Consider the following 230686-nt stretch of genomic DNA (forward strand, 5'->3'; position numbering starts at 1 on the left):
GCTGCCCGTCTCGCACGCCACCGGTCTCGCTGCGGGTTTCGTCATGGCCGCGCACGGCGATCCCGCGCCCGAGCGACGCACGTCGGCTGGTACGAACATCGCCGTGTGGGCCTACGAATGTGCGGCGTCGATCCTGTTGCTCGACCTCTACCAGCCATGGTTCAGCGCCGCGCCGCTCCCGCCCCCCAGCGGTCCAGCCCGGCCGGTGGCCGTATTGCTGCTGCACGGTTACGGCTGCAATCGCGCCTTCTGGCTACGTTTTTCCCATCATCTGGCAGACGCCGGCTATCACTGCGAAGCGATCAATCTCGCCCCCCTGTTCGGCGACATCGACGATTACGCCCAGACCATCGCCGATGCGACGCAAGCGCTCGCCGAGCGCACGCGCCTGCCCGTCGTCGTCGTGGGCCACAGCATGGGCGGGATCGCCGCGCGCGCCTGTCTGCGCCGTTATCCGACCTTGCCCGTCGTGCACACCGTCACGCTGGGCTCTCCGCACTTCGGCACCTTGCACGCCCGCCACGGCATTGGCCGGAACGTACGTCAAATGAGCATCGGCAGCGACTGGCTCGTGGCGCTTGCGAGCAGCGAAACGGACGCGGCACGCGCACGCATCACGTCGATCTTCACGGCACACGACAACGTCGTCTATCCGGTACGTACGTCAATGCTGCCCGGCGCACACAACATCGCCCTGGACCGGCTCGGTCACGTGTCGCTCGGCACACATCCTCGCTCGCGGGCGCTGGTACTCGAAACGCTGGAGCGGGTCGGCCAGGGCCTACGCAACGGCAACTGACACCGCCTGCGCCTCGCAGCCCGGCGCTCGCGTCGTCCTGTCGCTTCTGCGCGACGCCGGAAGGCACTTTCGCGACACGCGCATGACTGTCATCGTCCCTTCACGAAGCCGTGGCGCAATGCACGCATGTTCAACGCGACGTGCGAGCCGCTATGACGACGACACCCACCTTCGAGTTGCCGATCTCCACGCCCGCGGCTCGCGCCGGTCGCTTCGCAGATACCCCGCCGGGCCGCCCCCTCACCCCGCCCGCCAGCCCTCCCGCCGCCCCGCCCACCACCATCGACCTGCCGCCGGACACGCCCGATCCGCTCGACCCGCCGCCCGAAGGCATCACCCGTTATCGCACGATCTGGCTTTCCGACATTCACCTCGGCACGCAAGGCTGTCAGGCGGAATATCTGCTCGACTTCCTGCGCCATCACGACTCGGACTACCTCTATCTGGTTGGCGACATCATCGACGGCTGGCACCTGCGAAAGGGCTGGCACTGGCCGCAGGCGCACAACGACGTGGTACAGAAGATGTTGCGGCGCGCGCGCAAGGGCACGCAGGTCGTCTACGTGCCCGGGAACCACGACGAAGCGGCGCGCCAGTTCTGCGGGCTGGCCTTCGGCGACATCGCCGTGCGCGACGAGGCATTTCACACCACGCTCACCGGCAAGCGGCTATGGATCACGCACGGCGATCTGTTCGACGGCGTGATTCAGCACGCCAAGTGGCTCGCCTATCTGGGCGACTCGCTCTACACGCTCACCCTGCTGCTCAATCGCTGGTTCAACCGCGTGCGCACACGCTTCGGCTTCCCGTACTGGTCGCTCTCGCAGTATCTGAAGCATCAGGTGAAGAATGCCGTGAACTTCATTTCCGCCTTCGAGCATGTGATGGCCGACGAGGCCCGTCGCCGGGGCTGCGACGGTGTGGTCTGCGGTCACATCCACAAACCGGAGATTCGCGAGATCGACGGGCTTCTCTATTGCAACGACGGCGACTGGGTCGAAAGCCTGTCGGCGCTGGTCGAGACGATGGAGGGGGAATTGAAGATCGTCTACTGGACGCAAAAACGTCAGACGCGCGCGAACGTGAAAGCCACACCGGTGAGTGCCTGACCCCATGCCCGCAGGCAGCGCGGAGCACCGGGACAGCGTGGGCGCAGGCAAGCGCCGGCTGGCGCGAGCGTCCATCGCCCGCCACCGTACGCCATCACACACTCGCGCGCAGCCATGCGTCCCTACGCGGTTCACACGATTCCAACCGGCGCACGAACGGCGGCCTCTCGCCGGATGTGCGCCTTCTCACGCGCAGTTGCGCGTGTCATTCCACCCGCGCCACGTGCGCGAAGGAGCGCCCGATGAAAATCATGATCATCACCGACGCCTGGGATCCGCAGATCAACGGCGTGGTCCGCACGTTGAAGAACACGCGCGCTCAGCTGGAAGCGTCCGGCCATCGTGTCGAGTTGCTCACGCCGCAGGAGTTTCGCACCATCCCGTGCCCGACCTATCCGGAAATTCGTCTCGCGTTCTTCGCCGGCAGCCGGGTCGCGCGCCGCATCGAAGACTTCGCCCCCGACGCGCTGCACATCGCCACCGAAGGTCCGCTCGGCATGGCGGCGCGCAAGTGGGCCATTCGCCACGACTTCCCGTTCACAACGGCGTACCACACCCGTTTTCCGGAGTACGTGCAGGCGCGCTTCGGCTTTCCGCTGAGCACCACCTACCGCTTCCTGCGGTGGTTCCACAAGCCGTCGCGCGCGGTGATGGCCCCCACGCCCGTAGTCAAGCGCGATCTCGAAGCGGCGGGCTTCAATAACGTGGTGCTGTGGACACGCGGCGTCGACCTCGACATCTTCCGTGTGCAGGAAGCACATGTGCTAAATTCGGCACATCCGATTTTCCTCTACGTGGGGCGCGTTGCCGTGGAGAAGAACATCGAAGCCTTTCTGAAGCTGGATCTGCCCGGCTCTAAGTGGGTCGCGGGTGAAGGGCCGCAACTGGCCGAACTTCGCTCGCGCTACCCCGACGTGAACTATCTCGGCATGCTCTCGCAGCCGGAGCTGGCGAAGGTGTATGCGTCGGCCGACGTGTTCGTGTTCCCGAGCCGCACCGATACGTTCGGTCTGGTGCTGCTCGAAGCGATGGCCTGCGGGCTGCCGGTGGCCGCTTTCCCCGTGACCGGTCCGGTCGACGTACTCGACGGGTGCCCCGAAGGCGATGGCGGCGCCTTGCGTGAAGATCTGCGTGAAGCATGTTTGGATGCGCTCAAGGTCTCGCGAGCGAGTGCCCGGGCCTGGGCCGAGCGCTTCTCGTGGCAGGCCGCCTCCGAAGAGTTCGCCTCGCACCTGCATCCGCGCAAGCCCGAGCCGTCGCTCGCGCCCGCGGTCTGAACCACCTCCAGAGCCCGTTGCGGCGAGGAACCTGACGCTTGTTCATCGATCACCCGCCGCCACGCGACAAACAACCGAATCCGTACAAGGGCAACCGGGGCGTCATGCGCGCGTGGCGCGCCCTGAAGTACTCCCTGTCCGGCTTCAAGTTCGCCGTATTCGAAGAGAGCGCCTTCCGCCAGGAACTCGCGCTCGCCGCCATCCTCCTGCCCGCGGCGATTTTTCTGCCGGTCACCGCCGTTGAGCGCGTACTGTTGATCGGCTCCATCCTGCTCGTGCTCATCATCGAGCTGATCAATTCGAGCATCGAAGCGGCCATCGACCGCATTTCGCTGGAACGTCACGAACTCTCGAAGCGCGCGAAGGATTTCGGCAGCGCAGCCGTCCTCGTGGCGCTCGGCCTGTGCCTGCTCACCTGGGCCTCGCTCGCGGGGCCCGTCATCGTCGAACTCGTACGTACGGCGTTTTTCTGATATCGCTCGTCGCGCCCGGGCCCCATGCTTGGCAGTGGTCGGCTGCCGGGTATAATCGGTCGCCGTATACCTGATACTCAACTCATAAACGCAAGCGGAGAATCTCCTTCGCCGAGCTTGCCGCTAACCGGGGCCGACAGACATGGAAGCAAAGCCGCCACGCCGAACCCGCGAACGAATTCTTGAAGTGTCGCTGCGACTCTTCAACGAAATCGGCGAACCCAACGTCACCACCACCACGATTGCCGAGGAGATGAAGATCAGCCCCGGCAATCTGTACTATCACTTCCGCAACAAAGACGACATCATCAACAGCATCTTTGCGCAGTTCGAGCAGGAAATCGAACGGCGCTTGCGGCTGCCCGACGATCACAAGCCCACGCTCGACGAAGTCTGGACCTATCTGCAATACATGTCCGAATTTCTGTGGCGCTTCCGTTTTCTTTATCGCGACCTCAACGACCTGCTGGCGCGCAACCGCACGCTCGAAACGCATTTCAAGCAGATCGTCGGCCACAAGAAGCGCTTCGCACGCGAGATGTGCGACCTGCTCGTGGCCGATGGCGAAATGGAAATCACGCCGGAGCAGATCGATGTCGTGACCACCAACATGGTGGTGTTGTCCACGTACTGGTTGTCGTATCAATTCGTGATGAACCCGCGCAAGTACAACGACCCCGAAGAAATCGGCGCGGGGTTGCACCAGTCGAGCTATCACATCCTCTCGCAAATGGCCCCTTATCTGAAGGGTAAGTCGCGCGAGCTGTATGACAAGATGGCTCGGGAGTCCTCATCCAAGGGAGCGCAGTAAGGCATGTCGTCGGAAGTCAAATCCATTTGTATCTATTGCGGCGCCGCCACCGGTGTGCGGCCCGCGTACGCGGAAGCCGCCCGTGAGCTGGGCCGTCGCATGGCAGAAGCCGGCGTTCGTCTCGTCTACGGCGGCGGAAAGGTCGGCCTGATGGGCATCATCGCCGACGCGGTGCTCGCGCATGGCGGTCAGGCCGTGGGCATCATTCCGAAGGCGCTGATGGAAAAGGAAGTCGGCCACACGGGATTGACGGAACTGCATGTGGTTGAAAACATGCACCAGCGCAAGCAGATGATGGCCGACCTCTCGGACGCCTTCATTGCCATGCCCGGTGGCATCGGTACGTGCGAAGAGCTTTTCGAAGTGTTCACGTGGCTGCAAATCGGCTACCACGCGAAACCGATCGGCCTGCTCAACGTCGAGGGGTACTACGATCCGCTGATCGTGTTCCTCAAGTCGATGGTGACGGAGCAATTCCTCAAGGCGCCGCAACTCGATCAGCTGCAGATCGCCGCCTCGCCGGAAACCTTGCTCGACACCATGCGCCGCTTCAAGCCGGCGCAGATCGATCGCTGGGCCAACCAGCGCTCACAGATCTAGGCAGATTCAAGCCAACGCGAGCGGATTCCACCGGAACCAGGCGGGCCGCCGCGCCACTGCGCGGCTTCGCCGCCGCACAGGGGCTGTCTTTCCGACCGCCCTCCCCGCCGCGCATCGTCGTTCACGTTGCCCAATCCATCCCGCGATACTTTCGAAGACGTCCCGGTGCGACTGCACGGAACCGAATGCGTCCGGATACGCCCGTCAGGCCTTCGTGAACCCGCTCGGGCGTCATGGACGTCTTGGGCGCGCATCCGCTCGGCGGTACGGCGTCATTGAACTCTTGTTGGCGGCGACACTCAGACATCCGTTGCGTACGCACGTATGCGTTCGTACTCCATGCCCGCCCGGGTTCCCTTCCTCCGACGAGCAACCTGCCCATGATGTTAAAGATGCTTCACCCCATGCGGCTGCTGCGATCGCGCTGGTTGCGCCCGCATGCCGGTTTGCTGTTGCGCCGCAGCTTGTGGCAGGCGACCCCGCGCGGCGTCGCCGTCGGGTTGGCGTGCGGGGTGTTCTTTGGGATTCTGATTCCGTTCGCCCAAATGCCTGTGGCGATTCTCGTGGCGGCGTTGCTGCGGGGAAACCTGTTTCTGGCGACGATGGGCACGCTCATCACGAATCCGCTGACGGTACCCTTCGTCTATCTGGGCGCGCATCGTGTGGGGCGGTGGTTGCTCGACTGGTCGCCCAAGGCCGACATCGAAGCGACGGTTGCGGCGGCGGCACAAGCCAGCGAAAGCTTCTGGACGCAACTCACCCATTTCGACTTCGGCGCCGCGACGTTGCACCTCTGTGCCGGCCTCGCCGCCTTTGCCGTCGTGGGTGGCGTGATGGCGTACGTGATCGGATTCTTCGCGATCCGCTGGCAACAGCAACGACGCCTGGTGGCGGTGCGCAATAGCCCGCCCCGCTGACACTGTCCTCAACGACGGGGGAAGCGGACGGACGCAGCACACCGGTCTCGGAGCGAAAACGTCAAAACTCAGAACGATGAGCCCGGCTGCTTCAGGAACGCGATTTCCTCCGGCGTCGATTCCCGCCCCAACGCCGCGTTGCGATGCGGATAACGGCCGAAGCGCTCGATGATGACCGCATGCTTGCGCGCGTAATCGAGGTTGTCCACCAGACCGTGCGCCTGCGCCAGTTGTTCGTACAACGCCAGCGAAACGTGCTGGCTTTCCAGCGACTCGTCATGTTCGAACGGCAGGTAGACGAACCCGCGATGCTGCGCCGTGGGCAAACGCCGATCGTCTCCGGCCTCCACCATACGGCGCGCCACGGCCAACGCCCGGGCATCGCCCGCGAACGCCTGTGCCTGATTCCGGAAGAGATTGCGCGAAAACTGATCGAGCACCACGATCAGGGCACAAGCGCCAAGCGGCGTCTGCGCCCATTCGCTCAACGCCCCGGCCACCGCCTGCGCATGCAACGCGCCGAAGCGCGAACGGATTGCCTCGTCGAACGTGTCCGACTTGCGAAACCATTCGGCACGTGCCATGCCGTAGACCGCCGAGCCCGGCGTACCGAACCAGAAGTCCAGTACGGCCTGCCAAGGTTGCACCGGTTGTGTTTGTGCGGAAGTTTGGGCTGCCGGAGTCGCCATCGATGATCCTGAAAGAATGGGAGGATGGCTCGATGATGCCAGACTCAGGCAAATGCCAACACCACGCGGCGCGTGCGCGACGTCTTCTTTTCGATCTTCGCCACGCGCAACCCGCCGATTTCCGACGTATTGGCCACATGCGTGCCGCCACACGGCTGCAAATCGATGCCTTCGATACGCACCAGCCGCACGCGTCCGAGCCCAACGGGCGGTTTCACGCTCATTGTGCGCACCAGTTCCGGGCGCGCCGCCATTTCCTCGTCGCTGATACTGTCGATCGCCACCGGCCGCGCCGCTGCGACCAGCGCCGCCAATCCCGCCTCGACCGTCTCGCGCTCGATCGGCTCGTTCGTCACGAAGTCGAGCCGCGCATATTCGGTGGTGATGCTGCACCCGTCGACCGGATGCGGCAGCACGGCGCACATCAGGTGCGACGCCGTATGAAAGCGCATATGACGAAAGCGCCGTTCCCAGTCGATTTCGGCATGAACGACATCGCCGGGCGCCAGCGTCGCTAACACGTCGGCCTGGCCTTCGGCGGGGATATGCACCGCGTCGTCGGGCGTCGCACCTTCGTGTCTGGACTTGCGCGTATCGGCAATGGCCAGGCGCGTGCCGTCTGCAAGGACGAAGGTCCCCGCGTCACCCGCCTGTCCACCCCCCAGCGGATAGAAAACGGTGCGATCGAGCATGATGCCCGTCTCGTCGATGCGCGTGATGCGTGCCTCGCATTGGCGCAGATAGGCGTCTTGCCGGAACAGCGCTTCGGTTGCCATGTCGTCTCCTTTGGGAACGGGACATGTTCACCTGGGTCCGGCCCACGTGACAAGACACAATCCGGCACGCCTACGCCAGTACGGTCGTCGCCACCGGCCGCCTTGCACCGCGCGCGCAAACCGTTCCCGCCCCTTGTCCCAACGTCGGCCGTTTTGGTCCGAGAAGCCTCGGATCCCTTGGGTTGCGCCCCAACCAAACGCAGCTTACGCAGGTTCTCGACACCGTTTGTCGCGGGGCAATAGCCGGCACGCCGGGTGAGCCGCACATTACGTGGCGGCCGCACCGACGCGGTCGCTTTCGTAGTTCGTAATCCGCAGTTTTTAACCCCGAAATTCGTACCCCTGCAATTCGTAAGGAAAGATGCCATGACGAGCCCCCCCGCAATGCGGCAGGACGATATCCATCCCGGCGCCTTTGCGCGCCCTGGGTCGCGCCAAGCGCCCTCGAATTCGCATTTCCCGGCCATCGATGGACCGATCGATCCGCACGCGCTAGCGCATGCTCATGCGCTACATGCTGCGAACGACCTCGAAGGGGCCGCGCAGGCATTCGCCGCGATATGCCGCGCGTTGCCTGCCGATGCCACCGCGTACAAGGCGTTCGGCTACGTGCTCTGCCAGCTAGGCGACTACAGGAATGCCATCGCGCCCTTGATGGTCGCGGTGACCCGCGAGTATGGCAACCCGGAACCGCTGTACTTCGCCGCGCTGTGCATGCAGCAGATCGGCGATGTCCGGACGGCCCGCGAAATGGCGGTCGACGCGCTCGAAATGGTGCGCTGCTCGGACCGTCGCTCCAGTCTCGATCTCGATCTCAGTCTCACGCGTCTGCTCGACGCCCTCTGATGCCCCCATTGTCCTCATGTCTCCCATGCCGCACACCCACTTCTCCCCCGCCGCTATCCCCGTTTCACACGCCATCGGTTCCAATGCACCTGCGCCCGGGGCCGATCAGGCCCACATCAGAACAGGTGCCGCCAAGGCGCTCAGTGCGTTGGCCGAAAATGCCGGATCGCTCAAAGACCTCGCGCCGTCCCCTCCCAGCGTGGGCCGGTTCGCCGCACTGCTCCACCACGTGAACAATTTTGCGCTCAGCGCCAGCGCGTTAGGCGCCGCCAGTCTGGGCGCCATCAAGGAAACGTACGATCACGGCGCACTTTCGACCGCGCACAAGATCACGTTGAGCACTGCCACCGCGGCGTCGCTCTCGAGCCTGATGGATCTGGCCGTGGCCGTCGGCAAATACTGCAATCCGTCGTCCACGAGCGCGCAAATTCAGGGCACGTCGTGGCTCGCCTCGTCGGGAAAACTGCTGGGGTCGAATCATCTCGAGACCTACGGCGGCAAATATCAGTCGATCTTGCTCGGGGCCTCGATGATGCTGTTTCTGAATGGCGCCGGTCAGATTGCGGGCCGCCATGTCACTCAGCATGAGTTGGACCATGTGGCGACCCCCGCTCCGCTGGGACTGCCGTCACCCTCCGAGACCCCGGCGGCCGAAACGCAGGATCTGGATGCACTGGAGAATTGCATCGGCTTCGTCGCGCTGGCCTACCGCGCATTCGGCGACGCTACCACGACGGCCGTCATCGACTGGATGAACGCCAGGGAAGCGAAGCGAAACATGGACGTGGTCGAACGCCGTCTCTCGTTCGAAGACGCCTACGGTACTGAAGGGAAATACAGGCTCCGCGATCCCGAACTGGGAATCGCGGCCGCGGGGGATAGCGATAGAGACGACGTTTCGCTCAATGCGCCCTAATGCACCTTAATGTGCCCTAACGCGCCCTAACGCGCCCTAACGCATCTAACGCATCTAACGCATCCAACGCGCCCAAACACGTCGTGCGTCACCTCAGCCCGCCTTGTTGCGCATCCAGTCCGCCGTGCCGTAGAACGCCTGCATCAAGCGCTCCTGCAAGGTCGTCTCGACCTCGATGTCCTGCATGGCCAGCGCCATGCAGCGCAGCCACTGATCGCGTTCGCTGGAGGCAATCGGGAACGGCAGATGGCGGGCGCGCAGCATCGGGTGCCCGAACCGTTCGATGTAATGGTTCAGGCCGCCAAGCCAGCCGCACAGGAACCAGAAGAGTTTGTCGCGCGAACCGTCGAGCGACGCCGGATGCATGGCACGAATGCCCGCGAACTCCGGCTCCAGATCCATCAAATCGTAAAAGCGGTCGACAAGTTCGCGCACGCGACGCTCGCCGCCGAGCAGGGAAAAGGCAGTCGGCTGGGCGGGCGCGTTCTTCGGGTCGTCTGCCGGGGAAGTTTGGGAGGTGTTTTCGGTCGTCATGACCGATATTGTGCCCGAGCGCCGTTTCGCCCGCTGCCGTCTGTCGTGCCTGCCGGCAACTTCCCGGGCCGATGCCGTTGTCCAAGGGCCGCAGCGAGCCGGCCGGCACGTGTATGCTCGCGGACCCGCGCGACGTAGACGGTACACGGCATGCGGCAAGCGCAGCCAACGGCCGCGCTCGCGAAAACACCGCCGATGTGGGGCTCAGACATCACGCAGCGTGCGCAGCGCCGACTGACGCACCACCGCGCGCAAACCGCTCCAGCCGCCGATCAGCGCGCAAAGCACCCCGGCGCCGACGCCCGCGACCGGCAGCCACGGGTTGAAGCTCAACGCGAATTCGAACACGTATCTCGCCAGCGCCCAGCCCAGCGCACCCGCGCCGAGCGACGCCAGTAGCCCGGCCAGCGCGCCGACCGTCACCAATTCCGCCAGGTGAACGTCGCGAAGCTGACGCGACGATGCGCCCAACGCGCGCAAGATGCCGCTTTCGCGCATGCGCTCGTCACGCGTGCCCGCGAGTGCCGCGTAAAGCACCAACACGCCGGCGGCGAGCGTGAACAGGAAAAGCGCCTGAACGGCGTCGATCACCTGGGAGAGGATTTGCTGGATCTGGGCGAGCAAGGCGCCGGTATCGATCACCGTCACGTTGGGGAACTGGCGCACCAGCGCGTCCGCCACCCCTTGCTGCCGGGGTTCCAGATGGAACGACGTGATCCACGTCATCGGAAAATCGCGCAACGCGGCGGGTGGCATCACCACGAAGAAGTTCACGCGCATCGACCCCCAGTCCAGTTTGCGCAGGCTCGTGATCGGCGCGTCGATGGTCTGTCCCGTGACTTCGAAGCGGAGCACGTCGCCGAGCTTCAGCCCGAGCGTCTTCGCGATGCCCTCTTCCATCGAGATTTGCGGTGTCGCCGCATCGCCGTACCACTGCCCGGCCGTCACCCGGTTGCCCTCGGGCAGCGCCGAAGTATAGGACAGGTTGAATTCGCGCTCGGCAAGACGCCGTGCGCGTTCTTCGGTGTAGCTCCCACCCGTTACCGGCTTGCCGTTGATGGCGGTGAGACGCGCACGAATCATCGGCCAGAGCTGCACATCGGGCAGCCCCGCGGCGCGAAGCTGAGTGAGAACCGGTGTGTCCTGCCCCGGCTGGATGTCGATGACGAAACGGTTCGGCGCATCCGGCGGACTCGATTGACGCCAGCCCGCGACCAGATCGTTGCGCGTGAGCGCGAGCAGCAGCAACGCCATCAAGCCGAGGGCCAGCGCGACCACCTGCACGGCACTGCCCAGCCCCCGGCGACGCAGCCCCGCAACGGCATAGCGCCAGCCGATCCCGCCCATCGCTCCCCCCGAGGCGCCATGCCGGCGTGCCCACGCGGCCAGTCCGCCGATCGACAGCCACGCCAGCACGCCGAACACGATGGCGCCGGCCACGAAGCCGCCAGCCACCATCGCGCCAAGGCGCAGATCGCGCGCCGCGAACAACAGCAGCGCGCCGAACGCCAGCGCGCTCGCGCCATAGGCGAACCAGCCCTGCCGACGCGCCCCGCCGACCACATCGCGCCGCAGGACATGCAGCGGAGCGACCTCGGAGAGCGGCAGCAACGGAGGCAACGCGAAGCCCAGCAGCATGACGAGCGAACTGGCCAGTCCGAACGCCGCCGGGCGCCATGTCGGCGCAGGCAGTCCCGCGGGAATGACATCGCCCAATTGCGCGAGCAGCACCCAATGCGCTGCATAGCCCAGCACCACGCCAAGCACGCCGCCGATCACGCCAAGACCGATGAATGCGAGCGTCACCATGCCGCGCAACGCCCGGCGCGGCAGACCCAGACAGCGCATGACGGCGCAGGCGTCGAGGTGGCGCTCGCTGTAGCGCCGCGAAGCGATCCCGACGGCAACCGCCGCCAGCACCGCCGCCAGTAACGCCACCAGCGACAGGAAACGCCCGGCGCGCTCAAGCGTCTGACGCACCTGCGGCTGCCCGTCTTCCAGCGATTCGATATGCACACCGCGCGTCTGCTCGGCCATCGGGCGCGCCCAGGCGGCAAACTTGCCGACCTGCGCATCGGTACCGGCGACCAGCAGACGATAAGTGATGCGACTGCCGAACTGCACGAGACCGGTCGATGCCAGTTCGTCGAATCGCATCATCACGCGAGGCGCGAGCGAGCCGAAGCCGTAACCGCGGTCCATCTCGCGCGTGATCACGGCGGCGATGCGCAGCGTGCGATTGCCCACGCGAATCGTCTCGCCGGGTTTGACATGAAGGGCGTCGAGCAGCGCGGCGTCGACCCATACGGTGCCCGGCGCGGGGATATCCGCGGCGGGCGCGTCGGGCGTGTTGACGCCCGCATCGGGGGCAATGCGCACGCGACCACGCAACGGATAACCGTCGCTGACCGCTTTGAGCGACGACAGACGGCTGGCGCTCACCGGCCCACGCGCCAGTTCCGTCGTCGATTCGGTGCCCGGGTCAGCCCCCTGTGCGCGCCGCTGTCCGCCGCCGTCCGTGGCGCTGGCCATGCTCGGGAAATTGGCGACTACCGCCGTTGCCAGCCCGTCGGCCTGCGCCCGACGGGCAAATTCGGGCGTCAGCGGCGCGTCGCTACGAACGACGAGATCGGCGGCGAGCATCTGTCGCGCATCGCGCTCAAGCCCACCCTGCATGCGATCCGAGAGAAACCCCACGCTGGACAGCGCGCCCACCGCCAGCAACAACGCTACGAGAAGCAGGTGCAACTCGCCCGCACGCCAATCGCGCAGGAACATCCGCCATGCCTGGCGCGCAACTTCAGTGAACCCCATCGTTCCTCAATCCTTTGACCCGCGCCAGTAACGAGCGCCATCCGCGCCAAACGCGCGGCAGCCACCACCACGCCAGCACGACGAATACCAGCAACATCACGAGAAAAACAGCGGGAAGGAAGAACGCAAGCGCCAAGCCGCCCACTGTGGAGACATCTTCGCCGGCTGAGGCCGCGACATTCGAGAATGGTTCCGGCGACGTGTTGATCAACGCCCGGCTGCCCGCCTTGGCCAGATGCGCCGTGCCGGCGAGGGCACCGCCCGCGAGACCGGCCAGTACCGTGACCGTCGGATCCATCTGGCCCAGCGCCGCCGCGCCCAGAACGATTCCGGCCGGAATACGGATGAAGGTGTGCACGGCGTCCCACGCACTATCGACGAAGGGAATCTTGTCGGCGAAGAACTCGATGGCAGCCAGAACGCCGGCCGTGGCAATGACCCACGTCGATGCCAGCGCGGCCAGCGTTGGCGGCAAATGCAGCCACCCCAGCCGCGCGGCCAGCCCGGCGCAGAATACCGTCAGGTACAACCGCAGGCCGCTGCCCCAGGACAGCCCCGCGCCGAGCGCAATCGATTCAAGCATGGTGACCTCGCTGCCGCCGACATGACGGCGTCGCACGATCACGCGTCCCCTACCGCCGACGCGGCAGCCGCCCTCCGAAGCACGCTGCCGGGTCCCGGTCTTGTCCGGCATCCGGCAAAACAGCGCCCGGCAGGTAACGCGACGGCTACCACGTCATTATGCCGCGCGTTGCGGCAACGCACCACCGGTGACCGGCGAGACCCTCAAGCCGCCGTAAGCTTGAGGCCGACCAGTCCGGCCAGAATCAGCGTGACACTGGCGATGCGCGCGGCCGATGCCGATTCGCCGAACAGAATGATCCCGAGCACGAATGCGCCAACGGCGCCGATGCCCGTCCAGATCGCATACGCGGTGCCCAATGGCAGGGAGCGCACGGCGAGGGCCAGCAGCCACACGCTGCCGATCATCGACGCGATCGTGAAAATCGACGGAACGAGACGCGAAAAACCTTGGGTGTACTTGAGCCCGACGGCCCAGGCCACTTCGAGAAAACCGGCGAACACCAGGAGAATCCAGGCCATGACTGACTTCGATGAGAAAGACGGGGTCGTCCCCGGGTAGCGATGCGATGTACGCGCGAACCGAGCGCCGGGTCGTCCCGGTCACGGGTTCCATTGGAGGTCGAATGAATGGCGGAATGGCGGAGCGCCGAACGCAGCCAACGGAACAGCGCGATTCTAGCAAAGCGGCGCAATGACCGTCGCTCATCCCGACGTCGGCATGGGCTTTCGGACGGCCAACGCCCATGCCCCGCTGCTCACTTATCCGTCGATATCCGTTTCGAGCCGGTAGCCCACACCCGTTTCGGTCAGGATATGCCGCGGCTGCGCCGGATCCGCTTCGAGCTTCTGACGCAAATGTCCCATGTAGATGCGCAGGTAATGATTGCTCTCGACATGCGAAGGTCCCCACACTTCCTTGAGCAACTGACGATGGGTGAGCACCCGCCCGGCGTGTCGCACGAGCGTGACGAGCAGACGGTACTCGATCGGCGTGAGGTGCACCGGGTCTCCCGCACGCGTGACCTTGCGACGCGCCAGATCGATGTCGATGTCGCCGAACGAAAACGTCTCGTCGAGCGTCTCCGAGTTCCCTCCACGGTGATGACGCCGCAACTGCGCCCGAATGCGCGCCAGCAACTCCGACACGCCGAAAGGCTTGGTCAGATAGTCGTCGGCGCCCACGTCGAGCGCGACGACCTTCTCCGCTTCCTCGTGGCGCGCGGACAGCACGATGATTGGCATGTCGGTCCAGCTTCGCACTTCGCGAATGACTTCGACGCCATCGATGTCCGGCAGCCCCAGATCGACGATCAGCAAATCGGGTTTGCGCGTGGCCGCCTCGACCATGCCCTGCCGTCCCGCTTCCGCTTCGTGCACCACCATGCCTTCGGCTTCGAGCGAGGTGCGCAGGAATCGCCGGATCTGGCGTTCGTCTTCAATCACCACGATATTGATGGTCGGTTCACTCATGTTGTTGGGTAACGTTGACGTCCGTGGCGCGAGACAGCGGCTCGGACGTATCGTCCGGGGCGACAGGTGGGACTTGCACCGGCAACGTAAAGATAAAGCGCGCCCCGCGACCGTCCGGCCCATTGGTGGCGCGGATTTTACCGCCGTGCGCCTGCACGATGGCGCGGCAGATGGCCAGCCCGAGTCCGATGCCAGGCTTGGCCGACTCCTTTTCGCCGCGCATGAATTTCTCGAAGATCCGCCCCTCCATTCCCGTCGGCAGCCCGGGGCCATCGTCGCTCACACTCACTTCAACGTCGTCGCCGGCAACCCGCGCCGCGATCTCGATATGCGAGCCTGACGGCGAGTACTTCGCCGCGTTCTCCAGCAGGTTCGTGAAAAGGCGTTCGAGCAGCACGGCGTCAAAGCGAAGCAACGGCAGATCGGCGGGCAAACGCGTGGTTACCTCATGGCCGGCGAGCACGCGCCGGCAGGCGCGCAGCGACGTGCCAACCACCTCCTCCAGCATCTGCCATTGACGATTGAGCTGCACACCGCCGGCCTGTAACTTCGCCATGTCGAGCAGATTCGTCACGAGGCCTGTCATGCGCTGCGCCTCCTCGTGGATCGCCTCGACGAGATCCGTGCGCAGCGCCCCCGGCGCTTGCGCATTGCGGCTGAGCATGCTGGCAAAGCCGACGATGGACGTAAGCGGGGTGCGCAAGTCATGCGAGATCGCCGAGAGCAGCGAATTGCGCAAACGCTCCGACTCCATCGTCACCAGGGCGTCCTGTGCAATCTCGACGTAATGCACTCGCTCGAGCGCCAATGCGATTTGCGCGGCGAAGGTGTCGAGCAGGCGTTGCTGCTCCGGCGTTGCGATCGCGCCAACGTCCGCCTCCGGCGCGACCACCAGCACGCCGCGCGTGCGCATCGGAGCGCGCAGCGGCAAATAGTGGGCGTCGGAGCCTGGCAACGTAGGGGTGCCGCGCCCAGCCGCTTGCTGACGGTCGTACACCCATTGTGCGACATCGGTGTCGATATGTGCAGGCATCGTTTCGGCGCGTGCGTTCTCCACCGGTTGACGCACGTTGCTCTGGCTATCCGGCAGCAGCAACGCCACGCGCGCCTGAAACACTTCACGCACATGACGCGAACCGATTTCCACGATCTGCGGGGTCGTCAGCGCCGCCGCCAGTTCGCGGGCCATCGCGTACACAGCCCCGGTGCGACGCTCGCGCCACGTTGCGAGACGCGCCTGAAAACGCAGGCTCGTCGTGAGGTGACTGATCACCAGCGCGACCGTCAGCATGACGGCAAACGTCAGCAAGTACTGGGTATCGGAGACCGACAGCGACATCTTCGGCGGCACGAAGAAGAAATCGAATGCCACCACCGAGAGGAAAGACGCCAGCACGCCCGGCCCTCGCCCCAGCCGCATCGCCGCGACGATCACGCCGAGCAGATACAGCATCGCGATGTTGGCGAGATCGAGGAACGACGTCAGTTCGGCCGCCGCCAGCGACACCGCGCCACAAATGCCGACGGCCCATGCGTACCCCCGCCACGGACCACCGACAAGCCCCAATTCGGGTGCCGTCTGGAACCAGTCTCGCCAGTCACCGCGCACGACCCGCCTGTGCGCCAGGGTATCGCCCGCCGCCGGTCCGATCAGCACCACGTCGACACCGCGCGCCAGGCGCACGAGCTGCTCATGCAAGGCCGTACGGGCCGTCCACCAGCGGCGTGCGCCGCTTGCGCCGACCACCAGCCTGGAGACGTTGCGCAGTTGTGCATAAGCCAGCAGCGTGGTGGCGGCCTGTGCGCCGTCGAGCGTCAATGTTTCCGCACCGAGCTCGTGCGCGAGTTTGAGCGCGGCATACACACGCTCGCGACGCGCCGTCGCCTGTCGCAGCATGGCGGGGGTCTCCACATGCACAGCCAGCCAATCGGCACGCAGGCTCGCGGCCAGCCTCGCCGCGGCGCGCACCAGCGCCACGCCCTCGGGCCCGGGGCCGATCGCCACGAGCAACCGCTCGCGCGCCTGCCAGACCTGGCTGATCGACTGGTCGGCACGATACTCGCGCATCTGTGCATCCACACGGTCGGCGGTACGGCGCAACGCCAGCTCACGCAACGCAATCAGATTGCCCTTGCGGAAAAAATTTTGCACGGCGCGCTCGGCCTGCGCCGCCATGTACACCTTGCCCTCGCGCATGCGCTCGAGCAATTCGTCCGGCGGCAGATCGACAAGCTTCACCTCGTCGGCGAGATCGAACACGCGGTCCGGAATCGTCTCCCACACCCGAATGCCCGTGATCTGACCGACGACATCGTTGAGCCGTTCGAGGTGCTGCACGTTGAGCGTCGTGTAGACGTCGATGCCCGCATCGAGGAGTTCGTGCACGTCCTGCCAGCGCTTGAGGTGCCGTTGCCCGGCAACGTTCGCATGCGCCAGTTCGTCGATCAGCGCGACGGCCGGCTTGCGCGCTAGCATGCCGTCGAGGTCTAATTCGCGCAGCACGCGCCCGCGATACTCCACCGGCTTCTGCGGCAACACTTCCAGACCTTCGAGCAGGCGTGCCGTTTCCTCGCGGCCATGCGTCTCGAGCACGCCGACGACCACGTCGATGCCTTCCTCGCTCAGCTTGCGTGCGGCCTGCAACATGGCGAAAGTCTTGCCGACACCCGCGCACGCACCGAAGAAAATCTTCAGGCGGCCGCGCTGCTCGCGCGCTTCGTCGCGTTGCAGTTTGCCAAGCAGTTCGTCGGGATCGGGGCGTTCCATGCCAGCCATCAAGTCAGTCCACATTGAAGACGCGAGCCACGTCGATACGAAAAAACGCGGCACGCGCAGGGCGTGCCGCCAATCTACCGCAGGCCGGCGGGCAAGACCAGCGAATCTCCGGTTTGGCCCGCCCGCGGCAACGCCTTTCAGACGGCGCCACGCGGCAGCTCATCCAACCCCAGGTTGAGCGTCAGAACATTCACCCGGGGTTCTCCGAAAATTCCCCATTGGCGGCCTTGCGTGCTGCGCGCGACAAGCGCACGCACCGCATCGGGCGACACCCCCCGCGCCCTGGCCACACGCGCGATCTGATACTCGGCCGCTGCCGGACTGATTTCGGGATCGAGGCCACTGCCGGAGGCTGTTACCAGATCGGCGGGCACCGGCAGCTGCGCATCGGGGTCCGCGTCGCGCAGCGCGGCGATGCGCGCCTTGACGGCGTCCGTCAACGCCGGGTTGAGCGGACCGAAGTTCGAACCGCCCGACGCCGAAGCGTCGTTCGGGTTCGGCGACGTGGCCGACAGCCGGCCCCAGAAGTACTTGGGTTCGTCGAAGTTCTGACCGATCAGCGACGATCCGACGGCCTTGCCATCCTTGTAGACGAGGCTGCCTGCCGCTTCGCGCGGGAATGCCGCGCGGCCGATGCCCGTCACGACCATCGGATACACCAGCCCGGTGATGACCGAGAGCACGACGAACAGGCTCAGCATCGGGCGCAAAAGGGTTTTCATGGATCAATTCCTTGGAGTTTCAGTAATGTGTCCCGCGGGCCCTGGCTTCCGGATACCTTGCGTGTCAGGCCCAGCCCAGCGCGGCGATCAGCATGTCGATGATCTTGATGCCCACGAACGGCACCAGAATCCCGCCCAGACCGTAGACGAAGAGATTGCGGCGCAACAGCGTCGCGGCGCCGAGCGGGCGATACTTCACGCCCTTGAGCGCCAGCGGAATCAGCACGACGATGATCAGCGCGTTGAAGATCACCGCCGACAGAATCGCCGACGACGGACTGGCAAGACGCATCACGTTGAGCGCATCGAGTTGCGGGTACGTCGTCGCGAAGGCGGCCGGAATGATCGCGAAGTACTTCGCCACGTCGTTCGCAATCGAGAACGTCGTGAGGCTGCCGCGGGTCATGAGCATCTGCTTGCCGATCTCCACGATCTCGATCAACTTGGTCGGATTCGAATCCAGATCGACCATGTTGCCCGCTTCCTTCGCGGCCTGCGTGCCCGAATTCATCGCCACGGCCACGTCCGCCTGCGCGAGCGCCGGCGCGTCGTTCGTGCCGTCGCCGGTCATTGCCACCAGCTTGCCTTCGGCCTGGAACTTGCGGATCGTGGCGAGCTTTTCTTCCGGTGTGGCTTCGGCGAGGAAATCGTCCACGCCCGCTTCCGCCGCGATGGCCGCTGCCGTCAGACGGTTATCACCCGTGACCATCAGCGTGGTGATCCCCATCTGACGCAGTTCCGCGAAGCGCTCCTTGATACCGCCCTTGACCACGTCCTTGAGTTCGATCACGCCCAGCGCGCGGGCGCCGTCGGCATCCTGCTCGGCCACGACCAGCGGCGTGCTGCCGCGGCGCGCGATGTCGTCCACCGCCGTGGCGAGCGCCGCCGGCCACAGGCCGCCTGTGGCTTGCACGTACCGCTTCACGGCTTCGGCCGCGCCCTTGCGGATTTGCTTGCCGGCGAGGTCCACGCCGCTCATGCGCGTTTGCGCCGTGAACGGAATGAACAGCGCGTTCAGTCCGCTCATTTCGCGCTCGCGCAAATTGAAGCGCTGCTTGGCGAGCACGGCGATGCTGCGGCCCTCCGGTGTTTCGTCGGCGAGCGAGGCGAGCTGCGCGGCATCGGCCAGCGTGCGCTCGTCCACACCCGGCGCTGGCACGAATTGCGACGCCTGACGATTGCCCAGCGTGATCGTGCCGGTCTTGTCGAGCAGCAGCACATCCACGTCTCCGGCCGCTTCGACCGCACGGCCCGACGTGGCAATCACGTTCGATTGCATCATGCGGCTCATGCCCGCCACACCGATGGCCGAGAGCAGTCCGCCGATGGTCGTCGGAATCAGACAGATCAGCAGCGCAACGAGCACCGTGATCGTGACCGGATTGCCGGCATGCGTGACGAATACGCTGTAGATCGAGTACGGCAGCAGCGTCGCGGTCGCGAGAAGCAGCACGAGCGTGAGGGCGACGAGCAGAATCGTGAGGGCGATTTCGTTCGGCGTCTTCTGACGCTTCGCGCCTTCGACCATCGCGATCATGCGATCGAGAAATGCCTCGCCCGGATTGACGCTCACCTTCATGACAATCCAGTCGGAGAGCACGCGCGTGCCGCCGGTCACGGCCGAAAAGTCACCGCCCGACTCGCGGATCACCGGCGCGGATTCGCCCGTGATCGCCGACTCGTCGACGGACGCCACCCCTTCGACGACTTCGCCGTCGGCCGGAATGACGTCGCCTGCCTCGACCAGCACGAAGTCGCCGCGACGCAGACTGGCACTGTCGATCACCAGACACTGTGCGTCACGACTCGCCGAGCGCAACTGCTTGGCCGGCACGTTCTTTTTCGCCCGACGCAGCGACGCGGCCTGCGCCTTGCTGCGTCCCTCGGCCAGCGCTTCGGCGAAATTCGCAAACAGCACCGTGAACCACAGCCATAGCGTGATCGCGAGAATGAAGGGCGCGCTCGCCTCGGCGTGGCCTGCCACGGCCATGCCGAGCAGCACGGTCGTGAGCAGACTGCCGACGTACACCACGAACATCACCGGGTTTCTGGCCTGGGTGAGCGGGTGCAGCTTACGGAACGCGTCCGTGATGGCCGGTTTCACGATGGCCGGGTCGAACATCGACTTCGTCGCCGATGCATGCCCCTCGCCCAACTGCCGGGCGACGATATTTCCTGAGGTTTGATTCATGAGTGCCTCGAATGCCTCATTTCATGGTTCAATGCGCGCCGATCATCGCCAGATGTTCGGCGACCGGTCCGAGTGCAAGCGCCGGCACGTAGGTGAGCGCACCTACCAGCAGTACCGTGCCGAGCAGCAGCACAACAAACAGCGGACCGTGCGTGGGCAATGTGCCCGACGTGGCGGCAATGCGCTTCTTGCGCGCCAGTGCGCCGGCAATCGCCAGCACCGGCACGATCACCCAGAAGCGGCCGAACCACATCGCGATACCCAGCGTGGTGTTGTAGAACGGCGTGTTGGCCGACAGTCCGGCGAAGGCGCTGCCGTTGTTGTTCGCCGCGGAACTGTACGCGTAGAGAATTTCCGAGAAGCCATGTGTCGCCGGGTTCGCCACACCGGCTTGTCCGGCGGGCACCAGCACCGCGAGCGCAGTGCCGAGCAGCACGAGTAATGGCGTCATCAAGACGGCCACGGCGACCATCTTCATCTCGTAAGCTTCAATCTTCTTGCCCAGATACTCCGGCGTGCGGCCGATCATCAGGCCAGCGACGAACACGGCAAGCATGGCGAACACAAGCATTCCGTAGAGACCGGAGCCCACGCCGCCGAAGACCACTTCGCCCAGTTGCATCAGCAGCATCGGCACCAGACCGCCCAACGGCGTGAGCGAGTCGTGCATCGCATTCACCGCGCCGCACGACGCGGCCGTGGTCACCGTCGCAAAGATGCCCGACGCGACAATGCCGAAGCGTGTTTCCTTGCCTTCCATGTTGCCGCCCGGCTGCGCGGCGCTCGCCTGCTGATCGACGCCGAGCGTCGTCAATGCCGGATTGCCCGCCTGTTCGGCGGATACCGTGGCGACGCTCGCCAGCGAGAACGCAATCGTCATGGCAGCCAGAATCGCCAACCCTTGACGACGGTCGCCGACCATGCGCCCGAACGTATGGCACAGCGCCGCCGGAATCAGGAAGATGGCGAGGATTTCGAGGAAGTTCGACAGCGGTGTCGGATTTTCGAACGGATGCGCCGAGTTCGCGTTGAAGAAGCCGCCACCATTGGTACCGAGCATCTTGATCGCTTCTTGCGACGCCACCGGGCCCATCGGCAGTGTTTGCGTGCGCGTCTGCGCGGGCACCGTCACCGGCTTGCCCGCCGCATCCAGCTTCGGCTGACCGTCTGCGCCAGGCACCGGGTTGTCGTAATGCGTGACCTGAAGCGTTGTCACATCCTGGTAGGCGTCGAAGTTCTGAATCACCCCCTGACTCATGAGGCCCGCGGCGAAAACGACCGAGAGCGGCACCAGAACGTAGAGCGTGATGCGGGTCATGTCGACCCAGAAATTGCCGATGGTCTGCGCCGTGTGGCGTGCAAAGCCGCGAATCAAGGCGATCACGACGGCGATCCCCGTCGCTGCCGACAGGAAGTTCTGCACCGCCAGACCGAGCATCTGGGTCAGATAGCTCATGGTCGATTCACCGGCGTAGCCCTGCCAGTTCGTGTTGGCCACGAAGCTCACCGCCGTGTTCATCGAGGAGTCGGGCGTGACGTTGCCAAACGCCTGTGGGTTCAACGGCAGCCAGACCTGCCAGCGTTGCAGCGCATAGACGAAGAATGCGCCCACGGCGTTGAAACCGATCAGCGCGATGGCATAGCCGCGCCAGTGCATTTCCTGTTCGGCACGGATGCCGCACAGGCGATACAGACCGCGTTCGAGCGGCGCCAACCAGCGGTTCACGCGCGATTCACCGGCAAGCACATCGGCCATGAAACGACCGAGCGGGCGTGCCAGCACCAGCAGCACGGCGAGAAACACGCCGAGCTGGATCCAGGCATTGAGGGTCATGCGAGGTCCTCCGGCTTGAACAGCGCGTAGACGAGATAAGCGAGCAGCGCAAGCGTGAGTCCGCCGCTCAGCCAATACATGGCTGTCATTGCTGCCCCCCTACGGACGCGCAAAACGCGACAAAGCCGACGGTCGTGGCAACGAACGCCGCGATCACGCCGAGATATAACCAGTCCATGACAACTCCCTATCGTGTGGCGGCCGGGCACGCCACGGGCGCGACGCGCCCTCGCATGCGCATGCCAGCCGTGTTACGAACGATACGGAGCGGCGCGTAAAGACAGGGACAAAAGGGGGAAAGGAGGTGTAAACAACGCGTAAACGCGGGGCCGAAACGGGTAAACGACAAGGCCCGCCGATATGGCGATCGGCGGGCCTTGCGTCGTGCCTGGCAAACGTTCAGCGGCGGTACGGGGGATTCGGAGGATCCGGGGGATTCGCACCCGTGCCCCGCGAGGGGACCTCAGACGACCGTCATTCGTTCACCGTGGACCCTTTGTGCCACACTTCGAGCACTTCCTTGCTGGGTTCGAGGTTCAGGTTGACGTTGCGCGGCGGAATCGGTTGCTGGAACCACTTGCGCTGGATACGGCGGATCTCGCCGGAGGTGTAGACGTGAGCGAGCGTCGTGTCCACGAAGCGCTTGAACTGCGGGTCGTCGCGGCGCAGCATCAGCGCGTTGAGTTCCGTCTCCAAAGGCGCGCCGACGATGGCGAACGACTCCGGATCGCGAGCGTTGGCACGGAAGCCGGCAAGCAGCACGTCGTCCAGCGCAAACGCCTTCGCGCGGCCCGTCTCCAGCGTAATCATCGATTCGCCGTGGTCGCGTGCCGGAATCACGCGAAAACCGACCTTCTCGGCTTGCAGGCGCGCCAGCCGCTCACCGGTCGATCCAGCCGACGCGACCACGTTCTGCCCCTTCAAATCCTCCAACCCCCGGATGTTGTCCTTCTTGTTGACCAGAAGGCGCACTTCCGAGACGTAGTACGGATTGCTGAAGCCGACCTGCTCGGCGCGTTCCGGTGTGATCGTGTTCGGGGCGCAGTCGAGATCGACCGTGCCGTTCTTCACCAGCGGAATGCGGTTTTGCGGCGTGATCGACATTTCGCGCACCCGCAGGTTCGGCATGTTCAGCGCGCTCTTCACGGCGTCGACCACGGCGTAGCAAAGGTCCATCGTGTAGCCGACCGGCTTGCCCTTGTCGTTCACATACGCGAACGGGATGGCCGCTTCGCGATAGCCGAGCGTGATGAGCCCCGTGTCGCGAATCTTCTTGAGGGTGCCGGTCAGTTCGCCGTTCGCGCTCGGCAGCGCGACGACGGCGTCCCCCTTGGCTGGGGCGGCCAGGGCCGTCGAGACGCCCGCCTGCGCGGCGAACCATAGGGACACGCCGAGCGCGACGCGCCCGGCAGCGATTTTCCAGTTGACTTTCTTGAAACCGTTCACAGCAAATTCCTATCGGATTGACAGCACGATAGGAATCTACAGATATGCGCAGCTTCAGGCAAAGAAACCTTTGTCATTAGCTTATGCAAAGCCCCCCGCTCAGAAACCGGCGGGCGACGTGGCCTGTGGCACGCTTTTGGCCGACGCTTCCTGCTCCGCGCCGTAAGCCGCCCCCTTTTCCCATAACGCCAGCACGTCGGCGGACGGGGCGAGCGCGAGAGAATGCCCGTGGGGCGGTACGCCCGCATGAAACGATTCGCGCTGGAGTTGTGCCATTTCGCCGCTGCGAAACATCTCGGCGAGCGCCGCGTCGACCAGGGCCTTGAAGGCCGGATCGTCTTTCGGCAGCACCAGCGCGTAGGTCTCGGGGACATCGGCGAGCGGTTTGCCGACGATCCGGTAGGCGTGCGGCGTCCGGCTCGTGGCGCGCAAGCCTTCGAGCAAGACGTCGTCGAGGGCGAGTGCCTGTGCCCGTCGCTCGCGCAGCATGCGAAACGCGTCGTCGTAGTCCCGGGCCATTAGCAACTGGAAGCCCGTGCCGGCATGCTGCGCTCGCACGAGCCGCTCGGCGGTCGTTCCCTGAACGACGGCGAGCCGCAGCCCGCGCATATCGTCGATCCCTTCGATGCCCGCGCCGCGACGGACCATCAGACGAACGTTGGCTGCGTAATACGGCAGGCTGAACGCCACCTGCTGCTCGCGCTCGGCAGTGACCGTCGATGGGGCGCAGTCGATATCGATCGCATCTCCCCTGACGAGCGGCCCCCGCATCTGTTCGATCACTCGCACCGGCGTGCTGCGCAGTTCGGACATCCCCATGGCCTTTTGCAATGCCGGGACGATGCGCTGACACAACGCCCACGCCAATCCCATCGGCTGGTCGTGTGCATCGACATAGGAAAACGGGACGGCCGTCTGACGATAGCCGAGAAGAATGCGGCCGCGCTCGCGAATGCGTGCCGTTGTGGGGGTGTCCTCAAACGGCAGGGGCGAGTGCGCGGCGCCATCGCGCGGCATCGACACAGCCGCTGGCACGGGCGGAAACACCGGTCCCAGACGCGGCATGCCCGCCATCGGCGGCCCGCCAGCGATGGCCGTACACGATGCCACGGCGATCAGCGAGACACCGACAACGCGAAGCCACCGCGCGACAGGTCCCCGCAACGGGGCGTGCAGCGAGGTAGATGACGGCGTGAGCGATGACGTGGATGACGAAGCGGGCAGGGACACCGGCGGTAGGGACATGGTCGACGCGCAGCCAAGGAAGGAAATGCCCGTACCTTAGTCATGGCATTCACCGGCCCCGCGCCCTATTCCATGTTTTCGGACAATTCCCTTTGGACTAATTTGCCGGCGCGACGTCTCAGCGCGTATGTGCCAGCAACGTCTGCAACAGTTGTTCGTCGTCCTCGGGAGCCGGGGCCGTGTTGTCGAATCGCACCAGCCCGGGGAAGGCGGCCGCGGGAGGCAGAAAGCGCCGCAAGCGATACTCGTCCCAATGCTCCAGTTTGTAAGCGTCGTTCGGATTGCCGCGGCTCACGATGCGCGCCTTTGCCTGCGCCTCGTCCAGATCCACCCACACCACATGCACCCCCACGTCGTCGTCGATGCCGAGCCACGCCCGGTCGAACAGAAGACCTTCGCGCAACTCGCGTGACAGCGGGCCGACCACGAGGACATTCACCCCCAAACGCAGGTTTTCACGCGCCGTTTCGAGTAACCCGGCGTACTCGGGCTCGCGCAACGTCTCCAGATACAGCGGGCTGTCGCGGTCGTTCGGGTTGCCTGTGAGTGCGCCCATCACCGCCGCGCTGTAAGCGCCATACAGCGTGTCCTTGTCGAGCAGGCAGAACGCCTCGCCGCTGCGTGCGATCAACGGACGGATGAGACGCTTCGCGAGCGTCGTCTTCCCCGCTCCCGCGTGACCGCAGAAAAAGATCAGACGTGTCATGTGACCCCTCTTGTGACGGATGACCTCGCTTGCAAGCGGCTTGCCCTCACTTGTGCCCCGCGTCACTCAATGACGCTCGAACATCACAAAGTGCTTGCGCACCGGCTCCACGACTTCGAACACCCCTTCGAAGCCGGCCGGAATGACGCACGCATCGCCCGGGCCGAACTCCGACGCATTGCCATTGAGATCGCTGATCCGGATGCGCCCTTCGATCACTGAGAAAAACTCCTGACGATGCGCACCAAAGGCAATGCGCCAGGCGCCCGGCTCGCACGTCCATTCGCCGCAGTCGAATTCGCCGAGGGCATCGGTGTAGAACGAACGCGTCACACGCTGCGGATTGCCGCTTACCCGGCGGGCCTGCGCCGGGTGGTCGAAGACAGCTTCACCGGCCTGATCCGGTGCGAACGTGATGAGCGACGGGCAAGAAGAAAGGTGAGAAGAATTCGTCATGGGTCTGTCGGGAAGTCCGGATGAAAGAGATCGCTCAATTGACTCAGTTGAGCGCCGCGCTCAGTTTGCGTCGCCACGCCGCCACGGTCGCCGGGTCGCTCTCGGCCAATGCATCGAAGATCGCCAGCATCGACTTGCGGCCCGCGTCGTCGCCGAACGACCGGTCGCGCTGCACGATGTCGAGCAACGTCTGCAAGGCCGGTTCGAAAGCCCGATCGGCCAGATAGCGATTGGCGAGGTCCAGACGCGCCTGCAAGTTGCCCGGATCGGCATTCACACGATCGAGCAATTCGGCCGCGGGCGGCAGGTGGCTCGCCTGCTCCGCGGCTTCGATACGCGTGGTGAGTGCTGCTATGCGGGCGTCGCCGCTCGCGGCCGTGCGCGGCGACAGCAGCGTGAGTTCCGTGCGGGCCGCCTCGGTCTCGCCCATCCCGAGCAGCACGTCGACCAGATCGAGGCGCACGTCGTCGTGTGCGGGATCGAGGGCGAGCGCCGCTTGCAGCGCGTCGCGAGCCACTGCCGGCTGCCCGTCGGCCAACGCGGTGCGCGCGACCTTGCGCGCCATCTCGGCCGGGTTCGGCACGATACGCTCGATGAATGCGCGCAACTGGCCTTCGGGCAGCGCGCCGACGAATTGGTCGACGGGCTCGCCGTCGACGAACGCCACCACCGTAGGCAAGCTGCGCACGCCATATTCGGCGCATAGCTGCGCGTTTTCGTCGGCATTGATCTTGACGAGCCGGATGCGTCCCTGAGCTTCGGCTTCCAGCTTTTCGAGCATCGGCCCGAGGGCATTGCACGGGCCGCACCACGGGGCCCAGAAGTCGGCCAGCACGGGCACCTGATGCGAGACGGCCAGCACGTCGGTGTCGAAGCTGGCGAGATTGGTATCGATCATAGGTCCTATCGAGCGTGGTAAATTGCGTGAACGGCGGCCTCTGCCCCATGGCAAAGCATGGAAAGTCATCGCAAACGGCCGCCCGCTTGAAGCATGGTAATCGCAAAACCGGGCAAAACGGTACGGACGCGCAAGCGTGCCGAGGGTTCCCGCCCCGGCCACGCGTCGCGTCACATACCCGACCGGACCTACATCAGGCAGGGAGGCTCATGCACGCAAGCCACGGCACGGCGATTTTCTTCACGCAACTGCTCTTGCTGGTCCTCGTCGGCCGACTGCTCGGCGAGTTGATGCAGCGCCTGCGTCAACCGGCTGTCATGGGACAGTTGCTGGCCGGCGTGCTGCTCGGCCCCTCCATCTTCGGGGCGCTCCTGCCCGCCTGGCAACACGCCGTCTTTCCCGATAACGAAGCCCAGAAGAAGATGCTCGACGCCGTCTCGGAGCTGGGCGTGCTGCTGCTTCTCCTGTCGACCGGCCTCGAGACGGATCTCGGCCTCGTGCGTCGCATGAAGCGCATGGCGATCTTCGCCTCCGCAGGCGGCATGCTGATCCCGTTCGCGTGCGGCTTCGCGCTGGGCTGGCACTTGCCCGACGGCCTGTTGCCGCACCCGGAAGCGCGGCTCGTCACGTCGCTATTCCTCGGCACGGCGCTGTCGATTTCGTCGGTCAAGGTCGTGGCCATGGTCATTCGCGAAGTCGACTATCTGCGTCGCAATATCGGCCAGATCATTCTCGCCGCGGCCATTCTCGACGACACCACGGGCTGGATCATCATCGCTGCCATCGCCGGTCTGGGGGCGAGCGGCTCCATCGACCTCGGACATTTGTCGATCAGTCTGGGCGGCACGCTACTGTTCATCGTGCTGTGCTTTACCGTCGGCAAACGAGCGGTCGCCGTGGCGATTCGCTGGACGAACGACCGCTTCACCATCGAGATGCCCGTTCTCAGCGCCATTCTCGTCATTACGTTCGTGCTGGCGCTCGCCACGGACAAGCTCGGCGTGCATACCGCGCTGGGCGCCTTCATGGCGGGCGTGATGATCGGCCAGTCGCCGATTCTCACCGAACAGATCGAAGCGCGGCTGCGCGGGCTGATCGTCGCGCTTTTCGCTCCGGTGTTCTTCGGGGTGGCCGGGTTGTCCGTCGATCTGAGCATTTTGCTCGACTGGCGCATGCTGGGGCTGGTCGCCGGACTGATTCTGATTGCAAGCATCGGCAAGTTCGCGGGATGTTTCGCCGGCGCTCGCGTGGGCGGCATGTCGTCCGCCGAAGCCCTCGCGCTGGCCACCGGCATGAACGCACGCGGCTCGACGGAGATCATCGTGGCGAGCATCGGTCTGTCGCTCGGGGTACTGAGCAAGGATCTTTACACGATGATCGTCATCATGGCGCTCATCACCACGCTTATCATGCCGCCGGTATTGCGGCGCGCGCTCGTTCGCATCCCGCTGTCGGAGGAGGAAAAGGCGCGGCTGGAGAAGGAAGCGGCCGAGGAGAAGGACTTCCTGCCGAACGTCGAGCGCATTCTGGCTGCCGTCGACGGCAGCGCGAACGGGCGCTTTGCCGCATGGATCGCCGGGCTGACGTCGGGGGTACGCGGCACGCTCGCCACCGTGCTCGCCCCGGCGCCGGCGCCAACGGATGGCGGCAAGGCCGCGCGTGAGGTCAAGGCGTCGGCGGGCGACGGCAACTTCGCCGATCCGCGCAACGCCACAACGCCGGCGCCCGCGTCTGCCTCGCAAACCGATGAGGAAGGCGCCGGCCGCGACGCCTACGACATCGCCCTCGCCGCTGCCACATTGGCCATCGGGCGCGCGCCGGGCACGCCTGGCGTCAAGGAGGACAAGCCTGTCGACAACGACGACAAGGCGCGCGAGGCAGCTCGTCTTATCTTGCGCGAACGCACTGGCAAGGCGCCGCAAAAGACGCCCGAGTTGCCGCATGGCCCGGTGAAGGAAGACGCCGATGTGAGCGGTAAGCGGGACAACGCGTCGGAGAGTTGCGAATCGGGCGACGCCGGCAAGTCCGCTGAATTCGCTGAATCCACCGCCTCCGGCAAGTCAGCCAGGCCCGCCAGGTCCGCCAGGTCCGCCCAATCGGATCGATCGCATGAACGCGCGCCGAGGCACGAACCTGTCGGCGAAGCGCACGACGACAAGCGCGTGAGCGAAGCCACGGAGGAAGGCGAATTCGTGGCGAACGATCCTTCGGACACCGCTCATGAGCAGGAAGCGGCGCACCCCGACAGCAGCCATGAAGCCACCCGTATCTCCGACGAAATCGCCAAGGGTTACGGGTTCGTGGTCGCCGGGTTCGACGCTCCCGGTGAAGAGTCGGACTCCGATGTCCCGCCGTTACCCTTGCCAACCGGTGTGCTGCCGCTCACCAAGGCGTTCGACGGGGCCATCGCCATCGTACTGGCACATGGCGATCACGTGCGCAAGCCGGACGCGCCGCTCAATATCCTCGTGCCGGTCTCGGGGACCGACTATTCGCGGCATGCGGCTGAGTTGGCGATTACGCTCGCACGGGCCGCCGACGCGCCGGTGACGGCATTGCATGTCTCCGCGCGCGTGGCGCCCGGCATGCTGCACCGCCGTTGGCGTGCTCGGGCGCTGCGCCCGGACGCCGCCGAAGCCGCCATGATGGAGAACCTGCACTCACTGGCCGAGCGCAACGGCGTGAAGTTGCGCACGCGGCTGCTCGCCGGCGGCAGGATCGACGAGGCTGTGCTCCACCAGATCCGTCACGGCAAACACAATCTGCTGGTGCTGGGCGTGCAGCCGCGCTTTGGTGACCGGCTCAACTTCGGTGCGGTGTCGCATCGTCTGCTGGAAGAGCGACACTGCTCGGTCATCGTGCTCAGTGCCTGACGTGCGGCGTGCGGCGCCGGTATCCAGCGGCCGGCATCAGGTCGCCGACTGCTTGCGTTCGGGCAGCGGAATCCACTCCGTCTCCCCGGGCACCTTGCCCATCGTCTGCGCCGTCCAGTCGGCCTTCGCCTGCTCGATGCGCTCCCGGCTCGACGACACGAAGTTCCAGAAAATGAAGCGCTCGCCATCGAGCGGCGCGCCGCCGAGCAGCATCAGCCGCGCCGGCTTCTCGCCTGCCACGATGCGCGCGTCGCCGCCCGGTGCCAGCACACCCATGCGGTGTTCGGGCAACGCCTCGTCATTGACCGTCACCTCGCCCTGCACGGTGTAGACCGCCCGCTGCTCATACTCGGGCGGCAACACGAATGCGGCGCAGGGTTCCATTTCGACGGCCAGATAAAAGATGGGGGAAAACACCTTCACGGGCGCCTTCTCGCCAAAGGCCTCACCCAGAATAAGGCGCATGTGAACGCCCGGCAGGAAGATGTCCGGCAGCGACGCCGCATCGTGATGTGCGAACGACGGCTCCGTCTCTTCGTCGGCCCGCGGCAGCGCGACCCACGTCTGGATGCCGTGCACGTCACCGCCGCGCTCGCGCACGTCCGGCGGCGTGCGCTCCGAATGCACGATGCCGCGCCCGGCCGTCATCCAGTTGACCGCACCCGGCGTGATGCGCTGGTCGCTGCCGAGACTGTCGCGGTGCCAGATCTCGCCGTCGAACAGATAGGTGACGGTCGCCAGCCCGATATGCGGGTGCGGACGCACGTCCATGCCTTGCCCGGGCGGGAGCGTCGCCGGGCCCATGTGATCGAAGAAGATGAACGGCCCGACCGTCTTGAACGCAAGACTGGGCAGACTGCGTTGCACGGTGAAGGCGCCGATATCGCTCAGATGCGGCTTGAGCACGGCAAGGAATGGACTCGTGGATTCGGTCATGGCGCGACTCTCCTGCGGGCTGCGTGTACGTTTCACGTTCGTGGGCTTGCCGCCCGATTGTAGAGGACATTGCGGGCGGGCTCCATGACACTTGCGCGTGATTGCCCTCGCGCAAATACGTGTCTTCGCGCATGCGGAGGCGGCATCGCTCCTATAATGCAAGGATTGTGCAACGCTTCTGGCACGCGCGCGTCGCGTGCATCGACTTATGAACAAGGCCTTCGTCAAGGAAGATAACGGCGACGACGATGACGATCTCGACGCCGGCGCCCCGGAGATTCCGCCGGGCACCAAGAACTACATTACACCGGCGGGCTATCGTCGCCTGAAGGACGAACTGCTGGACCTCATCGACAATCAACGCCCCGAGGTGGTGAAAATCGTGTCGTGGGCGGCGTCCAACGGCGACCGGTCGGAGAACGGCGATTACATCTACGGCAAGCGGCGGCTGCGCGAGATCGACCGTCGCATCCGCTTTCTGACGCGGCGCCTGGATAATGCCGAGGTGGTCGACACGCGCCGTCAGGAAAACGTCGATCAGGTGTTTTTCGGCGCGCAGGTGACATATGCCGACGGCAAGGGCGACGAGCATACGATCATGATCGTCGGCATCGACGAGGTCGATCTCGACCGGGGGCATGTCAGCTGGATTTCGCCCATCGCGCGCGCCATCACCAAATCGAAGATCGGCGATACGGTGCCGTTGCGCACGCCCGCCGGCCTCGATCAGATCGAAATTCTGGACGTGCGCTATCCGCCGTCGGAGTAGCGGCGCGGCACCCGCCCGCGCTCAATAGTTGCCGCGTTCGCGCGCGATGCGCATGGCGTGATTGGCGTGAATTTCTTCCTGGTGCCGCTCGCTCGGGCGTTCGCGCGCCACTCGCATCACGTCGGGGTTCACACGAATTCGGCGCATCACGTTAGCCAGATGCACGCGGTCGCTCACCTGAATGAGGAAACGCAGCGTGGCCGATTCGTCCGGCACCACTTCGTCCATACCGATATGAACGATGTTCGCGTCCGAGGCGGTGATGTCCGCCGCCACGCGCGAAAACACGCCCCGGTTGTGATGCACCAGCACCTTGATGCCGACGTCAAACAACCGGCCCGGCTGTGGCGCCCACGCCACGTCGATCCAGCGGGTCGGGTCCTTGCGGTGGATGCGGCGCGCGACCGGACAATCTGTGGTGTGAATCGCCATGCCGAGTCCAATACCGATGTAACCCATGATAGCGTCGCCCGGAATCGGCCTGCAGCACGCCGAGAATTGCACCGACATGCCTTCCGTGCCGGTGATGAGCACGGGCGGTCCCACATTTTCGTCACCGGTACGCGGGGAATCCGGATCGTCCGGGCTATCGTCGTTCTCGCCTTCCTTGCCCGAAGAGAGCACAGCGAGACGCTTGGCCATGACCGCCGCCACACGGCGCCCCAGTCCGATATCCGCGAAGATGTCCTGGCGATCCTTGTTGCCCGTCCACTGGGCGAGCTTGTCCCACGTCTCCGGCGAAATCTCGCTCATCGTCAGGCCGTAGCCCTTGAGTGCCTGCTCGACCAGACGCTCACCAAGCTGCACCGACTCGGCGAAACGCATCGTCTTGAGGTAATGGCGAATGGCGGAGCGCGCCTTGCCCGTGCGCACGAAGCCGAGCCACACGGGGTTCGGCTTCGAATACGGCGCGGTAATCACTTCGACGATGTCGCCATTCTTCAGCTCGGTGCGAAGCGGCAGCAACTCGTTGTTGATCTTGACGGCCACGCACTGATTGCCCAGATCGCTGTGGACCGAATACGCGAAGTCGAGCGCCGTCGCACCGCGCGGCAGCGCCATGATGCGCGCCTTCGGCGTGAAAACGTACACGGCGTCGGGAAACAGGTCGATCTTGACGTGTTCGAGGAATTCGGTGGAATCGCCCGTCTCGCTCTGAATGTCGAGCAGCGATTGCAGCCACTGGTGCGCGTGCTTTTGCACGTCGTTCATGTCCGCGCCGCCGTTCTTGTACAGCCAGTGCGCGGCCACGCCCGCCTCCGCGATCTCGTGCATGCGGCGCGTGCGGATCTGGAATTCGATCGGCGTGCCGAACGGGCCGACGAGCGTCGTGTGCAACGACTGGTACCCGTTGACCTTCGGAATCGCGATGTAGTCCTTGAACTTGCCGGGCACCGGCTTGTAGAGCGCGTGCAGCACGCCGAGCGCCAGATAGCACTGTGCATTCGATTCGACGACGACACGGAACCCGTACACGTCCAGCACTTGCGAGAACGACAACTGCTTTTCCTGCATCTTCGTATAGATGCTGAAGAGTGTCTTCTCGCGGCCAAAGACGTCGGCGCTCACCTCGCCGTCCTTGAGCGCCTTCTCGACGGCGTCGAGAATCTTGCCCACCACTTCGCGCCGGTTGCCCCGCGCGGCCTTCACGGCCTTGTCGAGCACGGCATAACGGCGCGGGTGGTAATTCGCAAAGCTCAGATCCTGGAGTTCGCGATAGGTGTTGTTCAAACCGAGACGGTGCGCGATGGGTGCGTAGATGTCGAGCGTTTCGCGCGCCACGCGGCGCTGCTTTTCCGTCGACGTCACGCCAAGCGTGCGCATGTTGTGCAGCCGGTCTGCGAGCTTCACGAGAATGACGCGCACGTCGCGCGCCATCGCCAGCAGCATTTTGCGGAAGCTCTCGGCTTGCGCTTCTTCACGGCTGCGAAACTCCATCTTGTCGAGTTTCGACAAACCGTCGACCAGTTCCGCAACCTTCGGCCCGAATCGCTCGGCGAGTTCGGCCTTGGTCACGCCCTGATCTTCCATCACGTCGTGCAACAGGGCGGCCATGATCGACTGCGCGTCGAGTTTCCACTCGGCACAGATCTCGGCAACGGCGACGGGATGGGTAATGTAAGGCTGTCCGCTCTGACGATATTGGCCCAGATGGGCTTCGTCGCTGAACTGGAAGGCTTCCTTGATTTGCGCGAGGTCGCTTTCCTTGAGGTATTCCCCAAGCATGCCCTTCAGACGGGCGATCGAGACGACCTCGTGCTTGCGCGGCTGTTCGGGCGTTGCCGTCGGACCGAAGAGGTGCCGATAGGATTGCTCCAACAGCGCGTCGATGTACTGTCGCGTGGCGCTCTCACCCTTTTTCTTTTTGCGCTCGGGCTTGGGCTCCCCCGCTTTGGGTTCATCCGCAGCGATGGACGCGGCCGGTGATTTCGCATGACTCATACGTGTACCTGCATCGTCGAGCGGCCCGGAGCGTCACATCGCATCAGTGCAGTCTCCCGATCAGAGCGGCACTTTCTTGAGCATCTCGATGCCAACCTGGCCCGCCGCGATTTCGCGCAGCGCGACGACAGTCGGCTTGTCCTTGTTGTTTTCGAGCTTCGGCGTATGACCTTGCGCCAGCTGGCGGGCGCGGTAGGTCGCGGCGAGTGCGAGCTCGAAGCGATTCGGAATTTGTTTCAGGCAATCTTCAACGGTAATTCGGGCCATAAGGAGGTTCCTTCTCAATATAAGGCGTATTCTATCGCAGCCGGCGCGCGCTCGCGTAAAACGCAAGCGCCGTGGGCGATTGCGACGGTGTTACTCGTGTTCGTTCGGTGCGTGAATGTCCAGGTCGGTGAACAACGTCTTGTGACGCGCGTACTGCGAAGCAAAGCGCAGGCGCACCGCCGTGAATACCGATTGCAGTTGATCGAGCGCGCGCTGGAATTCGTCGTTGATGATGATGAAGTCCGCTTCCGGCGCGTGGGCGATCTCGCCACCGGCGGCCAGCAGGCGCCGCGCAATGACCTTCGGCTCGTCCGTGCCGCGCTTTTTCAGCCGCTCTTCGAGCGCCTCGATGGACGGCGGCAGAATGAAGATGCCCACCGCATTCGAGAAGCGCTTACGCACTTGCTGCGCGCCCTGCCAATCAATCTCCAGCAGCACGTCGCGGCCGTCCCGCATCTGTTCCTCGATCCACACACGCGACGTGCCGTAATAGTTGCCGTGGACTTCGGCGCTCTCCAGAAACTCACCGCGCTTGCGGCGCTCCAGAAACTGCTCGACGGAGATGAAGTTGTAATGCACCCCTTCCTCTTCGTTCGGACGCGGCGCACGCGTGGTGCACGAAATCGACAGGCGGACTTCGCTGTCCTGCGCGAGCAGCGCGTTGACGAGCGTGGACTTGCCAGCACCCGAGGGGGCGACCACCATGAACAGATTGCCTGGATACTCGGCATGCAGGGCGGGTTGCGGGGCGTGGGATTGCGAGGACATACGACTTACTCCAGGTTCTGCACTTGCTCGCGCATCTGCTCGATGTAGAGCTTTAGCTCCATCGAGGCATCGGCGAGTTCCTTCGAGGCCGCTTTCGAGCCGAGCGTATTCGCTTCGCGATTGAGCTCCTGCATCATGAAATCGAGCCGTTTGCCGACCAGCCCCCCCTTGTCGAGGATATGGCGGGTTTCCTTCAGGTGGGCATCGAGACGTGTGAGTTCTTCCGCCACGTCGATACGCACGCCGTACATCGTCACTTCCTGACGAATCCGTTCCGCGATCTCTTCCTTGCCCGGCGCCGCGGCGCCTTCCGGCACGACCACGCCCAACGCTTCCTGGAGACGGTCGACGATCTTCTGCTGATGACGCGCGATCAACTCCGGCACGAGCGGCTGCAGGCCCGCGAGAATGGTTTCCATCTTTTCGATGCGCTCGATGAGGCTTGCCTTGAGTTGCGCACCTTCGCGCTTGCGCACGTCGACGAGATCGCCGATGGCGGCGCGACCCGCGTCGATGACGGCATCGCGCAGCGCTTCGGCGCTCACCGACTCTTCGCCCAGCACGCCTGGCCAGCGCAGGATTTCACCCGTGCGCATGCGTTCGGCGCCGGGGAAAAGCGCGAGGACCTGCTGTTCGAGATCGGCGAGTTGCCTGACGGCGTCGAGATTGAGCGCACCGCCGGTGCCGCTCTCGGGACGCTGCACGTTGATGCGAATGTCGACTTTGCCGCGCGAGAGCTTGGCGGTGAGCGCTTCGCGCAGCACCGGCTCGCACGCACGCGCTTCTTCGGGCATGCGGAATGCCAGATCGAGAAAGCGCGAATTGACGGTGCGCAATTCGACCGACACGCTCGCGCCTGCGGCTCCATCGGCATGCGCAATGTCGCGCGTGACGCTGGCGTAGCCGGTCATACTGTAGATGTTGTTGTCTTTCATCGGGGTGACCGGTACCACAGCGCCGTGACAGTTTTTCAGCGGAGCAGTGCAGCAACCGGTTTCGCATGCAATGGATGAAACGCGATTATCGCATTTTCCGGCCCCGCGCTCCCGAATCCGCACGCGGCGGCGGCGCCCTGCGGGCATGCCGATGGCGTTTAGCGATACCATTCGGGTATTGCCGCATTAATTCACCTCGCAGGACATTCACTCATGACTCAAATCACCCGCCCGGACGGCCGTGCGCATGACGCATTGCGCCCCGTGCGCATCACCCGCCAATACACCCGCTACGCCGAAGGTTCGGTGCTGATCGAATGCGGCGAGACCAAGGTCATCTGCACGGCCAGCGTCGAAGAGAAAGTGCCGGGTTTCCTGCGCGATTCGGGCCAGGGCTGGCTGACGGCCGAATACGGCATGCTGCCGCGCGCCACGCACACGCGCGGCGATCGCGAAGCCGCACGCGGCAAACAAAGCGGACGCACGCAAGAAATCCAGCGCCTCATCGGCCGGTCGCTGCGCGCTGTGTTCGACCTCGAGAAGTTCGGTCCGCGCACGATCCAGATCGACTGCGACGTCATTCAGGCCGACGGCGGCACGCGTTGCGCGTCGATCACCGGCGCGTTCGTCGCAGCGCACGACGCGGTCTCGAAACTCATTGCCGAAGGCAAGCTCGACGCATCGCCCATCCGCGCGCACGTCGCAGCCGTGTCCGTCGGCCTGTATCAAGGCCAGCCCGTGCTCGATCTGAACTACGCGGAAGACTCGGCGTGCGACACCGACATGAACGTCATCATGACGAGCGAAGGCGGATTTGTCGAAATTCAGGGTACGGCCGAAGGCGAGCCGTTCACGCGTGCACAGAGCCATGTGCTGCTCGATCTGGCCGATGCCGGCATCCGCCAGTTGATCGACGCTCAGAAGCGCGCGCTAGGAGTCTGACGATGTCCATGCAGAAGATCGTGCTGGCGTCGAACAACCCGGGCAAGCTGCGCGAGTTCGCGTCGCTGTTCGAGCCGCTGGGCATTCAGCTCGTGCCGCAGGGCATGCTCGGCGTGCCGGAGGCCGAGGAGCCTCACGTCACCTTCATCGAAAATGCGCTGGCCAAAGCCCGCCACGCCGCGGCCGCCACCGGCCTGCCTGCGCTGGCAGACGACTCGGGGCTGTGCGTGCCGATCCTCGGCGGCGCCCCCGGTGTCTATTCCGCGCGCTATGCCGCGCGCGCCGGACGCGAGAAATCGGATGCCGCGAACAACCGTCATCTGATCGAGCAACTCGCGCCGCACGCCGGCACCCCGGGTTATCGCGACGCCTACTATTTCGCAGCGCTGGTGCTGGTGCGCCACGCACAAGACCCGCAGCCGATCATCGCCGAAGGCCGCTGGGATGGCGAGATTGTCGACGACGCCCGCGGTGCCCACGGCTTCGGCTACGACCCGCACTTCCTCATCCGTTCGTTGAACCAGACGGCCGCGGAACTCGATCCTGCCGTCAAGAACGCTCACAGCCACCGTGCCCGCGCGCTGCGCGTGCTGCTGGAGAAGCTGGGGCGGGAGGCGTAAGCGGCATGAGTCAGTCCGTGCTGCCCGTGCAGAACTTCCTGCGCCCCGGCAAGATCAGCTTGCCGGCGCTGCCGCCGATGTCGCTGTACGTGCACTTTCCGTGGTGCGTTCGCAAGTGCCCGTACTGCGATTTCAACTCGCACGAATGGCGTGGCGGCGGGGGCGCACAAGCGTTCCCCGAGCAAGCGTATCTCGACGCACTGCGACACGATCTCGAACAGGCGTTGCCGCTGGTTTGGGGACGTCCGGTGCACACCGTGTTCATCGGCGGCGGCACACCAAGCCTGCTCTCGGCGGCGGGCCTCGATCGCCTGCTGTCGGATCTGCGCGCCCTGTTGCCGCTCGACGCCGATGCCGAGATCACGATGGAAGCGAACCCCGGTACGTTCGAAGCGGACAAGTTCCGCAGCTTCCGCGCGAGCGGCATCAACCGGTTGTCGATCGGCATCCAGAGTTTCAACAGCGAACATCTGAAGGCGCTCGGCCGCATTCACGGCGGCGACGAAGCGCGTCACGCCATCGAGATTGCGCAGGCGAACTTCGATAATTTCAACCTCGATCTGATGTTCGCGCTGCCGAACCAGACCTTGGCGCAATGCCGGCAGGACGTGGAGACGGCCATCTCGTTCGCGCCACCCCATCTGTCGCTGTACCACCTCACACTGGAACCGAATACGCAGTTTCACAAATATCCGCCGAACGTCCCGGACGACGATACGGCGGCGGACATGCAGGACTGGATCGCGGAGCGTACCGCGGGGGCCGGGTATGGACGTTACGAGGTGTCGGCCTATGCGCAGCCACACCGGCGCGCCAGGCACAACCTGAACTACTGGGAATTTGGCGACTATCTCGGCATCGGCGCGGGCGCGCACAGCAAGATTTCTTTCCCGCATCGCGTGCTGCGTCAGGTGCGCCACAAGCATCCCCAGCGGTATATGGAGACGGCCGCGACAGGCAACGCGATTCAGGAAGAGCGCGAGGTCGACGCCCGCGATTTGCCGTTCGAGTTCATGCTCAACGCATTGCGTCTGACGGATGGCGTCAAGAGCGAATTGTTCGCCGACCGGACCGGTTTGCCGATGGCGAAGATCGCCAAGGCGCTCGCGGCCGGCGTCGAGAAGGGATTGCTCGTCGACGACCCGCAACGCATTGCGCCAAGCGCGCTGGGACAACGCTTCCTGAACGATCTGCAAGAGATGTTTCTAAGCCGGGACGAGAAGTAAGCGCGCGCCACGCCGCTCACACCGTTTTGCCCCGCGCTCAACCGGGCGCGGCCCCCATCTCCCGGAGCGCTTTCCGGATGATCTTGCCCGTGACGGTCATGGGCAACTCCGGCAGGAAAACGACCTTGCGGGGATACTCGTGCGCCGCGAGACGGCGCTTTACGAACGCCTGAATTTCCCTCGCGAGCGTATCGGACGGCTCGTATCCTTCGCGCAGCACAACGAACGCCTTCACGATCTCGGTACGCAATTCGTCCGGCTCACCGATCACGGCCGCGAACTGCACCGAGGGGTGACGGATCAGGCAGTCTTCGATCGGCCCCGGCCCGATACGATAGCCCGCGCTGGTGATGACGTCGTCCGAGCGTCCCGTGAAGGTGATGTATCCCTGTTCGTCCACGAACCCCGAATCGCCGGTGAGCAGGAAGTCGCCGCGATATTTCTCCATCGTGGCGTCCGGGTTGTGCCAGTAACCGAGGAACATGACCGGGTTCGGTCGTGCGATCGCGATGTTCCCGACCGAGCCGACGGGCAGTGGCGTGCCGTCGTCGTCGACAATGGCGACGTCATGCCCGCGTACGGCGCGGCCGATGGCACCCGGCCGTGCGGGAAATTCCGCGGCACAGGAGGACACGACCATATTGCATTCCGTCTGCCCGTAGAACTCGTTGATATCGACGCCGAGGTGCTCGCGCCCCCACGCCAGCAGCTCGGGGCCCAGCGATTCGCCGCCGCTGGCGACCGAGCGCAGTTGCAGCGGCCAATGTTCACGCGGCGACTCGACGGTGCGCAGCATCTTGAGCGCGGTCGGCGGCAGGAACGTGTTACGCACGCCGTGACGCGCCATGAGATCGAAGGCGGCGACGGGATCGAACTTTTCGAAGCGGCGCGACAGGACGGGCACGCCGTGGTGCAGCGCCGGCAGCAAGACATCGAGCAATCCCCCAATCCACGCCCAGTCGGCGGGCGTCCAGATCAGATCGCCTTCTTGCGGAAAGCCGTTGTGCGACGTCTCCACGCCCGGCAGATGACCGAGCAGCACCCGGTGCGCGTGCAAGGCACCCTTGGGTTTGCCGGTGGTCCCAGACGTGTAGATGATGAGCGCGGGGGCATCGGCGCGGGTCTGGACGGGTTCGAAATGGGGGTCGCGCGACGCGATGGCGGGCCACAAGGCGAGCAGGCCGTCTTCGGCGACGCCCCAGTCCTGATCGTCGGCCACGTGGTGATGCGCTTCGGGCAGATCGTCGTGAACCACGTACACGAGGCGCAGATCGGGCAATTCGGCGCGGATGTCATCGATCTTGCCGATGCTGGCGAGGTCGGTGACGAGCACGGCGGCGCCGGAATTTTGCAGGCGATAGGCCAGCGCTTCCGGGCCGAAGAGCGTGAAGAGCGGGACGGCGATGGCACCGAGCTTGTAGGCGGCGACGTGAGCAACGAGCGTGGCGGGCGACTGGGGCAGAAAGATGCCGATGCGATCTCCCGCCTTGACGCCGTGGGCGCGCCATTCGTTGGCAAGCTGATTGGAGAGTTGTTTCAGGACGTCGAACGTAAGACGTACATGCGAGCCGTCGGCGCTTTCATGGACGAGAGCGAGCCGGTTGGTGCCATCGGCCCACTTGTCGCAGACGTCGACGCCGATGTTGTAGAGCGTGGGAATCTGCCAGGCGAACGCGTTGGCAGGCGTTGCGCCGTCCGTGGGGGCGATCGCCTTGCGCTCGCCACTGGCGTCGTTTGACGTCTCCTGGGCGGGGGCGCGGGAGGTGTCGGCATCCATGCGGTGTCTCCGGGTCATGTCTGGCCTCGCACGGTAACGCCGGGGGCGTACACCGCACGTCATTCGGGAATGATGCATGTCGTCGGGAGACAAGACAAGGGGTGACGGGGAAACACTAGGAAATAAGCGGGGTGCGAGGGGATTTAGGTGCAAAGGTGGCTTCACATGGCGGCATGAGCAGGTATAATGCGCGCTGCCGTGCGGTACTGGCCTGCGCCGGGAGACCAACGTTCCCGACGCCGACGCACCCGGACCGCACGCATCTCGAGCCGTCGCCCCGACGGCATCACAACGCCACGACCAAGTGTCGTGCGCAACGCCCCGGAGGCGTGCCAGAGTGGTTTAATGGACCGGTCTTGAAAACCGGCGAAGGGGTAACCCTTCCGTGAGTTCGAATCTCACCGCCTCCGCCAGACAACATTTTCAGACGTTCTCACGGATTGTCAGCGAGACCCGCGAACCCCGTTACGGTGACGTAGCGGTAAACGCAGTCGATTGGGGCAGTAAGGCCGCATTTGCGGTGATCCCGCACGACGCGACAACGCTCCCCGCATCCTCCATCGTGAGCGTCGGCTTCACGTATTCGGAGGGCATATTCCGGGCGCCGCCCCGCCCCCATCGCTGACGGTTTAAGCAGTCACCTCCGGTGTTGTGAGGCACTCCCTTTGAATGTAGAGTACGGCCGTGCCGCGCGCCGGAAAGCCGCCGGCAAAATAATACGAATGGCCACGACTCCCCCCAATGAAAACTCTCTTGTTTTGCACGAGTTATTTTTCCGACGCCAATGCTTGGGAAAGCAGATACCAGCGTTGGCTCGACTACTATAAGAACGGACCCATCGAGGCCACGTGCACCCTCCTCATTGATGATGGCTCGCCCTACCTTCCCCCGGAAGAGGTGATATCGTCCGCAAGCTTCGATGACGGCGCGGCAGCGCTCAAAAGGAAGGAAGGTATCCTTAGATACCGGGAGAATCTCGGCCGGCAGAATATGCACACCTATCCCGGCTGGTGGAGAAGCTTCCTTGGCGCCTCAAAAGTCGCCGAAGACATCGGCGCCGAAAAAATCGTACACATCGAGTCCGATGCATACGTCCTCAGTCAGAGACTTGCCAACTTCATCAACGAAGTGGACAGTGGGTGGCATGTACTATGGGCGTCGCGCTATGGTATGCCCGAGACTGCCATCCAGGTCATATGCAAAGACCAGTTCGAAGCGCTCAAGCGATTCTCTGAATCTCATAGAGATTTTCTATTTCCGGATATTGCGGAACGCATACTTCCGTTTACGTCCGTGCATCGAGAATTCAAGGGCGACAGATATAGCGAATTCAAGCGAAACAGAGGAATTTTCCGGTCAAGGAAATTCAACTTTTTGCCGATTTTCAAACTCGGATTCTTCTGGGAACCTATCCCGGTAGATGCCGACTTCGCCACACAGGTCGTGCCGCGGCAGAAAGTGGCGTTTGGGGCTCGGAACGTCGATGCATCGGGATTCCACCGGACGAGACGAAATGCCGCATGACCCGCCCTGTGGGCGGGGTTCTCGGGTGACCCACACTTCCTGCCACCCAACGCACGACCGACGACGTTGGCCGTTACCGGCGTGCGCAGGATCCGATCCCTATCCGGACCGATGACGTGGGTTTACCGACCCGCCATATTGCGTGAGGCAACCGCCACAGTGCCCGGCGAATCGGCCAGCGGCACGAACTTGCGCGTCGCACCGTCGAGCGCATCGATGCCGCCGGTTCCGATGTCGTAGACCCAACCGTGCAGATTCATCCGCCCCTGTTCCAGCGCCAGCGCCACCGAAGGATGAGTGCGCAGGTTCGCCAACTGGGCAATGACGTTCTCGCGCACGAGCCCATCGAGCTTCGCATCGGGCGTATCGAACGAATGGGCCGCATTGATCGCCTTCGCCGCATCGGCATGGCGCAACCAGTTCGCCACTGCCGGCATATGGTCGAGGCACGTACAACGCGCGATGGCGCCCATCGCGCCGCAATCCGAATGGCCGCAAATCACGATGTCCTGCACGCCCAACACCGCAACGGCGTATTCGACCGTCGCGGAGACGCCACCGGGCTCGGGGCCGTAGGACGGAACAATGTTGCCGGCATTGCGAATGACGAACAGTTCGCCGGGCTCCCGCTGCGTGAGCAGTTCCGGCACGACGCGACTGTCCGAACACGTCACGAACAGCGCCTTGGGGTTTTGGCTGGTAGCGAGCCGCTTGAAAAGCTCGACACGCTGAGGAAAGGCTTCGCGCTGAAATCGCAGGAAGCCGTCGATGATGTCACGCATAGCGAATCTCTGAGTTAAGACGCCGGCACAGGCGCGCACCCACCTACCGACGCGATGCGCCCGGCTGCCGGTCGCCCATTATCGCCGACCTTCGCGGTGCCCGCCCATATGTTTTACCGACCGGCGAATCGCGTGCCCGAATCGTGTGCCCGAATCGCCGGTCTGCAAGGCGAAGTCGACGGCCGCGAGCGCGTGCAGCGCCGTGGTGTCCAATAGCGGCAGGGGGCTGTCCTGCGAGCCGGCCAGCAACGAGATTTCCGTGCAGCCGGGCACGATGGCCTGCGCGCCCGCATCAGCCAGCCTGGCCATCACCTTCCGGTAAGCCTCGCGAGACGGCGCTCGGCGTCATCGCCATCAAGTGCGGCCTCTCCCACCAGTCCCATATGGGCCGGACATTGCGCAGCGCATCGGGCCTCGCGCCGCAGCAATATCGCCGTGCGCATCGCCACGTCATCATGCCCGAGTCTTATATAAGACATAAGACATTTGACCTTGCCTGTCATAGGGACTAGAATCTCGGCAAAAGCAGTACTGGAACAAGCCTCGGAGGCCTCAAAACCTCCCCCGAAACGCAACATCAGCAGGTCTCCTCATGCTTGAAAACTATCGTGCTCACGTGGCCGCCCGCGCCGCGCTTGGTATTCCGCCTCTGCCGCTCACCGCTCAGCAGACCGCCGAACTGGTCGAATTGCTGACGAACCCGCCCGCAGGCGAGGCGCAGACGCTGGTCGATCTCATTACCCACCGCGTGCCCGCCGGCGTGGACGAAGCCGCCCGTGTGAAGGCCGGCTTCCTGGCCGCCGTCGCCAAGGGCGAGACGGCCTGCGCCCTGATCTCGCGCGAGCGCGCCACCGAACTGCTCGGCACGATGCTGGGCGGTTACAACATCGCCCCGCTCATCGAATTGCTGTCCGACGCCGACCTCGGCGCGGTGGCCGCCGATGCGCTCAAGAAAACCCTGTTGATGTTCGACCAGTTCCACGACGTCAAGGAACTCGCCGACAAGGGCAACGCCAACGCCCGCGCCGTGCTGCAAAGCTGGGCCGACGCCGAGTGGTTCACGAGCCGCCCGGAAGTGCCGCAAAGCCTGACCATCACCGTGTTCAAGGTGCCCGGCGAGACCAACACCGACGACCTGTCGCCAGCCCCCGACGCCACGACCCGCCCGGACATTCCGCTGCACGCGCTGGCGATGCTCAAGAATGCACGTCCGGGCATCACCCCGGAAGAAGACGGCAAGCGCGGCCCGGTGGCATTCATCGAATCGCTCAAGGAAAAGGGCCATCTGGTCGCCTACGTCGGTGACGTCGTCGGCACCGGCTCCTCGCGCAAGTCGGCCACCAACTCGGTGCTGTGGTTCACGGGCGAAGACATTCCCTTCATTCCGAACAAGCGTTTTGGCGGTGTGTGTCTTGGCAGCAAGATCGCGCCGATTTTCTACAACACGATGGAAGACGCCGGCGCCCTGCCGATCGAACTCGACGTGTCGCAGATGGAAATGGGTGATGTGGTCGAGCTGCGCCCGTACGAAGGCAAGGCCCTGAAGAACGGCGCCGTGATCGCCGAATTCCAGGTCAAGTCCGACGTGCTGTTCGACGAAGTGCGCGCAGGCGGCCGTATTCCGCTGATCATCGGCCGTGGCCTGACGGCCAAGGCCCGCGAAGCCCTGGGCCTTCCCCCGTCGACGCTGTTCCGTCTGGCCCAGCAACCGGCCGACAACGGTCGCGGCTTCTCGCTGGCACAGAAGATGGTCGGGCGCGCCTGCGGCCTGCCGGAAGGTCAGGGTATCCGCCCGGGCACGTACTGCGAACCGAAGATGACCTCGGTCGGCTCGCAGGACACGACCGGCCCGATGACTCGCGACGAACTCAAGGATCTGGCCTGCCTCGGCTTCTCCGCCGACCTCGTCATGCAGTCGTTCTGCCATACCGCCGCGTATCCGAAGCCGGTGGACGTGAAGACGCACCAGACGCTGCCGAACTTCATCAGCAACCGCGGCGGTATCGCTCTGCGTCCGGGCGACGGCGTGATTCACTCGTGGCTGAACCGCATGCTGCTGCCCGATACCGTGGGCACTGGCGGCGACTCGCATACGCGCTTCCCGATCGGCATCAGCTTCCCCGCGGGTTCGGGTCTGGTCGCCTTCGCGGCAGCCACCGGCACGATGCCGCTGGACATGCCGGAATCGGTGCTGGTCCGCTTCAAGGGCAAGATGCAGCCGGGTGTCACGCTGCGCGACCTCGTCAACGCCATCCCGCTGTACGCCATCAAGCAGGGCATGCTGACGGTGGCCAAGCAAGGCAAGAAGAATATCTTCTCGGGCCGCATTCTCGAAATCGAAGGTCTGCCGGACCTGAAGGTCGAGCAGGCGTTCGAACTCTCGGATGCATCCGCCGAACGTTCGGCCGCCGGTTGCACGGTGCACCTGAACAAGGAGCCGATCATCGAATACCTGAACAGCAACATCACGCTGCTCAAGTGGATGATCGCCCAGGGCTATCAGGATCCGCGCAGCCTGCAACGCCGCATCACGGCGATGGAGCAATGGCTGGCCGATCCGCAACTGCTGTCCCCGGACGCCGATGCCGAATACGCCGCCGTCATCGAAATCGATCTGGCCGACATTCACGAGCCGATCGTGGCCTGCCCGAACGATCCGGACGACGTCAAGACGCTCTCGGACGTCGCTGGCGCAACCATCGACGAAGTGTTCATCGGTTCGTGCATGACCAATATCGGTCACTTCCGCGCTGCGTCGAAGCTGCTTGAAGGCAAGCGCGACATTCCGGTCAAGCTTTGGGTCGCGCCGCCGACCAAGATGGACCAGAAGCAACTGACGGAAGAAGGTCACTACGGCGTGTTCGGCACGGCCGGCGCGCGTACCGAAATGCCGGGCTGCTCGCTGTGCATGGGTAACCAGGCGCAGGTGCGCGAAGGCGCAACCGTGATGTCGACGTCGACCCGCAACTTCCCGAACCGTCTGGGCAAGAACACGAACGTGTATCTCGGCTCGGCGGAACTGGCCGCAATCTGCTCGCGCCTGGGCAGGATTCCGACCAAGGAAGAGTACATGGCCGACATGGGCGTGCTCGCCAGCAACGGCGACAAGATCTACAAGTACATGAACTTCGATCAGATCGAAGACTTCAAGGAAGTCGCCGATACGGTTCAGGTTTAAGGCAATTATCCGGTGCCGGTGTGCCAGTCACACCGGCGAGCAGTGCGAAAGCGCTGCGAGCCATTGGCTCGCAGCGCTTTTTTTCAGTCGTAGGCCCGGGCATCCTCCACCAGTCTCCCGTCGAGGGGCAGCGATCCTGCCGCCACGAAATCGACCTCGGCGCGCAATCGCGTCACGTCGCGCAACGTCTCCTGCACCCGCGCCGCCAACCCTTCCGGCGGCGCGTCCTTCGTCTCGCACAGCAGACGCATCCGGTCATCCCCCACACGGCCCTCCACGCGCAAACGCACGCGAACCAGCTCGGGATAGCGCTTGCCGATCTCGCCGATCTGCCCCGGGTGCACGAACATGCCCCGCACCTTGACCGTCTGATCCGCGCGGCCGAGCCAGCCTTTGAGGCGCATGTTCGTGCGGCCACAAGGACTGATGCCGGCCTCCACAGCCGACAGGTCTCCCGTCGCAAAGCGAATCAGCGGATAGTCCGGATTGAAGTTCGTCACCACGACTTCGCCGATCTCGCCTTCTGCCACAGGCCGCGTGCCGCCCGGCTCCACCAGTTCGACCAGCACGTTCTCGTCGACGATCAACCCGGCCTGTGCGTCGCTCTCGAACGCAATCAGCCCGAGGTCCGCCGTGCCGTACAACTGCCGCGCAGCGATGCCCCGCGCGTTGAACCACTCGCGCAACGACGGCGGCAGTGCTTCGCCCGAGAGCGTGGCGCGCCGGATGCTGCTAATGTCCGCGCCCGCCGCCTCGCCCTTCTCGACCAGAATTTTCAGGAACGACGGCGTCCCCGCGTAGGCCACCGGGCGCAAATGACGAATCGCTTCCAGCTGCAATTCCGTTTGCCCCACACCGGCGGGGAACACGCAGCAGCCCAGGCGCGCCGCCCCCGTCTCGATCATCATGCCCGCGGGCGTGAAGTGATACGAGTAGGTGTTGTAGACAAGATCGCCCGCCCGCAACCCGGCCGCGAACATCGCCCGCGCAAAGCGCCACCAGTCGCTGCCGCGACCGTCAGGCTCGTAGATCGGCCCGGGAGACTGATAGATGTGCGCCAGACCGCGCATCGGTGTTGCATTCAAGCCGCCCAGGGGCGGATGCCGCTGCTGAAACGCCGACAGATCCGATTTGCGCGTGACGGGCAGCCCGGCCAGCGCGTCGCGCGAGCCGATCTCATGCGCATCGATATCGTCGAGCACCTCCGCGAAGTATGCGGCGTGCGTACGCGCATGCGCGACGTGGGCGGGCAAGGCAGCAAGCAACGCCTGCTCGCGAAGCGCCGGTGCACGGGTTTCCAGCGTATCGAAGTATTCGTTCATAGGGACGGTGACACGATCGGGATTGAGGTTCCGGGGAACAGCGATGTCATGGCCGGGACATTGCCCTCAGGCGATCCAGCGCTTGCGACGCCGATAGCTCTTGACGTTGCGAAAACTCCCCGCACTGCTCACACCATCCTTGGCAATGCCGAGGTAGAACTCCTTGACGTCCTCGTTATCGCGCAGGGCGTTGGCGTCGCCGTCCATCACCACGCGTCCGTTCTCGAGGATGTAACCGTAGTCGGCATAACGCAGCGCCGCCATCGTGTTCTGTTCGGCCAGCAGAAAACTCACGTTCTCGCGTTGATTGAGGTCGCGCACGATCGTGAAGATCTCCTCGACGATCTGCGGCGCGAGGCCCATCGACGGCTCGTCGAGCAGAATCATCGACGGCTGCGCCATCATGGCCCGGCCGATGGCGCACATCTGCTGCTCGCCCCCGGAGGTATAGCCCGCCTGCGACTTGCGGCGCGTCTTCAGACGTGGGAAATAGGCATAGATGCGCTCCAGCGCATGCTGCTGGGCACTGCGCGACGCATGCCGCACATAGCCGCCCGTGAGCAGATTCTCCTCGATGGTCAAATGGCCGAAGCAGTGACGCCCCTCCATGACCTGAATCACTCCGCGCTTGACCAGACCGTTCGGCGTGAGCTTCTCCACACGCTCCCCGCGATAGTCGATGGTGCCCTTCGTCACCTCGCCGCGCTCGGCGTGCAAGAGGTTCGAGATCGCCTTGAGCGTCGTGCTCTTGCCTGCACCGTTGGCCCCGAGCAGCGCCACGATCTTGCCCTGCGGCACGATCAGCGACACGCCCTTGAGCACCAGAATGACGTGGTCGTAGATAACTTCGATGTTATTGACGCGCAAACTCGCTTCCATGCGTGACTCCGGAATCGATGCGACCGGAATCCCTCCGGCGCTGAATCGTCTGATGGCCCAACGTCCGTGCGTGCACGCGAGGCGCACCCGGGCGCCTCGCGAGAGAGCGAAGACGCTCAGCCCTTGAAGCAGGCGGGTGTGATCCCCTTTTCCTTGGCGTATTGCTTGGCGGACGCTTCGAACAACGGGTGAATCAGACGGCGGTTGCCCTCGATCCAGTCAGACGCCATGACCCACTTGGTGCCGTCCCACTGCTGGATGCGCACCTTGCCCGAGCCTTCGTGGTCCTCGCAACTCGTCTTGATGTCCGGCAGCAATCCCGTCGCCCCGAGCGCCTTGAGGCGGGCCGCGTCGATATTCAGGTTTTCGAGCGCCCAGCGCACCTGCACCGGCGTGGATACCTTGCCCTTGCCGAACTTGTTCTGCGCCGTATTGAGCGCCTCGACGGTAGCGACCGCAGCGGAAACGCCACGGTTGTATAGCACCGAGCCGACCTTCGACGGATCCTGCATGTTCCCCTTGCCCGCGCCGTAGACGACCTTTTCGATGTCGGCGATCAGCGGCACCTGCTTACCGGCAACGTTCCACGTCGCGCTCATGTAGCCCTTGGCCGCCGGACCTGCCGGGATCGTGTCCTCTTCCGATCCGGCCCACCAGCTGCCGACGATCTTCTCGCGCGGATAGCCAACCTTCTGTGCCGCCTTGAGCGCCGTCTGATTCATCACGCCCCAGCCCCAGAACACCACGTAATCCGGGTTCTCCTGACGAATCCGCAGCCACTGCGCGCCCTGTTCGTTGCCGGGATGCGCCACCGGAATCTCGATGAGGTTGAACTTGTGAATCTTCGACTCCGCCTGCATGGCGACAATCGGCTCTTTGCCGTACGCCGAATCGTGGTACAGGAATACGATCTTCTTGCCGTTGAGTTGCCCGCCGTTCTTGTCCGCGAGGAACTTGATGATGGCCGAGGCCTGCATCTGGTACGTCGTCACCAGCGGGAATGCCCACGGGAACACGGTGCCGTCCACGGCGTCGGTACGGCCGTAGCCCATCATCACGAGCGGCACCTGATCGGTTGCCGTCTTGTCGATCAGCGCATACGAAATGCCGGTCGCCATCACGTGGTACGCCGTGCCCTTGGTCGTCGGATTCTTGCCCTTCAGACGCTCATAGCATTCCACGCCCTTGGCGTTGTTGTACTCCGTCTCGCACTCTTCCCACGTCAACTTGACGCCGTTCACCCCGCCGTTCTTCAGATTCACGTATTGCAGATAATCGATGAATCCACCGTAAAACGACTGGCCGTTCGCGCCGTACGGACCGACGCGGTAGTCGGCCAGCGCGATGAATTGCTCGTTCGATTGCGCGAATGCCGGACTCGTCGCCCCCGTGCCGAGCGCAAGGGCCAGACCCAACGATGCCGTCAACTGTTTCGTGTTCATGCTGTGTCTCCATCTGTGGTTTTGTGTGTCACCGAACTAGCACCGGCAACGCTCGCCGGCTGGGCAAACTTCAATGCGGGAAGGGCCAGATGCGCAGCTTCTCCTTGGCGATCTGCCAGAGCCGCGCGAGCCCATGTGGTTCGGCAATCAGGAAAAAGACGATGAGACCGCCGAACACCATCAACTGGATATGCGAGACGGTGGCGTTGGTGAACGGCAGATGCAGGAAGGTCGCAATCGCCGGTAACGTGCTGTCGAGCAGAATCGGCAGCAGCAAGATGAACGCCGCACCGAGAAAACTGCCGAGAATGCTGCCCACGCCGCCGATGATGATCATGAACAGGATGCGGAACGACAGATCGAGCGAGAAGCCGTCCGGCTCGACGGAACCCAGGTAGCAGTAGGCATAGAGCGCGCCGGCCACACCGCAGTAGAACGAACTCACGGCGAAGGCCAGCAACTTCACCCGCATGAGCGGAATGCCGATGACCTCGGCGGCCACGTCCATGTCGCGCACGGCCATCCAGGCGCGGCCGATATGCGAGCGCACGAGATTCTTCGCCACGAGCGCCATGAGCGTGACCACGCCGAGCACGAACAGGTATTTGCGCACCGGCGTGTCGACGTCCACGCCGAACACCGAGATCTTCTGCGCCGTGATCACGCCCGACGAACTATTGTTCGAGAGCCACGGAAATTTGGTAAGTGCCCACAGCACGAAGAACTGTGCCGCAAGTGTGGCGACCGCCAGATAGAACCCCTTGATGCGTAACGACGGCAGCCCGAACGCAATGCCGACGAGCGCCGCGCTCGCGCCGCCCAGCGCGAACGACGCCAGAATCGGCATACCGTCGATGCGCAACTGGAAGTTGTAGGAGGCGTACGCTCCGACGGCCATAAATGCTGCCGTGCCGAGCGACAGTTGCCCGGCGTAGCCCGTGAGCAGATTCAGCCCCAGCGCTGCCAGCGAAAACACCAGAAACGGCACGAGAATAGCCGTGAGCCAGTACTCGGAGGCGATCCACGGCAACACGCCGAACGCCACGACGAGCACGGAGCACACGGCGATCCGGTCCTGCCGGATCGGAAAAATCTGGCTGTCGGCAACGTAGGACGTCTTGAACTGCCCTGCTTCGCGATAGAACATGTGTAGCCTCTGCGATGGAATGCTTAACGCATGCGTTGGGGAGGGACGGCGGCTCCGCCCGCGAGCCGTTCAGCCGTTCAGCGCCATTCAGACCCGATCGATGTGCCGCTCGCCGAACAGCCCCTCCGGGCGCACCAGCAGGAACAGCAGCGCGAAGACATACGGGAACCAGCCTTCGATACCGCCGAAATTGCCGCCGAACTGGGCTTGCAGCAGTTGCGGCACGTAAATCTCCGCGAGCTTTTCCGCCGCCCCGATGATTAACCCGCCGACGATCGCCCCCGGAATCGACGTGAAGCCGCCGAGAATCAGCACCGGCAGTGCCTTGAGCGCTGTCATCGTGAGCGCGAATTGCACGCCGTTGCGCGAGCCCCAGAGCATGCCCGCCACGAGGGCAACGAACCCCGAGACGCTCCACACGACCACCCAGATGCGCTGCAACGGAATGCCCAGCGAGAGCGCCGCCTGATGGTCGTCGGCCACCGCGCGCAGCGCGCGACCGATGCTCGTCGCCTTGAAGAACAACGCCAGCAGAGCCACGAGCACGGCCGCAATGCCGGCCGCCGCCAGATCGAAGCTGCTGATCAGCACGCCCGTCGAGTCCAGAATCGAGGCGATGGGCTCATCGACGATACCCAGCGATAACGGACGCACCTCGTTGCCCCACAGCAGCGGTGCGAGGCCCTCCAGGAAGAACGACAGGCCGATGGTGGCCATGAACAAGGTGATCGGCGACTGATTCACGAGCTTGCGCAGCACGAAGCGCTCCGTCGCCATGCTCAGGAGCACCATCACGACGAAGGCGCCGATGGCCGCGGCCCACAGCGGCAGGCCATGCTCCATGAGGCCGACGACCGACAATGCCGCGAAGTACACCATCGCGCCCTGCGCGAAGTTGAAGACCCCGGACGCCTTGAAGATCAGCACGAAGCCCAGCGCCACGAGCGAATACATCACCCCCGAGAGCAGGCCGCCGATCAGGATTTCAAAGAAGAACTGCATCGATGTCTCCAGGTTGCCAATGCGTCGTCAACAGTGCTGCACTGTCTTTGCGCGCTCACGCCGCCGCCGGCATGCCGTGCGCGGCGCCGAGGTAGGCGCGAATGACTTCGGGATCGGCACGCACCTCGGCGGGCGTGCCGTCGCCGATCTTCTTGCCGTAGTCGAGGACCACGACGCGATCGGAGATGTCCATCACCACGCCCATGTCGTGCTCGATCAGCACGATGGTCGTGCCGAACTCTTCGTTCACCTCCAGAATGAAGCGGCACATGTCGCGCTTTTCTTCGAGGTTCATGCCCGCCATCGGCTCATCGAGCAGCAGCAGCTCCGGCTCGGCGGCCAGCGCACGCGCGAGTTCCACGCGCTTTTGAAGGCCGTACGGCAAGCGCCCAACAGGTGTCTTGCGGATGTGCTGGATTTCGAGGAAGTCGATGATCTCTTCGACCTTGGCGCGATTGGCCATCTCTTCCTGCCGGGCGCGGCCCCACCAGATCGCGCTGGCGAGCAGCCCCGAGCGCATGCGGGTGTTGCGCCCCGTCATGATGTTCTCCAGCACGGACATGCCCTTGAACAGCGCGATGTTCTGAAACGTGCGTGCCACGCCCTGACGCGCGGCGGCTGTCGGATGCATGCGCTGACGCACTTCCCCGCGAAATACGATGGTGCCCTGCTGCGGGTGATACACGCCGTTGATGACGTTGAGCATCGAACTCTTGCCCGCGCCGTTGGGCCCGATGATGGCGCGAATCTCGTGCGCCATCACGTTGAACGAGATGTCCGTCAACGCTTTCACGCCCCCGAACGAAAGGCTGATGCGCTGCAAATCGAGTAGTACGTCGCCGGTCTTGCGGTGCTCGCTCATACCTTCTCCTGCGGCATTGCCGCGCTGGGATCGGTTCGTTGCTGCGCCAGGTCGCAGCCTTCTTGCAGCGTTGTCTTGCGGCATTGATGCGTCGGCCGGCCCATCACGCGGCACAGCGCAGCTTCGCAGGCGCAGGGTCGTCGACGCTCGCCTGCACGCCGAACACGCGCGCCGGATGGATCGTGAGCGTGGCGCTCACGCTGCCCTCCCGGCCGTCTTCGAACTTCACGCGCGTCTCGATGAACTGCGTCGACCTGCCGGAGTAGAACGCGTCGATCAGTACGTCGTACTTCTGCGCGATGTAGGCGCGACGCACCTTGCGCGTGCGCGTGAGTTCGTCGTCGTCCGGATCGAGTTCCTTGTGCAGGATCACGAAGCGCTGGATCTGCGCGTCCGCGAAGGCCGGCTCCCGGGCGAGATCGGCATTGACCTGCTCGATGCAACCGAGAATCAGGTCGGCCACGCGCGGGTTGCCGGCGAGGTCGATATAGCCCGCGTACGCGAGGTTATGCCGTTCGGCCCAGTTGCCCACGGCGTCCATGTCGATGTTGATGAAGGCGCACACGCCGTCGCGCCCGTCGCCGAACGCCACCGCCTCCTTGATATACGAGAAGAACTTGAGCTTGTTCTCGATATATTTCGGGGCAAACAGCGACCCGCAGGCGAGTTTGCCGACGTCCTTGGCGCGGTCGATGATGCGCAGGTGCCCGTCGGCGTCGATGATGCCCGCGTCGCCCGTGCGGAAGTACCCCGCCTCGTCGAGCGCCTCGCGCGTGGCGTCCGGGCGCTTGTAATACGCCTTGAGCAGCCCCACGCCGCGCACCAGCACCTCGCCGTTGTCCGCGATCTTGATCTCCATGCCCGGCGCCACGGGCCCCACGCTGTCGAACCTCACCTGACGATCCGGTTGCAGGCAGACGTAGGCGCACGTCTCCGTTTGTCCGTAGAACTGCTTGAGGTTGACGCCGATGGCGCGATAGAAACGGAACAGGTCCGGGCCGATGGCCTCGCCGGCGGTGTATGCCGTACGGATGCGGCTCATGCCGAGCGTATTGCGCAACGGGCCGTACACGCAGACATTGCCGAGCGCGTACTGCACCCGGTCGAGCAGCGACACCGGCCGCCCGTCGAGCACCGCCGCACCGCAGCGGTTCGCCACGTTCATGAAGTGCGCGAACATCCTGCGCTTGAGACGGCTCGCGTCTTCCATACGGATCATGACCTGCGTGAGGACATTCTCGTACACACGCGGCGGCGCGAAGTAGTAGGTCGGCCCGATCTCGCGCATGTCCGTCGAGATGGTGTCGGGCGACTCGGGGCAATTCACGGTGAAACCGGCGACAAGCGCCTGCGCGTAGGAGAACAGGTGATCGCCCACCCATGCCATGGGCAGATACGACAGCACTTCGTCTCCCGGGCCGAGCCGGTCGAACGCACTGCCGTGGTACGCCGCACCGATCAGCCCGGCGTGCGAATGACACACGCCCTTGGGTTTGCCCGTGGTACCGGAGGTATAGAGGATGGTGCACGTGTCGTCGGGATCGACGGCGGCCACGGCGTCGTCGAAATAGCGCGGATGCTGTGCATCGAAGGTGCGTCCGCGCTCCAGTGCCGCCTCGTACGATTGCAGGCCGGGCGCGTCGTAGTTGCGCAGCCCGCGCGGATCTTCATAGATGATGTGCGACAGGTGCGGCACGCGCTCGCGCAATTCGAGAAGCTTGTCGACCTGCTCCTGATCTTCGACGATGGCGAAGTCGATTTCCGCATCTTCGAGGACATGCGCCATTTCCGCGGCCACAGCGTCCTGATACAGCGGCACGGCCACACCGCCGAGTGCCTGTGCCGCCGTCATCGCCCAATACAGGCGCACGCGGTTATTGCCCACGATGGCCAGATTGTCGCCGCGCCGGAATCCGGCCGCCGCGAGCGCGCAGGCCAGCATGCGCACTTCATGCGCGGCTTCCTGCCAGCTCCAGCGCTGCCAGATTCCCAGATCTTTTTCCCGATACGCCGTACGGGCGCCCCGTGTTGCGGCATGTGCCAGCAACAATCGCGGGAAGGTAGTCCGCTCCTGCATGCCAGTCTCCTGTGTCTCGCCACTTGTCGACGCTCGTCGAGGGGGAATGGCGTGGCTCGGTCGGCTTGCGTGCTTGCGGCACGCTCCTTGTGGCTCGCAGCGTCTTCGCACGACGCTATTTTTGTTTGGAATGCGATCTTACGAATGCAACCGTCGACGACGGCAACCGTCTACGGCCAGCGACTACGGTGACTACCGATATGCCGGGCAAGGCTCAGCTTCTATACTTGTGTTTCGGCGTCGTGTGAGGCCGCCGTGAATGCTTGTCTCGCTTACCAGGCAAGGCGAAGATACCTCATGGCTCACGACGGGTTTGTCACCAGGATGACAATCAAGGGAAAGTCCCTATATGTCGCTCGAAACCTTGTTGCAGCGCAGCGTATGGGCGCAAGGACTCACGCCGGAACAGCGCGCGCGCGTGGTGGCCGAAATTCAGGTGCGTCCGGTGGAAAACGGTGGCTATGTGTGCCGCAAGGGCGACCCGACTCACGCCTGGTTCGGCGTCATCGAGGGGCTGGTCAAGATCACGACGGCCTCGGCCAACGGCAAGTCCGTCACCTTCACCGGGGTGCCTGCCGGCGCGTGGTTCGGCGAGGGTTCCGTCCTCAAGCACGAGATCAGGAAATACGACGTGATGGCGTTGCGCGATTCCGTTCTGGCGCATATGCCGATTGCCACGTTCGACTGGCTGCTCGACACGAGCATTCCGTTCAATCGATTTCTCACACTGCAACTCAACGAGCGGCTGGGGCAATTCATTGCGGCGGTGGAGCACGAACGCCTGCTCGATACGGACGCCCGCGTTGCGCGCTCGCTGTCGTCGATGTTCAATCCGAATCTCTATCCGTCGGACGACAACACGGTGCAGATTTCGCAGGAGGAACTGAGCTATCTCGCCGGCGTATCGCGCCAACGCGTCAATCTGGCATTGAAAGTGCTGGAGCAGGCGGGGCTGGTGAAAGTCGACTACGGAGTGCTGACGATCCTCGATCTGGAAGGGCTGCGGGAATTCGGCATGTAGCGGATGTCCCCCGGTCGTCACGCGTCAGGCGACGGCACTGACCGAGCCCAGCGGGCCGGCGCAATACAGGACGAGACACGGGCAGACCATCCGTCTCGCAATCTCGAGGGCTTCGGTTTTCGTCTCCAGAAAGGCGGCCTCCCACGGATTCTTCACGTGGGCGCTCACGTAGCCTTTGTGCTTCTCGTCGTAATGCGCGCCGAAGAACTCATTGCGGAAATAGAACCAGACCACGTACCCGCGTCGCGGAAGCTTTTCGGGAAGCGGATATACGGGGTATTCGTTGGCGGGCACCTGTCGTCGCAGCGATAGCCAGCGCTGGTAATCCACACGTGTCGCGGTCATCTCCATGCTCCTTTGACGAATGGCCCCGGGGCGGGGCGATTCGTCATGATGGAGAAGAACACGCGACAAAAGTTACGGAAACTTCCGATTCGGAGCGACTCGCGATACGTCAATCAAAAGGGTCGCGACCGGATTCGAAAATTCGTTGGGCCCTGGCACACCGGGAAAAGGACGCGTCAGGCGATTACCACGGCGCGACTGCCCGAAAATCGCCTGGCGCGCGAATGCGATCCCAAGGCATGACGCCAATCACTTCGCCGCAGCGATCACGGCGATTTCCACGAGCAGCTCGGGCGCGGCGAGCCGCGACTCCACGGTGGCGCGCGTCGGGGTGTTGCCCGGGCTGGTCCACGCGTCCCACACGGCGTTCATGCCTGCAAAATCCGACTCGATGTCCTTGAGCCACACCTGGGCCGAGAGCAGACGCGACTTGTCGATGCCCGCGTCCTTCAGATAGCCGTCGATCTTCGCCAACACCTGCTGCGTCTGGCCGGTGATGTCCTGGCTGCGGTCGTCGGCCGTCTGGCCTCCGATGTAGACCGTTCCGTTATGCACCACAACACGGCTCATCCGTGCATTCGTGTGATGACGTTGAATATCGCTCATTACCACGTCTCCAAAGAGAATAAAAAGCGCAGATGAGAGGCACGAGGCGCCTCACCTACTTGGGGAAACCCGCACGTTCGCTCAGGAATTCCGGGGCTTCGATGGCCGTGGCCAGCTCGCCCAGCGTGACCGGTTTGATCGGCGGACGGATCCGGTAGTAGCCCACTTCCGGCACCGGACAGCCTTGTGCCTGCGCCAGCAATTCCGCGACCGTCATGCCACAGAAGCGGCCCTGACACGGCCCCATGCCGCAACGCGAGAAGCTCTTCGTCTGATTCGGTCCCACACAACCCAGATCGGCCATGCGACGCACGTCCCCTGCCGTCACCTCTTCGCAACGGCATACGATCGTGTTGTCATCGGCCGGGGCACGAAAACCGTCTGCCGGACGGTAAAGCGCGTCGAGGAATGGGCGAATCGATGTGTGTGACGCCAGTTCGCGACGCAGCGTCAGCGCACGCGAGTCGCGCCTGGCCGCATCGATCCTGCCGAGCGACACCGCGGCCTGCACGGCGGCGAGACGCCCGGACGGCTCCGCCGCCAGCGCACCGCCAATGCCCGCGCCGTCGCCCGCGACGAAGATGCCCGGCACGCTGGTCTCGCCCCAGCTATCGGTCCTGGGACGCCAGCACAACTGCGCGTCGTCCCATTCGTGATCGCATCCGATCGAGCGGGTGACCTGCGTATTGGGAATGACCCCCTGATGCAACAGCACCAGTGCGGTATCGATGCGCTGCGTCTGACCGTGCACCGCATACTCGACGGCTTCGGCCTGCGTCTTGCCGAGCACGCGCAGCGACGACACGTGCTTTACGTGCTGCACGCCTGCCGCGCGAATCGCACGCAGCAGCCTGAAGCCCTTGAGCAGATACGACGGGGCGCGCAGCGCGCCACCGGCATGGCGCAAGGCCTCGCGGCGCGCGCTCGCTTCGGCCGTATCGAGGATCGCGCGCACCGGCACACCGGCGTTAATCAGTTGCCACGCGAACAGATAAAGCAGCGGCCCGCAGCCCGCGAGCACGGCCGGCGTATCGGGCACGAGCGCGGACGCCTTGAGCAGCGTCTGTGCTGCTCCCACGCCCATCACGCCGGGCAACGTCCAGCCCGGAATCGGGAACGGTCGCTCCTGCGCGCCGCTCGCCAGCACGATGGCGCCGGCTTCGATCTGCAACGTACCGCCGCCCGCCCCTTGTCGCGTGACGCAAACCCGCTTGTCCGTGCCGATCTGCCACGCCAGCGTCTGCGGCCAATAGCCGATATCGGCCCCGGTAAACGCATCGACCAGCGCACGCCCGCGCAGGTAGTCCGGCCCGAGCACGCCCGGGTCCGCCAGCGGCGAGCGGCTCACGCTGCGGTAAATCTGCCCGCCGGGCAGCACGTTTTCGTCGACGACCAGCGGTTCGAGCCCATGCCGTTTCGCTTCGAGCGCCGCCGCCAGACCGGCGGGACCCGCGCCCACGACCAACAAGTCCACATGCTTTGCGCTCATGCCACGCTCCTTGCACCGTCCATGCGGCGCACCTGCATTCCCTCACGCACGGGTGTCATGCACCCCTGCCGGTTCGGCGCGCCGTCGATCTCCACGAGGCAGTCGAAGCACACGCCCATCATGCAAAACGGCGCACGCTCGCTGCCGCTCACGGGGGTCGTGCGGCACGCCGTCACGCCCGCGAACAGCAGCGCCGCGGCAACATTCATGTGCGCCGGCACGTCGAGCGGCGATCCCTCGATAAATATGCGCACCGTCGCGCCGTCCTTGCGCGCCAGCGACTTAAGCAGAGAAACGTTTGGCATAGAAATGGTCCAGAAGCGCGGGGCGCCCGGCGCCGAGAATCCACGGCGCGATGGTTTCACAATGCGCGGCGGCAAGCGTCACGCCGCTGTGGCAAGTCGCGAGGAACGCGCCGGGGCATGCCTGCGATTCCTCGTAGATCGGCAAGCCGTCGGCGGTCATCACGCGCAGCGCGCCCCAGGCGCGCACCACGCGCACATCCTTGAGAATGGGGAACGGCGCAATGCCGCGGCGCGCGATGTCGGCAAGCACGTCGGGCGTGACGCCATCGTTGAATCCGACGTCCTCGGCAGAGTCGCCTAGCATGACCGAACCCTCGACGGTCTGACGCACATAGATCGTTGGGTAGGCCAGGAACGGCTTGACGCGCTCCGTCACGACGATCTGGCCGCGCAACGGCTTGACCGGCGCGCTCAGTCCGACCATCGGCGCGAGGTCGCGATTCCCGAGACCGGCGGCGAGCACCACGCGCCCGGCTTCGAACGCCATGTCCCCCATGCTCACGCGAAAGGCGTTGCCCAGATGACGAATGTCCGTCACGCGAAGGTTCGGCGCATACTCGCCGCCCGCCTGCTCGAATGCGGCGAACAGGGCGCGAAGCGTGTAGAGCGGGCTGACGTGACCGTCGTTCGGCGAATAGATGCCGCCGAATACGTCGGGACCGATGGCGGGCAAGCGCTCGGCGAGCGCATCGTGATCGAGGACTTCGTAGACGAGCGCAGGCTCGGCTTGCTTGAGCTTGCGCATGCTCTCGACCTTGACGGCGAGTTCGTCGGCCGTCTGCGCGATGTTGAAGCCGCCCGGCCGCTGAAAGCCCACGTCGACACCGGTGCGCTGGAACAGTTCGTCGGCCATGCCCTGCCAGGTGTTCGCGGAGTGCAGCGACCAGCGGGCATAGTCGGTGCAGGTGCCGCCCTTGCCCTGTACCCAGACCAGCCCGAAGTTGCCGCGCGCGGCACGCAACGAGTTGTCTTCGCCATCGCAAACGACGACGCGTTGCCCGCGCTTGGCGAGTCCGTAGGCAATCGCCATGCCGACCAGGCCACCGCCGACCACGGCGATATCGTATGTCTTTTGCATGTTTTAGTGATTTCCAACCAGAACCTTGTTCAATCCGTAAATGCGGTCGAGCACCAGCATCACGGCAAGCGTCAACCCGATGAGCAGCGTCGAGATCGCCGCCACGCTGGGGTCGACCGTCTCGCTCATGTTCATGTAGATGCGCACCGGCAGCGTGATCGTCTCGGGCGAGGTGACGAAGATCGTCGCCGTCAGCTCGTCGAAGCTGTTGATGAATGCCAGCACCCAGCCGCCCGCGACGCCCGGCAGAATCGCCGGGAGCGTAATGCGGCGGAACGTCGTCCAACGCCCGGCGCCGAGCGAGCGTGCCGCGCGCTCACCTTCGTCCGCCTGTCCGACGAGCGCCGCCATGATGAGGCGAAGCGCATACGGAAAGATCAGCAACGCGTGGCACGCAACCAGACTCTCGAACGAGCCGCCCATGTCCAGCAACGTGAACAGCCGCAGGAATGCAATGCCCAGCACTACAGGCGGGATCATCAGGGGCGAGAGCACGAACGAGTTGATCGCATCGCGCCCCGGAAAGCGGTAGCGCGCCAGTCCCATTGCGGTGGGCACGGCCAGCGCCGTCGACACCGTTGCGGACGTCACACCGAGCCACAGGCTGGTGCGTAATGCCGACTGGAAGTCCTCGTCGCCCATGAGCGACCTGAACCAGCGCAGCGAGAAGTGTTGCGTCGGAATCGAGAGGAAGTTGTCCGGTGTGAACGCTACCAGACACACGACAGCCAGCGGCGCGAGGATGAAGACGAGAAACACCACGTGGAAGGCAAGCGCGCCAAAGCCGTTGCGATCGTACCGGGAATCTTGCGAAGTCATGCGATGGTCTCCCGTCAGCCGAGACGGCGCGTGAAGCGCTTCTCGAGTGCGCGGTTGTATCCGCTGATGATGAGCACATTGACGACCAGCAGCACGATGGCGATGGCCGCGCCGAGCGGCCAGTTCAGCGTGCCGAGGAATTCGTCGTACGCCGTGGTCGCCACCACCTTCAGGCGCCGCCCGCCGATCAGGGCCGGCGTGGCGAAGGCGCTCGCCGTCAGGGCGAAGACGATCAGGCTGCCCGAGAGAATGCCCGGCGTGATCTGCGGCAGCACCACGCGCCACATCACGGTCGGGCGGCCCGCGCCGAGCGAGCGAGCCGCGTGCGCCACCGCCGGATCGAGCCGGGTGAGCGATGTCCACACCGAGAGCACCATCAGCGGCACGAGCACATGCACGAGCGCCACCGTGACCGCGCCCATCGTGAACAGCATCTGCAACGGATGATCGACCAGGCCGAGCTTCGTGAGGGCGGTATTGACGAGCCCCTCGCGGCCCAGCAGGATCGACCAGCCCAGCGTGCGCACGACGACCGAAATCAGCAGCGGGCCGAGCACGAGCACCAGACACAGCGAGCGCCACGGATCGCGCATGCGGAACAGAAAATACGCTTCCGGCACGCCGACAAGCACGCATAGCAGCGTGACGCCTGCCGAGAGCAGCAGCGTGCGCAAGAAGATCTCGTAGAAGTAGCTGTCCGTGACGATATCGACGTAATGCTGCAACGACACCGTCGGCAGAATGCCGCCCGAATTCGGATCGAAGCCATGCAGGCTCAGCACGAACGTGAGAACGAGCGGCACGGCCAGCAGCACGAGGAAGTACAGCGTCGCCGGCATGACCAGCGCCCACGCGGCACGCCGCTGGCTGGCGACTTCCGGCGATGCCGCGGGCTTCGCCTTGTTCGCCGGCACTGCCGACACTGCCGACGCTCCGGCAGGCCTGGACGTCGTGGCGTTCATGCGCTCTCCTCCACCCGTCGCAGGGCGTCGTCGGCCCAGTCGAGCCCGACGGCGTCGCCGTCGTTCGCGGCGAGCGCACCGTCGTTCGACACCAGCACGCGCAGATCGCCAAGCGCCGTCGAGACGGTCAGCACCCAGTGATTGCCGTGAAAGCTGCGCTGCACGACACGCCCCGCCACGCGCCCGGCGGCAGCCGGCGTGAGCCGGATGCGCTCGGGGCGCAGACAGAACGTGAGCACCGCATTCGCCGCCTCGGTCGATGCGAGCCCGGCCTGCGCGGGCGACACGACAAGTCGCAGCCCCTGGACTTCGAGCAACGCCACGCCGCCGCGCACGTCGAGCTGGCCCGTAATGAGATTGGTTTGTCCGATGAAGTTTGCGGCAAACGTGGCGCGCGGGTCCTCGTACACTTCATGCGGCGTGTCGATGCGCACGACCCGTCCCGCGTTGAGCAGCACTACCCGGTCGCTGATCGCCAGCGCTTCGGCCTGATCGTGCGTGACCATGATGGTCGTCGTGCCGACCTTGCGCTGGATCGCGCGCAACTCGTCCTGCATCTGCTCGCGCAGTTTCGCATCGAGATTGGAGAGCGGTTCGTCGAGCAGCAGCACGGGCGGCGCAATGACCATCGCACGCGCGAGCGCCACACGCTGACGCTGTCCGCCCGAGAGCTCGCGCGGATAGCGTTGGGCGTGCTGCCCGAGATGCACCAGTTCCAGCGCGTCTTTCACGCGGCGTTGCTTCTCGCCGGGATCGACGCGCCGCATATCCAGACCGAACGCCACGTTCTGCGCCACGGTCATGTGCGGAAACAACGCATAGCTCTGGAAGACAATCCCGAGCCCGCGCTTTTCCGGGGGCACCGGCGTCAGATCGCGGCCTTCGAGGAGAATCCGGCCGGACGTCGGCGCGACGAAGCCTGCGATCATCTGCAACGTGGTGGTCTTGCCGCAACCGGACGGACCGAGCAGGGAAATGAATTCGCCCTGCGCAATCGAGAGATCGACGCCCTCGACGGCGACGGTGTCACCGAAGCGCTTGCCGAGTTGTTCGACACGTAGATAGGGGGTGCTGGTGCTCATGACGCTTGTGCTCTCCTTGCGGCTCGAGTTCAGGCTCGACTAACGGCGTACCCGGGACTCAGCGCTCGATCTGGCGATTCCAGCGCTGCGTCCACTCGGCGCGCCTGGCGTTGACGACATCCCAGTCGACGCGCACGAGCTTGTCGATCTGCGCGGGCGACGGCACACGCGCAGCCACGGACATCGACAGTTGCGTCTTCTTGTTGGCCGGCGCGACGCCCTGACTCTCGGCGAGCACTGCCTGTGTCTGCGGCGAGAGAATCATCTGGATGAACTTCTGCGCGAGTGCGTCGTTGGCCGACTTGTCGACCGCGCACATGCCCATGCCCAGCGCGACCGCGCCTTCCTTCGGATAGACGAATTCGACCGGAATGCCCTGCTGGCGCAGCGCCTGCACGCGGCCATTGCCCCACACGGCGAGCGCGACTTCATCGGCCTGGAACAGCTCGGCGATCTTGCCCGGCGACGGATCGAACGACAGCACGTTCGGTGCGATCTTCTCCATCTCCCTGAAACCCGGATCGATGTTCGCGTCGCTGCCGCCGTTGAGCTTCGACTCGACGAGCAATGCGTGCAGACCATAGGTGTTCTTGATGCTCGGCATCACGAGCTTGCCCTTGTACTTCGGATCGGACAGTTCCTTCCACGACGTCGGCGCGGGCCAGCCCCTGGCCTGGAACAGACGCGTGTTGTATGCGATACCCGTGGCAATCAGGCCGGCGGCCACCGCGTTTCCATGCTTGAATTTCGCGATGTCGTAGAGGTCCTGATAGACCGGCGCGTCGGCGAGCTTGCCGCAGAAGCCCATCTGAATGGCCTGATACATCGGACCGTCGTCGAGGAAGACCACGTCCATGCCGGCCTTGCCCTTTTGCGCTTGAAGCTTCGCGAGCGTCGTCGTCGAGTCACCCGGCACGATCACGACCTTGGTCCCCGGATTTGCGCGCTCGAAGCCGGGAATGACGTCTTTCTTGAGCATCTGCTCGAACGAACCGCCATAGGCGCCCACGTAAAGCGTGGTGTCGGCGTGAGCGGCGGCAGCGCCGAAAGTCAGACCGGCAGCAACGGAAACGGCGGCGGCACGGCCAAGATTGCGAAGCGTTTGGGGGACGGCAGTCTTCATCGGAAAGCTCCTTGCGTGATGCAGTGTTATGTGATGTTATGGCCCGGCATTACGAAAAAAATCAGACTATTACGTTGTTTTCGTAGGGTCATTTTCGACACACTTACGGTCAAATCACATTTTTTTGCTCGCCCATACGCAAATGTTATGGGCAGCACAGACGAGGCTTCGATGAAGATCCGGCAGTTGGAGGCATTTCGGGCGCTGATCCTGCGCCAGACGGTCACTCGCGCGGCGGACATGCTGCATGTTTCGCAACCGGCCGTGACACGACTCATCAACGATCTGGAAGCCGATGTAGGGTTTTCCTTATTCGACCGGAGCAACGGTCGCCTCAATCCGACGCCCGAGGCGATGGTCTTGTTCGAGGAAGTGGAGCGCTCGTTCGCGGGCATCGACCGCATTGCGCAGACCGCCGAACAGATCAAATCGCTTCGACGCGGCTCTCTGCACATCGCGGGCGCGCCGGCGCTCGCGCTGGAATTCCTGCCCACCACGCTCACCGGCTTCATGCGGGCGCATCCGGGCGTCAGCACGACGCTGCTCATCCACGCGTCGAGCATCGTGGTCGACATGGTGGTCGGCAGGCGGTGCGACGTCGGCTTCATCGCGCACCCGCTCACCCACGCCGGCGCCAACGTCGAGACACTGCATCGCGCGCCCATGCGCTGCATTCTGCCCATTGGCCACCGGCTTGCGGATCGCGACGTGATTCGTCCGGAAGACCTGCGCGACGAGTCGTTCGTGTCGTATCCGAAGGAGTTCGATAACCGGATGTACATCGACCGGCTGTTCGCGGAACGCCAGATCGATCGGGTGATGAGTGCGGAGTCTCAACTCTCGGCAGCGATTTGCGTGCTCGTGCAGCATGGCGCAGGCGTGGCGATCATCGATCAGGTCACGGCGCGTTATGCAGCCGGCCGCGTCATCGTCAAACCCTTCGAGCCAGTCGTCATGTCGGGCTTTTCGCTGGTCACGTCGACACAGCATCCGCCCTCTCGACTGGCGCAGGCGTTCGTCGACTATACGAAGGAGCGCATGGTCGAACTGCTGGAAGACTGACGCGCGCCACGTGCCCAAGTCGAGCGGCACATACCGCTGCCGCCGTGCCGATGGCGGGAAAATACGGGTAAACACGACATCCGTGAACGCGCGCACGGGGTAAACGTTAGTTCCTCCCAGCAATAGAGAAGGTGTCAAACGCTCCTAATGGTGAGTTTTTGTCGAGCACTACCATGACTTCACCGTGAACAGTGTTTGCGGGCAGTCAGACAAAAATTCTCAGGAGACATGGCATGCTTCACGACCTTCCCGCACGTCCCGACACGGTGCATTGGGGCTATTTCGACGCCACGCAGAAACCGGCGCTGACCATCAAGAGCGGCGACTTCATTCGCGCCGAGGCGGTCACGCATCACGCAGGCGACGCGCCCGAGCTGATGATGGACGCCGCCGTTCGCGCCATCTACGACACAATTCCCCACGAGGATCGCAACCCCGGCGTGCACATCATGACGGGGCCCATCTACGTGGAAGGCGCGAAGCCGGGCGACATGCTCGAAGTGCGCTATCTCCAGATGATTCCGCGCTTTCGCTTCGGCGCGAACGTGGCCGCCCACTGGGGGCAACTCTACGACGATTTCCAGAAAGAACGCGTCACGATCTACGAACTGGACAACAGCTCGAACACCGCGCACGCGCTGTATGCCTTCGACTACCCGGGCAAGCTCACCACACCGGGTAAGGTCGTCGATCATCGCGAGTGCTGCAAGCAGCCCGCGCTGGCCGGTGTGCGCGTACCGGTACGCCCTCACCTCGGCACGGCAGGCGTTGCGCCCGACGCGCATGGCCGTGTGACCACGGTCGAGCCCGGCCTGCACGGCGGCAACATCGACAACTGGCGCATCGGCGCGGGCGCCACGATGTATTACAAAGTGCAGGTCGATGGCGGTCTGTTCTCCATCGGCGATCCTCACATCTCGCAAGGTGACGGCGAGATCAGCGGCACGGCCATCGAAGCATCGCTCAATGTGCTCTTCCAGGTGGTGCTGCGCAAGGATTTCGAGTTCCCGTCGCCGCTGCTGGAAACACCCGACTGCTGGATCGTGCACGGCTTTCACGAGGATCTGGACGAAGCCGGCAAGAACGCCGCACGCGACATGATCAAGCTGCTCACCGACCAGCAGGGCCTGTCGCGCGACGACGCCTACTCGCTCATGAGCGTGGCGGCCGACTTCGGTGTGACGCAGGTCGTCGATGGCACGCAAGGGGTGCACTGCACCATGCCTCGCGGCATGTTCCCGCCGAAGTCGTCGGAGTCGTCGAAGTCGTGAGCCGGTTCGGCGGCGCCCCGTAACGCGTTGGCGCCTCCATCGCCAGCCAACGCATTTTCCGTGGTTTCCGTGGTTTCCGCAGCAGGTTCGGTGCCGGGCGAGTGACCGGCACCGCTCTCATGTCGTCTCACATGTCGTCTTGCCAGCAGGAGAGACTTCCATGCAATACGTCTACGTCGGGCGCAACGAGCTTGTCGCCCTGATCGTCGGATTGGTGACGGGCACGCTGTACTCATGGCTCAATCTGCCCATTCCGGCACCGAATGTCCTCGGCGGCATCTTCGCCATCATCTTCACGTATCTCGGCTATCTGATCGTCAACGCATGGCGTCGCTCGGTCACTTTCGGGCGTCCGCCGTCCGGTGGCGCGAGCGGTGCCGGTTCGTCGTACCCGGCCCGTTCGGCCGGTCGGTCCTGAGGAGCCCGTCATGGTCGAAATCACCCTTGGCGCGACCGAGTTGCAGGCCGCGGCGGTCGGACTTGTGACTGGCGTGCTTTACACGAGCGTTCGCGCGCCGATTCCCGCACCCAACGTCCTCGGCGGCATCTTCGCTATCGTGGGCACGTTCGTGGGCTTCGCATTCGTTGCGGCGATGCGCGGACAGTTACACTTTGGCTAGTGCATTTGCCACGTTCGCATCATTGACATTCACCGTTGCGCGGCCGTCACTCACAACGGCCGCGCACGGCTGTCATTGTCACGACTGAAGGAGGCCGGGTTTTGGATCGCGCGCATTTTTCCACCGAATCCTACGCTCAGGACCAGCGCGGGCCTGCATGGCAAGCCCGCCTGCTCGACGCGCGACTGCATTTTCGCGCCCCCTCGCCCAACGGCCTGAACCCGCCGCTGCACGGCACCCTGCTCACGCATCGCACACCGGGCGGTATCGAACTTTCCGTGATTTCGTCCACACCGCAGACCGTGTCGGCACGCGCGGGCGGCGAGCGTGGCTTTTTGCTCATCCTGCTGCTCGACGGACAGGCCGAACTCGCCAGCACGGGCGCACGCAACGGTGAGACGCTATGCACCGGCGACATCGCATGCATTCCGGGCACCCAGAGCGCCGATCTCATCGCGAGAACGCCGTTCCGGCTGATTTCGGTGCACGTGCGGCATGCCTTGATCGCGCCGCGGCTGGGTAGCGCGCCGCCATCGCAGGCGTGCAAATTGCCCGAGCGCGTGTCGCGCCTGTTCGGCGGCCTGCTGGGCGGCCTCGCCCTCCAGCTCGAAACGATGCACGAGGCCGACGCGCACGCGCTCGAACCCGTGGAGAGCGTCATTCTCGAATGCCTGGCATCGGCGCTCTCGGCAGTCAAACCGCAGGCGGCGACGAATCTTTCGACGTCGCGCTCCATTGTGTTCACGCGTATCTGCCACCGGATTCAGGCGCGTCTGGCCGAGCCTGATCTCTCGCTTTCGGCCATCGCCCGCGACGAACACGTGTCGGATCGCTATTTGCGAAAGCTCTTCGAAGACGCCGGCCAGAGTTTCTCGTCGTATCTGCGCAACAGTCGCTTGCAGCGCTGCCATGCGGATTTGCAAAACGCTGCGTACGAGCAGTTGTCCGTCTCGGACATCTGTTACCGCTGGGGCTTCAACGATCCGTCGTACTTCAGCCAGGCCTTTCGCGAACGCTTCGGCGTGTCACCCAAGGCGAGCCGCGATCAGGCGTTACGCGAGCGTGCGTTGCCCGAGCGCTCGCGCATCTCCCGGGGGCATCCCGACGTGCCCGCCGGTCTCGCCCATCTGCCGCATCTGCGGCTCGCGCCGGAGATTGCCTCACATGCCACTCGTGCCGCTCATGCCGGCTTCCCCGCGCGCGACGCCGCGCCCGGCGAGGCCACATTGCACCATGCGCTGCCGCATGCGACGGGACGGCATCACTATCTGCGTGCCACGCGCGACTCGGTGCATTGGGGCTATCTCAGTCACGACATTGCGCCGGTGCTCACGGTTGCATCCGGCGATACGGTGACGATCGAGACCCTGACCCAGCATGCGACGGACGACTGGGAGCGCATGGTTCAGGGCGATCCGGGCGCGGAAAGTGTGTTCCACTGGACCGCGACACAGAAAAACGTCGACCGGCGCGGGGCGGGGCCCATGGATGCCTCGGTCTACGGGCGCGGCGCGGGCGAAGGCTTCGGCGTGCACATTTGCACCGGCCCCATTGCCGTTGAGGACGCCATGCCGGGCGACGTGCTGGAAGTGAGAATTCTGGATCTGCGCCCCCGGCCGAGCGCCAACCCGGCGTACGCGGGCAAGGCGTTCGGCAGCCACGCGTCGACATGGTGGGGCTTTCACTATCAGGACATGCTCACGCTGCCGCGCGAGCGAGAAGTCGTGACAGTGTTCGAAATCGATTGCCGCAAGGCGGACGGCGAAGCCGACGACGAAGGGAGCGACGTCGCACGCGCGATCTACAGTTTCCGATGGACGCCGCAGCGGGACCCGTTCGGCGTCGTGCATCCGACCATCGACTACCCGGGTGTGCCGGTCGATCACACGCGCATCACCAAAAACTTCCGCACACTCAAACACGTGGAAATTCCGCTGCGCCCTCACTTCGGCGTGCTGGCGGTGGCCCCGGCGCAGGACGGCCTGATCGATTCGATTCCGCCGTCGAGCTACGCGGGCAATCTCGATAACTGGCGCGTCACGCGCGGCGCGAGCGTCTTTCTCAAGGTGGCCGTGCCCGGCGCCCTGCTCTCCATCGGCGATCCGCACGCCTCGCAGGGCGACGCCGAACTCGGCGGCACCGCCATCGAATGTTCGCTCACCGGCAACATTCAGCTGGTACTTCACAAGAAAGCGGCCATCGAGGCGAACGCGCCTTATGCCGACCTGACATATCCGCTCGTCGAGACGCCGACCGAGTGGATCATCCACGGCTTCAGTTCGCCGAATCACCTCGCGGAACTGGGGCAAAAAGCGCAGAGCCAGATTTATATGAAATCGACACTCGACAGCGCGCTGCGCGACGCCTTCCTCAAGGCGCGGCGCTTTCTCATGCAGGTCAAACGCCTGACCGAAGACGAAGCGACCGCCATCCTGTCGGTCTCCGTCGATTTCGGCATCACGCAGGTCGTCAACGGCAACTGGGGCGTTCACGCCATCATTCGCAAGGGCATGTTCACCGATTGAGCGCGGACCGGGTGCGGCGCCTGCGGGGACTCATGGCAAATTAATCGCCACATCGGCAAATCGGCTGCCGGTACCTTGGTGTCCAAGGAGCGTAAATGAAGCCGGAGGCTCGTCTTCGCTATGCCCGGCGCATGGCGCCTGTGCTGCGGTGGCTCGCCACTCATCCGGATAGCGAAGATCTGTCTGCCGGTGAAGTGAGTGCGAGCAAGGCCTGCGCCTGAGCGCGCGCATCTTGCGTGACCGGATGAAAGGCGAACGGCATCGCTGTCGTCAGCCCCTGCAAGAGCTTGCGTGAACTGCGCGTGTACGCCGGGTCGTAATGCCGCGTGACAAGCGCCTCCGAAAGCGCACGCAGCTCGCCGCTCTCGAGCAACGTCAACCACTGCTCGACGACTGCCCTGCCATGCAACGGCACGAGACGCAGCAACTGCGCGCGAAAGTGCTCTGGCTGCGCCAGCAAATGGCCGTACTCCTGCATCAGGAGTTCGACCCGCTCGTCGATGGGGACGTGAAGTTCGACGCAGCGCGGCGTGCCGCGTATCGATGCCATCAACGATTCGGGCAAGGTAATGAGGCCGATGCGCCGGCTCTCCGCTTCCACGAAAACCGGACGTTGCGGGTCTAACCCGCGCATTGCGCCGATCAGCGACGTATCGAACCACTTCTGCGAGGGCTGCGGTGCGTCCGGCATGGCCCCGAGCAACGAGCCGCGGTGCACGGCGAGGCCTTCGAGATCGAGCGTCTGGGCGCCCACCTCCGCCAGCGCATGCAGCAAGCGCGTCTTGCCGCTGCCGGTGTGACCGGCGAGCACGATGTAATCGAACGTCGGCGGCAGCGTCTGAAGCGACGTCACCACGTCGGTGCGATAGGTCTTGTAACCGCCTTCGAGCTGACGGGCGCGCCAGCCGATCATGTTCATCATCAGCGTCATCGACGCCGAGCGCATGCCGCCGCGCCAGCAATATACGAGCGGACGCCAGTTGCGCGGGCGCTCGGCAAATACCGTCTCGAGATGCCGGGCGATGTTGCGTGCGACCATCGCCGCGCCCTCGCGCGAGGCATCGAACGGCGAGACCTGCTTGTACATCGTGCCAATGATCGCGCGCTCTTCGTTGCTCAGCACCGGGGCGTTCGTCGCCCCGGGAATGTGGTCGTCGGCAAATTCGGCAGGCGTGCGAACGTCGATGATTTCGTCGAATTCGCCAACGCTGGCGAGCGGGACACGGAGGTGATTCATTTCGCCCCCGCCGCCAGTGAGTCGCAATGCGCGCCGTATGGCGTGCGCGAGGTGGCGGGGACCGCCGGGCTGCGCGCATCGTCGCCGAGATCGGCCCGCACCCGTGCGGCGCGGTCGATCATGCGGGTTGCGGCTTCGGCGTCGCCCGCGCCGCCGAGCGCCAGCGCATAGTCGTCGAGCAATTCGGCGTAGGCGTACGGGGCTTTGCGCGCCGCCTCCAGACCATCGAGGGTGGACAGTGCCTGCCCGAAATACCGGACCGATGCGTCGAAGCGACGTTGCACCAGCGCAAGGCGCGCCAGTTCGACCAGCGCCGGATAGCGATAGCGGGCCGTCAGAATATCGAGATCGTAAGCCTGACTCAGCTCACGCTCGGCTTCGGCGTAGTAGCAGGTCACGCCGAGCGCGCGTCCGTAGTCGTAATGGATGGCGGCGCGTTGCGCTGCGGGCCAGCCGGACTGGTCCGCCACGAGTACCGCCTGCCCGAAAGCGCGGCGCGCGGTGTCCCAGTCGCCACGCACTTCGGCAGCGCCGCCCTGCGCGGCATAGTCGGGACCCGGGGGCCGGGGGGCCGGGGTGCTGCACCCAGTAGCACTCAATACGCCAGCCAACGCGCATACCATGGCCAGCCTCGTCAAAGATCGAATCATCGGGAACCGTAAGACTGCGGGGAAAACTGCCGGAAAATCTCTGTCGCGGGGCACTTGCGCCCGCGCTCGCCCGACAGGATACCGCGTCGCCCCCGAACACCCCAACGACGACACCCGGTGAGCGAGTTGTTCACGGGCGCAGGGCAAAAACCGTGCGCCGGTCGCAATTGCCTCGCCACGCTTGTCCGGCAGTATGGGAACTGCCTTGCAGGCCCGCCCCAAAACCGCGATGATCGGGCATCCCTTGCGCAGCATGCGACGAACTGCGCGCCCCTCAGGAGACACACCATGCCACGCAGTACCGCCGAAAAACGCGCCGCGTTTCGCGAACTCCATCTTGCCGGCTGCTTTGTGATCCCCAACCCGTGGGACGCAGGCAGCGCCAAATATCTCGAACATGCCGGCTTTCAGGCCATTGCCTCCACCAGTTCCGGTTTCGCCTGGTCGACGGGACGCCCCGACAACGGTGTGACGCGTGACACGGTCCTCGCCCACTTGCGCACCCTGGTCGAGGCGACCGACCTGCCCGTGAACGCCGACTTCGAGAGCGGCTTCGGCAGCACGCCCGGCGAGGTGGCCCAAAGCGTGAAAATGGCGGTGGCGACCGGTGTGGCCGGCCTGTCCATCGAAGACGCCACGGGCGACGACAACGAGCCGCTCTTCCCCATCGACGAAGCGGTCGCTCGCCTGAAGGCCGCGCGCCGCGCCATCGACGAGACCGGCGGCGACACGTTGCTCGTGGGTCGGGCCGAGAATTTCTTCGCCGGCGTGCCCGATCTCGACGACACGATCAAGCGCCTGCAAGCGTACGCCGAAGCCGGGGCGGACTGCCTTTACGCGCCGGGTATCCAGTCGACCGACCAGATATGCGCGGTGGTCTCGGCCGTCTCGCCGAAGCCGGTCAACGTGCTGATCGGCGCCACCTCGCCCTTTACCTTGCAGACACTCGCCGACCTCGGTGTGCGCCGCGTGAGCGTGGGCGGCGCACTGGCCCGTTCGGCATGGGGGGGCTTCATGCATGCGGTCCAGGCGCTGGCGCAGGGCCGCTTCGACGGCTTTGACGGAGCAGCCAGCGGGGCTACGCTCAACGCGCTGTTCCGGCAAGGTGAATGACCGTTGACTTTTCGTCGATAGACGTTGCCGCCACCGCGCGACGACAATGCGCTCACACTCGATCACGCCGGCGTACCGCGTCGCACAGCCTGCCTGGCGGGCTTCGCGAACGATGAGTCCGGCGTCTGTCCACGATGGAGCGCTCCATGAATTCCCTGCACGACACCTTTGCCATTCCCACGCCGCTCGGCGCGCCACTGCCCAAGCCCCGGGTGTTCGATAACGTCGAAGACGAACGCGCCGACCGGAAGCTGCGCCTTGCCGTGGCGTTTCGCATCTTCGCCCGCTTCGGCCTCGCCGAAGGCATTGCCGGTCATATCACGGTACGCGATCCCGAGTTTCACGATCGCTTCTGGGTGAATCGCTACGCGCAGCACTTCTCGTCGATTCATCCCGATGACCTGATTCTGGTCGACGAAGCGGGCGGACTGCATCATGGCGACGGGCCGGTCAACGCCGCCGCCATGGCGATCCACGCCGGTATTCACGCCACCCTGCCCCATGTGACGGCGGCCGCACACACGCACACCACACATGGGCGCGCCTTCTCCGCGCGCGCCCGGGCACTCGCGCCCATCAATCAGGAAGCCTGTCTGTTCTTCGAAGATCACGTGCTGTTTCGCGGCGACGTGCTTGTGCTGGGGGCTGAAGAAGGGCGTCGCATCGCCCGGACGATGGGTCACAAGCGTGCGGCCATACTGCTCAACCACGGCCTGCTGTGCGTCGGCTCCTCGGTCGACGCTGCCGCCTATCGCTTCCTCGCGATGGAGCGATGCGCCCAGGTTCAGCTGCTCGCCGAAGCGGCCGGCCCGCTGGAGGTGCTCTGCGACGCCGAAGCGCGCGAAGTGTTCCGTCTGCTGGGATCGGACTACGTGGTGTGGTTCGGCTATCAGGGGCTCTACGAACAGGTACTGCGCGAGTGCCCCTCGCTCACGTGCGTGCGCTGAGATAGGTATCGACGGCGCCGCGCAACCAGGCGCCGAACTGGCGCAACGGCTCCCAGTCCCGACGCTGCGCCGGATACGAGAAGTAGATGGTTTGTGGATTGGCGAGCGTATGCGGATGGGCTTGCACCAACGCGCCGCTGGCCAGTTCGCGCTCGATCAGCACACGCGGGAGCAGCGCCACGCCCAGCCCGGCGAGCGTGGCATTGATGGCCATGATGAACATGTCGTAACGCTGTGCGCTGCGCAGCGGCCTGATCTCCAGGGGGGATGTCAGGCCTTGCGAAGCGAACCAGTCGTCCCACACTCGCGGCAGGTCGCGCGGACAGATCCACGATTGCGCGGCGATCTGTTCGAGTGTCATCCAGGCATGCGACGTCTGGCTCGCAACCAGCTGCGGCGACGCGACGAGCAAGAGCGAATCGTCGGTAACGAGCGCGGTGCCGGGCATGCCGGGCCACAACCGTGTGCTGAAGTAGATCGCGGCGTCGAATGCGCAGTCGTCGAAAAAAACAGGCTGATCGCGCCCGAGAATGTGCAGGCGGACGTCTCGTATGCTGGCGTAGAAATCGTCCAGCCGCGGGATGAGCCATTGCGCCGCGAACGTAACGCCGACGGCGATTTCCAGTTCGGTCTCGTGCCCGTGCCGCACGACGTCCAGCGTGTCGCGCCGGATCTGGTCGAGATGCACGCGAATGCGCTTGGCGTATTCGGCCCCTGCGGGGGTAAGCACCAGACGCTGCCTGACGCGCTCGAACAGCGCCACGCCCAGATGCTTCTCCAACTCCCCGACCCGCTTGCAGACCGCGCCATGCGTGAGCGCGAGCTCCTGCGCGGCAGTGGCGAAGTTCTGATGGCGCGCGCTGGCCTCGAAGGCCTGCAACGCCGAGAGGCTGGGCACGCCCAGACGCATGATGGCTCCCGCGGGAAAACGATGTTGCCCGACAGTCTATGCGATGCATCACGCCGACACAAAGCGGCGCGCCCGGCGCGCGAAGCGAAGCGCTTACTCGACGTGCGCCACGCCACCGGCGAGCACCACGCCGCCCGGCACTTCCTTGGGCAGTGCCCACGACATCCAGCGCGTGCGCAGTGCCACGACCAGCAGGAACGCGAGCGCGGCCAGCGCGCCGAAAGTGGCGAAGCCCATCTGATAGCTGCCCGTCGATTCCTTGGCCATCCCCATGATGACCGGCAGATAGAAGCCGCCGATGCCGCCCGCTGCGCCGACGATGCCCGACATCAGCCCCGTCTTGCCTTGCCAGCGTTGCGGCACCAGCTGGAACGTGGCCCCGTTGCCCAGACCGAAGCACAGATAGACCAGCACGAGCAGCACGATGCCGGCCCCTTGCGGCGGCATCCATGCCGCGAAGACGAAGTCGATGATGGAGATGGCGGCCAGCAGCAGCACGAGTGCGCGCACCCCGGAGATGCGATCGGCAATCAGTCCGCCGACCGGGCGCACCAGCGCGCCGAGAAACGCGAGCAGCGACATGAACAGTCCCGCTTCGAGACGCGGCATGCCGTAGAGCGAAATCAGGAGCGTGGTCACATACGACGACATCCCCACGAAGCCGCCGAACGTAATGCTGTAGACCAGCATGATGACCCACGTGTCGCGCTCGCCGAGGACACCGCGATAGTGGCGCGGCAGCACGGCGATGGCGAGCAGTGCGCCCAGCACCGGCAGCAGCAACACACCCGCCTTGCCCTCGCCGAAGGCGCCCGCATGCACGCACAGCACGAGCGCAACGAGACCGAACACCGTGACGAAGAAGCTCGAGAACGCACGCGGTGCGTTGCCCGACTTCACGCCCTGATCCTTGGCCCAGAACACCAGTGCGAGTGCGCTCAGGGCAAGCAATGGCAACGCCGCACCGGCCGCACGCGCCCAGCCGTAGTGCTCGGCCAGCCCCGGGAACATGAAACCGTCGAGCACGGCGCCGACATTGCCCGCAGCGGCGAGCCCGAGCACCAGTCCCTGCACCTTGGGGGGATAGTTGCTGCCGGCCATCGGCAGCGCAACCGCGAAGCTGGCGCCGCCCACACCGAGAAACACGCCCAGCACGAGCAGCAGCGTGTACGACGGCGTGCCCGGCATGAGCAACAACACGACCGACGGAACGGCCGACAGTGCGAGCCCCATGAGGGCGATCTTGCGGCCATCGAAGGCCTGATAGAGATTGCCCAGCGTGACGCGCAGGATCGCCGCGCCAAGCACTGGCACCGCCACGAGGAACCCGGTCTGCGCGGGCGTCATCGCAATGTCCTTGCCGATGAACGGGGCCAGAGGGCCGAGCATCACCCAGACGGTAAAGCCGGTGTCGAAGTAGAGAAAACACGCAACCAGCGCGCGCCAGTTGCCACTTTTCAACGATTGCGTGAGCGAGCTCATGGATACCCTCGTGTTCGTATGCCGAAAAAAAAGCGTCCCGAAGCCGCGGTCTGACGACAGACCTTTGGCTTCGGGACGCCGTTGCCCCGAAATCCCCGCTTTCGCGGGGCCCTGCATGCGGTGCATAAAATTCGCTTGTCTTCACTCGGCCGCCGTTGGCCTTATGCAAGCGTAAGCAATTGACGTGCCAGGCGGGCGGCATGCCCGGGGAGAAATGCGACGAATGTCCGCACCGCGGGGCTTCGCGGGAAGTGCGGCGAACGGGGGGGTGGTCCCGAAAGGCCGCACCGGCAACGGCGGCGTCGGCAGCGATGGCGTGCTGCATGGCATGGCAACGGGCACAATGCCGCATCGCGATGCGGCGGCGCACCATTAGCGTGCGCCGCAGTGGCGACGCGCCTGGCCCCCGCGCGGGTGCAGTCCCGCACGGCGACTATCGAGGACTTGCTCCAGAAGGGGCGACGTTTCCCGATAGTCCGGCGGACTACAGTTCGTGCAAGATCCGGCCGTTAAGCCAGACAGGCCGGCTGCCGGCACGAACGACGGCGCTCGGCGACAACAACATTCCGGGAAATCTCGCGTGTATCGCATTCGTCTTTGTCTGATGGCAGCCGTGCTCGGCTTGCTGCCCATCGCCTCCAGCTTCGCCTCCCCGACCGCAACGCCCGCCAATCCGCGACTCAGTCAGGAAGCCCTGACGGCGCAGGTCGACGCCGCATCACTTGCCAAGTATCGCGAAATCGTGGCGACCTTCGACACCGCGATACGCGTGCATCCGGGCGACGCGACGCTGGCGCTCGCGCGCTGCCAGTTCATGCAGAATTACTCGTGGTCGGAGGATCTGCATTGGACCGAGCAGGCGCAAGCGGATCTGGGCGCGTGTCAGCACGCGCTGAAAGACAAATTCGGCGACCTCCCCGAGGTGGCGCTCTACGTGCTGCAAAGCACCTACGGCAAGGCGGCCATCGAGCAAGGCTCGGCGCTCGAACCCAAGGCGGCGCACTGGGCACGGCCGGATCGCGCCCGTCTTCACGCCGCACTCGCCAACGCCTACGAGGCCACGCAGGACAAACGCAATGCGGGCAAGCATGCCGTGCAGGCCGCGGAACTGTCGCCCGACACGCCCGTGCTGCTGCTCGCCGTTCGCCATCTCGCCGCGACGGGCGAGAAAGCGCGGGCGAGGCAACTGTTGATGGACGCCCCGGTGCCGAAACTGCCCTGGCTGGCCAACGCTCGCATCAACACAGCGCACGACGTCCTGCCCGGCACCACGGCGCGCGATCTGCTGCTGCGCATGCAAAAGGCAGGACTGAAGATCGATCCGTATACGAGCGCGCGCGCCTTGCTCCAGGCGGGCGACGCCGCGGGTGCGCTACGCGCCCTCCCGGAGATCAAACCGGACGCGCCGGAGAGCGCGCAAAGCCGCGCGCTGCGCCTCACGGTGGCGCTCGCCGCCGGCGACGGCAATGCGGCGGCGAGCGCGATCCGGTCCTCGCTGGAACACGAGACGAACAACCGCTGGCCGCTCGCGCAATCGTACGCCGTGCTTCTGACCATCGATCCGCGTGCGGCCATGCATCCCGCCTTCGCGGTGCTGATGCTCACGTTGCTCCTTGCCGGTTTGTCCATCGCACTGCTGCCCGGCCTGCTGATGTTTCCCGTGCACTATGTGGGCACGGTGCGCGCTCGCAAGGCCCGCCCGACGCTCGCCGTTTTCGAGGGCATCGGCCTGCGCCACGCCTGGTACGGGCTGGCCGTGTTCTGTCTCGCCACCTGGGCGATTCCGGTGTTCATGATCGGACAGATCGTTCCGGCACGCCCCGGCGCGACGCCGGATTTGCAGGAGTTGCCGTCGAGGCTCGCCATCGCGCACGTCGTCACGCTCGGCATCGTCTCGCTGTTGCTCTCGGGCACCGTCCGGAAGTTCGGATGGAGACAGTGGCCCGGCTACGGCGAATGGAAAGTCCGCTGGTTCCTCTGGCCCGGCTTGTTGCTGACGATTGCGGCGCTCAGTGCCTGGGTAGTGGCGCGGCACGCCACGCCGGGCGCGGCCGACAGCCCGCTGTGGAACGAAATCCTAGTGCACGGGGCAAAGCAGCTGGGTGGCCCGTGGTTCGCCTTGCTGATGGTCGCGGTGGCGGTCCCCATCGTCGAGGAGTTCGTTTTCCGGGGCTGCCTGCTGGGCGGGCTAACCCGGCATATGAGCTTCGCCGCCGCGAACCTCTGGCAGGCCGTGATCTTTGCGTCGGTGCATTTCGACGCCCGGCATTTCCTCTTTTTCGTGGTGTTCGGCGCGACGACCGGCTGGCTCGCAAGGAAGACTCACGGGCTGGCGGTGCCTATCGTCATCCATGCGATCAACAACGCCATTTTCGTGACCATGGTGCTGTCTCGTTAGCCGCACGGCGAAATGCCGGAGGTCACGGCGGGACGGCGGGACGGCCGGACGGGGCAGCGTGAGCGATAATCGGCTCACCTGTTGCCCTGCCCCGTCCGGAATTTGCCCATGAACGCCAAGCTTTTCCCGCATCTGATCCGCTTCCACCCACGACTGCTCATCGCCGTTGTGATCGGCGTGCTCGCGGGGTGGTTCGTGCAGGTCTTCGTGAACGGCGAGTTCACCCTCGTCACCCGCGTATTGATCGGCTGGAACGCAGGCGCGTGGTCGTATCTCGCGATGATCTGGCTCATGATGGTCACGGCGCCCAAGCGAAGCATCGAGCGCTTCGCCGAGCAGGAGGACCAGAGCGCCGTCATCGTGCTGTCGGTCGTCAGTCTGTCGGCCATTTCGAGCGTGGCCGCCATCGTTCATATTCTGGCGAGCGCAAAGGCCGGTGGATCGACACACGCGCCGGAACATGTGCTGTTCGCCGCTGCGACGCTCATCGCCGGCTGGCTTCTCGTGCCGACGATCTACACGCTCCACTACGCCCGGCTCTACTTCACCGATACCGAATCGCCCTACGCGCTGGCATGGCCGGACCGCGACTGCGATCCGGATTACTGGGACTTCCTGTACTTCTCCTTTACCATCGCCGTCGCTTCGCAAACCGCGGACATCGCACTGAAGTCGCGCCGCATGCGGCGCACGGCGCTCGCACAGGCCATTCTCTCGTTCTTCTTCAACCTGGCCGTGCTCGGCCTGTCGATCAATATCGGCGCCGGATTGCTCAGTTGAGGCCGGCGGTCTCCCTGCGCGTGGACACCGCGACACGACGTCGCACGGCCTGCGGACATAAATCCATTTAGAAACATACAATTACCGCATGACCACCCGGTGCCTGAGGCCGCGTCAATGCGCCACATGTGACGACTTGTCACGCGTGCTGCGTCGCAACAATGTCTAATATGCATGCAAAAGAATGGTGAAATCCCTTGATTATCACCATACAAGACAGGGTTAAATTGCATACATAGAGTGCATCATGACTGCCGTTCCGGAAGCTCTCGACCTCGCGCGCCTGCAATTCGCGTTCACGGTCTCGTTTCATATCGTTTTCCCCGCCGTCTCCATCGGTCTGGCGAGTTTCATCGCCGTGCTCGAAGCGCTCTGGCTCAAGACACGCCAGCAACACTATCTCGACCTGTGCCGCTTCTGGTCGAAGGCCTTCGCGGTGTGCTTCGGCATGGGTGTGGTCTCCGGCGTGGTGATGGCCTATCAGTTCGGCACGAACTGGTCGGGCTTCTCCAGCTTCGCCGGCGCGGTCACAGGGCCACTGCTAACTTACGAGGTCATGACGGCCTTCTTTCTGGAGGCGGGTTTCCTCGGCATCATGCTGTTCGGCTGGAACCGCGTGAGTCCCCGGGCGCACTTCGCCGCAACGCTGTGCGTGGCCATCGGCACACTGATTTCGACGTTCTGGATTCTCGCGTCCAATAGCTGGATGCAAACGCCGCAGGGCTACGAGATCGTCGACGGGCGCGTGGTCGTGCAGTCCTGGCGGGATGTGATCTTCAATCCCTCCTTCCCGTATCGGCTCGCCCACATGAGTATCGCGGCCTTCGTGGTTGCCGCCCTCGTCGTCGCGGGCACCGGGGCCTGGCATCTGCTGCGTGGCCGTCGCGACCCGGCAGTCAGAACGATGTTCTCGATGGCGATGTGGCTGCTGCTGATCTTCGCGCCGCTTCAGGCATTCGTGGGCGACCTGCACGGACTGAATACCCGCGAACATCAACCGGCGAAGCTCGCCGCCATGGAAGGACTGTGGGAGACGAAGACCGGCGGCACGCCGCTCAATCTGTTCGGCTGGCCCGACATGGACGCCGAGACCACGCGCTACGCAATCGAGGTGCCGCATCTGGGCAGCCTGATCCTCACGCACAGCTGGGACGGTGAAGTGCGCGGCCTGAAGGAATTCCCCAAGGACGAGCGCCCCAACGTGCCGCTGGTGTTCTGGAGTTTTCGCATCATGGTCGGCCTCGGTCTGGCGATGATCGGTGTGGCGCTCGCGGCTCTGTGGCTGCGCCGCCGGGGCACGCTGTTCACCTCGCGCAAGTTCGCGCGCATCGTACTGGCCCTCTCGCCGACCGGTTTCATCGCGCTGCTTGCCGGCTGGGTGACCACCGAAGCAGGGCGGCAGCCGTGGGTGGTGTACGGCGTAATGCGCACCGCCAACGCGATGTCGCCTGTCAGCGCGCAGCAGGTGCAGGTCTCGCTGCTGGTGCTCGTGCTCGCGTACTTTCTCGTGTTCGGAACCGGCGTCTATTACCTGCTGAAGATGCTTCGCGGCGGACCGGGGCTGCCGGAGGTGCCTAACCCATCAAAGAGAGAGTTCTCATGGATCTGACCTTAGCCTGGGCCGCCATCATCGCGCTCGGCCTGTTTCTCTACGTGGTGCTCGACGGCTTCGACCTCGGCATCGGCATTCTCTTTCCGTTCTTCCCGCACGCGCATGAACGCGACACGATGATGAACTCCGTCGCGCCGGTCTGGGACGGCAACGAGACGTGGCTCGTGCTCGGTGGCGCGGGCCTGCTCGCCGCCTTCCCGATGGTCTATTCGGTGCTGCTGTCCGCGCTGTACCTGCCGCTCGTGCTCATGCTCGTGTGTCTGATCTTCCGCGGCGTGGCGTTCGAGATTCGCGGCAAGTCGCGCCGCACGCGCCAATGGTGGGATCTCGCCTTCATCGGCGGATCGGCCGGTGCAACGTTCTTTCAGGGCGTGGCGCTCGGCGCTTATCTCTCCGGCATTCCGGTCGAGAACGGACAGTTCGCCGGCGACGCGTTCGCCTGGATCACGGCGTTCAATCTCTTCACGGGGCTGGGCCTGCTGGTGACGTACGCACTGCTCGGTGCCTGCTGGCTGATCGGCAAGACCGAAGGCGATCTGCAACGCCGTTTGCGCGTGCTCGCGTGGCCGCTCACGATGGCGCTCGTCGCCACAATGGGTGTCGTGTCGCTGTGGACGCCGCTGCGATTGCCGCTCGTGGCCGAGCGCTGGTTCGACGACGCCTGGTTCTGGCGCTGTCTGCCGGTGCCGTTCGCCGTGGCCGGCGCGACGTTCGCAATGCGCCGCGTATTGCAGCGCGCGCACGACGCCACGCCCTTCTGGCTCGCCATCGGCCTCGTGTTTCTGGGCTACAGCGGCCTGCTCGTCAGCGCATATCCGTATGCGATTCTGCCGGGCATCACGCTGTGGGACGCGGCGGCTCCGCACTCCAGTCTGTCGTTCACGATGTGGGGCGCGGCCTTCATCATTCCCGTGATTCTCGCCTACACGATGCTGGCTTACTGGGTCTTTCGCGGCAAGGTGACGCACGATGCGCACTATCACTGATCCCGTACGCCCGGGCGTGCGCCGGCAACGCCCGTGCGCTTCGCGCGCGCCGTGGCGGCAAACGTTGATACGCTGGGGATGGTTCGTCACGCTCTGGTGTGCCGGTGTGGCAGGTACGGCCCTGCTTGCACTACCATTCAAACTCATCATTGCCACTGCCAGATAGGAGGCAGCTTATGAATCGGCTTTCATATCCGGACGTGAAACGCATGGGAGGCGCAGCGGCCGTTGCCATGACGCTCTTCACCGGGTTGGCCGCTGTGGCGCATGCGCAAGGCATGAGCGTTTCGTCCAGCGCATTCGCCGACAACGCTCTGCTGCCGGCGATTCACGCCGGTGCGGGCGACTGCGGCGGGACCAACACCAGCCCGCCCCTCGAATGGAAGAACCTGCCGCAGGCCACGCGCAGCGTCGTCATCAAGATGACCGATCCGGACGGCGCGAAGGGCGGCGGTGTCGTGCACTGGATTGCCTACAACATCCCGGCATCGGTGCTTTCGCTGCCCGCAGGCGCGGGCGACAAGTCCGGCGATCAAATCACGGTCGGCAAGAACGTCAGCGGAGCGGCCGCCTACCGTGGCGCCTGCCCGCCGGTCGGCGACACGCCGCATCATTACGTCATCACGGTGACAGCCACCGACCTCGACCCGGGGCGCTTGCCACCGGGACTCGACGCCGCAGGCCTCGCCGTCGCCCTCGCGGGACACACGCTGAACGGTTCGACGATCGTGGCGCGCTACGGCCGCTAGAGACGCCAGGGCCACAGCCGCCACTACGGTCGTATGCCCTGCGATCACTTGTCCCGTGCCAGCGCAAGGAACTCCGTGCGCAATGCGAGATTGGGCTGCAATTCGCCGAGCATCGCAGACGTCACCGTCTCTTCGCCCGCCGTGCGAATGCCACGGCTTTCCATGCACATGTGACGGCACGACACCACCACACCGACCGCCTTCGGTTGCAGGTGCGTCATCAGGGCTTCGGCGACCTGCGTCGTGAGGCGCTCCTGCACCTGCAAGCGTCGCGCGAAGCAATCGACCAGACGTGTGAGCTTCGACAGGCCGACGATCTTGCCGTTGGGCAGATAGCCGATGGTTGCCTTGCCGAAGAATGGTGCGAGATGATGCTCGCAATGGCTGTAGACGGGAATGCCGCGCACCACAATCAGTTCGTTGTATTGTTCCGCGCCGTCCTCGAACACCTTGAGGACTTCGGCCGGATCCTGTTCGTAACCTGCCGTCCATTGACGCCACGCTTTTTGTACCCGCGCCGGCGTCTCGTGCAGGCCGGGGCGGTTCGGATCTTCGCCGATGTGTTTCAGGAATCGCTTCCAGTCGTTTTCGTCGAACGTGTCGTGAGACATATCAATCAAGCTCCCTTGCATGGGTCCGCAGCGCTGCGCCGCTGGTACTCGCGCATCCCCGCACCGCCGGACATGTGCGCACAATAGCAGAGACTCTCACTGACCGCATGACGCCGCCCGGCGTGAGCAACGGCAACGCTCGTGTTCGGACACCACACGCCGTCGCATGCGCACTCTTGCCGTTACCGGCGGCGCACACGCACGCGATGCTCATGCCGACGCACGCGCGCCGGGCGCCTCACGTCGCGCGTCACGCGTCACGCGCGCGAGCCGGCTTCGTTCGCCAGGCACTTCATCAACGTGTTCACCGCCGCGCGCTTGAGCGCCGATTGACGCACCAGCACGCCAAGCTCACGTGTGAGCGGCGCGCCTGCCAGCGGCAGCAGCTGGACATCGATGGCGCTGCGCGCTCTTGAGACTTTGGGTGCTTTGGGTGCTTTGGGTGCTTGGGACGATGACGCCTTCGCGTCCACCGGCAAGCCAATGAGCGTGGCCGGCACGATGGACCACCCGAGCCCCGCGCGCACCATGCGCAGGATGACTTCCGGTTCGTCCAGTTCCACGCCCTCGCGTACCCAAATCCGGTGCCGACGCAGATACCGTTCGACGAGATCGCCGCCGTACGAACGCCGGTTGTAACGCACGAACGGCAGCGCCGCCGCCCAGTCGGGCACCTCGCCGCGCGTGCCCTTCGGGGCGATTGCGACGTAAGGTTCGTGCATGAGGGGGAGCCATTTCATGTCGGCAGGCACCCCGATACGCGGACGAATCATGACGGCCAGATCGAGTTCCCTGGCGTCGAGTTGCGCGAGCAACTGCACCGACATGCCCGGCACGATGTTCAGATGCGGCATCGCCCCGAGCGCGGTCCATCGCCGTATGGCCCCCGGCAGCAAGCCCAGCTGAACGGTCAGGATCGCGCCGACGTGAATGGGGGCGAGCGCCGCCTGCTGACCGGACGCGCCGGCTTCGCCACGCATCGCGTGATAGTCCGCGATGACACCCTGCGCCTGGGCGAGCAGACGGCGTCCGTCGTCGGACAAGGACACGGCGCGTCCCGTACGTTCGAACAACTGAACGCCCAGGTCGTCTTCCAGGCGCTGGATCTGCGCACTCACGGCTGACTGTGTGAGGCCCAGACGCGCACCCGCCGCGGAGAACGAGGCGGTTTCGGCAGCCGTGACGAAGGTTTTCAGGTAGCGGATCATTTATCGAAAATTTCGTTGCTGAGGTCTCGAATTATTCGTTTCTTATTACTTTTATCGATGGATAGAATTTACACCGAATCCACGCCTTCACCGGCACACGGAACATCGATCGACCTCACCGGACACCGCAGACTGCCATGACCACACCGCTTTTCCATCTCGCCTTTCCCGTTCACGATCTCGCCGCGGCGCGCCAGTTCTACGGCGGCGTGATGGGCTGCGCCGAAGGCCGCAGTTCGGACCACTGGATCGACTTCGATTTCTTCGGTCACCAACTGGTTGCCCATCTGTCGCCGGACGAGGCGGGCAAGCGCATTACGAACCCAGTCGACGGCGACGACGTTCCGGTCCCGCATTTCGGCGTTATCCTTGACATGCCCGCGTGGCATGCACTGGCCGACCGGCTGCGCGCTGCGGGCACCCGTTTCGTGATCGAGCCGCATATCCGTTTCGCCGGTCAGGTGGGCGAGCAGGCGACACTGTTCTTCTACGATCCGTCGGGCAACGCACTGGAGTTCAAGGCGTTTGCCGACATGTCGCAGGTCTTCGCGAAATCATTTGTCTCACATCAGCCAAGAGTTTCCTCATGAGTCAATTCGTTATCCCGGCCCCGCCTCAGGCGTCGGTTGCCGTCGCCGGCAGCGACGCCCGTTTTCCCGTGCGCCGCGTGTTCTGCGTTGGCCGTAACTACGCCGCGCATGCCCGCGAGATGGGCAGCAATCCGGACCGCGAACCGCCGTTCTTCTTCATGAAGCCGGCCGACGCCGTCGTCCCCGCCGAAGGCACCCTCCCTTACCCGCCGCTCACGAGCGAGTTGCATCACGAGATCGAACTGGTCGTCGCTATCGGCGCCGCCGGCGAGAACGTGGACGCGGGCGACGCGCTGTCGCTCGTATGGGGGTATGGCGTGGGCGTGGACCTGACGCGCCGCGACTTGCAACAGCAGGCCAAGGACACGCGCCGTCCGTGGGATTGGGGCAAGGCATTCGACGCATCGGCGCCGTGCGGTGCGCTGCACGCCGTGGCACAAATCGGTCATCCGGGCGAGGGCCGCGTGTGGCTCGATGTGAACGGTGAGAACCGCCAGACGGGCGATCTCAACGAACTGATCTGGCCGGTGCCCGATCTGATCGCCGAGATCTCGCGCAGCGTAAGGCTCGCGCCCGGCGATCTGATCTTCACCGGCACGCCGGCCGGCGTCGGCCCGCTCGAACCGGGCGATAAAGTGAGCGCGGGCGTGGCCGGTGTCGGCGAGATCGCCTTTACCGTCGGCACGAAACCGGCGGCCTGACGGCAGCGCCCGACGGCCGATGCCTGATCGAGGGCGACGTCTTCGGAACGTCGCCTTGGTCGCCTTGGTTGTCTTCGTCGCCTTCGTTGTTTTCGTTATCTTCGTTGTCTTCGTCGCCTTCGCTGTGCGACGACCCTTTCAGCCGACAGCAAGGATATCCACAGCAACTGTTGATAACCCTTTGCATAAGTCCCCATCCCTGCGGGGCAATCGCCCGCCGGTATTGACTGTCGAGTGCGTTGCCTAAATTGCCGTCATTCCGGCCGCCATGCACGCGGCAGGTGCCCGGCCCAACGACCAATCGTCGTCTCGCCCCATCTCGTCACCTCGTCCCTCCAATCGCCGCATCGCCCCATCGCTGCATCGCCCCGGCGCGGCTTGGTAACGGTTGCGGCACGCCCGCACCCGCCGCTTTCATTCCTGAAACGTTTTTCGCTGCGAGGCGCAGGCGCCCCCGTTTCAACGGGTGAACTTCGTTTTCGATTCAATGGGTTGCAAGCGTTGGCACGCTTCTCGCATCAGGAAAGAGGCAAGCCGTCCGCCCCCGGAGAAGTCTCTTCGCCAGGCCGACTGCCTCGGGAATCAAGCCATGCACGCCACATGGCCCCGGCACGCCCGATGCCTATCCCCTTGCCGGGAGCGCTTCGGAGAGCGGACGGATTTGCACCAGCGAGCGCGCATGAAGTGGGCAAGCGATGCGCTTCGAAAGACAGGAATCGTTCGGGGAGAGGATCATGCAAATGCGCCGCACCGGGCCTTGCGCCCTAAGTCCCTGCGTCAGGTCGCTCGCACCGGCGAGTCCGGCCAAGTCGGCCCGTCGACATCCGCGCGAGCGGTGCGCCAGTTGGCGGCACCGTCGGCACGATGCCATCGGCGAGCGCCGCCATGTCGCGCCCGGGCGGGCATTGCGCTGAAGTCCGCGCCCGTCTGGCGAGCTCAACGCTGGATAACCGAGCGCCCGGACACACCGCTCAACTGTCCTGTGCCCACGCTTTCGCGGCACGTACCGCGCGCTGCCAGCCGTTCACCGCACGACCGACGTCGCTCTCCGGGAGCTTGCGCGAAAAGCGCCGCTGCAACTGCCACTGGCGTTGCAACGTATCGATATCCGGCCAATACCCAACTGCCAGTCCCGCGAGATACGCCGCACCCGCAGCGGTCGTCTCGATCACATTGGGACGCACGACGTCGGCGCCCAGCAAGTCGGCCTGCCATTGCATCAGCAGATCGTTGGCCGCGGCGCCACCGTCCACGCGCAACTCCGAGACACGCAGACCGGCGTCGGCCTCCATGGCGCGTAACACGTCGAGCGTCTGGAAGGCGATGCTGTCGAGGGCCGCGCGCGCCACGTGCGCGGCGGTTGTGCCCCGCGTCGCTCCGAACAGCGTGCCGCGGGCGTGCGGCTGCCAATGCGGCGCCCCCAGTCCGGCGAACGCGGGCACGAGCACAACGCCATCGGCGTCCGGCACGCTCGTGGCGAGGGCTTCGACGTCGCGCGAATGGCGAATGATGCCCAACCCGTCGCGCAGCCATTGCACCACCGCACCACCGATGAAAATACTGCCTTCGAGTGCGTAATCGACTCGATTGCCGATTTTCCATGCGACCGTCGTCAGCAGGTTGTGGCTCGACGCCTGCGGCTTGTGGCCGGTGTTCATCACCATGAAGCAGCCGGTCCCGTACGTGTTCTTGACCATGCCCGGCGCGAGGCACATCTGCCCGAAGAGCGCCGCCTGCTGATCGCCCGCGATGCCTGCGATCGGCACTGGCGCCGAGAACAGCGGTGTCGCCGTGTATCCGTAAACCTCGCTCGATGAGCGCACCTGCGGCAACATGCTGCGCGGCACGTCGAGCAGCGCGAGCAGTTCGTCGTCCCATTCGAGCGAATGGATGTTGAAGAGCATGGTGCGCGATGCGTTCGACACGTCCGTTACGTGCAACTTGCCGCCCGTGAGATGCCACACGAGCCAGCTGTCGACGGTGCCGAACGCGAGATGCCCCGCTTCGGCCGCTTCGCGTGCACCGTCGACATGATCGAGAATCCAGCGGATCTTGCTGCCCGAAAAATACGAGTCGATGCGAAGCCCCGTGCGCGTGGCGACCAGCGCCTCGTTACCTTGCGCGCGAAGCTGCTCGCAAAATTCCGCCGTGCGGCGATCCTGCCAGACGATGGCGTTGTAGACCGGCTCGCCAGTGCGGCGATCCCAGACGATGGTCGTCTCTCGCTGATTCGTGATGCCGATGGCCGCGATGTCGATACCGCCAGCGCCGGCGTGCGTCAGCGCTTCGGCGGCCACGCCGGCCTGCGTTGCCCATATTTCGCGGGGATCGTGCTCGACCCAGCCGGGATGCGGGTAGATCTGACGGAACTCCTTCTGCGCAGTCGATACCACATGGCCGCCCCGGTCGAACAGCAGGGCTCGCGAGCTGGTCGTGCCCTGATCGAATGCGAGGATGTACGCGCCTCCTGACATTGCCTTCGTCTCCTTGGGGCGTTATGCCCTTTATCCCCTTTATGCCCTTATGTCCTCATGGCCTTATGGCCTTACGGCCTTACGGCCTTACGGCCTTACGGCCTTACGGCCTTACGGCCCTTTGAACCGATGGCCTGACGTGTCGATGCCGCCTCGACGAGCCACGCGCCTCAGGCGGCCATTTCCAGATGTTGCGCGAACCACTGCGCCACCGCGGTCTCACCTTCCTCGCCAACGTGCAGCCCCAGTTTCGTCCGGCGCCACAGCACGTCCTGCGCGCAGCGCGCCCATTCGTACTGCACCAGATACCGCAGCTCGGCCTCGTACAGGTCGCCGCAGATCCGCTGACCAAGACCGTCGAGCGAGTTCGCATCTCCCACCAGCACGTGCGTGCGCGTGCCGTAAGTACGCGCGTAGCGTTGCGCCAGCGCGGGCGGCAGCCACGGCATCTGTGCGCGCAGCGCGGTCTCGAAAACGCCAGCGTCCGGCTCGGCCATGTCGCCGCCCGGCAATGGCGCACCGGCGGTCCAGTCGCCGTGCGTGAAGCCCAGCGCGCTATGGAGCTGCGACATCGCTTCTTCCGCGAGACGGCGGTACGTCGTGATCTTGCCGCCGAACACCGACAGCAGCGGCGCGCGAGTCCCCGGGGCGTCGAGTTCGAGCTTGTAATCGCGCGTGACGGCCGAGGGATTCGAGACGTCCTCTTCCATCAGCGGCCGCACGCCCGCGTACGTCCACACGACGTCGCTCGCTGCAATCGGCCTGGTGAAGTATTCGCTGGCCGACTTGCAGAGATACGCGATTTCGTCGTCGTTGATCGCCACCTTCGCCGGGTCGCCAAGGTATTCGATGTCGGTCGTGCCGATGAGCGTGAACTCGCGTTCGTAAGGGATCGCGAAGATGATGCGTTTGTCGGGGTTCTGGAAGATGTAAGCGTGATCGTGATCGAACAGCTTGCGCGTGACGATGTGGCTGCCCTTCACGTTGCGGATGCGATGCGTGGCGTTCTGGCGCAGCACGTCGCCCAGCAGGTGGCCGACCCACGGCCCCGCCGCATTGACGATGGCGCGTGCGCGCACCGTCTGACGCTCGCCCGCCGTCGTTTCGAGTTGCGCCGTCCAGGAGTGCTCGCCACGCTCGGCACCGGCCAGACGCGTGCGCGTGAGGATCGTTGCGCCACGCTCGGCGGCATCCTGCGCGTTGAGCACGACCAGACGCGCATCCTGCACCCAGCCGTCGGAATAGACGAAACCCCTGACCAGATCACGCCGCAGCGGCGCCCCCGCCGGATGCTGACGCAGATCGATGCCGAGCGACCCGGGCAGGATTTCGCGTCGCGCGAGGTGATCGTAGAGAAACAGACCGGCGCGGATCAGCCACGCGGGACGCAGATTCGGCACGTGCGGCATGACGAAACGCAGCGGCCACATGATGTGCGGCGCGGCACGCAGCAGGACTTCGCGCTCCTGCAACGCTTTGCGCACCAGCCCGAACTCGTAGTATTCGAGATAGCGCAGACCGCCGTGAATCAACTTGGTACTGGCCGACGACGTGTGCGAAGCCAGATCGTCCTGCTCGACGAGCAGCACCCGCAGTCCGCGACCGGCCGCGTCGCGCGCGATCCCCGTCCCGTTGATGCCACCGCCCACGACGAGCAGGTCATAAGGGGCCGAAGGCGCGCTCGGCCCCGAAGCGGCCGGTGCGTTGGCCGAAAGCGATTGAGCGGATGTCTGCACGTCGTTACTCCCAGCGATGGGACGTCAAATCAGGAAAAGTCGCCAATGTTCGAAAATATTCGGCAATGTTCGATTTCGGCCTAATATGTTCGCTTGCATGTTCGTTTTCGAACATCGATATTCGAATTCTAACAGATCACGCGACATGAGTTTCGAATTCGCACATCCCCCGCATGTCAGTCCGCCACGTGCACCAGCGTGCCGGCTTCGGCGATCACGGCCTGCATGGCGGCGGGCACGGGACGGTCGGTGAAGAGCGCGTCGACCTGTGACAAATGCCCCAACCGCACCAGCGCCGGACGCCCGAACTTGCTGTGATCGGCGGCCAGAAACACGGTGCGGGACTGCGCGATGATGGCTTCGGCCACCCGCACCTCGCGGTAGTCGAAGTCGCGCAACGTGCCGTCGGCGTCGATGGCGGAAATGCCGACGATGCCGAAGTCGACCTTGAACTGGCGGATGAAGTCGAGGGTCGCCTCGCCGGTGACGCCCTGATCGCGGGCGCGCACCACACCGCCGGTAATGATGACTTCGGCGTCGGCGTAACTGCTCATCATCGCGGCAACGTGCAGATTGTTCGTGATGACGCGAAGGCCACGGTGACGCGACAGCGCCCGTGCCACCGCTTCGGTTGTGGTCCCCAGGTTGATGAACAGGGAGGCGTGATCGGGAATCTGCTCGGCCAGACGCAGCGCGATGCGGCGCTTTTCATCGGCCAGTTGGGTCTGGCGGGCATCGTAGGCGTCGTTCTCGGCACCGCCGGGCAGGCCGACACCGCCGTGGTAGCGCCGCACCCACTTGCGCTCGGCTAGGAAATTGATGTCGCGCCGGATCGTTTGCGGCGTGACGTCGAAGCGCGCGGCCAACTCGTCGACGGTCAGAAAGCCGTCCCGGCGAACGGCGTCGAAGAGCGACTGCTGGCGCACGTTGAGCGAAGCCTGACCGGTATCCCCGGACGTATTGCGGCTTTCCTCGGGGCTTTCCGGGCCTTCGGTGACATCGACAGATTCGGCGGATTCGGTTTGGGGCATCGGCACGCACGCGGGTAAAAGCCATCGCGCGGCCCGGGCGGCCGCACTTTCGCCGTCATGATACCCCGCCGTTGTGCGACACTGCCGTGACACGAGATTGACGGCCGTCACCCTCGAGAAATGGCGGCGAACGCGCTATCCGGGCACGCGCGGGCGCATGCTCAGAGACACTGTCGCACAGCGTCGGCCAGCGATTGCGGGCCGGTCGAGCCGAGGTAAAGCGAGCCTTCGCTGCCCGGTTTGCCGGGGGCAAGGTCGAGGATGGCGAGAATGCCGTCGTCTTTCGAGGAGAGTTCGAGCGTCTGGCCGGTGCCCGCCTGCACCCGCTGAAGACGTGCATACGGAAGTTGCTTCTTCCACAGGCGTGCCGTGCAGGCGCTCACCCGCACGAGCGTCTTCTTCGACGATCCCTGCCAGACGGCGCCGTTGTTGCGCGCGTCGTCGATGGTGTCGCGATAGGCGGGCAACGTCTCGACTTTTACGTTTTCCGGTGCAACGTCCGCAACGCTGCCCACAGGGGGATCGTCAGGCGATGACGCTACGGGTGCGGTCTGCGCGCATCCGGCGAGCCATACCGCCAACGTCAGGCATGTAACGGCTGTCACCCGCGCAACACCGCGCTGCGCCGCGCGCACCGTGTCGGAATTCGTGTTGATGCCCCGGTCCATGGCCCCCGCTCCACACTGGCAAATCGTTGTCGCATGCATCCGCCCGGCATCGTCCTGTGCCAACTGTGCCAACGCCGACAGGCGTGCCGCGGATGTCATGCGGGTATCTGGTTGAGGCGCAACGTATCAGACGGCCCCGGGAATGTCTTGATGCATCCATGCCGGACCGCCACGCGCGCCGAATCGTTCGTTGATGTTCGCCGGCCTGCGCTCGCGCCCGCCCGCGCACGTCCTGCGCACGATGTGCCGCACGCCGTGCCGCCTGTCGGGCGGCGCACTGCCAGTTGGCGCTCATCTTACTCGTGTTATTCATAGCATGGCAATTCGTGCAATGCGCGCCGGCCCGAATCGCGTATATTGCTGGTTTCTGTCACACTGCGCCGCACGCGCCTCGCGTCCCACCCAACTGCGAGCCAGCGTGCGCCCCGCTCGCCGGGATGCGGACTCACCATCCCTCCGGTACGCCATAAGCGATAACAACACGCGGAACGAATTTCGACACGTGGCGCACGTGAATCCTGCCAACCCGTATCACTTTTTTGCGACTGTCCCGATTTCCATGTCCAGCAATGCGCAAGCCCCGATCATCGTCATCGCCCCCGATTCGTTCAAAGGTTCGCTGAGTGCGCCGGAAGTGGCGCAGGCCATCGCGTCAGGTATTGCGCGCGTGTTGCCGCAGGCCGACCTGCGCCTGCGCCCGATGGCCGATGGCGGCGAAGGCACGCTCGACGCCCTGCTCTCCGCAGGCGGACGCCGGGTGCCACTCTCGGTGCGCGGCGCCGGCAAGGCATCGGTCATGGCCGAATACGGGGTCATGCCCGACGGCACGGGCGTGCTCGAAAGTGCCAATGTCGTGAGCATCACGGACCCGGTCGGCATGCAGACGCCGGTGGCCGAGCGCTCGACGGTGGGTCTCGGCGAGCTGCTGCGCGCGCTGCTCGATACGGGGGCGCGCCGGGTGCTGATCGGCCTGGGCGGCAGCAGCACGAACGATGGCGGCGCCGGGTTGCTCGTCGGTCTCGGCGCACGGCTGCTGGACGACACCGGAGCAGAAGTGCAACCGGTGCCGGCCGCGCTGCATCGCGTGGCGTCGATCGATCTGAACGGACTCGACGCACGCCTGAAGGATTGCGAACTGGTGGCGATGTCCGACGTGAACAATCCACTGAATGGCACGCAAGGCGCCACCGCGATCTTCGGGCCGCAGAAGGGCGTGAGCGAAGCCCAGGTCGAACCGCTCGACCGCGCCATCGCCCATTTCGCCGGTCATGCGCACCGCGCGTTCAACGCCAGCGAAGCCGCGAGCCGTGCGGGCGCGGGAGCTGCGGGCGGTCTGGGCTTCGCCCTGCATCTGCTGGGGGCGCAGTTCCGCTCGGGTGCGGAAGTCGTGGCCGAGCGCGTGGGCCTGCCGCAAGCGGTCGATGGCGCCGACTGGCTCATCACCGGCGAAGGCCGAAGCGATGGTCAGACGTTATCGGGCAAAACTCCGATGATCGCCGCGCAGGTCGCCATCAAGGGGGGCGCTACGGCCTCCCTGCTCTCGGGTGCGATCGACCGCGGCGCACTGGAAAGCCTCTCGCGTGTCTTCTCGGGATGCTTTTCGCTCACGTTCGGCCCGACCACGCTCGAAAAAGCCATCGCCGACGCCGCCGGACTTCTCGCGGACAGCGCCGAACAGATGGCTCGCCTGCGTTATACGCACAAGGGCTGAACGATTCGCCGGCGCGCGCGCTGACGCCTCACACCATCAAATCGACGAACTGATGGACGGGCATCGCTTCCAGCCGTTGCCGGTCCAGTGCCGCGTCGAGAATCCTGGCCTGGGCGCGTGGCGCGAAGCGACGCGCGAGGTTCGCCCTGAACTTCTCCACCAGCAGCGGGATACCCTCGTCGCGGCGCCGCCTGTGACCGATCGGATATTCGACGAGCACCTCGTCGAGCGCCGTGCCGTCGTGTAACGTGACGCTCAGGCCGTTGGCAATCGAGCGCTTGCCGGGGTCGTGATAGTCGCGAGTGAACTGCGGATCTTCGTCGCAGACGATATTCTTGCGCAGGGCATCGATGCGTGGGTCGGCCGCCACGTCGTCCTCGTAGTCGGCCGCCGTCAGGCGGCCGAAAAGCAGCGGCACCGCCACCATGTACTGAATGCAGTGATCGCGATCCGCCGGATTGGCGAGCGGCCCATGCTTGTCGATGATGCGAATCGCCGCCGCGTGCGTGCGAATCCTCACCGACCGGATGTCCTGCGCACTGCGCCCCATCGCCTGCAACCGGCGATGCAACGTCATGGCGGCTTCGGCTGCCGTCTGTGCGTGAAACTCCGCCGGGAAAGCAATCTTGAACAGCACGTTCTCCATCACGTACGCCCCGTAAGGCCGCTGGAAGGCGAACGGCTTGCCCTTGAACAGCACGTCGTAAAAGCCCCACGCCTTCGCCGTGAGGACCGACGGATACCCCATCTCTCCAGTACGCGCCATGAGTGCGAGCCGCACGGCGCGGCTCGTTGCATCGCCCGCGGCCCACGACTTCCGGCTGCCCGTGTTCGGCGCATGCCGATAGGTGCGCAGACTCTGCCCGTCGACGAACGCCAGCGAGAGCGCATTGACGAGTTCGTCGCGCGACAGACCGAGCATCTCGCCGACCACCGCCGTCGATGCCACTTTGACCAGGATCACGTGGTCGAGTCCGACCTGATTGAACGAATTCTCCAGCGCCAGACATCCCTGAATCTCGTGCGCCTTGATCATGGCGGCGAGCACGTGACGCATCGTCAGCGGCGGCTGCCCCTGCGCCACCGCCGTGCGCGAGAGCCAGTCGGCCGTCATCAGAATGCCGCCGAGGTTATCGGACGGATGGCCCCATTCGGCGGCCAGCCAGGTGTCGTTGAAGTCGAGCCAGCGAATCATCGCGCCCAGGCTGAACGCGGCCTGCACGGGGTCGAGCTGATACGGCGTGCCAGGCACCTTCGCCCCGTTCGGAACGACGGTGCCCGGCACAATGGGGCCGAGCAGCTTGGTACAGGCGGGATACGCCAGCGCTTCGAAACCGCACCCGAGCGTGTCGATCAGGCAGTAGCGTGCAGTATCGAAGGCGATATCGCTGCGGATCTCATAGGTCAGAACGTAGTCGGCAATATCGGTGAGGACCTTGTCGGGCGAGGGACGCACGTTCGAGCGATTCGAGTGGCCTGCGGACATCGGCGACCTCCTGCAAGGTGGATCGGTTGACGTTTCAGAAGGCGTCTCCCGGAATGCGGACCCAGCCTTCCATCAGCACGCGGGCGCTGCGGCTCATGATGGCTTTGGTGACCGTCCACTCGCCGCCGGCTTCCTGCGCCTGCGCGCCAACGCGAAGCGTGCCCGACGGGTGACCGAAGCGCACGGTGTTGCGCGCACCGCCCCCGGCCGCCAGATTCACGAGCGTGCCCGGAATCGATGCTGCCGCACCAATACACACGGCCGCCGTGCCCATCATCGCATGATGCAGCTTGCCCATCGACAAGGCACGGACCAGCAGATCGACGTCGCCGGCTTCGACGGCCTTGCCGCTCGATGCCGTGTACGCCGCCGGTTTCGCGACGAAGGCGACCTTCGGGGTGTGCTGACGCGTCGCCGCCTCGGACACCTCCTTGATGAGTCCCATGCGAATCGCGCCGTGCGCACGGATCGTCTCGAACATCGCCAGCGCCTTGGGGTCGCCGTTGATGGCGTCCTGCAACTCCGTGCCCTTGTAGCCGATATCCTCGGCGTTGAGGAAAATCGTCGGAATGCCGGCGTTGATGAGCGTCGCCTTGAACGTGCCGACCCCCGGGACTTCGAGGTCGTCGATCAGATGACCGGTCGGGAACATGGCGCCGCCGTCACCGTCTTCCTCGGCGGCCGGATCGAGGAATTCGAGTTGCACTTCGGCGGCCGGAAACGTCACGCCGTCGAGTTCGAAGTCCCCCGTCTCCTGCACGGCGCCGTCCGTCATCGGCACGTGCGCGATGATGGTCTTGCCGATATTGGCTTGCCAGATCCGCACGACGGCCACGCCATCGCGCGGCACGCGCGCCGGATCCACCAGCCCGGCGCCGATGGCGAACGGACCGACGGCGGCGGACAGATTGCCGCAGTTGCCGCTCCAGTCCACGAACTTCTGGTCGATGGACACTTGCCCGAACAGATAGTCCACATCGTGTTCCGGGCGCTCGCTCTTCGCGACGATGACCGTCTTGCTCGTGCTCGACGTGGCGCCGCCCATGCCGTCGATCTGCTTGCCGTATGGGTCCGGGCTGCCGATCACACGCATGAGCAGCGCGTCGCGCGCGGCGCCCGGCATGCGGGCGGCCTCGGGCAGGTCCTGCAAGCGGAAGAACACGCCCTTGCTCGTGCCGCCACGCATATAGGTGGCGGGAATGCGAATTTGTGGCCGATGCGCCATCACGTCTCTCCTCAGGCAGCTGCCTGCGACGATTCCAGAAAGTCCTGCGCGAAGCGCTGAAGCACCCCGCCCGCCTCGTAAATGGACACCTCTTCGGCCGTGTCGAGACGGCAGGTCACGGGCACGTCGACTCGTTCGCCGTTCCTGCGATGGATCACCAGCGTGAGATCGGCGCACGGCGTGCGCTCACCGATGACGTCGAACGTCTCGCTGCCGTCGATGCCGAGCGTCTTGCGATTCGTGCCCGGCTTGAATTCGAGCGGCAACACGCCCATGCCGACCAGATTGGTGCGGTGAATGCGCTCGAAGCCTTCCGCGACGATTGCCTCGGTACCCGCCAGACGCACGCCCTTGGCCGCCCAGTCACGCGAGGAGCCCTGACCGTAGTCGGCCCCGGCGATCACGATCAGCGGCTGCTTGCGCGCCATATACGTCTCGATAGCCTCCCACATGCGCGTGATCTTCCCTTCGGGTTCGATGCGCGCGAGCGAGCCGGCCTTGACCTGGCCGTCGACCACGACCATCTCGTTCTTGAGCGTCGGGTTGGCGAACGTGGCGCGCTGTGCCGTGAGGTGGTCGCCACGATGGGTGGCGTACGAGTTGAAGTCCTCTTCCGGCAGGCCCATCTTCGCGAGATATTCGCCCGCCGCGCTGTCCGCCATGATGGCGTTCGACGGCGACAGGTGATCGGTCGTGATGTTGTCGCCGAGCACCGCCAGCGCGCGCATGCCGCGCAGTGTTCGCTCGCCGGCCAGCGCGCCCTCCCAGTACGGAGGACGGCGGATGTACGTGCTCATCTCGCGCCAGGCGTAGAGCGGTTCGGCGCGCTCGCCCTGCTCGACCGACGCGGCAAACATCGGCTCGTACACACGGCGGAACTGCTCCGGCTTGACGCTGCTCGCGATGATCGCGTCGATCTCCTCGTCGCTCGGCCACAGATCGGCAAGCTTCACGGGCCTGCCCTGGGCATCGACACCCAGCACGTCCTTTTCGATATCGAAGCGAATGGTCCCGGCAATCGCATAGGCCACCACCAGCGGCGGCGAGGCGAGGAACGCCTGTTTGGCGTAGGGATGGATGCGGCCGTCGAAGTTGCGGTTGCCCGAGAGGACCGCCGTGGCATACAGGTCGCGTTCGACGACTTCCTTCTGAATCGCCGGATCGAGCGCCCCGGACATGCCATTGCATGACGTGCAGGCGTAAGCGACCACGCCGAAACCGAGCTTCTCGAGTTCCGGCAACAGACCGGCAGCCTCCAGATACAGCGTAACCGCTTTCGAGCCGGGGGCGAGCGAACTCTTGACCCACGGCTTGCGCACGAGGCCCGCGCGATTGGCGTTGCGCGCGAACAGACCCGCGGCGATCATGTTGCGCGGGTTGTTGGTGTTGGTGCAGCTCGTGATCGCAGCGATGATGACCGCGCCGTCCGGCATCCGTCCCGGCTCACTCTCGACCTTGCCGCTGATACCGCGCGCGGCCAGCTCGCTCGTCGGCACGCGCTTGTGCGGATTCGACGGACCGGCGATGTTGCGCACCACGCTCGACAGATCGAACGTGAGCACGCGCTCGTACTGCACCTTCGTCAGGCTGTCGGCCCACAGACCGGTCTGCTTCGCGTACGTCTCGACCAGCGCGACGAGCGCGTCGTCACGGCCGGTGAGCTTGAGATATTTGATCGTCTGAGCGTCGATATAGAACATCGCCGCCGTTGCGCCGAACTCCGGCGCCATGTTCGAGATCGTCGCGCGGTCGCCCAGCGTGAGGTTGGCGGCGCCCTCGCCGTAGAACTCCAGATAGGCCGACACGACCTTTTCCTTACGCAGGAATTCGGTAAGCGCGAGCACGATATCGGTCGCGGTAATGCCCGACTGCGGTCTGCCCGTCAGTTCCACACCGACGATGTCGGGCAGACGCATCCACGACGCGCGGCCCAGCATCACGCTCTCCGCTTCCAGCCCGCCCACGCCGATGGCGATCACGCCCAGCGCATCGACCATCGGCGTATGCGAATCGGTGCCTACCAGCGTATCGGGATAGGCCACGCCTTGCGTCACCTGAATCACCGGGCTCATGCGCTCCAGATTGATCTGGTGCAGGATGCCGTTGCCCGGCGGAATCACGTCGACGTTGCGAAACGCCTTCTTCGTCCAGTTGATGAAGTCGAAACGGTCTTCGTTACGACGATCTTCAATGGCGCGGTTCTTGGCAAATGCATCCGGATCGAAACCGCCGCACTCGACCGCGAGCGAGTGATCGACCACGAGTTGGGTCGGCACCACGGGGTTGACCAGCGCCGGATCGCCGCCTTGCGCCGCAATGGCGTCGCGCAGACCCGCGAGGTCGACCAGCGCCGTCTGGCCGAGAATGTCGTGGCACACCACACGAGCGGGAAACCACGGGAAATCGAGGTCGCGGCGTCGCTCGATCAGCTGCCTGAGCGAGTCGGCGAGCGCCGCCGGTTCGCAGCGGCGCACGAGATTCTCGGCCAGCACGCGCGACGTGTAGGGCAGCGTATCGTACGCGCCCGGGGCAATCGCCTCGACGGCGGCTCGGGCGTCGAAGTAGTCGAGCGACGTCCCGGGCAGGGATTTGCGGTATTCGGTGTTCATCATGTGAGGAAGGTGCCGGCCCGGCCGGTTGCGATGTGAAGACGGCGCGCCGGCATCGGGCGCGAGACGGCAGCAGGTATCGCGCTACTGCCGTCCCGAAGGCTTCCGCCCGGCGCGCAATGCGGACTTAGCGCTTGTCGATCGGCACGAACTGCTGATCTTCCGGACCGGTGTAGTTGGCGCTCGGCCGAATGATCTTGTTGTCGATGCGTTGCTCGATGATGTGCGCGCTCCAGCCCGAGGTGCGCGCGATCACGAACAACGGCGTGAACATGGCCGTGGGCACGCCCATCATGTGATAGCTCACGGCGCTGAACCAGTCGAGGTTCGGGAACATCTTCTTGACGTCCCACATCACCGATTCGAGACGCTCGGCAATGTCGTACATCGCCGTATTCTGCTGCGCCTTCGACAACTCGCGCGCGACTTCCTTGATGACCTTGTTGCGCGGATCGCTCACGGTGTAGACCGGGTGGCCGAAGCCGATGATGACTTCCTTGTTCTCGACACGCTTGCGAATATCCGCTTCGGCTTCGTCCGGCGAGTTGTAGCGCTTCTGCACTTCGAACGCCACTTCGTTCGCGCCGCCGTGCTTCGGGCCGCGCAGCGCACCGATGGCGCCCGTGATGGCCGAATGGATGTCCGACCCGGTACCGGCGATCACGCGCGCGGTGAAGGTCGAGGCGTTGAATTCGTGCTCGGCGTAGAGAATCAGCGAAGTGTGCATCGCGCGCACCCACTGGTCCGACGGCTTCTCGCCGTGCAGCAGGTGCAGGAAGTGGCCCCCGATGCTGTCGTCGTCCGTCTCCACGTCGATGCGAACGCCGTTCTGGCTGTAGTGATACCAGTACAGCAGCATGGAACCGAGGCTCGCCATCAGCCGGTCGGCGATGTCGCGCGCTCCCGGGATGTTGTGGTCGTCCTTCTCCGGAAGCACGGTGCCGAGCACCGACACGCCCGTGCGCATGACGTCCATCGGATGCGCGGCGGCGGGCACGGCTTCGAGGGCGTCCTTCACGGCAGCCGGCAGGCCACGCAGCGACTTGAGTTTGGCCTTGTAGCCGCGCAGTTCGGCAGCCGTCGGCAACTTGCCGTAGACCAGCAGATACGCGATCTCTTCGAATTCGGAAGCCTGCGCCAGATCCAGAATGTCGTAGCCGCGATAGTGCAGATCGTTACCCGAACGGCCCACGGTACACAGCGCGGTATTGCCCGCGGTGACACCCGACAGGGCGACGGATTTTTTCGGCTTGAAGCCGGTGGCGGTCGTCTCGCTCATGCTCTTTCCTCCAGGATCAGGGTTCGTTATTTCTGTTGCGCGAACAGGGCGTCGAGCTTCTGTTCGTACGCGTGGTAACCGATGCTCTCATAGAGTTCGGCGCGTGTTTGCATCGTGTCGAGCACGGCCTTTTGCGTGCCGTCGCGACGAATCGTGTGATAGACGTTTTCCGCCGCCTTGTTCATGGCACGGAAGGCGGACAGCGGATACAGCACCAGCCCGACCTGCGCGCTTCTGAGTTCTTCCACGGTGAAGAGCGGCGTCGAGCCGAACTCTGTAATGTTGGCGAGCACGGGGACCTTCACGGCATCGGAAAACTGGCGGTACATCGGCAGTTCCGTCATCGCTTCCGGGAAGATCATGTCCGCACCGGCTTCGACGCAGGCGCAGGCGCGGTCGATGGCGGCCTGAAGCCCTTCGACGGCCAGCGCATCGGTGCGCGCCATGATGACGAAGTTCTCGTCGGTGCGTGCATCCACCGCGGCCTTGATCCGGTCGACCATCTCCTGCTGCGTCACGATGGCCTTGCCCGGACGATGGCCGCAACGCTTCGCACCGACCTGATCTTCGATATGCATCGCGCCCGCGCCGAACTTGATGAGCGACTGCACGGTGCGCGCAATGTTGAAGGCCGACGGGCCGAAGCCGGTGTCGACGTCCACCAGCAGCGGCAGGTCGCATACGTCGGTGATGCGGCGCACATCGGTGAGCACGTCGTCGAGGGTCGAGATGCCCAGATCGGGCAAGCCGAGCGAGCCCGCCGCGACGCCGCCCCCGGACAGATAGATCGCCTTGAAACCGGCCGCCTTGGCGAGCAAGGCGTGGTTGGCGTTGATCGCACCGACAACCTGCAACGGTTGCTCGGTCTTGACGGCCTCGCGGAAGGCGGCGCCGGCCGAACGAATGGTTTGCGTCACTTGAGTCCCTCGGTCGTGTTTGGCGAGACGTGCGGTCCGATGCCGCCGCGTCGCGCGTGGGTTGCGTAGGTGGAGTGCGGGTATGCATTAGCAATGGCCGTGCCAATGATATCGATGCAGACGTGGGCGTTGCGTCGCCACGCCGGTAATGCCTTCATTTGTCGAAGGAAATTCTTCGCTGGCGCGACGTGTACGTCAAGGTCAAGGCCCGGCAATGGCATGGGGTCCGTACTCAATCTGTTTCATTTTGAAACGAAAAATGAAACAAATCATCGCAACATGCTACGATGCAACCTAATTTGCCCGCCCCACCCGCCCGATATGCCGAATTCGTCCCCCGCCGATTTACCGCCCCGATCCGCCGGCGCACCGGCCGGTGGGCCGCGCCCGGGAGCCACGCCCGCCATGCGAAAGCCGGTGATCTGGGCCGTCGGCATCAGCAAGCTCGGGGAACTGTATCGCGACATCGTGCCCGATTACGCCACGCAGGCCGAGGTGCATATCGTCGACAAGGGCTATGAGGCGGTGATCGAGGCGCTCGAACGACTGCCCGCGGGAAGCGTCGACGGCATCGTCGCGGGCGGATCCAACGGCGACTTCCTGCGTGAGCGTCTCGCGCTGCCCGTTGTGCTGGTCAAGGTGACGGGCTCGGACGTCATGCATGCGTTGGCGCGGGCGCGCCGCGCGTTGCCTGCGTCGTCTCCCGACTCGCGGATCGCGCTGGTGTCCTACGCACGCCCGGCGCCGGAGTTCGAGCGCTTCAAGAGCGCTTTTCATATCGACATCGCGCAACACACTTACGTCGATGCACAGAACGCCGAAGATCTGGTACTGCGGCTGCGCGACGAAGGCATGGAAGTGATTGTGGGTCCTGGTCTCGTTACGCAACTGACCGAGCGCGCCGGCCTGACGGGCATCTTCCTGTACTCGCAGGGCTCCGTGCGCGCCGCGTTCGATACGGCGCTGGAAGTCGCGCGTCTCGGGCGTATCGAAGCCCAGCGGCGCGAACGTCTGGACACCGTGCTGCGCCACTTGCACGAGGGCGTGGCGGCCGTCGATCTGAACGGACGCATCGAAGCGATCAACGCGTCGATGGCCGGGATTCTGGGCGTCACGGCAGTCGACGCGCTCGGGCGCCCTCTCGATGCCATCGCCCCGCCCCTCGATATGGCGCGCACGCTGGAGAGCGCGAGCGCGGAACTCGAAGCCATTGTGTCGATGGCTGGAAAAACCTGGGTCATCAACCGTATTCCGCTACTGGATCAGGGAACGCTGACCGGTGCGCTGGTCACGTGTCAGGACTCGCAGGCATTTGCCCGCGTGGATCGTTCGCTGCGCTCGCGGCACCGTCCGCGGCATCTCGTGGCGCGCTACCGCCTCGACGACCTGATCGGCGACTCGGCAGCCATGACGCAAGTGCGCGCGCTGGCACGCCGTTATGCGCAGACGGATTCGACGGTGCTCGTGCACGGCGAAAGCGGGACGGGCAAGGAATTGCTTGCCCAGGGCATTCACAACGCCAGCCGCCGACGCGACTATCCGTTCGTCGCGATCAATTGCGCGGCATTTCCGGAAACGCTGCTGGAAAGCGAATTGTTCGGGTACGAGGACGGCGCATTCTCCGGCGCCCGGCGCGGCGGCAAGGCCGGTCTTTTCGAGACGGCGCACAACGGCACCATCTTTCTGGATGAAATCGGTGAGATGCCGATGCCACTGCAAACACGTCTGCTGCGCGTATTGCAGGAGCGTGAAGTCCTGCGCCTCGGCGCCAACGAACCCGTGCCGTGCGACGTGCGTGTCATCGCCGCCACGCACCGCGATCTTCGTGCGCAAGTCGGCGCAGGGCTGTTCCGCGAAGACCTCTACTACCGGCTCAACATCCTGCGCATGGTGCTCCCGCCGTTGCGCGAGCGCATGGACGACCTGCCTCGACTCACGCCGCTGTTTCTCGAACGTGCTCTCGCCCGCGCGGGCGCGCGCATGAGCGTCGACGCGTTGCAGGCGTCGCTATTGCCGCTGCTGGCCACCTATCGCTGGCCGGGAAACGTCCGGGAACTGGAGAATCTGCTCGAGCGCATCGCCGTCGTGTGCGCCGACGTGGTCGACGCCCGGGAAATCAGCCGGGCGCGCCTGATCGAAATCGCCCCGGAACTGGGTACGGCGACGGACGCCGCCCAGGATGTTTCAAAAACGAACGCAGGACGGAAAATCGGCACGCCGACAATGGTCGCCCCGAGCGAGGAAGTACACGCCACCCGCGGCGCGCCGCTCACAGGACGCGAGCGGCGCGCCGCCGAGGAACTCGCACGCATTCACGCGACGCTGGCGGCCTGCGGCGGTGACCGCAACGCCGCGTGTGAAGCGCTCGGCATCAGCCGCTCGACCCTGTGGCGCAAGCTTCGCACCGGCATTTGACCCGCCACGCCGGTAACTGCCCGCGCCTGCCTGCCGAGCCGGCCGGTGCGGTTCAGTGCTGGTGACGGATGCGATCCCACATCTCGTGCCAGTCGAGCCGCCGGTGCCCGGACGGTTCGTCGTGGTGCGTCACCCAGAAATGATCGACGAGCATGCCGATGGCGAAACCGAGGAGCAGCGCCACCGGCATCATCGAAACGTTCATCATGGACATGGCGGCCTCCCGTCGATGGAATGACACTTCCATTCTAGTCAAACGCTTTCATGCCAGCGCAGCAATCGCCCAGGCACGCCGGCATGAAAAAACCGGGGTCGAAACCCCGGTTTTTTCATGCGCGGCACACCGCAAACCCCATGCTTACCATGTGGCGATCAGCGCCCCCTTGAACTGGGTGTCGATGAATTGCTTCACTTCGTCGGAGTGGTAGGCGTCGACCAGTTGCTTGACCCACGGCTTGTTCAGGTCTTGCGTGCGCACGGCGATCAGGTTGGCGTACGGCCCCTTCAGATCTTCGATGGCGATGGCGTCGCGCTTGGGCACCAGACCCGCCTGTGCAGCGAAGTTGGTGTTAATCGACGCGGCATCCAGATCGGGCAAGGCGCGCGGCAATTGCGCGGCTTCCAGTTCGCGGATCTTCAGTTTCTTCGGGTTCTCGGCGATGTCGAGCGGCGTGGCGTTCTTGCCTTCCAGACCGGACTTGAGCTTGATCAGGCCTTCCTTCTGAAGCAGCAGCAGCGCACGGTTGCCGTTCGACGGATCGTTCTGGATACCGACCTGCGCGCCGTTGGGCAGGTCCTTGAGCGACTTGTACTTCTTTGAGTAGAAGCCCAGCGGCGATACGTAAGTCAGGCCCGCCGTCGTGATCTTGTAGCCGCGGTCCTTGACCTGGCTGTCGAGGAACGGCTTGTGCTGGAAGCCGTTGGCATCCAGATCGCCGGCGTCGAGCGCGGCGTTCGGCTGTGCGTAGTCACTGAACTCGACGATCTTGATGAACAGGCCGCGCTTCTCGGCAACCTTCTTCACGACTTCGAAGATCTGCGCGTCCGAGCCGGCCATCGTGCCGACCTTCAGGGGCTTGTCGGCGGTCTGAGCCGAAGCGCCGAGGGAGGCGAGCGCAAACGTGGCGCCGAGGAACGCGTTGATCAGTTGACGGGACAGCATGTGCGAATTCTCCTTGTGCTTATGGATTGCGGCGCCTGTTGGGCGCCTGTGCGAGTGAGCGCGAACCTGATGGGTCCGCCCGGGTCGCCCGCACAGCCCAATGCGCGCGACCGGAATCCGGATGCTGCCACAAACGCGGGTTTACGCGAAATACATAATCGGCATTTTCATATCCCCCATTCGTTTCGATAGGCTGGGCAAATCATAAAAAAACGCCCCTTCGGATCACCAAAGGGGCGCCCTTCGCCGGGAGAACAGCCTGATCACGGGCCGGGGGGGTGGCACGGCCGACGGCGATGCCGTCAGCCGGTCGCGTCAGGAACCGACGAATAACCTGAGATGCGTTACGTTATCGAGGTGCCGAGGGCCAGTCCCTGCACGCGCTGTGCCGAACGCGTGCAGGCGCCCGCCCTCTCCAGGCTCAGGGACAAGGCTCCTCGCCCGCCTGGCCGTTCATGTTGCATCCGCTGCCCCCGCCCGCGCCGAGGGCGCCGGGACCACCGAATGCCGCCAATCCATTGCCGCCGGCCGCGCCGCCGATGCCGCGCCCGCCCGGGCCGCCCACGCCGACACCACCACCACCACCACCACCGCTACTCGCGCCAACGCCGCCTCCGCCGCCGGTACCACCACCGCCGCCACCGCCGCCACCACCACCGCCACCACCACCGCCGCCGCCACCGCCGCCACCACCACCGCCGCCGCCACCAGGGCCACCGCCATGGCCGCCGCAGCCGCAGCCGCCTGCGCCACCGATACCACCGATACCACCGATACCACCGATACCACCGATACCACCGATGCCGCCAACGCCGACACCGCCTCCCGGTCCACTGGGGCCGCCGAAGGCACCCAGGCCACCGAGGCCGCCGCCACCGCCGAAGCCGATGCCGCCGCCACCGCCGCGCCCGCCACCGCCACCACCGGCGGCATATGACGCATTGATCGAAATGCCGCACAGCATTGCCGTTGCGGCCACCGCTACCAACGTCGCCTTGAACCCGTTCATGGTCCCCTCCCCGCGCACGCGCACACACTCACTTCGGAACACGCCGAACCCCGCCAGAAGGTCGGGCGTTACGGCGAAAGCGCATTCGCAGTAAACGCGGGCAATAACTGCCCCGCCCGTGCGTCGATGCACAGGAGTCCCTGGCCAACAGCCTGCGGAGAATCCGGGTTGGCGCTTCGCCATACACGATTCACGTACGCGAATTCCGTGCCAGACGACTCAACCCTTTGATTTAAAAAGAATTAATAACTCAACTTGCGAGACATCGGGGGATGGCCTGCCAAAAATGTATCGTTCATGAAACGCTTACATCGCCCGCCCGCCGGAAACGACGTTCGTCCGTGCGGACGACGTCGTCATGAGCGCCGGCGGAGTCCCGCATGAGCATCGCCTCATCGCCCTCATTGCCGGCCGACTAGGCGCGCATCCGCTCACGTGCTTCGCGCAACAAGGCCTGCGGCGGCTTGCCGAGGGTGCGCACAAAAGCCCGCCGCATGCGCTCTTCGTCGCCGAAACCGGTCACGTCCGCCACCCGCGCAATCGACGCCTCGCCGGCTTCGAGCAACGCCTGCGCCGCTTCCAGCCGCAATTTCTCGATGGCCTTGGCGGGCGTGAGGCCAGTCTGCAACGTGAACTCGCGGCTGAAGTGCCGGGCGCTCCAATGCACTTGCGCAGCCAGTTGTTCGACCGACAACGGCTCGCGCAAATGCTCGCGCGCATACGCCAGTGCGGCGCGCACGCGGTCCGAGCTTGGTTCGAGCGTGGAGAGTGTGGAGAACTGCGATTGACCGCCGGTGCGGCGGTAGTGCACCACGAGCAGTCGTGACGTCTCGCGGGCGATCTCGCTGCCGTAGTCGGCTTCGACCAGCGCGAGTGCCAGATCGATTCCGGCCGTCATGCCGGCGGAAGTCCAGATGCTGCCGTCGTTGACGTAAATCCGGTCCTCTTCCACGACGACGTCCGGATGCTGCTGCCGGAGCGCGCTCGCCTGCCCCCAGTGCGTGGTCGCGCGCCGTCCCTCCAGCAAACCGGCGTCGGCCAGCACGAAGGCCCCCGAGCAAATACTGCCGATGCGGCGCACGTTCGGCGCAAAGCGTTTGAGCGCGTCGACGAGATCGGGCTCGGTCGGCACGACGTACGTAGCGCCCGCTACCAGCATCGTGTCGTAATGACGCCGGCCAATGGTTTCCGTCGCCACGGAAATCCCCGCCGAATCCTTCACAAGCCCGCCTTCCACCGAAACGGTCAGCACTTCGTAAAGTGGCGTATCCCGCCCGAAATTCGCGATCTCGAACACCGACATCGCAGCGAGCGAAATCATCTGAAAGCCCGGATAGACCACCAATGCAACACGTTTCGTCATGACTGAAAGAAGGCACCAGGGCCATAGCGGAAGGAGCGGCCGATGTGTCGATTGTAATGAACGACACGCGCCGACGTCGGACACGCTTGTCCTAAAAAGTGGTTTTATTGTCATTTGAGACATCGACAATCCGTACCAAACTCCGTGGCATTGGACGGCGCGAACGACACCCTTCACGACCGGCCAACGACTCCCGCCTCCGCGTCGAACCGCGTGACGGGCAACGCACGAGGCGCCCGAACCGCGCGCAAGCGCAACATTGCACAGGAACTGAAACTGCCATGACCCAACATCCCTCAACGCCCCTGGGCACCGCCCTCATCACCGGCGCCTCTTCCGGCATCGGTGCCGTTTATGCCGAGCGTCTCGCCCGCCGCGGTCACGATCTCATTCTCGTGGCGCGCAATTCCGCACGCCTGCACGACGCCGCGCAGCGCATCCACGCCGAGACCGGCCGCAAGGTGGACGTCATCGTCGCGGATCTCTCGACCCGCGACGCACAGGCCGTGGTCGAAGCGCGTCTGCGCGAGGACGCCACGATCGATACGCTGGTGAACAACGCGGGCTTCGGCGCCGTCGCGCCGCTGCTGCAAGCCGATATCGAGCACATGACCGACATGATCGAAGTCAACGTCACCGCACTCACCAGGCTGACTTACGCCGCCGTTCCCGGATTCGTGGCGCGCAAGCGCGGCACGGTCATCAACATCGCGTCCATCGCCGCGATTGCGCCGGAATTGCTCAACGATGTCTATGGTGGCTCGAAGGCGTTCGTCGTTGCTTTTTCGCAGTCGCTGCAACATCAACTGACCGACACCGGCGTGCGCGTGCAGGCGGTGCTGCCCGGTGCGACGGCTACCGAATTCTGGGAGGTGGCGGGCAAATCGCATGGCGAGTTGCCGCAGGAGTGGCTGATGACGTCGGCCGATCTGGTCGATGCGGCCCTGTCCGGGCTCGACCAGGGCGAAGCCGTCACGATCCCGCCGTTGCAGGATGGCGCCCAGTGGGCCGCGTACGAAGCGCTGCGCCGCCAGATGTCGCAAGGCCTGAGCAACAGTGCGCCGGGCAAGCGTTATGGCGTGAAGACGGCCGCGCGGGCGGCCTGATGGGAAGCGCGCGTGCGCGTCACGGGTCTTCCTGTGGCGCGCACGAACAACGACAATTGACGGCGCTCAGTGGCGGTAATCGAGTTCACGGGCGAGCGTTGCACAGCGCTGTTCGCGCGGCAATGCGCTCGTCGACGGCAGGTTGCGACGGCGCTCGAAGGCGTCAAGCCATTCGTCGCTGCCCGGGTCGGGACCATGCCCCTGCGCGTCGCCAACCGCCGCGTAGTGAGTCTCCAGATAGGAGAACCACTCCGGCGTGCAAGGCCGGCGCGATGGATTGTTCAATGCCGAGGGCACGGCGTCTCGCGCGATCGGCCCCGGCACGGCGGCAGGTCGGGTCGACGGCTGTGGTGCAGGCGACGGCACAGGCAGTATCGACGGCTGCGGTGCAGGCGACGGCACGGGCAGTAACGATGGCTGTGGTGCAGGCGACGTCGCAGGCAGCGTGACCGGTTTGGGCGCCGGAACCGTCGTGCATCCGGTCGCCATGACGAAGGTCGCGGCGAGCGCGCAGGCACGCCATGTCAACGAGACGCGAGAAGCAGAAGCAGAAGCAGAAGCAGGATGGGATTTCACAGGCGGCCTCCAATGGGAGCGAGTTCATGGACGTGCCAGTCTATGCATGCCTTACTGGGAGATTTCCCGCTTTCCCAAATCGCTCGAACGCGTCGCCCTTCCCGTTTTTGCAGCGTCTTCCCAGCCCCTCAATTGGCGTCGATCAGTTCGGCCGACGACTCCCGCAGACAGTCGGCGAACAACTGTGCCGCCGGCGTTGTCGTGTCTTCGCGCCAATACAGGATGGCTTCGCCCAGCGGCCCCAGTGGCGGCAACGGCAGCACGCGCATGCTGCCGCGCTGGGCATAACGGCGCGCCAACGAGAGCGGCAGGATCGACACGAAGTCCCCGCCGCGCAGCAACGCCAGGTTCAGCGACAGCGAACTCGATTCGATGGCCGGGCGCTGTAGTGTCACCCCCTGCTCCGCGAGAATTTCGGCCATCGTGGTGAACGCCGGCGAGCCGCGCATCGGCGTGATCCAGCGCACGTCCTGCAAGTCGGCCCAGGCCACGGCCGCCTCGGCAGCCCCGAGCGGATGATGCGTGCCGACGACAAACACGAACGGCTCGTGATGCAATGCCTCGTTGCGCATTACCGGCAGGGTTCCGGTCACGCGATTACGCCCTAGCGCCAGATCGAGGTTGCCCTCGTCCATCATCTTCAGCAGCCGGTCCAGTGTGGCTTCCACGAACGAGAAGGACGCGTTCGGCGCGCGTCGCGTGAACAACTCCACCGCGTGCGCGACCAACGGCTGCGGAATGGTGACCACCGCGCCGAAGCGCACATGCCCGGCAGTTCCGGCGGTGAGCGCGCTCACGTCCCGTCGCGCAAGCTCGATCTGCCGCAGGATTTCACGGCCGCGCTCGACCAGCACGCGCCCGATGCCGGTCAGTTCCACGGCATTTCCGACGCGGCGCACCACCGCCGCCCCCAGCGCGTCTTCGATTTCCGCGATCTGCTTGGAGATGGCGGGCTGCGTGACGTGAAACGCCGCCGCCACACGCGTGACCTGACGCAACTCGCCCAGCGTCACGAGAATGCGCAGGTGGCCGAGTTTCAGGCCGCTGCGGAAGAAGCGCTCCATCGAGCTATCGGTTGTCGTCATGGCGGTCTGCGAGAAAGCGGCATCGAGCCGGGTACGGACGGCAAGACGTCCGGCGAATGACCGACATCATAACCAAACGGTAATGTCGCGAGTGCAAAGTGTGATTTGCCGCGACGGCCGTGCAGCCCTTACCCTTCGATCGAGCAGCGTTGCCGCGTATGGGAGTCGGCGCTCCATCCAGTGAGCGCGGGTATACCCGTTTGCATGGACCGAAGCGAAGCACGCATAACCAGGTGTCGCACGACGTCGCGGCACTTACCCCAATGCGCCGCGCCTGCCCGATAACTCGACGTGCCCAATGGCACGCACCTCGGAGACAACACCCATGAGCACGTCCCTTTCCGGCGGCGCGCAGCCGCATGCCACTGCGGCCGCCCCCGCCAGCCTCGACCCCACACAGCGCAATGCGCTGTATCGAAAGCTGACCTGGCACATCATTCCGTTCCTGTTTCTCTCGTTCATCGTCGCGTACATCGACCGTGTGAACGTGAGTTTCGCCAAGCTGGAAATGCTCGCCGACCTGTCGCTGTCCGAGACGGTCTACGGCGCCGGCGCGGGCGTGTTCTTCCTTGGCTACTTTCTGTTCGAAGTGCCGAGCAACCTGATCCTGCACCGCGTGGGCGCGCGCATGTGGATCGCCCGCATCATGGTCACGTGGTCGATCATTTCCTGTCTGACGATGTTCACGCAGGGCCCGATGTCGTTCTACATGCTGCGCTTCCTGCTCGGCGTGGCCGAAGCGGGCTTTTTCCCCGGCATCGTGCTGTATCTGTCGTCGTGGTTTCCGTCAAACAAGCGCTCACAGATCATTGCCCTGTTCATGGTGGCGATTCCGGTGTCGGGCGCCATCGGTGGTCCGCTCTCGGGCTGGATCATGCAGCATTTCGGCGGTATGCACGGCTATTCGGGATGGCAGTGGCTGTTCCTGATCGAAGGCATCGCATCGCTGCTGGTCGGCGTCGCGGCGTTCTTCGTGCTGCAGGACAGGATCGAGACGGTGAAGTGGCTGAGTGCCGACGAGAAACGCCTGCTCGCGCAGGACCTCGCGGCCGACGGCAGCACGCGCGCACATCACAGCGTGCGCGAAGTGTTCGGCAGCGCCAAGGTGTGGATGCTCGGCCTGCTGTATTTTTGCATTGCCATGGGCAACTACGGTCTCGTGTTCTGGCTGCCGACAATGATTCGCGCGGCCGGCGTGGCCAACCTCGGCAACATCGGCATGCTCTCGGCGGTGCCCTCGCTGGTGAGCGCCATCGCCATGATTCTGGTTGCGCGCCATGCCGACCGTCGCAACGAACGCCGCATGCACGTCGCCGCGTGTTGTGTGCTCGGCGCCGCGGGCATGCTCGCCTCCGTGCTGCTGGCCGACCATCTGTGGTGGTCGATGGCAGCCCTGATCGTCGCGGCCATCGGCATCAATTCGATTGCGCCGGTCTTCTGGGGCATTCCCACGGCGATGATGGGCGGCGCCGGTGCGGCTGCGGCCATCGCGCTGATCAACTCGACCGGCAACCTCGCGGGCTTCGTGAGTCCCTATGTCATCGGCTTTCTCAAGGACAGCACCGGACAATTGTTGCCGGGCATGATCGTGCTGGCGTGTGCACTCGTCGGCGGCGCATGCATCGTGATGTCGCTCAAGCCCCAACGGAGCGACGCATGAGCTTTCCCGTCTGTCTCGTCACCGGTGCCGCAACGGGCATCGGCGCGGCCACCGCGCTGCGCTTCGCTCAGGACGGCTGGGCCGTCGCCATCAATAACTTCGACGACAGCACGCGTAGCGCCGCCGAGGCGGTCGCCGCACAGTGCCGCGAGACCGGTGCGCAAACGCTCGTGGTGGATGCCGACGTCGGCGACGACGCCGCATGCCGCCGCATGGCCGATGCCGTCGGGGCGCGGTGGGGAAGGCTCGACGCCCTCGTGAACAGCGCGGGCACGACGCGCGTGATCGCCCACACCGATCTGGAAGCCATCGACGCCGCTGAATTCGAGCGCATCTACCGCGTGAACCTCATCGGCATGTTTCAGATGACGCGCGCCGCCACACCGTGGTTGCGCGAGCGTGCGGCAGGCGCGGGCTCGGCGTCGGTCATCAACGTATCGTCGCTCGCGTCGCTCAACGGCACGGGGTCGTCGATCGCTTATGCGGCGTCCAAGGGGGCGGTCAATTCGCTCACGCTCTCGCTCGCCCGCAGTCTCGCGCCGCATGTGCGCGTGAACGCCATCGCCCCCGGCATGGTCGACGACGGCCTGTTGCGCCGCGTGCTGGGCGACGACGCCTACGGACGCGTTGTCGACGGCATGCGCGAGAACGCGCCGCTCAAGCGGGTCTCGCAACCTGCGGAGATCGCCGAACTCGCCTGGTTCCTTGCCGCACGCGCGCCCGCCATGACCGGCCAGGTGCTCGCCATCGAGAACGGGCTGCTGCTCAACACGTGAGCGCCGCACCCAGCCATACCCGCCTAAGGAAGTCCCCATGACAGATCTGCACAAACACCGCTCCCGCACGGTCACCGAAGGCGTCACGCGCACGCCGCACCGCGCTTTTCTGCGCGCTACCGGCCTCGACGATGCCGCCATCGACAAGCCGTTCGTCGCCATCGTCGATACGTTCGGAGAGAACACGCCCTGCTCCATGTCGCTGAACCAGATTTCCGACAATGTGCGGCTGGGCGTGGCCGCCGGCGGCGGCGTGCCGATTCGCGGCTCCGCCATCTCGGTCTCCGACGGCACCTCGATGAACCACTCGGGCATGCGATTCTCGCTCGTCTCGCGCGAAACCATCGCGGACAGCGTCGAGCTGTTCGTGCGCGCCCATTGCTACGACGCGCTCGTGGGCGTGGCCGGCTGCGACAAGACGCTGCCCGGCATTCTGATGGGCATGGTGCGGGTAAACGTGCCGGGCGTGTTCCTCTTCGGCGGCGCCATGCTGCCGGGCGTGGCCCCGGACGGCTCGCAGGCCACCATTCTCACGGCCATCGAAGCGGTCGGCACGGCGCAACGCGGCGACATGTCCGCCGAGACGCTTCGCGGCATCGAAAAGCGCTGCACGCCCACGGCGGGGTCGTGCCCCGGCCAGTTCACCGCAAACACCATGGCGATGGTCGCGGAAGTGCTCGGTCTGGCGCCGCTGGGCTCGGCGATGGTGCCGGCCGTCTATAGCGAACGGATCGCGATTGCACGCCGTGCCGGCGAAAATGTGATGCGCGCGTTGCGCAACGGCGGACCGTTGCCGCGCGATCTCGTCACGCGCAAGAGTCTCGAAAACGCCTGCGCCGCGGTGGCGGCCACGGGCGGATCGACCAACGCCATGCTGCATATCCCGGCGATTGCGCATGAAGCGGGCATCGAATTCACGCTCGACGACGTGTCCGAAGTTCTCGCCCGCACGCCGCTCATCGGCGACATGCAGCCGGGCGGACGCTATCTGGCCGTCGACCTGCATCACGTGGGCGGCGTGCCCGCGGTGCTCAATGCACTGCTCGCCGGAGGGCACATTCACGGCGACACCCTCACGCAAACCGGTAAAACCCTCGAAGACGCACTGCGCGCCTTCCCTGGCCCGGACGGCCGTGTCGTCAAGCCGCACACCGAGCCGCTCTCGCCCAACGCGGGCCTGGTCGTGCTGCGCGGCAACCTCGCCCCGGACGGCGCCGCCCTCAAGACGGCCGGTCTGAAGCAACTCACATTCACGGGCACCGCGCGCGTGTTCGAGACGGAAGAAGACTGCATGGCGGTGGTATCGGCGCAGACGTACCGCGAGGGCGACGTGCTGGTGATTCGTAACGAAGGCCCCAAGGGCGGCCCCGGCATGCGCGAGATGCTTAGCGTGACGGCCGCCATTTACGGACAGGGAATGGGCGAGAAGGTGGCGCTGCTCACCGACGGCCGGTTCTCGGGGGCGACGCGCGGCATGTGCATCGGCTACGTCGGCCCGGAGGCGGCCGCCGGCGGACCGATTCGTCTAATTCGTGACGGCGATACCATCCATATCGACGCAATCAAGGGTAAGCTCGACGTCGAACTCTCCGATGAGGAACTCGCCGCCCGGGCCGCGCAGGTCAAACCGTTCGTGCGGGGCCGTCTGGGCGGCGTGCTGGAAAAGTACGAAGCGCTGGTGCGGCCGGCCAAGCTGGGTGCGGTGACCCACTCCGGCGCCGTGCAATGGCCCTATGAAGCCTCGATCGGGGAGACGCCAATCCACGAGGACCCGAATTGATGACTACCCCACGCGTAGGTTTATGCGGCATCGGCCGCATGGGCGAACCGATGACGCAGCGGCTGCTGGCCGCCGGTCACGGCGTCGCCGTCTGGAATCGCTCTGCCGCGAAGCTCGGCGCCCTGACCGAGGCCGGTGCCATCGCTTGCGTCACGCCGCAGGCGCTGGGCGAATGCGTCGATATCGCCTTGCTTTGCCTGGGTGACGGCAAGGCGGTCGAAGCCGTGGTGTTCGGCGAGCATGGCCTCGTGCACGCCGCCACACCGCCACGTTATCTCGTCGACCATTCCACGCTTTCACCCGCGCTCACGCGCCATCTGGCCAAGCGCTGGCACGAAGCCACCGGCAGCATCTGGATCGACGCCCCCGTGTCGGGCGGCACGGGCGGCGCCGAAGCCGGTACGCTGGCCATCATGGCCGGTGGCCCGGCGCAAGCCATCGAGGCTGTCACGCCGGTACTGCGCGCGTTCTCCTCGCGCGTGACGCGCATGGGCGACACCGGCGCCGGGCAAACGACCAAACTCGCCAATCAGGCCATTGTCGCCACGACGCTCGCCGGTCTGGCCGAAGCCTTCGTGCTTGCCAAGCGCAGCGGCATCGACACCGCCGCCGTGCCCGCCGCGCTGCAAGGCGGCTGGGCCGATTCCGTGCTGATGCAAACGCTGTGGCCGCGCATGGTGACCCCGCCCGACTTCGCGACCGGCACCGTGCGCGTGATTCTCAAGGACCTCGATGCGATTGCCGAACTCGCGCACACCAGCGCGACAGTGCAACGGGTGCTGCCCGAGGTGCGCCGCCTGCTCAAGGATGCCGTCGAACGCGGCATGGCGGACTGGGATCTGTCGCAGGTGTTTCGGATCGGCGAGGCCGAGAGCGCGCCGGACGCCTGACGTCCCGCCTCCCGCCCCCGTCACTCGCCGACAAAAAAGCCATGCCCCGTGACGGGCATGGCTTTTTTCATCCGGCGCCGGCTTGCTGCAACGAACGGCTGCCTGCGCTTACTTCACCTTGACGGCCGAGAAGTCCTGACGGCCGAACGGGCTGACCCGATAGCCGCTCACATCGGCGCGCGTAATCACCGAAGCGACCGGGTGCGCGAGCGGAATCCACAGCGCGTCGTCCTTGATCGCCTTCTGCGCCGCCTGATACTTCGCGGTGCGTGTGGCAACGTCGTGCGTGCGCTTGCCGTCGCCGATCAACTTGTCGAGATTCGCATCGCAAAAACGGGCGAAGTTGGTACCCGAAGTCACGGCCGCGCAGCCGAACTGCGGCGTGAGGAAATTGTCCGGATCGCCGTTATCGCCCGACCAGCCCATGAACAGCAGATCGTGCTCACCCGCTTTGCCGCGCCGAATCAGCTCCCCCCACTCCACGGTCTTGATCTGCGCCTTCACGCCGATTTTGGCGAGATCGCTTTGCAGCATTTCGGCGCCCACACGGGGGTTCGGATTGAGCAGGCTGCCCGCGGGACGCGTCCAGATCGTCGTCTCGAAGCCTTGCGGAAAGCCGGCGTCGGCCAGCAACTTCTTCGCCTTTTCGACGTTGTGCGGATAGTCGGCCACGTTCTTTGCGTAGCTCCACGTGTTCGGCGGATATACATTCACCGCCGGGGTCGCCGCGCCTTCGAACACTTGCTTGACGTAGCTCGGCTTGTCGAATGCCAGGTTCAGGGCCTGACGCACCCGCACGTCGTTCAGCGGCTTGTGCTGGGTGTTGATGGCGACGAACGCGGTCATGAATGCTGGCGTCTCCACCACCTTGAGTGCCTGGTCGCTGCGTGCGGCCTGCACGTCTAGCGGCTTGGGCGACAGAGCGATCTGACACTCGCCGACCTTGACCTTCTGCGCGCGCACGGCGGCGTCGGGCACGATCGTGTAGATCAGCCGCTCGGATGCGGGCGCGCCGCCGAAGTACGATTTGTTCGCATCGAAACGCACGACATTGTCTTTCTGGTAGCTGCGAAAGACGAACGGGCCGGTGCCGATCGGACGCGCGTTGAGTTCATCGGTCTTGTTGGCGGCGACGAGCTTGTCCGCGTATTCGGCCGAATAGATCGATGCAAAGCCCATCGACAGCATCGACAGGAACACGGCGTCCGGCGCGGAGAGCGTGAAGCGCACGGTGTTGTCGTCCACCTTTTGCACCGACTTGATCAGCTTGCCCAGCGAGAGCGACTGCGCATGCGGGAAGCCCGACGGCGTGAGCTTGTGCCACGGCGCGTTGTCGTTGAGCATGCGCTCGAAGGTGAACACGACGTCGTCGGCATTGAAGGCGCGCGTGGGCTTGAAGAGGTCGTTGCTGTGAAAGCTCACGTTCGGTCGCAGCGTGAACGTGTAGGTCAAACCATCCGGACTCACCTCCCACCTCGTGGCGAGGCTCGGCACGACCTTGGCCTGCGCGGCGTCGAATTCGACCAGACGGTTGAACACCGGATCGGCAGACGCGTTGGTCGTGGTCAGCGAGTTGTAACGCACGACGTCGAACCCTTCCGGGCTGGCTTCGGTGCAAACGGTAAGCGGTTTGGCCTGTGCCGCGAGCGGGATCAACGGCAAGGCGAGCGCGGTGAGTACTGCGGCGAGAGTGTGACGCGAGGCGAGCGGGCGACGGCGCATGAGCTTCTTCTCCAGGAAGTCGATGACGGGTGGGATGGGTTGCGATGAATATGACGAATGTCATGGATGGCAAAACAGCGGGCCAGAATAGCGCAAATTCAGGACCCCTGCCTTTGCGCCGGCGCATATGCATATATGCATGGGCACAAATGCCAAAAGTGAACGTCGGCGAACCGCAGTGAATATCAGTTTTGCCAGCCGAAGGCGCGCATCCGGTGAACGATGCTGTCGCGCGCTGCCACAACCGTCAATCGCGAGCTTACGGACATGTCGTAAAGATAGCGTGTGCGCCCGGCATACGGCACGCTCACGTACGGGTGAGCGAGGAGCGGGATATCGGCTCCCGACGCCAGCGCCTCGCCCTCGCCGGCGAGCCGCGCCAGACACAGACGATGCGCTGTGTCGCGGGCTACCGCAAACGGATCGAGAGCCCCGGTGGCGCTCTCGTCGGCCCCCACGGGCGTCGGTGCATGTGCGGCCAGCGCAACCGGGCCTTGTCCCATCGCGACGAAGAGCCAGAGTCCCGCGTGCGCCATGTCGATCCACACTTTGCCGTGCGGACCGTCGCACGCCAACGATGACACGCCGGGGGTCGCCACCGGCACGGGCGCTTGCGCGGGCGTACAGCGGAACCACCGTCCGAATATCCAGCGAAGCGCGATGCGCTCCGAGAGGAAGCGGTGACGCATTTGCGTACGGGGCAAGCGCCGCGCCAGCGCATGTTCGGCCGCCGAGAGCCAGGTGGCCCCGTCGTCCGGCCCGCCTGCCGCAGCCCCCGTCGCCCCGAAAGGACGACCCGCCAACAGAAAGCGCCACAACCAGAGTTCGTCGCTGCCGCATTGCGCCGACGGCGTGAGTGCGGTTCGCGCCCCATCCCCGACCTGCTCGACCGCTTCGATGTCGCTGCTCGCCAGCGCACGATTTTGTGCGCTGCCGGTGAGCCTGCGCCCGCCCTGCCCAAATTGCCCGAGCGGCACGTAAGTCATGGAAGGTGTGGGAATCGATGCTACGTGCGGCGTGGGATCGACCGTTCGTTTCAACATCAACAATTGACGTCCTCCACAGACGTGACTGCCGACGGCGCACCTCGCCTCAGGCAAGGGCCGCCGGGAATCACCCATTTGTTAATGAGAATCATTATCAAATGATAGCACAAGCGTCTACGCTAAAGGAGTGACATGTGGATGGGAATTGGCTTGAATTCCCGGCACCGCGCCGACATCCCAAGCCGGAGCGGCGTCAGCCGCCTATGCGGCCAACGCGTCGAAACGGCACATTGGGAAATGTCGGCGAGCCGGCGCGAGAAACGCGCGAAGAAGCCGAAGAAGCGCGGATGACTGGGCGATTCAGGCGCTCGCAGGCAGCGGCGGACGGTAGCCCAGCGCGTGGCTCGCCGCCATCGCTTCTCGACGCACCGCCTCGCCGATCGGGCTGTCCATACGGGCGTCGAAGCCGCCCGTCGCGCCGAGCGCGGTGATGACGCCCACGAGCCGTCCGTCGTAATTGAACACCGGCGCGGCGATGGCGCTGATGCCGGTCAGGTTGGTGTCCCGCACGCACGCGCCCTGTGCGGCGCGCACAGACGCGCGCAGCGTACCTATCGGATCGGCGGGATCGAGCTGGGCGCGATGCTCCGCACTTGCGTGCGCCCACTCGCTCTCGGCCATGGCCTGCACTTGCGGGTCATCGAGAAGTCCAAGGAAAACGCGACCGGCGGCGGACCAGAGAACGGACATGACGGAGCCGATACGCACGTTGATGGTGACCGGCAGCCCCGGCTCCTCGAAGCGCACTATGGTCGGCCCCTTGTTGCCCATTACGGCAATGAAGCAGGTGACGTCGAACGCCTCGCGCAAACGTACCAGCGCCGGTTCGGCCGCGCGTACCGGGTCGGCCTGTCGCATTGCGGCCACACCGATGAGCATGGCTTCGAGTCCAAGGTAGTAATGCTGCGAGTCGGCGTCCTGCGCCACCAAGCCCTCTTCGACGAGACTCATTAGATAACGGTGAACCTTGGCCGGACTTTGCTGGACGTGCAAGGCAAGCAAAGTCAGACTCGCGCGCCCGCCCAGACGGGCCAGTCCCTTGAGCACGACCATGCCGGTCTCCGCCGACTGCACGCGCTGGCGGCGGCCCCGTTCGCGCGGCGCATCATTGCCGTCGACGGCATCGGCGGCCTCCTGTCCGGCGACCTCGTTAAAGCCGCCCGATTGGCGGGAAAGCGCGGCCCCGCTTCGCGGGCGGCCTGCTGTGGATCGTTTGCTTGTCGTCATCGGCGAGATTTTAAGATGCAAATCATCGTAGCCCTGCGTCGACAAGTCTAGAGGTTAACCCCAGTCCACGAATTTACGCAATGCGTATTATATTTACGCTTAACAAATCAAGAGAATGTGGATCCGCCATGGACATGAGATCCGCGGCGCGACGGACCCCATCGAACCGAGGAGACGTCCCGTTCGACTTTGGGCGCGAACGCCGGATTCGCCCGGTGCACGCTACCCGCGCCGCAGCACTCCTCTACACTTGATTTATTGTGTGCGCCGCCAGGATTCCCGCGAAGCTCGCGCGAGTCGGCGGCATACAACCGGATAAGCCTCAGAGAGCGAGCGGATGAGCCAGTCGATTTCCCCCACCCCGAACAGCGCGGCAGCCGGCGGCTGCCCGTTCCATCAACCGTCTGCCGCACAGGCACCGAATGGCTGCCCGGTCAGCGCACGCGCCGCCGACTTCGATCCATTCGAAGACGGCTATCAGCAAGACCCGCCCGAGTATGTGCGCTGGGCGCGCGAACAGGAACCGGTGTTCTTCAGCCCGAAGCTCGGTTACTGGGTCGTGACACGCTACGACGACATCAAGGCGATCTTCCGCGACAACATCACCTTCAGTCCGTCGATTGCGCTGGAGAAGATCACCCCGACCGGGCCGGAGGCCAACGCCGTGCTCGCCTCCTACGGTTTCGCGCTCAACCGCACGCTCGTCAATGAAGACGAGCCCGCGCACATGCCGCGCCGCCGCGTGCTGATGGAGCCGTTCACGCCGGAGCATCTCAAGCATCATGAACCGCTGGTGCGCCAGCTCGCACGCGAATACGTCGACCGTTTCGTGAACGACGGCCGAGCCGATCTCGTCGATCAGATGCTCTGGGAAGTACCGCTGACCGTGGCGCTGCACTTTCTCGGCGTGCCGGAAGAAGACATGGACAAGCTGCGCGAGTACTCCATTGCGCACACCGTCAACACCTGGGGACGTCCCAAGCCCGAGGAACAGGTCGCCGTCGCCCATGCCGTGGGCAACTTCTGGCAACTCGCGGGCAAGATTCTCGACAAGATGCGTCAGAACCCCGACGGCCCCGGCTGGATGCAATACGGCATTCGCAAGCAGAAGGAGTTTCCGGAAGTCGTCACCGATTCGTATCTGCACTCGATGATGATGGCCGGCATCGTGGCCGCTCATGAAACGACGGCGAACGCCACGGCCAACGCAATGAAGCTGCTGCTCTCGCATCCGGACGTTTGGCGCGAAATCTGCGAAGACCCGTCGCTGATTCCGAATGCCGTGGAAGAGTGCCTGCGTCACAACGGATCGGTCGCTGCATGGCGCCGTCTGGCCACGAAGGACGTCACCATCGGCGGCATCGAGATTCCCGCCGGCTCGAAACTGTTGATCGTCACGTCGTCTGCCAATCACGACGAGGGACATTTCGCCGATGCCGATCTGTTCGACATTCGCCGCGAGAACGCCAGCGATCAGTTGACGTTCGGTTACGGATCGCACCAGTGCATGGGCAAGAACCTCGCCCGCATGGAGATGCAGATCTTCCTCGAAGAATTCACGCGCCGTCTGCCGCATATGAAGCTCGCGGAGCAAAAGTTCACGTATGTGCCGAACACCTCGTTCCGCGGCCCGGAGCATCTCTTCGTGGAATGGGACCCGGCGCAGAACCCGGAGCGTCTCGATCCGTCGGTGCTCACGCGTCACACGCCGGTGCGTATCGGTGAGCCGTCGGGTCACAGCGTGACGCGTCCCGTGGTGGTCGAATCGGTGACGCCGGTTGCCGAGGGCATCGTCAAGTTGCGCCTCGTGGCGCCGGACGGCCGCGCCATGCCGCGCTGGGCGCCCGGCTCGCACATCGATATCGAATGCGGCGAAACGGGGTTGTCGCGTCAGTACTCGCTGTGCGGCGATCCGGCCGACGCGGGTGCGCTGGAGATCGCCGTGCTGCACGAGCCGCAGGGTCGTGGCGGCTCGAACTGGGTGCACACACAAGTGCGCGTCGGCGACCGCCTGCGCATTCGCGGCCCGCGCAATCACTTCCGTCTGGACGAAACCACGCCGCGCGCGATTTTCGTGGCCGGGGGAATCGGCATCACGCCGATTGCCGCGATGGCACGTCGTGCCAAAGCGCTCGGCATCGATTACGAGATCCACTACAGCGGGCGCAGCCGTCGCACGATGGCGCTGATCGACGACCTTCAGGCGTTGCATGGCGATCGTCTGCATCTTTGGGTGAAGGACGAAGGCCGGCGCGCGGATTACGCGAACCTGTTGGCCACGCCGCAGCACGGCACGCAGGTATACGCCTGCGGTCCGGTGCGAATGCTCGATGCGCTGGCACAATGCAGCGCGCATTGGCCGGAAGATACGTTGCGCGTCGAACACTTCCAGTCGCAACTCGGCACGCTCGATCCCGAGAAGGAACATGCGTTCGAAGTCACGTTGAAAGATTCGGGCATCACCGTAACGGTCCCGGCCGACCAGACGCTGCTTAGCGCCCTGCGCGCGGCGAACATCGACGTCCAGAGCGACTGCGAGGAAGGGCTGTGCGGGTCATGCGAAGTCCAGGTCCTCGAAGGTGAGGTGGATCACCGCGACGTGGTGCTCACGCGCGCCGAGCGCGATTCCAATACGAAGATGATGTCCTGCTGCTCGCGTGCCTGCGGCAAGAAGCTGGTGCTCGCGCTGTAAGGCGGTACCTGGGGTGACGGAAGAACAAAGGGGTGCAGTTCACTGCGGCGCCCCTTTGTTCGATCAATGCGCGCGCGGCGCACGCAACATCGTCGTCAATGCCAGCAGCGCCAGCACGGCAAAGCCGCACATGACACTCACGAGAGGGCGTGGCGAGCCGTCGTTGAGCACGCCGAGCAACCCGCCCGCCGCGAATCCGAAACCGTACTGCACGCTGCCCACGAGCGCGGCCGCAGCGCCTGCGCGCGTCGGATGATTGGCCAGCGCGCCTGCCACCGAATTCGCGGTAATGATGCCGCGCAGCGACATGAACAGGAACAGCATCGCGACCATCAGGGGAAGCACCGCGAAGCCGAGCCACACCGTGGCGCACAGCACCGTCGTGACGACTGCGCATCCGACGATGCCGATACGCATCAACCTGTAAGGGCCGATCTGCCCGACGCGGCGCGAATTGAAGATTGTCATCGCTGCCATGCCCACGATATTGATGCCGAACAGCACCCCGAAGAACTGCGGCGAGACATGGAAGTACTCCATGTACACGAGCGGCGTGCCGGTAATGTAGGTAAACGACGCGCCGAAAACCGCACCGCCGGCGATCATGTAGCCGACGAAATGCGGATCGCGCAGCAATTGCCAGTACGACGTGAGGATGGCACGCGGGCCGCCCGCCTGACGGCCGTTCGTCGTCCCGGTCTCCGGCAAACGCCACAGCGCCATCAACGCGACCACGCCGAACACGGCGAGAATCCCGAAGATCACGCGCCACGTCGTGAAGCGAAGCATCTGCCCGCCCACCAGCGGCGCGACGATGGGCGCGACGCTCATCACCAGCAACATGATGGAGAACGCCCGCGCACTGTTGCGCGGTCCATAGACGTCGCGCACGATGGCCTGCGCGATGACCGGCATGGCGCATCCGCCCAGCGCCTGCACGAAGCGCCACATCATCATGTGATCGATGCTGTCGGCGAACGCGCACCCGATGCTGCCGAAGATGTACAGGGCGATGCCGGCGGCCATTGGCTTGCGGCGTCCGAACCGGTCGGCAAGCGGCCCCCAGAACAGCTGTCCGAAAGCAAAGCCCAGGAAGAAATACGACAGCGTCAGTTGCGTGGCGGCGGCACTCGCGCCCAACTCCTGGCGCATCGTCGGCAGCCCCGGCAGATACATGTCCGTGGACGCGGGCGCAATCATCATGAACAGGCCGAGGATGCCCAACAGCACACGTTCGGAAGGCAGGGAGGGAGAAAGTTCGGACGTCGTGGTCATTTATCGTTTTGATTTGCCGGTGCGAATCCTGTCGCGTTGCGCGTGACATCGCAAAAACGACGACGCCCGCAATGATAACGCCGGCGGGCGTCGCACTTTCATACTCGATGGTTATCGGAACCCTAACCGCTGCTTATGTGGCAGCCGCGAGGCCCGCAGCGTCATGCGGCGTTCATGCCATCGTCATGCGGCCGTGGCAGCGCGCAGATTGCCGCGTTCGCCGCGCTGTGCACGGGCAATGGCCAGCACGCCGATCAGCGAGACGCATGCCGGCACGGCGGCCGCCAGGAACAGCGACGACGACGACCATTGCAGGTGCATCAGCGCGCCGCCCAGCACCGGGCCCAGCACCGAGCCGATGCGGCCGATACCAAGGCTCCAGCCGATCCCCGTCGAGCGCAGCGACGTCGGGTAGTACGTCGCCGCCAGGGCATTGAGCGCCGGCTGGCCGCCGATGATCGAGAAGCCCGCGAAAAAGATCGCAACGAACACTGCCAGCATCGAGACCATCACGACCGGATTGCCGATGGCCGCCGTAGCTGCAATCGCAATCAGGAACGTGACAGCCAGCACACTCGTAAAGCCCACGCGGTCGATTACACGGCCCAGCAGCAACGTGCCGATCACGCCGCCCGCCCACAACGCGGTGCCCGCCATCACGGCCACCTGCGTCGAATAGCCGGCATCGCGAATCACCGTCGGCAGCCAGTTCGACAGGAAGTACATGTCGAGCAGGTTGGCGAAGTTGACGACCCACAGCAGCAGTGTCACGCGAGCACGGCCGTCCTTGAAGAGTTCGATGAACGGCACGCCCTTGGCTTTTTGCTCATCGAGCACGAAGCGCGCATCGACCGGCACGTTGGCGCCCGGCGCCACACGCAGCAGTTGCTTGCGGATGCGCGCGTTGTCGCTCTTCTTGAACATCAGGAACTGAATCGACTCGGGCAGCGAGATCCACATCAGCACGCCCAGCACGAGCGGAATGGCACCGCCGATGTAGAACACCGCGCGCCAGCCGAGGCTCGGAATGATGGCCGCCGTGATGAGACCGCCAACCACACCGCCAAGCGTGAAACCGCACGACACGATCATCATGAGCGAGACGCGGATGCGGCGCGGGCTGTACTCACCGGCCAGCGCCATCGCGTTGGGCATGATGCAGCCCAGTCCCAGACCGGCGGCGAAGCGCCAGACGACCAGTTCGGTAATCGTGTTTGCGAACCCGGTGACGATCATGCATACCGAGAAGAACAGCGTGGCGCCGATCAACACCGGGCGGCGGCCCAGCTTGTCCGCCAGCGCGGAGAACGTGAGCGAGCCAACCAGCATGCCGAACAACCCCGCGCCGAAGACCGGCGAGAGCGTTTCCTTGGCAATGCCCCACTCACGGATGACGACCGGCGCGACATAACCCATCGCCTGAACGTCGAAACCGTCGACCACCAGGCACATCGCGCACAGCACGATCACCCACCACTGATAGGCCCCCAGACGACTCTCGTCGATCAGTGCGCCCACATTCACTTCTGCTGCTTTCATCCTGTCTCCAAACGTTCTCGCAACTTCGTGGTTCTGCGTCCCGGTCGAGGCGCCGGCTTGTTGTTACGCTGCCTCGCGGGCGCCCTGCCGCCCGGTTCGGGCCGCAGGGCATTCGATGCCGGGAGTCCGCGACGAACGACGTCGCCAGCCGGCATCAAATTACGCTTTGCGGAAGTTTATATCTCCCAACGTAATTCAATGCTCGGTGTAAACACTTAGACACCCCCACCATTCCCATGGCCTGGCAGCACGGTGGGGAGGCTGAACGCCGTGCGGCCAAGGCGCGGAAATCTCGCGCTGCCTTGGCAGAAGACTCACGCTTTGTGGTTTTTCTCCATGCGGAGATTGGGAAGACGCCATCGCGGCGTGCCGTATGGCTATATGGAGCGGGGAATTGGGCGATTTGCCCGGTGGAAAGCGGCGAATTGTCGCAGATGTGGTTTTTCTACAGATTTTTTTAACAAAGGTTTACCCGTCTAGGGATTTCCCTGATATAGTTGCACCTGTCTCCTCCACCTCCTCCTGGTGGATTTCACGGCCAGCAACGCGCTGGCCGTTTTTTTTGCCTGTCGATTCCGTGGGGCCGAGGATGCGCGTGCGCGGGTGACGAGCGCCCGACGAGGCGCTCGGGAAGAACGTCAAAACGCGATGCGCACGTGCGCCGGAGAACCGGTCAGTGCGACGTCTGATTTTCCTTCTTGACGCGATCTTCGATGCGAAGCTCGATACGTTTTCGGATCTGCGCGGCTGCGGAGGATGCGCAATCGGCGTCGATGCTGGAGAACTCGCAGCGGCCGATGTAGGCGCCATCGCAATACGCATCGACGGCACCGTCGAAGCGTTTGTCGGCGCGCGGCGTGATCGCACCCGCCAAGTCGAACGGACGGCCCGGCGGCGTATGACTGACGTAACGCCAGTTGAATTTGTAAGAATCTGTCATAAGTCCCCTTGCTTTCAAGCGACAGCTATAGGGCCGCAACCACCGATGCAACCGACGCTGTTTTTCGGGAAATCGTAACATGTTCACGAATTCCGGCTCCCGATCGAAAAAAAAGCGGCTCGCCAGGGCGGCGAGCCGGACAGTCCGTGGAGGTCGGGGGCACATCGGGACCACGGTGATTTCACTGTAGTCCCGAATCCTCGTCGTTATTCTCGGTAATTTGCCTGATACGGGTACGGGAATATTACCTACGCTTTCGAAGGCGTCCCTCTGTCGTCGCCGCGCGAGGTGAGCTCATCTGCGGCCACGGCCTTGCCGAAGAGCCAGCCCTGCCCGATGGCGCCGGGATGAATCGCAAGCATGTAGTCCGCCTGCGCCTGCGTCTCCAGTCCCTCCACGATGACATCCACGCCCAGCAGGGTGGCCATCTTGCAGATCTGATCGACGATGGCGTTGCCCACGGTATCGGTGCCGATCGCCTGCGTGAACATGCGGTCGATCTTGAGTGCATCGACGTTCAGTGTCGACAGATAGGCCAGATTGGAAAAGCCCGTGCCGAAATCGTCGATGTGAATCTGATAGCCGTCGACGCGCAGCCGGTCGAGCGCCTCGCGCAGCCGCGTCATGTTGTCGGTGGAGCGTTCCGTGACCTCCAGCGCGATCTGCGCGCGCGGCACCCGTAACGACGCCGCCAGGTGATTCAGATACGTATGAAAGGTCTCATCGACGACGTCCGTCGCGGCGAGATTGATACTGATATGGAACTCCGGATCGGCCAACGCCCGCCCGTGCATTTCGCTCAACGCGCGGCGCGCGACCTGGCGCGCAATCAACCCGATCACGCCTTGCCGCTCGGCAATGGGAATGAATATATCCGGCGAGATCGGATTGCCCGCGCTGTCGTTCAGACGCGCGAGCGCCTCGACGCCGACCATCTTGCCGTCGCGCAAACGCACCAGCGGCTGATAGACGAGATGGATGCCCCCGGACTCCGCCGCCTGCTGCGTCACCCAGTCGATCGACATACGATACCGCCGCCGCGAGCGCCATGCCTGCCCCATCATGCCCCCCGCCAGCGCACCGATGACCAGCGCGCTCAACAGTCCCCAGGGATTGGCCAGAATGCGCGAGGACGTATAAACGGCGGATGCGCAAACATCCACGCTGCCCGAGCACAACGAGAAGCGGCGCACCGGCCCGATGTCGATCCAGCGTGACGTCTGGCCCAGCGTAATGTGCTGCTGATCCTCGAATTTCCCGGCACGCCAGAATTGAAAGCGCATGTCGCTCGTCGACGCCACCGATGCGAATCCGGCATGCGGCGTGCCGAGTCGAGCAGGTAACACCGGCGGGCTGAAGACCACCACGTCGCCCAGGCCGATGGCATTGACCTGCACGCCCGGTGTCACGATGCCCGTGAGCGTATGCCACAGTTTCACGCCCGTTCGCGTCTCATGGCTGGGCGGCGGCAGTTCCGGCGCCGGGTCGAACCGGCCGGCCACGGCGGAACACAGCAGGCGGGAGTCGTGAACGCGCGCAATGTCATGAAAATAGGGGCTGCGCATGGCGACGCGGCGCAGCGCCAGAATATCGGCGTCGGTGCACGGCACCGCACCGCTGTACATCGCGTCGTGCAACGCCGTGCGGCTCGAGAGCGACGCATCGGCCATGAACCCCATGATGTCCTGCACGTAAGCACGCAGACGAAAGTCGTCCACGCGCGTCTGCGCAATCTGTCCCATCAGCAACATGGCCAGCGTGCCCGCGACAGTGCCGATGAGTACCGGTAGCCAGCGAGTCAGCGTTCTGAGCGTTCGCATGGAGAGACGTCCACGATGATGCCCCGTGGCGGGGCTTGAGGGCAGTGTAGCGCACCGTCCGGCAAATGCATCGGGATGCGAGACGACGGCCGCTCGGCCATGCGACGGGCGGGCCCGGGAGTAGGACGAATTGGGGTCGATGGTGGGCTATTTTGCCGACTCTCACCCCCTGCGCGCGATCTCACCATGACCCTCAAATTCCGCAATCCGTCGAGCGCAGACGTCATCGAAATTTCGTATCTGTCCTGCGTTGCCGCGTTCTTCCTCGGCCCGCTCTACCTGCTGGCCTACGGGTTTGCGTGGCATGCACTGCTCTGGGCTCTGCTCGCCATCGGCCCGGCGCTCGTCTGGAAGGAATCGCTTCTGGCGCTCTCGCTGCCAGCAACGTGTCTCCTTTACGCGGTGATGATCCACCCGTTGCTCGTCGGCAGGCTGCGCGCGAGCGGCTGGGAGCCGGCCGGCGATGGCGCCCTGCCCGGCCCCGGTCAGCGCGGCTATCACTGAGCGTCACGTACGCGCGCCGGCCATTGCGCCGGGTTCCCCGTCGGCGTCTGCGGGACTCGCCGGCTTCATCGCAATGAAGCGATCGAGCGCCGCCGAACCGTGATCCGCGCGATAGGCGAGACTGATGGGTGCCAATGGCATTTCGTCCGCGGGCGCGTCGATGGGCCAGAACCCCATGCCGGGCGTGCGGATCTGACTCACGGACACCGGCACCAGCGACACACCAAAGCCCGCGGCCACCATCGGCACGATGGAAGTGATCTGCGGCGCCTCCTGCCCGAGCTTCGGACGAAACCCCGCCGCCTCGCAGGCCGCAATCGTTCGGTCGTACAACGCGGGACTGATCTCGCGCGGCAGCAGAATGAATTCGTCCTGCGCCAGGGCGGCGAGCGGCACACGCTCGCGCACGCACATCGGGTGCCCCAGCGGCAACACCAGCACCATCGGCTCGTCCGCGACAAGTAGGCTCACGATACCCTCGGGCACCTCGAACGGCGTGCGGATGAAGGCCGCATCCACCGCATCTTCGGCAAGCGCGGTCAGCAAACTGGCCGTGTTGCTCTGCTGCGGATGCAGTTGCACGTCCGGATAGCCCGCCCGGTAGTCCCGGATCCACGCCGGAATTCGCGGCTCGAAATAGGTTGCCCCGGCAAAACCGATACGGATATGCCCCGCCTCGCCGCGCGAAATCTGTTGCATGCGCCGCTTGGTTCGCGCCACGCGCTCGAGGATCTGACGCGCCTCCGGCAAGAACGCCTCACCCAATTCCGTGAGCACGACGTCGCGCGGCAAACGCACGAACAACGGCCCGCCCAGCTCCGCTTCGAGCTGACGGATCTGCAAGCTCAGCGGCGGCTGCTGGATCCCCGCCCGCGCCGCCGCCCGCGTGAAATGACGCTCTTGCGCGACAGCAATGAAATATTGCAGATGCCGCAATTCCATGCCCCCTCCTCCGTCAGCCCGATGCCATCGGGTTTTGCGCTATCAATACATAATAAGTATGAAAACAACATGTTCAATATATTGGAAATGTGACCGATGGGTCAATACACTTCGAGTCAAGGCGCAGACCGGCTCGTCCACAGCGGCGGCGCCGGGAATTCAAGAGATTCGAATAAGAGAGACGAGGAGCCTCACGATGTTTGAAGACCGCATCCGCCTGGCGTCGCTGCGCGACCGGGTGATGAGTGCCGACGACGCTGCCAGACTCGTCGGTGACGGCATGGTGGTCGGCATGAGCGGGTTCACCCGCGCCGGCGACGCCAAGGACATGCCCATCGCGCTGGCCAAACGGGCGAGCGCCCACCCGATGAAGATCACGCTCATTACCGGGGCATCGCTGGGGCACGACTCCGACAAGACACTCACGCAAGCCGGTGTGCTCGCCAGGCGCCTGCCGTTCCAGGTCGATACCACGCTGCGCGGCGCGATCAATCGCGGCGACGTGATGTTCGTTGACCAGCACCTCTCCGAGACGGTCGAGTTCCTTCGCGCCGGTCAGTTCGGCAAGCTGGACGTGGCAGTGATCGAAGCCGTCGCCATCACGGAAGACGGCGGACTCGTGCCGAGCTCGTCGGTCGGCAACTCGGCGAGCTTCGCGATTCTGGCCGAGAAGGTGATCGTCGAGATCAACCTCGCGCAGCCGCTCGCCTTCGAAGGCATGCACGACATCTGGATTCCGGGTCAGCGTCCGCACCGCGCACCGCTGCCGATTGTCGATGTGCGCGACCGCGTCGGCGCGAGCGTGGTGAAAATCGCGCCGGAGAAGATCGCGGCCATCGTCATCACGGACACGCCGGACAGCGCCTCCAACGCGCTGCCTCCGGACGCCGAGACCCAGCGCATTGCCGGTCACCTCATCGAGTTCTTCCAGCACGAAGTCTCGCGCGGCCGCCTGCCGCGCACGCTGCCGGCGATTCAGTCGGGCATCGGCACCATCGCCAACGCCGTGCTTACCGGCTTCATCGATTCGCCGTTCGAAGACCTGACGATGTACTCGGAAGTGCTTCAGGACTCGACCTTCGACCTGATGGACGCCGGCAAGATGGTGTTCGCGTCAGGATCCTCCATCACGGTCTCGCAAGCGGTGCAGGACCGCGTGTTTGGGCACCTGGAGCGCTATCGCGACAAGCTCGTACTCCGGCCGCAGGAAGTCAGCAATCACCCGGAAGTGATCCGTCGTCTCGGTCTGATTGCATTGAACACGGCGCTGGAAGCCGACATCTACGGCAACGTGAATTCGACCCACGTCGGCGGCACGCACATGATGAACGGTATTGGCGGCTCGGGCGACTTCGCACGCAACGCCCGCATGGCGATCTTTGCGACGAAGTCCATCGCCAAGGAGGGGAAGATTTCCAGCATCGTGCCGATGGTGCCGCACGTCGACCATAACGAGCACGACGTGGACATCATCGTGACCGAACAGGGCCTGGCCGATCTGCGCACGCTCGCGCCGCGCGAACGAGTGAATCTGGTGATCGACCATTGCGCACATCCGAGCTACCGCGAGGTGCTGCGCGAGTATTACCGCGATGCCCAGCGCTACGGCGGGCAAACGCCGCACGCACTGGAGCGCGCCTTCGACCTGCACGTCAATCTGCGCGATCGCGGATCGATGCTCGCGGGCAAGTGACCGAATCCACGGCATTGACGTAACCGGCATCCGTGCCGGACGCGATCGCCGGCGGCAGGTGGACGCACGCCGATTGGCCGGCATCGACGAGCACTGTCGATGCCGGGAAGCACGTGAGACGCATGCGGTCTCATGGGCCGAACGCGGGTGAGAGCGTTTCGGCATTCACGGCTCGCCCGCGTGTGCGGGCGAGCCGTTTTTTAGGGTGCGACGTGAGATTGGGCCACCGCGCCGTTCGCCGCCCCGTCGATACGGAAGATCGACACGAGTTCGCGCAGACCGCTCGATTGCGCAGCCATCGACTGCGCCGCTGCCGAAGCCTCTTCCACCAACGCCGCGTTCTGCTGCGTGACGGCGTCCATCTGCATCACCGCCTGATTCACCTGCTCGATACCCGTGCGCTGCTCGGTCGACGCGGCCGCGATTTCCGCCATCAGATCCGTGACACGTTTGACCGCGCGCACCACCTCGTCCATCGTGCCGCCGGCTTCCGAGACAAGCTTCGCCCCTTCGCTGACCTGACGCGTCGACGCGTCGATCAACTCCTTGATCTCCTTCGCCGCGTTGGCGCTGCGCTGCGCGAGCGTGCGCACTTCCCCGGCGACGACCGCGAAACCGCGCCCCTGCTCGCCCGCACGCGCTGCCTCCACGGCCGCATTGAGCGCCAGGATATTGGTCTGGAACGCAATGCCTTCGATCACGCTCGTGATGTCCGCCACGCGCGCCGAGCCGTCGGAGATCCCACGCATCGTTTCAACGACCTGCCGCACCACCTCACCGCCGCGCTGCGCGATATGCGACGCACTCGACGCCAGCACGTTGCCCTGCTCGGCGTTGTCGGCATTTTGCTTGACGGTCGTGGTCAGCTCTTCCATGCTCGCCGCCGTTTCTTCCAGCGACGCGGCCTGCTGCTCCGTACGCGACGACAGATCGGTGTTGCCTGCCGCGATCTGCGCGGAACCGGTCGCAATGCTCTCGCTGCTATGGCGCACCTGACCCACGACCTGCGCCAGCCGGGCGTTCATGTCCTTGAGCGAGCCGAGCAGTTGAGCGAGTTCGTCCCGCCCCTGGACATCGATGCGCGAAGTGAGGTCGCCGCGCGCGACCGTCTGCGCAATCTCCACGCAACGGCCGATCGGCACCGTGATCGAGCGGGTGATGAGCCACGCGATAACGCTCGCCGCCGCCAACGCCAGCGCAATCAGCACGAGGGTAGCGATGAAGGCAGTGTGGTAGTTGAGCGCGGCGGCGTCGGTCGCGGCCATGGCGCCTTTGCGATTGACGGCGACGTGTGCGGCAAGCCGGTCGCTGAGCGCCGCAAAGCTCCTGACGCCCTCGGTCGTCAGCAATGCGCGCGCCTGTGCCTTGGCGCTGTCGTCGCCCTGATCCAGCAGGGCGACGCGATTGTCGATCGCGGCGTAGTCCGCCCACGCGGCCTTGACGGCCTCGTAGGCGCGGCGATCTTCGTCCGACGCGACCATCGTCTGATAGCCGTCGAGCGTTTTTGCCATCAGGGCGATGGCGGCCTGGCGTTTGGCAGCTTCCTCCGCATGCGAATTTTCGGCCGACGCGAGCAGCAAGGCGAGCGACGCGCGACGCGCCGAGTTGGCGGCGACCTGCGCGGTGCCGAGCGTCTGCACGCTGGGCAGCCAGTTATCGGCAAGGTCGCGCGTACCGCCATAAATTCGCGACGCCTGGAAGACAGCCATGCCGCCCACGATACACAACAGAATCAACGTGATGGCGAACCCAACGGTCAACCGTGTGCCGATTTTCAGACTACCCAAGAACTTCATGTCCGCTCCATGTGCGACAAAACGATAACAATCGCATGCCATAACGGGCGACCATTCAGGAAACTTGAGCCAATAATCCCTCGATTCTCACGCCACGGCTTTCAAATCGCATTAATCAACGCAAAGCGAAAAGACGGCGGCAGTTTATCCTTATGCCGGTTTCGCGATGCAAACCGGAAAAACATGAAGCGTTTTAAATATTCAAAATAATATATTGAATGATCTACCGAAACGGATACCGTCTGCGTCCCGGACGCGCCCGGCCTACCGGCTGGCCCCATCGAACGGCGCGGGGTGCACCGTATCGAGATCGATGTCGTCGAGGCAACGCACATTGACGGCCGCCATTGCGGCGCCGTCCGGCATTTTTCCGAACGCGAAAGCTTCGACGCCGCAATTCGGACAAAACTGATGACGAATAACGTGTTTGTTGAAAAGATATTCACGCGCATTCCCCTCGCCTGCAGTCTGTGAAAACTCGGCGATGGGAGTAAATGCGAGAATCAATCCGCGCTTCTTGCAAATAGAACAATTGCACGTGATTGTTTTGGACAAATCAATATTTGCCGTAAAACGCAGGTCGCCGCAATGACAACCGCCTGCATATTGTCGATTCGCCATGACGCGTCTCCTTCAAGGGAAATGGGAACATAGGCGGCAGCGATCCGGATGATCGTCGGACGGGCTCCGGGAGGTAGCGCAGACGCGGCCGGCGTGTCTATTGTGCGACAAAATCCGGCGCCCGGGCAGCGACCGGCGCCGGCGCGCCGGTCGCTGCCCGCAGAGGAAGAATGGCTTAAGCGGCCAGGGCCGGCTCGTCGCGATGCGAGCCACGTCCGGCCGGCGACGTGTGCATTACCGTCACACCGTGACGGCTCGGCTCACGCAGTTGGAACAGCGCCACGGTGTCGGCGAGATTGCGTGCCTGCTCGCTGAGCATTGCCGATGCGGCCGCCGACTCTTCGACCAGCGCCGCGTTCTGCTGCGTCGACTGATCCATCTCGGCAACGCTGCGGTCGATCTGGCTGATGCCGGTGCTTTGCTCCGTCATCGCCGTGTGAATCTCGACGATCAGACGACGTACGCGGGCGATGCCGTCGACGATTTCCCCCATCGTGTCGCCCGCCGCCTGCACGCGCTGCGTACCGCTCTTGACGTTCTGCACCGACGCTTCGATGAGCGTCTTGATCTCCTGCGCCGCTGCTGCACTGCGTTGTGCCAGCGTGCGCACTTCGCCGGCGACCACGGCAAAACCGCGGCCCTGCTCACCGGCTCGCGCGGCTTCCACCGCCGCATTGAGCGCCAGAATGTTCGTCTGGAACGCGATACCGTCGATCACGCCGATGATTTCGGTGATGCGCTCGGACGATTGCGCGATCTCGCTCATCGTGGTGACTGCACCGGTGACGACCTCGCCGCCGCGCGCAGCGGCATCGCTCGCCTCGTTGGCCAGACGCGTGGCATGCTCGGCGGCTTCGGCCGTCTGCCTGACGCTTGCAGTCAACTCCGTGAGCGCCGCCGAGGTCTCCTGCAACGTGCCTGCAGACGCTTCCGTGCGCTGCGACAGGTCGCGGTTGCCCATTTCGATTTCGCTCGTGGCGGAGGTCATGCCGTGCACCCCGGCGCGAACGTCGAGCATGACGGTGCCGATCTTGTCCACGAATGCATTGAACGACCTCGAAATCTGCGCGACTTCGTCGTGCCCCACGACATCGAGCCGGCGCGTCAGATCGCCGCCCCCGGAGCCGATGGTGTCCATCGCATCGCGCACCTGCGACAGCCGACGGAAGGCTTGCGACGTGAAGAAGCTGGCGATGCCGATGGCGCACAACGTCAGCACGATCAGCGAGATGACCGTGCCGCTCAGTACGCGCGACAGACCGGCGGTCGCTTCCGCCTTGTCAAGCGCCACGACGAAGAGCCAGTCGGTGCCGGGCACCGGCTGTGCCTTGACGAGTTTGGGCACGCCCTGGAGGTCGACCGGAGTCGGCTCGGTGGCATTCGCCATCTTGTCGAGCGCCTCGGCGCTCAGCGTGGGGGCAAGATCGCCCGATTGCTTGAGCATGAGCTTTTCGTCGGGATGCGCGATCACGAGACCGTCGCGCGAGACCACGAAGGCGAGACTCGACGGCGTGGGGTGCACGGCCTTGACGACGTCCTGAACGGCGTCCAGCGGTACGGCGCCGCTCACGGCACCGAGCGTCTGCCCGTCACGCAGGATCGGCGCGGCGAACGACACATAAAGCTTGCCTGAGGCAATGTCGGCATACGGCTTGACGACGGTGAGCTTGCCGGCGGCGGTGGCGCCCTTGTACCACGGGCGCGCGGTCGGATCGTAATCGGGGGGCGTCGGCCCACTGGAGAAGTACGACTTGTCGCTCCAGCCGATACTCGAAATCGGGAAGCCATTGGTCGCGCCGAGCAGCTTCGTGAGCGCCACGCCCTGCTCGCCCTTTTCGACAGCCGCGGCTGTGCCGACGACCGACTGGCCCTTGGCTGCGGCCCAGCGTTCGACCGCCAGCGTATTGCCGCGAGCGACGGCGTCGAGCGTGTCGGAAATGGTGGACATCATGCTGCTGCGCACGATGAGGTAAGTGGTAATGCCGGAGAGGATCAGTGCACCGATGACGGTGGCACACGCGATCAGGATGATGCGTGTTCTAAGCGAAGATACTGTCATGCTGTCGAGGCAGGCCTGCGGCTAGGGGGGGTCGAAGACAGGAGACCGGCACCCAGGCTGCCGGCTCCACGAGGTGGGAGATTCCACCCCAGAAGTTACGGCAAACATCGACAGAACTTTAGGTGTTAACCCGCAACAAGATGAAAACGGCGTGTTGTCATCCCCGCCTATCGTTACGGATGGCGAAACATCAGGGGTACGAACGGCGCGGCATGAGCACGCCGCGACCACGACCGTTATTCGTTCGCGGCGGCTTCGGCTTCCGTCTGCTCGATGGCCTTGACGATGATGCGCAACGTGGCGTCGAGATGCGCCTCGGTGCGCTTGCGCGCCGCGCGAACGTCGCGGGCGCGATATTCGTCGAGCATCTCACGATGCTCGCGGTTGCTGACATCCACGTGCACGGGCCGCATGTAAAGCGACAGTGCGATATAGGGCCCGGAGGCGTCGCGCAAGGTCTTGATCAGATGCGCAAGACGCGAGTTGTCCTGCGATGCCCATAACGCCGCGTGAAACGCCTGGTTCAGTTCCGTCCATTTGGCGACGTCCGTCGTCGCCAGCATTTCGGCATGCAACGCTTGCGCGTTCGCAATGTCTTCCTCGCGAATCGTCGCCATCGCCTGCTCGGCCATCATCGGTTCCAGCGTCATGCGCAGCCGATAGAGTTCGTTGACGTCGTCGATGGTGAGACCCCGCACGACCGCACCTCGATGCACGTCGAAAAACACCAGCCCTTCGGAGACCAGCGTGCGCAGGGCTTCGCGCACCGGCGTGGTCGACATCTCCAGCCGGCGCGCGAGGTCGTCCTGCCGAAGCCGGTCCCCCGCCTTCAGGCGGCCTTGCAGAATCTCGGTGCGCAGGGTCTCGATAGCGTACTGGTACGCCGTGAGCCGGCGACGACCGGTGCCGGTCGCCGCGGCGGGTGCGGGGGACGTGCTTTTCAAAGGAAGGCCGTGTGAAAATTTATCGACGCGTGAGTTTACTCCAATTTTCCAGCGCCTCTCCAAGCGCACCGGCCACCGTACCGGACGCCAGGAGCGCCGTCACGAGCAGGCGCGACTTGAGCGCAGACAGCCAGCCCCCCAGATGCGCACCACGCCGCGCGAGGTCGATTTCGGCGCCGACGTAGCCATACGTTTGCGACGCGGTCGAACCGGCAGCGGCACGGCTCGCAATCACGACCGGCACACGCGGCGTCAGGGTACCGATGCGCTGTGCGAATCCGAACGACACATGACCCGCGCCCTGCGCCGCGATCACGACTGCCTCGTAACCGGCGTTCACGGCCAGTTCGGCAAGTTCGCCGTCGTCGCCCAATACAGCTGTCACCAGGGCGACCTTCGGCCACGCGCGCACCGGGCGGGGCAGCGGTTGCGCGCGCGCCGGGCCCCCATGGAAATACGTCGGCCGCCCTTCGACGAGGCGTGCGGCAACACCGCCATCGTTCGAGACGAAGGCCTGCACGGCCAGCGCATCGCCTTTGCTGACCCAGCGCGCATAGTGGACAGTGTCGTTCATCACGACGAGGACACCGCGCCCCGCACTCTCCGGATGACATGCCGTGCGCACGGCCGCAAGCAAGTTGGCCGGACCGTCGGCGCCGGCCGTCTGTGGCGCACGCATCGCACCTGTGATCACCAGCGGCGCGGGCAGTTTCCAGAACAGATCCAACAGAAAGGCCGTCTCCTCCAGCGTGTCGGTGCCCTGCGTGAGCACGACGCCGCTCGCGCCCGCCGCGATTTGCTGCTCCGCCCAGTCGAGCGCAGCCATCAGATCGTCGTATCCCAGCGATGCGCTCGGCAACTGACGCAACGACGCGGTGCGGATCTCGGCAACTTCGGACAGGCCCGGCACGGACCGGGTCAGTTGCGTGGCGTCCAGGGTCGGGACAACCCCCCCAGCCGCGTCGGACGCGGTCATGCTGATCGTGCCGCCGAGCGAGCCCACGGCAACCGTGGGAACTGAGGGACGCGCAAGGTGCGAAGGGTGCGAAGGCGGCCCGTCGGAGGGGCTGGCGTTGGGGCTGGCGTTGGTGTTGCGGACGTCGGGGACGGTGGGCGTGTTGGATATGCTCGGCGATTGGCTCATGGCGGACGTGGACGAATTTTTGATTTCAGTTGATATGCATTGTGCATTATATATAATCGACAATCGTTTGCGAAGGCCATCCGGGTTTTCGCACTCACGCCCTCCCCCAAGAGCAACCAACATTCAGGAGATGTCATGCAATCAACCACCGTGGGTCATCCGGCCGCCGGAGCGACCCGATACCGGTTCGCGGTATTCGCGCTGATCGTGGTGATCGCGCTTGTGAACTACATCGACCGGGGAGCGATCTCGTACTCCGCCGCACAAATCACGTCCGAATACGGGTTCGACCGGGCAGGCTGGGGCGCGGTGCTCGGCTACTTCGGCTACGGCTACATGTTCGGCGCGTTGTTCGGCGGCGCGCTGGCGGATCGGCTGGGTGCGAAAAAGGTCTGGGTGATTGCGGGTATCGCGTGGTCGGCGTTCGCCATCGCCATGATCTGGGCGGGCGACATCGGCGTCGCCGTCTTCGGCGGTTCGGCGCTCACCGGCTTTGCCACCATTCGCGTGCTCTTCGGCTTTGCGGAAGGACCCGCCTACTCGATCATCAACAAGACGATGTCGGCGTGGGCCTCGCCGTCGGAGCGCGGGTTCGCCGTGTCGATCGGCCTGCTCAGCACGCCGCTGGGTGCGCTGCTCACAGCGCCGGTGGCCGTCGGTTTACTGCTGCTGACCGATAGCTGGCGCACGATGTACATCGTGCTCGGTGTGGCGGGCTTCGTGCTGATCGCGCTGTTTGCGCGCGTCTATACGAATCGCCCGGAAGACAACCCGCGCGTGAACGCCGCCGAGGTAGCCTTGATTCAGGCGGGGCGTGCGCCGCAGAATCCGTCATCGGCGGCAGCCGCAAACGAGATGCCATGGTGGAGTTTCTTCAGAAGCCGGACACTGGTGTTCAACTCCATCGGGTATTTCGCGTTCATCTACGTCAACTTCATGCTGCTCACGTGGACGCCCAAGTATCTGGCCGACGAATTCCACTTCACCCTGTCGTCGCTCTGGTACATCGGCATGATTCCGTGGACGGGGGCATGCGTGACAGTACTGCTCGGTGGACGCATTTCCGACTGGCTGTATCGCAAGACGGGTAAGCTGGTTATCGCACGCAGCTGGTTCGCCGCGGCGTCGCTCACGTGCACGACGCTGTGCTTCCTGATGGTGTCGCAGGCGCAGAGCGTGTGGGCCGTGATCGCGCTGATGACGCTGGGCAATGCACTCAATGCGCTGCCGAACTCCGTGTATTGGGCAGTGGTGATCGACACGGCGCCCACGCGTGTGGGGACGTTCAGCGGGTTGATGCACTTCATCGCGAACATTGCATCGGTGCTGGCGCCGACGCTCGCCGGCATCCTGTCGGCGAAGTACGGTTATTCGTCGATGTTCGTGGCGACCGCCGTGGCAACGGCTGTCGGCGTCTTCGCGATGTTGCAGGTCAAGCCCGGCGTTGGCCCGAAGACCGGTCGTTCGACGGGAGAGACGGTCGCGGTGTAACCGGGTCGGCGCGTTGGCTCAACGCGCCGCCTCGACGAGCGAGTCGTCGAACGGCCCCGGTCCCCGGGGTCGTCCGGTGGCGGACGATGCTCCGATCGCGCGAAGACAGGCGTCGCGATTCGCCACGCCGGCCGGCCGGCAACCTAGTCGTGCTGCACGTCAGGTCCGGGGGCCGCGCGACGTTGCGCTGGTAGCGTTGCCTCGTCGCACCGCCACGCCGTGCCCAGCACCAACCCCAGCAGCAGGCCGAAGACGACCGACTCGAAGATCTGGTGCACGAATCCCAGCACAAGCAGTTCGGCAAACGAGAAAAACAGCGCCGTCTCGATCACGGGCACCTCGCCGGCCCACATTCTGGCGAAGCTGCCCAGCACGCGCCGGCGGAACAGGATCGTGGCGTACGCGACGATGCCGAGAAATACCGTCATGCCGACGATGCCGATTTCCGCGATATTGCCGATGTAGCCGTGTGCCGACAGGCTATAGGCGTACTTCTGAATGTTCTCCTGCCAGACGCTCGTGTAGCCCGCGCCGAAGACGGGAGCGTGCGACAGATTTCGGAGCGCGGTATAGGTGGTGAGGCGTCGGGCGAAATCGATTCGCTTTTCCGGGGGAAGTTTGAACTCGCCCGGCACGTCGCCGACGTCGAAGCTCGTATCGGAGGTCAGTCTGCCGAGGTCGAGGTGCGGCTCCGACCCGTGAATAAGGATAGGCAGCACGGCCGCCAGAATGGCAACCGGAATGGCGAACTTCATGTAGCCGAGGAACTGCTTGCGTCGATAGACGCACAGCATGACGGCGACGACGGGAATGGTGAGGAGCACCACGGAGCGCGATTCGCGCAGCGCGTAGAGCGCCAGGAGAAGCAGTGCTGCGCTGAACCACTTGGCGAATCGTGGGCCCGTGAGCCAGTTGGCCATCAGCATGGGGGTCGAAACGCAGAGGAAGATCGCGAACACCGTTCGTATGGATCCGTCCTTGAAGAGCATTGCGTCGCCGCCTTGATAGAAATTGACGACGGCCATCGCCAGGAACGTCAAGATTAGCAATGCGAAGCTATTCGGGAGCCGCTCCAGCCCCTTCTGCATGCCGAGGAGGATGCCCAGGCTGAGCGCGGGCATGACGGACATTACCGCGTAGGCGGCATATTCGACACCGAAACGGGGATTCGCCGTCCACAGCGCCGAGAGCGCCATGTAGAGATACAGCGGCAGGACGATGAGAACGCCCTTTCGAATTGCCGCGACGTCCTGATACCGCCATCCGTAGAGCTTACCTGTCAGCACGATGGCGAGGACGAAACAGATCAGAAGCAGTCGGTATAGATGACCGTAGAGCGAAAGAACGTAACCAACACTGATCAAAAAGAATGCAAGTTCGCAACGAGAGAGGCGCCCCATATTGTCACTTTGTCTTGCAGAATTTTTTCCGAAGTCAGCGTAACGGACGTATCTACACAAGCATAGTGAAAACTTGAAAGCAAATGTGACGAGACGGGGAGACGATCCCGCCCCTGCCGCATGCCCGGCTGAGCGCATTGCCCGCCGGTCGGGTCGTCCGCCCGCGTGCGGTTAACCTGGTATTGCGTTGCGCCCAATTTTGCCTGAACTCGCGGCCGCGCCATTCCCCCCCGCTCGAAAATTCATCATTGATAAAAACAAAAAGCCCCTGACGTCACCGTCAGGGGCTTATCTACTTCTTTGGTAGGCCGTGCTGGGTTCGAACCAGCGACCAAGGGATTATGAGTCCTATCGCCTTTAAATAGACGAAAGAGAAAATGCAGTCATATCAACGACTTGCAGCGACAGCCATCCTCGTGTCGGCTGCATTTTCTCATCTTTCTTAGCCATTTCACAGGCATTATGGACATGTTTTGGTCACAGCGCCCCCGTCGCCGGCCCGGCGAATGATCGGGGCGAAATAATCCTTGTAGACGTCTTCGCGCCACTCGGCGGACGGCGCTAGCACGCCGTATTTGTCGCTGAACAACTGCCGGTCAGGAACGCGGTAGTTCGTGCACATGTTCTTCCCGCCCGAGAATAGCGTCTGCCGCAACGCCGGATTACAGGCCGATATCGGCCTCGGTAATTAACCCTCGACGCACCCCATCCATCAGCACGTAAGGTTGCATGAGCGGATTCACGAAGCGGAAACGATAGCGCCGCGAAACCCCAAACTTTTGAAGCACCGGCCCCCGACTCGTTTCGCAAAACGCGTTCAAGTGCTGCGAAAAGGCCGGGATATCATAATGACGTCCCATAATCTTGCTCATCGGATCTCGCACGTCGGAAGCGGCGAACTGCCCTAGTCCATCCGACTTCGCCATTGCACACGCAAGCAGCACCTGCGGATACAAATTATCCCGAGCGCTGCTCGTAGCCTTGTGATGCGCACTGATCACACTTTGCTGCGCTTTATCAAGCGCTTTTTGCACCGCGGTCTTCACATCCGCCGACGTCACATTCATTCGATGCGCCATGGCTGCCGCCTGAAACGCGTGAAGCGAGAGCAGGTGCGTATAGTGCGGCAGGCCCTGCGACAACTTCGCAATCTGCCCCTTCGCTAAATCATCAACCGTCATTCCGCAGCGCGCAGCCCCACGAGTAACGATCTCGAGCAGTTCATCCACATGCATTCTCGGCATTCGAATTTGCACGAGCGCGCGCTCGACTGATCCATGTTGCTCAATCAATGCATCTACGGAGTCAGCTACCCCAACAAGGATGATCGTGCAGTCTGTCGAGTGGTCAGACAGAGTCTTTATCGTGTCCGCGAGGAGCTTAGTGGTCTTTCGATCTTCAACTCTATCCAACTCGTCAATAACGATGATTGTTTTGCCGATTTGCTGCAAAAGGTGACGCACATCGTCGGGAGTCACATTCTCTTGCAAGAACTGGGCAAGATTGCCGTGCGTCGGTGCTGCTTCGGCGCCGAACCCGATTCCTTGCGATACCCCAGTTCGAATCGGTATCTCGCGAAATATTTTTTGCCAGAGCGACGAGAAGGTGGTCGTCTCATCGCAGTTAATGCTTCCCGACGTAATCTGATTCGCTTGGCCTCGGTACATTTGCGAAATCACCGTTGCTAAGGAGGTCTTGCCGACGCCTCTCTCGCCAAACATCACCACGTGCTGACCTCTCTGCGACACAGCATTTGCCACGTCAGCAATCTGCGAAACACGTCCAGCGAAAAGCGTCGTCTGGTCGATTGGAGCACTCGGGCTGAAGCTTTCTGCAATCAGTCCTAGCTGTTTAGGTACGTCGAAAGACATATTCTCACCAAGTAATCACAAATTTCACCAAGTATATAGCCAAAATTTGCAATCCGCCATCCAGAGCGCGTCGATTGCTGGTTAAGTGCGGGACTGTGTTTTTGTACAGCATTTCATGCTAGTTTACCTCCCTCACCAGCACCACGAGGGAGGCCGCCACACAGCCCCAATGCACTAAACCTGCGTTTCAGGTTGCTCAAGGCCGGTAGTGGGGGAGATCATGCCCTAAGTTTGCGACACTCGATGGGATGCATCATGAAGGAACGGGCAAAGAAAGGCGGCAAAGCGAGGGCTATAGCCCTAACCCCAGAACAGCGAAGGGAAATATCGCAAATCGGCGGACGAGCGCGCGTCGCCAAGATGTCGAAAGAGGAACGATCAGCGCTTGCGCGAGTGGCGGCCCTCGCTCGATGGTCGAAGTCCCGCCAAGCTCAATGAGGCTTCGGGGCCTCGAATCTCCGCCCTTGCGTTCATCGTGTCGAACAGCTTCAAGCATGATATGCTCGTTATCGTTCGAGTAATCGGACACCCCCAATTTGATAGCCGCTCTATGAGCGGCTTTTTTTGCCCTCGCGAGACATCGTGATCGATCAGCATTATTTCCAACACACTGAGCGGTTTCCACCTACAGTGAAATTCTCGTTTGGAGATTGACATGACCTACGATGAAGTGCTGAGCGTCTTCGAGACACTGTATGCCAACGATGAGATCGCACCGCTCGATGACGTGCTTGCAAACTATGTCCGTTGGTTCGCTGCGCAACGGGATAGGCTGGACGGCGATGACATCGCTGTATTGAGTACGGTCGGTGGCGCTCTATTATCAGCGCATCGTAGCTGCGCTCGCAGGCGAGTCCGGCGATGTGGGGAGCGTCAGCGAATTCCGCAACTCGTCCTGGAGATTCATCGCGCCGCGCGAGCGACTCAATGGCATATGTTCCAGAGACGCTGTGCCGATGTGGAAGCCGAAGGGGCACGAGTAGATGGCCAGCGCTAACAACAATGAAATTAGCCGTCAGGACGCAAGAGAACCTCTAATTTCGTCGGCGTGGGGTGAGCAACAGGCGTTGAGCAAATGGAATATTCGGGATGAGAGCAACGCCCATTCCTGCACGCTTCCTCATATCCCACTCGGTTCACGCCATTCGGCCCTTCGATCACGAAAATACTTGATCGGCCCCACTTCCCAGAACGGGAAACATCGATCCCCCACAGATAGCAATATTGCTCATCGTCGCCGCAAACCCAACTTGTCAAGAGGGCGCTATGGCCATTGCAGATTGCGTCGGCCTTTTTGACCGGCCCAGCATGGGCCATCCCGAAAACGCCTACAACTGCAGTACAAAGTAACAGACCACGCATATTCATTGCCCCCCGCCGATTATCTTTCACATTATTTTTCGCAGGACAACTATACATCATGCAAGCGCGCCCGGATAACGTGGGCTAAGCGGTCAGCCAAGGGCGCAACAGCACTAAGCGCTATGCCGGGGTCGCACTACTGAGCAGTCAACGCGTCGTAGCTTCTTTCGCAGGCGAGTCCTGCGATGTGGGCAGCGTCAGCGAATTTAGCGAGGTCTCCCGCAGCTTGGTCAGCCCTACTGAACAACCCAGCGAGCAGATCGAGGGGGTCTGTTCCGCTGTCGGCTGGCGCGCCTGCGCTGGCAGTGGAGGAATTTCGCGCACTTGCGATGTATTCGGCGAGTTGCTTGCGCAGCTTGTCAGCGACAGCATCAGCAGCGCGAGCGTCACTCGTCGCTTGGTCGGCAGATTTTTTCGCATCAATCGATATCCCGGCCAGCGTTTGATTCGTCTGGCGGTAGAGGGTGTTGGCGTCGGTCAGGTCTTTAATTTGCTTGACCTGCATGGAAACGGTGGCCGACTGGTCGGCGTCGTGGTGGCCCTTCCAGTACCCTCCACCGGCAGCCAGTACTACAGCTAGAAGTAGAACGCCCCATACGCGAGGATCAAGCCACGTCATACGGCCTCCGCTGCTCTGTAGTGGTTCATGCCCCACTCGGCCGGACGGGGCTTCCCCGGTTGCCACACACGCAGGTATAGCGCCCACGAGCCCTCGACATCACCCACATCCGGCAACAGCTTCGGATCGGTGTAGAGCAGCAGCCGAGCGCACCCGGCCGCGAGAATGTCGTCGCGCTCGATGGCGTTGTAGATGGCCACAGGATCGTGTGCGACATTGCGAGCAGCGCACAGTTTTACCAGCGCATCGGCGGTCGTGGGGAACAGGTACAGCCCCCAGATGCCGCCACGCGACGCACGCGTACCCTGCTCGCACTGCCACAGGCCGCGTGCCGGGCCCGTAGGCATCTGGCGGCGATACGTCAAGTGGGATTCCTGCAAGCCGATGGATAGCAGCATGACGCGAGCCTGAGGCGTGTCCATTTTCTCCGGTAAAAGTGAGAGCGCCGGAACGATCGCTACGTCGAGCACTTCACTGGGTGTCATGGCCGAGCCTCCCAAAGTGACGGCGCTTGATCTGGATTTGCCAGAAACCCCACGCAGCAGCGATGGCCACGGCAACATTTAACGTGACCTCGGGGGCGCTGTGGCATGCGATCGGCGATCCGATGTTGCCGATTGCCGAGAAGTTCACCAGTGACAGCACGAGCGCGCCGCCGCTGCGAGTAGGTACGCGATGGGTCAGCACAGCCCAAAGCGAGAGCGCGAAAATTACTGCGTTTGCCGAAAAATTGATGATGGCGAGCATGACTTAGCTCCCTAGAATTTTCTGGCGAGCCGCATCCAGCCACTTCGGAATCTGCTGGATAAGACTGCTCACGCCAGATAGGCCGAAGACCGACGCCGCCGCGATCGCAGCCATATGTGTAACGCTGCCTGGCGTGATCGCGTAATACTCCGCCGCCGCTCCTCCTGCAAGACAGCCGATGCCTACGCTCGCTCCGAACGAGAGCCCGCGCTGCCACCAATTCCCCGGAATAAACTTAAGCGATACTGCAGCCCCGAACGCCGCGGAGCCCCCGATTTTTACAAGCAACGTCGTCTGGTCATCCATGGATATTCACCAATTTCTTTATTAGTCACCGGGCTTAATAAGCGTGTCGACCAAGTTCGGGAACAGCTCTGTGACGGTGTTGTAATAGGAGATATAGCGCGCGTCGTCGCTCGGAATGGTGCCTTGGTCGGGGAATGACTCAACCGGTTGAGGTCCGCCGAATACCGAGTCAATTTCGGTTTCAGACGCGTCCGTGAATGCGACAAAAATGGATGTTGTCATGTCGTATCCCTTAGAAGATGTAGCCAACGACCGACATGCTAAACTGCGGCGAACCACCGGTGTTCGTCCACGAGTAGTAGATCGTCTGCGCAACCGAAAGCAGTGCGCGCCATACGCTCCCGTTCCCCACGCTGCCGGTCGCGGAACTCGTTGCCACGATGTAGTTGTCATCCGTCCCGCCGCCATCCCCTGCGATGTGGACGAGGAGCGTCGATGCGGCTGAGGACTGCGGGTTCGCATTCCCAAAGACCTGAATCGCATTCGGCGGCACAGCCGACGAGATCGACAGGGCCGTATATGACGCTTGAGGCGTGGTAGAGGAGAGCACCGTCGCAGGAGGGAATGCTATGTGCCGCCCGCGCTGCAATCCTGCCCGGAACTGGTTAGCAGTCGACGTCGTACCCCACACAGACACTAGACACGAAGCCGTGTAGCCGCTCGGCATATTGGCACCGGCGTAGACCTCCGGCGCAGCGGTCGAGGTAGCGTTCGTTGCCAGGAGAGCCCACGTGGTGGTGGTCGGGTTGTAGATGGCGTAAATCGCCACATACCCCAACGCCGGCGCACTGCCGGTGTCCATGCCTCCAGCACCAGAGACGGTCAGATTGATGACTTTGCTGAATCCAGATGTTGCGTAGGCTATGCCACCGGCAAGCGATGTGGCCGCAACAACTCGATCAGCCGTAAGCGTGAAGGATGAGGCCGCAGCCGTATAAGCGCGCGCGTTCACCGCCCCCAAGGCTGAAGCCACTTGCGAGAATTGAACCGCATGGGTGGATGCCGTCGCCGCAGAAATCTGCTGCGCCCCGCCAGTGCATTCAATCAGGATCCACGCCCCGTTTCCGCTATTGACGTTGGATGCAACAACGTACAACAGTGTTGCGATGCCCTTCGCTGATAGCTCCCCGCTTTGCAATGCCGCCAGACCCATGCCAAGAATCGGCTTCGCGGCCAGACCATCAGGGGCGTACGTCGAGGCACCAGTATTGGCATTCGCAATGCTCAGCACCTGGACGAATCCACTTGAAGGGAGCGCCGTCAGTGGTGGCGTGTTTACTGCCGAGTACGCGTTAGCAGAGCCGACATCAACAAGGACCGTCTTGGTCTGTACCAAACGACGAATCGCCGCCACGACCTGTGCATTGTTGGTGCGATCCGCCACGATGCCGCCAGCCGCGAGCACCGCCATCAACTCCTCCTGAATGGCGTTCCATGCGTATGCCGGCATCCGTGTTGCCGGTGTGTTTGTCGCCGGATTCCCACCTGTGGCTTGGCCTGGCGTGCCGGTCGCGGGCGCGGTATCGCCGCTACCTACGGGGACCGTGTACTGCGCAATCAATCGATCCATGTTGATATGGTCAGTTGTAGTTGAACAAGGGAATGGTGTGAGCCGGCGCATATGCCGAAATCTCACACTGGAGAACGTTGTTGTCCCAGGATGCAAATGGCTCGCCAAAAACACTGCCATCGAACGCGAAATAGCGGATCGAATACGAGGGGGCGTTCACTTGCCACGCAAAAGCCCAGTCCGGTCCGTTCAGAGCATCGCCAAATGACGCTTGCCCAAACACGAACGGCGAGAACTGGGTGATCGTGATCGAATAGCCAAGATTCGCCGCGAGCTGCGTGAAGTACGCGATCGACTGCCCACCAACCGCTGCCAGCCGGGCTATTACCTGAGCCCGCCGCGCCTCTACCGTCGGGGATACGCCAGCGCACGGATCGGGCAGTCCAAGCGTTTGCTCCCACTCCGGAAGCAACTCGAATGCCGTACCCGGAAACGCGTCGATCAACAAGTTGTTTGCCCGCGCGGTGTTTTGCGCATAGACCCCGCTCAACCCACGAAGCACCTTCGTCTGAAGTGCATCCGGATCACGCGGCCACACAGCTCCGCGCGGCATGAGCCCTTGAAATGCTTGGAGGTAATCATCCGATGTGAGGACTGGTGCAAGCATCTGGGTCCTCATGGGTAGGTGATGTTTCCGAGCGTTGGAAGCTGCCCAGTGGTATTCGCGATGTTCCCGACGGGGCTCGTGATGACAAAGCCGCTCGTGCTAGGAATGGAACCGATAGCCGAGTTGATATCTGACATGTCAATCGTGCCGCCGGGCACGCCGTTGGTGCGAAACACACCAACGATGGCCGCCGAGATAGCCGACTTCGTTGCATCCGACGCTCCCGTCAAACCAGTGATCGTGAAATTGATCGGATTTGGGATCGGCGAGCAGACGTAGACGAGGGCAGTGACCGGTTGCAACGGGAATATCGCGTTCGCAACGGTGAGCTGATCTCCTGTTGCCGCAATGCCTCTGGACTGATCTCCGGTCGCCACACCGTCTGTGCCCTGCGGAAACCCACCATGCGAGACCTGCGCATCATCGAGCATGACGTAGACGACAACCGTACCGGCACCGAAGCCATTGCGAGTTACCCAGGCACGAGTGATCCCATTCACCCCAAGAGCCCAGGTTGCGTAGTCCCCGACCGCACCGCCCTGCGGCGTGGCTTGGTAGGCGCTCATTACGCGCTCACTGAAGTCGTCCTCGCTTTCAGCATCCGCACCGCCGGTGAACGCCACACCGGCACTCCCGCTGCTCTGAACACCCGGTATTGCGACGCCAAGCGTAATAGCCGTACCCGCATCACAATTTCCCGACGCACCCACTTGATCGGCTTCGAACGAGACATTCGCCACACCATTCGGCTGAACAGTCGCATCCGCCTGTGAGGTATAGGTAACACCATCCCCTCGGGCTCCAGACGTGCCGGCTAGGATGAGCGCTCCGGGAGTTCCGGGGAAAGTCACCACTCCGGACGCCGCACTGGGGGACTTCTGAAACGTATTTCGAAGTGCCCCCCAAGCCGCAAGGTATTCGCCAGTGGCAGTCCACGGGACCGCTTGCTTCGCGATGTAGTCGATGTATCCGTAGTGAAGGTGCGCAAGACCTGCTTGAACCCGCCCAGTGATCTTCAGGTTCGCGAACCGTAGCAGCGGGTCGGACCCCGGCACATTGGACGCAATATCCGTCGCGACCTGCTGTTGAAGCTCAGTGAGCGTTGGTCGTTGATACGGCATCAGTCATTCCCCTGCCAAGCCCACGTAAAGGTGTTAGGCACGATCGCGCCATCCTGTTTAAATGCCGTAATTTGGGCACCCATCTGCCCTCGGGTGATCCACGACACATTGATATCGAAACGGGCAACGACCTTGTCATCGATCATCCATTGGATGGCTTCGACGATGTAGTCGTATGCCCGTTGCAATGTCTCTTTTGTCTGCTTTTCGCGAAACAGCAGCCACAGCCGAGAGCCGATCGGGCCGGAAGCGACGTCATCTCCCCACCAGCCGCGCGGATCTGTCGTGCCGTCAGGGATGATGTCGTCGACATCCGCCATCCGATCAGTGAACAGGCTGATTAGCAGCGCCGTTGTAACGTCGTTTCCAGTTTCAAGCGACGCGCCATCGAGGACCCAATCGCCTCGGTTAGCTGTGGAATCCCAAACGGTCGACGTATCCATTCGCACTAAACAAAAAAGCCTCCGCAAGGGAGGCTTATAGGTCACTGGGTGCAGCAATCACTGCTGCTGATTCGGTGCATCGCTGGTCACGCTGGAACCACCGCCCTGCACGCCCTTCACCGGGTGCGTGTGGAGGTTCGCAATTTGCCGCATCGCCGCGATGGTGTGTGGGTTGCTGGCGGAATTGTCCTGCATGTCCCCGGTCGACTGCACTAGCGGCGCGTCGATTTCTACGCCGCCCGGCGCCACCAGCTTGAACTTGCCCGAACAGTTCCACGTCACGTCCGACGCGTCGTTTACGACAACCGGCTGACCTTTCGCTTCTACGACGATTCCGCCGGAGGCCGTTAAGTAGACTGATTTCCCGTCCTGGCTGTGGAGAATTGTTTCACCGGGGCCGAGATTCTTGGGACGCGACGGCTGGTGGCACGTTCCAATGACAATACCTTTGGTTCGATCTCCGCCGAGGAACGCCACCACACAATCCGAGCCTTCGGGCGGATGCGATGAAAAGCCGAATTCGGCGATTCTCGGGGAGCCGTCTCGCACCTCAGTGGAGCTCAAAGAAATCTGAACGACCTGAACACCACCCGAGTCGTTCACGGCAGAAAGTAAGGCCCTGGCGAACGCTGTCAGAGCACGCCGGATCATCCGTTGCATCGGACCAACATCCAGTTCTCGTGTCATCGTAGGGGCACCGTTCCAACGAGATCCCCATACTGCGGGTAGAGCAATATCGGTTTTGGCTCGAACGCCTCAGGCGGCATGAGCGTCAATTGCGCATGTGTTCCGGATTCGTCGAGGGTGTAGGTAACCTCAGCGATCATCAAGCGCTGTGGAACGGTGCCCGCCTGATCGCCTGATACTTTAAGACTCGGGATCAACACGTCGATCAGCTTGTTCGGCTCCCAGAGGTTCCCATCGACGTCGCGCCAGTTGTCCACGGTGACGTGGATCACCTCCGCACGTCCTCTGCGCCACGCGACTTCCCATAGTGCACGCTGCTTACCGACCTCCCATCCTAGCTCTCCAGCCTCGGCGAAGATGACTCGCTCTCGCCGGCGCGGAACGTTAGGATCGGTGGCGGTGAAATGGGGCGCAGTGATCGAGGTCAGATCCTGCATGTTGTTCGTGCCCGTCAGCAGGGCCGTTACGTGCGAGAAACGCTGATCCATCGAGCGCTCGGCGCTGGCCGCTTCGATATTGACTCCCTCTTGCACGCCGCTCGCCATCGCTTCTGTGCCCGCGCGTGCGAGAACCATGTTGCCTGCGCGATCTTCATAGACAAGTAATGCGCTGTAGCGGGCGGTGCGTTCGACAACCTCATACGTCGACTCGCCGGGGATGATGTTGATCTGTGGAATCATCAAAAGGCCGTCAACGTCGCAACTCACATCAATGCCGTACACCGCCGCGAGCTGCTTCGCCATCGTGAACGCATTGATGTTGCTCATCTGGCCATTCGGCCACACGGCAGCGCAATCGAGCAGGTCCTGACACTTCCCCCTACCGGTCACACGAATGTCGTGAGACTCAGCGGAGATGCTGGGCACAACACGATCCAGATACCCAGTGATTACGCGGTCATTTCCCAGAGCCAAAACACATCGATCACCAGGAACAGCAATCACGTCTTGGGCCTGCCCTGGGTAAAGCTCGGTCATCTCAAGCTCGAAATCTCCGGGGAACCGCTCGATACCGCGAGTCATTCGCAGTCGCGTCCACCCAGAAAGCAATGTGTCATTGAGCTTGAGCGTAATATTGTCGTCGGTCATTGATAGGAGAACAGGAATGTTGAAAACTTCGGCGGTTGCAATATTCGCGCTTTCGGCTTCATTCGGCGCTCGTGCGATGCCCGTGTTTAAAGTTGTAACTGACACCGCCGTAATTTGCGCTACGGCAGCCGATTTGCATGTCGCTACGCTCTCGCCAGGCGCTCCTCTCCCGGCAACATGCAAACAGGTTGAAGCTGGCTTTGCATTTGAAGCGCTCAACCGGAGCGCCGCTTACGACTGGCCCGACGACGTCACGAAGACGGATTTACTTATCTATGGCCGAGAACTAGCTGGTGCTAACGAGTCCGGAGCCCCTAGATACATCAACATCTTGCGAAGCGCCGCCGCGCCGGTCTTAGACCAGCAAGGTCTACCAGTGGAAGCGAAATGCGATTACCCGCACACCTTTGTCACTAACTCACTGCGCGCAGGCCCCGACGGAAAGCTCTATCTGAAGCAAGGCAAGGTCACTATCAAATGTGTGAACGGGGAAATGCGGCAAACCTACCAGCCGCTAAACTAAGTTTCGATAGTCCACAAAAGAAAAAGCCCCGCTGAGAGGGGCTTTATGTTTCTCTGGTATGTTTACCGGCTCCTACACCCTTAACATTCCATACTGGGGAAAACGTGAGTAATTCTAAGAACCCTGTTCCGAATCCGCAGCCAATTAGGCGCGATACACACGACCACAACTCTAAGCGCCCAACGCCGCCGAGCAACCCGCCGAAGCGATAAAGATGAGCGGGCTGGCAATCGCTGCCAGCCTAATCCAATTCAGCCGGTCAGAGATCTTCACATTTCGGTCGATGGCCTGCTGAATTCTGGATTGCATATTCTCCAATTCGAACACCCTGATCTGCTCGAAAGAGTATTGCGATGGCACATTGAGCAAGTTTCCAGGCTCATTATGCAACTGAGGATACTCCCCAATCGTCATGCATCCGCAGATTAGAAGCCCCGCGAGTACTACGATATACGCGGTAAAAGTCAGGGTTCCGATTGATAGCCACGTCCAGTGATGCAATTCCAGCGCCTTTGCCCCGTAAGCTAATCCTCCGCCGATACCAGCAAAGAAAACGGTCAATGTTGTTGTGCATTGCTTCTCGATTGCTTCCGTCGCACTTTGATGAGCTTTGAAATTTTCGACGGCAGCTTTTTCGATCCAATCGATGCGATCTTTTTCCATTACTCTCCGCCCATTCGGTTTGGCAGCCAGTATACGTGGTTATTTCCCCCGGCCACAGAAAGCCCGAAGTTATGTCGCCAGAGCCTTAAAACTCGTCGGACAGAAGGCCGGATGAACCGGGTTCGCCTGTGTCACCAGCTCACCTTCTCTGGCAACGTCCCGGTAAATCCGGTTCGCCAACACCAACGACGGAATCGAGCTCTTGAACTCAAACGCCGTGATCGCCGCGAGGCCCTGTCCCCTTCCATTGAAGTCGTCGACAACAGCTTGTCGCAACGCCCGAAGGGAAGCGTAGACATCGTCTTCACCTTGATCCGCCGCCAACTGAATCTCAGCATCGATCAGGCCAACGACCGTATCGCGCACGCTGACCGAATCGTCGACCGATGCAGGCTGATAAGTCGTCGAAGTGGTCGCGATCTGCGCGATCGCCGCGCGGCGCAGTAGTGCCCCCGTCGCACTACTCATCGTTGCCTGTGCGGCAGCAATCGGCGACCCCGGAGCAACTACGGGCGGCGTGTAGTTGGCCAAGGGGGTGAGCAATCGAATCGCATCGGCTGGCGACGCCGCAGTGGCAGCGGTAGCCGCCATCAGTCCCTGTGCCGCGTTGCTAAACGAAGTGGGATCTACCCCGGCATTTATAGCCGCTGCTGTCAGCGCCGCCCCTGCCGCCGCGACAGCAGCAACGTTCTGTGTGTCCTGTGCAAGTAGGCTCGCGACAGTCGCCGACTTCGGCGACTTACCGTTCGACCCCGCATAGCCAGAGTTACCACCGCCAAAGAGCCGTCCAAAATTCCCGGCCAGCGTCGATATCGAATTGAAGAACCGGCGCACGCTATGGATCAGGCCGTTCACCATCTGATAAAAGCCCACCGCTACGCTGATCGCCGCCTTGATCACTGCGACACCGGCCTTGATCGCGTCGAGTGTGTTGCTGATGAAACTGAGCAGCGATGATGCATTGAGCGATGAGGCCGCACCGGTCACAGCGTCCTTGGTCGCCGATTGCGCACTCGGATAGAGTCGATCACCGCCGAGGATGAACGTCATGCGTAACTCAACAACGCGACCGCGATCCCATGACGTTCCGATCTCGACTTCGGTGCAATTCGCCTTGATCTCACCCCATGTGGGGTGGACAAGCTTCCCGATACCCGGCGGTTTCGTGTTGTTGACGGAGCCGCCGCGAATCACATTCAGCAGGTTGATCTTCTGCGTGGTGACGTCCCCGCCACCGTAGATCAGGCTGTTCTCGACGAGAAAACCGGTGATCTGCAGGACATTCGTCTTCAGCCCGTTGTCCTCGATCCATGGGCGCGTCTCCTTTTTCGGGTAGGAGTGCACGACCACGTTCCGCCCGAACACGCCACTCTCCGATACAACAGCGAACGGCACACCGTTATAGCTAGCCTTGCGCAGTTTGCTCGCGTAGTCGCCGCTGCCGAATAGGCTCATCAAGTTCTGCGCTGACGAGGCAATTCCCTTGGCGGCGGACGCCACGCCGCCGATACTCCCGGCGACATTCACCACATCAGCTACGCTCACGCCATTTCTCCGATTGCTCGATTACCGATGCTTGCCGTCGCAGTAGCATTACCTTGCGACCGAACCTTCGCCGTTGCGGGACGGCCGTCCTGATGGATAACCACGTCCACATGGACTCGTCCCGCATCGGCAGTCACAGCCGGCGGAGACTGCCCCGGCAAATTGGCAGCAGCGATGCGCGGAGAATTACCGTAGAGGCCAGTACCGCCCATTCGGGCTTGCACCTGATCTACGTAATTCCGCGTCTCTTTGGGAGCGTTCTCAATGCCCTTGCGCTGCAAATTGCCTTGCCCCCAGTTATATCCAGCAAGCGCCTTGCTCAAATCGCCGTCGTTCTGCTTGAGCAGATCCCGATACATCTGGGCAGCGGCCGTGGCTGACTTGGTCAAGTCATTCGGATCGTCTAGCCCGTACTGCCTGGCCGTGGCATCCATGAACTGGAAATGCCCCTTTGCGCCGGCAGGCGACAGCATGTTAGTGCCGCGCCCCGATTCCTGCGCCCAAACGCTGTCCAAAAGACCGCTCGGCAAGCCATATTGAGACTCAAGCCGCGAAAACAGCGCCGATGATTCCGCTGTGGGCTTTCCGCCGCCGGGCCACGGTTGCCCAGGTTTCGCGCGGCGAGATGCAAGATACTCGTCCTCCCCTGAGTTGAGCCCCTCAGAGTGGGTCAGGAGCCAGAGCGGAAGCCCAAGCTTCGCCGCGAAGGGAAACAACCTTGACAGCAAGCCTTTGCCAGCGGCCCCGGCAGCCCCACCAGAACCCGCTGCCGCAGCCCCTGCGGCATCAGCCGCCACCTTCGCTTTTCCAAGCTTCGCCAGTGCGCCGATCGCAAGCGGCACGGTAACCATGGCCAACTGAGTAAGACCCGAAGCAATCGTTGCGATTCCAGCAATTGGTCCCGCAAACGTTATGCCAGCAATGATGATGGCGATTCCCTTGACACCACCAAGCGCGTCAACGAAGCCTGCAATTTGCCGCGCCTTTTTATCCCAATCGACCTGCTCTAACCACTTGGCAAAGCGCTCAACGTACTCCGCAACCTTGGTCGCGACGATACTTCCGTACTGTTCAACCAGGCGTTGCACGACGCCAATTACTCGTTCCAGGGCCGGTGCCATCGCCTCACCGAACGAGTACTTCAGCTTCGTCCCGGAGGCTTCCAGCTTGAGCATTTGCTCGTTATATGCCGCTGCGCGTTTGAGTTGTTCGTCGCCGAGCACCAACCCCATGCTCTTCGCCTTTTCAACGAACGCGTCAATGCCCGATTCTCCCTTCTGGAGCATGGGGAGCAGCGACCCAACACCGAAAACGTCAGCGATTAAAGCCTGCGTCTGAACGTTGCCCTTTTGCTTCACGATCGCATTGGCGACGTCCTTGAGAGCGCGCGTCGCATCGACAGCCCCGTCCTTCGTTCGGTGCAGGCTGATGCCGAACTTCTGCATCATCACGAAAGCGTCTTGATTCCGACCGTAGGTGGCATCCTCGATGGTCTTGCCGAGCGACTTAAGCGAGCCTGTCATCTCGTCGGCCGAAAGACCCGCAAGCTTTGCGGCGCCACGGTATGCCTGAAGGTCCACCGTCGAGACGCCGATGGCAGCAGACGTCTTCAAAACCTCTGCACCCATCTTGCCCCACTCGTTCGTCATCAGTGCAATGCCTGCGATCGATCCGAGGCCAGCAATGCCCGCCAGCGGGGCGACGATACCTAGCAGGCTCCGGCTAGCGTCGGCCGCCGCATACCCAATGCGTCGAATGCCACGTGCGACTTTGGTTACACCGGTTTCATCGCCCAACGCCTTCAACGATCGGCCGACGTCGGCGAACGGCTTCCGAAGTGTTGCCGCCGCCTCGTTCATCTTCTTCGACGACGCCGTCACACGGTCTATCGGCTTCGTGATGCGCTGCATCGACGCTTCGATGCGCTTCGCCACCGCCGACGCCCTATCGGCCGCCGTGATGGTGATCTGATACGCGTTACCTGCCATCAGTCCTCCACCTCGGCTTGACGAATGCGTTTAGCCTGATCTCTCCACCAGGCTAGTTTTGAAAGCGATAGTCGCTCAGCTTCGAGCGGCCCCCAACGGAAGAAGTACGTTACGTCGGCGATTACGTCGCCGACGCCGTCGGGCCATCGTCGGTAAAACCCGCGAGATACTCGTTCGCCTCCGCGAAGTCACGTTGGCTGAGCTTCTCGACGGCCGACTTCGGGAGTCCGGATACCAGGTGAATCAAGGTGATCCCGATGCCGATGTTCGAGCCGCCGGTGGACGTAGCCTTATCCAGCTCCCCGGCAGTCGGCTCACGAAGTGGGAGCTTGTCGTAAACGACTTCGCTTTCACCGCTGCCGAGCTTTACCGGCTTACGGAGGGGGATGGTTTTTTCGTCGGGTTGATTCATGTTCAGCTCGTGGTTTCGGAAACTTGGGGGCCTTCCCACTTGACTTCGATCGTGGCATCCGTGGATTTGACCGTCTGGTCTTCCACCGTCCACATGTTCCGGCCGATGATGGTTTTTCCGTTCGCAAGTTGCGCGACGACGGTGACGTTGTCCATTGCGTTCAGGTCTGCCACCGTGAGGTTGCCGGCATCGCGAAGACTCGCCGAAATGGAGCCAGGGCGCTTTTTCTCGCTGAAACCGTGAACGCCGTCTTGGCCGGACAGGGTTTCGCGCGTCACCGACGACGGGTTGTATTCGAAGTCCCCCACCAGCAAGTAATTCGTCCCATCGACGGTGATGCTGGCGGTCCCGGCCAGGCGATTCGGATTACCTGCCATGAGGTATCTCCTAAATAGAAAAAGGTGCCACTAGGGCACCGGGAGTCAGTTGGGTTAGCTCAAGCGGAATTGCATGAGCAGCGCGAAGACGCGCAATTGCGCGATCAACACTGCCGGGTAGATCACGTCCACTCGGTTCGGATTGGTGCTGTTCTGCTGGACGATAAGGCCCTGGGCGAACACCGCGCTTTGTTGCACGAAGCCGTCGTATTCGAGCTGTTGGTACTGAGCAATCAAATCCGCCTTGATGATCGCGGGCGTCACAATCGACGACCCCGGAGCGAACCGCGTCCCATCCGCCGCCAGCTTCATACGTGCATACTTGCTCGTAACAACCGAGCGAAGAGCGCGTAGGACGTAAGCCAGCGTGTAGAGCGTCTCGACTTCGAGATAGCTGTTGTCCGGCTGGCCGAAGCTGTTCAGTTGGTAGGTCGTGATCAGGTTTTCGATAGCCACCGTGCCGTCGCTGGCAACGGTGAACGTCGAAATGCCATCCCACAGCAGCGTGTTCCGGTCTCCCAACGCAAAGCGCGAAGCCAGTGGCGGTGCGAGGAAGCTGGAGAGAGCGAGCGTCTGTACGGGCCGCGCGGGATCGGCCCGCACCGACGTTGCGACGGTGCCAGCGAGATCGGCGGCGAGGACCCATGCAGGCGTCGGCGAATCGTTGAAACCCATCACCGAGACATGCTCGTCGTTGCGGCCATTACCGAAAGTCGTCAGTGCGCCGAGGGTTCCACGGTAACCACAGAATGCATGGCCATAGATCTGCTTGCTCCAACTCCACCGGCCAGTCGTCGAACTGAGGAACGCCTTCATGGCATCGAGCGAGTTCGCGTCCGTGTACGGGAAGGCGATGAAATCGAACTCTTGGTCGAGCAAATTCGCAAACGCCGTCGTCAGAGCGGGGTTGACGGCTCCGCCGGACATCTGCGTGATCGTCAATGCGAGGCCTGTCGGCATCACTTCCCCGCTCGCAGCCCCCCGATAGTTCAGCCGGATGTCGATATCGTTGCCTGCCAAGCCCTTATTCTTCGCAGTCACCGTGACGGTAGAGGTCGAGGCGGTAGCCGTGACCGGCAGGTCGGACTGCGCGTTGATCGCCGCTGCAAGTGCCGTTGCGACCTGTGCGGCTGACTGAGTGGCCGTGACCGTCAAGGTCACCGGAGGTACGCCGCTGATGCCCGCGATGTAGAGGTATATCACGCCCGTTGCCGTAGGGGCAGAGGTAACCGCAATGCTGCCCGACGCCGCTACGGCACTCCCATCATCTGCGAGCGGCAAGTACCAGACTTCACCAAACGGATCGGCCTGCCGGTACGCAGCCGTCATCAGGGCGAGCATCGAGCCGGCACCGCCGATCGATTTCGCCTCAGTCGCACCTTGCGAGATTTGCGGAACGCCCGGCGTCCCCGTCCCTGCGGACGTGATCTGCCCGATGATCAACGCGCGTTGCGTCGATGCGCCGCTGTTCGCTTGGCTGTTGTCAAGCTCCGCATGAAACAGAGGCACCCGCAGATTTGCGGGAATGTTCTTAAAGGGAACTGTCACTTGGCGTTCTCCAAAACAAAAACCCCGCCGAGGCGGGGTCGTTGTTCAAATCGTTTGGTGATTCAGGCGCTTTTGGAGGTCTTCGCCGACGAAGGCTCAGGTGTCTCTGCGCTCACGCGAATGGCGTCGCCGTCATTGACGCGCCGGACCCAATACAGGTCGAAGTCCCCCACCTCCTGGCCGGATTCGGGGATGAATTGTTTCGTCTCGGGATCACGAAGCTTGATCCCGGGTGCAGGCTTGATGAACATCGCCGCTCCTTAGCTTTGGGGGTGAATGATGATTCCGGGCTGCGGGGTCCCGTCGGGGACCGACACGGCAATCTGCACCTCGTTGATCGGCACCGTGGGGATCGGGAAAAAGTCCTCGGGGCCTTGGTAGAACTTGACTTCGACGTGCATCACCAACTCGGCCATCGGGACCTCGCCGTCCGACGAGGTCGATATCTCGGAGTCGATCGATACAAACTGTTCGATTCGAGATGCCCCCGAGGAATCGTTCCAGATGAGTGGGTTGTTGATAAGTGTGGCCTCGATCTGCGCCTTCAGCCTCTCGGCTGTCGCAAGCGCGATCGCAGATCCTTCATCCCCGACCAAAGCGCTCGAAACTGTCCTGCCAACGACTTGCAGCGTCGTGTAGACGTCATATCCCGGCTGAAACGGCCCCTGCGACTCCTTGCGCTCCTTTGGGGCTCGCACCAAGACGCACGGGTAAGCGTCGGCCTGAGTCGGCCAATCGAACGGCGAGAACACCGATTGCCCGGCATCAGTCGCCCCTTTGAGCGCCTGAACGAACAGAGCTCGAATATCCGCAGAGGTCGTCATGCGGTCCCCATCTTGCTCAAGATCAACTTAGCGCCGCCGTGGCTATCGACACGCACGTCTTTCACGACGTATGACGCGCCGGTGCTCTCGACCGTCAACTGGTCGTTTTGCGCTGGTAGAACCTTGAACTGGGACAACTGAACGCCGAGCACGGCCTGCACGGTTGAAATTTCGACTGACGCATCAGAAAAGAGCATCTCTTTCTGATAAGCGTCGTCGAACACACCGCCGATGGTCAGCGGCGCGCCGGTGTGAGGCCGATACTGCACCGGCTCACCAAACACCCCCATCAGCGGACCGAGCACTTCGGCATCCCAGTCGATCACGATTCCACCTTGACCGTCGGACCTTCAGACGGAGTGAAAACTGGGCCATCACCACGCGCGGGCTCGGCTTCTCCGGGAGTCGTCAAATAGCCGATTCGCCGGAGGTGAGCGACTTCTGACGCCGGGAGTTGGACCTCGTCTCCTGGGCCGTACCGTTTGCCGTCAACATTGAGGGTGCGGCCGCGCGCGACGGTGGCGCGCGTGGCCTTCGATTCGGCCGCCATTAGCCAACCACCGGATCACACACGTTCGCGGCCAAGCTCGCGTTGACGCGACTCGGGATGATAATCGGCGACGACTGCATCAGAATGTAGCGCTGGGCCGGATCCTGCTCGACCCAAGTCTTCGGCGCATACGGCAGTGCCTGATAGTTGAACGCCGGGTCGAGGACCGTACCGAATGCACGCGTGCCCATGAGGTCAGCGCCAGACATCACGACCGTACCGTCAACCAGCATCGGTTGTTCCTTGTTGTTGTCGTCGACGTACCAGTCGTTGTAGACCCACAGGTCATATTGACCCCAGCGCCCCTTGTACACGGCTCCGCGTTGAATCTGCGCGCCGACATTGATCGTGTTGCCTTGACCGCCGTTGCCCGGATACCAGATCGTCGCCTTCACGACCGGATCAAGGATGAACCCGTTCCATGCGCTCGTCGTGAAAACGAGGTCAGTGGCCACGCCGCCCGACTCCTTGAGCATCGTGTGCTGCCACGTCTCGATGTCTCGCGATGGGTTGGCCGTACCGGCCGCAATGTTCGCGGGCGTCCATTTGGTGCTGCCCGCATTTGCAACGGACAAATCGGCGGCGCGACCAAAATCGACGATCACCGTCGGGAAGCCTTCGCCGGAAATGGTCACCGAGCCACCGACCAGCGCTTGAGCGGCCATCCATTCGAGGCGGCGGTCGATCATATCGACTTGATCTTCCATCTCGAACGTCAGATTCGCCATTTCGCGCTCACCGGCGTTCATGTCACCACCGATACGCTCGCCGATCATGCGACGAACCGGCTTTCGCAGATCCGGCGCGCGCTTGTCCTTAATGTAGGCCGGCTTGAACGTGTTCGTCTGATAGCGACGTTGCTCGACCAGCTTGCCTTCGACAAGCGGCGAGACGAACGGCGACATGCGACGCTTACCGACGTCTACGTCGATCGAGACGAACTCCGTGTCGGACGTGACGACGTTCGGGAAGAACTTGTCGAGCAAGAACTTCTGCGACTTCTTAAGGTTGGGCACCATCGCGATAAGCACGTTGGTGTCGTAAATCAGGTTTCCGGTCATGTGGATGCTCCCTGCGTTTCTCGAAGGCCGTAAACGAAAAAACCCGGCCGAAGCCGGGTTTCAGTCGCCGTAGGTAGTTGGGTCAGGTCGGGTCCGCAGCGGAAACCGAGTTTTTGATAAAGATGCCAAGGGGCCGGAGCGCCTTGTTGGCAGCGGGAAGCGTGATGCCCGTGCCAAGGATCAGGGCATTGCCGTTCACCTCGGCCATCAGATACACGCCGCCGGTGACATCGCCTGCACTGGCATCCGAGTCGTCTGCGAGAATGGCCGCGGGAGTCTGGCTGCCGTCAGTGGATGCAGAAAGAGCTTGCGTGTATTTGCCGCTGGCAGTAATCACGCCCATCACCGTTCCCCGCTTGAAAGCGCCGCCCGTGATGGTCACTGAATCGGTGACAAGCTTGAGATTGCCCGCGATCAACTGATCGGGAACGTAAGTTTCTGCGGAGATTCCCGGCTGTTGCGGGTTGTCCCCGATGGTGCTGACGTTGAGAGTCATGAGGTTGGCTCCTTATCGGGGAGAGGATTAGGCTTTTTCGCCACGCGCCTTGGCGGCGGCGGCAATAGCTTTGGCCGCGATCGCGCGCGGGTCGCTCGCGTTCGGGGCATCGGCTTGCGGCGTCGCGATCGGCGGTTGGACCGACGACATCAGCGAGCTGAGGCGAGAGCCGCGAGCTTGGGGTCGGTCGAGGTCAACCGCACCCAATGCAGCGATTGCCTGGTGCGCGGTCATGCTGGTGTCAAACGCGAACACGGCAGCTTGATTCACACGACCCGCCTTGACGCCGGCCGCGATGATTCGAGCGCAGCGGACTCGCTCGCGCTGACGAGCGCCCTTGGCGCGCCCTGCTCGCTTGCCCTCTTCCTTGTCGTCTTGCTTGTCGTCGTCGGCACCGTCTTCCATGTCCGCGTCGTCGTCCTCATCGTCCGCACCCGGTTTGCTCTTGTCCTCTTCGGCACGACGCGCGGCTTCCTCCTCTTTGTCCATCTCGTCCATGCGCTTGGCATAGTCTTCGTCGGACTCATCTGGCTTCTGCTTGCGCTCGTCATCGTCGCCTTCTTCGGCGCGTGCGGCTCGCTGGCCGGCAATGCCAAGGCCAAGGTAGTGGGCAAACGGCATCGCCGCCGCCAGCTTCGAGAGCTTCGGGTTCTTCATTTGATCCTTCCTGGAATGATGGGTCTAGGCCTTGTTGATCTCGGCCATCAAGGCCCGAAACGCGGCATCAGGCGCCGCCACTTCGTCCGCCAGTCCTAGCGCGACACCCTTGTCGCCCATAAACGTAGCGGCTTGCGTATCCCGAACCGTGGCGGCTGAGATATTCCGGTTGCGGGCAACTGTTTCGACGAACAGTTCACCCATCGTGTCGATGTCTGCCTGAAAGCGCGCAAGCGCCTCCTCGGACAGTGGGATCTCGGCATGACCGTCAGCCTTGCGGTCACCGTATGTGATGAACGTCACCTTGACGCCAGATGCGCTAAGCGCCTGCGAGAAGTCAACGTGGGCACAGATCACCCCAATGCTCCCTACACCACCGGTGCGAGGCACAATGATGCGGTCCGCAGCGCTAGCTACCGCGTAGGCTGCAGAGTAGGCCGACTCGTTGAGAATCGCCCAAATTGGCTTCCGGCCACGGACCTCATAGATCGTGTCGACCAAATCGAAGCATCCGGCGACTTCCCCACCCGGCGAATCGACGTCGAGAATGACGGCGCTGACATCTGGATCGTCCATCGCCATCAGTAGATTTTGGCGGATGCCGTCATAGCCCGTCATGCCGGAGTAGGGCCGAAGACTGCCGAGTTTCTGGACAAGCGTGCCCTGAACCTCGATTACAGCCGCGCCAGCGACATTGTCGTAACCGCCGCGAGGGTTTCGACCCGGCTCAGCGTATCCATACTCGTCATCTTCCATGGCCATCGGAATAATCGACGAGCCGTCGAGGCGGAGCATCTGAGAAACACCGAGTCGGTCGGCCAACGCCGCGATGACAATTTCCGCCTTACGGGGATGGATTGCCACCGGGGTGTTGAACATCCGTTGCGCTAAGCGCGGGAGAATTTGGTTCATGCGGCTTTCGGTTCCTCCGGCGGTTCGCCGGCTTTGGTTACGTCGTCGCCTGCAACCCACTTGGGCGGCGGAAGTCCGAGGTCCCTGAATTTCTGAGCTTCGACGGCCTTCCGTTCAAGAACTTCCCGCCAGTCGGTGCCGGCCAGTTCCGAGCATTCGTCTTCCAGCGTTGAGAGACTGGCGTCCAAGCCCATGATTGCGCCTTGGCGCTCCTTCGTGGGATCGACATAGCCTCTTCCCGGCCCCATCCATTTCGCACGCGCGTATGCGCCACGACACTCGATAAAGTCGGGAACGTTTCCACTGGGAAGCGGCAGATCGTCGACTTCCATCGATTCCTCTACAAAAGCACCGGCGATCGGTTGCGCGAATCCCTGAGCAAAATTGAAACGCCGGCGCTGGAACGTTTTCCACGCTTCGAGCATTGCAGCTCGATACGACGAGTAGTTCACATCCGACCAGTTCTGACTGATCTGCTGCGTCGAAACCCCCGCGCCAGCGGCCACGTTGCGAAGCATGGCCGACTCAAATGCCTCGAAATTTCCGTTAGGGCGTGCGGCGGCGACCGTTTCTATGCTTTCACCTGGGTAGAGCGACGTCAGTTGAGCGCCGCCCAAGCGGATGCGACGCTCCGCGTGAAATTCGGCGCGGCCATCCTGATATGCGCCCAACTTTCCGTCTCCAAGGCTTTCCTCGACGAACTCCTGGTCGAACGGGCTGGTGATGTATGCGCCGAAAATCGCATTGATGATCGACGCATCAAGTTCGACACCGTCATACTTGATCAACATCTTCAGCCGTTGCAGCACTGGCGTCAGAATGCCGGCACCGCCGCGATGCTGACCAGCGCGATCCGCCGTGAAGTTATGCACAACAATGGGCCGCCCCCAGTTGGTCTCACGGGGGATTAGGTCCCAATGGACTGAATCACCGGCACTGAACCAATCGCCCTGGTGCGCACGCCGGATGTAGTACCCAACGGCAGCGCCGTAGTCGTCGACCTTTACTCCCCCGCGTTGATCTTGTTGATCAAAACGCAGTTGGGGATTCGACAGCCGGTCGGGATCGACCAACATCACCGTAGTGGCATAGCGAGCGCGCCCTGGGCCGACACGCTCTGGCAGCCAGAGGATCTGCGCAAGCGAATCGCCGTCGATCAGTTCATGACGGAACGCCACGGCCATGATCTGGGCGATGGTCAGGTTGCGCTGGGCATCACAGTAACGCCCCGGGTCGTTCGCCCAAGTGCGCCAGTGCGCCTCAAGCGCCTGACCATATTCTTCGGCCCACATGTGGTCGAACGCCTTGTTACCACTAAAGGCCTGAAGCGCCCGATAATCCGGCTTAAAAATCGGTCGGAAGTTTGCCCCGATGACGGTATCAAGCGTGCGCGTAACTGCCGCAGACGCCCATCCATCATTTCGAACCAGATCACGTACGCGCGAGACAATCCGATCCCGGTACATGTTGAGTTCGCCATCAGGCGACCACAAGTACGGGTTCCAGTCAGCGACGTGATCGCCACGAATGTCCGCAGCGTCATACGGCGTACGCGAGCCGCCCGTCAACATACGGGCACGACTTGGTCGCAGCGGCGCGCCATCCACACCGACAATCGACACTTGGTTTTGCATTATCGATATACGAAGCGAAAGGAGCGGCGAGCCCGAGGAATGATGCCGAGCTGCTGCTGAAGTTGTCGAATAAGTGCCGTCAATGCTGCGATGTCAGCCTGCTGATAGGTGACGGACTTGGTTCCGTCGCCCTGCGCATAGCTGAACGAAACGCCCTTCTGCCCCGACTGCAACTGGATCAATGCGGCCTGAGCATTAGCGAGCGCCTGCTGCACCGCAGCCGTTGGCATGCCGGCAAAGATTGAGGTATTGGGGTTGAACACGTGTGGATTCCTACTATGCGAGTCGGCTGACCCGCGTCTTCTTGGACGGCTCAGTCACGATGACCCGAGGCCCCCTCTCTTTTGGACGCGGCGCCGGCGCCGTAACATCTAGGGACACTTCTTGAACAGCCAGTGAGGGCGCGTCATCAACGACTCGGATGAGGCCATCGCCGTTCAAGACGACCTCGTCGGCCCGCTTGTTCAGCTTGAGTCCGAAATACAGCAAGCCGCACAACGCGCCATAGGCATACACACGGCAATCGAGCGCCTCGTTCGCGCGGCCAGACGGAAGATCCCAAACACGGTACTTCTGACCACCTGAGAACTTGACGATCAACCGTTCGGACGTGAGCTGCGCAAAGTAATTGATGTCGCGGTCCGCCGGAAAATGCATATACCCCGGCCCGGCCTGTTCAAGATGCAATCGCGAACGAACCACGTCTTTCGCGGTGTTCACGCCAAGAATCACGGGGCGGAAGGTCGCCTTTGTTCGCCGACTCGGCTTCTTGGTCGGCCAAACAGGGCTTCGCTTACCACCCACCGCACGCTCACCTGCGATTGCCCAAATGCGACGGCCGAGCCGCGCCTTGGAGAAGTCGTAGACTTTCTGCGTATGGTGTCCACCAGAATCGATACATACGGCCATGGCTTCAAAGCCGCGGCCGTCGGCCCGGTACCAGATGCGCTTGAGAAATGCGTCGAGGCGATCCCACGGATCGGGGGTTTCCATATCGCCCTCGATCACCTCATAGGCGATCGACCAGCTTTCCTCGTTGCGGCCCCAGCCGACGACCTCGACCTCAAACCGGTAATCCTGGGTGTCCACACCGATCGTGATCACCGCGACGCCATCCGGAACTTCTGCCGGCCACACCTCGCACCGAGAGACAAGCTTGTCTTCCTTCAGGGCTCGGTCGCCGTGATCCTCGTAGGTTTCACCAAGCACCAGGTTGATGAACGTCTGCCGCATCAGCGGATCGTTCTTCACCTCAAGCCACTCTTCGACCAGCTTCGGCCACGCCGCATTGGCGAATAGGCTGTAGCCGGCCCAGATGTGAAACCCTGCATGGCCGCTGAACGGCTTGGATGCACGCCACTCGCCCCGCTCGATCATTTCGGGTTTGTCCACGTCGTAAATGACGCATCCGTTGTGTCGGCACACGTAGTGCGTCGTCGCAGGCAATCCGTTGCCGTCCTCGTCCTTGTCCCATTTGATGCCATGGGGCGTATCAGGACCACCCCATTCCAGCACCTGGAACTCACCACAATGCGGACAAGGGACGTAATAGCGACGCTGGTCGCTCTTCGCAAAGCTCTTCTCGATCCTGCTGTCCCCTTTTACCGTCGGGGTGCTACCGAGGATGATCTTTCGGTTCCAAAACGATTCCGTGCGCTTGATGCCCAGTTTGATCTGGTCGCCCTCCTTGCCAGCGCCCATGACTGGGTAACCGTCGACCTCGTCAAACTCGACGATCCGCGCGGTAATGCGCCGAAATCCGCCTGGGCTGTTTGCGCCGACGAACGAGATCGAAGCGCCGTTGCGAAACATCCGTTTCTGGATTTTCTGCTTGGAATCCTTCTTTTTCAGGTCACCGACGATCTCCGCGAGCACTGGCGTGTCGCGAAGCATCGGCTCGATTTCGGTAACGCTATAGTCCTCGGCGTCTTCGACGCGAGGCTGCACGACCAACATCGGCGACGGATCCTGATGGATGTAGTAGCCGGCCACATGGTCGAGAATCTTGGTGTATCCGACGCGCGCAGACTTCTGCACGGTCACCATCTCCACAGACGGATCCGTGATCGCATCCATAATCCCGTTCTGATACGGGAAAGCATGGAATTTCCCTGTCTGTGCGCTCGTTTCGCGCGACAGGCGCCCATACTCATTCGCCCATTGGCTGAGCGTCAGTTTTGGCGGTGGTTGAATGTTGCGCCGGCGTGCCGCCAGCAATTCGCGTTTGAGTGATTCAAACCCGACAGCGTAGCGCCGCTGGTTAGGCTGCGCCCCCATCTCCATCTCGGGTCAACTCCTCAAGCGCTTCGACAATGATGCTGCGCAGAACATCCTGCACCTCTTGAACCGTCTTCAGCCGTTGTATGCGCGGCGCGTGCTCCGACGGGATGGCCAGCAATTTCGTGCGAACCTTGGCGTACTCGTCGCCAACCGCTCGACTTACGTCCGCTACAGCAACGACCTGGCCTGACTGCCGGTCATATTCGAGCTGCGTCTGGAGGGCGAGATAGTTTTCCTTGACGCGCCTCGCTTCGTCAAAATCCATGTCGGCACCGGTCGCGACAAGCAACCTCACGGCGGCCTCGGCCGGCGTCTCGTCATCGCCGATTGTTACCTTTGCGCGCCGGGTAACAGGTTTCGGCTTGGCAGCGGAATTGTTACCCTGCGACCTTTGGGTAACACCTTGGGTAACAGTTTCCGCTCCGTCCCGGCGATACTTTTTCAGCATCGCATTTGAGGCGTCGACGTCCACCTCATCTCCTGCAAACACAAGCCAGCCGCGCTCCTTCCATTTTGTGACCGTCTTGCGACTGACGCCGTGAAGGGCTGCGAACTCGCTCTGTTTCATGTGCGATCTGTTACCTGTTACCCAAATTTGAAAAGTTTGCAGCTAGACGAAACTCGCGAGTCTTCGCTCCCGCCCTGCGGTCCCTTCCAAGAGGGACCCGCTCATTTCTTGGGCAGACCATCCGGCGATGACGCTACCGACGACGGGCGGCGACGAACGCCAGTTCGTGCCGAAGGATCTGCGGAAATTTCTGCCGGATCTTAGCCATGACAGCCTTCTCAACGGCGTCGTTCGCAAGCGATTGAGGTATCGAGGGGCCGAACAACTCTTTGATTGGCAACCCTGATCTCATGACCTTTCCATTGCGAACGACTTTCTTATGGCCGCGGCCCGTGCGCTCGAACACGCCTTTGTGACCATTGGGCATGCTCGCGATGAAAGCGTGCTTGAGCACCTTTCTTCCCGACTTCACTTGAACGCTTACACCGCCCCTTCCTTGCCGTGCGCCATAGTTGATCAAGCCAATCGGTCGACCAGTCGCGCGGAGTGTGACGACAAGATTCGCCGCGGTTGCTCGCTTTATCGAAAACGATTTCTTGATGGCGCTGGCTTTGATGTTGTAACCAACGCCGCGCACTTCCTTCGATGCCTCTGTTCTGGCCTGTGTCGCTGTCTTGTTCAGCGCCCGCACTACCGCCTTCTTCTCCTCCCCTAGGTAGCGAGACATGTCAGCCGAAATTCCACGAAGATCCGACCGAACATTCAATGCCATCATCTGGGATTTAGAGAAAAAATGCCGCACCACCGAGGCGATGCGGGCAAACGCCGTGAGGCGAGGAGGAGGTCACGCATTTCATCGAAGCGGACAACCCGTGATCGCTCGGATCCGCTCGGCCAGCCTCGCCGGCAGTCTTCCGCTTCGATGAAATGGCAACAAAAAAGCCCGCACAATTTGCACTGTGCGGGCTTTGGAGGCAATGATTCAGCCTTTCCGAAATGATACGTTTTTTGCGGTTTTTGTATAGCACTAAGATGTATAGCGTGGGGCTATACATCTTAGTTCTTTACATTTCCGGATTAATGAACTAGTGGGTGCTATGCGGTCTCGACCATACGCTCGTACGCTCGATATGCTTGCTCACGAAATGACTCGACACGTTTATAGAAGGCGCTGCGGGAGATGCCCATCTCCGATGCGACAACCTTGATGTTTTTCACGCGATGGATGTAGTACAGATAGAACGTTTGCTTCTCAACGCTTTCCGGTAGCGCAAGCACGGCCAAGTTGAAGAAACTCAACGTCGACGAACAAATAGCATCAGGCACTTCACCAATTTTACGCGGCACGAGGCGCGCCAGAATATTCAGAGGAACTGGTGGTGCAAATAGACGTCTCGAACGATGCCACGCTGCCCAATCCTCGCAAAGCGCATTGAGGTCGCGTTTTGCGGTCATGCCCTGTCCTTGTAAAGCGAGCACCGCCGCATGTTCTTCATTCCGGGCTTGGTCTGCTCCTTGGCGCAATACTCCAGTCCCCATAGCGTCAGCTTGTGTAAGCAGCCCTTGCATGTTTTGCTCTCCTCAATTTCAATGACTTTTGCAGGATCCTGATAAAAGTGCGAAGGCAGCGTCGCCATCAGGCCACCTCAATTGAGAGCTTTGCAGCACGCTTCGGCTCCCACTCGCGATACGCGGCACGCCAAACGCTGAACCTCTCGGCTCGCGGCGCTGATCCCTGATCAAGCCAGACATGACATGCCAGACATCCTGGCACTGTGAACTCGTCGCGCGCTTTGATCCCCATACCCTTGCCGTGCTGCTGCTCGTTGGAGTGGCATGGGACGACGGTATCTGATGCCGGAATGCAGATGCCGGGTACCCGCAGGTAACACTGCTCGCCGCGACAGGCGGCCAGCATTCGCTTGTCGTGCCCCGCCCGCTTCTTCTTGGCTTTGCGCTTGAACGTCGAGCCGCGAAGGACTGCGCTACCACTGAACGGGCTGAACGCACATCCAACCTTGCGCTTGAATCCTGATCGTCTCAGCGGCGTACGGCGCATCATCGAACCATCTCCGCGAGTTCGCGGAATGTCGCGTTGGCGGCACCGTAACCTTCGAGCGGCGCCCACCGAGGGCGATACGGCGCCGTCGCCGTGGTCGGCACGCAGGTGTAGTCCAGCTGCCGCGATGCACGCTTCGTCATCGCCAAGCGGAATCTGCGCTTCTCGTTGAGAGTGCTCATATCGAGCAAACCCTCGCCAACAAGCAGCATGCAAGTGTCGCGAGTCTGGCGGTTCGCATATCCCGTCAACGCCGACAGCGTTTCAACGCAATACCAAAGGCCGCGATCCATGCACTCAAGGATGTCGTGCTTCATTTGATCTCCACGATACTCAATCCCTTCAACGCCATCAGATGGCGCTTGATCCGATATTCCGGCGTGATCACACCTTTCACGTCTTCGATCAGGGTTTCATCACCACGCTCATATACAAAGTCAGCGACGTAACGAAGCGGTGGGACTTTCCGTCCGTTGATCACAACTCCAGGTGCCAGTACGTAGACAACCTGGCGCTCAAGCGCGCAAATATCGCCTCGTTCCTGCATCGCCAGCAGTTGAGACCACCGGCGCGCCTCAGCTCGGCTGTCAAACCTAATGCCGTCGACTTCGCACTTCTTATTGCTGTACTTCGAGCGCTTCTCCGCAACCATGCCGAGGATCGGCTGTGCCAGCGGTGCCGGCGTGGGCGAAGCAAGTGCAGCGGCAGTGCTGCCGATCTGTTCACGAATCCGCGCCGTCCCTACGAGGCCGTTGCTTACGGCACTCTCGGGAAATGTCAGGCCCTTTCTGCTCACTTTCCCTTCCTCCGTAAGTGTTCGATGTACGCACGCAATTCCTTCTCCTGCCGCGCTGCCACCTCTGTGCCGAAGCGCCGCCCCACCGCCGCAATGAGCGCCCGAGCCAGATCGCCGTTCCCTTCCAGTGCTGCCCTCGCCGCCTCATCGAAGCGCCGCCAGCACTTAGCTTGTTCTATGCGCTGAGTCGTGGTGCATCCCCCGGAAACTGCGTGATTCGTTGGAACTCATCGCCCGTCATTCGCGTGTATCCAACGAGCGGCGTCACGCTTCCGCCGAGCAACACCTTGTGCGCGATTTCGGCATTGCCGATCAGCACGGGGGCCGAAGACCGAAAGTGATTCCGCGTGTTGGCAGCTTCAGCAATACCGACAAGCACCGGCGGATACTCGGGCACCTGACTGCGACCTCTATAGCCTCGATACCGGTTGACGAACTCGTTGCGGACGAAGGGCCACTCCTTTTCGTCCTTCCCGCCGACAAGCACCCAACCACCCATTTCGAAAATCACCCGATGGATCAGCGCATCGTCGAACACCACCGACACATGAGTGCCAACCTCGCGCACCGCCTTGTCGACCTTGTGCCACGCCAGAAGCGCTGAGTCCTGAGTCGAACCTTCGAGCATCTTCACGACGTCAGCGGGCTTCGGAAGGAACTGACCTGCATCGGGATTGGCGGCGTGGCGACCGAGAGCGTCTCGCACCGCAGCGATATCGAAGACCTTCATCGCGCCCCACCAGACCTGCCCGACAAAATCGGAGTAGTCCTGCCGGTAGAAGGCGTAGACGTTACTGATGAGCGAAAAAAAATCGGCGGAATCTTCCGGTTTCATGCGCGCTCCCCTGCCATGACGCGAGCGGCTTGTGCGGCGGCGATCTCGCGATTGCGCTGCTCAAGCTGCTCCTGCTTGTTCAAACCCGCCGCCGCTCCGCGCCCGCCCGTCGTGCCACCCTCGCTTGCCAACCACTTCGCCTTGAACCCTGCCCAGCCAGCCTCAACAGCGTGCGTGACGGCAGCGGTCAACGTAATGCCAGCCTTTTCCGCCTCGCGCTTCACAGCGGCCCATGCAGTCGGCGTGAGCGACGTTTGCTTTTTGCCCTTCCGCACAGCCATCCAGTCTTTGGCAATCTGACGGGGAATGCCCTCGTGCACGAGATCGTTGACCGTGAGAGGCTTGCCATCGTCCTCTGCCAAATCGGCGCACGAAACACCGGCGGCGGCATCGCCGTCGCCTATGACGGTTCCCTGACGGTTAACTGATGGTTCTACTGATGGTTCGGGTGCAAAAGCTTTGCACCCTTTTCTGTCGTCGTTTGCACCCTTTCCGTCGCCAGTTGCACCCTTTTCCGCTTCGGATTGCACCCTTTCTGCGGATTTATTCGGTGCAGAATCTGCGCCCTTTCCTTCGTCTTCCGTGTCACCGGAAATAGGTGCAAGTTCTGCACCGTTTAACCACAAGGGATTGATACGGTACTCAGCGGGCATTCCGGACTGGCCGCGACCACCCACAGCAGGACGAACGAGGACCAGCCAGCCGGACTTCTGCATGCGCCGAAGTTGGTACTGGACAGCTCGTTCGGATTGGCGAGTACGCGCGGCCATGGTGGCCACGCTCGGGAAAATACGCGTGCCGTCGTCGTGCGCGTTATCGGCAAGCTTGAGCGCGAGGAGCATTTCGCCCCCGCCGGTCGGGTAGCGCTCGAATACCATGCCCATCACCTTGGCGCTCATCGACGCCCCCTGGCAGGCGGTAGGGCATTTGAGACGGGGTCTATCCCCCGTGCGTCGGGCAGTATGGCTTGGTATCGGCCAGGGCCTTCCAGGCGCGCGGGTCGTCCAAGCGGCTGTGAGCGACAATCTTCATGCAGCGATGGCCCTCGCGTGTAGTCGCACTGCATTGCACGAACCCGTCCTTCTCGACCCACGACGCAAACTCGTCCGGCGACAATCCGGTTAACTTGCTGGCAAGATGCAGTTCGCCCAATGCGCACGCAGCCAAGTCCTCGTTCGTTGCATGCATTGGCCTCGTACCCGACGGGTACGGGCATTGGAAATACAGAACGACTCCGACCCTTTGCAGCGACGAGATCGCTTCCAATAGTTGCTCGCGTGTCAACATTGCGCTTCTCCGAGTTGAAAAATCCATTGTGACGCAACTCGGGACTGGGAACGCTCCTCACTTCCGACGGCCAGTATTGGGACATGATGATCGTGCTCATGCCGCCTGCCCGACCTTGACGCGATAATTGGTGACGCCACGACGAACTGGCGTCGACTCGACGTGTCCCGCCGCCTCCAGCGCCTTGATGGACTCGCGGACGGCCGACTCTGACATGCCGCAGTCACGCGCCAGTCGGCTGACCTTCGGCGACGATTCGCCCGTCGACATGACCGCGTGGTGGCTAAGTGCCAGCAGTACGATCTTTTCCGTATGGCGCAACTCAACGCCCCACGCTTGATTGACGCGATGGAAGCTCATTCGGTGGTCTCCGGCTGAGTACGGCCGTGGTATGGCCAGAACATGAGCGCTGTCGGGATAGCGACAGCAAGAATCACGACAAGGGCAATCCAGTCGGCTGCGGTCATAGACGTGCGCTCAGTGGTCGCACGGCAGGGTGCCGGCGGAATTAGGCGTCGCGCCGCAACTGATGCAGATGCGCGGTCCGCCGCCAAGCAACTCGGCCTGGACGGCGAATGCCGATACGATCTGCTGGCGAACATAGTCAATCGTCTCCGCCATTGCCGATTGATCGGCCGACACGGACAGATTCATTTGGATTTCGCTCATTCCCCTAACACCTCATGCGGCACGCGGCAGAACCTTCACGCGTCGCTCGAATCCGCATTCACCACCACCTTCTCGCGCGCAGCGGCACCCGACGCCAGTCTCAGCCATCGATGCCAGCCCCTCCAGGTAGCGCGGCGTCACCATCACGAAGCCCGTCAGACCAATTACCTGATCGATCTTGTCGATGGGAATACCGTTCTGCCCCGATAGGAAGCGCGAAACCTGCGATGCGTCCCAATTCAGAACCTCCATCGCAGCTTTCCGCTCGTCGCTTGCTAAGAGAAGACGCAAGGCCTTCTCGATGTTCGGCCGTTCAGCCATGTTCAACCTCCCTCAACTTAAGTTGCGTGCTGTTGCACGCCGTTTTTCCTACGATGCAAGGCATGTTCAACACGCCCCGCGAGATAAAGATGAGCACTCACCGTCATGCGAGAATGGTGTTTCCACACAACCAGTTCACTCAATCTAGGAGTGCTCATGACCGACAGCGAGCGCATTACCGCACTCGAAGCGCATTTGTTCGCCCAGACCTGGCTACTGACCGCGCTACTAGATACACATCCACGGCGAGACCTGCTGAGCGAAGAATTCGAAGTGCTTGCAGAACGGCATATTTCGATGGCGCTCGGCAGCGGCGCTTCCGATGCGAACATTTCGGCGCTCGAAGCCGCTCGCGAACGCTGGCGCGCATGGCTGAAACCACCGGGTCATCAGGGATAAGTACGTCCGGAATGCCGATGGCAGTCGCTATTGCCTTAAGCGCGGTTGATGCAAATTCGTCCAGCGCATGTCGATGGCGTCTGAACAGTTCCTCCCAAGCCGCGCCGTACTCGGTCATTTGACACCTCCAGAAGCGCCGCCCCTAACCGCCAATTCATTTACGTCGAATCCATGGAACCGATCACCGCACTGAGCACCGCACTCGCCGCTTTTCGAACCTCCATCGATCTCGCAAAGTCTGCTGTGGCTGCACGAGACGATGTGAAGCTCGCCGAGGTGAAGCAAATGCTGAATGAACATATCTTCGAGGTCACAAACGCCGCGCTTCAACTGCAAGAGAAGCACTCGGCGGCTCGCGATGAGATTGATGCGCTCAAAGACGACAAGCGAAAGCTCAGTGCACAAATCGCTCAACTTGAAGAGCGGAGCTCTGAGCGGGCGAAGTACGACCTTCATGAGCTGTCGGAGAGCGTTTTTGTCCTCGCTGAGATTCAGCCGAGCGAGGCTGGCGGAAGCCCGCACTACCTTTGCCAGCCATGCATGGACAACGAAACGAAGAAAGTCGTGCTCCAGCGTCAACAGAAGAGCGGGCGCATAAATCTTGTGTGCAATCACTGCAACTCGGTCTATTTCACCGGTCGCACCTACCAAATTGACCACAGAGCACTTTCGGCGAGACTTGCCGGTGGAGATATGTGAATTCACTGGCTCTCTCCGGTAGAACCGTTGGTGCTCGATCGGTGGCGGAGGAGCCAGAGGCGAAACCGTTTAACCAAACCAGGCGATTTAGCCGACCTCACGAAAGGCTTCAAAAAATGGATATCTCTGTTATCACTGCAATTGCCGGTGGCGTCGGCGCGATCATCGGTTCCATGTCGGGGGCTATGGCAACGCTTATCGCGGCTCGAATGGGCGTGAAACAGCGGCAACGCGAGCAACTTGTCGAGCGAGCCTACGACGCGGCGGCGGCGGAATATCGAGCTCATGTGGACGCGCGGCAAGCGAACATCGATGCGGGTAACTCCCAAAACATCGCGGCGTTTAGTCGCTACCTTGTGTATCACCTCACCTTCATTGGGCAGATCACTGACCTCAACAGAGTGCACAAGCTTGACGCGAACGCCGTTACGCATGCCCTTGACGAAGCAACGCGTATGGCGCGTGTGTCTCGAAGCCCCGATCTCGATGCCGGGGCCTAATGTGGAAGATGTTTTCATTGGCTCTCTCCCGTAGCGCCGCCCACTAGCTCGGTTTCGGCATTTCGACTCACACCAAACCGCCCGTCCTCATGCCAAATAAGTCGCGCAACAGCCCATCCCGCATAGTCCGGACGCAAACTCTCACAAGTCACAATATGATCTGCACACGCTTTCTCTATGAACGGACATGCATCGATCGGCGCCCTTTTGTCTCGCTTGAGCCAGTTCCAGACCTCCTGTGGACGTCGGCCGATCGCACGAGCGAACGCTGCTTGGGACGCGAAATGCGAAACCGCGAGCTCAAGAACCTGCAGGGGGGTCTTCGTTTCGATGATCATGTGCAGAACAGTAAACTATTGTTTATTTTTAGTCAAACTTTAGTTTATTGCGGGCATACACATTTGTTTATAGAGTGGCGTGATGGCTCTCGGTAAGAACGTCCAACATTTGCGACTGTTGCGCGGCGAATCTCGCCCGGAACTCGCACGTCAGATTGGGATAGAGTCGCAACAGCCGATTTATGCCCTAGAGCGACGGGACAGCACTCACTCAGAACTTGCCCCTTCGCTTGCAAAGCATTTTGGCGTCGGCCTCGATACCCTCTTAACCGAGGATCTGACGTATATCGACTTAGACGGGTATAAGCGCCTTTGCCAACAAAACGCACCCGATCTCAGCCAGGGGGATCGCCAGTTCATCGAAGATGTAACGAACGCGATCGCGGAGAGGGAGTTACCAGACTCTGTTCGAGAGAGCATCAGACTTCTGATCTCGAGCAGTCCAAAAAAGACCAATAAGTGATCCAACTTGGACTTTTGCCGCCCGTCATTAGAAGTTATCGCCCGATGCAGTCGGGCGCGGATAATGCGGGTATAGGCATCACGCAGCATGGCGAGCGGTATCTACTGAAAACCGATCCAAAAGTATGTCTTGCTGAGTTTGTCGGAGCGGCTCTTTGTCGAGCAAGCGAGGTTCCGTGCGCTGATCCCGCCGTCGTAAACTACCGAGGCAGAAGCGTATTTGGTTCGCGCCTTGAGTCTGGGGTGGAACTGCCGGAGTCGGAACTCGACCTGATAGAACAGGTCAAGAAATGCCAGAACATGACGATTTTCTCTGCCGTGCTCGCAATCGATATCGCGCTAGGGAATAATGACAGGCACTGGCACAACTGGCTGCCTCAGCGTCAACTCAATGGCGATGTATTTCTCAGGGCGGTCGACTTCTCGCGAGCATGGCCAACGTATCATCCGCCACGCCCGTTTGAGTCTCTCCGAAACGAGAACACGGAACAGGCGTGGCGCCAATGGCACGCGCTGGGCGTTGTTTATGACCACAAGTCAGCCTCCGACGCTTGTGAGATAATCAAAACCCTTTCGGGTGACTGGCTTGCGAACCTGTTCGAACAGCTTCCTGTCGAATGGATGGTAGACGCCAGCGGACCCGAGCTTTGTGACTGGTGGGCCAAATACTGGACCGCACGCGTTGACGATACGCTGGCCTTTTTGCAATCGGGAGCATGGACATGACTAAGTTTTATGAATACGTCGTGCTCCGGCTTGCGCCGGACGCGATAAGAGGCGAGAGCATCAACGTGGGTCTCGCTATATTTCCCCAAGGCGAGTCTCCAGTGACGAGGATCAGTGCGTCACTGGCCAAAGTTCGACAGCTTGACGCGTCGTGGAACTCGTCGCGCGCTGACCGCTTCCGAGATGCTGTTCAAGAAATTATCGCCGACGAGAACAGGCCGATAGTTGAGCGAATTTCGCTCCTGGCGGCTCTTGGGTATTGCCTGCCAGGCGAGCCGGGTTTCTTTTATGCGTCACCGGCCACCTTGGCCGAAGAGATTCGTCTTGTGGAGGCTCAATACATAACGGCCAAGAATGAACCGTCTAGGCGAGCGCCGAGAAGCAAGCTCCATCACGAAATTGCTCAACGTTTCAAGAGCATGGAACTGCTCGGGAAAACAGCAGACGACTTGCTGGACCACTTGGTAGTTCCGCACGTCTCAATTCCTGGCACCCCTGATTTGAAAGCAGATTTCGTGTACAAGAACGGCGTGTACCGGATTACTCAGACTCTGGATTATCGGGTTTCATCGCAGGGCGCGCGCCAAAAGATTGCGGAAGCGTGCACAAAAGTTACGGCAGCTCAGCAGGGGCAAAAGGTTTGGGGGGATACCACAATGAAGTTCGCCTTAGTATGTGTTCCCCGGGAAGTCGCGGATATTGCAGATTCACATTTGGATTTGTTGTACGCGAGCGGCTTCAAAATCTTCCATGCTGACAAAGCCAAGGATCTCGCCGCTTACCATGCAGAAGCATTTGCGCACTAATTTAAGTTCTGCGCTCAGCAAATCCCCGGAATCCGGGGATTTTTTTTGCTCGGAAATAAACTTTTGTTTGACTATTTATAAACTTATGTTTATTGTTCTCTCCATCGCAGCACACATCGCTGCCCGCCCGCAGGTAGGGGCGCTCCTTAAAAACTCACTTGCCGATGTTGCTCACCCGCCTACGTTGGGTGTTCGTCCGGCTCAATCGCATCTGCGGGCATGGCCGCAGCTCTGCGCGGTGTCCCTACCGTATCCAGTCCGCCAAAGCGCGGTTCACGGTGAATGGGGTGAGGCGTAGACGGCCAAGAGCAGAAATGGTTATGCCGGTTGGAATCCCGGCGCAGTACGTATCACCCAGCAGTGCGCCGGCAGGCCTAGCGCCGCCCGCGCACTGCGACGCTGTATCTGAGGCGGCTTTCTTCCGAGAGCCGCGCCATATACATGAGGAGGTTTTCCATGAGTGCACGTGACAACACCACTCTCAAGGGCTTCGATGATCTGCCGAACGCGGCGGCCGTCGACGTCAAGACTGTAGCCGCGCTGTGTGGTTGCAGTATCTCCACGGTGTGGGAGCGCAGCAGGCGCGGTGCCCTCCCCGAACCCATCAGGATTGGCGGTTCTGCGCGCTGGAATGTTGGCAAGCTGCGCGCGATCCTCGCAGGAGGCATCGAAACGAATCAGTCATCGTCTTGACTTGATATAGAAACACCCCGGCGAGGGAACGCCCCTGATGATGCAGGCGTGACGGCCGCCAGAGTGCGGCGTCTTTTTACCGAATTGCAGCAGTGCCGAGCCCGCTCGATGACGACTGAGTGCTCAACCGGCGAGAAACAAGTACGTCCGACTGGCTCCCGTAAGGAGCCGCCTCACGCATGGCGACTGATAGCAGGGTGCGCACCTGCCGATGGGGCCAAGCAACATAGCGAAGTCGGTACAGTCGCCAGCCGTGAGGGTGAATGCGCATGCTCAGGCGCGGAGAAGTTGGTAATCCGAGAGGGAAAGGCGCACACAGGAGTTGCTCTCCGCTGTGTAGCCCCTCGTGTGGTCACTGTCTCAACAGGCGGCTCGCTACCGCGCTATACGGACCACGAAGCCGGAGATGAGCGCCGGCCACCCTCGCCATAAGCGCCCGAAGTCGTGAAACGTGCCCAGTGGGTGGACGTCCGGATCTGAGGGGTAGACAGCCGCGATATCCCAGGCTGGCGCTCGGTGGAAGCCCGAGCACCTTCAAGTGAGCAGATCCGACGGCGGCGCGGCGTCGATATAAAGCCCGTATCCCATTTCCCCGATCTGATCAGGATCTCGGGTCTGCTCTCTTGAGGGTGAGCGCAAATCACCGCGCCGGAACGCGATGAACCGCCCGGTAAGGTTCGCCCATTCGGCTATAGGCCACAGCCGAATCGTCTGTCCGGGCTAGAGGGGGAAAGCCCCTCCACCCTCTTCGCGCACCAGAGCGAGCCTGACCGCTCACAGGCCCATGACGGACATGGTTAAAGCCGTATCGCCCCGGCGTTCTGCCGGGGCGCTCCCTACCTCTCTGGAGGATTCCCCATGTTTGCAGCAGAGATTCGCCAGTACCAGTTCGGCTGGAACGACGCCAAGTGCGGTCGCCCGTGTCTCTCCACTGAACTCGCCTACCGAATGGGGTACGGCGACGCTTCTCACTGAGGCGCAGCATGTTTCAACGCCTCATTGTCGGCCCCGTGAACGCCGTCTTCCTTCGCTACAACCAGTGGACGATCGAACATAGCGTCGCGGCATGGGTATGTCATCTGTCTGCACTCGCCGGGGCGATCGTCGCAAAACTGATTTTCAACGTATGACCTCTGCCGCAAAGCGAGCGGCAGCCGCGCGCGCGTGGAAAGAGCTGCGCCCGCTCATGAATCACCAGCCGTCCCGGCTTCCTCCACGCCCTGGCTCGCCGCGCGTCCGTGAGGAATTCGAAGCTAGGCAGGCACGCCGCGACGCGCTCGAAAAGCATGCGCCCATCCTGATCGCCGCCCTCGCCTTCTTCATCAAAGCCGTCGCTCAAGCAGACGAGTGAGCGTCGCCCGCCACCAACACAAGGAAACAACCCATGTGGTTCAAAAACCTTCAGATTCATCGCATTTCGCCGTGGTCACTCACATCACAGCAGCTCGAAGAAAAATTGGCGAAATTTGCCTTTAGCCCATGTGCCAGCCTTGAATCTGAGTCGGCCGGGTGGGCACCAGTGCGGAAGGAAAGCGACTTGGCCCTTTCGATAAACGGCCAGATTTTGCTCACGTTCCGCACCGAGAAAAAGTTGCTGCCTGGAAAAGTGGTGAATGCCGCTACCCGCGAGCGCGCTGCCGAACTGGAAGTGCAGCAAGGCTTCAAGCCGGGTCGCAAGCAAATGCGCGAGATCAAAGAGCAGGTAATCGACGAACTGCTGCCGAAGGCATTCGCCATCCGGAGTGACATTCGAGTCTGGATCGACACCGTCAATCGGTGGCTCGCAATAGATACGCCGTCACCTGCTCGGGCGGATTCCGTCCGCGCCATGCTGCTGCGAACCTTGGAATTCGGCATCCAGTGCGTCGAGCTAAACGACGCGCCAGTCGCACATATGACGGACTGGCTGGCATCGAATGAAGCCCCGGGCGGCTTCTCCGTCGATCAGGACGTCGAGTTGCGGTCGAATACGAATGAGAAGGCCGCTGTGCGCTATGTGCGACATCCGCTTGATGGTGACGACGTTCGGCAGCACATACAGAGCGGTAAGCGCACTACTCGCCTCGCCATGACCTGGAACGACCGAATCAGCTTCGTTCTGACAGATGCATTTGTGCTCAAACGAATCGCGCCGCTCGATATCCTCAAGGACGCCGCAGACCCGACTGCTGATAGCGAAGCCGAACGATTCGACGCTGATTTCCTGCTAATGACCGGCGAGCTAAATCACCTGCTCTCTGACGTCATCGTGGCAGTGGGCGGTGAGCGCGTGCCTGAGAAGGATCTCATATCGGAAGGAGTGTGACCGTGCGAATCTGGATGCCCAAGCTGGTCGCGTGCACAATCATCGGCTACGCGCAGCTCACACCCTATTTCGACCTGAAGGGGTACATGCGCCGCTGGTGGGTTCGTAAGCCAAAGGGGCACGATGCGAGCGCCGCCGCCGACGGTCGTCGCGATACCTCGTGGGGCGCTCGCGTGCACAACACGCTCCGCAGCGACGAAGGTCGAGATCTGCACGATCACCCGTGGTGGAGCATCTCCATCGTGCTGCTCGGTGGCTATTGGGAAATCATGCCGACCGAACAGGATCAGCCCGCGCGGCTGGATATCCAGCCGGAAACGTCACTGCTGCGCGGTTATCGCCGCGTGTGGCGCGGCCCTGGCTCGATCGTCTTCAGAAAGGCCACCGACCGGCACCGCCTCGAAATTCCCGAAGGCAAGGACTCATGGTCCCTTTTCATCATGGGGCCATGGCAGCGCAATTGGGGATTTCACACACCCCGGAGGTGGGTCCCGTGGCGCGAGTACATCAACAAGACAACAGGCGCCGCCTGAGTCGATCCAATGATCCCGGAGAGAGATATGAGCGAAGTTACCGTTCTGGTCAAAGCATCAATCATCAAAGCAATCTCGCACTTCGCCGCCAAGCGAGATATTCGTTGGTACTTGCAGGGCATCTTTGTCGAGATCGACGGCGAGGATGCGTATCTCTGCGCCACCAACGGTCATATCCTGGCCGCCTACCGCACGAGCGTCGACGCTCAATCCGGGAATGACAGCAAGCTATCGGCAATCTTCCCGATTGGACTCTTCCAGGCCGTGAAGAAGAACGATGTGCCTGTAACCCTGACGATTGGGGCGAACGTGGTGGCCGTTAAACAAACCGATATCACGCTATCCGGCGCTCCCCTCGCTGGAGAGTTTCCCCGCTGGCGGAAGTTAATCCCATCGAAGCTCTCGGGCGATGCTGGTCAGTTCAATCCGGAATACATCCGCGATCTGGGGAAGGTGGCAAAACTCATAAATGAGAGTCAACACAATCACCCCATCATTCATCACAACGGAGAAGGCGCGGCAATCGTGTCGCTCGGTGATCGCGACTTCGTAGCCGTGGTGATGCCGATGCGAGCGGATGCTCGCGACAAGTTAAGCCTTCCCGCCTGGGCAACTACCACGTCGGAACTTGACACCAGCACTGCGCTGGAAGCAGGTGCCGCAACATGAGCCCCTACGAACCCCGCCCCGAAGAGCTGAATACCCGGCCAGCCCCACCGTCTGCGGTGAAGACGCTCAAGCCGTTGCGGCATTGTGCCGCTGCCCGTGATGGGGACTGCTTCTACAAACAGTGCCCACAGAACCGCGATGGTGAGCCCGCCAAGTCTGGACGTCATTGCCCTCTCGATACCGGAGTTGAAGATGCCTGACAACAAGACCGTGACGTTTGATGCGAGCCAGTATCAGCTTGTGCCGAAGGTGCCAACCGAGGGAATGTTGAAAGCGGGCAGCAATAAGAAGAATTACGGCATCACTTCGGACGTTTATGTCGCCATGCTTGCCGCCGCCCCCACGCCAGCCGCACAGAGCGCAGGGCAAGAGGCGGAGACATTGAGCGCGACCGTGAAGGATCGCATCGATGAATTGGAAATCATGGCCGGGGCGGGAAAGATTTGTGCGGCCGCATTGTTCACGCAGATGCGCCAACTTATCAACGCGTCAGCCGCGCCCGTGAATGGCGGCGAGCGCGAGCCGTGCGCCTATGCGCGCACCAAGACCTGTAACTGTCCGAACGGTCAATGCGAAGTGTTGGGCGTGCATCGCGCCGCAGATGCTCCGAAGGTGGGCGGCGACACTGATCGAATCAAGGCAATCCCGACCGTTATCATGCGCACCCTAGACGGCAGGTATGTCCGCATGGCGGCAGGGGCCGATGAACTGATTCGCCGTAGCGACGCGCTCGCCGCCCTCACGTCTCCCGCGAAGGTGGGCGGGGATGAGCGGGAGGCGTTCATCGACAAATGCATCTGCTTGCTTGAAGCCTCTCGCCATGCCGCCAGAGTCGTGGGCATCGAGCATATCGAAACCTTCCCCTACCTGCCCGAGTACGACGAAGCTGTCGACTGGCTCAAGGAGAACCGCGCCGCGCTGTCGGCGGATGGCGGGGAGACATTGCCGCCGGTCGACGGCGATGTGCTGCCTGCCATCGGGTCGCGCGTGCAAATCCATCTCGCAAGCATCGATGCATGGCGCGAGTGCACCGTTGCAGGTTATTACGCTTGGCGCAGTGGTGGAGTCGAGCGAGGCGTATATCGGGTGTTTGTCCGCGTGCGTATGGACGACGGCAGCGACAACGCACGGATGGTAGATGACGTCCGCCCCGCCATTGCCGCCAGGGCGAAGGGGGATGCGTGAACCAGTACCAGCAAGCCAACGCCGTGCGCTCCATTGAGGGATACGACTTGCGTATTTCGCGGGAAACACGTGAGGCACAGTTCAACGCCGCGAAAGCTGAATGCTTGATGCATCTGCGCAAGCATGTTGAGTGCGTGGAGGCGATCAACTTCGATGCATACCTGAGCGTCCGTAAAGAGCGTTCTTCCACCTCGCAGGCAGCGGAGGAGCGGAAATCGTGAAGCTGACGAAAGCGCAGCGCGAGCAGGTCCGCCAGAAGTACGACGGCCACTGCGCCTACTGCGGCTGCCAATTGCCCGAGCGCTGGCACGCTGACCACTTCGAGCCGTGCATCCGCGATCTGAAACGTGTGGAAGCCCCTAACGGCAGCGTGCGGCTCGCGACGACTACGCCGCTCAGGCCCGAACGCGACGTGATCGAGAACATGATGCCCGCGTGCCCGCCCTGCAACATCAGCAAGGCATCGATGTCGCTCGAATCGTGGCGCGGCTGGCTGGCTGGACACATCAACTCGCTGAACAGCTACCACCCGATCTACCGGCTGGCGAAGCAATACAGCCTGATCACTGAGACCGGCGCGCCCGTGGTGTTCCACTTCGAGCGCGTCGACGGCGCTAAGGGGGCGTGATGCTACAGGTCAATATCGTGCACCCGAATCACCACCGCTTCGGGAATGGCCGTGCTCCCGGCAGCGTCGTAGTCGACGAGCTGATTTGTGGCCGAGCGGCGAATTCGTCCCTCAAGGGCGATGCGCTCGCCGACGGACTCGTCTTCCCATCGCTGCCGGACTACCGGATCGAGATCGATCACCAACGGAACATTCCGACGGTCGATCTTGGGCACCGTCCATTCAACCCGAGTTCGGCCCGTCGTTTCGCTTACCGAGAGCAAGGTGTCTGCCGGAAATACGCTGTACAGGATGTTTCCGAGCCACGCGGCATCGTCCATTCGCGCCTCCTTTCGTTTCGAGGAATCCTAGCATGACCGTCGCCGACCTTATCGAAGAGCTCAACAAGCACCCTCAGCACCACGTTGTAGTCATGCAGATAGACAGCGATGACTACGAGGGCAATCCGTTTGTCGACCTGGTCGCCGTGGAAGAAGTCGGCACCGAGGACGGCTTCTATAACGCCGGCCCCGTTGTCACGCTGCGTAGCGGCAATGACTGAAAGGAGCATCGATCATGAGTGGATTCTGTGTGTATGGCCGCTCGCGCCAAGTGGCGATCGAGCGCGCAAAGAACAAAGTCCCAACCCACGAGGGGCGCAAGCCGCTTTCGGAAAATGAGTGGATGGAACGGGTGCGGGCATTGGCCGACGAGAAATTCCTGTCGATGAAACCGGTGAAGGTGACGCAAGAATTCGACGCGCCTCAGTTCGCCGAGGAGTTCATCGCACTGGTTGAGCGCTGCAATACGCCTGATCTCGCGAGCCTAAAGATTATGTGTCAGGGGACGAAAACGAAGGCCGACGGAACGCCGATGGTGAACAAGGACGGTTCGCCGAAAACTGGATGGGTGCCCTTCAGAGCATGACCGGTGCCTACTACAACGAACATGACGAGTACGCCGCTCGCTGGCTCAGCAACCTCATCGCCGCTGGGCATATCGCGCCCGGTGACGTCGACACGAGAGATATCCGCGATGTTCGACCTGATGACCTCCGAGGCTACACACAGTGCCATTTCTTCGCGGGAATCGGCGTCTGGTCGTATGCCCTCCGCATGGCTGGATGGCCTGACGACCGACCTGTTTGGACCGGTTCCTGTCCGTGCCAACCTTTCAGCGCGGCAGGCGCAGGACTTGGGTTTGCTGACGAGCGGCACCTGTGGCCGCACTGGTTCCATCTCATCAGCCAGTGTAGGCCTGCAACGGTCTTTGGAGAGCAAGTTGCGAGCAAGGACGTCGATCCTTGGATCGACCTTGTACAAGATGACATGGAAGCCTTGGGTCACGCCTTCGGGGCGCTCGCGTTCCCGGCTGCGAGCGTCGGTGCTCCGCACATCCGAGACCGCACGTACTGGATGGCCCACGCCTCGCGCAAGCGACGGAACTGGCGCGCAGATACAGCCGGGATTACAGGGGGGATTTTCGCTTCGCCAGATGGCGCAATTCTCGGGATGGCCGACGCCAGCAGCGGCCGACGCAGAACGGGGCAGCGAGACGTTCATTCGCGGAAATCTGACGAGCCTGGGTTCGGCGCGGCTCGCGGGATGGCCCACCACGACAGCCGCGGACGCATCGCGAAAACCGTCTCAGGACTACACCACGCCGAATGTCACGTTGAATCACGCGGGGATGCTGGCGGGTTGGCCGACACCATCCTGCAACAACGATCGGGTGGGAAATCCGGAATCAGCGATGTCGATCACGCGTGCAGACGGCACGAAGGTGCAGCAACGCCTTCAGGACTTCGCGGCGATCTGCGGTCCGGCCCGACTAACGGCTTCTGGCGCGATGCTGATTGGCTCCCCTGCCGGGATGGAAAGTGGCGGCCAGTTGAACCCGGCACATTCCCGCTGGCTCATGGGGCTCCCGCGAGAGTGGGACGACTTCGCGCCTACGGCAACGCGATCAACGCGGAAGCGGCAATCGAATTCATCCGGTGCGCGAACGAAGCGATCAAGGGAATAGCATGACCACCCACCCGGCCACGGCCGAAGCACTGAAAGAGATTCTGCGGGTTACCTCGAGAGATTGGGAAATTCTGACGTAAGCGCCGCCGGCGCTCGATTGGATAGCGGGGACGCCCTTGTTAGCGCGTCCCCGTTTGCATTTTGATGAGCGGGAAACCGCGAGAGATCGGAGTGTGAGCGATGGACGAAAAGGCCCTCACCTTGCAGCAGGTGGCCGAGCGCCTGCAACTGTCTTACGGCACCGTGTTTGCGATGCGGCATCAGATCGGATTCCGCCTGCCGGGTTCACGTGTGTGGCGCGTTTGGCCTACACAGCTTGCCGAATTCTCGAAAAAACGAAACAATCTGACCCGGCTGTCGCTGCGGGTCGGTGGAGAAAACGAATGCCCATCCGCAAAAATGCAAGTTCCGGTATCTGGTGGATTGATATCCGCGCGCAAGGCATCCCGAGAATTAGACGCTCTACTGGCACAACCGACCGCCAAGCGGCGCAGGAGTACCACGACCGCGTAAAGGCCGAGTTGTGGCGTAGCGCGAAGTTTGGGGAGGAGCGGGACCACACCTTTGACGAAGCCGCCCTAGGCATGCTGAAGCTCGCAGAGGGCCAAACAAGCTACGACAAGAAGGTGCTGCACGTGACTTACTGGCGCTCCGTCATCGGGGAGAACACGCCGGTCCGCTCTTTAACCGCCGGCAAGATCATGCAGGGCTTGCCAACTCACACAACGAACAAGCACCGCAAGGCTACGCCTCTCGAACCCGCGACGAAGAATCGCTATCTCGCGACGATCAAGCGCATCCTGAATTTGGCGCACGCATGGGGATGGATTGACCGCGTCCCCAAGTTGAGCCGGTTTGACGAGCCTGACAAGCGAGTGCGCTGGGAGCCACCTTCCGTCATCGCCAAGGTGCTCGAAGCGCTCACGCTGGAATGGATGCGCGATATCTGCCTCGTTGCCGTGGCGACAGGGATGCGTGAAGACGAACTACGTTCGCTAGAACCGTCGCACGTAGATCTGCCGCGTGGCAATGCGTGGGTGGTATCGGAGAACGCCAAGTCTGGATATGCCCGATCTGTACCGTTGAACGCCGATGCTATCGAAGTTCTTCAACGCCGATTGCTGAAAGCGAAGAAGTACGTGTTCGAGCGCCCTTCGGTCGATGGAAAGACGCGCAAGATTAGCCAGGTCGATGCACGCTGCCTCAGACGGGCGTGTGAGGTGGCCGGGATCGAGGACTTTCATTTCCACGACTTCCGCCACACCTGGGCAAGTTGGCACGCACAGAACGGTACGCCGCTCATGGTGCTAAAAGACTTGGGTGGCTGGGAGACGATCGAGATGGTCCAACGCTATGCCCACCTCTCGCCGTCGCATCTCGCACATCATGCGCAGACGGTCACGTTTTGGTCACAGCAAGACCAGAAAGAAAAAACGCCGCTGGTCAGAGCGGCGTAAGGTACTGATACAACAGTGCTTTTTGGTAGGCCGTGCTGGGTTCGAACCAGCGACCAAGGGATTATGAGTCCCCTGCTCTAACCGCTGAGCTAACGGCCCACAACTACCGGCGCTCGCTCAGGCAGCAATCAATTGCCTTCGAGGAACGACTTGAGCTTGTCGGAGCGGCTCGGGTGACGCAGCTTGCGCAGCGCCTTGGCTTCGATCTGACGAATACGCTCGCGCGTCACGTCAAATTGCTTGCCCACTTCCTCGAGCGTATGGTCCGTGCTCATCTCGATACCGAAACGCATACGCAGCACCTTGGCTTCACGCGGCGTGAGCGAATCGAGCACGTCCTTTACGACGTCGCGCATACTACCATGCAATGCGGCGTCCGCAGGTGCTACCGTGCCAGTATCTTCGATGAAATCGCCCAGATGCGAATCGTCGTCGTCACCGATCGGCGTTTCCATGGAGATCGGTTCCTTCGCGATCTTCATGATCTTGCGGATCTTGTCCTCCGGCATTTCCATCTTCTCGGCCAACGTCGCCGGATCCGGCTCGACACCGGTTTCCTGCAAGATCTGACGCGAGATCCGGTTCATCTTGTTGATCGTTTCGATCATGTGCACCGGAATACGGATGGTACGTGCCTGGTCGGCAATCGAACGCGTGATGGCCTGACGAATCCACCACGTCGCGTACGTCGAGAACTTGTAACCACGACGGTATTCGAACTTGTCCACCGCCTTCATCAGGCCAATGTTGCCTTCCTGAATCAGATCCAGGAATTGCAGACCACGGTTCGTGTACTTCTTCGCAATCGAAATCACCAGACGCAAGTTCGCTTCGGTCATTTCGCGCTTGGCCTTGCGGGCGCGGCGCTCACCTTCCGACATCTTGCGATTGACGTCCTTCAATTCCGCCAGCGGCAACACCACCCGTGCTTGCAGGTCGATCAACTTCTGTTGCAGTTCCTGCACGGCCGGCACGTTACGCTCAACCACCGAGCTATAAGCCTTGTTGTCGGCCACGACCGTGTAGATCCAGTCGAGGTTGGTTTCGTTGCCCGGGAAACGCGACACGAAATCCGCGCGCGGCATGCCGCACTTGTCGACCACGATGTTCAGGATCGCGCGCTCAATGTTGCGCACTTCGTCCACTTGCGAGCGCAGCGTGTCGCACAGACGCTCGACCGTACGCGCCGTGAAGCGGATGGTCATGAGCTCAGCCTGGATCGACTCGCCAGCCTTCACGTACGGCTTCGACTGATAGCCTTCCTTCTCGAACGCACGGCGCATCTTGCCGAACCAGTCGGCGATCACGGCGAACTTGGCGAGCGAGTCACGCTTGAGTTGCTCGACCTGCGCCGCCGTTGCCGCGCCGCCGTTGCCGCCATCCTCTTCCTCGTCGCCTTCCTCTTCTTCCTCTTCCTCCTCTTCTTCGTCCGCATCGGCGTCGAAATCTTCTTCCTCGGAGGCAGCGGCGGCCGCATTGGCTTCCGCGTTCGGGTCGATCAGGCCGTCGACCACTTCGTCGATACGCATTTCTTCGCGCTCGACCTTCTCGGCCATGGCCAGAATTTCGGCGATCGTCGTCGGGCAAGCGGAGATGGCCTGCACCATGTGCTTGAGGCCTTCTTCAATGCGCTTCGCGATCTCGATCTCGCCTTCGCGCGTAAGCAGCTCGACGGTACCCATTTCGCGCATATACATACGCACCGGGTCAGTCGTGCGACCAAATTCGGAATCGACGGTCGACAGGGCCGCTTCCGCCTGCTCCTCCACTTCGTCGTCCGTTGCCGCGTTCGGCGCATTGTCGTTGAGCAGCAGCGTCTCGGCATCCGGCGCCTGCTCGTAGACGGCCACGCCCATGTCATTAAACGTTGCGATCACGCCTTCCAGCGCGTCGCCCTCCACCACATCGTCGGGGAGGTGGTCGTTGATCTCTGCAAAGGTCAGGAAGCCTCGTTCCTTGCCCAGCTTGATCAGTGTCCTCAGCTTGCCACGACGTTCCTCAAGTTCCTCGGCCGTACCGGGCTGGTGCGAGGAAAATGCGTCCTTGAGCAGTGCTTTCTCTTTTGCCCGGCGATCACGCGCCTTCTGCTTTTCCACTTTGGTCTGATCTTCGTTCACGGGTTGATCGTTAGTATTCGCTGCGACGTTCTGCTCCGCCGTGGCCGTAGTCTTCGCGGCTCTGCCGCGTGCTTTAGGGACGACCGGCTCAATTGCCGCCGGCGTAACCTCCACCACTGCCTCCGGTTTGCTGGAAGCCCCGGTCTTGCGTGGGGCTTTCGTCGCAGGTGTACTGCGGCCCGCCAGGCGCGAAGCCTTGGCGGTAGTTGCGCTCTTCGCGCTTTTTTCAGCGAGTTCTCGGGCCTGCGGTTTCCCGCCTGCCGTTGCCTTCGTGGCCGTTGCCGCCCTAGTCGCCTTGACCTTGACTGGCGGCTCGGACTTCACCGTCGGCCTGGCTGCCTTCGCAGCCCTCGCCGTCGTGGCGGTCGCACCCTTGCGCTTGGTGACATCGGTCACCTTCGCAGCCGTCTTGCCGGTCGCTCTCTTGGCACCGGCGGCTGCCTTGGTTTGCGTGGTACGTTTCGCCGAACTTGCCTGGCTGGCTGTCTTCTTCGTGGCTCGCGACGCCGCGCCGGCTTTTCCCGCAACGACACTTTTCGCAGATCGAGACGCCCCCTTCCCACCGGATGCCGCCGCCGCGCCTGTCGCGCGCTTTGCCGTCGGTGAAGGGATTACCGCCTTTTTTCCGCTGGTCGTTGTCGTCTTTGCCATAGCGATCTCGCTTGCCAGAAAACAGCCCACTGAAAACTTTCCATTATAGCACGCGGGCTTACCTCAACTTCGCGTGCCGCCTGTGCCGGCCGAAGCCAGCCATCGCTTCAATTCGTCGCGCTCGCGCGACAGCGCCTGAGCGTGGCGCAATTCATCGGACGTCAGCGACGCCCGCTTGAAAATCGTCTCCAGCGCTTCGCACAACCGGTCGTAATGCAGGCGCCGGATCGCACTGCGCAACTCTGTGAGTCGCAGGGCGATCTGCTCTTCACGACGCTCGACCTGCGCTTCGTCTTCCGGGTCGAACAACATCAGATCGCGCGCATTCTCCTCAAAGGAAAGGATTTCGCGAATGATGTCGTCGAAACTCGCCCAGTTCGGCGAAATCTTCAACCGGTCAGACATATAACGGAAGTCCGCCTCTGCCCCCATTTCGCGGCAAAGCGTCAGCACTTCCGAGAAAATCTCGCCGTGATGACCCATCTCCCGCAATATCTTGGTCTCTTCTTCCGTCAATTCGTTTCCAAGCGCCGGAAACATCAGCAAGTTCTGTAGTGCCCGGTGCTCGGTGCCCACGACACGACGCTTCTCGCGTTTGGCAGGCGCCTTATCCCATGCGTTCTGACGGCGGGCAGCGCCGATGTGCAATTCGCACAGTTCCGCAACCTCGTTCACCGAACTGCCCACCCGCTCGGCCAGCGCGTGGATGATCTGCCCGCGCAACGCGTTCGCCGGCATTTGCTGCAACAGCGGCTTGGCTTCGAACAAGGCTCGCGCCCGGCCTTCCGGCTGGTGCATTTCCTTGCCCGCCGTAACCTCTCCGATCAGGAACTGCGACATCGGCATGGCACGCGATACTTCATCAGCGAATGCCTGCGCGCCGTGCTCTCGCACGTAGCTGTCCGGATCGTGCTCGCTCGGCAAAAACAGAAACTTGAAACTGCGATTGTCGTCGGCGTGCGGCAAACAGGCTTCGAGCGCGCGGCGCGCCGCCCGGCGCCCTGCCGCGTCGCCATCGAAGCTGAACACCACCGTCTCGGTCTGGCGCAGCAGCTTCTGTACGTGCATCGGCGTGCATGCGGTGCCCAGCGTAGCCACCGCCTGCGGGAAGCCGAGTTGCGCGAGCGCCACGACATCCATATACCCTTCGACCACCAGCACGTAACCGGCATCGCGAATGCCGATACGCGCCTCGAATAACCCGTAAAGCTCGCTCCCCTTGCTGAAGAGCGGCGTTTCAGGCGAATTCAGATACTTGGGCTCGCCCTTGTCCAGCACGCGTCCGCCGAAGGCGATCACCTGGCCCTTCGTATTACGGATCGGGAACATGATCCGGTCGCGAAAACGGTCGTAACGCCGCTTCGTACTGCCCGCTTCGCCCTTTTCGCTCTCGATGACGAGTCCGGCATCGAGCAACTGGTCGTCGCGGTAGTTCTCGAACGCGGCTTCGAGGTTCTGCCACCCATCGGGGGCATAGCCCAGACCGAAATGCGCGGCGATTTCGCCCGTCAACCCACGTCGCTTCAAGTACTCGATCGCCACCGGCGCGCCACGTAACTGCTTACGGTAGTAATCGCACGCGCGCGTCATCACGTCCACCAGCCCGAGGGTCTGCGCACGTTGCGCGGCGGGTGCCGGCGCGCCCGGCATCGGCGCCTCTCGCGGCACGTCCAGCCCGACATTGCGGGCCAGCTCCTCAACGGCTTCGACAAATCCGAGTCCGGCATGCTCCATCAGGAAGCTGATCGCGCTGCCGTGCGCGCCGCACCCGAAGCAGTGGTAGAACTGCTTGGTGGGACTCACCGTAAATGAGGGCGACTTCTCGTTATGAAAGGGGCACAGCCCCATGAAGTTTGCCCCGCCCTTTTTCAACTGAACGTAACGGCCCACCACCTCGACAATATCGACGCGGTTGAGCAAATCCTGCAAGAACGACTGGGGAATCACTGGATCGGTGCCATCGCAACGCGGTGCCGAACCGTCGCAACCGCGACGGCTCCGTACCGCACCACTGGATTACGCAGCCAACGCCGCCTTCACTTGCGCGGACACGACGGTCATGTCGGCGCGACCGGCCAGCAGGCCCTTGAGCACGCCCATCACCTTACCCATGTCCTGCGGACCCGCAGCGCCCGTTTGCGCCACTGCCGCCTTGACCGCCTGCGCGACTTCCTCTGCCGAAAGTTGCTCAGGCATGTAGACCATGAGCACTTCGAATTCGGCGGCCTCCTTGTCGGCCAGATCGGTACGGCCGGCAGCCTGGAACTGGCTGATGGAATCCTTGCGTTGTTTGATCAGCTTGTCGACGATGGCGACCGTAGCGGCATCATCGAGCGTGATGCGCTCGTCGACTTCTTTTTGTTTGATGGCTGCAAGCAGCAAACGGATGGTCCCCAGTTTATCGGCGGCCTTGGCACGCATGGCCGCCTTCATGTCTTCGTTGATGCGTTCTTTCAGACTCATGAGCAGGGATTCCGGAATTCGATTACGTTTTAGTGTAGTGCATGCCGCCCCAAAGAAAAGGACGACGACGGCGTGCCACTTACCATCCCAAAACCGCTGCCGTTGCACTGGCGCAGGATTGAGCAGGGCACAAAGCACAAAAACCCGCTTGATGAAACGATCACGGACGCGATCACAAGCGGGCTCGCCGGAGACTCGGACCGCCACGGCGCAGGCTTCGCCAACCCAAGTCGCCGCTGACGGGTCGGACGCAACATCCCGCGCAATACGCCGGAGTCGTCTCGCCCACAGGCGTCGACCACTTCCCAAGCGGCGATTGCTGCCGATTCGGCGCCGTCTCCACGAAGGAAAGAGTGTAGCATAGTGCGCGAGTGGCCGTCTATGACAGCGCGTCGCCTTTGGGTCACCGGGTCGGGCGGCCCTGACGTGTCGCCCAAGGGTCAGCCCGGAACACTGCCGGCGGCCCGCGCCGACGCGATGCTGTCGGACATCGCCCCGGCACATGCCACGGCGGACGCCCACGCCCATTGGAAGTTGTAACCGCCGAGCCACCCTGTCACGTCGACGACTTCGCCAACAAAGTGCAGGCCGGGCTGCGTGCGCGATTCCAGCGTCGCCGAAGACAACGCCCTGGTATCCACGCCGCCGCGCGTCACCTCCGCCTTGCGCCACCCTTCCGAGCCGCACGGTTTGAGCGTCCAGCCCGAAAACGCCTGCGCCAGCGTGCGCAACGCCTTATCCGGCAATTCCTGCACGCGGGCCTGTGGCGAGAGTCCGCTATTCGCGACCCATGCGTCCGCGAGGCGCGCTGGTACCCATTGCGCCAGCAGGTTGCCCAATTGACGTTTGGAGGTGGCCTTCGCCTCGAACAATGCAGCCTCGATCTCGAACGCAGGCGCCAGATCGAGCGTGATCGGCTGGCCGGGCGTCCAGAAGCTGGAAATTTGCAGAATGGCGGGCCCGGAGAGTCCACGGTGCGTGAACAGCAGGTCTTCGAGGAAGCTTCCCGCTTCCTTTCCCTTGCCCGTACTCACCTCGACTTCGAGCGACAGGCCCGACAGACCAGCGAAAGGCGCCCAGGTGGACGCATCGAACATCAGCGGCACGAGCGCCGGGCGCGGTTCGACGATCTCCAGGCCGAACTGACGCGCAACACGATAACCCCAGTCCGTCGCTCCGATTTTCGGAATCGACAACCCTCCGGTCGCGATCACCAGGCGTTTGGCCGCGATATGCCCCGCATCCGTCGTCAAATGATAACGATGCAGACCGCCCGCCTCCGTATAGGCGACGGTGTGGACCGCGCAGGGCATGCGCCAGTGCACGTGCCCCGTGGCACACTCCTTTCGCAGCATGTCGATGATGTCTTCCGCGCTTTCGTCGCAGAAGAGCTGACCGCGATGCTTTTCATGCCACGCGATGCGGTGGCGCTTGAGCAGGTCCAGAAAATCGCGCGGCGTATAACGCGCCAGCGCCGAACGGCAAAAACGCGGATTCTCCGACAGGTAATTTGCCGGCCCGGCGTTGATATTGGTGAAATTGCAGCGGCCGCCGCCCGAAATGCGGATCTTCTCCGCCAGACGCGTCGCATGATCGATCAGCACCACGCGCAAACCCAATTGCCCGGCCACGGCCGCACACATCAGGCCGGCCGCGCCGGCGCCCACGATCGCTACATCGAACTTTTCCATGGCGCGCATTGTAACCGGCAGCCGCGGGGGCCGACTGGTATACTTCCGGCCTCTCCTTATTCATTGACGCTGCGCGCCACCCCCTTCCGCCATGCTGGTTCTAGGCATTGAAAGCTCCTGTGACGAAACCGGACTCGCCCTCTACGACACCGAGGCGGGGCTGCTCTCGCACGCGCTCCATTCGCAAATTGCCATGCATCGCGAGTACGGCGGCGTGGTGCCCGAGCTGGCGTCGCGCGACCACATCCGTCGCGCCCTGCCGTTGGCCGAGGAAGTGCTGGCGCAGGCCGGCAAACCGCTCAGCGCCATCGACGCCATTGCCTATACGCAAGGCCCCGGGCTGGCCGGCGCCCTGCTCGTGGGCGCCAGTGTCGCGAACGCCCTGGCTTTCGCGCTCGAGCGTCCGGTCGTGGGCGTACATCATCTCGAAGGTCACCTGCTGTCTCCGCTGCTCGCGCCGGACGCCCCCGGCTTCCCATTCGTGGCACTGCTGGTCTCGGGCGGCCACACCCAGTTGATGGAAGTGCGCGCCTTCGGCCAATACGCGATGCTCGGCGAAACGCTGGACGACGCCGCCGGCGAAGCGTTCGACAAGACCGCCAAGCTGCTGGGGCTGGGTTATCCCGGCGGCCCGGCCGTCTCGCGTCTGGCAGACTTCGGCACCCCCGGCCGTTTCGACTTGCCGCGTCCGATGAAGCATTCCGGCAATCTCGATTTCAGCTTCAGCGGGCTCAAGACCGCGGTGCTCACGCAAGTGCGCAACCTCGGCGGTAACGTCTGCGAACAGGAGAAGGCTGACCTCGCACGCGGTTTTGTCGACGCCATCGTCGAAGTGCTCGTCGCCAAGTCGATGGCGGCACTCAAGCAAACCGGCATGAAGACGCTGGTGGTCGCGGGCGGCGTGGGGGCAAACGCACAGCTTCGTGCCGGCCTGAACGAAGCGGCACGTCGTCGCGGCTACCGCGTGCACTATCCCGATCTCGCGTTCTGCACGGATAACGGCGCGATGATCGCCTTTGCCGGCGCGATGCGACTCAAGCACTGGCCGGACGAGGCCGACAGCGAGTACGCCTATACCGTTCGCCCCCGCTGGGATCTCGCCGATATCGTGCGTAGCGTCTGATTTTGCAACGGCCGATGCCCATCAAAAAACCGCTCCGAGGAGCGGTTTTTTGATGCCGACGCTTCGCCGCGCCGTCAGGCTGCGTGACGCTTGTCGCGTTCGATCACCGCGTAGGCACTGTGATTGTGGATCGACTCGAAATTCTCGGCCTGAAGCACGTAAGCCACGATACGCGGCTCCTCATTCAAACGCGTCGCCACGTCGCGGACCAGGTCCTCCACGAACTTCGGATTCTCATAGGCGCGCTCCGTAACGTACTTTTCGTCCGGACGCTTGAGCAGCCCCCACAACTCGCACGAGGCCTCTTCTTCGGCCATGCGCACCAGCGCCTCAACAGCGATGTCGCCGGCGATCTCGGCGTCGATGGTGATGTGCGAGCGCTGATTGTGCGCACCGTATTGCGAAATCTTCTTCGAGCACGGGCACAGGCTCGTTACCGGCACGAGCACCTTGAGCCACACACGCGTCTCGCCGTTGCGCACGTCGCCGGTGAGCGTCACCTCGTAGTCCATCAGACTCTGGACACCGGAGACCGGGGCCGTCTTATTGATGAAGTACGGGAACGTCACTTCGATGCGCCCGGCTTCGGCTTCGAGCTTGTCGAGCATGCTGGCGAGCATCGCGCGAAAACCCGCGACATCCAGCGGCGCACGATTCGCTTCGAGCAGCGCCACGAATCGCGACATGTGCGTGCCCTTCTGATCGGCCGGCAGATGCACGTCGAGGTTGAACAGGCCAACGCTCGCCTGCACGCCGCCGTCAGCCAGACGCACGGTCAGCGGGTGACGCACACCGCGCACACCAACGCGCTGAATCGGGATCTGCCGGGTATCGACGGTGCTCTGCACGTCCGGCATGACGAAAGCGGGGTTCATCTGGTTCATCTAGTTTCCTTCTTTGCCGGCAAGCCGACTTGGGGGGAGGCAATGGGCAAAACGTGCCCGACACGCAACTCACGAGCCTCTGGCGAGTGCTACCGGAAACATGCCGGAGAAGCCCGGCACGGGATGAGAGTGCGCCATGCAAAAACGAAACGATCCGGCGCGCAAGCCGGATCGTTCGGACACTCGGGACTACCGGGCGGTTCAGGCGACGAGTTTCCTTGTCACTTTGCCGGCTGCCTGCGAGGCGTCCGCCGGCTGGAGATCGAAGCGTTCGCAGATCGACTTGGCGATACCTGCGGCATCGAGACCCAGACCGGACAGAAGCAGTGCCGGGTCGCCATGATCGATGAAACGATCGGGCAGGCCCAATTGTAGTACGGGTCGATTACCCCCACTCGTCAGCAGGGATTCCGCGACGGCCGAACCTGCGCCGCCCATGATGCTGCCTTCTTCGACAGTCACGAGGTAGTCATGCGTCCTGGCCAGACGTGCAATCAGCTCGTCATCGATCGGCTTGACGAAACGCATGTCGGCCACGGTCGCATCGAGCGTCTGCGCCGCCGCCAGCGACGGTGCAACCATGCTGCCGAAGGCGAGAATCGCAACGCGACGGCCCGCTTCTGCCTGAGTTTCGCGGCGCACGATGCCCTTGCCGATCGGCAGTGCGGTCATCGTCTGCTCGATCGCGGCGCCGGTGCCTGCGCCACGCGGGTAGCGCACGGCTGACGGGCCGTCGATCTGCACGCCGGTGTAGAGCATCTGACGGCATTCGTTCTCGTCGGACGGCGCCATGATGACCATGTTCGGAATACAGCGCATGAACGGAATGTCGTACGCACCGGCGTGCGTCGCACCATCCGCCCCCACGAGACCCGAGCGATCCAGCGCAAAGACGACCGGCAGATTTTGCAGGGCGATGTCGTGAATCAGTTGGTCGTAGCCGCGTTGCAGGAACGTCGAATAGATGGCGACGATCGGCTTCAGACCTTCCGTTGCCATGCCGCCTGCGAACGTGACCGCATGCTGCTCGGCGATGCCCACGTCGTAATAACGATCCGGGAAGCGCTTCTCGAACTCGACCAGACCGGAACCTTCGCGCATGGCCGGGGTGATGCCCACGATGCGCTTGTCGACGGCGGCGATGTCGCACAGCCAGTCGCCGAACACCTGCGTATATGTCTTCTTGCTGCTCGCGCTCGGCTTGATGCCTTCAGCCGGATTGAACTTGCCCGGACCGTGGTACAGCACCGGATCGGCCTCGGCCAGCTTGTAGCCGTAGCCCTTGCGCGTGACGACGTGCAGGAATTGCGGCCCCTTCAGATTCTTGATGTTCTCGAGCGTCGGAATCAGCGAATCGAGATCGTGGCCGTCGATGGGGCCGATGTAATTGAATCCGAACTCCTCGAACATCGTGGCGGGCACGACCATGCCCTTGGCGTGTTCTTCGAACTTGCGCGCCAGTTCCAGCACCGGCGGCGCCACGCTCAAGACCTTCTCGACGCCCTTTTTCGCCGCTGCGTAGAAGCGCCCCGACATCAGGCGGGCCAGATAGCGGTTGAGCGCGCCGACGGGCGGCGAGATCGACATATCGTTGTCGTTCAGGATGACCAGCAACGGCACGTCTTCGTGCACACCGGCGTTGTTCATCGCTTCGAACGCCATGCCGGCCGTCATCGAGCCGTCGCCGATCACGGCGATACCGAAACGGTTCTCGCCCTTCGTGCGCGCGCCGAGCGCCATGCCGAGCGCCGCCGAAATCGACGTGCTCGAGTGCGCCGTACCAAAAGTGTCGTACGGCGACTCGTCGCGCTTGGGGAAGCCCGAAATGCCGCCCAACTGACGCAGCGAACCCATGGCATCGCGCCGCCCGGTCAGGATCTTGTGCGGATAACTCTGGTGGCCCACGTCCCAGACGATACGATCTTCCGGCGTGTTGAAGACGTAATGCAGCGCAATCGTCAACTCGACCGTACCGAGATTGGACGACAGGTGGCCACCGGTACGCGACACGCTCTCGAGCACGAAAGCACGCAGTTCCTCGGCCAGCGGCGCGAGTTGGCGACGCTCCAGACGCCGCAGATCGGCCGGGTCATCGATAGTATTTAGAAGTTCGTACATCGTCGTTCCATATATAGGCGTTCTTTACCGGGCAGCGCCCCCTGCGCACTGTTCCCGATCTCCTGCCGGTGCGTTCTGTGGGGAGATCGCGCCGACCCTCCTTGCCCCTTGCTTATCTCTACTGCATACGGTCCCGCGGGTTCGATGCCGCACTGCCGCCGGCGACCGATTTCAGAAACTCTTCCGACCGGACGCCCAGGCTACTGACGCGAACTATCGGGCTACGTCCTTCAATTGATGCGATCGACCACGTAGTCGGCCAGCGCGCGCAAGCGGTCCGCATTGCCAAGCGACGCGCTCGCCTCGTGGGCATCGGCGCGCAGCTTTTCGGCGTAGGCGCGCGCGCCGTCGAGGCCCATCAACGACACATACGTGGGCTTGTCGTTGGCGGCATCCTTGCCCGCCGTCTTGCCCAGCGTAGCGGAATCGGCCGTCGTGTCCAGAATGTCGTCCACGACCTGGAAAGCGAGTCCAACGGCGGCCGCGTAGGCATCGAGCGCGACGGTTTCGTCGTCCGACAGCGCACGGCCGCAGATGGCGCCCATGCGCAACGAGGCACGCAGCAACGCGCCGGTCTTCAGGCGGTGCATGTTCTCCAGTTGCGACTGCGTCAGCTTGATACCCACGCTTTCCAGATCGATTGCCTGACCGCCTGCCATGCCGAGCGCGCCCGAAGCCACCGCCAGTTCGCGCACCAGCGCGAGCGATTGCGCAGCGCTCAGGTCGTTCGTGGCTTCACCCAGCAAGGCGAACGCCTGGGTTTGGAGGCCGTCGCCGGCGAGCAGCCCCGTGGCTTCGTCGTACTGCACGTGCACCGTGGGCTTGCCGCGGCGCAGGTCGTCGTCATCCATGCATGGCAGATCGTCATGTACCAGCGAATAGGCGTGAATCATTTCAACGGCACAGGCGGCACGGTCCAGCGCGGTCTCGCTCGCCTGCGTCACTTCACCCGCGGCGAAGCACAGCAGCGGACGCACGCGCTTGCCGCCGCCGAGCACGGCATAACGCATCGATTCGTTGAGTCGCGCCGAGCCGCCATCGGCCGCCTTGGGCAGCGCAGCGTCGAGCGCCTGTTCCACACGGGCCTGTACCGCCTGCATCCAGGCCTTGATATTCTGATCCGCCATCGTCTTCGTCCTGCACGTGCCCCGGGGCCGTGCGTGTTATTGAGGCGCCCCGCAATCGCGGGGACGCATTGGGTCGTGGGTCGTCTTGCCGTTTGCTCGATCGTGAGGTCCGGCGCGGCGCTCAGAACTCGTCGCGCGCGGCCGGTCCGAGCGGCTTGAGCGTCTCGCCTTCGAGCACCTTCACCTGCTGCTCGACTTTTTCGAGCAGCCCCTGGCAGTACTTCACCAGCACGGCGCCGCGCCGGTAGGCGCCCAGCGATTCCTCCAGTCCCAGCTCACCGCCTTCCATGCGACCGACGAGCTTTTCCAGCTCGGCGAGCGCAGCCTCGTAGGTCTCGGGCAGATCTTGCGGCGCGTCGGGCACCGCGTCTTGCGACTTTGCAGTCTTGGCCATAAACGCAAAATTCGGGTCGAATGTTCCATTTTACGGCAAAAGCGCACTAGCTCGCAGAGCGTAAATTGCCTCAAAACCGGTCGCGATGACAATTTTCGGACATTATTTAACGTAAATCATGGACTTAGCGGCCCCTGAATGGATAGACCGGGTATAATCGTCGGTTCCCCTAAATCGATTTTTCGATGGTTGGGTTGTTCACTGCTTTCAAGCTAGACGGGAGTGGGAATGTCCAATCTAAGCAGCGCTTTGCAACTGAAACCGGCCTCGAGCCAACTGCCGGTCTACACGTATTTCGATGAGGCGCTCCTCGCCCGCGAGCGTGAAGTCCTCTTCAAGCACGGCCCCCGCTATGTGGGCCACGAACTGATGGTGCCGGAAGCCGGCGATTACTTCGCCCTCCCGGCGGAGCAGGAAGGCCGCATGCTCGTGCGCAATGGCGCGGGCGAGCACGACGGCATCGAATTGCTCTCGAACGTCTGCCGTCATCGCCAGGCGGTCATGCTCAATGGGCGCGGGAATACGCCCAACATCGTGTGCCCGCTTCACCGCTGGACTTACGACACGAAGGGCGAATTGCTCGGCGCGCCGCATTTCCCGGAAAAGCCCTGCCTCAACCTCAGCAAGTTTCCGCTGCAACGCTGGAACGGGCTGCTGTTCGAAGCGCAAGGCCGCGATGTGCAGGCAGATCTCGCACGCCTGGGCGTCAAGCACCATCTCGACTTTTCGAACTTCATGTTCGATCACGTCGAAGTGCATGAATGTAACTACAACTGGAAGACGTTCATCGAGGTTTATCTCGAGGACTATCACGTCGTACCGTTCCACCCCGGTCTGGGCAGCTTCGTCTCGTGCGAGGACCTGAGTTGGGAGTTCGGCGACTGGTATAGCGTCCAGACCGTCGGCGTGCATGAAGGCCTGGCCAAACCGGGCAGCCCGATCTATCGCCAGTGGCACGACGTGTTGCTGCGCTACCGGGAAGGCGTGCCGCCGGACTTCGGCGCGATCTGGATGGTGTACTACCCGCACCTGATGATCGAATGGTATCCGCACGTGCTGGTGGTGTCCTGGCTGATTCCGCGCGGTCCGCAGAAGACGACGAACATCGTCGAATTCTATTACCCCGAGGAAATCGCCCTCTTCGAGCGCGAATTCATCGAGGCCGAACGCGCCGCCTATATGGAAACGGCGCGCGAGGACGACGAGATTGCCGAGCGGATGGACGCCGGGCGTCGTGCGCTGTTCGAGCGCGGCGTGTCGGAAGTCGGTCCGTACCAGAGTCCGATGGAAGACGGCATGCAGCACTTCCACGAGTTCCTGCGTCGGCAGATGGGAGACTTCTGAGCGTTGACTGGTTGAAAAATCTCACCGAATGAGAACCGGCGCTTGTTCGCCGCACTTCCGGGAAGGCTGGCCGACGCACGAATGTGGTGCAGGAGAGACTGAATTAAATATTTGCCGAAAATTCTCCGAACGGCGGGCCAAGTGCCCGCCGTTTTCGTTAGAATCGTCGCCATGCTTGAGATATGACCGTGCGCTGCCCCTTTGTGCTGCACGAGTCGCCCGCGTTCAGCACAAAACGCGCCTGTTCGTCTGCCCGCCGTTATCCGGCCACAATTCGCCATGCAATCGCTCTGGATGTTGGTCTCTGCCTTCATGTTTACGTTGATGGGACTTTTCATCAAACTGGCGGCAAATGACTATAACACCGGCGAAATCGTTCTCTACCGCAGCCTGATCGGCGTGATCGTCCTTCTGGCGATCTGCCGCCTGCGCGGCCAGTCGATCCGCACGCGTCACCTTGGCGCACACGTCAAACGCAGCGCAGCGGGCGTCGTGTCGCTCGGCCTATGGTTCTACTCCCTCACGCAATTACCGCTTTCCACGGCGATGACCCTTAACTACATGTCGCCGATCTGGATTTCCCTGATCGTTATGGGAACGGCAGCGATGCGTGGCAGCCTGCGTACGGACTTCCGTCTTGTCGCTGCGATTTTCGCGGGATTCGTGGGGGTTGCACTGCTATTGCAGCCCACGATCGACAGTCAGGCGTGGGGAGGCGGCATCGCGGGCGTCGTCTCGGGTGTGTTCTCCGCCGTGGCATACATGCAGGTCAAGGAGTTGGGGGCTGCTGGCGAGCCGGACTGGCGCATCGTCTTCTATTTTTCGCTCGGTGGTGTTTTGCTGGGCTTGGGATGGGTCGCCATCGAGGGCCTGCACGCCATGTCGTGGCGTGGCGCCGGCCTGATGCTGGGGGTCGGGATTGCGGCACTGATCGCGCAAACCGCGCTCACACGGGCATTCAGCCTCGGCAATACGCTGGTCACTGCGAATCTCCAATACTCGGGCGTAATCTTCGCTACACTGATCAGCATGCTCGTGTGGGGCGACTGGCCCGCGCTGGCCGGCTGGATCGGCATGCTGCTCATCGTGGCGAGCGGCATGACCGCACTTCGCCGGCCGTCACCCTCCGCCTGATCGCCGCCGAACGATTCCCCACGCCCGTCTGCGGAGACGTCATGATTCACACCCACTTCACCACGCTCATCAGTCCGCAAAATCTCGATGCGCTGATGCAAACCGCCGCCGGTGGCGGCGCCCCGGTGGTCATCTTCGACTGCCGATTCGATCTCGCCAACCCGGCGGCAGGCGAGGCCGCCTACGTCGACGGCCATATTTTCGGCGCGTTCTACGCGCACCTCGAGCGCGATCTTTCCGGAAAAACGACGGGCAAGAATGGCCGTCATCCGCTGCCTGACCGTGACGCGCTCGTGCGTCACCTCGCGGCATGCGGCCTGTCGAAAGGCCAGCAAGTCGTCGCCTACGACGCGCAAGGCGGCATGTATGCCGCGCGCCTGTGGTGGTTGCTGCGCTGGCTCGGACACGAGTCCGTAGCTGTGCTCGATGGCGGACTGCAAGCATGGGAAGCCGCCGGATTCAAGCTCGACGCCGCCCCGCCCGAAGCGCCGCCGCCCGGCGATTTCGCGCCCGGGGAACCGCTGGCGACCACCGCCGATGCCGCTGCCGTCGAACGCAATCTCACGTCGCACGAGCGGCTCGTCATCGACGCTCGCGCGCCCGATCGCTATCGCGGGGAAAACGAAACGCTAGACCCCATTGGCGGCCATATCCCCGGGGCGGCAAATCGCTTCTTCAAGGACAACCTCGGTGCCGACGGCCGCTTCAAGCCCGCCGCCACGCTTCGTGAAGAATTCGCTCGGGTCATCGGCCATGAGCGTCAGCCTGAGCGCGTCATCGCCCAATGCGGTTCTGGCGTGACGGCATGCCACAACCTGCTGGCGATGGAAGTCGCAGGTCTGCACGGCGCAAGCCTCTATCCGGGGTCGTGGAGCGAATGGTGCGCGGACAAGCGCCGGCCTGTGGCGACCGGCCCCCAGCCCTAAGATGGAAGGACGGTGGCACGGGCTGACGGCGCCGGCATCGCAAGCGCACTGCCGTGCTCGTCATGACCGTGCCCGTGGTCATGCTCGTGATCGTGACCGTTCAGCCAGACGACCAACGCCAGTCCGACGGCGATCAGCAGGATTTGCGGCAGCGCGTCGCGCGGCGACGTCCGGCGCTGCATTTGCGGCATCAGATCCGACACTGCAATGTAGATGAAGCTGCTTGCCGCCAACGCCAGCAAATAGGGAATCAGGCTTTGGAGACGGTCGAGCATGAAGTACCCGAGCACACCGCCGAGCAACGCCGTCAGACTGGACGCCAGTGTCAGCACCAGCGCCTTGCGCCGCTTGAAGCCTGCGTTGAGCAGCACCATGAAGTCGCCGAGCTTATGTGCGACTTCGTGCACCGTGATCGACACCGTGGCCGCCAGGCCGAGGCGCGGATCGGTGAGAAACGCCGCTGCAATCACGACACCGTCGGCGAAGTTGTGGATGGCACTGCCGACCAGAATCATCCACCCGCCCTTGCCCGCCTCGTGCGCATCGTGGCCATGCTCGTGATGATGCCCATCGCCCTCGTGGTGGTGGCTGTGACGCAGCAGCGCCAGCTTTTCCAGCAGGAAGAAGCCGAGCAATCCGCCGAGCAGCCAACGCGTGATGACGTGGGCGTCGACATGCGACTCCAGACTCTCCGGCAGCAAATGCAGCAACGCCGTGCCCAGCAGCACGCCGGCCGAGAAGCTGACCATCTTGTCGATGAGCCTCGAGAGCAGCCCGAGCGACAACGACGCCGCTCCGAAAAGGCTCAGCACGCCTGAAGCCAGCGTGGCGATAACGATGAAAAGAAAGATGGCGTCGATGGTGATTCTCCCGGCAAGCCGGCGATTTAACCAGCTTTTCCCGCGACAGGCAAACCGTCAGGCCGCCTCACGCGACGGCGTAAGCGGCACCCACGCGCCCGGCGAGCGCAATGGGTGCGCAGATGCCATGTCCGCAAGCGCCCGGGCGGCCGCCCGGGACAGTGGCCGCTCAGGCAACGCCATGCTTTCGGAACCAGTCCTGCGCGAGCGCCCAGCCTTCCTTCGCATCGGCCTCGACATAGCTCGCCCGGTAATCGGCGAAGAACGCGTGCCCCGAATTCGGGAACACCTTCAGTTCCGATGCCTTCGATGCGGCGTTGCCCTTGGCCAGCGCTTCACGTGCCTGCTCAACGCTTGAGACCGGAATGCCCGTGTCCTTGCCGCCATACAAGCCCAGCAACGGACCGTGCAGCTTGCCCGCGATATCGATCGGATTGCGCGGGAAGTTCTCGGTCTTGTCGCCGACGATTCGGCCATACCACGCCACGGCCGCCTTCACCTTCGGATTATGGGCGTCGTACAGCCAAGTCACGCGTCCCCCCCAGCAAAAGCCCGTGATTCCCAGGCGCTCGTCGTCGCCCCCGTTGGCCACCGCCCACTTCACCGTGGCATCGATGTCGCTCATGACCTGCCGATCCGGGGTTTTCGCGACGATTTGCGACTGGATCTCGGCAATGGTGCCCAACGACTGCGGATCGCCCGCACGCGCGAACAATTCCGGCGCCACAGCGAGATAGCCGAGTTTCGCGAAACGTCGGCAGATATCGGCGATATGCTGGTGCACGCCGAAGATTTCGGAGACGACGACGATCGTCGGCAAGTGCGTCTTGCCGGCCGGCTTCGCGTAGTACACCGGCATTTTGATACCGGGCACGTCGAGCATATGCTCGCCCGCGTCCAGCCCCTGCGTGTCGGTGGTAATCGTTTCGGCAGCCACCGGCAGCACCGCCAGGGCAAATGCCGAACCGACTGCGGTCTTCAGAAAATCGCGCCGGTTACGCGGCGCCACTTCGGGCACGAGACTATCCAGATCCGCTTGCGACATGTCGCACTCCAGGAGAAAGCGTCAGTAAGAGAATGGTCGGGGAAACTGCCAGACGAGCCGCCGACCGAGGCCGGACGTTCGGATATTACTAGAGAGGAGGCTCACATGCATTCGGACGCATGCGCAAGAACGCTCGGACCATTCCGAAATTGCACGCATGACGCGCACATGATGCACGCCAACAGCGACGGGCAGCCGACACAGGCCCGCCGCCGGCGAGCGGGAAACGCCCGTGCAGCCGGCGGCGCACCGATACCTCAGTGCAACTTCACCCGCGGCACGGTCGAGCGCCGCAGACGATTCGCCACGGTATCGAGCATCATGCGCCAGACCCCATGCAGCGCCGCCACGTGCATGCGATAGAGCGACGTGTACATCACGCGGGCGAACAGTCCCTCGATGAACATGCTGCCGCCGATCAGACCGCCCATCAGGTTGCCGACCGCACTGAACTTGCCCAGCGAGACGAGCGAACCGAAGTCGCGATAAGTGAACGCGGGAAGGGTTTGGCCCTTGAGGCGCGCGTCGATCGCCTTCACCAGGAAACTCGCCTGCTGGTGGGCAGCCTGCGCCCGCGGCGGCACGAAGCCATGCTCCGGCCATTCGCAACTCGCGCAATCGCCGAAAGCGAATATGTCCGGATCGGTTTTGCTTTGCAGCGTCGGCAGCACTTCGATCTGATTCAACCGGTTGACGGCAAGCCCGAGCGTACCCAGCACCGGCGGCGCGGTAATGCCCGCCGACCAGACCGTAATATCGGCAGGCAATACCTTTCCGTTCGTCGTCGTCACTTGGTTCGGACGCACTTGCGCAACCGAATCGCCGCACAGAATGTCGACGTCGAGCTTCGCGAGCAAGCCGGCGACAGCGCTCGACACGCGCTCGGGCAGCGCCTTCAGAATGCGCGGGCTCGATTCGATGATGGTGATACGCACATCCTTGCGCGGATCGAGCTTCAGCCCGTACGAGCGCAGCACCTCCGCCGTGTTGCGTAACTCCGCCGACAACTCCACGCCCGTCGCACCCGCGCCCACGATCACGAGATTCACTTTGTGACGCTGCGCCCCCGGCGGCGACAGCAACGCGCCGCCCGGCGCATCGGACGTCGTGGCCTGCACCGGCGCATCGGCAGCGTTCTGTGCGCGAACGCACGCCGCCATCAGACGACGGCGGAAGCGCTCGGCCTGCTCGACCGTATCCAGTGCAATGGTGTTTTCCTGAGCCCCCGGCACCCCGAAGAAGTTGGTCGTGCTGCCGATGGCGAGTACAAGGGTGTCGTACGGCAGCGTACGCTCGGGCAGCAAATCGCCCTCGCCCTCGTCCGCCGCCGCGGGCACGGCGGCCAGACGGATCGTCCTGGCTTCGCGATCGAGACCGATCATCTCGCCCGTTGCGAACTCGAAGTGGTGCCAGTTCGCCTGAGCCACATAGGAGAGCTGATGCGTCGCCGTGTCCATGACACCCGCGGCGACCTCATGCAGCAACGGTTTCCAGATGTGCGAGAGCGAACGATCGACCAGCGTAATTTGAACGTCCTTGCCACGCCCGTACTTGTCGCCCAGCCGGGTAACCAGTTCGAGACCGCCGGCGCCGCCGCCGACCACAACGATACGATGCACACTCACGATAACTCCCCAAGCTCGGAAAACCGTCCGGCCGGTCGGCAACTGCGGGACCGGCGATATCGATTACCTTACCGCAGAGTGCGGTCTTAGGGTATTGCCGCCACCCTATTTCCGCTATTGCGTGATCCTGATCGTAACGCTGCCCGGCACTTGCCCGGTGTTGTGCCGGGCGCGCCATTTGGGCATTTGCTTCGCACCTTCAGTGCGCCTGCTCCCAATTTTCGCCCACACCGACTTCGGCCACGAGCGGCACCTTCAACTTCGCCACGCTGCACATCAGTTCCGGCAGACGCTTGCGCACCTCCGCGAGTTCGTGATCCGGCACTTCGAGCACCAGTTCGTCGTGCACCTGCATGATCTGGCGCGTCTGCAAGCCGCTGTCGTCCAGCCAGCGCTGCACAGCAATCATGGAAAGCTTGATGAGGTCGGCGGCCGTGCCCTGCATCGGCGCGTTGATGGCGGCGCGCTCGGCCGCCTGACGACGCGGCCCGTTACCGCCGTTGATGTCCGGCAGCCACAGGCGACGGCCGAACACGGTCTCGACGTAGCCGCGTGCCTTCGCGCTCTTGCGCGTCTCATCCATGTAACGCGCCACGCCCGGATAACGCATGAAGTACCGGTCGATGTACTGCTTGGCTGCGTCGCGCTCGATGCCGAGGTTTGCCGCGAGCCCGAACGCGCTCATGCCGTAGATCAGGCCGAAATTGATGACCTTGGCGTAGCGGCGCTGCTCCGAGGAGACTTCAAGCGGGGTGACGGCGAAGATCTCCGCAGCGGTCGCACGGTGAATGTCCTCGCCGTTGGCGAATGCGCGCAGAAGACTTTCGTCTCCCGAGATGTGCGCCATGATGCGCAACTCGATCTGCGAGTAATCCGCCGACACCAGCTGGCTGCCCGGCGGCGCGACGAACGCCTCGCGAATGCGGCGGCCTTCGGCGGTACGCACGGGAATGTTCTGCAAGTTCGGATCGTTCGACGCCAGACGGCCCGTGATCGCCACGGCCTGCGCGTAGTTCGTATGCACGCGGCCTGTCGCCGGATTGACCATCTTCGGCAGTTTGTCGGTGTACGTGGACTTCAGCTTGGCAAGGCCGCGATACTCCAGCAACACCTTTGGCAGCGGATAGTCCTCGGCCAGCTTCTGCAACACTTCTTCGTCGGTCGACGGCGCTCCGCTCGCGGTCTTCTTGACGACCGGCAATTGCAGTTGCGTGAAGAAAATGTCGCCGATCTGCTTCGGCGAATTCAGGTTGAACTGCTGTCCGGCCAGCGTGTACGCCTCGTTTTCCAGCGTCACGAGCTTGCGGCCGATCTCGTCGCTCTGTGCCGCCAGACGCGCCGCATCCACCAGCACGCCATTGCGCTCCATGCGCTGGAGCACGCGCGCGGTCGGCATTTCGATATCGCGATAGACGAATTCGAGCGTGGCTTCACGGGCGACGTCCGGATACAGCGCACGGTGCAGACGCAACGTAATGTCGGCATCCTCCGCCGCGTATTCGGTGGCGCGCTCGATCGTGACTTCGTCGAAGCCGATCTGCTTTGCCCCCTTGCCGCAAACGTCTTCGTACTTCACGGTCGTCACACCGAGATGGCGCGACGCGAGACTGTCCATATCGTGACTGCGATGCGATTCGAGCACGTACGATTGCAGCAGCGTGTCGTGTGCGATACCGCCGAGCTTGATGCCGTAGTTCTCGAGCACGTGCGCATCGTACTTGAGGTTCTGTCCGACCTTCTTGTGATCCGGGCTCTCGAGCCAGTGCTTCAGGCGCGCCAGCACTTCGTCGCGCGGCAACTGCTCCACTTCGCCCGGTGCACGGTGCGCGACGGGAATGTATGCGGCGCGCCCCGGCTCACAGGAAAACGAGAGGCCGACGAGTTGCGCCTGCATCGCGTCGAGCGACGTGGTTTCCGTATCGAACGCCGTCAGTTCGGCGGCTTCGACAGTCTTGAGCCACGCATCGAACTGCTCCCATGTGAGCACCGCATCGTACTGACGCTCGATGGTGTCGGCCACCGGCGCGGGCGCTGGTTCGCCGGCCTGCGAGGCAACGGCGGCTTCCGCTTCGCGAAGCAGCGTCTTGAAGCCGTGGCGCGAGAAGAAGTCACGCAGGACTTCGGCGTCTTCAGGCTGCGTTTGCAGGCTCGCCTCGATGGAGGTGACCTGTGGCGCGAGATCGCAGTCGAGCGCCACCGTCACGAGCTTGCGCCCCATCGGCAGCCAGTCGAGCGCGCGGCGCAGGTTATCGCCGACGGCGCCCTTCACTTGCGCGGCATTCGCCAGGAGGTTGTCCAGATCGCCGTATTGCGTGAGCCATTTGACGGCCGTCTTCGGCCCGCATTTTTCGACGCCTGGCACGTTGTCGACGGTGTCGCCCACCAGCGTCAGGTAATCGACGATGCGCTCGGGCGGCACGCCGAATTTCGCGGTAACAGCGGCGGCGTCGAGCGTTTCGTTGGTCATCGTGTTAACCAGCGTCACGCGATCGTTCACGAGTTGCGCAAGGTCCTTGTCGCCGGTCGAGACGACCACGCGCATGCCTCGCTGCGCCGCCTGTCTGGCCAGCGTGCCGATCACGTCGTCGGCCTCCACGCCATCGATCATCAACAAGGGCCAGCCCATCGCGCGCACCGCTTCGTGAATCGGTTCGATCTGCGCGCGCAGATCCTCCGGCATCGACGGGCGATTGGCCTTGTACTGCGGATACCAGTCGTCGCGAAAGGTCTTGCCCTTTGCATCGAAAACGCAAGCGCTGTACTCTGCGTGAACGTCTTTACGCATGCGGCGCAGCATATTGACGATGCCGTGCAGCGCGCCGGTGGGTTCGCCGCTGGGGCCGCGCAAATCCGGCAGGGCGTGATAGGCTCGATAGAGGTAACTCGAACCATCGACCAATAAGAGCGTCTTACCTTCCAGACTTTGCTGTTCCGACATATGACCAAGAGAAGAAAAGAAATACCGAGTCTGCGCATGTTGGCAGACCATGAGCGCGCCACCGCCAAGAAGGCGCGCGCGTCGTGGCAGATGTTCACGATTATGGCAGAGTTCATCGAGGCAACCGAGTACCTGTCCGAGATCCGCCCGGCCGTGAGCATCTACGGAAGCGCGCGCATCAAACCGAAATCGCCGTTCTACAAACTGACGATGACCATCGCCCGCAAATTCTCGGACAATGGCTTTGCGGTCATCTCGGGCGGCGGCCCCGGCATCATGGAAGCCGCAAACAAGGGTGCGCACGGCGGCGCGTCGCCTACCGTCGGTCTGAACATCGAACTCCCGCACGAGCAAAAAGGCAATCAGTGGCAGGATATTTCGCTGCGCTTCCGTCACTTCTTCACGCGCAAGGTCACGTTCGTGAAGAACTCGGACGCCTTCGTCATCATGCCCGGCGGCTTCGGCACGCTCGATGAGTTGTCCGAAGTACTCACGCTCATCCAGACACAGAAGTCCCGTCACGTACCGGTGATTCTCGTGGGCTCCGAATTCTGGAAGGGCCTGCTCGACTGGGTGCGCACGTCGATGCTGCCGATGGGTCTCATCAGCGAAAAGGATCTCGACCTCGTGCAGGTGATCGACGATCCGGACGAGATCCTCAAGGCGGTGTTCGCGTTCTACGACGGCCACATCGAACCCGAGACCGAAACCAGCGAAAAGATGTTCTATCTGTAATTGCCGTCGCGCACCGTCGCGAACGGTTTCGCCCAAGTCAAAACCGGCGCTGCGAGTTGATCGCAAGCGCCGGTTTTCGTTGACGGACGGTCATCCGTGCGCCCGCCCTCGACACGTCGATACCTTGGCGGCCGTCAAGCGCGTGCCAGCGACTCAGCAGCCGCTTTCGCGCGGGGTAGTCTCGACTTCCAGACCGAAGAACGGACGCAGTCGCGTGCCGAACACGTTGCCGAAGAACGCCGCCACCAGCCACAGCCAGCCATGCAGGCTGCCGGAGATGATGCCGCTGAAGTACGCGCCGATATTGCAGCCGTACGCCAGACGTGCGCCGTAGCCGAGCAGCAAGCCGCCCACGACCGCCGCGATCAGCGAACGCGCGGGAATCTTCCACACCGGCGCGAACTTGCCCGCCAGGGAGGCGGCGACCAGCGCGCCCAGAATGATGCCGAGGTCCATGACAGTCGTCACGTCCCGCGAAATCGGCGCGTTGAGCACATTAGCCTGCTTGGCCCAGTACGGCCACGAGGCAACGTCGATCCCTAATGCCATGAACGCCTTGGCGCCCCACAGCGCAAACGCCGACGTTACGCCCCACGGACGCCCGGCCAGCGCCAGCGTCGCGTAATTGAGCAGCACGAGCGCGAGCGCGCCCCACAGCAACGGCCAAGGGCCGCGCAGCAGCGCCGGGGTGCCCTTGGCGCTGCGTGTCATCGGAACCCCGACAACACGGCCATGGCGACGCTTCTCCGCCCACAACGTGAACCCGCCGATGGCGGCGAACAGCGCGAGATTGGCGATCAGCGCAGGCCACAACCCCCAGACCTTGACCAACGAGACAGGCTTGATGTGCGGCAGCGATTCCCACCACGGAAGATGGGCGGTGGCCACTACCGAGCCGACGATGAAAGCCGCGAGCGTGACGATCATGCGCGTATTGCCTCCGCCCGCCGTGTAAAGCGTGCCCGACGCGCATCCGCCGCCAAGCTGCATGCCGATACCGAACATGAAGGCGCCGAACGCCACCGACACACCCACGGGCGAGACCAGACCGACGACCTTGTTGCCGAACAGCATCCCGTCCGCCAGTGCCGGGAAAAACAACGCGACTCCGACGGCGAGCATCACCATCTGCGCACGCAGGCCCGCGCCGCGGCGATCCGCAATGAAGACGCGCCAGGCCGAGGTGAAGCCGAACGCGGCGTGATAGAGCGCAACACCGAGCAACGCACCGACACCTGCGAGCGCCGCCTGCCGGGGCCCGACCGTCGCTTGCAGATACGCAATGCCGATGAAGATGAGCACCAACGCGACCGTCAGCGGCCGGGCGTTATAGGACGAGGGGGATGGGGATGCCGATTTGACGGCGGCCGAAGCGGCGGAAGACGACATGACGTTCAGACTCCAGAATGCAGATGGGTGGCCCGTGGCCACCCATTGAGACAATTTGCGAGAATGCCAGAGCACGACATCGATGAAAACGACCTTTTTGTGATTTCTTTATAACGACGGGAAATATAGATACCGCGCCGTTACGGTCTACCCCTGCGTAACTTCATATTTCGAATGGCTGCGCTGCCGTGAGGGCAGTTCCGGACAGACGTCATGGCCGCGCACGCAAGTCACCGCGGTGCATTCAACGCGATTCCACAATGCGAAGCGGGGCGCGTTTGATAGAATGGAGGCATTGGAACCCGCTGCGCCGGCCCGGCATGCCTCGCACGTCACAGATGCGTTCCCGCTCTCGGAGAATAATGATGAAAACGCGCTTTTCCCGTGCCCTGCCCCTGCTGATCGGCGCCGGCGTGCTGCTCGCCGGTCAGGCTTTTGCCCAGGATGGCAAGGAGACTGCGGCGCAAGCCGCCAAACGCGAGGCGGACGCCCGTGCGGCCGCGACGAGCACCCAGTCGGTCGACGTCAATCAGGAACGCAAACCGAGCTACTACGTGAACGACCAGGGTACGACCGTGACCGAGTACCGCGATCGCGGCAAGCCTACGGAGATCGACGTCCATTCCCGCTTCGGCACCAACTACCAGTTGACCACCCCGCCGGACAACTCGCCGCGCGCCCGTGACAACACGTCGCAAAACGACCGCCTGCCGTCCGTCGGACTGAAGTTCTGACGTCTCTGGTAATCTGACGCATTCGCGCGCCGGTTTGCGGCGCGCCGCTTCCTGTCTGTCTCGACCAGCGGCCCGCTGCACATGCGCGGGCCGTTTGTCTGAGTCTTATCCACTCAACGCACGCATGGCCGTTTTTACTTCCGTCTCGCCCGAGCAGCTTGAGCAGTGGCTGCAAAGCTACGATTTGGGGAAAGTTCTGGATTTCCGTGGTATCAGCTCGGGTATCGAGAACACCAATTACTTCCTGACGACCGAGCGCGGCGAGTTTGTGCTCACGCTGTTCGAGAAGCTCACGGCCACGCAGTTGCCGTTTTATCTGCAATTGATGGGGCACCTTGCTCATCACAGCGTGCCGGTTCCCGATCCGGTTCCGGATCGCACAGGCCGAATTCTGGGTGAGCTCAACGGCAAGCCGGCGACCATCGTCACCAAGCTCGCCGGCCGCTCGGAACTCGCGCCCACGCCCGAACACTGTGCCCACGTCGGTGCGATGCTCGCACGCATGCATCTGGCCGGACGCGACTTCACGCTGGAGCAGGCCAATCTGCGCAGCCTGACGTGGTGGCGCGAGGCCACGCCCGCGGTACTGCCCTTCCTGAGCGACGCGGAGCGCACGCTGCTGGAAAGCGAGATGGCGCATCAGGAAGCGTTTTTCGCCTCCGACGACTACCGGGCGATGCAGGCCGGTCCGTGCCATTGCGACCTGTTCCGCGACAATGTGCTGTTCGACACGGCCGAAGACGGCGCGCCGCGCCTGGGCGGTTTCTTCGACTTTTACTTCGCCGGCTGCGACAAGTGGCTTTTCGATCTCGCCGTGACGGTCAACGACTGGTGCTGCGACCTCGTGAGCGGCGAACTGGACGATGCCCGTGTGCATGCGATGCTGCGTGCCTACGAGACGGTTCGCCCGCTGACGGCCATCGAAGCGTCGCACTGGCGCGACATGCTGCGCGCGGGCGCGCTGCGATTCTGGGTGTCGCGCCTGTATGATTTTCATTTGCCGCGCGCAGCCGAAATGCTCAAGCCGCACGACCCCGGGCATTTCGAACGAATCCTGCGCAAACGCATCGAAGCCGTTTCCATTCCCTGGCTGTAACCCGACGCCCCCTCGGAGTCATTCGAACCCTATGCAATTGCTTGAAGTCCCGCCGAAGAGTGGTTATGTGTGGCTGCGCCAGGGCATCTGGCTGTTCCGCAAGAATCCGCTCGCCATCATGAGCCTGCTGTTCGCCTATCTGTTCGGCACGTTGGTGGTCTCCTTCGTGCCGGTCGTTGGCGGACTCATCTCGCTGGTGCTTGTCCCGGGCCTGTCGGTGGGGTTCATGGCTGCCTGCCGCGACATCATCAAGAACAAACAGGTGCTGCCTCAAGTGCTGCTCGACGGTTTTCGCGGGCACGGCAAGGAAGTCGCGCGCCGCCTGCTGATTCTCGGTGCTTGTTACATGGGGGCAACGGTCGTCGCGTATCTGGTGTCGTCGCTGTTCAATGGCAGCGAACTGATCAACAAGCTGCTGTTCGACGGCAACGTGAATCGCGACGAAGTCATGAACGGCACTGCCGGAATCGTCGCGGCCATGGCGTTCGCGATCGCGTATATCCCGGTGGCCATGCTGTTCTGGTTTGCACCGGTGCTCGTGGCGTGGCACGACATTACGCCGGTCAAGGCGATCTTTTTCAGTTGGACGGCGTGCACCCGCAACTTCCGTGCGTTCGTCGTCTATGGCCTGTGCGTGATGCTGCTCGCGATGGTGTCGTCGCTGCTTCTCATGGTCATCATGGCGGTGCTTGGCATCTTCCAATACGCGATGCTGCTGCTCTGGCCGCTGTCGCTGCTCTTTGCCGCCATCGTCTACTGTTCGTTCTATGCGAGCTATCGCGGCTGTTTCGGCGTACAGGAGATCGGCGCCATCGATCCGAACGTCGCACCGCCCGACGAGGCGTAGGGCGGCACATCGGCACGTGCAGCGGTACAGCGTAAGGGGGGGCACCCGAAGGTGCCCTCAGATTGCTGACGAACCCCTCGTTTTTCGGAGCGAGGGGTTTTATCTTTTAGGCAAGGGCGAATGGGCAGCGTAAGGGCGCGCACATTGAGAGACAAGCCCTCAGGACGCTCGTGAGCCACCGAAACGGGCGCCAAAGGGACGAACGCTCGCCTAAACGCGCCCGTAGGCGCGCCACCAGCATCGCAATTTTCTTGATGTTCTGCGCCGCCGCAGCCAACAAGCACTGCTCGGCCACCTTGCGCAGCCCGCGCATGCGCGCATAGCGATGCCCATGCAGTTGCTTGGCATCGGCAAAGCTGCGTTCCACCGTCTCCTTGCGCCGCGCGTAAATGCGTCGCCCCCACTCGCTCAGCCGCCTCGCGTCCACCCGCTGCTTGGCGCGCTCCCAGACGTGGCGCGTCACCACCTTCACCGCGTTGGCACTGTTCGTGCACTGTGCTCGTACCGGGCAGCACCGGCATATCCGAGCATCGGATTTGTATTCTCGATAGCCGAGCCGGTTAGTCGTGCTGTACGGCAGCGCCTGTCCCTGCGGGCACACGTACTCGTTGCGGTACGCGTCGTACTGGAACTGCCGTTTGTAGAACAGCCCCGGCTTGTGGTTCGGCGTGCGATAGCCCATCACCCCGGCAATCTCCCGCTCCTCCAGCCCCTGGCACACCGCTGGCGTGAAGTAGCCAGCATCCAGCCCCACCGCTTCCACCTTGAACTCAAAGCGCTCGCGCTGTCGATCCAGCCGCTCCAGATACGGCTGGCTGTCGTGCACCGAGGCCGGCGTCACATGCGTATCGGTAATGATCGCGTGCTTGGCGTCCACCGTGCGGTGGTCCAGATAGAAGAAGCCCTTCGGCTTGTCGTCCCGCACCATGTAGCCGCTGTCCGGATCGGTCCGGCTAATCTTGGTGTCCTTGCTCGACGGCGGCTCATCGTCGTCCCGATTCAGCGGCTTCTTGCCATGCGCGGCCCGGTCCGCATCCACTGCCGCATTGAGCTTCTCCAGATAGGCCGCAGGCGTCTGTTCCAGCTTTACCACGTCGAACTTGTTCTTGTTCGCATTGGCCTTCAGGTGCGTGCTGTCGGTGTACAGCACACGGCCATCGACCAGACCACGGCCCATCGCCTGGCGCACGATCTCGTCGAAGATTTCCTGATACACCGTCGTGTCCGTGAAGCGTCGGCGGCGATTCTGCGAGAACGTCGACGCATCCGGCACCTTGTCGGTCAGCCGAAACCGGGCGAACCACCGATAGGCGACGTTGACCTGGACCTCGCGCATCAACTGCCGCTCACTGCGCACCCCAAACAGGTAGCCGATGAACAGCAGCTTGAACATCACCACCGGATCGAGCGCCGGACGACCGTTGTCTGCGCAGTACAGGTGCGCGACCTTTTCGCGGATGAATTCGAAATCCACCGCCGCCTCGATCTGGCGCAGCAGGTGGTCCTTCGGCACGAGTTCCTCGAGCGTCACCATCTCGAGTTCGTGCTGCGTGGGCGTCGGGATCTTTAGCATCCTGCTATTAAAAAACAAAACCCTCGCACTTGGCGAGGGTTTGTCAGCAATCTGGGGGCACCCGAAGGTGCCCTTTTTTCATAGCCAAACGGCTTGCGCAACCGCCGCGGCGTTGGCGTATCGACCGACGCTGCAGCGTTGCATCACTCGATCGGCTGCAGTTTCGCAACGGCCAGCGCCAGCCACTTTTCACCGTGACGACCGAACTTCACGTGCGCGCGGGCTTCATCGCCCGTGCCTTCGAGTCCGATGATCTTGCCTTCGCCGAACTTGGTGTGGAAAACGCCCTGCCCCAGCTTGAATCCGGTCTCCGACGCACGCGAACGATCTGCCAGCGCCTTTTCCGACTTCGTCGCCGCCCATTCATCCTTCGGTGCGCTTACCTGCGCACGGGCAAACCAATCGCGCCCCCATGCCGGTTCCGCCTGAGCCAGACGCGCGCCCGGCTGCGCTCGCGGTGTCAGGAACTTCAGCACTTCCTCGGGAATTTCGTCGAAGAATCGTGAGCGCAAGTTGTAGCGCGTCTGGCCATGCAGCATGCGGCTCTGGGTGAACGACAGGTACAGACGCTCCTTGGCGCGCGTAATCGCCACGTACATCAGACGTCGCTCCTCTTCAAGTCCATCAAGCTCCATCGCGCTGTTTTCGTGCGGGAACAGTCCTTCTTCGAGGCCGGTGACGAACACCGCCGTGAATTCGAGCCCCTTTGCCGCGTGCACCGTCATCAACTGCACGGCGTCCTGCCCGGCCTCGGCCTGATTGTCCCCGGCTTCGAGCGACGCGTGCGACAGGAAGCCCGCCAACGGCGTCATCTCGACCGGCGTATCGGCGTCCACCACCCCATCGGGCGAGACGAGCATGTCCGGCGCCCCGGGCAGCGCCGGGCGCGTTGCAATCAGCCGCGCCGGGGCGTCGAGTCCATACCCCTCTTCGGCGATGAACGCCGTCGCCGCATGCACGAGTTCCTGCAAGTTCTCGATGCGATCCTGACCTTCCTTCTCGGTCTGGTAATGTGCAATGAGGCCGCTCGCGTCGATCACGTGCGTAACGACTTCCGGCAACGTCAACCGCTCCGTGTCGTGCCGCATCTGCTCGATCATCCGCACGAACGCCAGCAGATTCGTGCCCGCCTTGCCCGTCATGTAAGGCACGGCGGCGTACATCGAACAGTTGTACAGGCGCGCCGCGTCGGCGAGTTGCTCCAGCGAACGCGCGCCGATGCCCCGCGTGGGGAAATTGACGACGCGCGCGAACGCCGTATCGTCGTTCGGATTCTCGATCAGACGCAGATAGGCGAGCGCATGCTTGACTTCCTGACGCTCGAAAAAGCGCAGACCGCCGTACACGCGGTACGCAATGCCCGCCCCCACCAGCGCATGCTCCATGACGCGCGACTGCGCATTGCTGCGGTAAAGGATGGCGACGTCCTGACGCGACAGCCCTTGCGCGACCAGTGCCTTGATCTCCTCCACGAGCCAGCTCGCCTCTTGCAGATCGGTGGCCGCCTCGTACACGCGAATCGGCTCGCCGTGTCCCGCGTCCGTGCGCAGGTTCTTGCCCAGACGCCGGGCATTGTTCGAAATCAGCGCATTGGCCGCATCGAGAATATTGCCGTGTGAGCGGTAGTTCTGCTCCAGCTTGATGAGGTGGCGAACGCGGAATTCGCGCTCGAAGTCAGCCATATTGCCGACGTTGGCGCCACGAAACGCGTAGATGCTCTGATCGTCGTCGCCCACGGCAAACACCGCCCCTTGCGAGCCGGCGAGCATTTTGAGCCACGCGTACTGGAGTTTGTTGGTGTCCTGGAACTCGTCGACGAGGATGTGGCGAAAGCGTGACTGGTAGTGCGCTCGCAGCGGTTCGTTATGTTTGAGCAGTTCGAAGCAGCGCAGCAGCAGTTCGGCGAAGTCGACCACCCCTTCGCGCTGGCATTGCTCCTGATAGCTCGCGTAAAGCTCCACGAACTTCTGGTTGAACGCGTCGTTGGCCTCGACCTCATGGGGCCGCAGACCCTGTTCCTTGGCGTTGTTGATGAAATACTGGAGATTCTTGGGCGGAAACTTCTCGTCGTCCACATTCGCCGCCTTCATCATGCGTTTGATGGCGGAAAGCTGGTCGGACTGGTCAAGGATCTGAAAACCCTGCGGCAGCCCGGCGTCCCGGAAATGCGCGCGCAGCATACGGTTGCACAGCCCGTGGAACGTGCCGATCCACATGGCGCGCGTGCTGACCGGAAGCATCGCACCCAGACGGGCCTGCATTTCCTTGGCCGCCTTGTTGGTAAAGGTCACCGCCAGAATGCCCGCCGGGCCGACGTGTCCCTGCTGGATCAGCCAGGCGATACGGGTCGTGAGCACACGCGTCTTGCCGGAACCCGCGCCCGCGAGAATGAGGGCCGGCTCGTCGGGAAGCGTGACGGCGGCCAGTTGTTCGGGGTTCAGGTTGGCGAGCAGATCGGGCATGTCGGATGTGAATTTCGAGTGAAGCCCGATTATAAATCCTGCTGCGGCGCGGAAATGGCACCGAATCTTTTATAATTCAGGGTTTCACGCATTACACGGTCCATCAATCCATGAGCGACAGCGACAATACGCTTGCCAAGAGCTTCGAGCCGCAGGACGTCGAAGCCCACTGGGGCCCCGAATGGGAGCGCCGCGGCTATGCCCGGCCGACCTTCGACGACGCCCGCGAAGATTTCAGCATCCAGTTGCCGCCGCCGAACGTCACCGGCACGCTGCATATGGGCCACGCGTTCAACCAGACGATCATGGACGGCCTGACGCGCTATCACCGCATGAAGGGCGCCAATACCCTCTGGGTGCCGGGCACCGACCATGCGGGCATCGCCACGCAGATCGTCGTCGAGCGTCAACTGGACGCGCAGAAGGTCTCGCGCCACGACCTCGGCCGCGAGAAGTTCGTCGAGCGCGTCTGGGAGTGGAAGGAGCAGTCGGGCAGCACGATCACCCGTCAGGTACGCCGTCTCGGGGCGTCCATCGATTGGAGCCGCGAGTACTTCACGATGGACGAAAAGATGTCCCGTGCGGTGCGCGACGTGTTCGTCACGCTCTACGAGCAGGGCCTGATCTATCGGGGCAAGCGCCTCGTGAACTGGGAATCCGTCCTGCTCACCGCCGTGTCCGATCTGGAAGTGGTGAGCGAGGAAGAGGAAGGTTCGCTGTGGCACATCCGCTATCCGCTGACCGATGGCTCGGGCACGCTCACCGTCGCGACCACGCGCCCGGAAACGATGCTCGGCGACACCGCGCTGATGGTGCATCCGGAAGACGAGCGCTACAAGCATCTGATCGGCAGGACGGCCATGCTGCCGCTGGCCGATCGTGAAATTCCGATCATCGCCGACGATTACGTCGATCTCGAATTCGGTACGGGTGTGGTGAAGGTCACGCCGGCACACGACTTCAACGACTACGCCGTCGGTCAGCGCCACAACCTGCCGCAGATCAACATTCTCACGCTCGACGCGAAGATCAACGAAAACGCTCCGGAAAAATACCGCGGCCTCGATCGTTTCGACGCGCGCAAGCAAATCGTGGCCGATCTGGACGCGCTCGGCCTGCTCGAATCGGTCAAGCCGCACAAGCTCATGGTGCCGCGCAGCGACCGCACCGGCACGGTCATCGAACCGATGCTCACGGACCAATGGTTCGTCGCGATGAGCAAGCCGGCGCCCGAAGGCACCTTCCATCCCGGCAAGTCGATCACGGAAACCGCGCTCGACGTCGTGCGCAGCGGCGAGATCAAGTTCGTCCCGGAAAACTGGAGCACGACTTACAACCAATGGCTCGAGAACATTCAGGATTGGTGCATTTCGCGTCAGCTCTGGTGGGGCCATCAAATTCCCGCCTGGTACGACGACGCCGGCAACGTCTTCGTTGCCCGCACGGAAGCGGAAGCCATCGAGAAGGCGCGCGCCGCCGGTTCGACCGGCACGCTCAAGCGCGACGAAGACGTGCTCGACACGTGGTTCTCGTCGGCGCTGGTGCCGTTCTCCTCGCTCGGCTGGCCGCAAGAGACGCCGGAACTGAAGCATTTTCTGCCATCGTCGGTGCTCGTATCCGGCTTCGACATCATCTTCTTCTGGGTGGCGCGCATGGTCATGATGACCACGCACTTCACTGGCAAGGTGCCTTTCAGGACGGTGTACATGCACGGCCTCGTGCGCGACGCCGAAGGTCAGAAGATGTCTAAGTCGAAGGGCAACACGCTCGATCCGATCGACATCGTCGACGGTGTGTCGCTCGAAGCGCTGGTCGCCAAGCGCACCACCGGGCTGATGAACCCGAAGCAGGCCGCCAGCATCGAGAAGAAGACCCGCAAGGAATTCCCGGACGGCATCGCGCCGTATGGCACCGATGCGCTGCGCTTCACTTTCGCCTCGATGGCCACGCTGGGTCGCAACATCAACTTCGATCTGGCGCGTTGCGAAGGCTATCGCAACTTCTGCAACAAGCTGTGGAACGCCACGCGCTTCGTGCTGATGAACTGCGAAGGCCAGGATTGCGGTCTAGCGCCGTGCGTGGGTGATTGCGGCCCGGACGGCCATCTCGACTTCTCGCGCGCCGACCGCTGGATCGTGTCGCTGCTCCAGCGCGTGGAGGCCGATGTCGCCAGGGGCTTCGCCGATTACCGCTTCGACAACATCGCCAGCGCGCTATACAAGTTCGTGTGGGACGAGTACTGCGACTGGTACGTCGAACTGGCGAAGTGGCAGATCCAGAACGGCACGCCGGCCCAGAAACGCGCTACGCGCCGCACGCTGCTGCGCGTGCTCGAAACGGTACTGCGCCTGGCACACCCGATCATTCCGTTCATCACCGAAGCGCTGTGGCAGAAGGTGGCCCCGCTGGCCGGCCGCTATCCGGCGGACAAGGCGCCCGGCGAAGCCAGTATCATGGTGCAGCCGTACCCGGTCGCCGATACCAGCAAGATCGACGAGGGCGACGAAGCCTGGATGCAGCAGTTGAAGGCTGCGGTGGATGCCTGCCGTAACCTGCGCGGCGAAATGAACCTGTCGCCGGCGCAACGCGTGCCACTGCTGGTCGCGGGCGATGTGCCGTTCCTCACCTCCATCGCACCGTACCTGCAAACGCTGGCGAAGCTCTCCGAAGTGCAGGTGCTGGCGGACGAGGCGACGCTCGACGCGCAGGCCGCAGGGGCACCGCTGGCCGTCGTGGGTCCGAACAAGCTGGCGCTGAAGGTGGAAATCGACGTCGCCGCCGAGCGCGAGCGCCTCGGCAAGGAAGTCAAACGGCTCGAAGGCGAGATCGCGAAATGCCACGGCAAGCTGTCCAATGAGAGCTTTGTGGCACGCGCGCCCGCCAACGTGGTGGAACTTGAGAAGCAACGACTGGTCGACTTCGAAGCGGTTCTCGGTAAATTGCAGGCACAGCTCGCCCGCCTGCCTGTCTGAGACCCCTCTATATCCATCAGGGAGAAATCAATGAAAACCGTTGTGACGAAAGCCGTGTTCCCCGTCGCGGGCCTCGGCACCCGGTTCCTGCCGGCGACCAAGGCGAGCCCGAAAGAAATGCTGCCGGTCGTGGACAAGCCGCTGATTCAGTATGCAGTGGAAGAAGCGGCCGCTGCCGGCATCACGGAGATGATTTTCGTGACAGGCCGCAACAAGCGCGCCATCGAAGATCACTTCGACACGGCGTTCGAGCTTGAAGCCGAACTCGAAGCGAAGAACAAGCAGGCGTTGCTCGACGTCGTTCACTCCATCAAACCGGCGCACATCGATTGTTTCTATGTCCGCCAGCCCAAAGCGCTGGGTCTCGGACACGCGGTGTTGTGCGCGGAGAAGCTCGTGGGCGACGAACCGTTTGCGGTCATCCTCGCGGACGACTTGCTCGACGGCCGGCCGCCGGTGCTCAAGCAGATGGTCGATCTGTACAACCAATATCACAACTCGATCATTGGCGTGGAAGAGATCAACATCGAGCAAAGCCGCTCGTACGGTATCGTCAAGGGGGCCGACTGGGGCGAGAAAGCCATTGTCAAGCTGACGGACATCGTGGAGAAGCCGGCGCCGGAAAATGCGCCGTCGAATCTCGGGGTGGTCGGCCGTTACGTGCTGCGTCCGCTCATTTTCGACTGCATTCGCAAGATCGATCCGGGTTCGGGCGGCGAGATTCAGCTCACCGATGCCATCCAGAAGCTTATGCAGGTTGAAGCCGTGCTGGCGTATCGCTACGACGGCAAGCGCTTCGACTGCGGCAGCAAGCTGGGTTATCTGAAGGCGACGGTGGAGTTCGCCTTGCGCCACCCCGAGCTCAAGGACGCCTTCCGCGAATACCTGCAAAAAGAGGTGCACGGCGATCTGACGTAAGTCCGGTCCCGTGTCGCATGCCGGACATCCGGCAGCGCAGCGTTGGAAATAAAAAACCGACGGCATGTCCGTCGGTTTTTTGTGCCTGTGGTTCCCGCCGTGCCGCGCGTTCGCTATTGTTCGCGATGGCTGGAGGCGGTGCGCCGTGACGAGTCATGGTCGACTGTTATCGGCCGCGCCCGGCAGCGGGGCCGCGTCGCGATCAGCGACGGCGCATCCAGAAGTGGAACGTCTTGCCTTCCTCGCGCGTTTCCAGCAGTTCGTTGCCGGTCTGCTTGGCGAACGCGTTGAAGTCGCGTCCGGAACCCGGGTCGGTCGCAATGATATGCAGCACTTCACCGCTTTGCATTTCGGCCAGCGCCTTCTTCGCACGCAGGATCGGCAGCGGGCAATTCAGGCCGCTCGCGTCGACTTCTTTCTGGAATTCCATGCTTGTGTCCCTCTCTTCGGTCTCGTTCGAATCGTTTGCCGGAGTCGCTCCGGCGATTACCACACGAAACGCGATTCTACCGTAGTCGACACGTCACGCCGTCAGCCGGCGATCGACAGACGCGCAGATTCGACGTACTCGACCGGCAGATTGCGCCGTCGCAACCATTCCGCTACGGCGTGCCCCGTACCGGCACGCCACGGACGCACCTGATGAGGCGCAACCAGACGGAACTCGGCCAACTCTTCGGACAGACGAATGTCGCCATCGCAAACCGCGTGGTACGCGATGATCAGTTCGTTCTTGCGCATGAATTCGTAGACGCCGAGTAGCGAAATCGCGCCGGTATCGAGATTCGTTTCTTCCTTGATCTCGCGGCGAATGCCGTCTTCGGGCGTCTCGTCCCGCTCCAGAAAGCCCGTGATGAGCGCGAACATGCCTTCGGTCCAGGCTGCGTTACGCGCCAGCAGTATCTGGCCACGATACTCGACCAGACCGGCCACCACCGGCAGCGGATTGTCCCAGTGGACGAAACCGCAGGCATCATCGGGACAGGCGCGGCGGATACGCCCTGCGACGTCGCGCGAATCGAGGGGAGAGGCACAGCGGGGACAGAATATGGGCTCGTTCATGATCGTTCTTCAGCGAATTCGAATATCTTAAATGAACTCATGACGCACTGCATATTCGGTAAATTCCGAGACTCAGCCGGACCAGGCCCACTTGGGGTGGGGCGTATAATCGGCCGATGTCTTGCAAATTTCGCTCACGATTCCGTGTCTGACATCCCACCGAATACCCCGGCCTCCTCTGGCTCGCCGCCTCCGTCGCCTCCGTCGTCCTTGCCGCCCTCCCTGCCTGCCGCACCGTTGTCGGCCCGGCTGACACAGCGGGGAATGCGCCGCTCGCGCCGCCTTTGGCACAACTACGGCGTGTTCTGGCTCGGGGCCGTGCTGGTCGGGCTGGTTTCCGTGGCTTATGCCAAGCTCGTGGACTTCGGTTTCGAGTTGTTCCAGCGTTTGCTCTCGCATGGTGTCTGGCTGCCACTGATCGTCACGCCGCTGGGGGCCGCGCTGGCAATCTGGCTGACGCAGACGTTCTTCCGCGGCGCCGAGGGCAGCGGGATTCCGCAGGTCATCGCAACGCTTCAGGACTCCCGTCTGTCGAAATCGCTGCTCACGCTGCGCATCATGTCCGGGAAGATCGCCGTCTCGTTTCTCGGCATTCTGTGCGGATTCACCATTGGTCGCGAGGGCCCGACCGTACAGATCGGCGCGTCGCTCATGTACGCCATGCGACGTGGTTATCGGCGCAGCAGCGCGCATATCGAGCGTCAACTGACGCTGGCGGGCGCTGCGGCGGGCCTCGCCGCCGCGTTCAACACGCCGCTCGCGGGCGTGGTATTCGCTATCGAGGAACTGAGCCGCAGTTTCGTTGCCCGCAACAGCGGCACGCTCATCACCGCGATCATCTTCTCGGGAATCGTCGCGCTCGGATTGCAAGGCAACTACCTGTACTTCGGGCAGATCAGGGCGATCAGCGACTTTCATTGGACGCTCGTTCCCGTACTCATTGCAGCCAGCGTGCTCACCGGTGTTGCGGGCGGCGCGTTCGGCTGGCTGATGCTCAACGTACCGCGATGGATGCCTGCGCCGCTGGTCAATATGCGTCGCGCCCATCCTGTACGATTCGCCTTTGTGTGCGGGCTTGCGATTGCGGCAATCGGAATCGCCTCCGGCGGCACGACATTCGGCAGCGGCTACGCGGAAGCGCGCGGCCTGCTCGAATCGCACGCGGCCCTCTCCCTGTTATACGCCGTGCTGAAGTTCGCGGCGTTGTCCGTGTCTTACCTGTCGGGGATTCCGGGCGGCATTTTTGCGCCGTCGCTGGCCATTGGCGCGGGACTGGGCAACGTCATGGCCCACATCACGTCGGTGGTGCCCCTGCCGGCAATGGCCGCGCTTTGCATGGTCGGGTATTTAGCGGCCGTGACACAGTCGCCGATCACTTCCTTCGTGATCGTCATGGAGATGATCGACGGTCATCAGATGGTGATTCCGCTCATGGCTGTCGCCCTGCTCGCGACGCAGGTCTCCCGAACGATAGCGCCATCGTTCTATCACACGCTGGCCCATCGTTTCCTGACGCCGACAGTGCCTGCGCCACGACAGGCTTGATGCCGGGAGATGGCAACCGGGCGACGAGACAAGCATGGTCTGCCGACCGGTTCCCTCCCCCGCTCAGGCCACGGCCGCCTGCGCGCTCAGTTCGCGGATATCGGCAGCCAGGCGCTCCACCGTCTCCACACGGGTGTCCCATGCGCACATGAAGCGGCAGCCCCCGGCACCGATGAAGGTGTAAAAGCGCCAGCCCCTGGCGCGTAACGCTTCGATCACGAACGCCGGCAGTTCGGCGAACACGCCGTTGGCCTGTGTCTCGAACATGATCGACACGCCCGGCACGTCGCGAATGCGCGCGGCGAGCAGTTGCGCCATGTCGTTGGCATGGCGCGCATGGCGCAACCACGTATCGTTCTCCAGCATGCCCAGCCACGGTGCCGAAATGAAACGCATCTTCGACGCCAGTTGGCCCGCCTGCTTCACGCGGTAAGCGAAGTCTTCCGCCAGCGCACGGTTAAAGAACACCACCGCCTCACCGACCGGCAGACCGTTCTTCGTGCCTCCGAAACACAGCACGTCCACGCCAGCACGCCAGGTGACGTCGCCCGGATGGCACCCCAACGTCGCCACGGCGTTGGCAAAGCGTGCGCCGTCCATGTGAACGCGCAAATTGCGGCGCTTTGCCACGGCGGAGATCGCCTTGATTTCGTCGACGGTATAGACCGTACCGACTTCGGTCGCCTGCGTGAGCGTCACGACCTTGGGCTTCGGGAAGTGAATGTCGGAGCGACGGTTGATGACGGCTTCGACCGCCTCCGGCGTGAGCTTGCCGTTATTGTCCCGGCCGCGCGCGGTCAGCAGCTTCGCGCCGTTGGAGAAAAACTCCGGCCCGCCGCATTCGTCCGTCTCAACGTGCGCCAGTTCGTGGCAGATGACGGAGTGATACGACTGCGACAGCGACGCGAGCGCGAGGGAATTCGCCGCAGTGCCGTTGAAGACGAAGAAGACTTCGCAATCGGTGTCGAACAACTGGCGGATGCCGTCGCACACCCGTTGGGTCCACGTATCGTCGCCGTACGACACTTCGTGACCGCTGGCATTCGCCTCGACGAGGTAACGCATCGCTTCGGGGCAAATCCCGGCGTAGTTATCCGACGCAAAGTGTTGGGGGGTTGCCAGCGCATCGGCGGCGGCCCCTACCCTGGCGGTTGAATTCGATGCGTTCGATGCGTTCGATGCTGACGGGGCTTGCGACATGACGACCTCTTCGATACGACGGGGCCGTCGCAAGACGCCCCGCCCAGACTCTCCGGCGCACACCGCCGGCCTACCGGATGCAACGACGGACTCAGCGCGGGTCCGACCAGAGCGCGCCGCCCGTGGACCAGTTCTCCGGCTTCACGTCGGTGATGATGATATCGACGGACTCCGGCGTGCAGCCGATCGTCTCGACAGCCGCCTGCGTAACGGCTTTGACGAATGCGCGCTTTTGTTCGACGGTGCGCCCCTCGAACATCTCGACGTGAAACGTTGGCATTGCGATGTATCTCCTGATGTCGTTATTGAAACCGGCCACGCGGCGCCCCTTCCCAAAGGCATGATCCGCAGCGTTGCCGGACGCCTCCGATGCCGGCCGAGGCGCAAACCGCCGGGCCGTCAATCGCGAAACGAGGCATCTATTCTATCGAGTTTGCGCAACAGGGCGGGCCACTCCATCCCGCCTTCGATTGCCCCGCCGTCTTCGAGTTGAATGGCCGTTTTGTCCTGCACGGCCGGACTGGGCAAGTTCGGCGACGCGCCGCCGGCCAGCGCCTGCAACTGGATCTCGCACGCCTTGATGAGGGTGGCCATCAGCACAAACGCTTCCGCGACCGTGCGTCCGAGCGTCAACGTGCCGTGGTTTCGCAGCAGCATGGCACGATGCGGGCCAAGCGACGTCACCAAACGCTCGCCCTCTGACGGCGAAAATGCCAGCCCTTCGTAGTCGTGATAGCCGATGCGCTCATGAAAGCGCAGCGCGTGTTGCGAGATCGGCAACAACCCATGCGGCTGAATCGACACGGCGATGCCGGCCGTGTTGTGCAAGTGCATCACGCAGAGCGCATCGGGGCGCGCGGCGTGCACGGCACCGTGCAATGCAAAGCCCGTCACATTGACCGGATGCTCGCTCTCGCCGACGATCTCACCGCTCGTCGTGATCTTCACCAGATTCGATGCCGTCACTTCGTCGAAGGACAAGCCGAACGGATTGATGAGAAAGTGGCCCGGCTCGCCCGGCACCATCGCGGAGATGTGGGTGTAGATGAGATCGTCCCAGCCGTTGAGTGCGACCAGACGGTAACAAGCGGCGAGATCGACGCGCATCCGGCGCTCTTCGTCGCTTATCGCAGTGGCGGCCTTTTTGCCCGCCTTCAAGGTAAAAGACATACGCGCTTCTCTGGAAAAGTCCGGAATGGGGGGTGTCGTGGGCAACGTCAGACGCAAGACCTTCGACTCACGGTGCGCGCTCCAGCGAGCGCCGCCAGTCGCACACGAAACCGGCCGCGCCCAGCACGAGCACACCGCTCGCACACAACAATGCTGTCGTGAAGCCGCCGGTCACAGCCACGAGCGGCGCGGCGACCAACGGTCCGACAATCTGCCCGATGCCGTAGGATGCCGTCACAAGACCGATCAGACCATTGGCGTTGTCCCCACGCAGACGGCGGCATTCGCGCACGGCATACACCGTAATTGCCGTGAACGGCAGCCCAACCAGTACACTTCCGAGCGCGAAACCGGCTACGTTCGGCATGACGATACCGATGCCGACGCCCAGTCCCTGCATGATGTAACAGACGGCAAGCAACAGACGGTTATCCCAGGCGAGCGGTGCCCGCGCGCCGATGATCGCGCCCGGAATCACCATGAGGCCGAGCAACGGAAAAAAGAGATCGGGCCACGGCGAGCCGGGCAACGCCTGACGCGCGATGACCGGCAGGAACGTTGCGGTGATGATGTAGCCGAAGCCGGCGAAACCGTAGAGAATCGTGACGGGAATCACGCTCTCGCCACTGCCATGATTGATGACGGGTGCGGCGGGGGCCGAGGTCGGTTTGCCGGCGCCTGCCGCGCTCGCGGCCGATGCCGCCCCTGCTGGGCCATGCGCATCGCGCGCATCGCTGATGAAGGTACGCCAGATGAGCGCAAGCAGCGCCAGCGCGAGCGCTCCGCAAAGCAACCAGCCGCCACGCGCGGGCCACGCCAGCGATTCGTTCAGGCTGGCCAGCAGGCCCGTCACCACAATGCCCGCGCCCGGGCCGGCGAACATCACGCCGCCGAGACTCGGCATGCGCAACTCGGCCAGCTTGCGAAAGCCCCACCCTGCCGAGAACACCATCGCCCATGCGCTCATCGCACCGGCAAGCGTGCGCACGACCGCCCACACCGCGAACGACTCCCACACCCCCATGGCCAGCGTGAGCGCCACCGTCGCGGCGAGCGCGAAACGAATGATGAGCGTGGGCGTCAAATGGAGCCACATACACGACAGCGCACCGACGAAATACCCCGCGTAATTCAGCGACGCGAGCCAACTGCCATGCTGAATGTCGGTGAGGTGCTCATGCAGCATGAGCGGCAACATGGGCGTGAATGCGAAGCGGCCGATACCCATGGCAATCGCCAGCGCGAGCATGCACGACAGCGCAATGCGCCACGCGGCGCGCTCGGGCGACGGGAGATGAGACGAAACAGTGCGGTCGGTATCGGCGACGGTGGCTGGCATGGCGATGGCTGGCCCGCGGGCAAACGGAGCGAACGGAGCAAACGTAAGGCGTCAATGGAAAGCAACGCGCGCGGTAACCCGCAATCGGAAACGCTCCCGCGATGCATGTCGTGTGCCGAGTACTTTACATGCAAACCATTGCCGGCAGCGATGGTTCCCCTGTGCGATGCAGGGCAATAGGCGGCATCGATGGGCGGCATTATTGCGGCGATTTCCGCTCCACTGTCTTCGCGAATGCAACATTCGCCACGTTCGCTCCGGCATCCTTTCACCAATCGCAACCGTACTGCTGTCGCGCCGGGCCACCTGCTGCGCTCGATGCACTTGCCCCCGCGCCGCCGCAAACATGCGTCGCCGGAAATGCAAAACGCGCACCGAGGTGCGCGTTTTGCAGGGGCCTGCCCGATCGACGGAGGATGGCGCTGCGGCCCAAACCTCCTCGCATCCGCCGAACGATTACAGCTTGCCGGCCACCCAGCCCTGCACGCCGGCCAGCGCCTGCGGCAGTTGCGACGGGTCCGTGCCGCCGGCCTGGGCCATGTCGGGACGGCCACCGCCCTTGCCGCCAACTTGCTGAGCAACGAAGTTGACGAGCTCGCCAGCCTTGACCCTGGCCGTCGCGTCAGCCGTCACACCGGCAATCAGCGTGACCTTGCCGCCTTCGACGGCAGCCAGCACGATCGCGGCGCTTCCCAGCTTGTCCTTGAGCTTGTCCATCGTCTCGCGCAGCGTCTTGACGTCGGCACCTTCGAGTTGTGCGGCCAGCACCTTCAGGCCGTTCACGTCGACGGCCTTCCCGACCAGTTCGTCGCCCTGGCTCGATGCGAGCTTCGACTTGAGCGCCGCCAGTTCCTTCTCCAGCGACCTGACCTGATCCTGCACCTGCGCAATGCGCGGCGTGAGTTCGGCCGGTTGTGTCTTGAGCGCGGCGGCGGCCTCATTGATCCGGTCATCGAGCTTCTGCACGAAGCGCACCGAATTGTCGCCGGTGATCGCCTCCACGCGACGGATACCGGCGGCAACGCCCCCTTCCATCACGATCTTGAACAGACCGATGTCTCCCGTACGGGTAACGTGCGTACCGCCGCACAATTCGCGCGACGTACCGATGTCGAGTACGCGCACTTCGTCGCCGTACTTTTCACCGAACAGTGCCATCGCACCGCCCTTCACCGCGTCGTCGAACGACATGAGCGCGGCCTGCGTCGGCGCATTCGCAAGCACTTCGGCGTTCACGATGTCCTCCACACGACGGATTTCGTCGGCGGTCATCGCGGCGTTGTGTGCAAAGTCGAAACGGGTCTTGTCGGCGTCGACGAGCGAGCCCTTCTGTTGCACGTGAGCGCCCAGCACCTCGCGCAAGGCCTTGTGCATCAGGTGAGTCGCGGAGTGGTTGCGTACGGTACGCGCGCGACGCACGGCATCGACCTGCGCCGTCACGGTGTCGCCCACCTTCAGTTCGCCCGATTCCAGCGTGCCGTAGTGACCGAACACGTCCGCCTGAATCTTCTGGGTGTCCGACACGCCGAAACGCGCATTGCCCGTCAGAATCAGCCCCTGATCGCCGACCTGACCGCCCGACTCGGCATAGAACGGCGTGGTGTCGAGCACCACGATACCCTGCTGGCCCGCGCCGAGCTTGCCGACGCTGGTGCCATCCACATAGAGCGCCGTGACCTTCGCGCCTTCGAGCGCGAGTTGGTCGTAGCCCTGGAAGCGCGTCTTGTCGCCCGTGTATTCGAGCGCCGTCGCCATCTTGAACTTGCCCGCAGCGCGCGCCTGCTCGCGCTGACGCGCCATCGCGGCATCGAACCCGGCTTCGTCGACCGAAATGCTGCGCTCGCGGCACACGTCTGCGGTCAGATCGAGCGGGAAGCCATACGTGTCGTGCAACTTGAACGCGAGTTCGCCGTCGAGCGTGGTTACGCCTTGCCTGGCCAGATCGGCGAGCGCGCCTTCGAGAATTTCCATGCCGTTCTCGATGGTTTCGCCGAAGCGCTCTTCTTCCTGCTTGAGCACGTCGGTCACGCGTTGCTGCGCCTGCGCGAGTTCCGGATAGGCGACGCCCATTTCGGCGACCAGATCCGGCACGAGCTTGTAGAAGAACGGCTTTTTGCAGCCGAGCTTGTAGCCATGGCGGATCGCGCGGCGAATGATACGGCGCAGCACGTAGCCGCGGCCTTCGTTGCCCGGAATCACGCCATCGACGATCAGGAACGAGCACGCGCGGATGTGATCGGCGATCACCTTGAGCGAGTTCGCGGTGAGATCGGTCACACCCGTCTCGCGGCCGGCAGCCTCGATCAGATGCTGGAAGAGATCGATTTCGTAATTGCTGTGAACGTGTTGCAGCACGGCCGCGATACGCTCCAGGCCCATCCCGGTGTCGACGCACGGCTTGGGCAGCGGTGTCATGTTGCCCTGCTCGTCGCGGTTGAACTGCATGAACACGAGATTCCAGATCTCGATGTAGCGATCGCCGTCTTCGTCCGGGGATCCCGGCGGCCCGCCCCATACGTCTTCACCGTGGTCGAAGAAGATCTCCGAGCAGGGACCGCACGGGCCGGTGTCGGCCATTTGCCAGAAGTTGTCCGAGGCGTAACGCGCGCCCTTGTTGTCGCCGATGCGGATGATCCGCTCCGTCGGCACGCCCACTTCCTTCGCCCAGATGTCGTAGGCCTCGTCGTCTTCCTGATAGACGGTGACCCAGAGCTTTTCCTTTGGAAGCTTGTAGACGGTCGTCAGCAGTTCCCACGCGTACTGAATCGCTTCGCGCTTGAAGTAGTCGCCGAACGAGAAGTTGCCCAGCATTTCGAAGAACGTATGGTGGCGGGCGGTGTAGCCCACGTTCTCGAGATCGTTGTGCTTGCCGCCGGCGCGCACGCTGCGCTGGGCCGTGGTCGCGCGCTTGTAGGGGCGCGATTCGAGTCCGAGGAAGACGTCCTTGAACTGCACCATGCCGGAGTTCGTGAACAGCAGCGTGGGGTCATTGGACGGCACGAGGCTCGACGAGCGCACGATCGTGTGGCCCTTCGACTCGAAGAAGTTTAGGAATTTTTCCCGAATGTCTGCGACTTTCATAGCGTGCGTTGGGAGCGTGGGGACCGGGCGAGCTAAGCCTGGCGGGTATTTTGCAAACTTTTGATTATACGGGAAATCGGTCCTCCCACAGCGCTCCTGCGCCAACCGCAGTGCGAAACGGCACTGGTCACAGGCGAACCATGGGCCGTAGACTTCCGGGCACAAGTTCCGCATTGCAAAACAATGTTTCGCACATGTCGCATCGACCGTCGTCGAGCGACGACACCAACAGGAGAGAGCGAAGGATGGGCGCGCTGAGTCATATTCGGGTACTGGACCTTTCGCGCGTGCTGGCCGGCCCTTGGGCGACACAAAATCTTGCCGACCTGGGCGCGGACGTCATCAAGGTGGAGCGCCCCGGCGCGGGCGACGACACACGTCGCTGGGGGCCGCCGTATCAACGCGACGCCGAGGGCCGCGACACGCAGGAGGCGGCGTACTATCTTGCGGCCAACCGCAACAAGCGTTCTCTGACACTGGATATTTCGTCTGATGAGGGACAAGCCATCGTCAAGGCGCTCGCGGCACAAAGCGACGTCGTCGTCGAAAACTACAGGGTGGGACAGTTGGCGAAGTACGGACTGGACTACGCCGCGTTGCGCGAGATCAAGCCGGATCTCGTCTATTGCTCGGTAACGGGTTTCGGACAGGACGGCCCTTACGCTGCGCGCGCCGGCTACGACTTCATCGTTCAGGGCATTGGCGGCTTCATGAGCGTTACCGGCGAGCGCGACGGGCAGCCCGGCGGCGGACCGCAAAAGGCCGGCGTGGCTATCGCCGATCTCATGACGGGCATGTATGCGAGCCTCGCCATTGTGGCCGCGCTCACGCACCGGGACCGTACCGGTGTCGGGCAGTACATCGACATGGCGTTGCTCGACACCCAGGTGGCGATGCTTGCGAACATGAGCACCAACTATCTCGCGAGCGGCGAAGCGCCAGTGCGCTGGGGGAATGCGCACCCGAACATCGTGCCTTATCAGACGTTCCAGACCGGGGACGACGGCTGGATCATCGTGGCCGTGGGCAACGACGGCCAGTTCCGGAAATTTGTCGAGATCGGCGGCGAGCCGGCACTGGCCGGCGACGAACGCTTCGCGACCAATCCGTCGCGGGTGCGGCATCGCGACGTGCTCGTGCCATTGCTCTCGCAAATGGTTCGCAGGCTCGGCAAGGACGAATGGATCGCCAGGCTCGAAGCGGCAGGCGTCCCGTGCGGCCCGATCAATACGTTGCCCGAAGTGTTCGCGCACCCGCAGGTCAAGGCGCGCGCGATGGAAGTCGCGTTGCCCCATGCCTCGGGCGGCATCGCCAGAGTCGTCGCCAGTCCCATGAAGATGAGCGAGACGCCTCCGCTGGCACGCACGGCCCCGCCGACGCTCGGCCAGCACAGCGACGAGATTCTGCGCGAACGGCTCGGCTTCGACGACGCGAAGATCGCGCAACTGCGGGCGGACGGCGTCGTCTGAACTTCCTCGCCTTTTCCGGCGTCCTCTCCCGCGCGTTGCGGACGCCAGCTTGCAGCAACGACCCCGAACGCAGCCGAGTGCGGGCTAGGCGGATCGAGTCGTGCCTGGACGACGCCGAAGTTGCGTC

215 protein-coding genes, 2 tRNA genes and 2 pseudogenes (1 of these 219 only partly in view) are annotated in these 230686 nt (G+C 63.1%); 79 read left to right on the forward strand and 140 right to left on the reverse strand.

The window, feature by feature from the left end; translation table 11 throughout:
• From AB870_RS13500 to AB870_RS13530, 7 genes are all read left to right on the forward strand, one after another.
• Positions 1–799 carry the 3' portion of an esterase/lipase family protein gene (locus AB870_RS13500; protein ID WP_071386878.1) on the forward strand. Its footprint begins 173 nt before the window's first position, so only the last 799 of its 972 coding nucleotides appear in the window; the start codon falls outside the window, past its left edge; the stop codon is at positions 797–799.
• Between the two features lie 152 nt (positions 800–951).
• A complete protein-coding gene (locus tag AB870_RS13505; RefSeq protein ID WP_418303965.1) occupies positions 952–1908 on the forward strand; it encodes a UDP-2,3-diacylglucosamine diphosphatase in 957 nt (318 codons plus the stop codon).
• A 242-nt stretch (positions 1909–2150) separates the two neighbouring features.
• Complete coding sequence (locus tag AB870_RS13510) at positions 2151–3185, forward strand: glycosyltransferase family 4 protein (protein ID WP_047905103.1); 1035 nt, start codon at positions 2151–2153, stop codon at positions 3183–3185.
• Positions 3186–3223: 38 nt separating this feature from the next.
• A complete protein-coding gene (locus AB870_RS13515) occupies positions 3224–3658 on the forward strand; it encodes a diacylglycerol kinase (RefSeq protein WP_047905104.1) in 435 nt (144 codons plus the stop codon).
• A gap of 142 nt (positions 3659–3800) precedes the next feature.
• Positions 3801–4469, forward strand: a complete 669-nt coding sequence (locus AB870_RS13520; RefSeq protein ID WP_047905105.1) for a TetR/AcrR family transcriptional regulator — start codon at positions 3801–3803, stop codon at positions 4467–4469.
• A gap of 3 nt (positions 4470–4472) precedes the next feature.
• Positions 4473–5069, forward strand: coding sequence for an LOG family protein (locus AB870_RS13525; RefSeq protein WP_047905106.1), 597 nt, complete (start codon positions 4473–4475; stop codon positions 5067–5069).
• 392 nt (positions 5070–5461) lie between these two features.
• Positions 5462–5986 (forward strand): DUF2062 domain-containing protein, encoded by a 525-nt coding sequence (locus AB870_RS13530; RefSeq protein ID WP_167362700.1) that lies wholly within the window; start codon positions 5462–5464, stop codon positions 5984–5986.
• Between the two features lie 68 nt (positions 5987–6054).
• Here AB870_RS13530 and AB870_RS13535 read toward each other — a convergent pair whose 3' ends face one another.
• On the reverse strand, positions 6055–6675 hold the full coding sequence (locus AB870_RS13535) for a DUF924 family protein (protein ID WP_047905107.1): 621 nt from the start codon (positions 6673–6675) through the stop codon (positions 6055–6057).
• A 44-nt stretch (positions 6676–6719) separates the two neighbouring features.
• Positions 6720–7451, reverse strand: coding sequence for an alanyl-tRNA editing protein (locus AB870_RS13540; RefSeq protein WP_047905108.1), 732 nt, complete (start codon positions 7449–7451; stop codon positions 6720–6722).
• Positions 7452–7817: 366 nt separating this feature from the next.
• Here AB870_RS13540 and AB870_RS13545 point away from each other — a divergent pair, with 366 nt between their 5' ends.
• Both AB870_RS13545 and AB870_RS13550 read left to right on the forward strand, forming a co-directional pair.
• Complete coding sequence (locus AB870_RS13545; protein WP_157112317.1) at positions 7818–8297, forward strand: tetratricopeptide repeat protein; 480 nt, start codon at positions 7818–7820, stop codon at positions 8295–8297.
• A 25-nt stretch (positions 8298–8322) separates the two neighbouring features.
• Positions 8323–9213 (forward strand): hypothetical protein, encoded by an 891-nt coding sequence (locus AB870_RS13550; RefSeq protein ID WP_047905110.1) that lies wholly within the window; start codon positions 8323–8325, stop codon positions 9211–9213.
• A gap of 93 nt (positions 9214–9306) precedes the next feature.
• Here AB870_RS13550 and AB870_RS13555 read toward each other — a convergent pair whose 3' ends face one another.
• The 15 genes from AB870_RS13555 to trxA form a co-directional block, all read right to left on the reverse strand.
• Complete coding sequence (locus AB870_RS13555; protein WP_047905111.1) at positions 9307–9747, reverse strand: group II truncated hemoglobin; 441 nt, start codon at positions 9745–9747, stop codon at positions 9307–9309.
• A gap of 204 nt (positions 9748–9951) precedes the next feature.
• Positions 9952–12561, reverse strand: coding sequence for an ABC transporter permease (locus AB870_RS13560; protein ID WP_237169940.1), 2610 nt, complete (start codon positions 12559–12561; stop codon positions 9952–9954).
• Positions 12548–13144, reverse strand: coding sequence for a DUF4126 domain-containing protein (locus AB870_RS13565; RefSeq protein ID WP_047908188.1), 597 nt, complete (start codon positions 13142–13144; stop codon positions 12548–12550). The genes AB870_RS13560 and AB870_RS13565 overlap by 14 nt, the downstream gene beginning before the upstream one ends.
• 203 nt (positions 13145–13347) lie before the next feature.
• Positions 13348–13665 carry a quaternary ammonium compound efflux SMR transporter SugE gene (gene sugE, locus AB870_RS13570; protein WP_047905113.1) on the reverse strand — a complete coding sequence of 106 codons (318 nt, stop codon included), beginning with the start codon at positions 13663–13665 and terminating at the stop codon, positions 13348–13350.
• 240 nt (positions 13666–13905) lie between these two features.
• Complete coding sequence (gene kdpE / locus AB870_RS13575; protein WP_047905114.1) at positions 13906–14616, reverse strand: two-component system response regulator KdpE; 711 nt, start codon at positions 14614–14616, stop codon at positions 13906–13908.
• Positions 14609–17383 carry a sensor histidine kinase gene (locus AB870_RS13580; RefSeq protein WP_047908189.1) on the reverse strand — a complete coding sequence of 925 codons (2775 nt, stop codon included), beginning with the start codon at positions 17381–17383 and terminating at the stop codon, positions 14609–14611. Before AB870_RS13580 ends, kdpE begins: the two co-directional genes overlap by 8 nt.
• Positions 17384–17529: 146 nt before the next feature.
• Positions 17530–18114 (reverse strand): potassium-transporting ATPase subunit KdpC, encoded by a 585-nt coding sequence (kdpC, locus tag AB870_RS13585; RefSeq protein ID WP_047905115.1) that lies wholly within the window; start codon positions 18112–18114, stop codon positions 17530–17532.
• 64 nt (positions 18115–18178) lie between these two features.
• On the reverse strand, positions 18179–20305 hold the full coding sequence (gene kdpB, locus AB870_RS13590; RefSeq protein ID WP_047905116.1) for a potassium-transporting ATPase subunit KdpB: 2127 nt from the start codon (positions 20303–20305) through the stop codon (positions 18179–18181).
• 28 nt (positions 20306–20333) lie between these two features.
• Positions 20334–22139: a potassium-transporting ATPase subunit KdpA gene (gene kdpA / locus AB870_RS13595; protein ID WP_047905117.1), complete on the reverse strand. Its 1806-nt coding sequence runs from the start codon at positions 22137–22139 to the stop codon at positions 20334–20336.
• Complete coding sequence (gene kdpF / locus AB870_RS13600) at positions 22136–22228, reverse strand: K(+)-transporting ATPase subunit F (protein ID WP_063389843.1); 93 nt, start codon at positions 22226–22228, stop codon at positions 22136–22138. The genes kdpA and kdpF overlap by 4 nt, the downstream gene beginning before the upstream one ends.
• A 385-nt stretch (positions 22229–22613) precedes the next feature.
• Positions 22614–23585 (reverse strand): amino acid ABC transporter substrate-binding protein, encoded by a 972-nt coding sequence (locus AB870_RS13605; protein ID WP_237169941.1) that lies wholly within the window; start codon positions 23583–23585, stop codon positions 22614–22616.
• A 99-nt stretch (positions 23586–23684) separates the two neighbouring features.
• The gene (locus AB870_RS13610) at positions 23685–24830 is read right to left on the reverse strand and encodes an amino acid ABC transporter substrate-binding protein (protein ID WP_084663693.1); all 1146 of its coding nucleotides are present in this window, start codon (positions 24828–24830) and stop codon (positions 23685–23687) included.
• Positions 24831–24948: 118 nt separating this feature from the next.
• Positions 24949–25536 (reverse strand): P-loop nucleotide/nucleoside kinase family protein, encoded by a 588-nt coding sequence (locus tag AB870_RS13620; RefSeq protein WP_047908192.1) that lies wholly within the window; start codon positions 25534–25536, stop codon positions 24949–24951.
• A gap of 66 nt (positions 25537–25602) precedes the next feature.
• Entirely contained in the window at positions 25603–25992 is a 390-nt protein-coding gene (locus tag AB870_RS13625) for a cupin domain-containing protein (protein ID WP_084663695.1), read from the reverse strand.
• A gap of 43 nt (positions 25993–26035) precedes the next feature.
• On the reverse strand, positions 26036–26887 hold the full coding sequence (trxA, locus tag AB870_RS13630; RefSeq protein ID WP_047908194.1) for a thioredoxin: 852 nt from the start codon (positions 26885–26887) through the stop codon (positions 26036–26038).
• 212 nt (positions 26888–27099) lie between these two features.
• Here trxA and AB870_RS26785 point away from each other — a divergent pair, with 212 nt between their 5' ends.
• The gene (locus tag AB870_RS26785) at positions 27100–29763 is read left to right on the forward strand and encodes a cation:proton antiporter domain-containing protein (protein WP_053059370.1); all 2664 of its coding nucleotides are present in this window, start codon (positions 27100–27102) and stop codon (positions 29761–29763) included.
• Between the two features lie 36 nt (positions 29764–29799).
• On the opposite strand, the gene AB870_RS13640 is transcribed toward AB870_RS26785, so the two are convergent.
• The gene (locus AB870_RS13640) at positions 29800–30699 is read right to left on the reverse strand and encodes a pirin family protein (protein WP_047905119.1); all 900 of its coding nucleotides are present in this window, start codon (positions 30697–30699) and stop codon (positions 29800–29802) included.
• A 208-nt stretch (positions 30700–30907) separates the two neighbouring features.
• On the opposite strand from AB870_RS13640, the gene greB reads away from it, so the two are divergent.
• A complete protein-coding gene (gene greB, locus AB870_RS13645) occupies positions 30908–31468 on the forward strand; it encodes a transcription elongation factor GreB (protein ID WP_047905120.1) in 561 nt (186 codons plus the stop codon).
• Positions 31469–31489: 21 nt separating this feature from the next.
• Here the strand turns inward: greB and AB870_RS13650 are convergent, their stop codons facing one another.
• The 4 genes from AB870_RS13650 to AB870_RS13665 all read right to left on the reverse strand — a co-directional run bounded on the left by AB870_RS13650 (position 31490) and on the right by AB870_RS13665 (position 35880).
• A complete protein-coding gene (locus AB870_RS13650) occupies positions 31490–33910 on the reverse strand; it encodes a RelA/SpoT family protein (protein WP_047905121.1) in 2421 nt (806 codons plus the stop codon).
• 60 nt (positions 33911–33970) lie between these two features.
• Positions 33971–34177 (reverse strand): DNA-directed RNA polymerase subunit omega, encoded by a 207-nt coding sequence (gene rpoZ, locus AB870_RS13655; RefSeq protein ID WP_039397582.1) that lies wholly within the window; start codon positions 34175–34177, stop codon positions 33971–33973.
• Positions 34178–34267: 90 nt separating this feature from the next.
• A complete protein-coding gene (gene gmk, locus AB870_RS13660) occupies positions 34268–34945 on the reverse strand; it encodes a guanylate kinase (protein WP_047905122.1) in 678 nt (225 codons plus the stop codon).
• Positions 34946–34950: 5 nt separating this feature from the next.
• Positions 34951–35880 carry a YicC/YloC family endoribonuclease gene (locus AB870_RS13665; RefSeq protein WP_047905123.1) on the reverse strand — a complete coding sequence of 310 codons (930 nt, stop codon included), beginning with the start codon at positions 35878–35880 and terminating at the stop codon, positions 34951–34953.
• Between the two features lie 213 nt (positions 35881–36093).
• On the opposite strand from AB870_RS13665, the gene rph reads away from it, so the two are divergent.
• The 3 genes from rph to hemW are packed head-to-tail and all read left to right on the forward strand — an operon-like array spanning position 36094 to position 38668.
• Positions 36094–36822 carry a ribonuclease PH gene (rph, locus tag AB870_RS13670; RefSeq protein ID WP_047905124.1) on the forward strand — a complete coding sequence of 243 codons (729 nt, stop codon included), beginning with the start codon at positions 36094–36096 and terminating at the stop codon, positions 36820–36822.
• Positions 36823–36824: 2 nt separating this feature from the next.
• Complete coding sequence (gene rdgB, locus AB870_RS13675) at positions 36825–37442, forward strand: RdgB/HAM1 family non-canonical purine NTP pyrophosphatase (RefSeq protein ID WP_047905125.1); 618 nt, start codon at positions 36825–36827, stop codon at positions 37440–37442.
• A 5-nt stretch (positions 37443–37447) separates the two neighbouring features.
• The gene (gene hemW / locus AB870_RS13680) at positions 37448–38668 is read left to right on the forward strand and encodes a radical SAM family heme chaperone HemW (RefSeq protein ID WP_047905126.1); all 1221 of its coding nucleotides are present in this window, start codon (positions 37448–37450) and stop codon (positions 38666–38668) included.
• Between the two features lie 37 nt (positions 38669–38705).
• Here the strand turns inward: hemW and AB870_RS13685 are convergent, their stop codons facing one another.
• Positions 38706–40445: an acyl-CoA synthetase gene (locus AB870_RS13685; RefSeq protein ID WP_157112320.1), complete on the reverse strand. Its 1740-nt coding sequence runs from the start codon at positions 40443–40445 to the stop codon at positions 38706–38708.
• Between the two features lie 323 nt (positions 40446–40768).
• Between AB870_RS13685 and AB870_RS13690 the strand changes: the two genes are divergently transcribed.
• Together AB870_RS13690 and AB870_RS13695 are read left to right on the forward strand one after the other, a co-directional pair.
• Positions 40769–40858: transfer RNA gene (locus AB870_RS13690), tRNA-Ser, on the forward strand.
• Positions 40859–41186: 328 nt separating this feature from the next.
• Positions 41187–41969, forward strand: a complete 783-nt coding sequence (locus AB870_RS13695; RefSeq protein WP_047905127.1) for a hypothetical protein — start codon at positions 41187–41189, stop codon at positions 41967–41969.
• Positions 41970–42091: 122 nt separating this feature from the next.
• Here AB870_RS13695 and AB870_RS13700 read toward each other — a convergent pair whose 3' ends face one another.
• Positions 42092–42751: a carbonic anhydrase gene (locus tag AB870_RS13700; RefSeq protein ID WP_047905128.1), complete on the reverse strand. Its 660-nt coding sequence runs from the start codon at positions 42749–42751 to the stop codon at positions 42092–42094.
• Positions 42752–42913: 162 nt separating this feature from the next.
• Positions 42914–43084 (reverse strand): annotated as a pseudogene (locus AB870_RS27115) (aspartate racemase); the annotation flags it as partial.
• A 259-nt stretch (positions 43085–43343) separates the two neighbouring features.
• On the opposite strand from AB870_RS27115, the gene acnB reads away from it, so the two are divergent.
• Entirely contained in the window at positions 43344–45929 is a 2586-nt protein-coding gene (acnB, locus tag AB870_RS13715; protein WP_047905131.1) for a bifunctional aconitate hydratase 2/2-methylisocitrate dehydratase, read from the forward strand.
• Positions 45930–46012: 83 nt separating this feature from the next.
• On the opposite strand, the gene AB870_RS13720 is transcribed toward acnB, so the two are convergent.
• The 7 genes from AB870_RS13720 to AB870_RS13750 form a co-directional block, all read right to left on the reverse strand.
• Entirely contained in the window at positions 46013–47251 is a 1239-nt protein-coding gene (locus AB870_RS13720; RefSeq protein ID WP_047905132.1) for a phenylacetate--CoA ligase family protein, read from the reverse strand.
• 66 nt (positions 47252–47317) lie between these two features.
• Positions 47318–48130 carry an ABC transporter ATP-binding protein gene (locus tag AB870_RS13725; protein ID WP_047905133.1) on the reverse strand — a complete coding sequence of 271 codons (813 nt, stop codon included), beginning with the start codon at positions 48128–48130 and terminating at the stop codon, positions 47318–47320.
• 116 nt (positions 48131–48246) lie between these two features.
• Complete coding sequence (locus AB870_RS13730) at positions 48247–49572, reverse strand: ABC transporter substrate-binding protein (RefSeq protein WP_047905134.1); 1326 nt, start codon at positions 49570–49572, stop codon at positions 48247–48249.
• A 70-nt stretch (positions 49573–49642) separates the two neighbouring features.
• Positions 49643–50719, reverse strand: a complete 1077-nt coding sequence (locus AB870_RS13735) for a branched-chain amino acid ABC transporter permease (protein ID WP_047905135.1) — start codon at positions 50717–50719, stop codon at positions 49643–49645.
• Positions 50720–50806: 87 nt separating this feature from the next.
• Complete coding sequence (locus AB870_RS13740; RefSeq protein WP_047905136.1) at positions 50807–51721, reverse strand: branched-chain amino acid ABC transporter permease; 915 nt, start codon at positions 51719–51721, stop codon at positions 50807–50809.
• Between the two features lie 55 nt (positions 51722–51776).
• On the reverse strand, positions 51777–52583 hold the full coding sequence (locus AB870_RS13745; RefSeq protein ID WP_047905137.1) for an ABC transporter ATP-binding protein: 807 nt from the start codon (positions 52581–52583) through the stop codon (positions 51777–51779).
• A gap of 103 nt (positions 52584–52686) precedes the next feature.
• Positions 52687–54660, reverse strand: coding sequence for an AMP-dependent synthetase/ligase (locus AB870_RS13750; RefSeq protein WP_047905138.1), 1974 nt, complete (start codon positions 54658–54660; stop codon positions 52687–52689).
• Between the two features lie 349 nt (positions 54661–55009).
• On the opposite strand from AB870_RS13750, the gene panV reads away from it, so the two are divergent.
• Positions 55010–55681: a pandorabactin biosynthesis transcriptional regulator PanV gene (gene panV / locus AB870_RS13755; RefSeq protein WP_044456243.1), complete on the forward strand. Its 672-nt coding sequence runs from the start codon at positions 55010–55012 to the stop codon at positions 55679–55681.
• 24 nt (positions 55682–55705) lie between these two features.
• Here the strand turns inward: panV and AB870_RS13760 are convergent, their stop codons facing one another.
• From AB870_RS13760 to AB870_RS13800, 9 genes are all read right to left on the reverse strand, one after another.
• On the reverse strand, positions 55706–56026 hold the full coding sequence (locus tag AB870_RS13760; protein ID WP_157112321.1) for a hypothetical protein: 321 nt from the start codon (positions 56024–56026) through the stop codon (positions 55706–55708).
• A gap of 249 nt (positions 56027–56275) precedes the next feature.
• Complete coding sequence (locus AB870_RS13765) at positions 56276–56632, reverse strand: RidA family protein (protein ID WP_047905141.1); 357 nt, start codon at positions 56630–56632, stop codon at positions 56276–56278.
• Between the two features lie 55 nt (positions 56633–56687).
• Complete coding sequence (locus AB870_RS13770; RefSeq protein WP_047905142.1) at positions 56688–58121, reverse strand: FAD/NAD(P)-dependent oxidoreductase; 1434 nt, start codon at positions 58119–58121, stop codon at positions 56688–56690.
• Positions 58118–58426, reverse strand: a complete 309-nt coding sequence (locus tag AB870_RS13775) for a (2Fe-2S)-binding protein (protein WP_047905143.1) — start codon at positions 58424–58426, stop codon at positions 58118–58120. Before AB870_RS13775 ends, AB870_RS13770 begins: the two co-directional genes overlap by 4 nt.
• The gene (locus tag AB870_RS13780) at positions 58404–59504 is read right to left on the reverse strand and encodes an NAD(P)/FAD-dependent oxidoreductase (RefSeq protein ID WP_047905144.1); all 1101 of its coding nucleotides are present in this window, start codon (positions 59502–59504) and stop codon (positions 58404–58406) included. The genes AB870_RS13775 and AB870_RS13780 overlap by 23 nt, the downstream gene beginning before the upstream one ends.
• 3 nt (positions 59505–59507) lie before the next feature.
• Positions 59508–60323 carry an ABC transporter permease gene (locus AB870_RS13785; RefSeq protein WP_047905145.1) on the reverse strand — a complete coding sequence of 272 codons (816 nt, stop codon included), beginning with the start codon at positions 60321–60323 and terminating at the stop codon, positions 59508–59510.
• 14 nt (positions 60324–60337) lie between these two features.
• A complete protein-coding gene (locus AB870_RS13790; RefSeq protein ID WP_237169942.1) occupies positions 60338–61285 on the reverse strand; it encodes an ABC transporter permease in 948 nt (315 codons plus the stop codon).
• The gene (locus AB870_RS13795) at positions 61282–62367 is read right to left on the reverse strand and encodes an ABC transporter ATP-binding protein (RefSeq protein ID WP_047905146.1); all 1086 of its coding nucleotides are present in this window, start codon (positions 62365–62367) and stop codon (positions 61282–61284) included. The genes AB870_RS13790 and AB870_RS13795 overlap by 4 nt, the downstream gene beginning before the upstream one ends.
• Before the next feature lie 58 nt (positions 62368–62425).
• Positions 62426–63490, reverse strand: coding sequence for an ABC transporter substrate-binding protein (locus AB870_RS13800; RefSeq protein ID WP_047905147.1), 1065 nt, complete (start codon positions 63488–63490; stop codon positions 62426–62428).
• Between the two features lie 147 nt (positions 63491–63637).
• On the opposite strand from AB870_RS13800, the gene AB870_RS13805 reads away from it, so the two are divergent.
• The 5 genes from AB870_RS13805 (at position 63638) to AB870_RS13825 (ending at position 68968) form a co-directional block, all read left to right on the forward strand.
• The gene (locus AB870_RS13805; RefSeq protein ID WP_047905148.1) at positions 63638–64552 is read left to right on the forward strand and encodes a LysR substrate-binding domain-containing protein; all 915 of its coding nucleotides are present in this window, start codon (positions 63638–63640) and stop codon (positions 64550–64552) included.
• 233 nt (positions 64553–64785) lie between these two features.
• Positions 64786–65823: an acetamidase/formamidase family protein gene (locus tag AB870_RS13810; RefSeq protein ID WP_047905149.1), complete on the forward strand. Its 1038-nt coding sequence runs from the start codon at positions 64786–64788 to the stop codon at positions 65821–65823.
• A 160-nt stretch (positions 65824–65983) separates the two neighbouring features.
• On the forward strand, positions 65984–66241 hold the full coding sequence (locus AB870_RS13815; protein ID WP_047905150.1) for a XapX domain-containing protein: 258 nt from the start codon (positions 65984–65986) through the stop codon (positions 66239–66241).
• A gap of 10 nt (positions 66242–66251) precedes the next feature.
• The gene (locus tag AB870_RS13820) at positions 66252–66443 is read left to right on the forward strand and encodes a DUF1427 family protein (protein ID WP_044456262.1); all 192 of its coding nucleotides are present in this window, start codon (positions 66252–66254) and stop codon (positions 66441–66443) included.
• 101 nt (positions 66444–66544) lie between these two features.
• On the forward strand, positions 66545–68968 hold the full coding sequence (locus AB870_RS13825; protein ID WP_047905151.1) for an acetamidase/formamidase family protein: 2424 nt from the start codon (positions 66545–66547) through the stop codon (positions 68966–68968).
• Between the two features lie 160 nt (positions 68969–69128).
• On the opposite strand, the gene mnmH is transcribed toward AB870_RS13825, so the two are convergent.
• Both mnmH and AB870_RS13835 read right to left on the reverse strand, forming a co-directional pair.
• Complete coding sequence (mnmH, locus tag AB870_RS13830) at positions 69129–70205, reverse strand: tRNA 2-selenouridine(34) synthase MnmH (protein WP_047905152.1); 1077 nt, start codon at positions 70203–70205, stop codon at positions 69129–69131.
• On the reverse strand, positions 70202–70828 hold the full coding sequence (locus AB870_RS13835) for a tetratricopeptide repeat protein (RefSeq protein ID WP_157112322.1): 627 nt from the start codon (positions 70826–70828) through the stop codon (positions 70202–70204). Before AB870_RS13835 ends, mnmH begins: the two co-directional genes overlap by 4 nt.
• A 315-nt stretch (positions 70829–71143) precedes the next feature.
• On the opposite strand from AB870_RS13835, the gene AB870_RS13840 reads away from it, so the two are divergent.
• Positions 71144–71968, forward strand: a complete 825-nt coding sequence (locus tag AB870_RS13840) for an isocitrate lyase/PEP mutase family protein (RefSeq protein WP_047905154.1) — start codon at positions 71144–71146, stop codon at positions 71966–71968.
• Between the two features lie 146 nt (positions 71969–72114).
• A complete protein-coding gene (locus AB870_RS13845; RefSeq protein ID WP_047908198.1) occupies positions 72115–72915 on the forward strand; it encodes a class II aldolase/adducin family protein in 801 nt (266 codons plus the stop codon).
• On the opposite strand, the gene AB870_RS13850 is transcribed toward AB870_RS13845, so the two are convergent.
• Entirely contained in the window at positions 72899–73825 is a 927-nt protein-coding gene (locus tag AB870_RS13850; RefSeq protein ID WP_047905155.1) for a LysR substrate-binding domain-containing protein, read from the reverse strand. The genes AB870_RS13845 and AB870_RS13850 overlap by 17 nt on opposite strands.
• Before the next feature lie 93 nt (positions 73826–73918).
• Positions 73919–75307, reverse strand: a complete 1389-nt coding sequence (locus AB870_RS13855; protein WP_047905156.1) for an MFS transporter — start codon at positions 75305–75307, stop codon at positions 73919–73921.
• A gap of 223 nt (positions 75308–75530) precedes the next feature.
• On the opposite strand from AB870_RS13855, the gene AB870_RS26380 reads away from it, so the two are divergent.
• From AB870_RS26380 to AB870_RS13880, 6 genes are all read left to right on the forward strand, one after another.
• A complete protein-coding gene (locus AB870_RS26380; RefSeq protein WP_157112323.1) occupies positions 75531–75683 on the forward strand; it encodes a hypothetical protein in 153 nt (50 codons plus the stop codon).
• Positions 75684–75887: 204 nt separating this feature from the next.
• The gene (locus AB870_RS13860) at positions 75888–77705 is read left to right on the forward strand and encodes a CPBP family glutamic-type intramembrane protease (RefSeq protein ID WP_157112324.1); all 1818 of its coding nucleotides are present in this window, start codon (positions 75888–75890) and stop codon (positions 77703–77705) included.
• 108 nt (positions 77706–77813) lie between these two features.
• Entirely contained in the window at positions 77814–78485 is a 672-nt protein-coding gene (locus AB870_RS13865) for a DUF1345 domain-containing protein (RefSeq protein ID WP_047905157.1), read from the forward strand.
• Positions 78486–78732: 247 nt separating this feature from the next.
• On the forward strand, positions 78733–80094 hold the full coding sequence (locus AB870_RS13870; protein ID WP_047905158.1) for a cytochrome ubiquinol oxidase subunit I: 1362 nt from the start codon (positions 78733–78735) through the stop codon (positions 80092–80094).
• Positions 80085–81083, forward strand: coding sequence for a cytochrome d ubiquinol oxidase subunit II (gene cydB / locus AB870_RS13875; protein WP_047905159.1), 999 nt, complete (start codon positions 80085–80087; stop codon positions 81081–81083). The genes AB870_RS13870 and cydB overlap by 10 nt, the downstream gene beginning before the upstream one ends.
• 176 nt (positions 81084–81259) lie before the next feature.
• On the forward strand, positions 81260–81832 hold the full coding sequence (locus AB870_RS13880; RefSeq protein ID WP_157112325.1) for a YbhB/YbcL family Raf kinase inhibitor-like protein: 573 nt from the start codon (positions 81260–81262) through the stop codon (positions 81830–81832).
• A 44-nt stretch (positions 81833–81876) separates the two neighbouring features.
• Here the strand turns inward: AB870_RS13880 and folE are convergent, their stop codons facing one another.
• Entirely contained in the window at positions 81877–82443 is a 567-nt protein-coding gene (gene folE / locus AB870_RS13885; RefSeq protein ID WP_047905160.1) for a GTP cyclohydrolase I FolE, read from the reverse strand.
• 257 nt (positions 82444–82700) lie between these two features.
• On the reverse strand, positions 82701–83651 hold the full coding sequence (locus AB870_RS13890) for a LysR family transcriptional regulator (RefSeq protein ID WP_047905161.1): 951 nt from the start codon (positions 83649–83651) through the stop codon (positions 82701–82703).
• 137 nt (positions 83652–83788) lie between these two features.
• Here AB870_RS13890 and AB870_RS13895 point away from each other — a divergent pair, with 137 nt between their 5' ends.
• Positions 83789–84241, forward strand: coding sequence for a VOC family protein (locus AB870_RS13895; RefSeq protein WP_047905162.1), 453 nt, complete (start codon positions 83789–83791; stop codon positions 84239–84241).
• On the forward strand, positions 84238–84942 hold the full coding sequence (locus tag AB870_RS13900) for a fumarylacetoacetate hydrolase family protein (RefSeq protein WP_047905163.1): 705 nt from the start codon (positions 84238–84240) through the stop codon (positions 84940–84942). The genes AB870_RS13895 and AB870_RS13900 overlap by 4 nt, the downstream gene beginning before the upstream one ends.
• A gap of 971 nt (positions 84943–85913) precedes the next feature.
• On the opposite strand, the gene glpK is transcribed toward AB870_RS13900, so the two are convergent.
• The 4 genes from glpK to AB870_RS13920 form a co-directional block, all read right to left on the reverse strand.
• Positions 85914–87416 carry a glycerol kinase GlpK gene (gene glpK / locus AB870_RS13905; RefSeq protein WP_047905164.1) on the reverse strand — a complete coding sequence of 501 codons (1503 nt, stop codon included), beginning with the start codon at positions 87414–87416 and terminating at the stop codon, positions 85914–85916.
• 170 nt (positions 87417–87586) lie between these two features.
• On the reverse strand, positions 87587–89074 hold the full coding sequence (glpD, locus tag AB870_RS13910; protein ID WP_047908201.1) for a glycerol-3-phosphate dehydrogenase: 1488 nt from the start codon (positions 89072–89074) through the stop codon (positions 87587–87589).
• Positions 89075–89328: 254 nt separating this feature from the next.
• Positions 89329–90183 carry a DeoR/GlpR family DNA-binding transcription regulator gene (locus AB870_RS13915; protein WP_157112326.1) on the reverse strand — a complete coding sequence of 285 codons (855 nt, stop codon included), beginning with the start codon at positions 90181–90183 and terminating at the stop codon, positions 89329–89331.
• Positions 90184–90344: 161 nt separating this feature from the next.
• Positions 90345–90851, reverse strand: a complete 507-nt coding sequence (locus AB870_RS13920) for a hypothetical protein (protein WP_047905165.1) — start codon at positions 90849–90851, stop codon at positions 90345–90347.
• Positions 90852–91410: 559 nt separating this feature from the next.
• Here AB870_RS13920 and AB870_RS13925 point away from each other — a divergent pair.
• On the forward strand, positions 91411–92562 hold the full coding sequence (locus tag AB870_RS13925) for a glycerate kinase (protein ID WP_047905166.1): 1152 nt from the start codon (positions 91411–91413) through the stop codon (positions 92560–92562).
• A 28-nt stretch (positions 92563–92590) separates the two neighbouring features.
• Here AB870_RS13925 and AB870_RS13930 read toward each other — a convergent pair whose 3' ends face one another.
• The 5 genes from AB870_RS13930 to prpB all read right to left on the reverse strand — a co-directional run bounded on the left by AB870_RS13930 (position 92591) and on the right by prpB (position 100078).
• On the reverse strand, positions 92591–94048 hold the full coding sequence (locus AB870_RS13930) for a bifunctional 2-methylcitrate dehydratase/aconitate hydratase (RefSeq protein ID WP_047905167.1): 1458 nt from the start codon (positions 94046–94048) through the stop codon (positions 92591–92593).
• A gap of 34 nt (positions 94049–94082) precedes the next feature.
• The gene (gene prpF, locus AB870_RS13935) at positions 94083–95273 is read right to left on the reverse strand and encodes a 2-methylaconitate cis-trans isomerase PrpF (RefSeq protein WP_047905168.1); all 1191 of its coding nucleotides are present in this window, start codon (positions 95271–95273) and stop codon (positions 94083–94085) included.
• Between the two features lie 11 nt (positions 95274–95284).
• The gene (gene acnD / locus AB870_RS13940; protein WP_047905169.1) at positions 95285–97885 is read right to left on the reverse strand and encodes a Fe/S-dependent 2-methylisocitrate dehydratase AcnD; all 2601 of its coding nucleotides are present in this window, start codon (positions 97883–97885) and stop codon (positions 95285–95287) included.
• Positions 97886–98009: 124 nt separating this feature from the next.
• Positions 98010–99161 carry a bifunctional 2-methylcitrate synthase/citrate synthase gene (gene prpC, locus AB870_RS13945; protein ID WP_047905170.1) on the reverse strand — a complete coding sequence of 384 codons (1152 nt, stop codon included), beginning with the start codon at positions 99159–99161 and terminating at the stop codon, positions 98010–98012.
• Between the two features lie 26 nt (positions 99162–99187).
• Positions 99188–100078 (reverse strand): methylisocitrate lyase, encoded by an 891-nt coding sequence (prpB, locus tag AB870_RS13950; RefSeq protein WP_174554726.1) that lies wholly within the window; start codon positions 100076–100078, stop codon positions 99188–99190.
• A 405-nt stretch (positions 100079–100483) separates the two neighbouring features.
• On the opposite strand from prpB, the gene prpR reads away from it, so the two are divergent.
• On the forward strand, positions 100484–102493 hold the full coding sequence (gene prpR / locus AB870_RS13955; protein ID WP_047908204.1) for a propionate catabolism operon regulatory protein PrpR: 2010 nt from the start codon (positions 100484–100486) through the stop codon (positions 102491–102493).
• 52 nt (positions 102494–102545) lie between these two features.
• Here prpR and AB870_RS13960 read toward each other — a convergent pair whose 3' ends face one another.
• From AB870_RS13960 to AB870_RS13975, 4 genes are all read right to left on the reverse strand, one after another.
• Positions 102546–102707 (reverse strand): hypothetical protein, encoded by a 162-nt coding sequence (locus AB870_RS13960; RefSeq protein ID WP_157112327.1) that lies wholly within the window; start codon positions 102705–102707, stop codon positions 102546–102548.
• A gap of 144 nt (positions 102708–102851) precedes the next feature.
• Positions 102852–103655, reverse strand: a complete 804-nt coding sequence (locus tag AB870_RS13965; protein ID WP_157112328.1) for a MetQ/NlpA family ABC transporter substrate-binding protein — start codon at positions 103653–103655, stop codon at positions 102852–102854.
• Positions 103656–104076: 421 nt separating this feature from the next.
• Complete coding sequence (locus tag AB870_RS26385) at positions 104077–104664, reverse strand: hypothetical protein (RefSeq protein WP_174554727.1); 588 nt, start codon at positions 104662–104664, stop codon at positions 104077–104079.
• A gap of 415 nt (positions 104665–105079) precedes the next feature.
• The gene (locus AB870_RS13975; protein WP_047905171.1) at positions 105080–106027 is read right to left on the reverse strand and encodes a GlxA family transcriptional regulator; all 948 of its coding nucleotides are present in this window, start codon (positions 106025–106027) and stop codon (positions 105080–105082) included.
• A 281-nt stretch (positions 106028–106308) separates the two neighbouring features.
• Between AB870_RS13975 and AB870_RS13980 the strand changes: the two genes are divergently transcribed.
• The gene (locus tag AB870_RS13980) at positions 106309–107133 is read left to right on the forward strand and encodes an SDR family NAD(P)-dependent oxidoreductase (RefSeq protein WP_047905172.1); all 825 of its coding nucleotides are present in this window, start codon (positions 106309–106311) and stop codon (positions 107131–107133) included.
• A 66-nt stretch (positions 107134–107199) separates the two neighbouring features.
• Here the strand turns inward: AB870_RS13980 and AB870_RS25640 are convergent, their stop codons facing one another.
• Both AB870_RS25640 and AB870_RS13990 read right to left on the reverse strand, forming a co-directional pair.
• Positions 107200–107661, reverse strand: a complete 462-nt coding sequence (locus AB870_RS25640; RefSeq protein WP_053059374.1) for a hypothetical protein — start codon at positions 107659–107661, stop codon at positions 107200–107202.
• A 176-nt stretch (positions 107662–107837) separates the two neighbouring features.
• Positions 107838–108794, reverse strand: a complete 957-nt coding sequence (locus tag AB870_RS13990) for a LysR family transcriptional regulator (protein WP_047905173.1) — start codon at positions 108792–108794, stop codon at positions 107838–107840.
• A gap of 325 nt (positions 108795–109119) precedes the next feature.
• Between AB870_RS13990 and AB870_RS13995 the strand changes: the two genes are divergently transcribed.
• From AB870_RS13995 to AB870_RS14010, 4 genes are read left to right on the forward strand one after another with little or no spacing between them, the layout of a single operon-like run.
• Complete coding sequence (locus AB870_RS13995; protein ID WP_047908208.1) at positions 109120–110454, forward strand: MFS transporter; 1335 nt, start codon at positions 109120–109122, stop codon at positions 110452–110454.
• Positions 110451–111230: an SDR family NAD(P)-dependent oxidoreductase gene (locus AB870_RS14000; RefSeq protein WP_047905174.1), complete on the forward strand. Its 780-nt coding sequence runs from the start codon at positions 110451–110453 to the stop codon at positions 111228–111230. The genes AB870_RS13995 and AB870_RS14000 overlap by 4 nt, the downstream gene beginning before the upstream one ends.
• Positions 111231–111267: 37 nt before the next feature.
• A complete protein-coding gene (gene ilvD, locus AB870_RS14005) occupies positions 111268–113010 on the forward strand; it encodes a dihydroxy-acid dehydratase (protein WP_047905175.1) in 1743 nt (580 codons plus the stop codon).
• On the forward strand, positions 113010–113900 hold the full coding sequence (locus AB870_RS14010; RefSeq protein WP_047905176.1) for an NAD(P)-dependent oxidoreductase: 891 nt from the start codon (positions 113010–113012) through the stop codon (positions 113898–113900). Before ilvD ends, AB870_RS14010 begins: the two co-directional genes overlap by 1 nt.
• Positions 113901–114008: 108 nt before the next feature.
• Here AB870_RS14010 and AB870_RS14015 read toward each other — a convergent pair whose 3' ends face one another.
• The 3 genes from AB870_RS14015 to AB870_RS14025 all read right to left on the reverse strand — a co-directional run bounded on the left by AB870_RS14015 (position 114009) and on the right by AB870_RS14025 (position 117895).
• Positions 114009–115622, reverse strand: a complete 1614-nt coding sequence (locus AB870_RS14015; RefSeq protein WP_047905177.1) for an ABC transporter substrate-binding protein — start codon at positions 115620–115622, stop codon at positions 114009–114011.
• A 185-nt stretch (positions 115623–115807) separates the two neighbouring features.
• Entirely contained in the window at positions 115808–116665 is an 858-nt protein-coding gene (locus AB870_RS14020; RefSeq protein WP_157112329.1) for a 4'-phosphopantetheinyl transferase family protein, read from the reverse strand.
• Positions 116666–116968: 303 nt separating this feature from the next.
• Complete coding sequence (locus AB870_RS14025; protein WP_047908209.1) at positions 116969–117895, reverse strand: IclR family transcriptional regulator; 927 nt, start codon at positions 117893–117895, stop codon at positions 116969–116971.
• Between the two features lie 337 nt (positions 117896–118232).
• On the opposite strand from AB870_RS14025, the gene AB870_RS14030 reads away from it, so the two are divergent.
• Positions 118233–120587, forward strand: a complete 2355-nt coding sequence (locus AB870_RS14030) for a cytochrome P450/oxidoreductase (protein ID WP_047905179.1) — start codon at positions 118233–118235, stop codon at positions 120585–120587.
• Positions 120588–120650: 63 nt separating this feature from the next.
• Here AB870_RS14030 and AB870_RS14035 read toward each other — a convergent pair whose 3' ends face one another.
• The 4 genes from AB870_RS14035 to AB870_RS14050 form a co-directional block, all read right to left on the reverse strand.
• On the reverse strand, positions 120651–121862 hold the full coding sequence (locus AB870_RS14035; RefSeq protein WP_047905180.1) for a Bcr/CflA family multidrug efflux MFS transporter: 1212 nt from the start codon (positions 121860–121862) through the stop codon (positions 120651–120653).
• Between the two features lie 183 nt (positions 121863–122045).
• A complete protein-coding gene (locus tag AB870_RS14040) occupies positions 122046–123401 on the reverse strand; it encodes an MFS transporter (protein WP_047905181.1) in 1356 nt (451 codons plus the stop codon).
• Between the two features lie 673 nt (positions 123402–124074).
• Positions 124075–124341 (reverse strand): hypothetical protein, encoded by a 267-nt coding sequence (locus tag AB870_RS14045; protein WP_047905182.1) that lies wholly within the window; start codon positions 124339–124341, stop codon positions 124075–124077.
• Between the two features lie 248 nt (positions 124342–124589).
• The gene (locus AB870_RS14050; protein ID WP_047905183.1) at positions 124590–126161 is read right to left on the reverse strand and encodes an EAL domain-containing protein; all 1572 of its coding nucleotides are present in this window, start codon (positions 126159–126161) and stop codon (positions 124590–124592) included.
• Positions 126162–126347: 186 nt separating this feature from the next.
• On the opposite strand from AB870_RS14050, the gene AB870_RS14055 reads away from it, so the two are divergent.
• The gene (locus AB870_RS14055; RefSeq protein ID WP_047905184.1) at positions 126348–126665 is read left to right on the forward strand and encodes a hypothetical protein; all 318 of its coding nucleotides are present in this window, start codon (positions 126348–126350) and stop codon (positions 126663–126665) included.
• A gap of 3 nt (positions 126666–126668) precedes the next feature.
• Here AB870_RS14055 and AB870_RS14060 read toward each other — a convergent pair whose 3' ends face one another.
• Entirely contained in the window at positions 126669–127607 is a 939-nt protein-coding gene (locus AB870_RS14060) for a LysR substrate-binding domain-containing protein (protein WP_047905185.1), read from the reverse strand.
• Between the two features lie 196 nt (positions 127608–127803).
• Here AB870_RS14060 and AB870_RS14065 point away from each other — a divergent pair, with 196 nt between their 5' ends.
• Complete coding sequence (locus tag AB870_RS14065) at positions 127804–129300, forward strand: acetyl-CoA hydrolase/transferase family protein (RefSeq protein WP_047905186.1); 1497 nt, start codon at positions 127804–127806, stop codon at positions 129298–129300.
• Between the two features lie 200 nt (positions 129301–129500).
• Here the strand turns inward: AB870_RS14065 and AB870_RS14070 are convergent, their stop codons facing one another.
• From AB870_RS14070 to AB870_RS14090, 5 genes are all read right to left on the reverse strand, one after another.
• Positions 129501–131096, reverse strand: coding sequence for a methyl-accepting chemotaxis protein (locus AB870_RS14070; RefSeq protein WP_047905187.1), 1596 nt, complete (start codon positions 131094–131096; stop codon positions 129501–129503).
• A 264-nt stretch (positions 131097–131360) separates the two neighbouring features.
• On the reverse strand, positions 131361–131717 hold the full coding sequence (locus tag AB870_RS14075) for a GFA family protein (RefSeq protein ID WP_047905188.1): 357 nt from the start codon (positions 131715–131717) through the stop codon (positions 131361–131363).
• 175 nt (positions 131718–131892) lie between these two features.
• A complete protein-coding gene (locus AB870_RS14080; RefSeq protein WP_084663699.1) occupies positions 131893–133776 on the reverse strand; it encodes a methyl-accepting chemotaxis protein in 1884 nt (627 codons plus the stop codon).
• A 236-nt stretch (positions 133777–134012) separates the two neighbouring features.
• Complete coding sequence (locus AB870_RS14085; RefSeq protein ID WP_047905189.1) at positions 134013–134720, reverse strand: GntR family transcriptional regulator; 708 nt, start codon at positions 134718–134720, stop codon at positions 134013–134015.
• Between the two features lie 19 nt (positions 134721–134739).
• Positions 134740–135696, reverse strand: a complete 957-nt coding sequence (locus tag AB870_RS14090; protein WP_047908211.1) for an asparaginase — start codon at positions 135694–135696, stop codon at positions 134740–134742.
• A 303-nt stretch (positions 135697–135999) separates the two neighbouring features.
• On the opposite strand from AB870_RS14090, the gene AB870_RS14095 reads away from it, so the two are divergent.
• Positions 136000–137355: an MFS transporter gene (locus AB870_RS14095; RefSeq protein ID WP_047905190.1), complete on the forward strand. Its 1356-nt coding sequence runs from the start codon at positions 136000–136002 to the stop codon at positions 137353–137355.
• Between the two features lie 143 nt (positions 137356–137498).
• Here the strand turns inward: AB870_RS14095 and AB870_RS14100 are convergent, their stop codons facing one another.
• Positions 137499–138893, reverse strand: coding sequence for a hypothetical protein (locus tag AB870_RS14100; protein WP_167362701.1), 1395 nt, complete (start codon positions 138891–138893; stop codon positions 137499–137501).
• A 524-nt stretch (positions 138894–139417) separates the two neighbouring features.
• Positions 139418–140626, reverse strand: a complete 1209-nt coding sequence (locus AB870_RS14105) for an nSTAND1 domain-containing NTPase (protein WP_047905192.1) — start codon at positions 140624–140626, stop codon at positions 139418–139420.
• A gap of 655 nt (positions 140627–141281) precedes the next feature.
• Here AB870_RS14105 and AB870_RS14110 point away from each other — a divergent pair.
• Positions 141282–141623 (forward strand): hypothetical protein, encoded by a 342-nt coding sequence (locus AB870_RS14110; protein WP_071386880.1) that lies wholly within the window; start codon positions 141282–141284, stop codon positions 141621–141623.
• A 501-nt stretch (positions 141624–142124) separates the two neighbouring features.
• Here the strand turns inward: AB870_RS14110 and AB870_RS14115 are convergent.
• Genes AB870_RS14115 through AB870_RS14165 form a run of 11 tightly spaced genes read right to left on the reverse strand, consistent with a single transcriptional unit; the run spans position 142125 to position 149176 of the window.
• Positions 142125–142607, reverse strand: coding sequence for a DUF2514 family protein (locus tag AB870_RS14115; RefSeq protein ID WP_047905194.1), 483 nt, complete (start codon positions 142605–142607; stop codon positions 142125–142127).
• Positions 142604–143092: a hypothetical protein gene (locus AB870_RS14120; protein WP_047905195.1), complete on the reverse strand. Its 489-nt coding sequence runs from the start codon at positions 143090–143092 to the stop codon at positions 142604–142606. The genes AB870_RS14115 and AB870_RS14120 overlap by 4 nt, the downstream gene beginning before the upstream one ends.
• A complete protein-coding gene (locus AB870_RS14125; protein WP_047905196.1) occupies positions 143079–143354 on the reverse strand; it encodes a hypothetical protein in 276 nt (91 codons plus the stop codon). The genes AB870_RS14120 and AB870_RS14125 overlap by 14 nt, the downstream gene beginning before the upstream one ends.
• A 3-nt stretch (positions 143355–143357) precedes the next feature.
• A complete protein-coding gene (locus AB870_RS14130) occupies positions 143358–143660 on the reverse strand; it encodes a hypothetical protein (protein WP_047905197.1) in 303 nt (100 codons plus the stop codon).
• Between the two features lie 21 nt (positions 143661–143681).
• Positions 143682–143882, reverse strand: coding sequence for a hypothetical protein (locus tag AB870_RS14135; RefSeq protein WP_047905198.1), 201 nt, complete (start codon positions 143880–143882; stop codon positions 143682–143684).
• A gap of 10 nt (positions 143883–143892) precedes the next feature.
• A complete protein-coding gene (locus AB870_RS27120) occupies positions 143893–145230 on the reverse strand; it encodes a hypothetical protein (RefSeq protein WP_237169943.1) in 1338 nt (445 codons plus the stop codon).
• A 10-nt stretch (positions 145231–145240) separates the two neighbouring features.
• Entirely contained in the window at positions 145241–145837 is a 597-nt protein-coding gene (locus tag AB870_RS14145; protein ID WP_047908213.1) for a YmfQ family protein, read from the reverse strand.
• A gap of 8 nt (positions 145838–145845) precedes the next feature.
• Positions 145846–146958, reverse strand: a complete 1113-nt coding sequence (locus tag AB870_RS14150; protein WP_047905199.1) for a baseplate J/gp47 family protein — start codon at positions 146956–146958, stop codon at positions 145846–145848.
• Positions 146958–147401 carry a phage GP46 family protein gene (locus AB870_RS14155; RefSeq protein ID WP_047905200.1) on the reverse strand — a complete coding sequence of 148 codons (444 nt, stop codon included), beginning with the start codon at positions 147399–147401 and terminating at the stop codon, positions 146958–146960. The genes AB870_RS14150 and AB870_RS14155 overlap by 1 nt, the downstream gene beginning before the upstream one ends.
• Positions 147402–147458: 57 nt before the next feature.
• Positions 147459–148088 (reverse strand): phage baseplate assembly protein V, encoded by a 630-nt coding sequence (locus tag AB870_RS14160; RefSeq protein WP_053059376.1) that lies wholly within the window; start codon positions 148086–148088, stop codon positions 147459–147461.
• Positions 148085–149176, reverse strand: coding sequence for a phage baseplate assembly protein (locus AB870_RS14165; RefSeq protein ID WP_047905202.1), 1092 nt, complete (start codon positions 149174–149176; stop codon positions 148085–148087). Before AB870_RS14165 ends, AB870_RS14160 begins: the two co-directional genes overlap by 4 nt.
• Before the next feature lie 16 nt (positions 149177–149192).
• Between AB870_RS14165 and AB870_RS14170 the strand changes: the two genes are divergently transcribed.
• Positions 149193–149699: a hypothetical protein gene (locus AB870_RS14170; protein WP_047905203.1), complete on the forward strand. Its 507-nt coding sequence runs from the start codon at positions 149193–149195 to the stop codon at positions 149697–149699.
• Positions 149700–149870: 171 nt separating this feature from the next.
• On the opposite strand, the gene AB870_RS14175 is transcribed toward AB870_RS14170, so the two are convergent.
• The 27 genes from AB870_RS14175 to AB870_RS14310 all read right to left on the reverse strand — a co-directional run bounded on the left by AB870_RS14175 (position 149871) and on the right by AB870_RS14310 (position 171121).
• Positions 149871–150362 carry a hypothetical protein gene (locus AB870_RS14175; protein WP_047905204.1) on the reverse strand — a complete coding sequence of 164 codons (492 nt, stop codon included), beginning with the start codon at positions 150360–150362 and terminating at the stop codon, positions 149871–149873.
• Positions 150363–150431: 69 nt separating this feature from the next.
• Positions 150432–151907, reverse strand: coding sequence for a DNA circularization protein (locus AB870_RS14180; RefSeq protein WP_047905205.1), 1476 nt, complete (start codon positions 151905–151907; stop codon positions 150432–150434).
• Positions 151904–153895 carry a transglycosylase SLT domain-containing protein gene (locus tag AB870_RS14185; protein ID WP_053059377.1) on the reverse strand — a complete coding sequence of 664 codons (1992 nt, stop codon included), beginning with the start codon at positions 153893–153895 and terminating at the stop codon, positions 151904–151906. Before AB870_RS14185 ends, AB870_RS14180 begins: the two co-directional genes overlap by 4 nt.
• A 121-nt stretch (positions 153896–154016) precedes the next feature.
• Positions 154017–154307 (reverse strand): phage tail assembly protein, encoded by a 291-nt coding sequence (locus AB870_RS14190; protein WP_047905207.1) that lies wholly within the window; start codon positions 154305–154307, stop codon positions 154017–154019.
• Between the two features lie 2 nt (positions 154308–154309).
• Entirely contained in the window at positions 154310–154684 is a 375-nt protein-coding gene (locus AB870_RS14195; RefSeq protein WP_010804693.1) for a phage tail tube protein, read from the reverse strand.
• A 54-nt stretch (positions 154685–154738) separates the two neighbouring features.
• Positions 154739–156232, reverse strand: a complete 1494-nt coding sequence (locus AB870_RS14200) for a phage tail sheath subtilisin-like domain-containing protein (protein WP_047905208.1) — start codon at positions 156230–156232, stop codon at positions 154739–154741.
• A gap of 62 nt (positions 156233–156294) precedes the next feature.
• Positions 156295–156483, reverse strand: coding sequence for a DUF2635 domain-containing protein (locus AB870_RS14205; RefSeq protein ID WP_047905209.1), 189 nt, complete (start codon positions 156481–156483; stop codon positions 156295–156297).
• A gap of 9 nt (positions 156484–156492) precedes the next feature.
• Positions 156493–157056 (reverse strand): hypothetical protein, encoded by a 564-nt coding sequence (locus AB870_RS14210; RefSeq protein WP_047905210.1) that lies wholly within the window; start codon positions 157054–157056, stop codon positions 156493–156495.
• Positions 157053–157382: a head-tail joining protein gene (locus tag AB870_RS14215; protein ID WP_237169944.1), complete on the reverse strand. Its 330-nt coding sequence runs from the start codon at positions 157380–157382 to the stop codon at positions 157053–157055. The genes AB870_RS14210 and AB870_RS14215 overlap by 4 nt, the downstream gene beginning before the upstream one ends.
• 223 nt (positions 157383–157605) lie before the next feature.
• Positions 157606–158667 (reverse strand): major capsid protein, encoded by a 1062-nt coding sequence (locus AB870_RS14220; RefSeq protein WP_047905212.1) that lies wholly within the window; start codon positions 158665–158667, stop codon positions 157606–157608.
• An 82-nt stretch (positions 158668–158749) separates the two neighbouring features.
• On the reverse strand, positions 158750–159163 hold the full coding sequence (locus AB870_RS14225) for a head decoration protein (protein WP_047905213.1): 414 nt from the start codon (positions 159161–159163) through the stop codon (positions 158750–158752).
• A gap of 27 nt (positions 159164–159190) precedes the next feature.
• Positions 159191–159820, reverse strand: coding sequence for a hypothetical protein (locus AB870_RS14230; RefSeq protein ID WP_047905214.1), 630 nt, complete (start codon positions 159818–159820; stop codon positions 159191–159193).
• A gap of 24 nt (positions 159821–159844) precedes the next feature.
• On the reverse strand, positions 159845–160732 hold the full coding sequence (locus tag AB870_RS14235) for a S49 family peptidase (protein WP_047905215.1): 888 nt from the start codon (positions 160730–160732) through the stop codon (positions 159845–159847).
• On the reverse strand, positions 160729–162366 hold the full coding sequence (locus AB870_RS14240; protein WP_197683845.1) for a phage portal protein: 1638 nt from the start codon (positions 162364–162366) through the stop codon (positions 160729–160731). The genes AB870_RS14235 and AB870_RS14240 overlap by 4 nt, the downstream gene beginning before the upstream one ends.
• Positions 162366–162629 (reverse strand): gpW family head-tail joining protein, encoded by a 264-nt coding sequence (gpW, locus tag AB870_RS14245; RefSeq protein WP_047905216.1) that lies wholly within the window; start codon positions 162627–162629, stop codon positions 162366–162368. Before gpW ends, AB870_RS14240 begins: the two co-directional genes overlap by 1 nt.
• 13 nt (positions 162630–162642) lie before the next feature.
• A complete protein-coding gene (locus AB870_RS14250) occupies positions 162643–164649 on the reverse strand; it encodes a phage terminase large subunit family protein (protein WP_047905217.1) in 2007 nt (668 codons plus the stop codon).
• Positions 164627–165214, reverse strand: a complete 588-nt coding sequence (locus AB870_RS14255) for a hypothetical protein (RefSeq protein ID WP_047905218.1) — start codon at positions 165212–165214, stop codon at positions 164627–164629. The genes AB870_RS14250 and AB870_RS14255 overlap by 23 nt, the downstream gene beginning before the upstream one ends.
• A 133-nt stretch (positions 165215–165347) precedes the next feature.
• Positions 165348–165881, reverse strand: coding sequence for a phage tail protein (locus tag AB870_RS14260; RefSeq protein WP_071386881.1), 534 nt, complete (start codon positions 165879–165881; stop codon positions 165348–165350).
• Positions 165882–166249: 368 nt separating this feature from the next.
• Positions 166250–166723 carry a hypothetical protein gene (locus tag AB870_RS14265; protein WP_157112331.1) on the reverse strand — a complete coding sequence of 158 codons (474 nt, stop codon included), beginning with the start codon at positions 166721–166723 and terminating at the stop codon, positions 166250–166252.
• A gap of 67 nt (positions 166724–166790) precedes the next feature.
• Positions 166791–167216 carry a nuclease domain-containing protein gene (locus AB870_RS14275; protein WP_053059379.1) on the reverse strand — a complete coding sequence of 142 codons (426 nt, stop codon included), beginning with the start codon at positions 167214–167216 and terminating at the stop codon, positions 166791–166793.
• Positions 167213–167530, reverse strand: coding sequence for a hypothetical protein (locus AB870_RS14280; protein ID WP_047905221.1), 318 nt, complete (start codon positions 167528–167530; stop codon positions 167213–167215). Before AB870_RS14280 ends, AB870_RS14275 begins: the two co-directional genes overlap by 4 nt.
• On the reverse strand, positions 167527–168009 hold the full coding sequence (locus tag AB870_RS14285; protein ID WP_237169945.1) for a DUF1064 domain-containing protein: 483 nt from the start codon (positions 168007–168009) through the stop codon (positions 167527–167529). The genes AB870_RS14280 and AB870_RS14285 overlap by 4 nt, the downstream gene beginning before the upstream one ends.
• A 175-nt stretch (positions 168010–168184) precedes the next feature.
• On the reverse strand, positions 168185–168844 hold the full coding sequence (locus AB870_RS14290) for a DUF6475 domain-containing protein (protein ID WP_047905222.1): 660 nt from the start codon (positions 168842–168844) through the stop codon (positions 168185–168187).
• Positions 168841–169743: a helix-turn-helix domain-containing protein gene (locus AB870_RS14295; protein ID WP_053059380.1), complete on the reverse strand. Its 903-nt coding sequence runs from the start codon at positions 169741–169743 to the stop codon at positions 168841–168843. Before AB870_RS14295 ends, AB870_RS14290 begins: the two co-directional genes overlap by 4 nt.
• Before the next feature lie 484 nt (positions 169744–170227).
• A complete protein-coding gene (locus tag AB870_RS14305) occupies positions 170228–170491 on the reverse strand; it encodes a helix-turn-helix domain-containing protein (protein ID WP_047905224.1) in 264 nt (87 codons plus the stop codon).
• 117 nt (positions 170492–170608) lie between these two features.
• Positions 170609–170800, reverse strand: coding sequence for a hypothetical protein (locus AB870_RS26390; RefSeq protein WP_064674836.1), 192 nt, complete (start codon positions 170798–170800; stop codon positions 170609–170611).
• Positions 170801–170812: 12 nt separating this feature from the next.
• The gene (locus AB870_RS14310) at positions 170813–171121 is read right to left on the reverse strand and encodes a hypothetical protein (RefSeq protein WP_047905225.1); all 309 of its coding nucleotides are present in this window, start codon (positions 171119–171121) and stop codon (positions 170813–170815) included.
• A gap of 156 nt (positions 171122–171277) precedes the next feature.
• On the opposite strand from AB870_RS14310, the gene AB870_RS14315 reads away from it, so the two are divergent.
• The 3 genes from AB870_RS14315 (at position 171278) to AB870_RS14325 (ending at position 172719) form a co-directional block, all read left to right on the forward strand.
• Positions 171278–171520, forward strand: coding sequence for a hypothetical protein (locus AB870_RS14315; protein ID WP_047905226.1), 243 nt, complete (start codon positions 171278–171280; stop codon positions 171518–171520).
• A 171-nt stretch (positions 171521–171691) separates the two neighbouring features.
• Positions 171692–172219 (forward strand): kinetochore Spc7 family protein, encoded by a 528-nt coding sequence (locus AB870_RS14320; RefSeq protein ID WP_047905227.1) that lies wholly within the window; start codon positions 171692–171694, stop codon positions 172217–172219.
• Positions 172220–172335: 116 nt separating this feature from the next.
• Positions 172336–172719: a hypothetical protein gene (locus AB870_RS14325; RefSeq protein WP_047905228.1), complete on the forward strand. Its 384-nt coding sequence runs from the start codon at positions 172336–172338 to the stop codon at positions 172717–172719.
• 14 nt (positions 172720–172733) lie between these two features.
• Here the strand turns inward: AB870_RS14325 and AB870_RS25650 are convergent, their stop codons facing one another.
• On the reverse strand, positions 172734–173057 hold the full coding sequence (locus AB870_RS25650; protein ID WP_084663705.1) for a transcriptional regulator: 324 nt from the start codon (positions 173055–173057) through the stop codon (positions 172734–172736).
• Positions 173058–173139: 82 nt separating this feature from the next.
• Here AB870_RS25650 and AB870_RS14330 point away from each other — a divergent pair, with 82 nt between their 5' ends.
• From AB870_RS14330 to AB870_RS14380, 12 genes are all read left to right on the forward strand, one after another.
• Entirely contained in the window at positions 173140–173520 is a 381-nt protein-coding gene (locus AB870_RS14330; RefSeq protein ID WP_047905229.1) for a helix-turn-helix transcriptional regulator, read from the forward strand.
• Positions 173517–174245 carry a HipA domain-containing protein gene (locus tag AB870_RS14335; protein WP_157112332.1) on the forward strand — a complete coding sequence of 243 codons (729 nt, stop codon included), beginning with the start codon at positions 173517–173519 and terminating at the stop codon, positions 174243–174245. The genes AB870_RS14330 and AB870_RS14335 overlap by 4 nt, the downstream gene beginning before the upstream one ends.
• A complete protein-coding gene (locus tag AB870_RS14340; protein WP_167362702.1) occupies positions 174242–175051 on the forward strand; it encodes a DUF3037 domain-containing protein in 810 nt (269 codons plus the stop codon). Before AB870_RS14335 ends, AB870_RS14340 begins: the two co-directional genes overlap by 4 nt.
• Positions 175052–175507: 456 nt before the next feature.
• The gene (locus tag AB870_RS14345; RefSeq protein ID WP_084663707.1) at positions 175508–175744 is read left to right on the forward strand and encodes a helix-turn-helix transcriptional regulator; all 237 of its coding nucleotides are present in this window, start codon (positions 175508–175510) and stop codon (positions 175742–175744) included.
• A gap of 983 nt (positions 175745–176727) precedes the next feature.
• Positions 176728–176874, forward strand: a complete 147-nt coding sequence (locus AB870_RS26395; RefSeq protein ID WP_157112333.1) for a hypothetical protein — start codon at positions 176728–176730, stop codon at positions 176872–176874.
• Complete coding sequence (locus AB870_RS14350) at positions 176871–177095, forward strand: hypothetical protein (RefSeq protein ID WP_047905233.1); 225 nt, start codon at positions 176871–176873, stop codon at positions 177093–177095. Before AB870_RS26395 ends, AB870_RS14350 begins: the two co-directional genes overlap by 4 nt.
• 33 nt (positions 177096–177128) lie before the next feature.
• Positions 177129–178049 carry a recombination-associated protein RdgC gene (locus tag AB870_RS14355; RefSeq protein ID WP_047905234.1) on the forward strand — a complete coding sequence of 307 codons (921 nt, stop codon included), beginning with the start codon at positions 177129–177131 and terminating at the stop codon, positions 178047–178049.
• Between the two features lie 14 nt (positions 178050–178063).
• A complete protein-coding gene (locus AB870_RS14360; RefSeq protein WP_064674838.1) occupies positions 178064–178582 on the forward strand; it encodes a hypothetical protein in 519 nt (172 codons plus the stop codon).
• 27 nt (positions 178583–178609) lie between these two features.
• Positions 178610–179251: a DNA polymerase III subunit beta family protein gene (locus tag AB870_RS14365; protein WP_071386883.1), complete on the forward strand. Its 642-nt coding sequence runs from the start codon at positions 178610–178612 to the stop codon at positions 179249–179251.
• Positions 179252–179335: 84 nt separating this feature from the next.
• On the forward strand, positions 179336–180436 hold the full coding sequence (locus tag AB870_RS14370) for a hypothetical protein (protein ID WP_157112334.1): 1101 nt from the start codon (positions 179336–179338) through the stop codon (positions 180434–180436).
• Entirely contained in the window at positions 180433–180657 is a 225-nt protein-coding gene (locus tag AB870_RS14375; protein ID WP_047905237.1) for a hypothetical protein, read from the forward strand. Before AB870_RS14370 ends, AB870_RS14375 begins: the two co-directional genes overlap by 4 nt.
• Positions 180654–181064 (forward strand): HNH endonuclease family protein, encoded by a 411-nt coding sequence (locus AB870_RS14380; protein ID WP_047905238.1) that lies wholly within the window; start codon positions 180654–180656, stop codon positions 181062–181064. The genes AB870_RS14375 and AB870_RS14380 overlap by 4 nt, the downstream gene beginning before the upstream one ends.
• Positions 181065–181066: 2 nt before the next feature.
• On the opposite strand, the gene AB870_RS14385 is transcribed toward AB870_RS14380, so the two are convergent.
• On the reverse strand, positions 181067–181384 hold the full coding sequence (locus AB870_RS14385) for a hypothetical protein (protein ID WP_047905239.1): 318 nt from the start codon (positions 181382–181384) through the stop codon (positions 181067–181069).
• A gap of 32 nt (positions 181385–181416) precedes the next feature.
• Between AB870_RS14385 and AB870_RS14390 the strand changes: the two genes are divergently transcribed.
• The 5 genes from AB870_RS14390 to AB870_RS14405 all read left to right on the forward strand — a co-directional run bounded on the left by AB870_RS14390 (position 181417) and on the right by AB870_RS14405 (position 184527).
• Positions 181417–181605 (forward strand): hypothetical protein, encoded by a 189-nt coding sequence (locus AB870_RS14390; RefSeq protein ID WP_047905240.1) that lies wholly within the window; start codon positions 181417–181419, stop codon positions 181603–181605.
• A gap of 14 nt (positions 181606–181619) precedes the next feature.
• Entirely contained in the window at positions 181620–181970 is a 351-nt protein-coding gene (locus tag AB870_RS14395) for a hypothetical protein (RefSeq protein ID WP_047905241.1), read from the forward strand.
• A complete protein-coding gene (locus tag AB870_RS14400) occupies positions 181949–183073 on the forward strand; it encodes a DNA cytosine methyltransferase (protein ID WP_237169946.1) in 1125 nt (374 codons plus the stop codon). Before AB870_RS14395 ends, AB870_RS14400 begins: the two co-directional genes overlap by 22 nt.
• Positions 183074–183250: 177 nt before the next feature.
• Positions 183251–183583: a hypothetical protein gene (locus AB870_RS27125; protein ID WP_237169947.1), complete on the forward strand. Its 333-nt coding sequence runs from the start codon at positions 183251–183253 to the stop codon at positions 183581–183583.
• Positions 183584–183654: 71 nt separating this feature from the next.
• Entirely contained in the window at positions 183655–184527 is an 873-nt protein-coding gene (locus tag AB870_RS14405; RefSeq protein ID WP_237169948.1) for a site-specific integrase, read from the forward strand.
• Between the two features lie 23 nt (positions 184528–184550).
• Here the strand turns inward: AB870_RS14405 and AB870_RS14410 are convergent.
• Positions 184551–184626: transfer RNA gene (locus AB870_RS14410), tRNA-Ile, on the reverse strand.
• A gap of 29 nt (positions 184627–184655) precedes the next feature.
• On the reverse strand, positions 184656–186758 hold the full coding sequence (gene rpoD / locus AB870_RS14415; protein ID WP_047908220.1) for an RNA polymerase sigma factor RpoD: 2103 nt from the start codon (positions 186756–186758) through the stop codon (positions 184656–184658).
• Here rpoD and AB870_RS27130 point away from each other — a divergent pair.
• Positions 186685–187344, forward strand: a complete 660-nt coding sequence (locus AB870_RS27130; protein WP_237170163.1) for a hypothetical protein — start codon at positions 186685–186687, stop codon at positions 187342–187344. The two genes, rpoD and AB870_RS27130, sit on opposite strands and share 74 nt — an antisense overlap.
• A 14-nt stretch (positions 187345–187358) precedes the next feature.
• Here the strand turns inward: AB870_RS27130 and dnaG are convergent, their stop codons facing one another.
• From dnaG to AB870_RS14435, 3 genes are all read right to left on the reverse strand, one after another.
• Entirely contained in the window at positions 187359–189242 is a 1884-nt protein-coding gene (gene dnaG / locus AB870_RS14425; protein ID WP_047905245.1) for a DNA primase, read from the reverse strand.
• Between the two features lie 69 nt (positions 189243–189311).
• Positions 189312–189758 carry a GatB/YqeY domain-containing protein gene (locus AB870_RS14430; protein ID WP_047905246.1) on the reverse strand — a complete coding sequence of 149 codons (447 nt, stop codon included), beginning with the start codon at positions 189756–189758 and terminating at the stop codon, positions 189312–189314.
• A gap of 440 nt (positions 189759–190198) precedes the next feature.
• Complete coding sequence (locus AB870_RS14435; protein ID WP_047908221.1) at positions 190199–191449, reverse strand: BaiN/RdsA family NAD(P)/FAD-dependent oxidoreductase; 1251 nt, start codon at positions 191447–191449, stop codon at positions 190199–190201.
• A gap of 91 nt (positions 191450–191540) precedes the next feature.
• Here AB870_RS14435 and tsaD point away from each other — a divergent pair, with 91 nt between their 5' ends.
• Positions 191541–192572, forward strand: coding sequence for a tRNA (adenosine(37)-N6)-threonylcarbamoyltransferase complex transferase subunit TsaD (gene tsaD / locus AB870_RS14440; RefSeq protein ID WP_047905247.1), 1032 nt, complete (start codon positions 191541–191543; stop codon positions 192570–192572).
• A 74-nt stretch (positions 192573–192646) separates the two neighbouring features.
• On the opposite strand, the gene folE2 is transcribed toward tsaD, so the two are convergent.
• The 4 genes from folE2 to AB870_RS14460 form a co-directional block, all read right to left on the reverse strand.
• Positions 192647–193456, reverse strand: coding sequence for a GTP cyclohydrolase FolE2 (gene folE2, locus AB870_RS14445; protein WP_047905248.1), 810 nt, complete (start codon positions 193454–193456; stop codon positions 192647–192649).
• Between the two features lie 201 nt (positions 193457–193657).
• Positions 193658–195574 (reverse strand): 1-deoxy-D-xylulose-5-phosphate synthase, encoded by a 1917-nt coding sequence (gene dxs, locus AB870_RS14450; RefSeq protein ID WP_047905249.1) that lies wholly within the window; start codon positions 195572–195574, stop codon positions 193658–193660.
• A gap of 230 nt (positions 195575–195804) precedes the next feature.
• On the reverse strand, positions 195805–196701 hold the full coding sequence (locus AB870_RS14455) for a polyprenyl synthetase family protein (RefSeq protein WP_047905250.1): 897 nt from the start codon (positions 196699–196701) through the stop codon (positions 195805–195807).
• A 121-nt stretch (positions 196702–196822) separates the two neighbouring features.
• Positions 196823–197095, reverse strand: a complete 273-nt coding sequence (locus AB870_RS14460; RefSeq protein ID WP_047905251.1) for an exodeoxyribonuclease VII small subunit — start codon at positions 197093–197095, stop codon at positions 196823–196825.
• A gap of 228 nt (positions 197096–197323) precedes the next feature.
• On the opposite strand from AB870_RS14460, the gene AB870_RS14465 reads away from it, so the two are divergent.
• From AB870_RS14465 to AB870_RS14475, 3 genes are all read left to right on the forward strand, one after another.
• Complete coding sequence (locus AB870_RS14465) at positions 197324–198439, forward strand: aromatic ring-hydroxylating oxygenase subunit alpha (RefSeq protein ID WP_047905252.1); 1116 nt, start codon at positions 197324–197326, stop codon at positions 198437–198439.
• A gap of 279 nt (positions 198440–198718) precedes the next feature.
• Entirely contained in the window at positions 198719–199573 is an 855-nt protein-coding gene (locus AB870_RS14470; protein ID WP_047905253.1) for a DMT family transporter, read from the forward strand.
• Positions 199574–199614: 41 nt separating this feature from the next.
• Positions 199615–200499 carry a sulfurtransferase gene (locus tag AB870_RS14475; protein ID WP_047905254.1) on the forward strand — a complete coding sequence of 295 codons (885 nt, stop codon included), beginning with the start codon at positions 199615–199617 and terminating at the stop codon, positions 200497–200499.
• Here AB870_RS14475 and AB870_RS14480 read toward each other — a convergent pair.
• From AB870_RS14480 to polA, 4 genes are all read right to left on the reverse strand, one after another.
• The gene (locus tag AB870_RS14480; RefSeq protein WP_237169949.1) at positions 200496–201311 is read right to left on the reverse strand and encodes a ZIP family metal transporter; all 816 of its coding nucleotides are present in this window, start codon (positions 201309–201311) and stop codon (positions 200496–200498) included. The two genes, AB870_RS14475 and AB870_RS14480, sit on opposite strands and share 4 nt — an antisense overlap.
• A 217-nt stretch (positions 201312–201528) precedes the next feature.
• Entirely contained in the window at positions 201529–202404 is an 876-nt protein-coding gene (locus AB870_RS14485; protein ID WP_047905256.1) for a dienelactone hydrolase family protein, read from the reverse strand.
• A 257-nt stretch (positions 202405–202661) separates the two neighbouring features.
• A complete protein-coding gene (locus tag AB870_RS14490; protein ID WP_047905257.1) occupies positions 202662–204023 on the reverse strand; it encodes an NAD(P)/FAD-dependent oxidoreductase in 1362 nt (453 codons plus the stop codon).
• A 205-nt stretch (positions 204024–204228) separates the two neighbouring features.
• The gene (polA, locus tag AB870_RS14495) at positions 204229–206967 is read right to left on the reverse strand and encodes a DNA polymerase I (RefSeq protein ID WP_047905258.1); all 2739 of its coding nucleotides are present in this window, start codon (positions 206965–206967) and stop codon (positions 204229–204231) included.
• Between polA and AB870_RS14500 the strand changes: the two genes are divergently transcribed.
• Positions 206968–207702 carry an LOG family protein gene (locus AB870_RS14500; protein WP_047905259.1) on the forward strand — a complete coding sequence of 245 codons (735 nt, stop codon included), beginning with the start codon at positions 206968–206970 and terminating at the stop codon, positions 207700–207702.
• 153 nt (positions 207703–207855) lie between these two features.
• On the opposite strand, the gene AB870_RS14505 is transcribed toward AB870_RS14500, so the two are convergent.
• Positions 207856–209091 (reverse strand): YeeE/YedE family protein, encoded by a 1236-nt coding sequence (locus AB870_RS14505; RefSeq protein WP_047905260.1) that lies wholly within the window; start codon positions 209089–209091, stop codon positions 207856–207858.
• Positions 209092–209453: 362 nt separating this feature from the next.
• On the opposite strand from AB870_RS14505, the gene AB870_RS14510 reads away from it, so the two are divergent.
• The 3 genes from AB870_RS14510 to AB870_RS14520 all read left to right on the forward strand — a co-directional run bounded on the left by AB870_RS14510 (position 209454) and on the right by AB870_RS14520 (position 211768).
• Positions 209454–209825, forward strand: coding sequence for a hypothetical protein (locus AB870_RS14510; protein ID WP_053059382.1), 372 nt, complete (start codon positions 209454–209456; stop codon positions 209823–209825).
• Between the two features lie 124 nt (positions 209826–209949).
• Complete coding sequence (locus AB870_RS14515; protein ID WP_047905261.1) at positions 209950–210921, forward strand: homoserine kinase; 972 nt, start codon at positions 209950–209952, stop codon at positions 210919–210921.
• 31 nt (positions 210922–210952) lie between these two features.
• Positions 210953–211768, forward strand: a complete 816-nt coding sequence (locus tag AB870_RS14520; RefSeq protein ID WP_047905262.1) for a BPSS1780 family membrane protein — start codon at positions 210953–210955, stop codon at positions 211766–211768.
• A gap of 106 nt (positions 211769–211874) precedes the next feature.
• Here the strand turns inward: AB870_RS14520 and AB870_RS14525 are convergent, their stop codons facing one another.
• Both AB870_RS14525 and AB870_RS14530 read right to left on the reverse strand, forming a co-directional pair.
• Positions 211875–213341 (reverse strand): IS1182 family transposase, encoded by a 1467-nt coding sequence (locus AB870_RS14525; protein WP_053059383.1) that lies wholly within the window; start codon positions 213339–213341, stop codon positions 211875–211877.
• A gap of 143 nt (positions 213342–213484) precedes the next feature.
• Positions 213485–215803: a UvrD-helicase domain-containing protein gene (locus AB870_RS14530; RefSeq protein ID WP_047905264.1), complete on the reverse strand. Its 2319-nt coding sequence runs from the start codon at positions 215801–215803 to the stop codon at positions 213485–213487.
• Positions 215804–215913: 110 nt separating this feature from the next.
• Here AB870_RS14530 and AB870_RS14535 point away from each other — a divergent pair, with 110 nt between their 5' ends.
• A complete protein-coding gene (locus AB870_RS14535) occupies positions 215914–218775 on the forward strand; it encodes a valine--tRNA ligase (RefSeq protein WP_047905265.1) in 2862 nt (953 codons plus the stop codon).
• Positions 218776–218805: 30 nt separating this feature from the next.
• A complete protein-coding gene (gene galU / locus AB870_RS14540; protein ID WP_047905266.1) occupies positions 218806–219693 on the forward strand; it encodes a UTP--glucose-1-phosphate uridylyltransferase GalU in 888 nt (295 codons plus the stop codon).
• Positions 219694–219895: 202 nt separating this feature from the next.
• Here the strand turns inward: galU and AB870_RS14545 are convergent, their stop codons facing one another.
• Both AB870_RS14545 and AB870_RS14550 read right to left on the reverse strand, forming a co-directional pair.
• The gene (locus AB870_RS14545; RefSeq protein ID WP_047905267.1) at positions 219896–220123 is read right to left on the reverse strand and encodes a sulfurtransferase TusA family protein; all 228 of its coding nucleotides are present in this window, start codon (positions 220121–220123) and stop codon (positions 219896–219898) included.
• A gap of 101 nt (positions 220124–220224) precedes the next feature.
• Positions 220225–220755, reverse strand: a complete 531-nt coding sequence (locus tag AB870_RS14550; protein ID WP_047905268.1) for an NUDIX domain-containing protein — start codon at positions 220753–220755, stop codon at positions 220225–220227.
• 264 nt (positions 220756–221019) lie between these two features.
• On the opposite strand from AB870_RS14550, the pseudogene AB870_RS14555 reads away from it, so the two are divergent.
• A pseudogene (locus AB870_RS14555) lies at positions 221020–222297 on the forward strand (chloride channel protein); the annotation flags it as partial.
• Between the two features lie 66 nt (positions 222298–222363).
• Here AB870_RS14555 and AB870_RS14560 read toward each other — a convergent pair.
• From AB870_RS14560 to alaS, 5 genes are all read right to left on the reverse strand, one after another.
• The gene (locus AB870_RS14560; protein ID WP_047905270.1) at positions 222364–223365 is read right to left on the reverse strand and encodes a threonine aldolase family protein; all 1002 of its coding nucleotides are present in this window, start codon (positions 223363–223365) and stop codon (positions 222364–222366) included.
• A 226-nt stretch (positions 223366–223591) separates the two neighbouring features.
• Positions 223592–223780 carry a 4-oxalocrotonate tautomerase gene (locus AB870_RS14565; protein ID WP_047905271.1) on the reverse strand — a complete coding sequence of 63 codons (189 nt, stop codon included), beginning with the start codon at positions 223778–223780 and terminating at the stop codon, positions 223592–223594.
• Between the two features lie 119 nt (positions 223781–223899).
• Positions 223900–224670 (reverse strand): class II aldolase/adducin family protein, encoded by a 771-nt coding sequence (locus AB870_RS14570; RefSeq protein WP_047905272.1) that lies wholly within the window; start codon positions 224668–224670, stop codon positions 223900–223902.
• A gap of 67 nt (positions 224671–224737) precedes the next feature.
• Positions 224738–226009, reverse strand: coding sequence for a YbfB/YjiJ family MFS transporter (locus AB870_RS14575; RefSeq protein WP_047905273.1), 1272 nt, complete (start codon positions 226007–226009; stop codon positions 224738–224740).
• A gap of 456 nt (positions 226010–226465) precedes the next feature.
• A complete protein-coding gene (alaS, locus tag AB870_RS14580) occupies positions 226466–229090 on the reverse strand; it encodes an alanine--tRNA ligase (RefSeq protein WP_047905274.1) in 2625 nt (874 codons plus the stop codon).
• A gap of 245 nt (positions 229091–229335) precedes the next feature.
• Between alaS and AB870_RS14585 the strand changes: the two genes are divergently transcribed.
• Positions 229336–230559 carry a CaiB/BaiF CoA transferase family protein gene (locus tag AB870_RS14585; RefSeq protein ID WP_047905275.1) on the forward strand — a complete coding sequence of 408 codons (1224 nt, stop codon included), beginning with the start codon at positions 229336–229338 and terminating at the stop codon, positions 230557–230559.
• Positions 230560–230686 lie beyond the last annotated feature (127 nt).

Origin of the sequence: Pandoraea faecigallinarum (assembly GCF_001029105.3) — a bacterium.
In the GTDB taxonomy this organism is placed as follows: Bacteria; Pseudomonadota; Gammaproteobacteria; order Burkholderiales; family Burkholderiaceae; genus Pandoraea; species Pandoraea faecigallinarum.

Excerpts from the sequence above, each read along its gene's own strand:
- AB870_RS13920 (WP_047905165.1), bottom strand. The coding sequence starts at position 90,851 with ATGGACCGGGGCATCAACACGAATTCCGACACGGTGCGCGCGGCGCAG.
- AB870_RS14305 (WP_047905224.1), bottom strand. The coding sequence starts at position 170,491 with ATGAGCTTCCATCGCGTCAATCAAGCGTGGGGCGTTGAGTTGCGCCAT.
- AB870_RS13890 (WP_047905161.1), bottom strand. The coding sequence starts at position 83,651 with ATGATCCGCTACCTGAAAACCTTCGTCACGGCTGCCGAAACCGCCTCG.
- AB870_RS14295 (WP_053059380.1), bottom strand. The coding sequence starts at position 169,743 with ATGAGCGCCAAGGTGATGGGCATGGTATTCGAGCGCTACCCGACCGGC.
- AB870_RS13545 (WP_157112317.1), top strand. The coding sequence starts at position 7,818 with ATGACGAGCCCCCCCGCAATGCGGCAGGACGATATCCATCCCGGCGCC.
- AB870_RS13620 (WP_047908192.1), bottom strand. The coding sequence starts at position 25,536 with ATGACACGTCTGATCTTTTTCTGCGGTCACGCGGGAGCGGGGAAGACG.
- AB870_RS14220 (WP_047905212.1), bottom strand. The coding sequence starts at position 158,667 with ATGACCGGAAACCTGATTTACGACACCAACGTGCTTATCGCGATGGTG.
- AB870_RS14045 (WP_047905182.1), bottom strand. The coding sequence starts at position 124,341 with ATGACAGATTCTTACAAATTCAACTGGCGTTACGTCAGTCATACGCCG.
- AB870_RS14290 (WP_047905222.1), bottom strand. The coding sequence starts at position 168,844 with ATGAAACCGGAAGATTCCGCCGATTTTTTTTCGCTCATCAGTAACGTC.
- AB870_RS13530 (WP_167362700.1), top strand. The coding sequence starts at position 5,462 with ATGCTTCACCCCATGCGGCTGCTGCGATCGCGCTGGTTGCGCCCGCAT.
- AB870_RS13695 (WP_047905127.1), top strand. The coding sequence starts at position 41,187 with ATGAAAACTCTCTTGTTTTGCACGAGTTATTTTTCCGACGCCAATGCT.
- AB870_RS14365 (WP_071386883.1), top strand. The coding sequence starts at position 178,610 with ATGAGCGAAGTTACCGTTCTGGTCAAAGCATCAATCATCAAAGCAATC.
- AB870_RS14255 (WP_047905218.1), bottom strand. The coding sequence starts at position 165,214 with ATGAAACAGAGCGAGTTCGCAGCCCTTCACGGCGTCAGTCGCAAGACG.
- AB870_RS13865 (WP_047905157.1), top strand. The coding sequence starts at position 77,814 with ATGAACGCCAAGCTTTTCCCGCATCTGATCCGCTTCCACCCACGACTG.
- rph (WP_047905124.1), top strand. The coding sequence starts at position 36,094 with ATGACTCAAATCACCCGCCCGGACGGCCGTGCGCATGACGCATTGCGC.
- AB870_RS14105 (WP_047905192.1), bottom strand. The coding sequence starts at position 140,626 with ATGTCTTTCGACGTACCTAAACAGCTAGGACTGATTGCAGAAAGCTTC.
- rdgB (WP_047905125.1), top strand. The coding sequence starts at position 36,825 with ATGTCCATGCAGAAGATCGTGCTGGCGTCGAACAACCCGGGCAAGCTG.
- AB870_RS13550 (WP_047905110.1), top strand. The coding sequence starts at position 8,323 with ATGCCGCACACCCACTTCTCCCCCGCCGCTATCCCCGTTTCACACGCC.
- AB870_RS13640 (WP_047905119.1), bottom strand. The coding sequence starts at position 30,699 with ATGACCGAATCCACGAGTCCATTCCTTGCCGTGCTCAAGCCGCATCTG.
- kdpA (WP_047905117.1), bottom strand. The coding sequence starts at position 22,139 with ATGACCCTCAATGCCTGGATCCAGCTCGGCGTGTTTCTCGCCGTGCTG.
- AB870_RS26395 (WP_157112333.1), top strand. The coding sequence starts at position 176,728 with ATGTTTCAACGCCTCATTGTCGGCCCCGTGAACGCCGTCTTCCTTCGC.
- AB870_RS13815 (WP_047905150.1), top strand. The coding sequence starts at position 65,984 with ATGCAATACGTCTACGTCGGGCGCAACGAGCTTGTCGCCCTGATCGTC.
- AB870_RS14110 (WP_071386880.1), top strand. The coding sequence starts at position 141,282 with ATGACCTACGATGAAGTGCTGAGCGTCTTCGAGACACTGTATGCCAAC.
- AB870_RS14055 (WP_047905184.1), top strand. The coding sequence starts at position 126,348 with ATGACCCTCAAATTCCGCAATCCGTCGAGCGCAGACGTCATCGAAATT.
- AB870_RS13990 (WP_047905173.1), bottom strand. The coding sequence starts at position 108,794 with ATGACGACAACCGATAGCTCGATGGAGCGCTTCTTCCGCAGCGGCCTG.
- AB870_RS14340 (WP_167362702.1), top strand. The coding sequence starts at position 174,242 with ATGACTAAGTTTTATGAATACGTCGTGCTCCGGCTTGCGCCGGACGCG.
- AB870_RS14100 (WP_167362701.1), bottom strand. The coding sequence starts at position 138,893 with ATGCGCTCAGCCGGGCATGCGGCAGGGGCGGGATCGTCTCCCCGTCTC.
- AB870_RS14120 (WP_047905195.1), bottom strand. The coding sequence starts at position 143,092 with ATGACACCCAGTGAAGTGCTCGACGTAGCGATCGTTCCGGCGCTCTCA.
- AB870_RS14230 (WP_047905214.1), bottom strand. The coding sequence starts at position 159,820 with ATGAAGAACCCGAAGCTCTCGAAGCTGGCGGCGGCGATGCCGTTTGCC.
- AB870_RS14070 (WP_047905187.1), bottom strand. The coding sequence starts at position 131,096 with ATGAAGTTCTTGGGTAGTCTGAAAATCGGCACACGGTTGACCGTTGGG.
- AB870_RS14585 (WP_047905275.1), top strand. The coding sequence starts at position 229,336 with ATGGGCGCGCTGAGTCATATTCGGGTACTGGACCTTTCGCGCGTGCTG.
- AB870_RS13795 (WP_047905146.1), bottom strand. The coding sequence starts at position 62,367 with ATGAGCACCAGCACCCCCTATCTACGTGTCGAACAACTCGGCAAGCGC.
- AB870_RS14545 (WP_047905267.1), bottom strand. The coding sequence starts at position 220,123 with ATGGAATTCCAGAAAGAAGTCGACGCGAGCGGCCTGAATTGCCCGCTG.
- AB870_RS13895 (WP_047905162.1), top strand. The coding sequence starts at position 83,789 with ATGACCACACCGCTTTTCCATCTCGCCTTTCCCGTTCACGATCTCGCC.
- AB870_RS14455 (WP_047905250.1), bottom strand. The coding sequence starts at position 196,701 with ATGGCGGATCAGAATATCAAGGCCTGGATGCAGGCGGTACAGGCCCGT.
- AB870_RS14040 (WP_047905181.1), bottom strand. The coding sequence starts at position 123,401 with ATGAAAGCAGCAGAAGTGAATGTGGGCGCACTGATCGACGAGAGTCGT.
- AB870_RS14360 (WP_064674838.1), top strand. The coding sequence starts at position 178,064 with ATGCCCAAGCTGGTCGCGTGCACAATCATCGGCTACGCGCAGCTCACA.
- AB870_RS13760 (WP_157112321.1), bottom strand. The coding sequence starts at position 56,026 with ATGACCGCGACACGTGTGGATTACCAGCGCTGGCTATCGCTGCGACGA.
- gmk (WP_047905122.1), bottom strand. The coding sequence starts at position 34,945 with ATGTCCTCGCAATCCCACGCCCCGCAACCCGCCCTGCATGCCGAGTAT.
- AB870_RS13535 (WP_047905107.1), bottom strand. The coding sequence starts at position 6,675 with ATGGCGACTCCGGCAGCCCAAACTTCCGCACAAACACAACCGGTGCAA.
- tsaD (WP_047905247.1), top strand. The coding sequence starts at position 191,541 with ATGCTGGTTCTAGGCATTGAAAGCTCCTGTGACGAAACCGGACTCGCC.
- polA (WP_047905258.1), bottom strand. The coding sequence starts at position 206,967 with ATGTCGGAACAGCAAAGTCTGGAAGGTAAGACGCTCTTATTGGTCGAT.
- AB870_RS14000 (WP_047905174.1), top strand. The coding sequence starts at position 110,451 with ATGAGCTTTCCCGTCTGTCTCGTCACCGGTGCCGCAACGGGCATCGGC.
- AB870_RS14115 (WP_047905194.1), bottom strand. The coding sequence starts at position 142,607 with ATGACGTGGCTTGATCCTCGCGTATGGGGCGTTCTACTTCTAGCTGTA.
- glpK (WP_047905164.1), bottom strand. The coding sequence starts at position 87,416 with ATGTCAGGAGGCGCGTACATCCTCGCATTCGATCAGGGCACGACCAGC.
- AB870_RS13520 (WP_047905105.1), top strand. The coding sequence starts at position 3,801 with ATGGAAGCAAAGCCGCCACGCCGAACCCGCGAACGAATTCTTGAAGTG.
- AB870_RS13780 (WP_047905144.1), bottom strand. The coding sequence starts at position 59,504 with ATGCAAAAGACATACGATATCGCCGTGGTCGGCGGTGGCCTGGTCGGC.
- panV (WP_044456243.1), top strand. The coding sequence starts at position 55,010 with ATGTCGCTCGAAACCTTGTTGCAGCGCAGCGTATGGGCGCAAGGACTC.
- AB870_RS13560 (WP_237169940.1), bottom strand. The coding sequence starts at position 12,561 with ATGGGGTTCACTGAAGTTGCGCGCCAGGCATGGCGGATGTTCCTGCGC.
- AB870_RS14090 (WP_047908211.1), bottom strand. The coding sequence starts at position 135,696 with ATGACCGCGTCCGACGCGGCTGGGGGGGTTGTCCCGACCCTGGACGCC.
- cydB (WP_047905159.1), top strand. The coding sequence starts at position 80,085 with ATGGATCTGACCTTAGCCTGGGCCGCCATCATCGCGCTCGGCCTGTTT.
- ilvD (WP_047905175.1), top strand. The coding sequence starts at position 111,268 with ATGACAGATCTGCACAAACACCGCTCCCGCACGGTCACCGAAGGCGTC.
- acnD (WP_047905169.1), bottom strand. The coding sequence starts at position 97,885 with ATGATGAACACCGAATACCGCAAATCCCTGCCCGGGACGTCGCTCGAC.
- AB870_RS14400 (WP_237169946.1), top strand. The coding sequence starts at position 181,949 with ATGGGTGCCCTTCAGAGCATGACCGGTGCCTACTACAACGAACATGAC.
- AB870_RS13750 (WP_047905138.1), bottom strand. The coding sequence starts at position 54,660 with ATGCAGGAGCGGACTACCTTCCCGCGATTGTTGCTGGCACATGCCGCA.
- AB870_RS14205 (WP_047905209.1), bottom strand. The coding sequence starts at position 156,483 with ATGTTCATCAAGCCTGCACCCGGGATCAAGCTTCGTGATCCCGAGACG.
- AB870_RS14565 (WP_047905271.1), bottom strand. The coding sequence starts at position 223,780 with ATGCCAACGTTTCACGTCGAGATGTTCGAGGGGCGCACCGTCGAACAA.
- kdpC (WP_047905115.1), bottom strand. The coding sequence starts at position 18,114 with ATGAAAACCCTTTTGCGCCCGATGCTGAGCCTGTTCGTCGTGCTCTCG.
- AB870_RS14225 (WP_047905213.1), bottom strand. The coding sequence starts at position 159,163 with ATGACTCTCAACGTCAGCACCATCGGGGACAACCCGCAACAGCCGGGA.
- AB870_RS14060 (WP_047905185.1), bottom strand. The coding sequence starts at position 127,607 with ATGGAATTGCGGCATCTGCAATATTTCATTGCTGTCGCGCAAGAGCGT.
- sugE (WP_047905113.1), bottom strand. The coding sequence starts at position 13,665 with ATGGCCTGGATTCTCCTGGTGTTCGCCGGTTTTCTCGAAGTGGCCTGG.
- AB870_RS14190 (WP_047905207.1), bottom strand. The coding sequence starts at position 154,307 with ATGAATCAACCCGACGAAAAAACCATCCCCCTCCGTAAGCCGGTAAAG.
- AB870_RS14265 (WP_157112331.1), bottom strand. The coding sequence starts at position 166,723 with ATGCAAGGGCTGCTTACACAAGCTGACGCTATGGGGACTGGAGTATTG.
- folE (WP_047905160.1), bottom strand. The coding sequence starts at position 82,443 with ATGTCTCACGACACGTTCGACGAAAACGACTGGAAGCGATTCCTGAAA.
- AB870_RS14385 (WP_047905239.1), bottom strand. The coding sequence starts at position 181,384 with ATGGACGATGCCGCGTGGCTCGGAAACATCCTGTACAGCGTATTTCCG.
- rpoZ (WP_039397582.1), bottom strand. The coding sequence starts at position 34,177 with ATGGCCCGAATTACCGTTGAAGATTGCCTGAAACAAATTCCGAATCGC.
- AB870_RS14015 (WP_047905177.1), bottom strand. The coding sequence starts at position 115,622 with ATGCGCCGTCGCCCGCTCGCCTCGCGTCACACTCTCGCCGCAGTACTC.
- AB870_RS14570 (WP_047905272.1), bottom strand. The coding sequence starts at position 224,670 with ATGTCTTTTACCTTGAAGGCGGGCAAAAAGGCCGCCACTGCGATAAGC.
- AB870_RS13720 (WP_047905132.1), bottom strand. The coding sequence starts at position 47,251 with ATGAACGAATACTTCGATACGCTGGAAACCCGTGCACCGGCGCTTCGC.
- AB870_RS13700 (WP_047905128.1), bottom strand. The coding sequence starts at position 42,751 with ATGCGTGACATCATCGACGGCTTCCTGCGATTTCAGCGCGAAGCCTTT.
- AB870_RS13980 (WP_047905172.1), top strand. The coding sequence starts at position 106,309 with ATGACCCAACATCCCTCAACGCCCCTGGGCACCGCCCTCATCACCGGC.
- AB870_RS14460 (WP_047905251.1), bottom strand. The coding sequence starts at position 197,095 with ATGGCCAAGACTGCAAAGTCGCAAGACGCGGTGCCCGACGCGCCGCAA.
- AB870_RS13580 (WP_047908189.1), bottom strand. The coding sequence starts at position 17,383 with ATGGAACGCCCCGATCCCGACGAACTGCTTGGCAAACTGCAACGCGAC.
- AB870_RS14210 (WP_047905210.1), bottom strand. The coding sequence starts at position 157,056 with ATGACGACCTCTGCGGATATTCGAGCTCTGTTCGTTCAGGCGCTCAAA.
- prpC (WP_047905170.1), bottom strand. The coding sequence starts at position 99,161 with ATGAGCGAGACGACCGCCACCGGCTTCAAGCCGAAAAAATCCGTCGCC.
- AB870_RS27120 (WP_237169943.1), bottom strand. The coding sequence starts at position 145,230 with ATGGATCGATTGATTGCGCAGTACACGGTCCCCGTAGGTAGCGGCGAT.
- alaS (WP_047905274.1), bottom strand. The coding sequence starts at position 229,090 with ATGAAAGTCGCAGACATTCGGGAAAAATTCCTAAACTTCTTCGAGTCG.
- AB870_RS14475 (WP_047905254.1), top strand. The coding sequence starts at position 199,615 with ATGATTCACACCCACTTCACCACGCTCATCAGTCCGCAAAATCTCGAT.
- AB870_RS14275 (WP_053059379.1), bottom strand. The coding sequence starts at position 167,216 with ATGATGCGCCGTACGCCGCTGAGACGATCAGGATTCAAGCGCAAGGTT.
- AB870_RS13725 (WP_047905133.1), bottom strand. The coding sequence starts at position 48,130 with ATGGAAGCGAGTTTGCGCGTCAATAACATCGAAGTTATCTACGACCAC.
- folE2 (WP_047905248.1), bottom strand. The coding sequence starts at position 193,456 with ATGAACCAGATGAACCCCGCTTTCGTCATGCCGGACGTGCAGAGCACC.
- AB870_RS14030 (WP_047905179.1), top strand. The coding sequence starts at position 118,233 with ATGAGCCAGTCGATTTCCCCCACCCCGAACAGCGCGGCAGCCGGCGGC.
- AB870_RS14325 (WP_047905228.1), top strand. The coding sequence starts at position 172,336 with ATGGATATCTCTGTTATCACTGCAATTGCCGGTGGCGTCGGCGCGATC.
- kdpE (WP_047905114.1), bottom strand. The coding sequence starts at position 14,616 with ATGAGTGAACCGACCATCAATATCGTGGTGATTGAAGACGAACGCCAG.
- AB870_RS13785 (WP_047905145.1), bottom strand. The coding sequence starts at position 60,323 with ATGACTTCGCAAGATTCCCGGTACGATCGCAACGGCTTTGGCGCGCTT.
- AB870_RS14170 (WP_047905203.1), top strand. The coding sequence starts at position 149,193 with ATGTTGAAAACTTCGGCGGTTGCAATATTCGCGCTTTCGGCTTCATTC.
- AB870_RS14235 (WP_047905215.1), bottom strand. The coding sequence starts at position 160,732 with ATGAACCAAATTCTCCCGCGCTTAGCGCAACGGATGTTCAACACCCCG.
- AB870_RS14175 (WP_047905204.1), bottom strand. The coding sequence starts at position 150,362 with ATGGAAAAAGATCGCATCGATTGGATCGAAAAAGCTGCCGTCGAAAAT.
- acnB (WP_047905131.1), top strand. The coding sequence starts at position 43,344 with ATGCTTGAAAACTATCGTGCTCACGTGGCCGCCCGCGCCGCGCTTGGT.
- AB870_RS13900 (WP_047905163.1), top strand. The coding sequence starts at position 84,238 with ATGAGTCAATTCGTTATCCCGGCCCCGCCTCAGGCGTCGGTTGCCGTC.
- AB870_RS13625 (WP_084663695.1), bottom strand. The coding sequence starts at position 25,992 with ATGACGAATTCTTCTCACCTTTCTTCTTGCCCGTCGCTCATCACGTTC.
- AB870_RS14505 (WP_047905260.1), bottom strand. The coding sequence starts at position 209,091 with ATGTCGTCTTCCGCCGCTTCGGCCGCCGTCAAATCGGCATCCCCATCC.
- AB870_RS14465 (WP_047905252.1), top strand. The coding sequence starts at position 197,324 with ATGTCCAATCTAAGCAGCGCTTTGCAACTGAAACCGGCCTCGAGCCAA.
- AB870_RS14155 (WP_047905200.1), bottom strand. The coding sequence starts at position 147,401 with ATGGATACGTCGACCGTTTGGGATTCCACAGCTAACCGAGGCGATTGG.
- AB870_RS13915 (WP_157112326.1), bottom strand. The coding sequence starts at position 90,183 with ATGCCCCAAACCGAATCCGCCGAATCTGTCGATGTCACCGAAGGCCCG.
- AB870_RS13930 (WP_047905167.1), bottom strand. The coding sequence starts at position 94,048 with ATGTCCGCAGGCCACTCGAATCGCTCGAACGTGCGTCCCTCGCCCGAC.
- AB870_RS26785 (WP_053059370.1), top strand. The coding sequence starts at position 27,100 with ATGCACGCAAGCCACGGCACGGCGATTTTCTTCACGCAACTGCTCTTG.
- AB870_RS14430 (WP_047905246.1), bottom strand. The coding sequence starts at position 189,758 with ATGAGTCTGAAAGAACGCATCAACGAAGACATGAAGGCGGCCATGCGT.
- AB870_RS14135 (WP_047905198.1), bottom strand. The coding sequence starts at position 143,882 with ATGACAACATCCATTTTTGTCGCATTCACGGACGCGTCTGAAACCGAA.
- AB870_RS13775 (WP_047905143.1), bottom strand. The coding sequence starts at position 58,426 with ATGCCAAACGTTTCTCTGCTTAAGTCGCTGGCGCGCAAGGACGGCGCG.
- AB870_RS14010 (WP_047905176.1), top strand. The coding sequence starts at position 113,010 with ATGACTACCCCACGCGTAGGTTTATGCGGCATCGGCCGCATGGGCGAA.
- AB870_RS13610 (WP_084663693.1), bottom strand. The coding sequence starts at position 24,830 with ATGTCCCTACCGCCGGTGTCCCTGCCCGCTTCGTCATCCACGTCATCG.
- AB870_RS27125 (WP_237169947.1), top strand. The coding sequence starts at position 183,251 with ATGGACGAAAAGGCCCTCACCTTGCAGCAGGTGGCCGAGCGCCTGCAA.
- AB870_RS13810 (WP_047905149.1), top strand. The coding sequence starts at position 64,786 with ATGCTTCACGACCTTCCCGCACGTCCCGACACGGTGCATTGGGGCTAT.
- AB870_RS14050 (WP_047905183.1), bottom strand. The coding sequence starts at position 126,161 with ATGCGAACGCTCAGAACGCTGACTCGCTGGCTACCGGTACTCATCGGC.
- AB870_RS14240 (WP_197683845.1), bottom strand. The coding sequence starts at position 162,366 with ATGCAAAACCAAGTGTCGATTGTCGGTGTGGATGGCGCGCCGCTGCGA.
- AB870_RS13555 (WP_047905111.1), bottom strand. The coding sequence starts at position 9,747 with ATGACGACCGAAAACACCTCCCAAACTTCCCCGGCAGACGACCCGAAG.
- AB870_RS14350 (WP_047905233.1), top strand. The coding sequence starts at position 176,871 with ATGACCTCTGCCGCAAAGCGAGCGGCAGCCGCGCGCGCGTGGAAAGAG.
- AB870_RS13925 (WP_047905166.1), top strand. The coding sequence starts at position 91,411 with ATGTCCAGCAATGCGCAAGCCCCGATCATCGTCATCGCCCCCGATTCG.
- AB870_RS14250 (WP_047905217.1), bottom strand. The coding sequence starts at position 164,649 with ATGGAGATGGGGGCGCAGCCTAACCAGCGGCGCTACGCTGTCGGGTTT.
- AB870_RS14185 (WP_053059377.1), bottom strand. The coding sequence starts at position 153,895 with ATGGCAGGTAACGCGTATCAGATCACCATCACGGCGGCCGATAGGGCG.
- AB870_RS14310 (WP_047905225.1), bottom strand. The coding sequence starts at position 171,121 with ATGGCTGAACGGCCGAACATCGAGAAGGCCTTGCGTCTTCTCTTAGCA.
- AB870_RS14320 (WP_047905227.1), top strand. The coding sequence starts at position 171,692 with ATGGAACCGATCACCGCACTGAGCACCGCACTCGCCGCTTTTCGAACC.
- AB870_RS13665 (WP_047905123.1), bottom strand. The coding sequence starts at position 35,880 with ATGAAAGACAACAACATCTACAGTATGACCGGCTACGCCAGCGTCACG.
- AB870_RS14145 (WP_047908213.1), bottom strand. The coding sequence starts at position 145,837 with ATGCTTGCACCAGTCCTCACATCGGATGATTACCTCCAAGCATTTCAA.
- AB870_RS13735 (WP_047905135.1), bottom strand. The coding sequence starts at position 50,719 with ATGTTCTATCGCGAAGCAGGGCAGTTCAAGACGTCCTACGTTGCCGAC.
- AB870_RS13740 (WP_047905136.1), bottom strand. The coding sequence starts at position 51,721 with ATGCAGTTCTTCTTTGAAATCCTGATCGGCGGCCTGCTCTCGGGGGTG.
- AB870_RS13650 (WP_047905121.1), bottom strand. The coding sequence starts at position 33,910 with ATGAGTCATGCGAAATCACCGGCCGCGTCCATCGCTGCGGATGAACCC.
- AB870_RS14150 (WP_047905199.1), bottom strand. The coding sequence starts at position 146,958 with ATGCCGTATCAACGACCAACGCTCACTGAGCTTCAACAGCAGGTCGCG.
- mnmH (WP_047905152.1), bottom strand. The coding sequence starts at position 70,205 with ATGAATCACCTCCGTGTCCCGCTCGCCAGCGTTGGCGAATTCGACGAA.
- AB870_RS14095 (WP_047905190.1), top strand. The coding sequence starts at position 136,000 with ATGCAATCAACCACCGTGGGTCATCCGGCCGCCGGAGCGACCCGATAC.
- AB870_RS14330 (WP_047905229.1), top strand. The coding sequence starts at position 173,140 with ATGGCTCTCGGTAAGAACGTCCAACATTTGCGACTGTTGCGCGGCGAA.
- AB870_RS13965 (WP_157112328.1), bottom strand. The coding sequence starts at position 103,655 with ATGCTGTCCCGTCAACTGATCAACGCGTTCCTCGGCGCCACGTTTGCG.
- AB870_RS14025 (WP_047908209.1), bottom strand. The coding sequence starts at position 117,895 with ATGACGACAAGCAAACGATCCACAGCAGGCCGCCCGCGAAGCGGGGCC.
- AB870_RS14195 (WP_010804693.1), bottom strand. The coding sequence starts at position 154,684 with ATGGCAGGTAATCCGAATCGCCTGGCCGGGACCGCCAGCATCACCGTC.
- AB870_RS14390 (WP_047905240.1), top strand. The coding sequence starts at position 181,417 with ATGACCGTCGCCGACCTTATCGAAGAGCTCAACAAGCACCCTCAGCAC.
- AB870_RS14160 (WP_053059376.1), bottom strand. The coding sequence starts at position 148,088 with ATGACACGAGAACTGGATGTTGGTCCGATGCAACGGATGATCCGGCGT.
- kdpF (WP_063389843.1), bottom strand. The coding sequence starts at position 22,228 with ATGACAGCCATGTATTGGCTGAGCGGCGGACTCACGCTTGCGCTGCTC.
- AB870_RS13510 (WP_047905103.1), top strand. The coding sequence starts at position 2,151 with ATGAAAATCATGATCATCACCGACGCCTGGGATCCGCAGATCAACGGC.
- AB870_RS14345 (WP_084663707.1), top strand. The coding sequence starts at position 175,508 with ATGAGTGCACGTGACAACACCACTCTCAAGGGCTTCGATGATCTGCCG.
- AB870_RS13975 (WP_047905171.1), bottom strand. The coding sequence starts at position 106,027 with ATGACGAAACGTGTTGCATTGGTGGTCTATCCGGGCTTTCAGATGATT.
- AB870_RS13790 (WP_237169942.1), bottom strand. The coding sequence starts at position 61,285 with ATGAACGCCACGACGTCCAGGCCTGCCGGAGCGTCGGCAGTGTCGGCA.
- AB870_RS14165 (WP_047905202.1), bottom strand. The coding sequence starts at position 149,176 with ATGACCGACGACAATATTACGCTCAAGCTCAATGACACATTGCTTTCT.
- AB870_RS13540 (WP_047905108.1), bottom strand. The coding sequence starts at position 7,451 with ATGGCAACCGAAGCGCTGTTCCGGCAAGACGCCTATCTGCGCCAATGC.
- hemW (WP_047905126.1), top strand. The coding sequence starts at position 37,448 with ATGAGTCAGTCCGTGCTGCCCGTGCAGAACTTCCTGCGCCCCGGCAAG.
- AB870_RS14535 (WP_047905265.1), top strand. The coding sequence starts at position 215,914 with ATGAGCGACAGCGACAATACGCTTGCCAAGAGCTTCGAGCCGCAGGAC.
- AB870_RS26380 (WP_157112323.1), top strand. The coding sequence starts at position 75,531 with ATGTCCGCACCGCGGGGCTTCGCGGGAAGTGCGGCGAACGGGGGGGTG.
- AB870_RS14525 (WP_053059383.1), bottom strand. The coding sequence starts at position 213,341 with ATGCTAAAGATCCCGACGCCCACGCAGCACGAACTCGAGATGGTGACG.
- AB870_RS14080 (WP_084663699.1), bottom strand. The coding sequence starts at position 133,776 with ATGACAGTATCTTCGCTTAGAACACGCATCATCCTGATCGCGTGTGCC.
- dxs (WP_047905249.1), bottom strand. The coding sequence starts at position 195,574 with ATGTACGAACTTCTAAATACTATCGATGACCCGGCCGATCTGCGGCGT.
- AB870_RS13835 (WP_157112322.1), bottom strand. The coding sequence starts at position 70,828 with ATGGTATGCGCGTTGGCTGGCGTATTGAGTGCTACTGGGTGCAGCACC.
- AB870_RS13685 (WP_157112320.1), bottom strand. The coding sequence starts at position 40,445 with ATGGATGCCGACACCTCCCGCGCCCCCGCCCAGGAGACGTCAAACGAC.
- AB870_RS14435 (WP_047908221.1), bottom strand. The coding sequence starts at position 191,449 with ATGGAAAAGTTCGATGTAGCGATCGTGGGCGCCGGCGCGGCCGGCCTG.
- AB870_RS14130 (WP_047905197.1), bottom strand. The coding sequence starts at position 143,660 with ATGGATGACCAGACGACGTTGCTTGTAAAAATCGGGGGCTCCGCGGCG.
- AB870_RS14395 (WP_047905241.1), top strand. The coding sequence starts at position 181,620 with ATGAGTGGATTCTGTGTGTATGGCCGCTCGCGCCAAGTGGCGATCGAG.
- AB870_RS14470 (WP_047905253.1), top strand. The coding sequence starts at position 198,719 with ATGCAATCGCTCTGGATGTTGGTCTCTGCCTTCATGTTTACGTTGATG.
- AB870_RS14530 (WP_047905264.1), bottom strand. The coding sequence starts at position 215,803 with ATGCCCGATCTGCTCGCCAACCTGAACCCCGAACAACTGGCCGCCGTC.
- AB870_RS13730 (WP_047905134.1), bottom strand. The coding sequence starts at position 49,572 with ATGAACACGAAACAGTTGACGGCATCGTTGGGTCTGGCCCTTGCGCTC.
- AB870_RS13765 (WP_047905141.1), bottom strand. The coding sequence starts at position 56,632 with ATGAGCGATATTCAACGTCATCACACGAATGCACGGATGAGCCGTGTT.
- AB870_RS13505 (WP_418303965.1), top strand. The coding sequence starts at position 952 with ATGACGACGACACCCACCTTCGAGTTGCCGATCTCCACGCCCGCGGCT.
- AB870_RS13995 (WP_047908208.1), top strand. The coding sequence starts at position 109,120 with ATGAGCACGTCCCTTTCCGGCGGCGCGCAGCCGCATGCCACTGCGGCC.
- galU (WP_047905266.1), top strand. The coding sequence starts at position 218,806 with ATGAAAACCGTTGTGACGAAAGCCGTGTTCCCCGTCGCGGGCCTCGGC.
- AB870_RS14560 (WP_047905270.1), bottom strand. The coding sequence starts at position 223,365 with ATGCGTTACCTCGTCGAGGCGAATGCCAGCGGTCACGAAGTGTCGTAC.
- AB870_RS14510 (WP_053059382.1), top strand. The coding sequence starts at position 209,454 with ATGATGAAAACGCGCTTTTCCCGTGCCCTGCCCCTGCTGATCGGCGCC.
- greB (WP_047905120.1), top strand. The coding sequence starts at position 30,908 with ATGAACAAGGCCTTCGTCAAGGAAGATAACGGCGACGACGATGACGAT.
- AB870_RS14035 (WP_047905180.1), bottom strand. The coding sequence starts at position 121,862 with ATGACCACGACGTCCGAACTTTCTCCCTCCCTGCCTTCCGAACGTGTG.
- AB870_RS13565 (WP_047908188.1), bottom strand. The coding sequence starts at position 13,144 with ATGCTTGAATCGATTGCGCTCGGCGCGGGGCTGTCCTGGGGCAGCGGC.
- AB870_RS14405 (WP_237169948.1), top strand. The coding sequence starts at position 183,655 with ATGCTGAAGCTCGCAGAGGGCCAAACAAGCTACGACAAGAAGGTGCTG.
- AB870_RS13820 (WP_044456262.1), top strand. The coding sequence starts at position 66,252 with ATGGTCGAAATCACCCTTGGCGCGACCGAGTTGCAGGCCGCGGCGGTC.
- AB870_RS13845 (WP_047908198.1), top strand. The coding sequence starts at position 72,115 with ATGAATTCCCTGCACGACACCTTTGCCATTCCCACGCCGCTCGGCGCG.
- AB870_RS13870 (WP_047905158.1), top strand. The coding sequence starts at position 78,733 with ATGACTGCCGTTCCGGAAGCTCTCGACCTCGCGCGCCTGCAATTCGCG.
- AB870_RS13850 (WP_047905155.1), bottom strand. The coding sequence starts at position 73,825 with ATGCGTCTGGGCGTGCCCAGCCTCTCGGCGTTGCAGGCCTTCGAGGCC.
- AB870_RS14020 (WP_157112329.1), bottom strand. The coding sequence starts at position 116,665 with ATGTTGAAACGAACGGTCGATCCCACGCCGCACGTAGCATCGATTCCC.
- AB870_RS13770 (WP_047905142.1), bottom strand. The coding sequence starts at position 58,121 with ATGAGCGCAAAGCATGTGGACTTGTTGGTCGTGGGCGCGGGTCCCGCC.
- prpF (WP_047905168.1), bottom strand. The coding sequence starts at position 95,273 with ATGGCGCATCGGCCACAAATTCGCATTCCCGCCACCTATATGCGTGGC.
- AB870_RS13840 (WP_047905154.1), top strand. The coding sequence starts at position 71,144 with ATGCCACGCAGTACCGCCGAAAAACGCGCCGCGTTTCGCGAACTCCAT.
- AB870_RS14280 (WP_047905221.1), bottom strand. The coding sequence starts at position 167,530 with ATGAAGCACGACATCCTTGAGTGCATGGATCGCGGCCTTTGGTATTGC.
- AB870_RS25650 (WP_084663705.1), bottom strand. The coding sequence starts at position 173,057 with ATGATCATCGAAACGAAGACCCCCCTGCAGGTTCTTGAGCTCGCGGTT.
- AB870_RS14500 (WP_047905259.1), top strand. The coding sequence starts at position 206,968 with ATGACCAAGAGAAGAAAAGAAATACCGAGTCTGCGCATGTTGGCAGAC.
- AB870_RS14515 (WP_047905261.1), top strand. The coding sequence starts at position 209,950 with ATGGCCGTTTTTACTTCCGTCTCGCCCGAGCAGCTTGAGCAGTGGCTG.
- prpR (WP_047908204.1), top strand. The coding sequence starts at position 100,484 with ATGCGAAAGCCGGTGATCTGGGCCGTCGGCATCAGCAAGCTCGGGGAA.
- AB870_RS26385 (WP_174554727.1), bottom strand. The coding sequence starts at position 104,664 with ATGAACGGGTTCAAGGCGACGTTGGTAGCGGTGGCCGCAACGGCAATG.
- AB870_RS14520 (WP_047905262.1), top strand. The coding sequence starts at position 210,953 with ATGCAATTGCTTGAAGTCCCGCCGAAGAGTGGTTATGTGTGGCTGCGC.
- AB870_RS13855 (WP_047905156.1), bottom strand. The coding sequence starts at position 75,307 with ATGAGCTCGCTCACGCAATCGTTGAAAAGTGGCAACTGGCGCGCGCTG.
- AB870_RS14260 (WP_071386881.1), bottom strand. The coding sequence starts at position 165,881 with ATGTCTCGCTACCTAGGGGAGGAGAAGAAGGCGGTAGTGCGGGCGCTG.
- AB870_RS14355 (WP_047905234.1), top strand. The coding sequence starts at position 177,129 with ATGTGGTTCAAAAACCTTCAGATTCATCGCATTTCGCCGTGGTCACTC.
- AB870_RS14575 (WP_047905273.1), bottom strand. The coding sequence starts at position 226,009 with ATGCCAGCCACCGTCGCCGATACCGACCGCACTGTTTCGTCTCATCTC.
- AB870_RS14315 (WP_047905226.1), top strand. The coding sequence starts at position 171,278 with ATGACCGACAGCGAGCGCATTACCGCACTCGAAGCGCATTTGTTCGCC.
- AB870_RS14125 (WP_047905196.1), bottom strand. The coding sequence starts at position 143,354 with ATGCTCGCCATCATCAATTTTTCGGCAAACGCAGTAATTTTCGCGCTC.
- AB870_RS13960 (WP_157112327.1), bottom strand. The coding sequence starts at position 102,707 with ATGTCCATGATGAACGTTTCGATGATGCCGGTGGCGCTGCTCCTCGGT.
- kdpB (WP_047905116.1), bottom strand. The coding sequence starts at position 20,305 with ATGAATCAAACCTCAGGAAATATCGTCGCCCGGCAGTTGGGCGAGGGG.
- AB870_RS13745 (WP_047905137.1), bottom strand. The coding sequence starts at position 52,583 with ATGAGCGAGCACCGCAAGACCGGCGACGTACTACTCGATTTGCAGCGC.
- AB870_RS14550 (WP_047905268.1), bottom strand. The coding sequence starts at position 220,755 with ATGAACGAGCCCATATTCTGTCCCCGCTGTGCCTCTCCCCTCGATTCG.
- AB870_RS13525 (WP_047905106.1), top strand. The coding sequence starts at position 4,473 with ATGTCGTCGGAAGTCAAATCCATTTGTATCTATTGCGGCGCCGCCACC.
- AB870_RS14075 (WP_047905188.1), bottom strand. The coding sequence starts at position 131,717 with ATGGCGAATCGACAATATGCAGGCGGTTGTCATTGCGGCGACCTGCGT.
- AB870_RS14065 (WP_047905186.1), top strand. The coding sequence starts at position 127,804 with ATGTTTGAAGACCGCATCCGCCTGGCGTCGCTGCGCGACCGGGTGATG.
- AB870_RS13800 (WP_047905147.1), bottom strand. The coding sequence starts at position 63,490 with ATGAAGACTGCCGTCCCCCAAACGCTTCGCAATCTTGGCCGTGCCGCC.
- AB870_RS13805 (WP_047905148.1), top strand. The coding sequence starts at position 63,638 with ATGGGCAGCACAGACGAGGCTTCGATGAAGATCCGGCAGTTGGAGGCA.
- AB870_RS13880 (WP_157112325.1), top strand. The coding sequence starts at position 81,260 with ATGAATCGGCTTTCATATCCGGACGTGAAACGCATGGGAGGCGCAGCG.
- AB870_RS14485 (WP_047905256.1), bottom strand. The coding sequence starts at position 202,404 with ATGTCGCAAGCGGATCTGGATAGTCTCGTGCCCGAAGTGGCGCCGCGT.
- AB870_RS26390 (WP_064674836.1), bottom strand. The coding sequence starts at position 170,800 with ATGAGCGAAATCCAAATGAATCTGTCCGTGTCGGCCGATCAATCGGCA.